A 230,686-nucleotide genomic window follows, 5' to 3' on the forward strand; every position below is an offset into this window, starting at 1 on the left:
TTACGTTAAATAAGAACTTTATTCATTTATAATTGGAAAAAAGAAACTAAATGTAACGGAGAGTATGCTTCTGGTTTGTGGAGAAGAAAATAGTGAATCTGCCTTTAATGGGATTATTAGCACATATAAACTAATTCTTTCTAATCAAAAATGGACAGATAGAGGTCAGTTAGTTGTTCCAGGTGTGCTCAATAAAGGCGATATATTATCTACTGATTATCTTATTTGTGCAGAAAAGATGGGCAGTAATATTTAAAAGATAAATAAGTAGTTAAATTATAATAAGAACCATCTTTCTATTCCAGCGGAAGGATGGTTCTTTTCTCATCACTTTAATATATAATTAACTTTCAGTTACTTTAAAAAATTAATCTCTGTAATCTTCAACATCAAATTCATAGCTTTTATAATAATACTTGCGGTCTTCTTCCGTAATTTCACGAATAACCTTGCATGGGTTTCCAACTGCTATTACATTATCGGGAATATCTTTGGTAACAACGCTTCCTGAACCGATAACAACATTATTACCGATATGAACTCCAGGATTTACAACAACATTTCCCCCGAGCCAAACATTATTTCCTATGCTTATACTAATGCCATACTCATATCCAGAATTACGAGAATCAGGATGTATTGGATGACCTGCTGTATATAAAGATACATTTGGAGCAAATAGTACATTATTGCCTATGATTACTTTTCCACAATCTAAAATAATACAGTTGTAATTTGCAAAGAAATTATTTCCAACTTCAATATTCTTTCCATAATCACAATGAAAGGGTACTTCAATATGTATACCTATACCCGATTTACCAAGAATATCTCTTATTAATTCATCCATTTTTGCACTTTCGTCTGGTTTGCAATGATTATACTCATATATCTTATTTTTATTCTCTATTCGTTCTTCTGATAATCCATCTAACCACGGCTTATATGGAAAACCAGCCAACATTCTTTCTTTTTGATTCATGATTGTACCTACCTTTCGTTATATCTTAATATTCATAATATAAGTTATTTTATCCTACTTTGTACACACTAACAAGACAATGGAGGTGTAAACATCTTTTATAATTGATGAACAATAATTTACTATTCTGTATTAACTTACATTAATTATATGATACACCGTATTATTCAATTGTCAAAGAACATTTATATATTTAGATTTATTGATTAATTCACCTAAATTTCAGATTCCGAACTAAAAGTTATGCATAAAATCATCGATATTATTCTTTGGTAACAATATGTTCAATACCGACTATACTGCCTAATACTTTAATTTTAAAAAACTCTGGAATTATATAAGTCTTATTTAAACTTTCAATAGGCAACCTGTGTTTTGATCGTTGATCATCAGGAATACTCATTATTGTATACTTAGCAGATTCAATTTTAGTAGCTATGCTTTTATTATCAAGGGTGTATAATATTCTGCATAATGTCAAAACAGCAAATTCAATCCATTCATCTGATAAAAATATATTCTTTTCACACAATTTCTTTTTCCAATAACTATTTAAATTATAATTCATTGTTTCTACAATATTATTCCACTGAACATTTATATTTAGGCTGCTAACATTAGGACTATTTATAGGTATTCCATTATATTTTAATGTCCACCAAGTAACATAATTTATATCATAATAACCATAACTATTAAATTTTTCATCACAAAAATATAAATAAGGTTCTATTTCGGAATTAGGTTTTCCTACCTTATTTTTAGTAAGATACATACCTTCCATTCTTTTAGCATATTTAAATTTACTATTTAATCATTATGTATAAGAGTTACTATTGATATATCTTTGTCTTCAAAATCTTTGTTTAGTATTGTAATAAAGTCAATATCGCTTTTATCCTTATCAAAACCACCTAAAGCAACAGAATTATAGAGGTACACACCAAATATCTTACTTCCAAAATATTTTTTTAAACTTGCCTCATATTCATATAACATAGACCTTAGGATATTAGGAATTTTTTCATTCATATTGATTCTCCTTATTTACACCTAATTCTTCTTTGCTATAATTGTGAACTCTCCAGGTATATCTTCATTTGTCCAATATGGATGTTCGTCAAATCTATTAAGAGTAAATCCATTTTCTATAACTGCATTAATGATTTCACTAATGGTATATTTTCTATAACTACATAATGGCATTTGTCTGCGAATCTCATCTGGAAAAAATCTTGCATGAGCCATTTCACCTTCAAATACATCTGTTGAAAAATAACTCATTGTCGGCTGTTCTAGCCCTAGTATATCTGATATTTTTTGAAACGGGTGAAAATCACTACAAATCATTTTTCCATTTGTTTTTAAAAGCTGCTGCATTATTTTCATAAATTGGTTGATATCATGAAAATAATGAAGGATTCCTCCTTCCATAAAGACCACATCAAAATATTTTTCATATTTGTTCATATCAATTTTCAATACATCACCAACTATAAAATCAATATCAACATTGGCTTCATCTGCAACTTCAAGTGCATACTTTTTATTATCTTCTGAAATATCAAAGATTGTAACTTCTGAACCCAAAATTGCTAATGGAATTGCTTTTTTACCACATGAACCGCAAATATTAGCAATTTTAATGCCTTCATAAGTATCAAAATAGCCTGCATATCTTTTCAACATTCTTATCGGATCTTCTAAATCTTTCTTAGCTCTATCATATGGTTTTCCTGATGTATTTACCCAAAAATCATATGCATTATATTCCAAGCCTTTTTATTTTGTTCACTATAATCTATCATATAATCTCCTTTACAAATTTACCATTTATCTGTATGTTATATAATTTACTTTTCCAAAGTCATTAATAAAATTAATAATTTTATGTCCTCATTTTGATTTACCCATTGTTTTATGTTATCTAAAAAATATGAAATATCCATTTTAACCTCCATTTGATTTTAAAGTTGCAATTTAATAATCAATATAAGAGCATTGTGAACTATGGTCATACTCATTTAACAAGACTATTCTTTCGATATAATATGAATAATATTTTCATTTATTTTGGTTAAATTAGTTTTTAAAAAGTTAGGCACAATATTTATATGCTCCAATTCATCAATAGGTATCCACTGTAAAATTTCCTTTTCACCTTGGTCGGTATATGTAGCATCTAAAATATTTATTCCATCAATGTATTTCATTAAATAAAAAAACACAATTTCGTGATGATGTTTTCCCGCTATTTGAAAAAATCTTTCTTGGATAAAGGAAAGTCTATCAATTTCAAATTCAATTCCTGTTTCCTCATAGGACTCGCGGATAACGGCTTCCTCCGAGGTTTCATTTATTCTAACTTTTCCCCCAACTGTATAATAACATGGATAATCTTCATGTTTTGCCATAAGTAGCCTGTTGTCTTTGATAATAATTGCCGCAACCCTATAAACAAAGCAACTTTGATTGGTTTTAAATACTATATCTTTATCTTCCACATACATACTCCTGTTCATTATATAAACATTCTTTTCTTCATCATAAATTATAATGGTTCATATATGATGATTTTACGATTAGTGAATTATATTAAGAATATTCCACAGTAAAATAATTTCTAATTATGCTTATTTGATTATGTCACCCTTGTATTTCCCTGAATCAATTTTTTGATATATCATTCTTACAAAACTTTCTTTTTTATCTGTATATGTATTCCTATCATCCGGGTATTGCTTTGCTAAAGATATTTTCAAATCACTATACTCTTTAGCATACTCTTTATGCTCATTTAGGAAATCTCTGAACCGTGTCACAAAATAAAAGTCAACATTGTTTGATTCATAACAATGAATGTGCCTTAATGAAATCTCTCCTTCACCTCTTAAAACAAAAAGATACCTATTCTTTTTGTTGTTTTGTGTACCACAATAATCGTAACCTGCCTTTTTCATTCCTTCTATGTTCATATCTTCAAATGATTTTAGTACTATAGCAATGTCAAGTATTGGCTTAGCGTAGATACCACTAATTGAGGTGCTGCCTACATGCTGTATATAATTTACGTTATCCCCGAAAATTTCTTTCAATTGTTTTTTTACTTCTTCAAATTCCTCTTTCCATTCTTCACAATGAGGCAATAGTCTAACCTTATGACGCTCAACTCCTTGCATTATTACTCCTCCTAATATCGTAGAATAAGAGCATTCCATCTTAACAATTAAATTTTCTTGCTAAGTCTTTTATTAAGTTCCCAAAGTGCTACTTTATTTCCATCCCATTTTAAACATGAAATAGCATCATTATAGCTCATCCACCTATATTCTGTATGTTCATGTGAAAGTATTAATTGCTTATCTATTATCTCAACTCCATAACAATTTTCAGGTATAACATAGATATTTTCATTCCAATAAATACTATCTGCAAATTCTTCAGCAGGAATTGAATTAACTGTGTCTAACTTCACATATGGTAAATCCTTAGAAATTCCTCCTTCTTCCCATGCTTCTCTTTTAGCCGATTCCATTATCGTTTCACCATCTTCTCCGCCACCAGAAATAGCTTGCCACCAATCTTCATCGTTTCTGTGAAATATAGCATATTCTATACCTTTATCATTTATATAATAAGGAAATACTAAAACTTGACATGGTGCTCTCATACTTACCCCCACTTTCTTATATTAACTTATAGTTCTTGCATAATATTTTATATTTTTAAAGTTGCAACTTAATAAACAATAATAAGAATATTACGTCGTTAAAGATAGTTAAACCCAAATATTAACCGGATTGTCATGAGGTATTCGATCAGATTTTAGTTTACTTAAAACTACACTTGTATTAAGTTCTGGATATACTTCATTTATTATATCTAAGGTCTCCATTATAATAACTAAAGTATTCTCATATGCCTCCTTTGGTGGATAGGTAAAAATATCTCTAAATCTTTGTTCAATATTTTCAGGTTTAATTTTAAAAGTCTCAAGTGATTTATACATCCATTTAAATGTAGGAAAGTATAGTTTATTTAAAGCAAGAAGTATTAAGAATATATTCTTTTGTAAATTTGCAATATGCTCATATATTAATGTTGAATTTTACCTTTGGATATAAAGTTCAGTTTGAGTACTATCAATTGATTGCAGACTTTCTTTAATATTCTTTATTGCAAGCTCCTTTGGATAGCCTTTTGCTCTATCCTTCCAAGAATATACTATTTTTTCACCAAACAGTGGTATGCAAGTTCTTATAAATACCCCTTCAAATGATTTTCTAAAAACTAAAATCTACTTTAAGCAGTGCATATATTCTCTTGCTCTATCTCCTTTTACTAAAAAGGGCTGTCCTTTAGAACAAAATACTGAAGTAGATGTATATTCAATATCTGCATTTTTATCATAGCCTATCTTTTCAATAACTTCTTCTTCATTATGGCAAATATCATATCCATCCAATACAAAATTAATTTTACCTCTTCCTTTTGTAAAAGAGGTAAAATCCACAGCATAATTCATAAATGTAGATACTGGCCCTCTGCCTGTTATAATAACTTCACCATTCAAATTATTAGGATTTTCAAAAGAGCCTTTTAACTTTTGTATATCAGATAAAACTCTTCCCATATAATCTGCACTTACCTTAATCTTAAATCTATAATAGGGTTCTAAAAGTATGTTTTTCACACCTTCAAGTCCCTGTCTAAGTGCTCTAAAAGTTGCCTCTCTAAAATCTCCCCCACAGGTATGCTTAACATGGCATCTTCCTGTAATAAGTGTAATTTTTATATCAGTTATGGGAAAGCCTGTTAAAATACCATGATGATCTCTTTCATAGATATGTTTGCCTATCAATTTCTGATAATTTATGTCTAAGTCATCTGCACTGCACTCATTGTAAAATGAAATACCACTATTTCTCTCTCCTGGCTCCAATTTAAGGTATACTTCTGCATAATGTCTTAAAGGTTCAAAGTGTCCGCAGCCATAAGAAGCTTCTACTATGGTTTCTTTATATAAAATTTCACAAGGTCCAAAATCTACGCTTAAATCAAATCTTTCCTTTACTAGTTCTTTAAGTACTTCCAGCTGAATTGTTCCCATAATATTTACCTGTATTTCACCTAGCTTTTCATTCCAACTTACTTTAAGCGCAGGATCTTCTTCTTCTAAAACTTTAAAACAAGCTAATACATCTTTTTCATTTAAACCTTTGTCAAATATTACTCTTGATTTTAACGCTGGAACCATCTCATAATTAACTTTTCTATGGCAATTTCCAAGTCCACACCCTACAATTGAATTTGATAGGCCTGATACTGCAGCAAGTTCTCCTGCTGATGCTTCATCTACTGTTTTAAATTTGTCACCATTACAGATCCTAATTTGTGTTACTTTTTCATAGCAATCCTGAGATGTATTCACTGCAATTTCATCTCTAACTTTTAAAGTACCTTCTAGTATTTTTATATAAGTAATTTTATTTTTTTGCTTGTCATGGCGTATTTTATACACAATTCCTTGAAATTTTTCTCTATCATTGTAATTTGTAAAAGTAAGCACATCTAATTTTTCTAGAAAATCATCTATTCCCTTATCTTGAAGGGCAGAGCCACTCATACAAGGAAATAATTTACTCCTAAATATCATATCTCTTATAGAATTCAGCCACAGCTGATTTTCAAAATCTTCTTCTATATATTTTTGAAGAAGTTTATCACTGCGTTCTGCTGCAAACTCCATAATCTCTTTACTGATTTTATCTAACTGTACAGATTCAGAAATAAAACATACATCTTCTGTTAAGTTTACTCTGATATCTTTAAGTATACCTTCTACATTTGCTCCAATCCTATCTACTTTATTTATAAAGAAAAATGTAGGTATCCCATGTTTTTTCAAAAGCTGCCACACTATCTCAGTCTGTGCCTGAACACCTTCAACTGCACTTATGATAACAATGGCATAATCCATTATTTCAATAGTCCTCTCCATTTCAGATGAAAAATCGGCATGTCCAGGTGTATCTACCAAATAATAATTAGAAGATTTATACTTAAATACAGCTTGATCGGAAAATATGGTAATTCCTCTATTCTTCTCTATGTCATTATTATCTAAAAATGAATCCTTATGGTCTACTCTTCCTAAATTTTTAATACTCTTTGTATGATACAAAATCTGCTCAGCTAAAGTAGTTTTTCCTGCATCTACATGAGCAAATAATCCAATTGTCTTATTCATATGCTACCCCTCTTAAAAGATGTATAATGTATGTACATTTCATTCTAATATATTGTAGCATAAAAAAAACAATATTTTATACGTCTATTATAGCTAAACAAAACTGAAAATAATATATCCGATCGCTATCATTGCTAAAACCCCCATCTTCTATCAAAGTGGGGGATAATCACTGCTACGTGCCTGGATAAGTTCTTCCCTTAAAGGATAACGTATTCTAAGTGCTAAAGACACTAAGAATACTGTTAATAAGGTTCAGCTGGAGAAAGTCATCCTTATAAGCAAACTCCATCTGAACCTAAGAATCACTTGATATTCCATTTCTATTATAAACATACGCAAAAACCAAGGATGAACCTACTATCCATGCAAAAATTACAAATATATTATAACCAGAACCTTCAAGTATGTTTTTGCCATCAAAAACTTTTTTAAGAATTATCATTGAATTGTAATTTGGCAGCAAAGTTGCAATTTTATAAAAAGTTTTATTTAATCCTGAAAGCAAAGGTATCATAAATAGAAACATGCATAGAGGGGTACCAATAGTCCCTGTTGCCATTTGATTTTTAGATACAATTCCAATTACAGCTCCAATTTCTACCATACTAATTAAAACTACAATCGTTATAATAAAATACATTAACAAATACTGCATTTGAATTTTCAACATGAAAAATATAGCTATATTTACAATTACTGAAATAAAAATAGTTATAAGTGCCTTTCCAATTAAAAATTCTGCGGGAGAAAGCGAAGTTAACATAAGAGTCTTCAATGTATTTTTTTCCTTTTCCTCTGCTATTAACATAGCCATTATAAGTGTAGCCACCATAACTAAATTCATATTAAGTATGGTATTTAAAATATATATTTTCCCTTCTTGTGAATTCATTACATTTCTAAATATCTTTAAATATATAGCACAAAATATTACTGGAAGTGCAGCCATAAAAAGTACGTTTATATTCTTAGGCAGTTCCTTTAACTCCTTGCTAAATAATGCATTTACTCTTCTCATTGAAAATTCCATTATAATTCCCTCCCTGTAATATCTAAAAATATTTCTTCAAGATTTGGCTCCATTGAATGAATGGATAAAATCTCTCCATCTTCCATCCAGTTTTTAATTTTAATTGCTCCATCCCTATTATTCTTCACGGTTACTTCTTCATTATCTCTTAAGACAACTTTAATATTGTCTTTTGCATATTTTAACTTTAATTTTTTAGGGGCTCCTATATCAACTATCTCTCCTTCATTTAAGAAAGCTACTCTATGACACAGCTTGTCAGCTTCATACATATTATGAGTAGTTAAAAATATAGTTGTCCCTTCTCTATTAAGCTCAAGAAGCAGTTTGTAAACTTCTAAAGCCGTGCCAGGATCTAAAGATGACGTAGGTTCATCAAGAAATAACAATTTAGGTTTGTGAATCACTGCTCTTGCTATCATAAGTCTTTGTTTCATTCCTTTAGATAGTTTCTTCACATCCCTTTTTCTATACTCTGTCATTTTCACTTTTTCAAGTATTTCATCTACATTTTTCTTTTTTACTCCGTTTATATTTGCAAATAGCATCAAATTATCTTCAACTGTAAGTCTTTCATATAACCCACTATTATCTGAAAGCACTCCTATATTTTTAAAAATATCTTTTTTTTGTGAACGCAAACTTTTATTAAATATTTTCACATCACCGCCTGTTGGCACTAATTGGCATGTAAGTATCTTAATTGTAGTAGTTTTTCCAGCTCCACTTGGTCCTAAAAATCCAAATATTTCTCCTTCTTTAACATCCAGAGTTAAATCTTTAATTGCTGTATTTTCCCCAAAATCTTTTCTAAGACTTTTAATAGAAATAATATTTTCCATAGCTAAAAACTCCTTTCAGTTTTACTATGGTTAATTATTATACAAATGCTGCTATTAAACCATAAAATCAACATGAAAAGAGTAATACAACTTATGAATCCTGCTTTTTTAGAGCTGAATTTTCACATTTTGAGTTAAAAATATCATATATTTAGGATATCTTTTAGCTCTTTCATTCTCCCTTTTGAAAGTGGAATAGAACTTTTAGTTTTATCATCGAGACTTAAACTATAACTATTTCTTGTCCACATCACAACTTCACGTACTCTTTGAAGATTTACCAAATAAGATCTATGACATCTAAAAAATCCGAAATGCTTTAGCCTTTTTTCCAGCTCTGTAAGTGGCAGCATACATGGAAACTTTTCTCCTTTTATGTTTAAGTTACTTACACCCTGTTCACTTTCTACATAATCTATTTCCATAGGATCAAAGAGAATCATTCTTTCATCAATTTTAGCAGGAATCTTTTCAATTTTATATACTGTCTCATCTCCCCTATCTGATTCTTCCTGGCCGTTTTCCTCTCCCTGTATTTCTTTTAATCCATTTTCATCTATGCTATAGGATTTTCCTCCAAGGAGTAGTATATCCTTAAAAGATACAGAAGTATTGACTACAATTACGCCATCTGAAATTAATTGATCCATATTTTGTATTATAAGTTTTGCATCATATCTGTCCATATTAAGTATAGGTTCTTGAAATATTAGAAACTTAGGTTCTTTAAGCAATTCTCTTGCAAAACTAAGTCTCCTTTTTTGAGAATAAGTAAGCTTGTTTATTTTAGTATTTTCAATATCTATAAGAGCAAGTTTTGCCATCATTTCCTTATAATTAACTTTAGAATTGGCTATATTTTTATAAAATTTCATATAGGATTTTACAGTCATATTTTCATAAAAACCTTCTTTTCTAAATACAACGCCTATGTGTTTCATATTTTTTCTTATATAAGTTTTGTTACCTTCTCCATGAATATATATATTCCCCTTAGTAGGCACCTCTTTGTCTAAAATAAGATCAATCAATAAATCACTTATTTGATCGCTACACTCTATATTTATCAAATTATCCTTTGTAACTTTAAATGTTATATTATTTATTACAATATCACCTTTTACCTTATATAACTCACTTATTTCCAGCAAAACTAACCATCCTTGTACGATATATTTAGATTGGTGAAGTCAACCTATAAAACTCTTTTAAAATATTTCCAAATATCACAGTACAATTATAAATTAAGTATAATTGTAACTCAACATTTATTTAACCTATATCCAAAATTTTACCTTCACTTAATTTTAAAAAAATGTATAATATAATTATTGCTTAAAGAAAGGAATTGACATAATTGGACAACAAAAGTTTTTTTACAAATAAAAAAATAGTAATACTACTTGCATCTTTTTGCTGCATACTATGGGGAAGTGCCTACCCTGGAGTTAAAAGTGGGTATGCCCTTTTTAAGATAGGCTCAAAAGATATATTTTCAGAATTGTCTTTTGCCGGCTACAGATTCATACTTGCAGGATTAATTGTTTTGATAGTAGCTCTATTTTCTTCTAAAAACATATTTTCAATAACTAAAAAAAATGTCAAACAGATTATACTACTTGGTTTGACTCAAACTACTCTTGAATACATATTTTTTTATATTGGACTTGCTAATACAACGGGTTCAAAAGGCTCTATAATGAATTCCACTGGTACATTCTTCAGTGTAGTACTGGCCCATTTTTTGTATAAAAATGATAGGATAAATACTAAAAAAGCTATAGGCTGTATACTTGGTTTTATTGGGGTACTAATTGTAAATTTCAGCAGTGAACTTTTAAGTTTTAGCTTTAAATTTACAGGTGAAGGTTTTATCATATTATCTGCCTTTGTATTTTCTGCATCTTCAATTTACGGAAAACAAATCTGCAAAAATATAGATTCAGTGCTTGTAACAGGATATCAACTCCTTATAGGCGGTTTAGCTCTTTTAGCTCTTGGACTTTTCAATAAAGGCTACGTGACAAACTTCACAATTGGCTCTACTGCTATTTTATTATATTTAGCAATACTATCAGCTGCCGCATTTTCAATTTGGACAGTGCTATTAAAATATAATAAGGTTGGATTTATTTCCATGTTTAATTTTGTAATTCCTGTGGCAGGTACCATTCTATCTTCTATATTTTTAGGTGAAAGTATCTTTAATGTTGAAAACATTGCAGCTCTTGTGCTTGTATGTATAGGAATTTTTATAGTAAATAGGGATTCAAAATAATAACATTATTTTGAATCCGGTTCTACATGTATAATTGCATGTTTGATTTTAAATTCTCTATTTAACATTTCTTCTATTTCTTCTGTGATTTCATGACTTTTAACTACAGTAAGCTTAGAGTTAACTCCTATTACAATATCAAGCAAAATATTATTACCATGAACACGTGCTTTCGTACCTTTAACACAGCTAACGCCATCAATTTCCTTTATTTTAGAAACTATACTATCTAACTGTTTGCTGTCAAAACCATCTGTTAAATTATGCGCTGCTTCCTTAAAGATTTCCCCACCTGTCTTACAAATTAAAATTCCTACTAGTACTGCTGCCAGTGGATCTATCCAGGGGAATCCAAATTGAGAAGCTATGATTCCAGCTGCAGTGCCCATACTTACCCAAGCATCTGAGAGATTATCTTTTGCAGCAGCCATCAATGCAGAACTTTTAATTCTAAGCGCAACCCTTTTATTATATACATAAACTGCATATATAAGTATTGCACAAATAATGGCGACCACTGCTGAAATCATATCTGGTGCCTTGTTCTTTAAAAAAATGGTGGTATACACTGCATTGTAAATTACATCTAAACCTACAGCTATCATTATTAAAGAAGCAACAAGTGAAGATATAGTCTGTGCTCTTAAATGACCATAGGCATGATCATCATCTGCTGGTTTTCTAGATATTTTGAGTCCTATAATAATGGCCAGTGATGCAATTATATCTGTTGAATTATTCACTCCATCAGCAGTAAGTGCTTTAGATTGATAAAAATATCCTAAAGTCAATTTAAGCATCGATAAAATTATATAAGCTATAATGCTAATACGTGCACCCTTTTCTGCAATTTTAAGATTCTTATAATCTTCATCCATACTTTTCTCCTTAAAATAAAAATCATATTTTGCACAGCATCTCTTTAAACTTTTTATAGTTAGTTTTCACACCTTTATCCAAATTTATTTCTATTTTTGTAAAATCCATGTGTTTCATCATTGCATCATACTTTTCCAATTCATCTATTTTTTTAAGAAGTACTAGAAGCTCTTTTTTAGCTTTCTTTTTTTTAAAACATCCACAGCCCTCTTCCATTACATTAAGGAGCTCTTTCCTTTTTTTATACAACATACTTTTGAGCTTTCTTATATAAATTATACTTATTTTAGATAAAGTATCTTTATCGTATCTATGCATATAAACCAGACAATTAAATGTCTTTTCCTTGCCAGATGTAAACATCCAATATATAGGTCTCTTTTTATACATCTTTACATGATCTTTAAAAAAATCACATACAAAGTATCTTCTTATAGTATCTTCATCTGTTTCATTACTCTTTTTTCCAAGCGTTTTTGCTATAAATTGAAGATTTTCTGATAACTTTTCTTCTCCAAAAGTAGCACTTACAAATTGTACAAATTTGTCTACTATATCATCTTCAAAATAGTGTTCTGAAAGTACTGGGATTATATTATCCTCATCAGGTGAAAAAGTAGAGTAAAACCATGCATCGCTTTTTTCACTTTTAACCTTCCATTTTTCATTTTCAAGTTTCCATTTATTATGAAAATTTCCTCCAGCATATACAATTCCATCTACATCTAAAGAATACCTACCAAACATACATCCTACGGCATAAGAAATAAAGCTCTTTATATCTCTTGATAAATCTGCTTTTCTAATAGTCATCTCCCCATCTGGTACTTCTGGTGTCAATTCATTTTTAAGTCCATAAATTTCTATAAAAATTCGATTTAATTCTTCCTCATTAGATTTTAATCTAGCAAACTGTTTATCAGTAAATATTTTCCATGCATTAAATGCATCTGACAAGTGAGTAGTATTTTTTGGATTTTCATTACTTTCCACTGATAACTGTTTACTATCAACTATCAATTTTCCACTCTTAACTGACAAAAGAGGATGCCTTGTAAAATTCCAGGAAATTTCAAAAAAGTCCCAGTCCAATTTAGATATAACTATGCACTCCTTACACAGTGAATCTATTTTTTTTCTGACAATTATATTATTGTCCATATATATGGGAATTTGCTTAACAGTTCCTGCAGTTAAATTTAATGTTGGAGATATAAATTCAAAAATATTCCTCATTATTTTAGTATTAAAAAAAGCCAGTATATAATTGTAATCAGGCTTATTTTTCACAAATATAGAATCTGCAGATTGGTCAAAAATAAAGCCTTCGTTTAACACCCTTATAGTATTATTTCCTGAAGTTATCCTTTTCCAGCTTATACCTCTTTTAAAATAAAATCTCTCATTTCTTATAACAGCACCTTTTTCTTCTTTCAACTTTTCTCCATTGTCTTTCCAATAAACTACTTCTGAAATATTTCCATACCATTTTCGGGCGTCTCCTCCCATTTGATAGGGGATCCAATATTTCCTTCTATTACTTTTACCTGTGAAATTAATAGTTTCATATTCTACCTCAAACCATTGTCTTACATATTTATCATTATTTCCGGTCTGCATGCCAGTACAGGGAAATGAAACATCAGCTATAACTTTTGCTTCATTTAATACTTGAATTTCACTATCTGTAAGCCAGTAACCAAATCTATTTTGTGGAATGTTCTTCATTTTACCTTGCTTTACTTCATACCTGTAATCCACAACTGGATTATTTATTGCCTCCTTAACCTTCTCTGGCTGGCTGAAAACTCCCTTAAAGCGTGACAGTTTAATATAATTTTCTTTAATTTGTGCATTATAATTTCTTAAAGTAAACGTACAGATTGGAACTGTTGCTTCTTCAAATGCAGAATACTCCAGCTGTATCAGATTATTTATGTTTTTATTGTCCACTATAATTTTCCTAAGCTTTTTATAAGACTGTATGAACATCCACACAAAAGGTGTCATAAATCCCAATTGACCGCTCACCTTAACTTTTGAGAAACTATATACAATAAATGCAGAAAATATATCTGACTTTCCTTCTGGATACTTATCTCCAATATATTTAGCCAAAAGTGGATTTAAATATTTATTTCCTATATAAGGTGGATTTGCTACCAAAATATCATAAGTTTTAAGCATTATTTCACTCTGCTTTATAAGCTGCGTCATAAGCCTTAAAACCTTTTTTCTTCTACTTTCTTCAATCACATTATTGGAAGTTTCATCCTTTATATACTCTAGTCTATCCTTAAAAAATTGCATATTGAATTTATCTAATTGTATAAGAGAACCATATATTTTTGCATCCTTAAAATTTTCTATGAAAGACTTTGTTCTCTCATAATTCTCTCCTGAATTTTTCCCAGCTATATAAGCTATGTCTTTATCACCAAGGCTATTAGTCTCTTGTATAGATACTATGTTAAACCTTATAGACTTTTTCTTTGTGTTATTAAGTAACTCTTTATCATACCTCATACCCCTCATTATAATTGAAAAACGTGCAAGCTGACATGCCCTGTCATCTATGTCCAGTCCATAAAGATTATTTTCTATTATAAGAGTTGGTATATCCACCTTTTTATATCCACATTTTACATATATATCATATAACAGATCAAACATATATATAAGTATGTGCCCCGAACCGCAAGCAGGATCAAAACACTTTATTTGTTCAACCTTCAATTTTTTATCTATATAAGGTTTCAGTTTATAACCTATATCCTCTTTTTTCTCTGAATTCTCTATATAAAATTCCCACTTTTCCTTTAAATCATTGTGTTCTGGATGTGACTCTATCCAATATCTTCCCAGAGAATTTTGAACCATATATTTTACTATCCAATCTGGTGTAAACAGCTGTGTTGCACAGGGAATTTCTTCTTTAGTATACTTCTTTTTTGATTTTGTTATCCTATTTTTTTCTTCAAGTTCATAGTATTCGTAAAGCCATCCTATAATTTCTATGTCCTTCCAATCGTTTTCAGATATAATATTTTTGTCTAATAGATTTTTTATAAAAGAACCTTCTTTTATAAGTTTATGTGGGAAGAGTAATTCTACATAATTTTCTTTATTCTTAAACACACAAGGCAGTATTTTATTTAAACTGTTCCATTCAGTTATTATTATATACTTAAATAATTCATCTACATTTGCATTTAATTTCATTTCATCAATTTTTTCATTATCTATATTAAACTTCAAATCATTTGCTTTCGCTAATATATTCATTCCAATGTCAGCTGGATTAAAGCAAGATAATACTCCTATTTTGGTAGAAATATAATGATTCACTTCCATAAATCTGATTGAAATAAATCTATTAAACCAAATATATGCGGTTTCTTCAATGATTTTGTTATAAGCATCATCGTCTTTTTCATTTAAGCTTTCAATTTTACCTTTTCCCATATCATATAATGATGCTTTAATTTTTACTTTAAGTTCTTTTCTACTTCGAATGGCAAAATTTTTTATTATACTTTTGTTCACTTTTGCACTTCCTAACTTAATGCATTTTAAAGAAATAACCAATAAATGTGCTAGTCTATTTTCTTTCAAATGTCTAAATAAAATTTCTATAAACAGAGTTCTTGGCATCATATAAAAAAACACTATTAAAATCATTATATCAAATGATTTTAATAGTGTTTTTAAATTATTGTCTATCAATGAATCTTACTTAGTGGGATTTTGTTTCTCCCACTAAGTTTAGATGAATTATCTAGGGGCGTAGCTACTGTTAGCTCCCACTTTGATAGAAAAGCAGGTATCCCAAATCTATGATTTGGTGATAATCGCTTTCACAGAGTGCGTGGGAGTGTTACAGTAGGTAGCCATCAGATAAATTACTCTTTTTTATCAAAGTCAAATGTATCTTTAATAGAATCCAATACTGATTTTACAGTCTTATTAGCCAGTTCTTCTATTTCATCCATTACTTCATCTTTATTTTTTATTCTACTTATATATATATCCAATTCTTCTTTTGCAAAATTTCTTACGGTTTTTAAAACCATATATTCTTCGCTACCTTCTTTAGGAATTATAGTATCCCCACTTTGTATATTTGTAAATATAGGATTATCTGAAGTTATTTGACTTTTTAATTCTTTTTTATTTTCTCCATTTCCATCTAAAACAACATAAAAATTTACAACAGTTTCCATTAATGTTCATCTCCATATTTTCAAATTGTTTCACTGTATTATAATATTGTTTTAGATTAAAAAATGTTACTTTTCCTTACCTTTATTCAGTTTAATTAAAAACGCAGTTATAACTGCTGTTATAGGTACTGCAAATATAAGACCTATACTTCCTGCCAGAGCTTTTAAAACTTCAGAAGCAATAATATCTTGATCCAAAGCTGTAGAAATAGATGTACTATAAGAGTAAGATGAAATCATAATCATTATGTACATGGCTCCTCCTACATAAGCAAGTATCAAAGTATTGGCCATAGTGCCCATAATATCTTTTCCCACATTCATACCAGATTTCACAAGTTCCTTCATAGTCATATCAGGTTTTACCTCTTTTATTTCCATTATAGAGGACGCTATAGACATACTTACATCCATAACTGCCCCAAGTGCTCCCATGATTATTCCTGCAAACAACAAACCTGAAAAATTGAAATTGGCATTTTGTGAAGTATATATAATAGACTGCATTTGATCATCAGTAAGTCCATTTAACATCATCATAGAGTTTGAAAAGAACGCTATGGCCCCTGCAATAAGTACCCCACCAGAGGTTCCTATAATAGCAGCAAGTGTTTTTTCATTTTTACCACTTATTATGAGTAGGTTCACTATGGTTACAAAAATACATACTGCAATAGATACTATCATTGGGTTGAATCCCTGTAGTATAAGTGGTATAAGCACTTTTATTACCACAATTCCAGTTATAGCTAAAGTTATTACGGATTTAAAGCCTTTTAAGCCACCTATAGCTATAAGCAATATGATTAGAAATGCAGCCAATCCATATAGATATTTATACCTTACTATCTCATAAATATAAGCTTTTTTCACCTTGTTTTTTGAATCATATTGTATATTGACTAATACTTCATCTCCTACTTTTGCAAAGCTCTGTGTACTACTTCCTTCATCTTTGATTTGCCCACCTGCAAAATTTTGAACTGTAATCACCTTGCCTTTAAGACTTCCTGATGTAATTTTTACATCTGCATTAGAAAATCTTTGGGAATTCTTGTCTCCACCTGCATGTATTTTAATAACTTTGCCATGAACTGGTTTATTATCGGTGTCTGAAGTCCCGCTTGCCATAACTTTTGCAGAAAACATACCTGCAGTCATTACAATAAAAGCCAACAAACTAATTACAATAATCTTGCTTACTTTTTTCACTTTAACTCATCCTTCCGTCATAGATCCCCTCTAATATTTAACTTATTCTCCTTCTACTTTAATCTTTATGCTATCATTTTCTATATCTATGACGCTAACGGTATCTTTAATTTTATTGTCAAAGAGCACTTTATCTACAAAATAAGGTTTTATTTCCTGCTTAACTATCCTCATTATCTCTCTTGCACCATATTCTAATGACACACCTTTTTGTGCTAACCATTTATAGCAATTATCTGTAACTGTTATCTTTATATTCTTAGTTAAAAGTTGCTTTTCAAATTCACCCATAGCCTTCTGTGCTACACGGTATGCCATCTGTTCATTCATTCCATTAAAAAATATTATTTCATCCAATCTATTTCTGAATTCCGGAGAAAATACTCTATTTACCTCCTGGGAAATTGCATCATCTTTTACAATTCTATTTCCAAATCCCATAAGTGATTTTCCTAAATACCTTGCTCCTGCATTTGAAGTCATTATAAGTATTACATTTTTAAAATCAGTTTTTCTTCCAGTATTATCCGTAAGAGTAGCATAATCCATAAGCTGCAGCATTATATTAAGTACATCTGGATGTGCCTTCTCTATTTCGTCTAAAAGCAGCACACAGTAAGGAGTCTTCCTTATAGTGTCTGTTAAAAGTCCACCTTCTTCATATCCTACATATCCTGGTGGAGAACCAATAAGCCTTGCCACTGTATGCTTTTCCTGATACTCACTCATGTCAAATCTTATTAGTGGAATATTTAAAGCATTTGAAAGCTGCTTACTTATTTCCGTTTTTCCCACACCTGTTGGGCCTACAAAAAGGAGATTTGCCACGGTTTTGTTGTCTTCATTAAATCCAGCTCTAGACCTTTTAATTGCCCTTACTACAGCCTTTACAGCTTCATCCTGCCCAAATATCTTTTCCTTAAGAATATTATCTAAATTCTTAAGAACTTTTGTCTCATCCTGTGACAATGTTCTCTCTGGTATTTTTGCCATAGATGAAATTGTCTTTTCTATGTGTTTCTTTTCAATAACTATTTGTTCTTCATCTTTTCCATGAAGCCTCGCATAGGCACCAGTTTCATCTATTACATCTATAGCTTTGTCTGGCAAATACCTATCATTTATATATTTTATGGATAAATCTACTGCTGCTTTTAAAGCTTCATCTTCATAAACCACATTGTGAAATTTTTCATACTGTCCTTTTATTCCTAGAAGTATATTATAAGTATCTTCTGCCGTAGGCTCCGGTACTTCTATTTTTTGAAATCTTCTGGCAAGAGCTCTATCCTTTTCAAATATCTTTTTGTATTCATCATAAGTAGTAGATCCTATAAATCTAATTCTTCCACTAGTCAAAAAAGGCTTTAAAATATTTGCAGCATCAAGAGATCCACCAGATACAGATCCTGCTCCTATTATAGTGTGTATTTCATCTATATATACTATAGCCTTATCTTCTTTTTCTATTTTCTTCAATATATTTTTTACTCTCTCTTCAAAATCTCCCCTATACTTAGTACCTGCTAGAATAGAACCCATATCCAAGGAATATATTTTACTACCTTTCAAATTTTTAGGCACTTTGCCATCTGCAATCAGGCTCGCCAATCCTTCTGTGATGGCTGTCTTTCCAACCCCTGGATCTCCAACATGAATTGGATTATTTTTGTTCCTTCTTGAAAGCACCTGAATTGTTCTACTAAGTATATCATCTCTGCCAATCAAAGGATCTATTTCGCCATTTCTTGCCTTTTCAGTAAGTTCTACTGAAAAATCTGCTATTTGAAAAAATAAAGGCATATCCTGTTCGTCCGATGAGTATATAGCATCATCTTCAATATTATAATTAAACATATTTGCTGGAGTTCCATGAGTTATATAATTTAATATATCTATTCTCTTTATCCCTTGTTTTTTTAGAAAAAAGCTGGCAAAACTCTGTTCTTCGTCATATATAGATATAAAAATATCTCCTAATTTTATTATTTCCTTTTCAGCTGCTAAAACATGTTCGCCTGCAGAAGTTAATATATTTTGCAAGCTTACAGTTTCCAGCGGCTCTTTTTTTTCTGTAACTTGTATATTATCACTAAAATACTGTAGCAAATCATTTTTTATATCCTGTACACTTCCACCGCATCCTTCTACTATTTCCATTCCTTCCGGGAAAAATAAAGCAGCGTATAATAAATGTTCTGGTGTAAAATATTCATGCTTACAATATTTTGCTTCATTGTAAGCTGCAGTCATAATTTCATTTACTATTCTATCTAGTTTCATAATTATTCCTCTTCCATACTAAATTTTAGTGGGAACCCACTGCTCTCCGCCATCTTTACAGCTTGCATTATTTTAGTAGCAGCAATATCATAAACATATACACCTGCTACTCCTATGCCTCTTCTATGTACATCATACATTATTTTGGTAGCTTCTACAGCACTTTTTTCAAATATTTTTATTAAAACTTCAACTACAAATTCCATAGTAGTGTAGTCATCATTGTGTATAATGACTTTATACATAGAAGGTGGTTTAATCTTCAATTGAGGCTTTTGCTTTAAAACAGTTTTTTGCGTCATTTTAACAACTCCATAGATGTAAGGCATTTTCAAAGAAATAGTCAGCCAGTATACTAGCCTATTTTCTTTCAAATGTCTAAATATATAATACATAAAATCATTTTAACATAATTTAATTTCAAAGTGTACAATAATGAATTGATATTACTGGAAAAGTAGATCACGGGAGCTTCAATTATACACATTTGGAAAGCAATTAATTGTATGCATATAAAAAACCAACCTCCAATCGTTAGATTTGAGGTCTAACTTTTGGGGGTCGGTTCATAAGAAGATGCTTTTTACATGATATTTTTTACTTTACAGGATAATAACTTCCCATATCAATATTAATAAGTTTTAAAGATGAATCCTTGTATTTATAAGATCCTTTCGCCCATCCAATTACATCTGCATGACAGCTTCCCGATATATCTTCATAAACCTTTAATTCATATACTCCATCACCATCTATGTCAGACACTGTAAATCTTGGTCCATGACCTATATATGGATCTACACTTTCTCCATCCTTTTTAATATTTTGTATACCTTCATCTCCTGTCAAATCCACAGAACAAGTCTTATCAAGAGATTTTGAGTACATTTTAAATGTATCGTATCCATCAAGGTTAAAAGAAAGATCACTCTCAGGAAAAGGATTTAAAGAATTTTCGGCACCATATTTTCCAAGTTCAAAAAACTTATTATCTTTTAAAGTTTCTATATCGCAAGTTTGTATACAACTATTTCCCCCATTTTCAACTACTGCTGTAATATCTGGGGTTCCATCTCCATTTATATCTGCAAGTACGATATCACCTTTTCCAGATGAAAAGTCTTTAATAGTCTTAGAATCAATTACTTTTCCATCTGAAGCATCCTGCACATATAATGTTGGACTTAAATCATCACCTTTACAAGCTAGTATAACATTTTCAGGTTTTCCATCATTATTTACATCAGCAGTTTTAAAATCAATTATTTTATTTCCTTGGAAATCTCCATCAAGATCTAATTTAATGCCATTAAAACTATTTTCTATAGAAGAATTTACAGAACCTTGTCCACCCAAAATATACATATTTGTGTATTTTGAATCATCTATATATTTTTTTTGTACATTTGCATTTACTCCATCAGTTAGCACTATAGGTGCATTTAATTTTGAAGCAAGTGCACTACCAGATAAAGCATCTGGAAAATTTTCACCATTAGCTAAAATTACGCTTTTAGAATCCAAATTAAAATAGTTAGCTATTTTAATTGAGGTTTCATACCTATTACTACCGCTAATTCTAACTAAATCATCACTTTTTATATAAGTCATAGCATTCTTAAGTTGATCTTCAACTTGAGTATCTAATGCACCTGTTCCACCAACTATATATATCTTAGATGGATTTATAGAAGTTATCTTCTGAATTATGCTATCTGGAATAGAATTAGATAAACTCATAAATATAGGATATCCTTTAGAAGCTGCTACACTTGATATGCTAAGTGCATCTGGAAAATTTAATCCATTTACAAGCACTACAGGAGTACCTTTTGAAGTATTTATTTCATCAACTATAGAATTGTTGGTTTCAAATCTATTCTTTCCTCCAAGTCTTTTTATATTGTTAAAATCTAACTTATTCAAACAACTTATAACCTGTGGACTTACAGACGCATCTCCTCCTAAAACATATATAGTTCCATCTTTAGATACATAATTTTCTATATAACTTAAGGAGTCCTCCTCGGAAGGATCATTAACATCATCCATAAGTAAAATAGGTGCATTTAATTTTTTTGAAAGTACAGAACCTGCGAGAGCATCCGGAAAATCTTTTCCTGATGCCAATATAACATTCTTTACTTCCTTTGAATCAAATTGTCTGCTTATATTTGCAGAGGTTTCATACCTGTTAACACCATATATTCTAGAAATATTGTAATACTTTCCACTGTCTGCAAAAACATTGTGAAAAGATGATGCTATAATAGCACAGGTTAAAGCCATAGTTACTTTGATAAATTTTTTGTTCATAATACTTGTCCCCTTTTGTATAATCTAAGTAAAAATATATGTATTATTTCACCTCTTCATATCTGGCGATACATACATAAGTTCTTCTAAAATTTATTATATTATTTATATTTTACTATGAGATTAAATTAACTGTCAAATAAACGAATAAATTACTTCACTGTACTCAATTACCTAGAATAATTGAAATCATAAATTCATGCTTAATTCACAAATACAATCATAGACTCTCTAACTTAAAAATCAAATTATATGCAGGGATATTTTTACAATAATGAAGCTCATTTAAATGTTTTGTATATAAGTCTTAGTAAAAAAATTTTAAAAAATCTAGAACTTTTGAATTGTTTGAGGTACGAGTTTTCAAAAGTTCTCAGTATTTTTTAATTTTTTTGCTTAGCCTTATCAAAATATTTAACCGAGCTGAAGATTGCAAAAAATATCTGGAGTATAATTTGATTTTTTGCTTAGAAAGCCTATGGGATACTTTAATGAACAATTTACTAAGTATATCTTTACTTAAAAGTATAAAACTAATATTGAAATGGAGGTGTTACTTTATGAGTAGAAGACCTTTAGTTCCAGAAGCAAAGCCAAAACTGGATAAATTAAAAACAAAGTATTCAAACGAATTTGGCATGGAATTTAACGACAGCTACAAGGGAAACAAGACTTCAAAATTAAACGGCCATAATGGCGGACTGGTTGGTGGCTTAATGACTAAAAAAATGGTAGCAGAATTTGAAAAAAATTTAATAGATAAGTAACTAAAAAAACAGTTAGTATCCTTAGATTTACTAACTGTTTTTTAACTATTACATTTTCTAAAGTTTAAATTTAGTAATTTCTTTTTTCATATCATTGGTCATATCTGCCAAAGTATGTGCTGTTGCTGCTACTTCCTCAGTAGAAGCATTCATTTCCTCAGATGATGCTGCTATTTCCTCAGACGAAGCTGAAACTTCTTCTGCAACAGAAGATATTTCTTCAATCTTACCAAGTATATCGGACTTTTCACTGTCAATATTTGCCGTTAAACCATTTACCATATTAATTTTAGAACTCATTTGAGTTATTTCATTAACTATAAGCTTGAATGAATCAATTGTAGTATTTACAATTGAAATTTGTGAATTTAACTGATCTTTTATTTCTCCTGATGATTTTACCATTATGCTTGAGTCATCTGATACACTATTTATCAATGTGCTTATATTTTTTGAAGATTCCGTTGTTTGCTCTGCCAATTCCCTAATTTCTTCCGCAACTACTGAAAAACCTTTACCTGCCTCTCCCGCCCTTGCTGCTTCAATTGCTGCATTTAATGCAAGAAGATTGGTCTGCTCTGCTATACTATTAATTAAACTTGTTATTTCATCTATTTGTTTTATATTTTGGCCAAGGGTAGTAGTCTTTGATATAAAATCATTAAAAGAATCACTTAACTTATTCATAGACTGGGCAAGTTGTTCCATTTCAGTATTACTTTTTGCAGACATAGTATTTATACCCTTTGCATTAGAATCAACTTCTTTTATTGAATCAATGATTTCAACTAGTTCACTTCCAAATTTATTTAGTATGTCTGTAATGTTTACTAAATTTTCTGCCTGGGAACTTGCTCCCTTTGCAACATCCTGCATTGATGTTGCGACATCACTTGATGAAGCTGCTATTTCTTCTGATATTGAAGATAAATTATCCGCATGACTGTTAATTTCTGAAGAATTTGTTCTAATACTCTTTATCATACTTATAATTGATTCCTGCATTATTTTTACAGCTCTTGCCAGAGTACCAGTTTCATCCTTAAGTTCCAAATATTTAGGGCTTATCACTGAACTCAAATCACCAGAAGATATCGTCTCTAAATATTTAATTGCTGCAACAATATTTTTTATAATCTTGCTTCCGAGAATAAATACAAAAACTAATCCTAAAATTATAAAAATTATAGATGCTGTAATAGTCCATAATCTTAAAGTATTTGTGCCACTTAATACTTCAGCTTTTGGTGAAGTAACTGCAATGGACCAATTAGTGCCATTAACAGGTGCATATCCTAAATATTTTCTTACACCACCATAAGTGTATTCTCCAACTCCAGACTCACCATTCATCATTTTTTTCTCAATATCCGCAAAAGGCTTTAATTTAGAATCTTTTTTAACATCTTCATTAATGTTATCTCCCTTTAAAACTATTTGCTCATTTACGTTGGCAACTGCCGTACCTTGCTTATTTATCATAAATGCTTGTCCACTTTTTCCAAAAGTAATATCTTTTGTTATATCATTTAATGTCTTACCATTCCTTACTGCAGTAATTACACCCACAATTTGATTTCCATTTTTTATAGGTGCCGCATATACTATAACCATGGCATTTTGTGTTTTACTTAAAACAGGGTCAGATACATTTTTTTCGCCTGCCAAAGCCTTTTTAAAGTAATCTCTATTTTTAATATTAGCTGTTTTGCCATTAGTATTTATAGCATTTCCATCTTTATCTACAATATTCATCTCAATATGTCCACTTCTTTTTACTTCTGCATCTAATATAACCCTTTTATTCTCCCATGAATTGTTCATATCACTTATCTGTGTTTCACTAGCTATAGCCTCTAAAGCATTTAGCTGACTTTCCACCCTACTATTAACAGTTTTTGCAGACTCTTTTGCTATTTGAGGTAGAACTTCATTTACATTGCCAATTAATGCCTTCGACGAAGTATAATATGAAATTGTTCCAAGACCAATACATATAATTGCAAGTAATAGTCCCATAGCCAACATTAACTTAGTTTTAATACTTCTCATTTTGCATCCTCCTTTTTGATAACCTTTACAATTGTGAGTTATATAATACATCTCTTATATTAATAATAACATAATTTGATAAATGTTTGCACCGTTTCCAATTTAATTCCTGTATCTAATTCTATTTGTCAAATCTAAACAAATTTAGTCAAACAATTAGGATAATATTACTTTGATTAGCTATAAAGTTTGATCATGCAAAGCAATGAAATATTGATATTGTCTTTATTTAGGACTATGATTATGTAATAATAATTATATTATAAAATTGAAGGGAGATATTACATATGAAAAAAGTAATATTGTTAAGCGGAAGTCCAAATCCAGAAGGCAACACTGTGCAAGTTCTTAAAGAATGTGCAAAAGTCATAGAGCAAAATGGTGTTTCAGCTGAAGTTGTGTCTTTAGCTGGAATGACTTTAAAAGATTCCATGAATCCTCAAGGAGGCTATAATGATGGATTTGATGAAATAATTGAAAAAATAAAGGGTGCTAAGGGACTCATTGTAGCATCTCCTGTTTATTGGGGAACTGCAAGAGCAGAGCTTATGACAGCACTTCAAAGAATAGCTATGGCATCTATGAAAGGTGGAAACTTCTTATCCAGAATGGTAGGAGGACCTATTGCTGTTGCAAGGCGTGCTGGCCAGACATCATCAATACAGGAAATGCTTATGTTCTATCTCTACAATGACATGATTATACCAGGCTCAACATACTGGAATGTAGTCTTCGGACAAAAACCTGGTGAAGCTTTAAAGGATGAAGAAGGAATGAGAACAGTAAAGAGATTTTCTGAAAATATAGCTTATTTGGTAAATAAACTGGATTAGTCCTATAAGGGAATGAGCATGGATTTTTGTGCAGCAAGCACACATTCTATGCTCATTTCTCACTTTTATAACTATATCGTTACATCTTCTCCTGCTTTATTTCCTACAATAAGAAGACATATTGCCATAATAATTAATCCCGTAAGTGGTATATTCCAGGAGTGAAATAAGTCAAATACACTTCCAATTATAAAAGGTCCGATAGCTGCTAGGGTATAACCTAAGGATTGTGCCATTCCTGATAATTTCGCTGCCTCTCCTGCCCCACTGCTTCTAAGTCCAATAAAGGACATTGCAAGGCTAATGCATCCTCCTGAACATAAACCGCATAGGAGAACAGAAACTGCAATAATCATAGTACTGTTTGCAATCAAAAACATGAATATACTAACTGCATAAATACAGGAAATGGTACCTGTTACTAGCTTCTGATTTTTTCTTCTTACTGCTAGTAAAGGAACAACAAAAGATGCGGGAATCGCAACTATTTGATAAGCCGAAGCATAATATCCTGCAGTCTCAACATTAATTCCTTTAGCCTGTAAAATGGTAGGAAGCCAAGCCACAAAACAATAATACAAAAATGATTGTATACCCATATACAAAGCAACATACCAGGCAATAGATGACTTGTACACATTTTCCTTAGGACTGTCATTTCCAAATTGATTTTTGCCTTTCAATTGCAAATTCCACTGAAAAAGCCAGATTAGCATAGTAACAATTACAAGTACAACCCAAATTGCCAGTGCATTTTTCCAACCTAACCCTACATCTTCTGAAAGTGGCACACTAATTCCAGAAGATATACCTGCAAGAATAGACATTGAGGTGGTAAAGATACCTGTTATCATTCCAATCCTTAAAGGAAACTCAGATTTTATAATACTTGGAATCATTACATTACCCACTGCTATTCCTATACCAATAATGGCTGTACCAATAAATAAACCTGCTGTCCCTGCAAAAGAACGAATCTCAATTCCAACTGCCATAAAAATTAATGCATAGAACATAAGGTGTCCTGAGCCATATTTTTGACTTAGCTTACTTACAAAAGGTGATACAACAGCAAATGCAATCAAAGGAATGGTTGTAATAATTCCTGATGAACTTGCCGAAAGATTTAACTGTGTTTTTATTATACTGATAATTGAACCAACTCCAGTAATAGGTGATCGCAGATTAAATGCCATAAATATAATTGCAATAATTAATAAAGTTTTATTTTTTCCATTCATTTTAAAATTCTCCTTATCGTATTTTTAACTGTAAAATACAATAAATCTATTTGTCTGCAATAAGAGCCTGAATAATTTGGGAATTAAATACAGGCAAGAATGGCATAAAAATCATTTTCAAATTCCTTCCTCCTGCTCTAATTTACTCATTTATATAGTAAAACTTTTTAATGATTTCCTATATATCATATTAGCATTTTATACTTTATTATTAAATAGTTTTATAAGAGTATTAAATTATTCCTTTTTATATTCTAATAAATCCGCAGGCTGGCAGTTGAGTTCACGACAAATTGCCTCAAGTGTTGAAAATCTTATTGCCTTTGCTTTGTTATTCTTGAGTATTGACAAATTGGCATTGGTAATTCCTACCCTATTTGCAAGCTCTGAAAGGGAAATTTTATTTTTTGCCATCACTACATCTAAATTAACTATAATTGCCATGATCTATCCCACCTAAATAGTTAAGTCATTTTCATTTTTTATCTTTACTGCTTTCCTGAGCACTTCCCCAATAACGAGAGAAATACATGCTATTATTATAAATACAAAAATATCAGGTTTCAAATTTCCATCATCCCCAAATCTAAACAGCATTCCATCAAGCTTAAATGGCGGTTCACAATATGCATTTATTATACTATTTGCTTCATATACAATACCCCCGAGGAAAACATAAATACCTACTTTAGTAAATCCATCTGCATTTTCAATAATAAATATCCTATCTTTTTTAATTCTCTCTATTACATTCTTTAACTCATAAAGTATAAGGCTAGTTAATGCTAATTCCAACTCTAAAAAAATCAAATGTTTTATAGGAACATTAAAAGGTAGTGCTAAAAAAAATGGAAATATTAACATACTACTTAAACTCATTACAAAGAAAATATTTAGAATTACATTTAAAAAGCTTATTATAAAGTTTTTTTCTCCATTAAATCTAACAATAAGTTTTCCCATTAAATTTATTTTTTTACAAAACATATTATATTCATACCTCCAATTATCATATATTTCTTAAATTACGCAGTCTATTCTTCTCCTGTCTGTTCAATTACTTTTACTTCTCTATTAAGCTCTTGAATTACTATAGAAGCTTGTTTCTTGAAAGCATCTGTCTTGTATACAGTACCTATACAACTTTTTTCATAATTAATTCTCTTTTTAATATAAAAAGTCATTCCCTTTGGATACACCAGTTTCTTATTGTGAACTTTAAGCAGTTTAATTTTTGCAGTTTCCGGGAAAAACCCCCTTTTATACCCCGCTTGTTCAAGCTTCGGCTCTTCAAGTGTTACATGTGCACTACCCATCAATATCAACACTTTTTTATGGGAAGGAATTTCTTTTAGTATATTCTTATTTATGTATTCATCTCTTGTAGGATTAGTTGAGTTTGGAACATTTTTACCAGAATCTTACCACCAATCTACACCTTTTACTACAATACCAAGCTTATTTGCTATTAAATGAGAATAGAGCATCTCACCTGGTCCATCTGCAAAATTACCATTTTTTAATTGTTCAGGTCTACTTTCGATCAAAAGTAAATCTGGTCTTAAATTTTCAATAACTGATTTTAAATTTAAATAGGAATAAGGTGTTGAATCTAACGTCATGTTATGATACGTTCCTAAAAAATAAATCTTTTCACTACCTTTTATATATTCTCTAAAATAAAAATTTCTTGAAAAAAAACACATAATGTAATCTGGTATAATCATAAATACTACAAGTACTATACAAATTACAGATAATACACAGTTTCTAAATATTTTGATGTACTTTCTCCCCATTATCCATACTACCCCCTTGTATGAATTTTATATTTTATTGTATTATATAGCAGTTTTTATTAAAATTCAATACCTTTTTATTGTTTTTCAATATAAAATTATCGTATTTTAATACGTTCCTAATCATATCATTGTAATAAAATAGATGAAAATTATAAGGGAATAGAGAAATTTAATGGACAAAAATAATAGACCATATGGTGGAACTAATATCCATCATATGGTCTTAGTTAGTAACCAAAATAAAAAATTTATGAATTCAATTGGTTTATTGCCAATTTATTTAAATGTAATTTATTTTTTAAAATAATCACTGATACAACTCCAAATGTAAACATAGAAGTTGATAACTCAAAAGAATGCCCTATTCGAACTGATACTGGCATATAAGAATTAGGAAATATTAATGGAGCCGTTATTAATATGCTAAAAATTAATCCTGTTGTTATATAAGTCAACCAATTTTCAATACCTAATGAATAAATTATTATAATAGCTAAGATGGACCATAAAATTCCTCTAAATAACTGAAATGAAATTATCACTGGATCTTGGCTTGACATGTGTGTGAAAAAACTTATGATGTGTGTACTCCCAGTATAATAATATCTCACATCGGCAAATTGCCATGCAACAAAATATCCAAATACAAAATAAATGATAACATAAACAATGGATAAGAGTATCATATTTGGAATTGCACTTATAATGATGGTTTTTATTTTAAGATTACTATATTGGAAATTTGTTTCTCCTTTAAATTTTCCAAGAATTAAAACTGCCAACAACGAAAATACAAAGATGTATATGGCACCCGAAGTAACATTTCTTATTAATTCTTCTAAAGGCATTTTTACAGCACTATTGAAATACAAAGTTTCTATTTGAGTCATAAAATATTGTGTTCCCCAAAAAATGATAAAACTAACTGCTACAAGCTTATAACTTCTCAATTTGGATTTAACAATAAACAAGGTTAATATTATTGTATTTAGAATACAATAAATTAATACTGGTATAACTGTATTCTCTGTAGACTCAGGACCATGTTTAACTCCAATAAGTATAGACGAAACTGCCATACTTATAAACATTATTGTAATTAACAAAATTACTTTTAGTGATAAAATTATAACTTTTTTCATAATAGACCCATCCTCTCTTTATAAATATTTAACCATTGAATATCTACTTCAAAATGCATAATTGAAGCTTCCAAAAGTATATCCATAAATTTATTTCTTTTTGTCTTATTAATATTTTTTATCTTATTAAATTCATTTAGTTGCTTTTCTATGATATCTATTTGTTTATCTATGTACTTTTTTGCATCCTCATTTTGGATTTGTGTAAGAAACATCATTTTTAAATAAAATTCATCCTTGGTTTGTCTCATTACGACTGGTTCTGATAACCACTTATATAGCTCATTTTTGCCTTTATCTGCAATTGTATAAACAAATTTATCTGGTCTATTTTTTTGAGATATTTCCTTCTTCACTATTTCATTTTCGCTTTCCATTTTTTTTAATAAAGTATAAAGCTGACCAATGTTTATGGACCAAATACAACTTACTGATTTTTCAAATTCTTTTTTAATTTCATAGCCATACATTGGCCTTTCATTAAGTAAACCTAATATAGCATGTTTTGTTGACATTAATAGTACCTCCTAAAAAGTAAATTTATATATTATCAGTATAATATATTATATGTAATATATTATGCTACTAATATATAATATGTCAATAAAAATTTTGGAAATTTTAATTAATATCTACTGTGAATAAATTAACATTTACGCCCAAGTTATGATAAAATTATATATTATAATTTCAAAATAAATATAACTATAAATTAATACACTAGTATAAAGTTATTTATGATATACAAAGGAAGGTAATCTAATAATGTTTAAATCATCTACTCATAATGAAATAGTTAGTAGGTCTCTTAATAGGTGCATTAAATATCATATGGAAAAAGGTATCCCAAAGCCTAAACGAAATCTTAACCGTAAAGAATTGAACAACTTAATAAAAGAAAACAGCTATATTATAGAAATAGCAAGACCATTTATGGAAATACTTTATGATTTTCTAAATGGATCAGGTTTTTCATTATATCTTACAGACAAAAATGGAATTGTATTAACTATTATAGGTGACAAAGATATATTAATAGAGCAGGCAAAAGCTGGAATTGTGGAAGGTGCTGATATGAGTGAAAAAAGTGCTGGTACAAATGCAATAGGAACTGCTCTTTTTGAAAATTTGTCAGTTCAAGTTTCAGGCAAAGAACACTTTATAAATATTTTTCAAATTTGTACATGCTCTGCATCTGTCATACACAACGAACAAGGAAATATAATCGGATGTCTAAATCTAACTGGAAAACGTCAATTGGCTCATCCCCATACATTAGGCCTTGTTGTAGCAGCAGTAAAGTCCATTGAAAACCACTTAAAATTAAATAAATCTCAAAATGAATTATTTAAAGCCTATCAATACTTAAACAAAATCATGAATTCCATAGATTTTGGAATTTTAGCTGTAGATAACAATGGGATCATTAAAGCTATAAATAACAGTGCATGTAATATGCTTTGTATAGACCAAAAAGATATTATAGATAAAAATGCATATAAAGTTTTATATAATTGGCAATATATACTTAATGAACTTAAATCAGGAAACTCATATGAAGATAAGGAAATTTTATATTCGGATAAAAGAAGAAGATTTAATTTGAATGTATATCCTATAAGGGATAAAAGTAATACCGTAACTGGTATGGTAGTTACATTTAAAGACATACAAAATGTATACAACTTGGTTAACAAATACACAAGTGGATCTGCTACTTATACATTTGATGATATAATTGGCAGCAGTGAAAAAATGATAAATTTAAAAAAACAGTTAAAAAGCATATCTAACAGTCCTTCCACTGTACTAATTCAAGGCGAAAGCGGTACAGGTAAAGAACTTATTGCGCAGTCCATCCACAATGACAGCAGCAGAAAAAATAACAGCTTTATAGCAATAAATTGCGGTGCCATACCCAAAAATTTAATAGAAAGTGAATTATTCGGATATGAAGATGGATCATTCACAGGTGCAAAACATGGAGGGCGTGCAGGAAAATTTGAACTTGCAAATGGTGGTACTTTATTTTTAGATGAAATTGGGGAAATGCCTTTAGATATGCAAGTAAATCTTTTAAGAGTTCTCCAAGAAAACTGTATTACAAGAATAGGCGGGAACAGATGTGTAAAAATAGATATAAGAATCATTGCAGCTACTAATAAAAATTTGAGGGAAGAAATACATAAAGGAACTTTTCGCGAAGATTTATACTATAGACTAAATGTAATACCTATATATGTACCACCACTGCGGGAAAGAGATATGGATATTAAAATACTGATAAACTATTTTTTAAAGATAAAAGCTTTTAAACTTAAAAAACCTATTCCAATAGTAAGACCTGATATATATCAAAAGCTCTTAAATTATAATTGGCCCGGAAATGTAAGAGAATTGGAAAATTGTATTGAAAATATCGTAAATATGAATGGAAATACATCTTTCAACTTCGAAAATAGTATTTCAGTAAATACGCAAACTAGTCCTTGTACTACAAAATTTAAATATGATATGTATTCATTAAAAGAGTTGGAAAAAGAAGCAATAACAAATTGTATGAGTAATTGCAATGGTAACATTGCAAAAGCTTCTAAAATTCTGGGAATAAATAGAAGTACTTTGTATACAAAAATAAAAAAATATCAAATTAATTTTTCTTAAAGTGTATGTAAACACAACTTTGTTGTAAAAAGCAACATTATTTTCTTAAAAAATGTTGCTTTTTACAGCATTTTTCAATTATATATATTAACCTTATAAAGTCCTACCCCCCTAAATTCAACCTTTTCATGATAAAAAACATACTGGCACAACATTTGCTTATATATTTAAATAGATATTTAAAAATACCATTTTATTTACTAAAATTTTTATATTTAATTTATTAGGAGGTTCTATTATGAAAGGTTTTGCAATGTTAGGTATTAACAAATTAGGATGGATTGAAAAGAAAAACCCAGTGCCAGGTCCTTATGATGCGATTGTACATCCTCTAGCTGTATCCCCATGTACATCAGATATACATACGGTTTTTGAAGGAGCACTTGGTAATAGGGAAAATATGATTTTAGGCCATGAAGCTGTAGGTGAAATAGCCGAAGTTGGCAGCGAAGTTAAAGATTTTAAAGTTGGCGATAGAGTTATCGTACCATGCACAACACCTGACTGGAGATCTTTAGAAGTCCAAGCTGGTTTTCAGCAGCATTCAAACGGTATGCTTGCAGGATGGAAGTTTTCCAATTTTAAAGATGGTGTATTTGCAGATTACTTTCATGTAAACGATGCAGATATGAATCTTGCCATACTCCCAGATGAAATACCTTTAGAAAGTGCAGTTATGATGACAGACATGATGACTACTGGTTTTCATGGAGCAGAACTTGCAGACATAAAAATGGGCTCCAGCGTTGTAGTAATTGGTATAGGAGCTGTTGGATTAATGGGAATAGCCGGTTCCAAACTTCGAGGAGCAGGCAGAATTATCGGTGTTGGAAGCAGACCTGTTTGTGTTGAAACAGCTAAATTTTATGGAGCAACTGATATTGTAAATTATAAAAATGGTGATATAGTTGAACAAATCATGGACTTAACTCATGGTAAAGGTGTAGACCGTGTAATCATGGCAGGCGGTGGTGCTGAAACACTAGCACAAGCAGTAACTATGGTTAAACCTGGCGGCGTAATTTCTAACATCAACTACCATGGAAGCGGTGATACTTTACCAATACCTCGTGTTCAATGGGGCTGCGGCATGGCTCACAAAACTATAAGAGGAGGATTATGCCCCGGCGGACGTCTTAGAATGGAAATGCTAAGAGATCTTGTTCTATATAAACGTGTTGATTTGAGTAAACTTGTTACTCATGTATTTGATGGTGCAGAAAATATTGAAAAGGCCCTTTTGCTTATGAAAAATAAGCCAAAAGATTTAATTAAATCAGTAGTTACATTCTAAAAATTCATATAAAAAAACTGTCGCATTAAAAAAATGTGACAGTTTTTACTTAAAATATTGGACAAAAGACTTCCTTTCTTATAGATGCAAAAAATAATCAATCCGATTCATAATTATAAACAGAGTTCTTGGCATCAGGTTGAGTTTTGACTCCACCTGATGCTTAGAAATCGTTATCCAGGCGCGTAACAGTACTTATTCCCCAACTTTGATAGAAGATTTGGGTGTTAGCAATGGTAGCGATCGGATAAACTGATAAATATTCGTATTTTTAATTGCGAACTTAAGATTTAATTAATATCTACTATGAGTAAGTCAACATATATACCTAAATTATGATAAAATTATATATTATAATTTCAAAATAAACATAACTATAATAATACACTAAGATAAAGCTATTTATCTGATGGCTACCTACTGTAACACTCCCTCTTCTATCAAAGTGAGAGATAACAGTAGCTACGCCCCTAGATAATTCATCTAAACTTAGTGGGAGAAACAAAACTCTAAAGAGAAAGCGATTCACTTTAAATCAAAGATTTGAGATATCTGCTTCTCCCACTAAGTAAGATTCATTGATATAAAAAGGAAGGTAATCTAATAATGTTTAAACCATTTACTCATAGTGAAATAGTCAGTAGGTCTCTTAATAGATGCATTAAATACCATATAGAAAAAGGTATACCAAAACCTAAACGAACACTTAGTCGCAAAGAATTGGACAACTTAATAAAAGAAAACAACGATATTATAAAAATAGCAAAACCATTTATGGAAATACTTTATGATTTTTTAAGTGGATCAGGTTTCTCATTATATCTCACAGACAAAAATGGAATTGTATTAACTATCATAGGTGACAAAGATATTGTAATGGAGCAGGCAAAGGCTGGAATAGCAGAAGGTATTGATCTGAGTGAACAAAGTGCAGGTACAAATGCAGCAGGAACTGCTATTTTTGAAAATTTGTCAGTTCAACTTTCAGGCAAAGAACATTTTATAAATACTTTTCAGATTTATACCTGCTCTGCATCTGTCATACATAACGAACAAGGAAATATAATCGGATGTCTAACTTTAACTGGAAAACGTCAATTGGCTCATCCCCATACATTGGGTCTTGTTGTATCAGCAGTAAAGTCCATTGAAAATCACTTAAAATTAAATAAGTCTCAAAATGAATTATTTAAAGCATACCAATACTTAAATAAAATCATGAATTCCATGGATTTTGGAATTTTTGCTGTAGATAATAGCGGAATAGTCAAGGCTATAAATAACAGTGCTTGTAATCTCCTTGGCATAAACCAAAAAGATATTATAGATAAAAATGTTTATAAAGTTTTACACATATGGCAGTATATACTTGATGAACTCAAATCAGGCAATGTATATACGGATAAGGAAATTTTATATTCGGATGAGAAGAAAAGATTTAATTTAAATGTATATCCTATAAAAGATAAAAGTAATATTGTAACTGGTATGGTAGTTATATTTAAAGATATACAAAATGTATATAACTTGGTTAACAAATATACAAGTGGATCTGCTGCTTACACATTTGATGATATAATTGGCAACAGCGAAAAAATGATAAATTTAAAAGAACAGTTAAAAAATATATCTAATAGTCCTTCTACTGTATTAATTCAAGGTGAAAGTGGTACAGGAAAAGAACTTATTGCCCAGTCAATTCACAATGACAGCAATAGAAAAAACAAAAGCTTTATAGCAATAAACTGCGGTGCCATACCAAAGAATCTAATAGAAAGTGAATTGTTCGGATATGAAGATGGATCATTTACAGGTGCAAAACGTGGAGGCCGTGCAGGAAAATTTGAACTTGCAAATGGAGGTACTTTATTTTTAGATGAAATTGGAGAAATGCCTTTGGATATGCAAGTAAATCTCTTAAGGGTTCTCCAAGAAAACTGTATCACAAGAATAGGTGGAAATAAATGCATCAAAATAGATGTAAGAATTATAGCGGCTACCAACAAGAATTTAAGGGAAAAGATAAAAAAAGGAACTTTTCGTGAAGACTTATACTACAGACTAAATGTAATACCTATATATGTGCCACCACTTCGGGAAAGAGATATGGATATTAAAATACTAATAGACTATTTTTTAAAGATAAAAGCTTTTAAACTTAAAAAACCCATTCCAATAGTAAGACCTGATATATATCAAAAGCTTTTAAAACATAATTGGCCTGGAAATGTTAGAGAATTAGAAAATTGTATTGAGAATATTGTAAATATGAATGGAAATACATCTTTTGACTTTCAAAATAATCTTTCAGTAAATAAGCAAACTAATCCTTGTACTACAAACCTTAAATATGATATGTGTTCATTAGAAGAGTGGGAAAAAAAAGCAATAATAAATTGTATACACAACTGTAATCATAATATGTCAAAAGCTTCTAAAATTTTAGGAATAAATAGAAGTACTTTGTACACAAAGATAAAAAAATATCAAATTAATTTTTCTTAAATTGTATATAAAAACAACACTGTTGTAAAAAGCAACAGTATTTTAAGAAAAATTGTTGTTTTTTACAACAGTATTTAAAAAGATAACTAAACTCTATAAAATATCCATCTAGATTCAATCTTTTCATGATAAAAAATATACTGGCACAATACTTGCTTATATATTTAATTAAATATAAACCAAAAAATTTAATTACCCCAATAGTTAAATTCTAAAAAAGTAATGTAACTTAATAATAAGGAGGACAAAAATGGGAAGATTTACTTTGCCTAGGGATATTTACTTTGGTGAAAATGCCTTAGAAAATTTAAAAAATTTAGATGGAAATAAAGCAGTAGTTGTTGTAGGTGGGGGATCTATGAAGAGATTTGGATTCTTAGCCAAAGTTGAAAAATACTTAAAAGAAACTGGTATGGAAGTTAAATTAATAGAAGGTGTTGAGCCTGATCCGTCTGTTGATACTGTTATGAATGGCGCTAAAATAATGAGAGACTTTAACCCAGATTGGATAGTATCAATAGGTGGAGGATCTCCCATAGATGCTGCTAAAGCAATGTGGATATTTTATGAATACCCCGACTTTACATTTGAAAAAGCGGTAGTCCCTTTTGGAATTCCTAAATTAAGGCAGAAGGCACAATTTGTTGCTATACCTTCTACAAGTGGAACAGCAACTGAAGTAACATCATTTTCTGTAATAACAGACTATAAAGCTAAAATAAAATATCCTCTTGCAGATTTTAACCTTACCCCTGATATAGCTATAATAGATCCGTCTCTTGCAGAAACAATGCCCAAAAAGCTTACAGCACACACTGGAATGGATGCACTTACTCACGCAATAGAAGCATATGTAGCAAGTTTACATTCAGATTTCTCAGATCCACTTGCTATGCATGCTATAACCATGATTCATAAATATTTATTGAAATCCTATGAAGAAGATAAAGAAGCTAGAGGACATATGCATATAGCCCAATGTCTAGCTGGGATGGCATTTTCAAATGCTCTCCTTGGAATAACTCATAGTATAGCACATAAAACTGGTGCAGTATTTCACATACCTCATGGGTGTGCTAATGCCATATACTTACCTTATGTTATAGATTTTAACAAGAAAGCTTGTTCAGAAAGATATGCTAAAATAGCCAAAAAGCTGCATCTATCAGGAAATAGTGAAGATGAGCTAATAGATTCATTAACTGAAATGATTCGTACTATGAACAAAAAGATGGATATTCCTCTCACCATAAAAGATTATGGTATAAGCGAAAACGATTTTAATGAAAACCTAGATTTTATAGCTCACAATGCCATGATGGATGCCTGCACTGGATCCAATCCTAGAGCAATAACTGAGGAAGAAATGAAAAAGCTCTTGCAGTATATGTATAATGGGCAAAAGGTTAATTTCTAGTTTAAAAGTTAATGTATTTATATAAAGTTAATGTATTTATATTTAGGAAAATGTATACAAACTAAAGCAGTATGCTCCCCTTAGAGTAGACAGCCCCAATCTGTTTATAATAAGGGGAGTATTTTTGTGCCTATGAAAGTTAAGTATACATCCATAGAAAAGGAACATATTATTTAAAATTATTTTCTATTGTGAGGCATCTTCTTTGTGCTAAATATTAAATATTATACTTGCTCTATGGAAACAACTTCATAACCCACATCTTCAATAGCAGATTTTATGTCAGCATCTTTAATTTCACCACTAGATTCAACTAAAGCTGTTTTTGAATCTAAATCAACAGACACATTGGATGCACCTTTAAGTTCCTCCAATGCTGTTTTTACATGATTAACACAGTGTCCACAGCTCATTCCTTCAACAATTATCTTCTTTTTCATAACTTATTCCACCCTTCATTTTATAAATGTTTATTTATATTGATGGCTTAAAGCCTTTCAATCTTAAAGCATTACTTAAAACTGATACAGAACTTAAACTCATGGCAAGAGCTGCTATCATTGGGTTTAAAAGTGGTCCTCCAAATATGTGAAGTACTCCCATAGCTACCGGAATTCCTAAACTATTATAACCAAAAGCCCAGAACAAGTTTTCCTTTATATTTTTTATTGTTTTCTTGCTTAAATCTATAGCTGTGACCACATCCATTAAATCACTTCTCATTAAAACTATATCTGCAGACTCCATAGCTACATCTGTACCAGACCCTATAGCTATACCTATATCAGCCTGTGCTAAAGCTGGTGCATCATTTATGCCATCTCCAACCATGGCAACTTTCTTGTTTTCACTTTGAAGTTTTTTAACTTCATTAGCTTTATCTTGTGGTAAAACTTCTGCAAGTATTCTATCTATTCCAACCTGCTTAGCTATAGCTTCAGCAGTTTTCTTGTTATCTCCAGTTATCATTGCCACTTCAATTCCCATAGAATGAAGTTTATCTATAGCCTTTTTACTGTGTTCTTTAACCGTATCTGCTACAGCAATTACACCAATTGCCTTATTTTCAAGAGCTACATACATAGGAGTTTTGCCTTTATCTGCTAAAACTTGTGATCTTTCCTCTAATTTTTCTAAAGAGATATTACTTTCAAGCATAAGTTTTCTATTACCAAGCAATATTTTACTGTTTTCTATATTAACTTCTATTCCATGACCTGGTACAGCTTTAAATGACTGTAATTTTTTTAATTCAATTTTCCTATTTTCAGCTTCTTTAACTATTGCTTCTCCCAAAGGATGCTCTGATGATTTTTCACCTGAAGCTGCTAATTGAAGTAAATAGTTTTCATCTATGTCTGGAATTGTAACTATATCTGTAACCTTTGGATTACCTTCAGTTATAGTTCCTGTTTTGTCAAATACTATAGTTTGAATTCTATGCGCTGTTTCCAGTGCAGTACCACTTTTTATAAGCACACCATATTCAGCACCTTTTCCGGTACCAACCATAATAGCAGTTGGTGTTGCCAATCCTAAAGCGCAAGGACACGCAATTACTAACACTGATATAAATATGGTAAGTGAAAATACTCCTGTTTCACCATATATGTACCAAGCTAAAGCAGCAATTATAGCTAATGCCATTACTACCGGTACAAAGTATCCTGATATAACATCTGCTAATTTTGCAATAGGAGCCTTTGACCCCTGGGCTTCCTCTACTAATTTAATAATTTGTGCCAGTGCTGTATCCTTACCAACTCTTGTAGCTCTATACTTAATAGAACCATTTTTATTTATACTTGCTCCAATGACCTTATCAGAAGGATTTTTTTCTACAGGTATACTTTCACCTGTAAGCATGGATTCATCTACTGAAGTAATTCCCTCTGTAACCTCTCCATCTACAGGTATTTTTTCACCAGGTTTTACTACAATTATATTTCCAACTTCAACTTCATCTATAGAAATTTCTATTTCCTTATCTTCTTTAATTACAGTAGCAGTTTTTGGTGCAAGCCCCATAAGCTTTTTTATAGCTTCCGAAGTTTTTCCTTTAGCAACAGATTCCAGATATTTACCTAATGTAATAAGAGTAAGTATTGTACCTGCTGATTCAAAATATAAATGATAGTTTGTGTTTCCTATAAAAATTTCATATACTGCAAAAACACTATAGATAAAAGCAGCAGATGAGCCTATTGCTATAAGTGAATCCATATTGGGACTTCTTCTAAATAATGATTTAAAGCCAACAGTAAAATACTTTCTACCAACAATCATTATAGGTAATACTAAAAGTAACTGTATTATGGAAAAAACTTGCGGATGATTCATTGGGTCTATAGCCTGTGGAAGCATATATCCCAATTTTTCACTAATCATTGGTACCATAGCTATTATAAGTAGTGGAACTGCAAATACAGCAGATATTATAAATCTATTCCATAACGACTTTGCTTCTTTTTCTTTTTTTCCCTTATCTGTATCTACAGAAATTTCTTCTTCTAAAGCTTTATATCCTGCTTTTTCTATTGCCTTTTTTATATCCTGAACATTAACCTTTGAAGCATCAAATGCTATACTTAGCTTTTCCGTAGCAATATTTACATTTGCTTCATATACGCCTTCTAGTTTTTTTGAAACTCTTTCTACTGCTTTAGCACAAGCTGCACAGGTCATTCCTTCTATCTTCAAGGTTTTATTTGTAGTATCAATTAAAGCTTTATATCCAGCTTTATCTATTGCACACTGTATATCTTGAACATTAACCTTTGACTCATCAAAACTTACACTTAATTTTTCTGTTGCCAAATTAACATTAGCATCTAACACACCATCTAGTTTTTTTGAAGCTCTTTCTACTGCTTTAACACAAGCTGCACAGGTCATTCCTTCTATTTTTAATGTCCTTTTTATCATTGCTCCTTCCTCCTTCTGTTTTGATATGTATAACTTTAAAACTACTATCTATATTTTGAACTTTTACATTGAATATTATATTTACCCCCCACCTGTGGGGTGGTATTTTACTATAAGTTATCATTTATGCTTTTACTTTACACCTCCTACATTGCTAGATATAAAACCTTTAATATAAGATGATAAGCAAGAGGAGGCATATATTTTTTTAGTTGTATTTTACTCTTTTAGTAACTTTGAAAGTAAACCTATTATCTCATCTACCTTCTCATCACCGCTATTGTTAATAAAGGCATCTTTTACACAATTATTAAGATGTTGTTTTAGAATAAGCAAATTAGCTTTTTTTAGCAATGATTGAGCTGCAACCATTTGATTAGATATATCAATACAATATCTTCCCTCCTCAATCATTTTTATTATACCTTCTATTTGTCCTTTTGAAGTTTTTAAAGCTTGTATGGCTTTCTTTTTTTCTTCGTTCATTTTCTCCTCCCTGCCCCCTAGGGGGGTATATTTATATTATATATTATTTCTAAATTTAATTCAATATCAGTTTAACACTACTATACCATCTTCAAACCTTTATTATGCATTTACCATAAACAGAGTTCTTTAACTATTACTGATATGATTCTCAAGAAATTTAGCCACTCCATCCTCATTATTTGAACCAATAATTCCTGTGGCCAACTTTTTTAATTCATCATATGCGTTTTTAACTGCATATTTTTCATCCGCAAATTTAAAAAGTGGTACATCATTTAAATTATCTCCAAAACAAATAAGCTTGTCTGCTTTCAAACTTTCCTTTAAGTATTTAGCTGCTAAGCTTTTATTAGCATTATAATTCATTGATTCAAGCCAGAAAAAACCTTTTGCATATATCTCCTCTGTGTAATGAAAACTGCCCTTTATTACTTTTGTAAATAATTGATATGTGTCATCTAAAACACCTTTTGCTTCTATTGCAAAAATATTTATTATATTATAATTAACTATTTCTGAAAAATCACTTACCTCAGTAAGCCTTGTATCACCATGCTGTATTCTTGAATTTATGTATATGTCTTGTCCTTCATTAAAAATTCCCCTATAAAATATCTTTTTATTTCCAGCTGAATCTACTGCAGACACTATAGGTGAGATTTTTTTTAATTTATAATATTTTAAAATGAAATAAACAGTACACTCATCTAAATAGTTTTCTACTATATTTTTAGCCAAAGTAGTATCATATATGAAAGCTCCATTATTTAAAATAATAGGTATATTTAGGTTTAATGGTTTCAATATACTTTTACAAGCTTCATAGGACCTAGCTGTAGCAATAGTAAATTTTAATCCTGAATCTATTAACTTATTTATAATTCTAATTGAATTTTTGCTTACGACTTGATCTGAATTTAATAAAGTTCCATCCAAGTCCGAAATATATAACTTCAAAATATTCAGTCCTCCAAACGCATTTATAATAATTAAGTCACAAAACCTATTATATATCTAATAACCATAAAAATATAGACTCAATTTTTTAGTTGAAAGTTGAGTTATATTCAATAATAAATGAGCATGGATTCACTCTTACACAAATCTATGCCCATTTCCTCTTTAATTTTTAACTTTTAATTTTTTATTGCATTTACTGTTCTTCCCAAATTCTTTTTCCGTCTTTATCAATATATATATATTTATCATCCAATATTACCATAGCTGCTCCATTACAAAAATTATTTACATCATCAAATTGAGGTTTCAATACAAATTTTCCACTTTTATCAATGCATCCCCATTTATCCTTTATTTTCACAAAGGCTCGTCCTTCACTAAAATTAAGAGCTTCATCAAAAATAGGATCTATTACAAACTCATCTTTTTTATTTATGTATCCACATTTTTCATCTATCTTTACATTAGCTACGTCTTCATAAAAACCATCTGTGCTATCATATTCGAGCCCTATAACTAAATTACCTGATTTATCAATAAATCCATATTTAAAATTTTTCATAACTTGAGCTAATCCTTCATGAAAATCAAAAACGCAATCGAAATCACAGTTTATTACTTCATTTCCTTTGCTATTAACATATTTCCACTTATCACCATTATTTACCCTAGCAACCTCTTCTGAAAAACTAAAGGCATTTTCGTATTTCAATGCTATTGGGTAATTTCCCTTTTTATCCAAAAAACCATACTTACTATTTTTGTTTACCAGTGCCATTCCATTTGAGAATTCATCAATAAAATTAAAACTTGGTTCTACAACCATATTATCATTATGGTCAATAATCCCCCACTTTTCCTTTATTTTTACAGGAGCAAATCCATCAGAGAAATTCCATGACTGTTTATATTTATAGTCTATAACTGTTTTTCCATTGCAGTCTATATATCCCCATTTATTGTTCATCTTAACAGCAGCTAAACTATCCAAAAAGTCCCATGCATATTGAAATATAGGTTCTATGATAACTTGTCCATTATTATCTATATAACCCCACTTATCATTTAACTTAATTCTAAATAAATTAGTATAGTTTTTCATTTAATTTCCCCCTATTTTGCAATCGTTTTAATTTCATATAAACAAAGTTCTTGGCATTAGATGGAGTTTTAAAACTCCACCTGATGCTTAGAAATCGTTATCCAGGGACGTAGCTGCTCTTTACTCCCACTTGAAGAAAAGCAGATATCCCAAATCTTCGATTTGGTGATAGTCGCTTTCGCTGTGTGCAAGCAGATATTCCATTCTTTGATTTGGTGATAGTCGCTTTCGCTGTGTGTGGGAGTATTAGAGCAGGTAGTCATCGGATAAATATCTATTCAAATTTAATTTTATCACACATAGGAATTAAATAAAATAATAAGTCAGAATTTTCTATACTAATCATTGTTTAAAATATATGTGGATATTAAAACCACATTATGTGATAAATTATTTTGCTTTATATACTTTATATCTTAATATTTATGTGTTACAATAAACTATAGGAAAAATAAATAAGTAATATTCATTATATTTAATGAATATATTACTTTATACAATACTAACTTAATTTAAAATTAGGAGATAAAAGGAGTAAAAAGCGTGGATAATTTAACTACTTTTTTGCTAGGAGCTCTACAAATTACTTTATTAGATATAGTATTAAGTGGTGATAATATCGGAGTTATAGCACTAGCAACTAAGGATTTACCAAAGAAACATGCAAAATCTGCTTCTATGATTGGAGTATTTGCTGCGATTTTTCTAAGAATAATATTTGCTTGCCTCATCACTTACATAATGTTAATAGAATGGCTTCCTATAAAATTAATAGGTGGAATTTTACTTATAAAAATAACTTGGAATTTTATAAGCCCTAAATCTGAGAAGGAAAATTTAAAAATTAGTCCTTCAAATAAATACTTTCGTGCAATATCAAGTATAGTAATAGCTGATGCTACCATGAGTCTAGACAATGTACTTGCAATAGCCGCTGCTGCTCATGGACATGTACCCAGTATAATATTTGGATTAGTATTAAATATTCCTATAATATTTTTTGGGAGTCAGTTTGTAGCAAAGCTTATGAATAAGCACCCTATGGTAATATACTTAGGAGGAGCTGTACTGGCCCATACATCCTTAAATATGATGCTAGAAGACAAAATATTGGCAGGTTTCACATCACCTGTACTAACAAATATAGTATCCTTTGGCTTTGCAATTATAGTACTTGTATATGGATTATATAGAGTAAACAAACCTGTAAGTTATTCCTTTAAAAAATTTAAGGAAGATTATTTTAAAAGTAACAGTTAATATAATAAGCCAATATGTTGTATGTAAATTTCTTAGTACAACATCCCCTTATGGATGGTTATTCAGGTATATACCAACGCTAATACTCCCACTTTTGGACAAGTGAGAGTATTAGCGTTGGTAGTCATCAGCCAGATCTTTATTTTTTTCTAGTTCATCATACAAATCTTTATATACAATTTTAAATACTTCTAGAGAATCTTCTATTTTATCTCTTAGAAGATTTTTTCTATTTTTCAGTTCACATACTCCTAAATCCGTAAGAGTATATATTTTTTGCATTTTATTTTTAGAATCATCCCATTTTCCAATTACCAACTTATCCTTTTCCAGTTTTCTTAAAATTGGGTAGATTCCCCCCGTACTTGGTATCCACCTTCCACCTGTTCTTTCTCCTATTTTATGGGATATATCATTTCCATTAGTAGGACTTATACTTAAAATATAAAGTGTATATATAGGAAGAAGTCCTTTTGTAAAGACCTGACCTACAGCTTCTTGTTCCTTTTTTACCTTTTTTAATTCTGCCAGCTTCTTTTTGTATTCTTTATAAAGAAATCCTTCTTCTTTCTTTGTATTTCCTTTAAAATTAAAGTCACTCATAAAATTTATTCTTCCTCAAATAATACTAAACCAACTAATCCAGGTCCGCTGTGAACTCCTCCTACAGGACTTAGTGCTCCCCCAAAAATTGCAGAAGTTACATTTTTATGATTCTTTATTGAATCAAATATTTTTTTTGAATCCTCTAGTGCATGACCATGTACAATACACAGTTTACACTTTTTTTTGTCAAGAATTCCATTTGCAATTTCAACTAACCTACTTAAGGATTTCTTTCTTCCCCTTACTTTATCATAAGTATAGTATTTTCCATCATTATTATCAATTGATACAATAGGTTTTATATTTAAAAGTTCCCCAATTGTACCTGCTACTTTACCTATTCTACCACCTTTTTTTAAATATTCTAAAGTTCCAACCACAAAAAATAGATCTATCTTACTCCTTACTATTGGTATTGTCCTAACTATCTCATCAAAACTTACACCTTTTTCTATGAGCTTTGCACAATTAGTTACTATAAAACCCTCTCCAAGAGAAATTGATTTAGAATCAAATATATATGTTTTAATTTTAGGATGATTTTCACTTACTAACTTTACTCCATTATAAAAGCCAGTTAATCCAGCTGAAAGAGTTACAACTATAGCATGTGTGTAATTTTCTTTTTCTAAATTTGTAAACAAATCTTCCATTTCACTCATAGATGGCATAGACGATGTAGGTATTTCTTTATCTAAGTTATCATATACATATTCTGGAGTTATAGTTACTTTATCTATAAATTCTTTGTCTTTATATATTATCCTATAATGAAGTACTTTTATATTATATCTTTCTATAGTACTGTTACTCAAATCACTAGTACTATCTGTTATGAGTGCAATCTTTTCCAAAACTTCTTCCTCCCTACTTAGGCATTTTCAAAAAAATATTTGTCGCATCCTTAACTTGTTATTTTCTTTCAAATGACTTATCAAAATTTGTCCGATAATTACCTGCTCTAATACTCCTACATACTATATAAAAGCGACTATCACCAAATCAAAGAATTTGGGATATCTGCTTTTCTTCAAGTGGGAGTAAAGAGCAGCTACATCCCTGGATAACGATTTCCCCTAAAGGATAACGCCTTCTAAGTGCTGAATCACTAAGAATCCTGTTAATAAGCATCAGATAGAGTTAAAACTTCATCTGATGCCAAGAACTCTGTTTATCACAATAATTATATCACTCGCACAGTTATTATCAATAGTGATATATATCTCTATTGATAATAACTTGTCTTATTTGTTAACTATCAATTTTTCATTCTTAATTGTTAACTAAAAAATATAGCACCATTGCAGATTTACTACAATGATGCTATATTTAGTATAAATTTGATAAAAATATTTATTCAATTCAGACATGCTAGTTGTCAAGAGCAGCTGCAACCATAGCCTTTACATTTTCAACTTTAGCATTTGGAGGTATGCTGCATCCTGATGACATAATAAGTCCTTGAGGTGCAAATTCTTTAATCAATCTTCTGGCATACTTATAAACTTCATCTGGAGTACCTAAAGTTAAAAGTGAAGGTGCAACATCTCCCATGAAACACATATGCCCTCTTAGTACTTCTCCAGCTTTAAAAATATTTGTTGTGCTATCTGGTGAAAAAATGCATTTACCTTTAGGTAAATCAAGGAAATAATTTATAAATCTATCCCAACTCATATCCAGATGAAGGTAAGCAATAGAACCTTCCTCTGCTATAATATCTATAATTCTTTTTGTGTACTGCCATGAAAATCTTTCAAATGCCTTTAAAGAAAGAAAATCACCTGCTTCCCTAGCCCCTCCTGTAAATACTGCTAAAGGTTTTACTTCACGAATTTGCTTCCTTAACACTTTTTCATTTTCCTCTTCTATAACATCCATAGCTGCCTGAACCTTGTCAGGAATCTTGTGTAAATCAATAAGAAATTTAGATATTCCTCGTGCAGGATACAAAGCACCAAATGGTGCACCAGTCATTACACTACCCTGGCATAAGGGAACAATCCCTGCATCAACAAAATTCTGCTCTATTTGTGGAGCAAATTGACTGAAATACTCTACTTCCTTAAGTCCTTCAGGTATATGCTTTTTGGCATATTCCATAAAAAAGTAATTCCATCCTTTATCAATTATAGTATCATAATCATCTTCCGTCATATATGACTTTTCATCAATCTGCCAAATCATGTTATCAGGCAATTCTCTTCCTGGTACTTTGATTTTAGAAAGGAAAAATGCACCCATAGATGGAGGATATGTCCCAGGTATCTCTATGCTGTCAATATCTCCAAGTGCCTGCATCCCCTTTAACAGCTCCATATTTCCATACACTACATCATTGACAAGATCTGATAGCTTTCCTCCTCCGTTCTTCGTACAAAAAGCATCTGCATTAAGTACAATTGGTACCCTGTCAGTCTTTTTCATATTTATTACATCTTTAAGTCTGTTAAGATGCTCACCGTACAATTCTTTTCCAGTTTTCATATTAATCCCCCATTTAATTAAAATTATTAACAACTTTTTATCTATTAAATAACAATAGCTCTGCTTATCTAAATAATTTTAAATTGCAACCTTTTGCTTTTTAGGAGTCTTAAAATTTGCCACTAAATGGATAACTGCATAAATAATAAAACATACAAGTGAAAATTTGAATGGAAATCTCAATGACGTTATATTAAATATTTTTTCAATAAATGCAAATACAAATCCTGAAACAAAACCACCTATACTCATAAATGCCATGACAATAGACATTGCAACAGCAGTTCCAGATGCTGGGACTGCTCTTCCCACCTGCATCATGATAGCGGTACCAGAAAGACTAAATCCTATACCAACAATAGTTGCTCCAATTATAAAAAGAATTAAATTCGTTCCATATGCAAAGAATATAAATCCCACAGAAGTTAATACAATACCTATAGGAATAGTGAACTTGGATAACATTCTAAATGCCGCGCCAAAGATTGCTCCCGCTATCATTCCGCCAACTGTAAACATGGTAAGTGCCACTCCTGCTCCAGCAGCATTTCCATAGTGATTTGTAAGTATTAGCGAAGACATTCCTGTAAACATTGGATATACTAATAACATTAAAATTCCATATATACTTGACCATATATATACGTATGCCGGCATTTTAACTTTTTCAGAATTGGATTTTGCAGTCAACGGAAGTTTTGGAAAGAAGAGTATAACTATAATAAGTGATACTGCTCCTAAAAGATAAGCAAGAAAAGTAAATCTCCAATTAACTGCACAAAATATTCCGCCAAGAAGTTGAAATACTATGCCGCCAACGTTTCCAACAACAACACCTGCACCCATAAGATTTTCCGCTTCTTTTGGTTCAAAAAGAGTTAATGTAAGAGCACCACCAAGAGGTGACATTATTCCAAGCCCCGCTCCTAAAACTCCTCTCATAACAAGAATTAAACCAAAGTTACTTATAAAATATGGACCAACTCCACCTATTAAAAATAGAACTATTGCAATAATAGTAAGATTTTTATAAGTTATAACCGTGCCAGCTAGTTTCCCTGATATTAATGAAAATGGAATTAAAAGCAAAGTAGGTATAGTAGCAATAAGTACAACTACACTAAAAGGTAAGTTAGGATAGGCTTGAGATATATTTGCCAACGCAGGAGAAGTAGTTCCCGTTGCCATTATCAAAAATCCAAAAGAGAGTATTGCAAATATCCATAATGACTTCTTTCCACTTATATTTTCCATTATTTCACCCCTTTTATTTTAATAATCATCCAAATCGTTTACACCAGAACTGTTACTTGTACTATTTCCTATTCGCAATATACACTTTATGATTCTAAAGCAGCTGTAACCATTGCTTTTACATTCTCTACTTTTGCATTTGCCGGTATGCAGCATCCTGCAGCCATAATAAACCCTTGTGATGCAAATTGGTCAATCAATTTCCTGCTGTACTCATATACTTCATCAGGTGTACCTAATGTTAAAAGTGAAGGTGAAACATCTCCCATAATGCACATATGTCCTTTAAGTACTTCTCCAGCTTTAAAAATATCTGTTGTACTGTCAGGATGGAAAATACATTTGCCTTTTGGAAGATCACATAAATAATCTAAAAAACGATCCCAACATAAATCCGAATGAAGATAAACATTTGCCCCTTCTTCAACCGCAACCTCAACACCTTTTTTTAAATATGGCCATGCAAATTTTTCAAAAGCTTTTTGTGATATAAAATCTCCTGCCATACGCGATCCACCTGAAAATACTGCTAAAGGTTTATCAGCACGTATTGCTTTTCTTAAATCCTCATAACCTTCTTCAGCCATAACGTCCATTACAGCTATAACTTTATCAGGTATTCTTATCAGGTCTTTCACAAAATTTTTTATTGAACGACCAGCAAACAAGGTTTCATAAGGAGCTCCTACCATAGCATTACCTATTATTGCTACAATACCTGCATCTTTATAACTCTGTGCTATTTTGGGCTGTACTTTTATTATATCCTCCATTATCTTTAAAGGATCTCCTAATCTATTTTTACAAAAATCTATATAAAACTTATTCCAGCCTTTATCAATTATAGTGTCATAATCATCTTCTGTCATAAATCCAACTTCATCAATTTGCCAAAGAGCATCGTCAGGTAATTCACGTCCAGGTAACTTAATATTCGAAAGGAAAAAGGCTCCTTTAGTTTGAGGAAAACATCCATATCCCAATGTACAATCAATATCACCAAAGGACTTCATACCTTGAAGTAATAGTTCGTTTCCATATTCTATATTTGTCACAAGATCTGCTAACTTTCCTCCTGCTGTTCTAACACAAAAAGAATCTGCATTTAAATTAATAGGTGTCCTGTCTGCTTTCTTCAGTGCTATAACTTTTTTAAGTCTTTCTAAATGCTCATCATATAGTTCTAATCCATTTTTCATATAACTCCATACCCCCATTATTATAGAATTACTTTATTTATCTAATAGCTATCTACTGTAACATTGCCACACACACAGCGAAAGCGACTATCACCAAATCAAAGATTCGGGATATTTGCTTTTCTATCAAAGTGGGAGATAACAGTAGCTACGCCCCTAGATAATTCATCTAAACTTAGTGGGAGAAACAGATTCCCACTAAGTAAGATTCATTGATATCTATAATTATACTTATCTAAATCTTACAAGTCATCCTACAAATGTTAAAAAGTAAGTTTACAAAACGTTACACTTTGTAATATACTTTATCATGAGGTGATTTCCTATGAATATAGATATTAAAGCTCTTTCATCTAAATTAGTACAGTATACTCACAAATTAATACTAAAAAATGAAAAATCCACAAAGATTAACTTAGTTAAGTTACTTCTAAGTGAAATGAAATCCTTTGATCCAAACACTTTATATGTTGGAGACGCCTCAGATTTAGCAAATCTTCACCCCATAAACTACCCAGTAAACCTTTTGTGTATAAATCATTATAAAGTTCCTGACTATTTTAAAAATTCAAATATTATTTTGATTGATACGGATAAAAATAAATATATTCTTTTCAATGAAATACAGGATATTATCTTCGACCTTAAAAATATAGATATATATATGGAAGAACTATTAGATGCACTCATACATGAAAAAGGTATTCAGCATATTATAGATATTGGATTTAAACTTGTCGGGAATCCTATTATATTTAATGATACTAGCAGCAAAATTATAGCCAATTCTATATGTAACAAGTCCATTGGTCATTACTGGGATGAACATATAAAGAAAGGTTACTTTTCCAATAACGCTATGAATTCTGCAAAATTTAATAGAATATGGGAAAAAGTTGATAGTCAAAACTGTCCTGTTATGGTAAAAGGTATAGATGATAATAATATGATTATTGAGAAAGTTACAATTGATAATGTTCTCATAGGATATATAGCAGTTACTGAGGCAGAAAGGCCTTTTAAAGATAGAGATATTGAATTGGTTTCATTATTATGTGACGTAATCGAGACTCAAATGAGAAATGACAAATTCTACAAATACACTAAAGGTACCACTTATGAAAGCTTTCTAAAAGATTTGTTAGATAACGCTGTTACAGATAAGGAACTAGTGATGAATAAAATACGGTCTTTGAATTTTGATATTAGCTTAGGAGTTTATATACTTATTTTTGATATGAACCAGTATTCTCAAAAAAAAATACCACTAACATACTTGAGATATAAAATTTCTGGTATTGTTCAAGAAAGTAAATCGCTTATATATAATAATCACATTGTCTTGCTTATTAACCATAATACAAAAATTAGCATTTTTGAAAATGAATTCGAAGCTTTAAAGAAATTTCTTAAAAAAAATAATCTATATGCGGGGCTTAGTAACTGCATAACAGATTTTACAAATTTACAATATTATTATAAACAATCATTAAAGGCAATTGAACTTGGGGTTAGCCTTAATATTGACAAGGTGTTTTATATATATGAAGATTATGTAGTATACGATTTACTAGATAGTCTTTCTACTTATGAAAATATAGAGAGATTTTGTCACCCTTCTCTACATTTGCTAATCCAATATGATCGCAAAAATAATACCTGTTTAACTAAAAGCCTCTATGTATATTTGATGAATAATAGAAACCAATCAATATCTGCAAACATCCTGCACATACATCGTGCATCAATGTTTTATCGTATTGATAAAATAAAACAGATTATGAAAATAGATCTTAACGATCCCAATATTATACATCATATATACTTATCCCTTCATATCCTTGAATTAATGCATAAAAATGAATTTATATTTGAAATAAATAAACAATAAAAATTTAACAGGTTCCCTATATTTTAAACAGAGAACCTGCTGTCAATATTATTTGTATATATCATATCCAAACCATTTAGTTGATAGTTTAGACATAGTTCCATCCTTTTTAAGGTCATCTAATGCCTTATTTAAAGCTTCTTCTAACTTTTTATCCTTCTTTTTTATACCTATTCCTATAGGTTCTTTTGTAAGTCTATCCTTCAAAATAACATAATTACTTTTATCTTTTGAAATATAATATTGTCCAACTTGAGCATCGCACACTACTGCATCAATTCTACCTATGTTAACTTCGTGGAAAGCTTCTGTTATCTTATCATATTTTTTAATTTCTTTTATTCCACTTACTTTTGCAGCAGCCTGTTCCCCTGTAGCCCCAAGTTGTACACCTACTATCTTACCTTTCAAATCATTTTTAGTTTTTATAGAACTATTTCCAGCTTTAGTTATTATTATTTGTCCACCATCAATATAAGGTCCTACGAAATCTATTTTCTTTTTTCTCTCATCAGTTATACTCATAGAAGCTAATATAACATCAAATTTTCCTGACTGCAGTGCTAGAACTATACCATTAAAATCCGTAACTACTATATTTAGCTTTACCCCTAATTTTTGAGCAAGTGCATTGCCTAAATCTATATCAAATCCAGACAATTTGTTCTTGTTATCTCTAAATTCCATAGGTGGATAGGAATCATCTAATCCTATAGTTAATTTACCTGCATCCTTAACTCTATTAAGGGAATTGTCCTGTTCTCCTGCATTAGTACCACATCCTGTAAAAAGTGTAAACACCATAATTGCACTTAACATTATCATACCTATTTTTTTCATATTTTTTGCCCCCTCATTTTTTATAATTATACATTTAATATTATAATTATGCAATAGTAATATTAAAAAATTGGGAAATAAAAAATATATATTTCACTTAATATATTTTCTTAGGAATAAATGCTATACTGTATTTCATAGGTATATTATTTTTTAGCAAAGGTTTCTTTTTAGTTATTTGATTTATCTCTTCTAAAGTTTTTGCAGTAAATACAATCTTTCCGCCCCTTTTACTATTGTAAATACCACCACATATTAAATATTTATTTGAATTTATATTGAAATTATTTACTTTAGTTTTCTTATATAATTCTTCAGATTTATCTCCCTTATAATTTATACTTACAAATATATTATAATTACTCATTTTACCTCCTAAGATTGATAATTATTAATTGATAAACAAAGTTCCAATCATTATGTTGTCCTAAAATCATTATACCGAACATATGTTTGTATGTCAAATATTATCTACTATAATTATATTTTATATTGGAGATTTAATGCCTAGAATGCAAATCTTACATTAATTAAAAAAATTATAAAAATATTCCTTTACGTGAGTTAACTTAAAGACTAGAATCGTTATATTAATATAAAATTAAAAATTATTATCAAAATTACTTGTTTTTATATCAAATACTACTTGAATTTTGGATAAAATACTTTTTATAATATATAATATAATGACAATAAATTTAAGGAGAGATTAGATGTCTTTTATAAAAGAATTTTTTTCAAAAGAATCCACAAAACGAGTACTTTTTTTCGCTTGTATAATACTAGTGATTTATTGGTCTAAATCTATAATGGATTTGTTCCTGCTAACCTTTTTATTTTCCTATATAATGAATAGTCTTCAGAATTTTCTGTTGAAATACATTAAAAACGTTACTGCGACAAAAGAAAAAATTACAACAATTATTTTATATTCGCTGTTGTTTTTACTTATTGTATTATTAGTTGTAAATTATATTCCTCAACTAATAAATCAAACAAAATATATGATAAATCATGCTTCCCAATTTCAAATACATCCTACTAGTACTAATTCCCATTTAGACATATTCCAAAAATATTTAGTAAGTATGCTAGGGCAAATAGACATAAAAAGTTACTTGAGATCTGGTTTCAATATATCACTTCAACTAGCAACAAATGTAGGAAAATGGAGTGTAAACATATTTATTTCTATAATGCTAAGTTTATTTTTCATACTTGGGAAACATAATATTATTGAATTCTTGAAAAAATTTAAAGACAGCAAAGTATCAGGGTTATATAATTACTTGTGCTTTTTCGGTAAAAACTTTTTAAATTCTTTTGGAAAAGTAATGCAAGCTCAGATTATTATAGCATTCTTTAATACCATTATATCTGTTATAATGCTTTCCATTATGAATTTTCCACAATTAGTTACTCTTGGATTTATGATATTCATACTCAGCTTAATTCCTGTAGCAGGAGTTATAATATCACTTATTCCTCTTTCTATGGTTGCCTTCAGTATAGGTGGATTTACAAAAGTTATATACGTACTAATTATGGTTGCTATAATTCATGTTATTGAAAGTTATGTTTTAAATCCGAAATTAATGTCTTCAAAAGTAAAACTTCCTATATTCTTTACATTTATAATACTTATAGTTTCAGAACATATAATGGGTGCCTGGGGATTTCTCATAGGTATTCCGCTCTTTATGTTTATACTTGATCTTTTAGATGTAAAAATTCACGATTAATAAAATACAGCTTCAAAGTAAAAAATAAACTTATACTTCAGATATTTTTATAAACACAAGCTCGTTAAATATTCTTGCTTATTATAAAAATATTCCTTCGTATAAGTTTATTTTTAGTTAAAAGCCATATCTAAAATTTGTAATTTGAAACTTATTAAATCAAATCCTAATCATCCATAACTATTAATTCTTAATTATTAATTATTAACTGTATCTATTTAAACTATAGTTATGCTATCTCCATCGGATATCCATCCTTCTTCAATAACTCTTGTAAATATACCTTCTCTTGGCATAATACAATCTCCTACCTGCTGTCGTATAGCACATCCTTTATGACATTCCTTACCTATCTGTGTTACTTCCATAAGTACTTCACCTATTTTAAGTCTAGTACCTACAGGAAGTTCATAAAGCACAATACCTTCTGTAGTAAGATTTTCTGCAAATTTACCGCTAGATAAATTTGCAACCCCCTGTGCTGTCATTTTATCTATACTTTCTTGCGCAAGTAAACTAACTTGCCTATGCCATTTTCCTGCATGAGCATCATTTTCAAGACCATTATCTTTTTTAAAGAACCCTCTACCTATAGGTTTTTTTATTTCACCTTTTTTTTCACTTATGTTTACTGAAATAACCTTGGCCATAGTTTTCCTCCTAACTATATAAAATCAATTAAAATTCTCTCTTAAATATACCTGATTTTCCCCCACTTTTTTCAAGAAGCATAATATCGGATATTACCATTCCCCTGTCAACAGCCTTGCACATATCGTATATAGTGAGCGCTGCTGTACTAACTGCCGTTAATGCCTCCATCTCCACTCCTGTCTTTCCCACAATTTTCGTTGAAGCTTCAATGTCAACTTTATTTTTTTCAAAGTCCAATACAAACTTTATGTCACATCCAGATATATTTAATGGGTGGCACATGGGAATTAAACTTGAAGTATTTTTTGCAGCCATTATTCCTGCTACCTGGGCTACAGAAAGCACATCTCCCTTTTTTGCCTTTCCCTGTGCAATTATATCTAAAGTTTCCCTTTTCATGTATATGGAAGCTGCAGCCACTGCTTTTCTTTCAGTATTACCTTTTTCACTTACATCTACCATTTTAGCTCTGCCTTGATCGTTTATATGAGTAAGTTCCATAAATCTGTCCTCCTTTGTTTAAGTTATCTAGCACATTCAGAATCCCAACCCATGAGTATGTCAATTCCATGCGGAAGTGCCGGCAATATAAATTGAAGGTTTTCTACAGCACCCTTTGGACTTCCTGGAAGATTTACAATTAAAGTTTTCTTTCTTATTCCGCTAACTGCCCTAGACAACATTGCCTTTGGAGTTACACTTAATGATTTCATTCTCATTGCCTCAGCAATTCCTGGCACATTTTTATCTATAACTTCTAAAGTTGCCTCTGGTGTTACATCTCTCACAGAAAATCCAGTTCCTCCATTAGTAAGAATTAAATTTAACTTCAAGTCGTCACAGATATAACACAATTGTTTTTTTATCTCTTCTATTTCATCTGGTATAACTTTATAATACTCAACTTTATATTGGGATTTATCTAACATATTTTCTATAGCAGGGCCCGTTTTATCTTCTCGCTTCCCCTGGGATCCCTTGTCACTCATCGTAATTATCGCTGTATTTATCATATGCTAACCTTTATTAAAAGGTTTTCAACTCCTTTCATTTAAAAACTGCACTAAGCAGTTTTTAACATATTTTACTTTTTAACTTCATCATATTCTACATCTATAACCTTTTTATTAGAGAAATTAAATGGGTCTTCTTTATCGTCAACCATATTATTCATATTTTCCATTTTAGATGAGGTATTTTTCTTACTTTTAAAATATTTTTTTATTTTTACAAATGCAAATAATACAGTCCCAGCTACCACAACAAAAGGCACTATTCTTACTAAAATAAAAGCTACCACTAATACCAACAATACTTTCCAAATCACCGGAAAACTTTTATTTACAAAATCCATATTATTTCCTCTCTTCCTCCATTTATTAGTATAACTCAATTATAACATATAATTTAAGATAGTAAAAAATAATTTAAATAAATTATTTTTTACTATCTCTTTCGAATGTTTTTTATTTTATAAACTAATTCCTTCAAATCAACATATACCAAAACTACTAAACTTATAGGTATAATAAATATAAATATAGTAAAAATAAACTGTAATATACTTTTAATTATCATATATCATTTTTCGCTCTAAATTATATATCTATAAATACTATGCTTAAAGTTCGTTTCATATACTAAATAAATTTAACTAATTTGCTTTTTGCTGATCAAATGTTTTTATTAAATTGTGATTCTGAAGTTCATCACAGTATTCTAATTCCTTAGTATAGTCTTCTTTTTCCTTTTTAAGTGCATCCGTTTCTGAAATTTTATTTCCTGTTGCTAAATCATAATAAGTATTTGTCCAAGACACATATAAATTTTTTCCATCTATAAATGAACCATTTCTAAAAACAACTTTTCCACTGTCCCCATTTAACATATCCTTACCAAACATATAGTTTTTAGGCAAATTATATAAGTTTGCTAAAGTAGGATATAAATCCATCTGACAGGTGTACTTATGGTTAACTCCTGCATACTTATCTTCTGGAAAATGAATTAGTAAAGGTACTTTTTGGTATTTAAACCAAGTATAATCATCATTTTTGCTTTCATTCTCAAAACTAAAAAGCTGACTTTCATTATCCTTTGGTATAGCAAAGTGATCTCCATACAGTGCCACAATAGAATTTTTCATCATTCCTTCTTTTTCCATCTTATCTAAAAACTCTCCAAGCTGTGCATCTGTATAATGTATCGCTTGTAAGTAATTGCCAAGAAGAGTGCCTTTATATTGACCTACGTCAAAACTTCCATACTTATCCACAGCATCATAAGGATAGTGACTGGTTAGTGTTACTAAGAAAGAATAATACGGCTGTTTAAAAGTCTTCATCTTTTCAAGGGACTGATTTAAAAATGACTTATCACTAATTCCAAGTCCTATCTGTTCACTTGCATCAAAGCTGTGCTCTCCAAAAAAGTCATCAAAATCCTGAGCTTTATACATCACATTTCTATTCCAGAATCCTTCAGTATTACCATGAAGGGCTGCAGTATAATAATTTTTATCTTTTAGTTCACTTGCTATAGAGTCATATTTATTTCCACTATAAGTATAGTAAGCTGCTCCTGACTGTGCAGGATACAGTGAATTATTTGACATAAGCTCTGCATCAGAAGTGTTTCCCCCTGCAACTTGATAATAGTAATTATCAAAATACATGCACTTATTTACCCATCTATTCAAATTTGGTGTTATTTCTTGTCCATTTATTTTTTGATTTATAACAAACCCCTGAAGCGCTTCTACCTGAATTACTATTAAATTTTTTCCTTCAGCTTGGCCTTTAAAATTAGTTTCTCCTGTAGTATTATTATTGTTTTGTAAAAAAGTTTTTACCTTATTTTCTTCATCTGTAGATAATTTTTTTGAATTTTTAAGACTAGTACTTATATAGTTATATGAATCTACGATATGGAAATTCACATTTCCTATCATTGTAGTTAAATATATTCTGTTGCTCATGGCAGTTAAAAGCGTAGGTTGTTCTTTAGATACCCTATAAAATGTTTTTGCATTGATACCTACTCCTACTGCCAAAATTACTATGAAGCTCACCAGTCTTCTTCTCATAGGCACTATACCGAACTCTGCTTTTTTATACTTTCTCTTTAAAGGTACTAAAATAAGTATATCTACCAGATACCACAAATCTTTAACACTAGCTACACTAGTTACACTTGCAGACACCCCTTTTAACAGCTTAGCATTTTTTATAGCTGCTACCGTAGTAATGTCCTTAAAGTATCTATAGTACATCAAATCTGCTATAAGTATTAAACTTAGTATTATATCTACTGTATATAAAAAACTTATTCTGCTCTTCTTTTTAAGAATTAGTGAAAAACTTATCAATATCAATATAGAAGCAGCTATTGCAAGTCTTACAGACATTGGTACAAAGCTAGATGAGATATTTTTTTCATAAGATAATAACTTCCAAAAAATTATAATAAAAAATAAAATTATATCTGCATTATCAAATAGTAAACTAATTACAAGATTAAATGGTCTGCTGTTTCTTATATCTGCTGCAAAGTCAAATAATTTACTATTTTTTATATCCGTAATCTTCATTTTTTCTCCTTTATATAATCGAATATTTTTTAATTTACAAAGAGAATTTTACAGTATATAAGTGACACTTGCATGGCAAGGATGTTAACAAATTATTAATAAATCGTTAACATCCTTAAACTTTACATATAACAAAATAAAATTTTATACCATTGTCTGTGTTTTTAACACCATATTTATATCCATGAAGTATCAATATATTCTTCACTATAGCAAGGCCTATCCCCGTACCACCTAACTTTCTATTTCTTGATTTATCTAGTTTGTAGAAGTTACCCCAAATTTTCCCTAGTTCTTCTTCTGGTATACCCTTTCCTGTGTTTTCTACAGACACAATAGTTTTATCAGACTCTTCTTCAATAGCAAAAGTTATAATTCCTCCTTCATAAGTATTTTTTATAGCGTTAGTTGTAAAATTGGTTATTACCTGTTCCATTTTATCCCAATCTGCGCAAATTTTAGTTTTTGTTATAATGTTGCAATTTATGGTTATACCCTTATCCTTTATGACTTTATAAAACCTCCTTATTACACATTCTATAAGATCATCTATAAAAAACTCCTCTTTAGAAAGTTTCATGGTTCCAGATTCAAGATGGGATAAGTTTAACATATCTGATACTAAATTTGCCATCTTATTACTCTCATCTATTATGATATCAATGTATTGATCTCTTTCACTTTCTTGAAATATTCCATCTTTTAACCCTTCTGCATATCCTCCTATTAGATTTATTGGAGTTTTAAGTTCATGGGAAACTGCAGCTATAAATTCCTTTCTAGCCTTATCTATATTTCTTTCTTTTTCTATATCCTTTTCCAGTTTCTCATTAGCTGCATTAACTGAAGTTAGCGCTTTATCTAAATTGTATGATAAGAAATTTAAAGTACTTGCCAAATTTCCTATTTCATCTTCATTTTTAATATTGCACTTTTCAGAGAAATCAAGTGCTGCCATTTTCTTTGCAGTGTCATTTAACTTTACTAAGGGCTTTGAAACCATATTAGTATACATTAAACACAATATCAAAATTAAAACTATGGCACCTATATAAAAATAAAAGTAAAATTCCTTTATTACTGAAGATGCTTCATTTACAGGCTGCAAGGATGTAATTGAAAATATTATCTCCATATTTTTTTTATTAGGTACAACTGTTAATATATTTTTTGTACCATTAATTTTCTTTTCGGTAATTACAGTTACAGACCTGTTATCTCTTTTTACTTGCTCTAATAAATCAGAATTCATAGTCCAATTTACTATAATATCATTTATAGCTTTTATTCTAACTTTATCATAGCTTTGGTCTTCCAGTTTTGTTATAAATTTTATTTTTCCACTTCTATCCATTATAACTATTTTAGCATTATTATTCTGTTCAAATCTTCTAATTAAATTAGCTAACTTATCTTCATCATTTGTCTTATTGTAAAGCGTTCTAAACTTTTCAACCTGATTCAGCATGTTACTTTCTTTTTTATTTATGTAAAATTTTCCAAAAAATAGCATTTGAAATGTTAATGTACTGCTTATAAAGATTATAAATACCAGAGCCGTTATTATAAACAATTTCCATGTTATATTTTTTCTTATTCTAGTAACAATTTTGTTTTCACTTATGATATGACTTATTTTCATTGCTTTTTTACCTCAAATTTATAACCTACTCCTCTAACAGTGGCTATTAAATAGGATTTAACTCCTAGTTTTTCTCTAAGCCTCTTCACATGAGTATCTACCGTTCTAAGATCTCCATAGTAGTCTATTCCCCAAATTGCATCTAAAATTTTTTCTCTACTTAAAACTATATCCTTATTTTTTATTAAATAACAAAGTAATTCAAATTCCTTTGGAGAAAGATATACATTTTCATCATCTACTTTAACCTCATGACCTTCTCTATTTATGTAGAGTCCATCATAACTATTTTGCTTATTCTGATTTTCTTCCTCAGAATAAGTTCTTTTCAAAAGTGCCTTTATTTTGGCTACCAATACTTTCGGACTTACTGGCTTAGTTACATAACTATCTGTCCCAAGTTGAAATCCTAAAAGCTGCTCCTCATCCTCAGCTCTAGCTGTAAGCATAATTATAGGCACATTAGAAATTTTTCTAAGTTCTTTACATGCTGTCCATCCATCCATTACAGGCATCATTATATCCAGCACTACTAAGTCTACATGATTTTCATTAAATTTTTCTAATGCTTCCTGACCATTTCCTGCTGGAATCATATTCAATCCTTCACTTTTTAAATAAGCTTCTATGAGAAACCTCATTCTCTCTTCATCATCTACCATTAAAATAGTCTTGTTCATTTAAATATCTCCTAAAATATATTATTTTTATATTAAGCTAATTTCTTATATGTCAAAGTTGAGTTATTAATATAGATTTTAAATACTATTAATTTCTAAAACCGTACATAATTATAATATAATTCTATATTATAATTTACACAACAATATATTTAAAGATATTTAAAGAAGTTTAGAAGTTTTCTAACTTAAAAATCAGCTTATACTTTGGATATTTTCTACAGTATTCAGCTTGTTAAATATTTTGATAAGGCTAATCAAAATATTTAAAAAAGCTTCATTATTGTAAAAAATATTCTTGCATATAAGCTGATTTTTTAAGTTCCAAAACCCATAGATATAAAATTTCTAATTGAAATTTAAACTTATACATAAAATGTAATGACAAAATTGAAAAGTTTTTATATCATTAAAATTTGTCATTACATGATTTGTATAAGTTAACTTTCAAGCTGCAAACTTTATAAGTCCAATTTATTTTCTATAAGATATGCTGTAGCGTAGAATAATCCTATAAGTACTGCTACAGATACAAAAATTGAGACTATATTAATGTCAATCCCATTAGCTACTACGTTATTTGGATCAACAGAAGGTATATCTAAATTCAATACTTTTAGTTTAAATGTCTGAGGAAACGCCTCAGAAAAAATTTCAGCTATTTTTCCCTGTGCTATACATAAAATTACAAATATGATGAAAGATCCAAGCTTACCAAATTTTCTATTCTTTATTGCTACTTTACTTAAAGTTATGGAAATATATACTGTAAGCAAAAAGGTAACGTATATAACTAAAATGGCCAAAAAAGTAAATAATGCAAATTTAGGATTTATATTTTTTATAAATTGTATAAAACTTATTTTTATATCAATTACCCCACCTTGAACAACTTTAAATATTTGAATCCACATAGCTGTAAAAATAAATATAACAAATTGTACTACAACCATTTGTATAAGAGCTGTAACAATTTTATTCATCAATATATTTTTTCCACTCTTAGGAAGAGTAAAAAGTAAAATGGAAGTATCTTCACGTATATCCCTGCTAAATAATTTTACATTCCATATGACAACTATAATTTCTGCTGCAAATCCTATGGCCATATTTAAAGCTAATATTGATCCTGAATTCCAAACATTTACTCTAGTAAATAATGCTACATTTAAAATTACTATAGCAGATATCATAATCAAAAAATCCTTAAAATATCCTTGAAGGTCATATTTTACTAACTTAAACATTATTTAAATACCTCCCTGTATATTTCATCTATTGACATTTTTCTCTCATTTCTAAGTTCTTCTGCATTCCCAAAGAGTACTATTTTTCCTTCAGATATAAAAGCCACATCATCAAACAATCTCTCAATATCGCTAACAAGATGTGTTGTTATAAGTACAGAACTGTTTTCTGTATAATTTTCAAGTATTGCATCTAGTATTTTTTCTCTAGTTGTAGGATCCACTCCCCCTAAAGGTTCATCTAGTATATAGAGTTTTGCCTTTCTTGAAAGTACTAAACTTAAATATAATTTCTCACTCATTCCCTTTGATAAAGTCTTAACTTTACTATCTGGATCCAAATTCATAAACTTTAACATGTCCTGTGCTTTATCTCCATCAAAATCTGCATACATGTCTTTAAAAAAATTAACTGCATCTTCTATTCTCATCCACTTAAAAAGATAATCCTTATCCGGCAAATAAGATACTTCAGCTTTTGTTTTTGTGCCAGGCTTATTTCCATTTATAAGTATTTCACCTGAACTCTGCCTTAATATTCCTGCTGCAATCTTCAAAAAAGTAGTTTTACCACTTCCATTAGGACCTAATAATCCTGTTATTTTTCCTTTTTGGATTTCTAAATTCAGCCCATCTAAAGCTTGTTTTCTAAAATAAAGTTTTTTTAAATCTGTGCTTTTAAGCAGCGGTTCCATATCTATTTACCTCCCTGTACTTTTTCTTCTACAATCTTTATTATCTCATCTGAAGAAAATCCTAGTTCCTTCATTCCTATTATAAAACTATATATAATCTTCTGAGCCATTTCTTCTTTTAATTTTTCTACCATAGATATATCCTCCTTTATAAAAGTACCCGTTCCTCTTTGCTTATAAGCAATATCATTTCTCTCTAATTCTTGATAAGCCCTTTGAATAGTATTGGGATTTACTTTAAGTTTTGAGGACATTTCCCTTACAGAAAGCAGTTTATCTCCTGGCTTCAATTCTTCTTTTACTATTTTTCTCTTTACAATATCTATTATCTGCATATATATTGGTACATTGGAATCAAATTCAACATCCATTTTATCACCTCCACAAGTAGCTCATCTAGTGTACTGATATAATAATACACTAGTTTAGTAATAGAGTCAATATATTTATTTAAATAACTAAAATAATCCCTAAATTTTTTGCATTAATACAAATACTTTAGGGATGCTTTTTAATCTAATATTTAATTTTTTAAAAGGTAAACTTACATCACAGTATTATATAAAGAGAATATCATCATTAACCATATATGATATAGACCCTAATTTATGTTTAGGAAATACAATTGATTTTATTCTTATCCCATCTACGTCTACTACATCACCATCTTTAAGTTTTTTGTATTTTTCATTTTCATCACTTTTACAAGAAAACATGCCTTTTCCTGATTTTTTTAAAGAAGTTTCAGCAGAAAAATAGATATCAGCATTTTTAAACAATTTAATACATCCTGCATGATAAAAACTAGGGTAAGTTAAAAATACATGAGATACAGATTTAGGCTCAATATTTATTTTCTTTAATTCCCGATTTACAACGGAAGGTATAAATCCTGTATCAAAACATATAGTTGTTCTGAAATCAGAATATATAAAAAAATTAGAAATGAGTGATCTTACCACATATATATTACCAGTTATCTGTTGAGTTTTACTTAATTTAAACAACATACATCTTTCCCCACTTCCATGTATATCTTTCTTTTAAATAGTAAAATATATTCTTTTTATATCATTTCCCTATTTTATTAGTTTATACACTTCTATGATCTAGCATAAATTAAGATATTAGGTTAAAAATAAAATGAAGATATACAACACTTAAAATATTTTTAATTAGGAGGTATATAAATTGAAAAAGTTATTATATATAACTGCAAATACAAAACCAGAAGATTTGTCTGTCAGCAAAACTGTGGGTAGAAGTTTTGTAAAAGAATTCTTATCGAAAAATGCAGATTATATGGTAGAAGAACTGGATCTATACAATGAAAATATTCCTGAAATAAATCATAGAATATTTAAAGGCAGGGCCGAATTAGTTTCAGGAAATGATTACAATACCCTATCAGATGAAGATAAAAAAATAGTAGACAGAATAAATGAACTATGCAATCAATTTTTAAGTGCAGATACTTATGTTATCGCAGCTCCTATGTGGAGTGTAAGCTATCCAGCAAGGCTTAAATCCTATTTAGATTGTATTATAATAAATAACAGATTAATTAAAATTTCTGAAGAAGACATAAAAGGTCTTTTAGATGATAAAAAAAGAAACATGGTCTATATTCAATCTTCAGCAGCAGTATATCCTAAAATATTTAATTCCAAGTTTAATCATGCCATTGATTATTTTAGAGATGTATTTAAATTTTTAGGAGTGAATAAATTTGACTATATACTGGTAGAAGGCACTGAAGACTCTTCTGTAGGTAAAGCAAAAGCCATAGGAAATGTCCAAAACAATATAAAAAGTGTGGTAAATAAATTTACTGAAAATATTCCTCTAATGGATAGAATGTAAACAGATCTCTAAAGGGCTTATACACTAATTAATTAGTACATAAGCCCTTTACATATATACATGTTTTTAAACAGTAGAAAATTGATAGTTATGAAAAATGCATTGACTATTTCCGTTTACAGATGTAATATTAAATTACAAATTACACGTGTAAACAGAAATGGAAGGAGCATATATTCATGAAGGAAACATCAAGCATTTCAGATGCAGAACTTACTATTATGAAAATAATATGGAAAAATCCCAATATAACTGCAAATAAAATTATAGAACAACTATCAGATAAAACTAAGTGGAAGCCTAATACTGTAAAAACATTAATAAATAGATTATTAAAAAAAAATGTAATTGGCTTTAACAAGGAAGGAAAAGAATATTTCTATTATGCTGTAGTTCAGGAAGAAAGCTATATAAATGCAGAAAGCAATTCTTTTTTGAATAAAATATTTAATGGCTCCGTCATCTCAATGGTATTGAATTTTGTTGATAATAAAAAATTATCTAAAAATGAAATTAAAGAACTGAAAGATATTTTAAATAAAAATCGTGAGTAAGGGGTGCTTATATGTCAACTTTAATGAAATCTATTTTTACAGCATCACTTAATGGAAGCATATTAGTTATACTAATACTTTTAATAAAAAACCTGCTAAAAGAAAGGTTAAAAGCTGAATTTCACTACATTCTATGGTTTCTTTTAATAATAAAACTTATTATTCCCTATGGACCTGAAAGCAATTTAAGCATATTTAATATATATAATTCTGTATCAGAAAAAAACTCAACTGTATCCAGTAAATATTATTTAAAAACAAGTAATACATCTAAAAATAAACTTAAAGATTCCAATGTTCCTGTTAATCTAAGCAAAAATAAAAATATAGAGAGTTCAAATAAAAAAATAAATTATAAAAGCATACTGTTTTTTATATGGCTAATAGGAATGGTATTTTTTATAGCTAATACATTATATGAAATTAGAAAAGTTCAACTTATAAAGAAAAATGCAATAAGTAATAAGTCTTCTAATTTTAATAATATATTGAACAACTGCCTAAATATAATGAACATAAATAAAAGTGTATCTTTAATCTACCCATATAAATCAATCGGTCCCTGTTTATGTGGATTAATTAAACCTACAATATTTATTCCACAAAATATTATAGAAAATATTTCAGAAGATGAATTTAAACATATTATAATACATGAACTCTGTCACTTAAAGAGAAAAGATTTACTTATTAACTGGATTATAATAATCTTAAATACTGTTTACTGGTTCAACCCAATAATACGATATGGTTTTTATAAAATGAAACAGGATTGTGAAACATCCTGTGATGCTTATGCCATTAGGTATTTAGGCATAGATAGAAATATAAATTATGGAAACACAATCATAAAAATATTGCAATTAGAAAATCATACCCCTTCGTTAATTACTTCAGCTCCTATGGCTGTAAATAATTCAGAAATCAAAAGGAGAATTACTATGATATCAAAACATAAAAAGAATTCTTTAAAAAACATAATATGTGGAATTTTAGTTATTGCTGCTGTTACCACAATAGGTTTAACAAGTGGTATTTCTAAGGCAAACCCAAATAGTGATAACTTAAATTCTAAACCCTACTATGAAAGCATTATGGATTACTTAATAAATTCTGTCAAAGGTCACAGCTCTCTGTACAACATGAATTCTAATGAAAATAATAATTTTACAAGCAATAACTCGCTAGGTTTTAATGGTACAGGTGAATTTCAATTTAAGGAATTGAATTTTATAGGCTATAAAAAATACTGGAGTTCTAATTTTGAAAATAATATATTTGCCGCTGAATTTGATTTATTTAATGGAATGGAATCCTATAAAATAACTTCTAGTAAACCTACTTATAGTATAAAAATAAATACAGATATAAAAAAAGGAAGTGTGGCTATAAGTATTTACAATAATAAAAAAGTACTATTTGAAAAAGCAAACCCAACAGACAAAACCATAACAATTTCAAAAGAAGATGCTAAAAATATTAAACTTCAATGTATAGGAGTAAAAGCTAGTGGTAATATTAGGTTTGAACTAAACTAACAGCATCAATAAATCATATTACTTAGTGAGAGAAGCTGTTATATAATGAATATTTATTCACTATACAACAGCTTCTCTAATAATTCACATGAACTAGCCAAAACTTTATATTTTTATCACTCCACCCAAGATCCCAGGGGACTCTATTTCTATCTGTGTTATGACAGCTTACAAGAGAATATCCTTTAGAATCCGCACCTGTTACTACTGAAATATGAGTTATATCTCCCTTTTTTTCATAAGCTACAAAATCTCCTGGAAGTAGCTTATATGAAGCTTTATATACTTTCTCATAACTTCCATGAGCTATTAGGGAGGCTCTTCCACTGTATATCATGTAATCTTTAAATCCACCTGCATTTATCCAGGAAGCAGTAGCTCCAGTCTTATCATAATTCCAGCTAGAGGTTTTCCTAAATTTGCTACCCTCGTGAAGTATTTGAGATGCAAAATTCGCACAATCTCCTCCCTGGGAATTATAATTTCTATACTTTCTATTATAGCTATATCCATACTCTTTTTCCGACGCTATACCACAGTACTTATCTGCATATTCCACTGCTCCTTTTCTCCTATCTCCTATATTTGAAAAATCTCTTTTATTCTGAGACTGTATATATTGATTTACATTGTCAACTTTAAGATTATTCAAATTCAAGGAATCCGCAAAAGGATCTTTATACCATTCTTTAGTAATTATCCACCCTTCACTTCTCTTTGCAATATTAAGTATATGAGAAGTACCAATTCTAAATTTATTAATAAGTTTAGGATCATTTTCATATATATAGCTATATTCTGTGGAACATATTAAATTTACAGAATACTTATTATCTTTACCTCTAATTCTTTTAATCATTATATCAGGTGAAATTTGAATAAATTTTACATTCTGTTTTTCCTCCCAATTTTTAAGATATTTCATCTTTTTTTCTTCATGTTCATAAGCCCAAGTCCCATACCTGGTATTTTTATCATAATTACCTTCTATTAATTTTAAATCTCCATTTAATATAGCTTTATTTCTATTTTCAAATATGTTTTGTATAGAATTTACAGCTTCTTCTTTTGAATCAGCCTCTTCACATTTAGCTCTATAAAATGGGAATATTAAAAATATAAATAAAATGATTATTGCAACTTGGTAAAGCCTTTTTTTTAGAGAATTTTTCATAGCCATACTCCTCGTATAATTAATTTGGTAACTACGTAGAACTTATTATATACTTTGCATAGTTATTATTCCCAATTAAAATAATAATCACTCTGTGAATTTCACCCAAGGCTTCATATTTATGACTACTTTAATTTTTCATCTATCTTTTGAATATATCCATTTACCAATTTATCATTATAAGGTGCCTGTGAATACCAAAATTTATTATTACTATTTTTTTGCCCAAAATATTTTGATTTTAAAATTATTTCTGGCCTGTATTCAAAATGCAGAATGTCAAAATGACTCCACTTTCCACCCCATACAAAACCATTTTTTTCAAATACATCTACAATTTCTTTTGGGTATTCCTGTATTCTCTTATCTCCTTCTTCTTTAGTCACCCATTTCCAGTAATCTCTCCTATCTCTAGCAAGATCAATAGCTATTCCAAAGGAATGTGGACTTAACAAGCTCGTTCCCGAAATACACCTGTAATTAAATGTACCACTGCTTGGAAACAAGGCCTTATAAACTTTTGGATTTCTCTGGGAAATAGGCATCAATTCTTTTACAGCACTTTCAAGAGATTTAGCGGCATTGTTATTTCCATTAAACTGAAATCTTCTATATCCCAAATTAGCCATTTTAAGATTAGACTCTATGGCCTTTCTATCGCAGCCATAAACTTCTTTTAAAAGGGGATATGTCCTAACTCTTCCAGGATCAAAATCTTTTTCCATTACTCCATTTATGGTACCTATGGGATAGGTTTGTTCCAGCATATCCTGTAGATCCGTATTATACATTTTTTTCTGGAAATTTTTACTATCCTTATCATCATATAAAATTCTTTTACCAGACTTTGTAACTACATATACCTTCCCATCATTACTTTTTTCGAGATCTGTAATATATTCTGGGTAGGCCATCATAAGACACAAAATATCCTGTTTCATTGTGGTATAATAATCATCTGTCAATGCCTTTACAGGGCTTACACATACACAAATCAATAATAGTGCTATTATAATTATCTTTTTTTTCATAATATAGACTCCTTGTCAATAAGTAAGTGATTCACACCAAATCGAAGATTTGGGTTCTAATTTGCGTAACTCCTTCTCCTTTCAGTCGAATGAATAAGTGATTCACACCAAATCAAAGATTTGGGTTCTAATTTAGGTAACTCTTTCTCCTTTCAGTCGAATGAATAAGTGATTCACACCAAATCAAAGATTTGGGTTCTAATTTAGGTAACTCTTTCTCCTTTCAGTCGAATGAATAAGTGATTCACACCAAATCAAAGATTTGGGTTCTCTACTTATATTATGTTGTTCATGGATTTACATTATGCATTCATATAGAAGCTGTAAAAAATAGGCTGACAATCTTCTAACGGTAAGAAGTTTAATAATATGATTTTACTGCGTTGACAGAACTGAACTGTCACTGTACTATACTTATTATAGAGTTTATCCGATTACTACCATTGCTAACACCCCCATCGCACACAGCGAAAGCGACTATCACCAAATCAAAGATTTGGGATATCTGCTTTTCTTCAAAGTGGGAAGATAAGCACTGCTACGCACCTGGATAAGTTCTTCCCCTAAAGGATAACGTATTCTAAGTGCTAAAGACACTAAGAATATTGTTAATAAGGTTCAGATGGATAAAATGTATTCCTTATAAGCAAACTCCACCTGAACCTAAGAATCACTTGATAATCGAAAGTTAAATTTATACACATAAATATATTTTAAGGAGGATATTTTATGCAATACAGAAAATTTTGTAAAGATGGTTTTAAAGTATCTACTTTAGGTTTTGGATGCATGAGACTTCCAATAATAAATAACGATCCTTCAAAAATTAATGAAAAAGAAGCACTAAAAATCATAAGGCATGCCATTGATAATGGTGTAAACTATTTAGATACAGCATATCCTTACCACGGCGGAAATAGTGAAGTTTTAGTAGGCAAAGTACTTAAAGACGGTTACAGAGAAAAAGTTAGAATTGCAACAAAAATGCCTGTATGGCTAGTAGAAAAATATGAAGATTTTGATAAATATTTGAATGAACAATTAGAAAGGCTTGATGTAGACTATATTGATTATTACCTGCTCCATGCTATGACCAAAGACAGAATGGATAAAATGGAAAACCTGGGTGTTTTTAAGTTTTTAAATAAAGCCCTAGAAGACGGTAAAATTAATCATGTAGGCTTTTCTTTCCATGACAATTTAATGGCTTTCAAACATATAATAAATCTATTTCCCTGGGAATTTTGCCAGATCCAATTTAATTATTTAGATGAGGATTACCAAGCAGGTATAGATGGACTGGAATATGCAGCCGATAAAGGTTTATCAGTAGTTGTGATGGAGCCTTTAAAAGGCGGACTTTTATCCGGTAATCTTCCAGAAGATATAAACAACATATTAAATAAATCAAAAATAAAAAAAAGTCCGGTTGACTGGGCTTTAAGCTGGGTACTAAATCATCCTGAAGTATCAGTATCACTAAGTGGAATGAATTCTTTAGAACAAGTAAATGAAAATATATCTATAGCATCAAAAACTCTTTCTAATTCAATTTCTGAGGAAGACATGGATTTAATAGAACAGGCAAAAGAAAAATTCAATGCCCTTATGAAAATAAAATGCACCCGCTGCGGATACTGTTCCCCTTGCAAGGTAGATTTAGATATTCCAAATATTTTTTCTATGTATAATAATTACTTTATGTATAAAAGTAAAGAATCTATATTTAATAAGTATAATAATATGCCAAAAAAATCAAAGGCATCTTCCTGCATATCCTGTGGAAAATGTGAGGATAATTGCCCGCAACATCTTCCAATCAGGACACTTTTAAGGCAGGTTAAGTCTACCTTTGAAGAGAAATAGTGCTGACAAATTTCATTACCATAAAAACTTTTAATAAGTCTTAGTAAAAATTTTATAAAAAACTAAGAACTTTTGAATTGTTTGAGGTACGAGTTTTCAAAAGTTCTTAGTCTTTTTTTATTTTTTATTTAGACCTATCAAAATATTTAATGGGCTGAAGGTTGTAAAAACATCCGAAGTATAAATTTATTTTTTGTTTAGAAACTCCATATAAGCATTTGAAAAATTCTTTAACTTCTAATTGCTGGTTCCTGCAAATATTCACCCATAGTTCTGTATTCTATATTTTCTTTATTTTTCTCTGTCAAAATAGCATTAATGTAGGCATTTGCTGTATCCAAGCATGTAAATACTATTTTATCATGAGCTAAAGCTGTATGTCTGAGTATAAAACCTTGCCTTGTAGTGTTATATCCTTGAGTAGCTGTATTTATAACTACATCTATTTTCTTATCTTTTATATATTCCACTGCAGTATCTAAATCAAGCTCACTGCATTTTACTCCATTTTCACTTAAAAACTTATAAGTTCCGCTGGATGCACTTATGCTAAATCCAAGTTCTCCATATTTTTTGATTACATTTAGTGAAGTTTTTTTATCTATATCATTTACAGAAGCATAGAGATTTCCTTCTTGCAGTATCTTAACTCCTGAAGCTTTGAATGCTTTATATATAGCCTTGTCTTTATCAAAATCCACTCCTAAGACTTCTCCTGTAGATTTCATTTCAGGGCCTAGTGCCACATCTACGCCAGATAACTTTTTGTTGGAAAATATAGGCATTTTGACTGCATAAATATTGCTGTACTTATACATATCCTGTTTATAGTGAAAATCTTTTATTTTTTTACCTAACATAACTTCTACAGCTATTTCTACCATTGGAATATTAGTAACTTTACTCAAAATAGGTACAGTTCTAGATGCTCTTGGATTTACTTCTATTACATACACCTTATCTCCGTCAAAAGCATATTGAACATTTAAAAGTCCTTTAACATTCAACTTTTTGGCAATCTTTACTGTATAATCTTCTATTTTTTTAAGTACATTCTCCGGTAAATCTGACGCTGGATATACTGCTATACTGTCCCCAGAATGTACCCCTGTTTTCTCTATATGCTCCATTATTCCCGGAATTATTAAATCTTCCCCATCTGATATGGCATCTACTTCTATTTCTTTTCCAACTATATATTTGTCTACAAGGACAGGATGTTCCTTAGATAAATTTACAGCGTCCTTTAAATACTTACACAGCTCTTCATAATTGTAGACAACCTTCATTGCTCTACCGCCTATTACATAAGATGGTCTAACGATAACAGGATACCCTATTTCAGCTACTAAGTTATCCGCTTCTTCAAGACTTGTTACAGATCCACCTACAGGTGAATTTATGTCAAGTTCTTTAAGAAGTACTCTAAATTTTTCCCTGTCTTCTGCCAAATCTATAGATTCAAAGGATGTGCCAAGTAAATTTACTCCCCTGTCATTTAACTTTTTAGATAAGTTAAGTGCGGTCTGTCCTCCAAATTGTACTATAACTCCATCCACCTTTTCCTCATTTATTACATTCATAACGTCATCTATATAAAGTGGTTCAAAGTACAGCTTATCTGAAATATCAAAATCGGTACTTACTGTCTCTGGATTATTATTTATTATAATGGCTTCATATCCTGCTTTTTTTATGGCCCAAACACCGTTAACACAGCAGTAATCGAACTCTATTCCCTGTCCTATTCTAATAGGTCCTGAACCTATTACAAGTATTTTCTTATTATTTGAAACAACATTGTCACTTTCTAAATCATAACAAGAATAATAGTAGGAAGTTTTTGCTTCAAATTCTCCGCTGCAGGTATCTACCATTTTATAAACGGATTTTATACCATTTACTTCTCTAAGTTTCTTTAAATCTTCTAATTTCATACCTATTAATTTGCAAATATATTCATCTGTAAATCCCATGATTTCAGCTTTTTGAATGGTTTCAACATTTGGCACATTGCTTGTCAATTCATTTTCCATATTCACTATATTTTCTATTCCACCTAAGAACCATTCATCTATTTTAGTTAATTCATGAAGCTCATCTATAGTCATTCCCTTTCTAAGAGCTTCTGCTAAAGCAAAAAGTCTTTCATCATCCTGGTTATTTATCTTTTCTATTATTTCATCTTTGCTCATATTTTCAAGTTTATCTAATTTCAGCCCTATTATTTTTCCCTCTAAGCTTATAACTGCTTTTAAAAGAGCACTTTCAAAACTCCTATCTATAGCCATAACTTCTCCTGTAGCTTTCATCTGAGTTTTTAAAGTTCTGTTTGCAGTTTTAAATTTATCAAAAGGCCACTTAGGCATTTTAACTACACAATAATCTAGAGCTGGTTCAAACAGTGCACTGGAATTTCCCGTAACATAATTTTTAAGTTCATCTAAAGTGTATCCAAGAGCAATTTTAGCTGCAATTTTAGCTATAGGATATCCTGCTGCTTTTGAAGCCAGTGCACTGGATCTGCTTACTCTAGGATTTACTTCTATAACCATGTACCTATTACTATTAGGATCTAATGCAAATTGAATATTGCATCCACCTTCTATTTTTAGGGTCCTTATTATCTTTATGGCAGACCTTCTAAGCATCTGGTACTCTCTATCATTAAGTGTCTGAGATGGAGCTACTACTATGCTATCCCCTGTGTGTATTCCCACAGGGTCCAAATTTTCCATATTACAAACTACCATACAGTTGTCCTTTTTATCTCTCATTATTTCATATTCTAGTTCTTTCCATCCAGCTAGACTTTGTTCAAGAAGTATTTGATTTATAGGACTCTCTTCCAATCCATTTTCACATATTTCCATATATTCTTCATAAGTGCTTGCAATACCACCTCCAGTTCCCCCTAAGGTATATGCAGGTCTTATTATAATTGGAAGGCTGACTTTATTTAAAAACTTTTTACATTCTTCTAGATTTGTGGCAATTTCACTTACAGCTATAGGTTCATCTATTTCATTCATTAGATTTTTAAAGCTTTCCCTATCTTCCGCATTCTTTATGGATTCAGTTTTTATTCCAAGAAGTTCTACATTATACTTTTTAAATACCCCAATTTCATTAAGCTCCATGGCCAAATTCAAGGCAGTCTGTCCACCAAATCCAGCTAAAACTCCATCTGGTTTTTCCCTTCCTATTATTGCCTCCAGCGATTCAACAGTTAAAGGTTCTATATAAGTCTTATCTGCAATATTTTTATCAGTCATTATAGTAGCAGGATTACTATTTACCAGAACAGTTTGTATTCCCTCTTTTTTTATAGCCTCACAGGCCTGTGTTCCCGAGTAATCAAATTCCGCAGCCTGACCTATTATTATAGGACCTGATCCTATTATCAAAACCTTTTTCAAGTTTTCTCTTAACGGCATTATATCACTTCTCCTTCTAGTTATTTCTTTCAAAATGCCTTATTTATACTAAAGTCATTAATCTCAAAAATTTATCAAATAAATAGTCTGTATCAGTAGGTCCCGGTGATCCTTCAGGGTGAAATTGTGCTGAAAATATAGGCAGCGTTTTATGTTTAATTCCCTCTACTGTATGGTCATTTAAATTAAAATGAGTTACTTCAATACTGTCTTTATTTAAACTTTCTCTTTTAACTGCATAGCCATGATTTTGAGACGTTATAAAAGCTTTATCTATATCCTTATCATATACACCATGATTCCCACCTCTATGGCCAAACTTCATCTTATAGGTATCTCCTCCAAGTGCAAGTGATAATAATTGGTGTCCAAGGCATATTCCGAATATAGGTAAATTACCTATTAACTTTTTTATAGTACCCATTATCTCTCCTAAATCCTTAGGATCTCCAGGGCCATTACTTAAAAGTATGCCTTTAGGATTTATACTCATTATACTTTCATAAGAAGCATTGTAAGGAAATATTGTTATATCACAATCTCTATCCTTCAAATTTTCAATAATGTTCTTTTTGCTTCCAAAATCTAAAAGTGCAACTTTAGGCCCATTTCCTGAAATATACTTTATGGAGTTTGTACTTACTTGAGATACTAAATTTTTATTTTCATAAGAATTTAGCATTCTTTTTATTTCACTTATAGATTCATTTTCACTGCATATTACACACTTCATAGTTCCACTTGATCTTATCTTTTTGGTTATACTTCGTGTATCTATACCACTTATACCTACGACTTTATTTTCCTTTAAAAAATTTTCAAAACTATTTTCACTCAAATAGTGGGATGTATTATTATACATATTTTTTATTACCATACCTTTAGCCTGTATATCATCAGATTGGCTAAAATTATAGTTAATCCCGTAGTTACCAATATAAGGATAACACATTGTTATTATCTGTCCCCTATAGGATGGATCTGTAAGTATTTCTTGATATCCTGTCATAGAGGTATTAAAAACCAACTCTCCTGCCGTTATTGCTTTGTGTCCTATGGCTTTTCCCATAAATACAGTTCCATCCTCTAAATACAATATGGAATTCATTTTATTCCTTCTTTCTAAATATTACTTAAAGTTGCCACCATAACAGCCTTTATAGTATGAAGCCTGTTTTCAGCTTCATCAAACACTATGGAATGAGGTCCTTCAAATACTTCTTCAGTTACCTCTAGTGCTTCATACCCAAACTTTTTATATATTTCTTCCCCTACTTTAGTTTCCGTATTGTGAAAAGCTGGGAGACAATGCATAAACTTAACATTTTCATTTTTACAAGCCTCTATAAGTTTGCTGTTTATTTGATATGGCATTAAAGTTTCTATTCTCTTTTTCCAAAGTTCTTTTTCTTCTCCCATGGAAAGCCATACATCAGTATAAAGGACATCTGCTCCTTCTACAGCTTTATACAAATCCTCAGTAATTGTAATAGTGCCTCCACTTTCCTCGGCTACTTTTTTACACTCTTTAACTAGCTCCTCTTCTGGGAAAAGCTCTTTAGGTGCTGCTATTTTAAAGTTCATTCCAACTTTTGAAGCACCTATCATAAGGGCATTTGCCATGTTATTTCTTCCATCTCCGATGTAAACAAAATTTACATCTTTTAAAGGTTTAGCTATGTGTTCTTCTATAGTCAGAAAGTCCGCTAAAACCTGGGTTGGATGATCTTCATCTGAAAGTCCATTCCATACAGGTACTTTTGAATATTCTGCCAATATCTCCATATCTCTTTGAGAAAATCCCCTGTATTCTATGCCATGAAACATTCTACCCATTACTCTAGCCGTATCTTTCACAGATTCTTTTTTACCCATATGACTTCCCTGGGCACCTATATAAACTACATTTGCACCCTCATCATAAGCACTGACCTCAAAGGAACATCTTGTTCTCAGGGAATCTTTTTCAAATATAAGGGCAATATTTTTCCCTTGCAATCTCTTTTTTTCCGTTCCACTATATTTTTCTTCCTTTAACTTCTTTGCAAGATCAATAAAGTACTTTATCTCTTCCTTTGTAAAATCTTTTAATGTTAAAAAACTTTTACCCTTTAAATCTATCATTTTTCTTCCCCCTTAAAATCATTTTTTATAAATATAGGAAACAAATATTTCCTTAAGCTTTACTTTAAACATTAGAAATATCTTTATATTAATTCATTGATATTTTATAATTATACATTTATATTAATAATAATTCAATATAAATTTAAAATTTTTTATTTTGTATTGATTTGAAATACCTTAAAATACAAAGTTAAAAAAAATCTTCAATAGAAAATAACTATTGAAGATTTTTTAAATCTGAAGTAATTTATACATTTTGTATACATACAATTTTTTATTTTTAATGCACTAATGAAGTTCTACTACCCTATTTACCAAAGTTCCTATTTTTTCAATACTACATTCAACTATATCACCTTGTTTTAACACTTTAATTGGTGTAAATCCCATGCCAACTCCACTTGGTGTACCTGTTGATATAATATCACCAGTTTTTAATGTAATACCTTTAGACAAATCACTTATTATATAAGGTATATCAAAAATTAAATTCTTTGTATTAGATTTTTGCCTTACCTCTCCATTTACAGTGCAACTTATATCCAAATTAACGGGAAATGGTACTTCGGTTTTATGAATTATGTAAGGTCCCATAGGACAGAATGTATCCAAACTTTTTCCCTTAAACCACTGTATATGTTTTCCTTGAAGATCTCTTGCAGATACATCATTTATTATAGTATAGCCAAAAATATACTCTTCAGCATCCTCTTTTTTTATATTTTTGCCATCTTTGCCTATTATAACTGCAAGTTCAACTTCATAATCTACCTGATTTGTAATTTTTCTAGAAAATTCAATATTATCGACCGTTCCCACAGCTGGTGATGCTGCCTTTGTAAAATAAATTGGTACCTCTGGAATACCATTTCCAGCTATTCTAGTAATTTTTATTTCCCTAGCATGTTCTATATAATTTTTTCCAAGACAAAAAACATTTCTCCTTGGATATGGTATCGGAGCTTCAATTTTAATATTATTTATTGGTATAGTTTCTATGCCTTTCTTATCTATACACTCTTTAATTATATTCAATTTAGAATCATCCAGGTAATCTATAAGCTCCAGCATAGTTTTAGGTGGATTTTTCTCTCCCATATTTTTAAATATATTATCAAAATCTATGACAGAGTTATTCTTTAAAATTCCTATAGATTCTTTTTCTTTATACAGATATGTTAAAAACTTCATATTAACATCTCCCACTTATATTAAATCAATCTTAGTTGAACTTATATTATGCCCTTCCGCTGCAGCACATCCAGTTATTTTCCTCACATACATTTATAGATACATCTTCATAACCTGCATCTACAAAGAGCTGCTTTAACTGTTCTGGGGTGTGCATAGTCATTTTATCCATATATTCATCATTTTTTTCTTTAAACTTATCACTTATGTACATCTCATTTATTACTGTAAAAATTCCATTTGATTTTAAAACTCTTTTAACTTCTTTAAAGCTTTTTAATAAATCAGGCCAAAAATATATAGTCTCAACTGCAGTTACCACATTAAATTTATCATCTTCAAAAGGAAGTTTTTCTACATTTGCATTATATACTTCCACTCTTTTTTCATCTATAAGCTCTTTATTAAATTCTTTGGACCAGTTAACACAATCCATAGAATAATCTACACCTATAACCTTTCCCTTTTTTGCTATGTTAGCTAATCTATTTATAGTTCTTCCGCCTCCACAGCCAATATCCAAAATAATATCCTCTTGTTTAATGGAAATTTTATTGAGTCCCCAGGTGGTAACTTCAAAATGATCTTTGTTCATAGAACTAGCTATAAACTTACCTACTTCCCCTGTTGGTTTTCTACACTGATTTAATCTTCTAGAAAGTTCACTCATAATATATTTGCTGCTTGAAACTTAATTTTCAAACAGTATTTCGCCTCCCTGCTATGCATTTTTATCTAACAAAATATAATCTTTTAATATAACCGCCTTTATCTTATCATAACTTATATCTTCAGAAAGTTTCTCTTTTATAGGTTTTAATTTTGATATTCCTATCTTTTTCGTAACTTTTAAAATTTGATTTTCTTCTTCATCTGTAAATATTCCACCAAAATTTATATTTAAATCTAAAACACCCTTTTCTTCTGCATACTTTGTTATATGTGAAAGTACCGTAGATACAGTAATTTGCCTGTCTTTTGCTATTTGTTCAAGGTCTTTGTGCTCTTTAATCATCTCTGCCGTTATTTCATGAGTTTTTAGTTTTAAATTTTTGTCGCTTTTCGCATTTTTGTCGTTTTTTAACTCATTTTTAAAAATCCACTGTGGTTTAATTTTTCTTTCATCCAGGTAGTTTTTTATAGCTTCTAAAAATCTTTCACCATATTTTTTTAATTTTAATTGACCTACACCAGATACATCCATCATCTGCTCAAAATTTATAGGACACCTGCTGCTAAGTTCCTTTAACGTAGTATCCGGGAATATCAAATAAGGAGGTATGGATTCCTCTCCTGCTATTTCCCTCCTTAAAACTCTCAAAATTTCAAATAGATCATTATTTAAAGTAATCTTTTTAGCCTTAACAATTTCCTTTAAGGTTACTTTTTCTTCTCCCTTTAGAACCTTTATGGATCTAGGATTCAATATCACAGTAGGATATTCTCCTTCTTTTAATGAAATGTACCCATGAGCTATAAGTGTATTTATGAAATTTGAAAGTTCTTCCTTTGAATAATTTTTCATTATTCCATGAGTAGACAACTTATCAAATCCGTACTGAATCACTTTTCTCTGTGAGGAACCTCTAAGTACATCTACTATCATATTTACTCCAAATTCTCTTTTCATTCTATATATACAGGAAAGTACTTTTTGGCAATCTATAGTTTTATCTACATATTCTCCTTCACTTACACAATTGCTGCAATTCCCACATTCTTCATAATCCACTTGTTCTCCAAAATAATTTAATATATACTTTCGTAAACATCCATTGTAATGTACAAAATCTATCATTTGTTGAAGTTTTTTATATTCATTTAATCTTCTTTCAGGAGATTGAATACTTGTTTCAATAAGATACTTTTGGGTAATAACATCCTGGGGAGCAAACATTAAAATGCAGTCGCTTTTCTCTCCATCACGACCAGCCCTGCCTATTTCTTGGTAATAGCTTTCTATGTTCTTAGGCATATTGTAATGAATAACATATCTTACATTTGACTTATCGATACCCATTCCAAATGCATTTGTCGCAACTATTACATTTACTCTGTCATATACGAAATCCTCTTGATTATTTTTTCTCTCTTTATCAGAAAGACCTGCATGATATCTAGCAACAGCTATATTATTTTCTTTAAGCCTTTCATATATGCTATCCACTTCTTTTCTAGTAGCTGCATATACTATGCCAGATTGTTCTTCATTAGTTTTTATGTATTTTAGCATATACCCTAATCTATTTCCAATTTTCAAACATCCAATTTTCAAATTTTCTCTATCAAAACCAGATATGAAAACCTCAGGTTTATTCAGCTTTATTTGATTTACAATATCTTCTCTAACCTCTTTAGTAGCCGTAGCTGTAAAAGCTGTAACTACGGGTCTTTTAGAAAAGCTTTCTATAAATTTCCATATATATGTATAGCTAGTTCTAAAATCATGTCCCCACTGGGAAACACAATGTGCTTCATCTACTGCTATTTGAGATACTTCTATGCTTTTTATAATCTGGCAGAATTCAGAAGACTCCAACCTTTCCGGTGCTACATACAGCATTTTTATATTTCCTGCAATTAAGCTTTCACATATATGCAAAATATCCTGGTGTGAAATAGAACTGTTTATATAAGCTGCCCCTATACCTAAATCCTTTATGTTATCTACTTGATCTTTCATAAGTGAAATAAGTGGAGATATTACAACTGTTACCCCCTTAAATAACACTGCTGGTATCTGATAACATATGGATTTACCTCCTCCAGTGGGCATTACAGCTAGCGTATCCTTCCCCTTTAGTATACTTTCAATTACCTTTCCTTGATCCTTCCTAAAGTCACTATACCCATAATATTTATGTAGAATTTCCAAAGCACTACTAAGCAATGATTTCACCCCTGTAACATAATCTATTTTTATTATAGCATAGAGATATTATAATATCCTGATTTGCACTTTTAAAAAATAAGCATCCTTCCTCACTACAACTGCACTGTACTTGTAATTAGTAACTATATGTTCTATAGAATCATAGTATTTTTTATCTATAGAGTATACAACCTGTTGATTTTTATCTATCAGACTGTAGGCACCCTGTTCCTTCTTTATATATAAATTATCCCACTCTTCAATTTCTACTGCACTTTTAGGGATATCAAATAGTATACCCCTTGATTTCAATATTTGCAAAAGATAGGAATAAACTTCATCATAGGATTTTTCCTTTGCAATAAGTTTCTCCTTAATAGCTGAAAGTTTATCTAATTTTTCTTCTTCCTTCTTTAATTGAATCTCTAATTTTTCTTTTTTTGTTCCTAAATCTTGAACTCTATTTTGTTTATTTTCAGTATAGTTTTTTATAAATTTATGCAGCATATTCTCATTTTCATTCACAAATATTCCTCTTTTCACACTTGTTAATATATAGCTGTTGCACTGTAAATCATAATTATATAAAATTATTATAGAGGTGTCTAAAATGGATAAAGTATATACCTTAATATTAAAGTATATAAAAAAAATTAAAAAGTCAATTATTTTTGGTATGCAAAATTTGAATTTGTTTTTTGATAAGAAAAAAACTATTGATACTGCATATAAACCTATGTTAGATGAAAAATTGAAGGAAGTAAAAGATTTAAAGGATAAATTAAATGTCATGCAAAATAATAATGCCTCTTTCGAAAAACAAATCAAACATTTAAGAGGCTCTATGATGAAAAAAGAAAAACTTATAAAAAATCTCCAGGACATTATATCCCAAAGGCAAAATTAATACTTGTATTCTATTATATCAAAATAAAGGAGAGACATACTTCCCTCCTTTATTTTAACAACCTTGGTATACCTTGCTATAAAAACTTATCCATTAACAAATAAATTTTGTTTAAAAGATCTTCCACAGAATGACGTCTGCTTCTTCCACATACTTTTGCATTTTCACCGCATAAAAGACATTTTCTCTCACTTACACCTAAGTCTGTCCTACTAATCTGCTTTCCAGCTTTAGTGAATACATCAAAATCAAATATTCTTCCAAGCTCATGGTTTTCTTCAATAGATACAGTAATTTTTTTTACACTAATCGCATCTGCATCTACATTTAAAAATGCCTCATCACCGGCAGCAGAACTATTTAACATTTTGTGAAGTATATCTATATTATTCTCTTTTAACTCTTCTTCCAGCAAGCAAATCCCCTTTTTATGAAGCTTAGCAAAGGATTCATTATTTTTTTCTGCTCCTGGTATATTTAATGTAAATGAAATTAGTGTGGTTTTAAATATATTCAATAATTCTTTTTGAATTTGTGCCCTTTTTTCTTTAGCTTTAAGTATTTCATCAAGGATATTGCTTGCATTTTTCATAATTATTACCTCACTATTTTACTTGCTTTATAACATCGATACTAATACATATTTAAAAGTTTTACAATCGTTTTTTTAATTATTTAAGTATTTATAGAATTTTAATACCATTTATACTTTAATTTCTAATGTAACATTCTCATTAAGAATATAGCCCATGTAACTGTAGCAGCTCCACCAAGTCTTGTTGCTACCTGTGCAAATGGCATAAGTTCAAGACGGTTTCCTGCAGTAAGTATTGCTACATCACCTGTACCACCCTGTCCACTGTTACATGAAGTTACCATAGCAGACTCTACTGGATTCATATTAAGCATTTTACCTACAAAGAATTCTACTACAACAACAGTAAGTACAGTACAGAATATAGTAACTAAACAAGCTGGATTTGTTATAACTGCTACAAGATTTTTCCATGGTGTCATAGCAACACCAACACCAAGCAATAATGGTACGGTTATACCTGTTACTGTAAATCTAAAAATAGCATGTCCGCCTTCTTCTATACTTTTGGGAATAATACCAAGTGCTTTTGATATTACAGCAGCAAGTAACATAACTATAGGAGCAGGAAGTCCAATTACAGAATTTATGTATACCCCAAATAGATAAAGTGTTAAAGCTAATATTCCAGCAACAATCATAGTAGAAAGTTCAACTGGTCCATCTTTCTTCTTCTTAGCATATTTTAATATATCATCATCGTCTGATTTAAGTAATTGTCCATTACCTGATAATTCAGGTCTCACCTCACCTATATTAATAATGGTATAAGCAATACTAATTGCTGTTGATAGCCATCCCAAAAGCATTACCTTTAACATATGAGATGTTTTAAAATAAATTGGACGGTTACCCAGTGAAGTGGTGAACTAAAAATTAACTTACTACTTATAAAATACTCTATCTTATATAGCTAATAGTTAATGCATGATGATGAAATAGATAATACTCGTTACCACAGCAGTTCCAACGCACACAGGCAATCCAACAAAGAATTCCTTGGAAAACATTGAATCTCGTTCTTTTTCCGGTGTAAATCCAAGTACCATAGCGCCTCCTGCAGAAAATGGAGAAATACCAGTAGCTAGTCCACCAATCGTCATGCATGTATACAGTAAAATAGGATTTAAGCCTGTAATATGTGAAACGGAAGCAATAATAGGGAAAAGCGCTGGGGCAACAACACCGACAAAGCTACCACCAAACATATTCAAGATTGCTGCCACAAGGCATAGTGCAATTGGCACTAAGAATACTGGGATACTGGTACCAACCCAGTTTGCAAGGAGTTTCACAGTTCCGGCTTTTACGGCAACTGCCACCAACATTCCCATGCCGGAAATCATAATCAATGTGTTCCAAGGCACTTTTGCAATGACACTTTTTTCATCACCGAGATGGAGAACAAAGGCTATAACGGTAAAGATAATTGCAATAAGTCCCACATCTACGCTTGAATTAATGAATGTAATAGAACCACTTGAAGGAACAACCAAGTGCAGTATTGGAGGTATAAGCAATATAATTACAAATATAAAAATTAGGATAAGATTTGTTTTTTGTTTTTTGTCAAATGGCTTAGATTTTTGTATGTCCATTGTTTCTAGTATTTCAATATTGCCACCTGATGCTTGTTTCCTTTTCTTGTTGGACAAATGCATCAATAGCATAATGATTAAACAAGTCATTACCAAATATACTACAAAAATACTGACAGAAGCAACAAACGCTAAATTACTTGAAAAACCCTCGCTTGTAATCAGATTCCTGTAAATAACACCGCTTAGACCAATCATAAAATTGGAACCAACCTGTCCACCACAATCAGCACACAAAGCACCTACGAGAGGATTGATTTTAATCTTTTTACAAGCAATAAGAGCTATAGGAGCCATAATAACCATTACAGTATAATAGCCTGCGCCAAGTGCGGCTATCAATACAGAAATAAAGAAAATAGCAATGGGGAACACCAGTGGAGCTGAACGGAAGCGATACAAAAGATTCCCCGCAAGCGTTCCCAATGTTCCATTTACGATAGCAAAACTAAAGAACAGTGAAATAGCCAAAATGACAAAGAAAATTGACATCGGCCACAATGCAATAACTTTTGAAGGAGATATCTTTAATATAAAACATCCGATTATGTAAGCAAAAGAAATGGCTAGCAATCCGATATTGATCTTTGCTTTACGTCCAATTACAATTGACAATACTAAAGCTATACCTATAATTAAGCTAATCATTGATTACACCCACTTTCACTGCAACTATACATTTAAAGATTTCTATTTTGTACATAATACCACTCCTAATTAAAAATATATTTGTTTTAATTTGTATCATACTTGTACTACATTGGTATTTTTTTCTGTTAAAATGTTTTTATGAGACATATATTTCACTCCTGTTGTTAAAATTGTTGTAGTAAGTAATTTATACAACAAAAGTGAGGTTTGTCTCTATTTTTCTTATAATTTTTTCAATTGTAAATATATGTTATGAAATTTTCTCAACTATAGAAATATAATTAAACCTATTTTTATATAAAAGTATTGCTAATAAATCGGTTACTGTTAATGTTTACATTATTCTTAAAAAAAATTCAATATGGTCCAGTATAATACTTTTTCAATCAGATTGGATCTAAAATCCAACCTGATTTTTACATATTATAAATATATACTTAGGCTAAATTATTTTACCTGTTTGATAACATCGATAATAGTACCATCTCTGTATTCAACTACACCAACAATCTTGTCACCATATTCAATTGCCTTAGGTTTTCCTGTAATTTCTTCTGCCTTTTCTCTTAACTCTTCTATAGTACATACTGGAAGCTTTGCTTTCTTAAATTTTTCAAGTAAATCTTTTCTAAGAGGATTTACTGCTATTCCCCTGTCTGTAACTACTACATCTACTGTTTCTCCTGGAGTTATTACAGTATTTACTTTCTTCACAACAGTAGGTATTCTACCTCTAATAAGCGGACAAACTATCATAGAAAGTTTTGCTCCTGCTGCAGTATCACAGTGTCCTCCTGATGCTCCCCTAATTACTCCATCTGAACCTGTAATTACATTGACGTTAAAGTCTGTATCTACTTCCAGTGCACTTAATATAACTATATCCAATTTATTAGAAATACATCCATTATTATGTGGATTAGCATATAGGGATGAACTTATTTCATAGTGATCTGGATTTTCTCCTATGGATTTTGCTGCTATTAAGTCAAAGCTCTGTACATCACAGATTTTTGAAATAAGACCCTCTTTTTGCATTTCTACAAACTGGCCTGTAATTCCACCTAATGCAAAGCTGGCTTTAATATCTTTTTCGATCATCTTTTCCCTTAAAAATCTTGCTACTGCAAGGGATGCTCCACCGGAACCACTCTGGATTGAAAATCCTGGTACAAAATATCCTGAAGCTTCAATTGCTTCTGCTGCATACTGTGCAATCAAAAGTTCTCTTGGGTTCTTTGTATATCTTGTTGCACCGGATGCTATTCCCTTAGGATCTCCAATTGCATCTACCTTAACTACATAATCTACATTGTTTTGTTCTATACTTGCAGGTACATTTGGATATGGTACCAAATTGTCTGTAATAAGTACTACTTTATCTGCATATTCTGCGTCTATTTTAGCGTATCCTAGTGAACCACAAAAGGATTTTCCTGTATATCCATTGGCATTTCCATAGTCGTCACAGCTAGGTGCACCTAAAAATGCCACGTCTATTTTTAAATCTCCTGCTTCTATAGCTCTCGCTCTTCCACCATGGGAACGTATTATAATAGGTGTATCTAAAATTCCATTTGATATAGCTTCTGCAAGTGGTCCTCTAACACCACTAGTTATGATTTTAGTAACAACACCATTTTTTATGTGTTCAATTACTGGTTCATGGACACTGCTTAAAGAACTTGGTGCTAAAGTTAAGTTTTTTATTCCCATTTCAGCTATGACGTCCAGCACCATGTTTAATATGTAATCTCCTGCTCTAAAGTGGTGGTGAAATGATATTGTCATACCATCCTTTAATCCTGTCTTTATTACAGCTTCTTTTATACTCTCAAGCAATTTACTTTTTCCAGGTTTTATACTGGATATTTTTCTTGCAAATTTTTTCTTTGTTGGTTTAAAATCAAATGGTCCACCATAAGGTATCAGCTTTCCAATTCCTTCTATGTAATCTGGTATTTCTCTTCCTATTTTATTCTTAGTCAATGTCTTCTCCTCCTTCACTTACGCATATACCTGAAGCTTCTGCTAACATCAAAGCTCTCTGTGCACGTTCTATAATAGGTTTATCTACCATTTTTCCATTTAGTGAAACTACTCCAGATCCTTTTTCTGCAGCATCTTTTGCAGCTCTTATAACACGAACGGATTTATCTATTTCTTTTTGTGAAGGTGTATATATCTTATGGACAGGAGCAATTTGTCTTGGGTTTATTACGGACTTTCCGTCAAATCCTAACTGCTTTATAAGCTTTACTTCATTTATAAATCCTTCTTCATTGTTTACATCAGAAAATACTGTGTCAAAGGCATATATTCCTGCTGCTCTGGCAGCTAATAATACATGGCTTCTTCCTGCAAGAAGTTCTATTCCATCTAAAGAACGGGTTGTCTTTAAATTAGTAACATAGTCTTCTGCCCCTATTGCTATTCCCATAAGTCTCTTGCTTGCTGTAGCTATTTCATAGGCATTCATAACTCCTATAGCACTTTCAACAGCTGCCATAATTTTTGTCTTTCCAACAGGTATTCCTGATTGTTTTTCAATTCTTTCTATTTCCTTTTCTACATCTATAACATCTTGTGCACATTCTGTCTTTGGAAGTCTTATAACATCAGGTTGTGCCCTTACTATTGCCTCTAAATCTTCCATTCCAAAAGGTGTATCAAGTCCATTTATTCTTACTACTGTTTCTGTGCCTTCATAATCTATGGATTTTAGTGCATTGTATACTAAGAATCTAGCTGTATCCTTTTCATTTAGGGATACTGAATCTTCTAAATCAAACATTAGAGAATCTGCTCCATATATATGTGCATCCTTAACCATTCCTGGATTGTTTCCCGGTACATACATCATTGTTCTTCTTAACTTGTACATTACTTTTCCACCTCCCAGTTGAATTTTGTTTCTTCTGCTGCCCTCATAACTGCAGCTTGTACCCTTGCTTTTATAACACAATCTAAGGCTCCTTTGTCATTGGCACCTACAATGGCGCTTTTTACATCTAGTTCTTCTAAAGTGTCCATTATAACTTTTTTTATCTTGTCTCCAAATTGTTTTTCCACGGAACTTTTTAACTTTATAGCCACCTCATTCTCCGGATTAGGCTGTACTGATATTATAATATCGCTGGACTCAAATGTTCCTGCTATAGCAGCTTTTTTTATTTCCATAAGTGAACCTCCTATATTAAATCTATTTATTTTGAATTTTATTAATTATCGGTATTGCCTCTTTTGAACACAAAAATCTGTAGGTAGTGTTCGGTACTAGATCTTTTACCTGTGAAAGTTTCTTCTCTTTTATGAGATTTCTTACCTTTGATGCACTAATAGCTTCTTCATTTGTACTAAACCTTGGAATTTCCATAATTTCTACGCCAGAATGGGGAAGCATTTCTTTCATCACATTATTGTAAGTTCTAGTAACATCACAAAAGGGCTCCTTTCCTACATATCTTCTAGTAATACCTAACGCAGGTACTATGTATTTAGTGAAGATTTCTATATCCAGCAACGATTGCAGCCTGGCTACCTCATTCTGCTTTTTTATAAAATAGGATGGAAAAGTTGCACTTGATATTACATAATCTTCACCTTTATGAAATACTACATTGTTTAAATGCTGTACTCCCTTTCTTGCTAGTTCATACCTTATACCAGATGGAAAAACTGATTTGTTCTCCCATACTATAAATACATGAACTACATCGCTTTCTCTAGAAGCCTTTTCAATCAAGTACTTATGACCTAAGGTAAAAGGATTGCAGTTCATGACAAGAGCTGAAACTACTCTTCCATCTAACTTCTTCTTTTTTAACTTTTCTATAAACTTATATATACCTAAAGGATCATTTTCCAGCAAAAGAACTTTGTCCATAACCTTGGCCACTTTATAAAATCCCATATCACTGAACATTTTATAGTTCTTAGGCTTTGTGTAAATAAAAAGGTGGCTGTTTCCACGTCTGTATTCTTCTGCTACCAGTTCAGATATTATTTTGTTCGAGATTCCCATGTTCCTACAGCTGTCATCTACAGCTATACATTTTAAAATTCTATCTTCAAAGGAACCTGTAGCAATTATTTTATCTTCTTCATATATTGCTATTGTGTATTCTACATTTTTATCAAATCTTAATCCCTGTTTTAAAAGGAATTGTTCTACTTCCTGCAGTCTTCTAAAATCTCTTTTATCTATTATTTCTTCTTGTAAACTAAGGTATTCCACTTCAGCCACCTCCCACACTAAGCCAACAACAAATACATCCTTATGCTGTAAATTTATTATTTTTTTGTGCTACATCCATAACTGCTTTGGAAACTGCATCACAAACATTTCTATTAAATACACTTGGTATTATATATTCTTCATTCAATTCATCTTTCTTTACTAAATTTGCAAGACCTTTAGCTGCTGCAATTTTCATTTCATCACATATTTCCTTAGCTCTTACACTTAAAGCTCCCTTAAAAATTCCCGGGAAAACTAAAACATTGTTTATTTGATTTGGAAAATCTGACCTTCCTGTTGCTATAACTTTAGCTCCTGCTTTTTTTGCTTCCTCAGGCATTATTTCAGGTGTTGGGTTGGCTAATGCAAAAATTATACTATCTTTGTTCATACCTTCTACCATTTCACCAGTTACTACATTTCCAGCAGAAACACCTATAAAAACATCTGCATTCTTCATTGCATCTTTTAATGTTCCCTTTGCTAAGCCTCTATTTGTTACCTTTGCTATTTGTTTCTGAGGTTCGTTTAAGCAATTATCTCCTTCGTAAACTATACCGTTTATGTCACAAAGTACTATGTTTTTTACTCCTGCTGAAATCAAAAGCTTAGCTGTTGCAATACCTGAAGCACCAGCACCGTTTATAACAACTTTTATATCACTAATATCTTTATTTACTATTTTCAAAGCATTGTACAGGCCTGCTAACACTGCAATAGCAGTACCATGCTGGTCATCATGATATATTGGTATATCTAATTCTTCTTTTAACTTATCTTCAATATAGAAACATTCAGGTGCTTTTATATCTTCAAGATGTATTCCTCCAAATCCCGGTGCAATGTTTTTAATAGTATTTACTATATCATCAGGATCTGTAGAATCTACACATATTGGTATTGCATTTACATTTGCAAATCTTTTAAGTAACAATGCTTTTCCTTCAACTACAGGAAGTCCTGCTGCTGGTCCTATATTTCCAAGTCCTAGTACTGCAGTTCCATTTGTAACTACAGCTACTGTCTTTCCCTTTATTGTATACTCATATGCCTTTTCTTCATCCTTGGCAATTTCCAGACATGGACCTGCTACACCTGGTGTATAAGCTACTGCCAAATCATCACCGTTTCTCAATGGCATTGTTCCAACGATTTCTATAGTACCGTGTTTTTCTCTATGTAATTTTAAGGATTTTTCTTTTACATTCATAACCATACTTTTTTAGTTAGGCTCAAGAATAAACCTAACCATGCCTCCTTTTTATATTAAACTTATAATAAATGCTAAATTAAATTATTTATAACAATATCCCTTATGGTTTTTAATTTAATCTCTTTCTTAATTCATTAATATAATAGCAAACTTATTTAGTTTTGTCAAAACATTTGTAATAAAACTAAACATTTATTTAAATAAATTCTTGCATTTTTCTTCTTATAATCGTATTCAAGCTTTAAAATAGTCCTATATTCTTATTTTTAGAAATATTTCTTTCAACAAATGTTAAGTATATTAACATTTATAAATATGTGTCTTAACATTAAATTTCAGTATGGAAGTAATAAAATTACTCCTATTTTTATAAAAAATTTATATAAAAATAAATAAGGTAGCTACATAAAATATAAGCTTATGCAGCTACCTTATCACTTACTTCTATAAACTTTTCATATATTCTTCTACTAAATATAAAAACACAGTTACTCCTAATAAATCTGCGCTTCCTCCTGAGCTTACGTTTTTCTCTATGAACCCATTACAGAGATCATTTATTTTTTTTCTTCCTTCACTAGTCCTCATTCCTCCAGCTGAAAGTACTTTCCTAGCTTTTTCTTTAACTTCCTCTAAAACTTCAGGCGAATGCCTGTATATTATAGTTGAATCATCACAAATTTGCATTATTCCAATAAGAGTATGTACCAATCTGTCATTAGTATTTAAATCCGCATTTTCCTTATAAAAGTCCAGGGAAAAATCAAAAACTGTAGGTAATCCCCTCTCTACTTCTCCCCGTACACCTTCTGTCCTATATTTAATAAATAATCTTTCACCATGACTTAAATCTTTTTTATCTTTTAAAGTAAAAAGTTCCTTTGAAACTATGCCCTTTGTCATTTGCTTTATAATACTTCTAATTTCGCTAAATCTCTTTCCCTCATAAATGACCTTTCCTACAGCTGCGCAGGTAACACCCATCAAAAATAGCATTCCCTTATGGGTATTAACTCCCTTTGTCTTAATAAACATATCTTTTTCTGCTTCTATTCCTAAATTTCTAATACTATTAAATAGTTCTTTATAGGATTTATCTGAAAATCCTTCTTGAACAAACATAGTCATATATCTACTTAAAACAGAAGTACTGTCTATAAAAGTAAAAAAGTCCATATCCTTATGAGCACCACAGGATACAGGTGACACCAGGCCAGGACTGGGATAACAAGAAACTTCATAAATCATAGCTTGTACTGCGAAACCTCCAATTATCATAGAAATTTCGTTTATCTGAAACATCTTCTCATTTTTCATATTGTTTTCTCCATATATTATTTTTATTCTATAAAATACGACACATATTTTATCATAGTTACAGGCAAAATGCTATAGAAGATAACTTATATAGAGTTTCTAGATTGAAAGTTAACTTATACAATATCATATAATGACAAATTTCACCACAATAAAAACTTTTGACAAGTCTAAAGCTCGGTATTTTGAAAATCTAAGGATCTTAGCTAAACTCGTGCCTCAGACATATCAAAGCTCCTAAGATTTTCTAAAATACCTCGCTAAGACTTATGGAAAAGTTTTTAAATGTGCTTTCAATTTTGTCATTATATTTTATGTATAAGTTTAAATTTCAATCAGAAACTCTTGTATAGATAGTTAACTCTACAATTAAACTTTACGATCTATATATATGTATTCTAACTTAAAAATCAACTTATACGCAGACATATTTTTACAATAATGAAGTTCTTTTAAATATTTTGTATATAAGTCTTAAGAAAAAATTCGTAAAAACTTAGAGCTTTTGAATTGTCTGAGGTACGAGTTTTCAAAAGTTCTTAGTTTTTTTAGAATTTTTTACTTAGACTTATCAAAATATTTAACGAACTGAAGGTTGTAAAAAATATTCGGAGTATAAGTTGATTTTTTGTTTAGAAAATCTCCTTTTATTTATTGCTATCCAGAATATTTACATAAAGATCTTCTGGTTTTATATCTTTCTTTAGAAGACCTTGTTTTTTTAACCAATCTATATTGTTCTGCCAAACACTTTTATCCTGACTCAAAAAAGGCTCACCATTTGACTCCATCTTAGGAAGAAGTATATTCATACTTTTTTCCTCTACTGATTGTACTAGAGGAAAACTATCTTTTTTCTGGTTGTCCATAAGTATTTTTAAAGCTGCCTTAGGATTTTTCTTAGTATATTCGAATCCCTTTTGAGATGCCTTCATAAACTTTTTAAGCACTTCAGGTTTTTCCTTAAGAGTTTTGTCACTAGTTACAAATACTTCTTCATAATAATTTGGCACTCCATACTTTGCAGGATCAAAGTAATTTACAGGATGTCCTTCATTTTGAAGTACTGGAACCTCATGATTTATAAGTCCTCCCGTAGTTGCATCTACTTTTTTAGTTACCATAGAAGATAATAAATCAAATCCTACATCAACCATTTTAACAGAGTTTGGATCTCCCCCTTCTTTTTTTACCATAGTTTTTACATATTGAACATTTAAAGAATTCCCTGAATAACCTACAGTCTTTCCCTGAAGATCTTTAGGTGAATTTATATTTTTTTCCTTTAAAGCTATTATTACATTAAGCGGTGTATGTACAATAGCTCCTATGGATTTTACAGGAACCCCCTGATTTGCTCTTGCAATTACAATATCCGGTTGATAGTATATTCCAATAGTAGCTTTTCCTGCTGCTGGAAGTGAAAGAGGATCTGTAGTATCTGATGGGAATTTAATGTTTACATTAAGTCCTTCTTCCTTATAGTATCCATTTTTAATAGCAGCATATATAAAACTATGTATTGCATTTGGATACCAATCAAGTACTAAATCCACATTTTCTAACTTGCCATCCTTACCTTTTGATGAATCACTGCTATTTCCACATCCTCCTAATATAACAGCCATCAATAAGAATGCAATTACAAGAGATAAATATTTATTTTTTTTCATACTTCATTCCTCCATTTTACTATTTTATTTTCTAAAACATTTAATATTTCCACTAAAATTAGAGCAGCTAGTGATAATATGACAATAGGTGCAAACACTCCTGCGCCATCCATTTGTGTCATCATTCTCTTACTAAAATATCCAAGACCTGCTTCTGCTCCAAGCCACTCACTTACAGCTGCCCCCACTACACTTAAAGGTACTGCCATTTTAAGTGCAGAAAAAAAGTAAGGAAGTGAAGCTGGAAACTTTAACTTCATAAATATATCTTTTTTACTAGCACCATAGGTAATTAAAAGTTCTTCCATATCTTTTCTTGTAGAACGAAGTCCATCATATACATTTATAGTTATAGGAAAAAATGTTATAAGTACCGTTACAAGTACCTTACTCCATATACCATATCCAAACCAAAGTATGAATATAGGTGCAAGTGCAGTAATTGGAACTGTTTGAGTTACAATTACAATTGGATAGAGAGCCCTTTGTATTCTTTCACTTATATTCATAGCCACAGCAAGCACTACCCCAAGCACTATAGATATTAAAAGTCCCTCAATAGTAATCAAAAGAGTAGCAGGAAGATGTACTAAAAATAAAATATCTTTAAGTTCCCATATTTTTTCTAAAATAGCAGTAGGAGAAGGCAGTATATACATTGCATCTATATACATTGCTAGAGCCTGCCATATTGCAAAAAACAATAGGGCAACTATTATGGATGATCTATACCTTTTCACAGCCTAACCCCCTTTTTTAGTTCATTTATAAGTTCCTCTTTTATCTTTAATATAGGAGGTGTGTCTATCATACTTCTAGTCCTTGGATAGTTGAGAGGCACTTTTATTTCTTTAAATTTTCTTATTGGGCTTTCAGATGTAACAAATATCTTAGTTGATAAAAAAAGAGCTTCTTCTACATCATGGGTTATAAATAATATAGTTTTATCTAAAGCTAGCCATTTATCAATGATCCATTCCTGCATAGAAACTCTTGTTATAGCATCCAATGCACTAAAAGGTTCATCCAAAAGCAGCACTTCTGCTCCCGTAAGTAGAGTTCTTGCAAAAGACGCCCTCTGCCGCATACCTCCTGATAAATCCTTCGGGTATTTATTTTTATATTTTTCAAGTCCAAAATCCTTTAACATTTTTTCTGCTTGAACCTGTGCCTCTTTCAAATTTTCACCTTTAACTTCAAGAGGAAGATATACATTTTGAAGTATAGTTCGCCAGGGTATAAGAAGATCATTTTGCGGCATGTATCCTATGTAACCTTTTAAATCATTTATATTTTTATCTTTTAAAATTATATCTCCTTCAAAAGCCTTTTCCAGCTTACAAATAAGTCTAAGTACAGTACTTTTCCCACATCCGCTAGGACCTACTATACTTATAAATTCCCCTTTGTCCACATTAAAATTGAGATTTTTTATAATGAAATCAGGATCTTCCTCATATTTGAAGCTTACATTTTTAAATTCCAGCATGATTTCACATCCCCTTGTTATAAGCCATGTCCCAGAACATACATTCATACTTGCTTGTATTTATAAATATTTCCTTTAACCTGTTAAATTTCTTTTCCGATATATTTTCCGTCAAATAATCTAACAAATCTATCACCCACTTAGTCTCCTTTTCATAATCACTAGATATATATCCTTTTATCCACTGTCCGTAAAACTCGTTGTCCAGTGACCCCTCTATTTTACTCAACTTTTTACCAATTAAATAATAACTCCACATACAAGCTAAAAGAGAAGTAGTTAAATCCATTAAATCTCCCATTTGAGATACAGACAGCATATAACTTGTATACGAAATATTTTCAATAGAAGCTTTAACATTTTCTATTTCCTCTTTTTTAATACCAATTTTTTTCATATAATGCCTATGAATATTCATTTCTCCATTTAATATATTGTCCACCATCTTTGAGAACCCCTGCATTATACTTTCTTCACTGGCTTTTACCACCCCTAATGCATACACTTTTGCATAATCAAAAAGATATATGTAATCCTGAATCATATAAAATTTGAATCTATCTATTTCTAAGTTTCCCTCTCCTATTCCCTTTACAAATGGATGTTCATAGTAAGAATTCCATATGTCTTTTACGCTTTCGTATAATTTCATAGATGTTTTCATAATAAGTTTCTCCTTTTTCATCTGACATACACATTATTAATTAAAATAAAAGGTACAAACCTCTTAGGAAGTTTGTACCTTTTATTTATCAACTACATAAAAACCTCTTCCTACGCTGGCATTAACCAGATCAGGTATAGGGTCTAAGAATTATATTCTTACTCTCAGCCGGTAACACCAGCCCCCCTGGGATATTAAATCTATTTAATTTTTACATTATATATACAATTTTTATATTACTACAATAACAAAAATTGGTCAACATGCTAAAGAGTCTCAAATTTAAACACATGTTATATTATAGCAAAGTTTAATCCTTTTATCTGATGGCTACCTACTGTAACACTCCCACTTTTATCAAAGTGGGAGATAACAGTAGCTACGCCCCTAGATAATTCATCTAAACTTAGTGGGAGAAACAAAACTCTAAAGAGAAAGCGACTATCATCAAATCAAAGATTTGGAATATCTGCTTGCACACAGCGAAAGCAACTATCACCAAATCAAAGATTTGGGATATCTGCTTTTCCCACTAAGTAAGATTCATTGATACATATCTTTAAAAACAAAAATCCACTTCTGAACGTAAAATAATTAATTTTAACATTCAAGAGTGAATATATAAAATATTAAATATTTTCAAAGTAATACCTAATTATATATGTCATTTATTTAGCATCCATATTGCATAATTTAATATACCTGCAAATGACACCCAAAGTATGTATGGTATCATTAAATAAGCTGCTGTTTTATCAATTTTACTGAACTCAAAAGTCGTCATTAAAATAAATACTAACAAAATCATCAATTCTAGAAAAGCTAAACCATATAACTGAAATCTAAAAAATATAATTGTCCACATAAAATTTAATGCCAATTGAATAACATACAGCACCAGTGCTCTCTTAACATCTTCTCCTTGCTTTCCTCTAATCCATATTCTATATGCAGCTGTACCCATAAGAAAAAATAAAATAATCCACACTATAGGGAATATCCAACCAGGTGGTGAAAACACAGGTTTAACAAGCTGACTGTACATTTCTTGATTAGACATTCCTAAAAAAGCACTAATAGCTCCGACTCCTTCTGCAATTATAATACTTATAATAAGTTTTCCAATATGTTTTTCTCCATTTACCTTAAATATATTACAAAACATAAATTCACCTCCTACTGCTATTATATTTTAAAGAAAAGACTTTTATTCTGAAAAATATAATAGCTATTAAGTGAAAGAATCCTATGTGAAAATGATACTTGTAATCAATTTCAAGTTATTATATAATTAATTAAAAAGCAGAATAGGTGAGGTAAAATGACAGAAGAACAATTAAAATATTTTATAACTGTAGTAGATACTGGCAGTTATATGGAAACTGCCTTAGAGCTAAATATTACTCAATCTTCTGTTAGTAAACAAATACAAGCATTAGAACATGAATTAGGTGTTCAACTCTTTAATCGTAAACATAGACGTGTAAAATTAACAATTGAAGGAAAACGATTATTACCTCAAGCTAGGCACACATTAGACGAGATTTATCGTTTAGAATATATGTCCAAAAAACTACAGCCTGGATATAAAGATAAAATAACAGTACTTTCTTTACCTATTATTGGTAACTTTGATTTGTATATTCCAATGAGTCGCTTTGAATTAGAGAATCCTTCTTTTCTAATCAATTTAGTAGAACTAGAAGAACCACGACTATTTCATAGATTGCAAAATAATAGTTTTGATATAGCACTAACTTATTGGTATGGAGAAAATCTAGCTAATAGTAAAACTCTTTTTATTCCTGCTGCTGAAGATGAAATTGTTTTAGCTGTCCACAAAGATACTCCTTTAGCAAAATTGCATTTTATTTTTCCAGAACAATTAAAAAATTCTTCTCTTATGTTAATGGAACCCTATACATGTATATCTAACTTATGTATGGCTTTCTTTGATGAACATGATATTGCTCCAGATATTATATTTAGAGGAAGACCCGAAACTATTTTGAGTGGTGTAGAAGCTAACTATGGTGCTGCTTTAATAACACGTAAGCTAGCAAGTAATTCATCATTTAATAATGTTGTTTTAATACCATTTTCACCTAGTATTTCAATTACACTAGGTGCATTTATTAATAAACATAGTCAAAAGAATCCTAAGATTAACGAACTAGTCAATATGTTAATAGCTAAAATGGCAAATGACAAAAATAAATCTTAGAAGTTCTCTATAACATAAAATCCTGTTTTTCTACTTGATACATATTATTAATCATATCTAAATTTCTAAATTGGAGTTTACACAAATAATCCATACATAATCTAAAATTTAATTGTACTCCATATAAGCATTCTATAACATCAAGTTTATAGATCAAAAAATAACAAATGAACTTGCTGCTACTTTATTCAAGTCCAATATGAATTCCACTCAATGGTCCTCTTTATTTTATTTCATCACAAATCATTTTACATGAATTACCTGTATAATACAGCTAATAAAAATATGAGCTATAAATTAATATTTATCTGATGGCTACCTACTGTAATACTCCCACGCACTCTGTGAAAGCGATTATCACCAAATTAAAGATTTGGGATATCTGATTGCACACAGCGAAAGCGACTATCACCAAATCAAAGATTTGGGATATCTGATTTTCCCACTAAGTAAGATTCATTGATAAACAATTCGAAAACGAAATAAAGCCAATTATTCATTTTTGGAATAAGCAATCAGCTTTTTTTGAATTGGAAAGCCAACATATAAGGTGGTATCTTAAAATTAGATAATTAATTTATTCACAAAATATGCACACAATTATCTAAGCCTATTAGTAGTAAAGGAGGTAAATAAATGGAAAATCAAAAAACGAATAGAAGCGATTTTCTTAATGCAACAAACATAACAGGAATTACATCAGCTGTTAACGGCTCAAGTGGATTAGTAAAAAGTGAGTCAGTCCAGGATGATGCATCATCCGCTACTAAGATCGTCAGAACATGTTGTAGAGCATGTATTTCCAATTGTGGTGTTATTGCACATGTTAAGAATGGACGAGTAATTAAGCTTGAAGGCGATCCTGAGAACCCAATGAACAAAGGATCAATGTGCGCCAAAGGACTCTCCGGTATACAAGCTCTTTATAATCCAAATCGTAATAAGTATCCAATGCTGAGAGTTGGCAAACGAGGTGAAAATAAATGGAAGCGTATTTCTTGGGATGAAGCTATTGACATTCTTGCCAATAAGCTTATGGAAACCCGTGAAAAGTATGGGGCAGAAGCTGTAATATGCTCTACCGGAGGAGGTGGAAACCCTGAGTTTTGGAGTATCTCTAGATTTTGTAATGTATTTGGTACTCCTAACTGGTTTGAGCCTGGTTGTGCTCAATGTTATCTACCACGTACGTTAGCCAATGGCCTGATGTACGGCGGTTCGGACTACAGTATCGCCGATTCAAACTGTCTAGAAATTTACGATTCCGATGAAACACCAATCAAATGTTTAGTCATGTGGGGATCCGCTCCTTCATACTCCAGTCCTGCAATGGGCGGAGGCGCCGTTGCAGACCTTCGTGCCAATGGAGTAAAAACCGTTGTAATCGACCCTCGTATGACTCCAGATGCAGCCAAAGCTGATGTTTGGTTACCTATAAGGCCTGGAAGCGACGTGGCGCTCATGCTGGCTTGGACACGCTACATCATTGATAAAAAACTTTACGATGAAGATTTCGTCATGAAGTGGACAAATCTTCCCTATCTTGTAAACGTCAAAACCAAGATGTTATTACGTGCTAATAAAAGTAATAACCCAAAAATTCCGGATACCTTTATGGTGTGGGATACAAAAACTAACTCAGCTAAGCCGCTTGCCTATCCTTGGAATGATAACCTAACCCCTGCACTTGAAGGAACTTTCATGGTGAACGGAATTGAATGTAAAACTGGTTTTCAGCTTTTAAAGGAAAGGGTTGAACCTTATACTCTTGAAAAGGCAGCAAAAACCTGTTGGCTTGATGTAAACAAGATTGAAGAAGCTATTAATTTATACACACAAAACTCTCCTTCAGGTCTTAACCTAGGCGTTGCCACCGACCAAAGCCCTAATTCAGTACAAGCAGCCATGGCAGCAGTTAACCTAAATGCACTAATGGGTAATATTGAAAAACCAGGAACGCTTATGCAGCGTTTTGAAACAAGTGGTGCTACACCTGTTTTAACGTATATAGTCCCACCTGCCCAGAAAATGCTTCCTGAAGAACAACTAAAAAAGCGTCTGGGTGGTACCGAATACAAAGGGCTTCTTCAATGGTGGGCAGCTCAACCTTCCAGTGTTAGGGATGCAATTATTACCGGAAAACCTTATAAACCAAGAGTATGGATTGAACGATCTGGTAATAAGTTAGGTGCTGTTGCCGAGAGTGCATCATGGGTTCCTGCTCTTAAAGAAATGGATTTTATTGTACATATGTACATGTATCCTACTTCATTCTCTAACTATGCAGACCTACTCCTGCCCGCATCAGAATGGCTAGAAACAGATATGCCTGTAGAATCCTGTAATAAAATCTTTGTTAGACAAGCTGTTACCCACCTATGGGAAACCATGGATGAAACGTTGTTTTGGTCAAAGCTGGCAAAACGCTGTGCAGAACTCGGACACGAAAACTGTAAGAAATCATTTGATGAAGAATATATGGGCGCTGATCTTCCTTACTGGAATAGCATGGAAGAACTTCTTAATCGTTGTACAAGTGTTTTTGATATGACATGGGATGAATTCAAGAAAAAAGCTCCTTTTGAATTCTTGCCTAAAAATGAATGGAAACAGTACTATGTTTACAAGCAGATCGATCCAAAGACAGGTACGGCAAGAGGATTTGATACACCTTCTAAGAAAATTGAAATTTACTTGGAAAGCCTGATTACTTTAGGAAGAACAGGAATGCCTTATTCCACATATAAATTACCTCCTGCTTCAAAGGACTATGATCCACTGCCATACTACTTAGAGCCTTCTGAAAGTCCTCTTGAAGGCAGTGAACTGGCTAAAGAGTATCCTTTAGTTATGACCAATGGGCGAATTCCTTTTTATCATCATAATACATTAAGAAATGTCCCATGGCTAAGAGAGATGTACCCTGTGCCTGAAATATGGATTCACCCTACAGCTGCAAAAACTTATGGTATTTCCCATGGAGACTGGGTATGGGTAGAATCTCTAAGGGGCAAGATTAAAGCAAAAGCTAATGTAACAAAAGGCATAAATTCCGGAACCGTATACATGGAACGTTTTACCTTCCCTGAAAATTATCATACTGAGACCGAAGGATGGCGTGAAATGAACGTCAATGTACTTTCAAAATCAACTGCTCCATTTAATGATGTTGTTGGAACGTACACTTTAAGAGGCTATCTTGTAAAAATTTCAAGAGCCGATGATGGTCCGCCAAAAGGTGTCTGGACAAAACCTGAGCAGTTTAAGGCATGGCTTCCTCAGCCATCTGATCCTACGGAGGTGGTTAAGTAATGAAACAGAATATTTTGGTAATTGATGTAGATAGATGTATTGGCTGCTATGGCTGCAAGGTAGCGTGTAAAATGGAGAATGGGGTTGCTCTCGGCTCCTCAAGGAACAAATTATTGACCATAGGCCCCATAGGAACATATCCAGATATACAAATGTATTTTTTACCAGTGATGTGTCAGCAATGTGAGGATCCTGCTTGCGTCAAAGTCTGTCCTACAGGGGCATGCTATAAACGTAGTGAGGATGGTGTTATTGTTATTGACAAAGAAAAATGTATTGGTTGTAAAAGCTGTCATAGAGCCTGCCCTTACGAAATAAACAACTTCAACAACGAAATGAAGGTAATGGATAAATGTACTCTTTGCTCTCATTTAACACAAAATGGCGAAAAACCTGCATGTGTAAAAACTTGTTCCAGCAGAGCCCTATATTTCGGTGATATCAACGATCCTAATAGCGATGTATCAATAGCACTAAAAGAAGCCGGAAGTGAAAATGTATACAGTCTTCGTGATTTTGGCAATCATCCTTCTGTTCGATACATTTTGCGCCATGACAAATGGATTGATGTTATTCCACAGGAGTGTAACGAACAAGATGGGAGGAAAAGATAGGTGGATAGAAAATCGGATTCCTTGAAGCTTATGAAAAACCGTGAAAATCTATATCGCTTTTTGGTACGTCTTTATAAAATAGAAATAGATGAACCGTTACTTACACAAATGAAAGCTATGAGCTTTCCTGTAGAATGCTGCCAAACTAAACTCAGTGAAGGATACCGGATACTTAGAGAATATCTCGATAATTGCAGCAGTGATCCGATTACCGACCTAGCCAGCGACTATGCAAAAATTTTTCTTGCTGCAGGTATAGCGGATGGCTCTGCTGCCTTCCCATACGAATCAGTATATACCAGTAGGAAAAAGATTATTATGCAAGATGCTTATGATCAAGTAAAGGCGATATATGCTGCAAAAGGTCTTAAAAAAAATTATGATGAAGGATCGGAATTTTATGAAGACCATATATCTTTAGAACTAGAATTTATGGCTTTTCTATGCCATGAGACACAATACATTTTAGGCACACAGGATGAATCAAAATTTCTGTCCTGTGTAAAAGAGCAGATGGATTTTCTAAGTAAGCATCTGTTAAATTGGGTTCCTAGATTTTGTTCTGATATAGAAAAATATGCTGATACAAAATTTTATAAAGGGATTGGAAAAATCACTGATAGCTACTTGGACTTGGATTATACAATTCTAAAAAGTTTGACAGATTGAATATAAATATGTGTTGTAAAAGAATTTATAGAAAGATAGGAGGATTAATCATTGGGTTACTATGTAAGTTCGGAAAGAATGGATCAAATAATCAATGAACTAAAAAAGGAATATAAAATTTATGCTCCAAAGCGTTTTAAAAACCGCGGTTGGAAGCCTAATACCGATTTAATACGTTACGATGAAATTAATTCGGTATCAGAGATCGTTTATGATGAAAAATCCGATTTTTCACCGAAGGAAGTCTTTTATCCTATTAGTCAGACGCTTCTTTATTTTACTGAAGATAATTGTAAAGAAAGTAGTATTGACGATAGTAAAGATATCATTCTCTTTGCACGTCCCTGTGATATTAACGGCATCAAGAGATTAGACACCATTTTTCTTAAAAATGGTAATCAGGAGGATATTTATTATAAACGGCTGCGTGATAAATTAAAAATCTTTATGTTGGAATGCCGGGAAGGGTTTGATAATTGCTTCTGTGTTTCCATGGGTTCAAATCAAACTGACAATTACAGTGCAGCAGTGAGGTTCGAGCAAAATGGTTTACTAGTAGAAATCAAAAATAATGAATTCAAAAAATACTTTGACGGCGAAATTTCAAGGAACTTTACTCCTGAGTTTGTTCAAAGCAATCAAAAAAAGGTTAACTTACCAAAAATCGATAGCACCGACACTTTGAAAAAAGTGTACAGTTTGGAATTTTGGAAAGACTTCAATGATAAGTGTTTAAGCTGCGGTGCTTGCAATACAGTCTGCATGACATGCAGCTGTTTCGATACCAGGGACATCATATATAATGAAACCAGCCTTAACGGAGAGAGAAGAAGAGTCTGGTCATCCTGTATGCTTGAAGATTTCACAATTATGGCTGGTGGACATGGTGTTAGAAATACAGCTGGTGAAAGGATGAGATTTAAAACCTTACACAAGGTTTATGATTACAATTTCCGTTTTGGTGGAGATGAACATATGTGTGTGGGATGTGGACGCTGTGTTAAACGATGCCCACAAGAGATTTCATTCTCTGATACTATAAGCAAATTGAGTGAAGAAGTAGCAAAAATATCAAGTGAGAAAAAAGCATCTACGGAGGTGACTAAATAATGAAAAATATCACACTACCGTCACCACATAAAATTCTAAATATCATACATGAAACTAATGCAGAATACACCTTCAGGGTAGAGTGTAACATTGAAACCAAGCACGGCCAATTTTTTCAACTATCAATCCCCAAAGTAGGTGAAGCTCCAATATCTGTAAGTGGCAAAGGAGATGGCTGGATTGAGTTCACTATCCGAAAAGTAGGGCAACTTACTAACGGTCTTTTTGCTCTAAAACCTGGAAATATGTTGTTTATGAGGGGACCTTATGGGAACTCTTGGCCAATAGATAAATTTAAAAACAAGGATTTGATAGTAATTGCTGGCGGTACCGGCCTGGCTCCAGTTAGAACTATTTTGAACTATTTTTACGATCACCCAGATGAGATCAAATCAGTTAATGTAATTGTAGGTTTCAGAGACATCAACTGCGTTTTATTTGATTATGATCTCAAAAGATTCAAAACTAAATTCAATATGATCTGCACCTTAGATAATGATAAAGCAGAGGGATTTGAAACTGGAATGGTTACTGCACACATCAAAAAAATCCCATTTAGTAGTTTTGAAGACTACAATGTAGTTATGGTTGGACCTCCAATAATGATGCATTTTGCAGGTAAGGAGTTACTTGCAAATGGTGTTGAAGATTCTAAAATGTGGGTATCATTTGAAAGAAAAATGTCTTGTGCAGTAGGTAAATGTGGTCACTGTAAGATAAATGAAACTTACGTTTGCCTTGAAGGACCTGTTTTTAATTATACTAAAGCTAAAAACTTGCTGGACTAATGGAGGACCTGAAGACAGGTAATTTGAAGATTTTAAAATTAAAATAATTGAGTAAAAATTCATCCTTAAAAACAGGAACCTTGAATAAATATCAAAGTTCCTGTTTTCATTAAAAGCTTAAATTTTTTATTCCTGATTTTGTTATAAGAGCATCATTCAATGCACTATAAGTCCAAGTTCCCACTGTTCCGCTTGCTGGTATTCCTGCATCTGTTTGAAAAGCTATTACTGCACTTTTAGTTTGGGTTCCAAAATATCCTGTAGCACCAGAAACATTATATCCCAATTTTATTAAAGCATTCTGCAGTGCTGCTACATCACTACTTGTCATCCCTAAACTTAAAGGCAATGTAGAAATATACAAAGGCTTACTATTTACTGTAATATTAAACTGCTTTATACTATCATAGCTCTTTGTACTTAATCCATCCTTGCCATAAACTTTAACTGTGTAAGTTCCACTTACAGCAGGTGTAAATGAAAATGTGCTGGAAGTGCTGAAATTACTGGATGCCACTATCTTTCCGTTATTATATACCTCATATCTGTAGCTCATTCCAGAAGGACTTGTCCCTGTACTGTTAGCATAAAAACTTAATATAGTTCCTACATAAAAGTATCCACTTACATTTACATTTTTGATTTGAGGATTATATACATTTAAATTCAAGGTACCTTGAACATCAAAGGCCTTTTCGGATAGTGAATCCTTAAGGTATCCTATTACTTGATAGCTTCCTGCAGCTGCAGGTTTAAAGCTAAAAGTATTTGAACTTAAATAACCACTATCGGCTGCTATGCTGCTTCCATTCATAACTACAAACCTATATTGTGCACTGCCGGAACCATTTACTTCACTTATAGTATAATTCACAGTGCCTCCAATAAAGATAAAATTTTGTGTACTAGTATATGTCATAGTAGGTTGATCATACACTTTAACAGCTATAGTTTTCATGCCGTCATAATCCTTTGTTGAAAGTGAATCTTTCATATACACTGTTATATTATAATCTCCTGCACTATTTACTTTATAAGTTAAACTTGCATTTTTACTATAATCTACAGTCGTCAAAGTTGTTCCACCTAGTGAAATTACATACTTATAAAGGTAACCCCCAGAACCTGACGCAGCAGTTGTGTTTATATTAACAGTTTGTCCAGTCAAATATTGTGGTTTATTAGTAGTTAAATTGTTTATAACAGGGTTTCCATAAACTATAAAAGAAGATGTCTTTGTATCATCATAATCAGCTGTAGAATTTTGATCTTTCATATAAACTTGCGCAGTATAATTTCCTTGAGTACTTGGTACATAATCTAGTGATGAAATATTATTATAATCTTTTGTGTATACAACATTAGTTCCATTTGTTACTACATACTTATATAGATAAGTTCCACTACCAGATGTTGCCGCTGCATTAAAGGAAATAGTGTTTCCAATAAGCAAGCTATTTGTGCTTTGAGTAAAGTTATTTAAGATAGCACTTGTAATGAGATTCTGCAAATATACATTTTGGTAATAGAATTTTAAAATTTGATCATAAGTTTGTCCTGCACTAGCTCTGTTTTTAGCTCCGATCTGACTCATTCCAAGACCATGTCCATTTCCCATTCCTGAAAAAGTGTAAGCTCCGCTTACTGCATCATAAGTTACAGTATAAAGGTTACTTGGCAATCCAAGGAAAGTTCTTGTACAATCATTTGTTACAGATTTTGTTTGCACCGATCCTGCTGCATCCTTATAAATGATATTAATGTTTGACACCCTACCACTTGTAAATTTAGTTATTGAACTTAAATCTAAACTTACAAAGGTATCTGTAGAAGCTATATATTTCCTATTTACTAAAATTGCTTGTATCTGTGAATTGGTCAATACTATGTTGCCATTAGGCCAAGGTAATTTTTCAAAGGGATCTTGTACAGATCGTAAATATGGGACATAATTTCCCCATACATTTTCACTATCTTCTGAAACTCCCCCATGCCAAGCGGAATATAAGGTCTCCACTAATTTATCATTGTATAAAAGAACTTGTCCTTTAGTTTGATCCACAGCACTAATCACATTAGTAAGATTTGCATCGTAACCTTTATATGTCTGATAAGCTGGGGTATCATCAAAATCATAGCCATTAGCTGCAGCATATCCTATTCGTGATATTGCATAATTTCTTGCTGCCACTGCTTGTGCTTTTAAGGCCTCAATTGGGCAGCTATTATCCAATTCATATCCTACTACACCCTTTAGATAGCTTTCAATGTCAATCATATTAATAGGCAAAACTTTTCCATTATAAAACTTAATTGAAAAGGAGCCTAAGTACTTATTTGACACTGAACCAGACGTAAGTGTTACCAAGTTAGAGCTATTATTGGGAGTTAAAGTAATCTGACTCTGTACTACTCCATTTAGTGTGATACTTGTTCCACTTATCCCAAGATTTAAAATAGATCCAGATGAATATACTTGTCCATTTAAAGTATAATCTCCATTTAATTTAACAGCAATAGTGGTAGAGGACATGCTTAAAAGTCCTACCTTTACATTATTAAAGTAACCACTGTTTTGATAAGCATAAGCTTTTTGTGTAAAGGCAATTAAAAGCATAGCAATAAAAAAAGTAAATGTTGTAAAACTTAGGAAATATCGTTTGAACATAAACCATCCCCCCTCCAGATAATTTGGCCTTTAGTAAAGTATCGATAGAATACTTATTAAATGGACTGGAACCTGGAGGAAAAAAACGAAATCACAAGATAGTACTATGTAATTTCGTCTATTATTTATCTTAAACTGTTACTTTAAAATAGTGAATAAGTACCAAGAATTTTAACTATATTATTTTTACTAATTTTGTCAATTACTTCTTTAACACTTTTTTCTTCAGGATAATGTCCATCAATGTCAATAAAGAAATAATATTTCCCAAGTGCTTTTTTAGTTGGACGTGACATTATCGAAGTTAAATTAATATTTTTCTCAGAAAATTCATTTAAAATTTTTGATAGTGCCCCAGGTTTATTGTCTGCAGCATCCATAACAATTATTGAAGTTTTATACCGTCTATTAATATCATATTTTATAGTATCTTTTGAAAGTACAATAAACCTTGTCTCGTTCTCTTCTGAATCAGTTACATTTTCAATATTAAAAAGAAATTTATTACTAGTTCTTAGCATATGCCTTGGAATTATAGCTGCTTGTCCTAAAATACCTCTTTCTACTTTTTGAAATGATTCTCCATTACTTTCTGTAGTTATAACTTTAGCCTTAGTAACCTGTTCTAAAAAATTATAGCACTGTCCTTGAGTTTTAAATTGAACGTATATTTTCTCAATATCAGATATATCTAAAGTATTACTAACAAATGAAAACTGAATTGGAACAACAGTCTCATATATTATATTGAAATCTGTTTGTGAAAGTAAATCAAGTGTAAGTTGTACATATCCATCAAGGGTATTTTCAATAGGTATAATTCCCAATTCACATTCCTTACCAATCCCATTAAAAACTTTTGTTATAGTAGAATAAAAAGTTATTTCTGCACTTTTGTCAAATGTTTCAATGTATTTTTTTGCCGCAAGTTCACTAAAAGTACCTGCCGGACCAAGTGTAGCAATCCTATTCATTTATTTAATCCTCCAAAGTACTATTTCTTTAATTTTATCTTAATTTGTCAATGTTTCCTAATTGAATATTTTTAATATTTTCCTGTATTCTAACTACAATGCATTTTCTCATAAAACCACCCCACAAATATATCTAATATGCAAGGTACTATAAATTCTATTATCATAGTATATCATTACACGTATTTTTTGCAATTTTTAATACTATTCTCCATAACCTTTTCCATTAACTTTTGAAAAACATCGCATTCTATATCACTCAAATTTTCAGTCAATCTATGATGCCACTCATCCTTTATTTCTAATATTTGGGGGTAAATATCCATAGCTTTATCTGTAGGAAAAATATTGAATGCACGTCTATCATTTGAATTTATTGTTTTAGTAATAAATCCTTTTGTTTCAAGTTGTGATAAAACCTTTGCTACAGTGCTCTTATCTATAATTAATCTTTGAGATAATTCATCCTGTGTCTGTCCAGCATTTTCACAAATACAGACTATATACATAAATTGTCCACTAGTAATTTCTAACTTTTCAAGATTCTCTGTATAAAACATTTGTGTACGACGATGTGTCACAGAAACATATTTTGATAAATCCTTCATAAATAGTCCTCCTAATTAAGGTTTCATATGCAACTTTAATTTTAAAATAAACAAACTATTATGTCAATAAATTTCCTAATAATAGAAATGGATTAGCCTAAATATTGACACTCTATTAGTAAAGCATTATAATAATAGTTGCATATGAAACTATTATTATAAATAAAACTTCTCATTAGGAGGCATTGTTAATGTCAAAACTTAAAATAATTATAAGATATTTTATATTTATAACTGGCTTATTTTTTATGGGTTTAGGAATAAGTCTAACCACAAAATCAAATATGGGAACTTCACCCATCAACAGTGTCCCATATGTACTTTCCATGATATTTCATCTTACCCTTGGACAATTCACCTTCTTGTTGAGTATTTTATTTTTACTTACAGAGATAATTATTTTAAGAAAAGATTTTCCAAAGGAACAATTTCTTCAAGTGTTTGTAGGCCCATTCTTTGGTTTGTTCGTTGATTTAGGAATGAGCATATTTCGTTTTGTAAATCCAAATATTTATATAGAAAAAATAATCGTTTTACTTTTGGGCTGTTTTGCTCTTGCTTTAGGAGTGTATTTACAGGTTATTGCCAATGTAATTATAAATCCTGGAGAAGGTGTTGTAAAAGTTATTGCTAATAAAACAGGGAAAAAATTTGGAAACATAAAAATTATGTTTGACTCCACCCTATGCATAATTGCAATAGTGATTTCACTTTTTACTTTTGGAAAAATAAAAGCAGTACGAGAAGGGACAATAATTTGTGCCGTACTTGTAGGAAACATTACAAAAATATATAGTTTTATTTTTAAACGTTTTAAATATAAAAAGACTAAATATGAAACTGAGAGCTATGAAAGCAGTGAGAGTATATAACATTCTAACTGCTTTTAGTTTATCATAAATTTAACTCTCCTTCAAAATCATTTTTTTAACAATATAAGTTAGAAATTTATTTTTATCTACAAATTCCTAACTTATATATGATATACTATAAAAAATATTACATATTTAGGGGAGGTTCATAATGAAAAATAAAACAAAATTATTTGCAATTGGATTACTTTCAGCTGGAGCTTTAGTTCATGTTATTCATAAGGTAAGGAAAAAATCTAAATCAGAAAATATGATTATAATATCAGATGACGATTCTGATATTGATGATAAATTAAGGCTGCTTTTATCTCAGGGCAAAAAAATTAGAGCAATTAAGGAAGCTAAACATGATTTGCATCTTAATTTAAGGGATGCCAAAAAATATGTAGAACAATTATAATCCATACATTAATGTAAAAATTGAAAAAGCTCCGGATTTCCGGAGCTCCCTTTTTAATGTCATCAATACATTTAATATTTCAAAATCACTAAAATAATTAGGGGATGTTCATGTGGTAAATTTAAATAGTAAAAATATAACACAAATTTTAATTATATAGTGTATTTTTCACCTAGTTTGTAATATAATAGTAAATATGTAGGGTGAGTGGATTGCAGGAAGCTGTATACATTCACAAAACTATGTCATGCATGAAAAAACTTATATGAGCAAGTAGCTTTTAGCCGAAGTTACTTGCTATTTTCTTTTTTAGGTTTATCTACATCGACCCTAACATCATTTAAAACTTTATCTTTTGAAACACTTGTCTTGCTTTCAAAAAACATTTTAATTTTATCTTGTTTATAACAAAATACTGATAAAATACATAGACTTGATATTTCAGTTATGGAAAGCACTATAATGCACAAAAAGAAAAAGCTCATTCATATTACCTCCTCCCATTGTGTCAACCCATTATACCTGCAATCCACTCATATAGCAATTACGGGAGAAGGTAATTTACATAACATAATTTACTGCTATTGAATACATTATATCACATTAAACCATAATTATGGTAAATCAAAGAATAACAATTTGTGAATTTATTAAAATTTTAAAAACAATTAAATTATACTGAAAAAGATATGCCCAACTGGGGATTGATCTAAGTTCTATATATAATTATATGCTATTACCTATTGAATAAATTCCTATTTAATACTATCATTTTATTAATAAATCCATATCTTGACAAATATTATCAAAACCTGTGTTTACCTATTAAAGTGCAGGTTTTAAGATATATCTATTTTAAATCCTACTTATATATTTGAATAATTTCTAATAATTAGTTCACTATATTTGCACTTTTTACCAACATGCCTTTCTACTAGATTATGGCTTCTCTTAACTTCATCTATACTAAAATCTTTATATAGATCTCTTATTATAATTTTAAAAATTAGAAATCAGTTAGAAAAATTTTAAGCAAACTCTTTATTATGAGTACTTCTAGGATTATAATGAAAATAAGAAATTGCTAACTTACACAGGTTGAGATAGAATCCAATAACTTGGCAACTAAACTTTTAATTGATAAAAAAGACATACTGATTTACATAAGAAAGGAGTTTGTTTATGGAAAAAAATAAAAAGGCAAGTAAAAAAAGTTATTCTTATTTGGCTCTTGGAATAAGTTTAGGAATTCTGCTTGGGACATCATTCCATAATCTTGCTTTGGGGATAGCACTTGGCTCTGCTTTGGGTATAGCTTTAAGTGACAATAAGACAGCTTAGTATTACAACTTTATAGTGTTAATAAACTTTGGTATTATTAACAGGGAGGAAGAAAATGATGTTATTAGCAAAAAGTACTTATAAAAAATATAACCACTTTTTATCGTTAACTATATTTATATTTTTAACCTTATGGTTTGCATATCTAAAAAAAACTATAGTTTCTCAACATATTATGTATTCTTATCTTGATTCTAAAATACCTTTTGTGAAAGAATTCGTTTTAGCATATTATTTCTGGTTTGCTTATATGTCTATTGGTTTTGTATATCTTGGTTTTGTATCAAAAATAGATTTCTATAAAATGGAGCTATTTCTTTCATTAAGCATGACTATTTCCTTTATAATATTTATACTATATCCAAATTCTCAATTTCCCAGACCAAGTGTATCAGGTAAAGATATTTTTTCTCGGCTAGTTAATTTTATTTATGACCATGATGGCACAAACAATGTATTTCCAAGCATTCATGTTTGTAATTCCATTGGAGTTCATATAGGATTAATTAACTGTTATAAATTAAAAGATAAAACTTTAATTAAAAATTTATCACTTATAGCTACTCTATTGATATGTGCTTCTACAGTGTTTATAAAACAGCATTCAATTATAGATATTGTTGGAGGAGTTATTCTTGCTGCAATAATTTACATATGTATTTATCAAATACCAAAATTATTTATGTCTTCACTAAAAATAGGAAACTTAAAAATTGAAAACAAAAAATACTAATTCGATATCTATAATTTTCAGAGATAAATAATAGAGCTATCTTAGATCATAGTTCCATTATTTATCCTTCTATAATACTTTAATTTATAAATTCTACAATAATTTAAATTTTCCTGCTATATATTGCAAAAAATAAAAATAAGAAAACTAATTATTATTTTCTAAATATTTGGCATATATGATCCATAAAAAATGGAACTATATTAGACTACAGCTCCATTTCTTTGATACGATAAAGCTTATTAGTACAGCAAGCTCCTATCCTATAATTTAACTTTTTTTAACAGAATTATATTTGGATTTAGTTTTATCTTCAGGATTTATATATTCAAAGTCTCCTTGTGAATTTTTTCTTATTCCCATCTTTTCATATTGCTTATCTTTAACTTTACGCTTATTAACCATTAATATCACCTCTAGCTTATTATCTATAACAATAAGCCATTATATTCAACGTAACTTTTATATTCTTTTCATTCCATTTTTATCAAACAATTTTCTTAAATGAATTTCTGTAAGAGGAATCGAAGCTAAAAGTAAAATTACAGATATCTTAGATGAAACTGCTGAAGCAATATAAATATTATTTTTATATACAAAACTACATATTACCCCTATTATTAAAGATGCAACACCAGCATATATCATTATAATACTTGAAAATCTATTTCCTTCATCCCAGGTATCATTATTTTTCATAGAAAAAGGTGTTCTGTATCCCATGATCCCATTTATATGTTCTGGAGGCCATAATTTAAATATAATTCCTATAATAAGTACAATCATTCCTATTAAATAATTTTGAATTGACATAATAAACTCCCCCTATCCACATTAATATAAGAAATTATACCATCAAATATAAAAAAATAAAGTTTATTTTTTATATCAGTGTAACATAACTATTCCATAAATCTCTCATATCCTTAAAATACTTGTCTTTGGTAATATAATATATTGTGTCAAGCTGCTTTACATGTACAGAATGATAGTATCCTGCACTATTGGGTTTGGAATTGTTTGTTATATAGTACAAATCATAACTCGTAAAACCTCCAATATCGTAGTAAGGCAAAATACATTTAAGGCTGTCAATCCCCTTATTGAAATACTCATAAGCAATATTAGAATAGTACTTGTTTTGAGTTTCTTTAACGTGCCACCAATCATATAATCCCATTAAAGTGAAAATATATCCATTTAATGTATAGGAACTAGTAGTATTTACATATTCCTGAAAAAATACCTTGTTTCCTAAATTCGGGTCCAATGCCTCCAGTGTATCCATTACACCTCCTTCTGAAACAGGTGTAATGAGATACTTTAAAGCCTTATTTCCAGCTTCTATATATTTTTTATCTCCTGTTATTTTAAACGCCCTTTCAAATACACTTAAAGCCTGACCTTGTGCCATACTCGATGTCCATCCCGGTTTCAAGTCCTCATAATGATTGTATGCAAAATTATATTTTAGAGCACCTTTTTTATCCATGTAATTAACTAAAAAATCAGCACAGTTTAAAAAACTCTTTTTTGTATCATTTCCATTTATATATTTGCCATACATAGACAATGCATATAATTCTACTGATACAGGATTATAATAAAACTTACCACTATATTTACGCATAGGTATATTATTTGAATCAAACTTAAAATCAGCACAGTTTTCATCATTATTCTTTTCACAATCAAAATAGCACTTATAAGGACTATAATAATGACTTAATTCAACTGAATATCCCTTTAACTTATACTCCTCTTTTGATTTAGACACTAGTTGAATAAAATTTGGACAATATCTATATTTTGTGGAAATTGGTTTTTTTACCTCAGCTAGTTTCTTATAGACAAGTACTTCATTTTTAATATGCCTTGGTGCCTCACTCTTTAGTATTGAATTATATCCTTTAATGGCAGATTGAAATTTCCCCAAAGCTTGATATTTCTTACTTGTAGAAAGTATTTCATTAAACGTAACTTTTCTATTTTTATTATTCAAACGTACTGAGGCATACCCTATATTGCTGCTAGAAATAATTATAATACTAAAAATTAGCAATATTCCTTTTACAAATTTCATCAGTTTTCTCCTTTTTTAATCAAAATTCTTACTATTAGTATTATTTTTCAAATGTATAGTTTTTATTAAAAATTTGCATATGAAATAAACCTCACTTTGTATAAATTCATATAGTTAAAAATTTATACAAATGAGGTTTTTATATAGAAACTCCATGCTAATAAGTTCTATGTTGTAATTCTATTCTTTGTGTCAATAAATAATTTGGATTAGAAACAATTAGTATATACGTTTATATCCATATCATTTTCTTGAATTTTTGCAAGCTGTGCCATTATTCTTACAAAATGAGGTGACTTCATGTGTCTAGTCAAACCATCTTCATCCTTCCATTCTTCTATAAAAGTTAGAATTTGTTTATTACTAATATCTTCATATAAATTATAAGATATATTAGCTTCTTCTTTTAAACTTTCTGTAATCAATTCAGAAGAAAGTTTCTTGAATTTTTCTGTTTCACCTACTTTAACACAAGCTTTTGCTACAACTTTAAGCATACTATGTCACACCTTTCCTTAAATTATGAACATTATATCATATAAATATCAAAATAAGAACATTCATGGTACACTCTTTTCTTAAAATATATACTCCATATTCTAATGTTTTTTATTAATTATTGTCTCAATCCAGTTAAAAATACGTTCACCTGCAATTAACTTAGCTCCAACCTGGCAGTGTTCTTCAGCACCTTCTTCTTTAGTAAAAAGCATAAAATCCTTTTTACACTTGAGATCATCATAGAGAAGTTTAGCTTGTCCTTTAAAGTATCCTTCATTTTCAGTATCAATAACAAGTGTAGGGCAATCAATTTTTTCTGCTATTCCTTTAAGGTAATAATTTTCTGTTTTTAGGAAGCACTCAGCAGGCGTCTTTGCATCAAATACATACATTGCATTTGAAATTGACCACTTAATCGCTGAACTTTTTTTCATCTCTTCATACATACTGTTATTAACTTCTTCTGGATTATTACGCACATATTCGAAAAAACCTTCCCTTGAAAAATTAGAAGGTCTCCTGAACCCCATGAAATCATATACCCCTCCATTAGCAATGCAGGCTGCTATACGTTTTTCATATACTGCCGCTCTTGGAGCAAGATATCCTCCAAAACTTTCTCCCATAAGCACAATACGATTTGAATCTATCTCTTTTCTTGAAATTAGATAATCTATTACAGGTGTTACAACTTTTTCATAATCATATCTAAAGAATAAATGCTGCTTTCTCACAGCTTCTCCCTGTCCAGGACCTTCAAAGGTAAAAAAGTTCATACCCCTTGCTAAGGCTGACATTGCCATTCCATAAAATTCTTCTTTAGTTCCATCAAATCCATTCACAAGAACTAAAACAGGTCTTTTTTCATCTCCTTCATGATAAAAATGTCCTGGAAGTGTTGTATTTTCGTATGGTATTTTAACAGCTTCTATAATAGGTTTATTTAATTTCATAACTTTGGAAAAACATTTAATACCTGCATCATAAAGTTCATTTATTCTTGAATCATTTGGATTCTCATGCAAATAAAATTCAGCTGTCCTATAATAGTTAGAAGCTCTGAGATATGCCCCTTTTGCACTAACCAAATGGCCTTCCAAATAACATTTGTCTGCAAATGCATGAATTCTCTTTGCAAGCTTAGTCCATTCTGCGCACCAGCTTTCAAAATCTCCTTCTAATATCTTGTTTGCAGTTGAAATTACTTCTCCTATATCAGAAGTTCCAGAAGCAGCTCCTCCAAGAAGCCTCAGTACCTGAAATGAAAATTGCTCATCTTTAAAAATTACCTTCATAATTAATTTTCTCCCTTCACTAATTGGTGAATATTGGGTATATTTAAAATTCCTTTATGTACTCCTAATATTCTTTCAGCTATATCTTCAGCAGCTTTAGCCTTTATTTTTAAATCTTCAAGATTTGTATGGAAAATTCCAGGATCAAACATAAATCCAGTAGCTACTAGCATATACTCTGCAGCTTCTTTTGGATACTTAGTATTAAATGCTCCCTCAATTACTCCCTGTTCTATAATTGAAGCATAAACAGGTATTAGTTTATTTATAGAATTTATAATAAATTTTTGGTGAACCCCAGCATTTTTTTCAGTATGAAGCTCTAAAAACAAATCATCTTGCCTTCTATTTAAGTCAAATTCAATTTTTGCAATTAAATTGAACTTTTGAATTGCATTTAGATCTTCTCGTTTTTTAATGTCAATAATTTTTCCAACTCTTTCTTCTGATAAATTTTCAAGTACTGCAAGAAAAACATCCTCTTTGGACTTATAGTAAATATAAAATGTACCTTGAGCTATACCTGCTAATTTTACAATGTCACTTATTACTGTCTTTTCATAACCTTTTTCTCTAAACAACACTTGTGCTGCTTTTAATATATCTTTTTTCCTCTGTTCTGGTTCTTTAGCTGTTCTGCTCATTTTTTCCTCCTCATGTTGAATGACATCATTCATTAAATATATAATACCATAATGAATGATGTCATTCAACAAAAAAGTTATATTTAACTACCCTACGTTAAATATAGAGCAGTTAAATATAACTTTAATTTAAAATGTGCCTCCCTTTAAAACATTCATTAATTGTAATAAGTCTGTTTCATTAGCACCTTGTTTTTTTACCTTATGGTCGATAGACATATGAATTTTACCTGATAGAGCGGATAAGCAATATTGTGTTGCATCATCCCCTGTTAAATTTTTCGACAATTTTTGCTTTTCCATTTTATCAATAGGAATTTTACTTATTAAATGCTTATTATTACTTTCATCTACTACATATGTACAATAATATTTTCCTACTTTTTCTGATATAACTTGTTTACTTTTTTTTGATTTCTTTGTATCATTGCTGCTCTCTTTACTATCTGTTACTGCAGGATAAGCATAAGAATTACCACCAGAAATACTATTTACAGATAAACTCATCTTTATACCTCCTTAATGGAATTTTTATTATATATTGTATATTATAACATATTATTTTCTAACCTTGAAGAACAATGCCTTTGAGAAATTCTATATATCTTATTTACATAATAATTTCTTTTCATCTGCTTTAAACGGAAGGTATAAGTGTTAATAATGGGACCGTACAATATCTGCTACTTTAGAACCCTGGTTTTAGCTATCATTTTCTTATATGTATTGATTTTTTTCTCAAGATGCAGTATATTATCTTCTATTTTACTTCTTTCAAAAGTTAACCTGTCCATTTGCTCTTCTAATAATTTTAATCGCTCTTCCAGTGTTTTGTCTCCTTCATATCTCAATTTAGAATAATATTGTATATCTTTAATTGGCATATTTGTCTCTTTTAGACGAATTATGAACTTTAACCACTCTACATCTTTTTCACTATATATTCTTCTGTTAATCTTGTTTCTCTCAGGATAAATTAAACCAAGTTTCTCGTAATACCTCAATGTGTCAATACTTAAACCAATCTTTTTAGAAAACTCTCCAATATAATAATTCAATTTGATTCCCCCTATTGACATGGAGTTAACTCCATCATATATGATAATACTATCATGAAATTAGGAGGTATTTCAATTATGGAAAATAGATATGAAAAAGGAGTAAATAAGCTTAAGGAAGTTGATGGAACAGGGGGAACAGAAGTAGTAGAATCTCTTAAAGATATTGCTCCAGACTTAGGAAAATACATTATTGAATTTGCTTTTGGAGATATTTATACCAGACCAACATTTGACTTAAAACAGAGAGAACTTGTTACCTTATCTGCACTAACTACATTAGGTGGATGTGACAAACAACTAAAAGTTCATATTAATGGTGCCTTAAATGTTGGAATAACAAAAAAAGAAATTATAGAAGTTTTTCTACAGTGCATCCCTTATGTTGGTTTTCCAAGAGTCCTAAATGCCGTTTCAGTTGCAAAAGATATTTTCTTAAATAACTAATAAATAAGAGCTTAAGTCCTTACAAATAAGGATTTTAAGCTCTCATTAATTTCTAAATTAGTTTCTCTTATCATGATAAAAATAACTACCTATTTCAGCAATAACCATAATTATATTAGCAGGTTTCTTTTTATACTATTTTATGTGTATAATACGTTAACAACTTTATTATATGGTCTGCACTAATAGCTTACATTATCAATTTTAAAATTAATGATTTCTTTCCCAACAAACCTAATTGCACTTTGCGCAATTATTTTCGTAGGATCAATATAATTACCTTCTATATTCAACATTTGGAATGCTACTGGTAATTCAGTACAACCTAAAATTATAGTATCAATATTTTGTGACTTAAAGTCTGAAATAACAGATTTTATATGGTCTAAATTATACTCTTTAATGCCATTTTTAATACCATATATTAAATCATTGATAATATTTTGATTAAAGGTAGCTTTTCAAAAGCTGCAAAAAATCTTTATATCAGCCAGCCAGCATTAAGTGCATATATCAAAAAAATAGAAGTAGAGCTAGGTGTATCTTTGTTTGATAGAAGTATGACACCAATTCATTTAACTGAGCCAGGGGAAATGTATATACATGCTATCCTTCAGGTGAAAGCTATTCAAAATAATCTTGAACAGTACTTCCAAGATATAACAAATTTAAAAGTAGGAAAAGTTTCCATTGGTGGTACAAATTTTTTCTGTTCCTGTGTACTTTCTGACATAATATTTGAGTTTAAAAAACAGCATCCTGGTATAAATGTGGATTTATTTGAGGTCAAATCGCCTGATATGCATGAAGAATTAATGAAAGAAACAATTGATTTAGCAATAGAATGTTTTCACCTAGATACAAAACTCTTCGAAAATCGCGTAATTGCCAAAGAAAATATTATTTTAGCTGTACCAAAAAATTATAGAATCAACGATGAACTAAGCGCTTATCGCTTATCCTTTCAGAATATAGTTGAGAAGAGACATCTGTCGTCTGATTTTCCACCTGTACAGTTAAGTAAATTTGCAAATCAGCCCTTTGTGATGCTGAGAAAAGGTAATGATATGTATACACGCAGTATGAAAATGTGTCGAAAAGCTGGATTTACACCAAAAGCAGTAATATATTTAGATCAATTAATGACGTCTTATCATATTGCCCGAAAAGGTATGGGAATTGCATTCATACGAGATTCTTTAGTAAAATATATGAATTTTAATGAAGATATTTGTTTCTATAAATTAGCAGATGAGCTTTCTAGTAGAGAACTGGTTTTAATACGAAAAAAAAATCGATATTTATCTAGAAGTGTTGATGCATTCATAAATTCGGTTATCTCTTTTTTTTCGATGTAAGAGCTTGGTAAAACTTTATTATTTCTTTTGAATTCATATGAATGTTTGGATTATTAACTTCTTGCACCATTCCACAATATTTGTAGAAGTTATAGACTGTACTTAAAATTCTATTTATAGTTCTACCAGTTCTCTCACTTTCCTTCCAGTATGTATTAGATAATTTAATATTAAGTCCATGATGTGAAAGTTAAATCACTGCTAGATAAATAATTTTTTTATTATGCGCTTTTATTCGGATTTTTTATAGGTATATAAACTTTGACTTCAGCTCCACCTTCATCATTATTTTTAACTTTAACAGTACCACCTAATTTATCTACCAAAGTTTTGACAATATAAAGTCCTAAACCTGAATGTCCTTTTTCCTTTGACCTGGATTCATCCCCTTCATAAAACTTTTTAAATACATTTTCTAAATCTTTTCTTGAAAATCCACATCCCGTATCACAAACAGAAAAAATCACTTTATCTAAATTTAGCTTTAAATTTAAAGTTATTCTTCCATCTTCTTTAGTAAACCTTAAACTATTGGAAACTAAATTATCAAGTATTTCTGATAATACATAAGTATCTATTTTTATTAGATCATTAGAACTTCTCAAATCTTGAATATTGCATACAAATTTTATTTTTTTACCCTGTGCTAGTACATCATAATCCATGCTTTTTTCATTTATATAAGATACTAAATCACATTCGCTATCACTTAGTTTAAAAGTTTCATTTTCAATCTTAGTTAGTAAATTTATTCTCTGGACTTGATTGGACATTCTATCTATATTTCTGTTTATTAAATTTAAATACCTATATAACTTGTCCTTGTCCAATTTCTTACTTTCTAAAAGTCCCTCTACATGTCCTTTTATAATTGTAATGGGTGTTTTTAAATCATGTGCAACATCACTTACTATTTCTCTTCTCTCTTCTTCCATTTTCCACTGGTTTTCTAATGATTTCTTTAAATCTACTCTCATATCCTCAAATGACTTGCAGAGTTTCCCAAGTTCATTGTCATTTTCATAACTTATCTTAAACTCCAAGTCCCTAACTCTTATTCTTTCTGCAGCCTCCATTAACTGTTTTAAAGGTACATTTAATTTCTTGTTAAATCTACGGCCAAAAAATATGCTAAATAATATGATATACACAAATGGGGAAAGTATTACAAAAGTATCTGAATACCTAGCAATAAAGTTAAAGTTAGGATTTTTAGCACTACATCTTATATAATATTTTAATATAACCATTCCTTTTAAGTCTTTGTTATCTATAATAGGGATAGACATTATAATTTCTGGATTTATCCGTCCATTAATTTTAGTTGTTTGATCTTTGCTTATAGGCACTTCTGATGCAATAGGCTTTTTAAAATAACCATAAGAAAGTCTACCAGCTGAATCTACTACCTCATATTCAATACCAACTGTAGGTATTACTTTTTCAAGTTCATTTTTAAAATCTTTATTTAATATTTTATCCTTATTCTTATTTATATATTGTTTTATTCCAGGTACTAAATCACTATAATAACCTGCTCTTAATATTACTCCTTTATTAATAAGCTGAATATGCAATACCAAACCTGCCAAGGTAAAAAAAATGCTTAATATAATTACTGAAATAATTGAAAGCATAAATTGTCTCTTAAAAGTTATATTTTTTATTATATTTAATTTCCCCATATGTAATCTGCTCCTATATAATTAGTTAGGCTCTGCACTACTTGTAGTATCTACAAATATCAATCCATCATATCGAAGGTCTAAAATTTCAGATTCAAAGCTTTTATTTTCTCCAGGAAAAACGGCACCTATATCATGACAATATTGAGGTTTTGACAAAATGTTTTTTGCATATTTATTTTTCTTACAAGTGTTGAAATCAATGAAAAAAATAGGATTTACCTTAGAAAAGATATATGCTGCTGAATTTTCTTTTGCTGCTTTTAAGGTACATTTTCCATTAACTATTTGTCCATTTTCCTTATTTGTATAGTTGGCTATTAAATCACCTTTATTAAACTCAAATCCAATAACATACATTTTACTGCCATACATATCATATAAATTTGAGCCCATTCTCTTTACATTTCCTTCTGGATAATCTGAATTTGAGCCACCAAACTTGTCTATTCCTTTTGACACATGTAAATTATGTGCCCACAGCATTATCTTGCTGTCTTCTCCTTCATGATCTAAAATCCACTTTACATTTTCCGCCATATATTTATCTCTTTTAGTTTCTTTTTGAAAATCACTACCTCCTGTGCCGAACATATCATAAAACTCACATATGACATTTAAATTTTGAATATAAAGTTCGTATTGTTCTTTTGAAGACTTTTTTATATATTCATCTTTGTTTTTTTCAAAAATATTTTTTATCTCCTTAATGCCATCAATTGGGAGCTGCTTTTTTACTCCATAATCTAATGTTCTGTCATTAAACTTTGAAAGCACTTCATGTACTCTTGCTTCATAGGATGGATCAACTTTGTTTAAATAATCTATAACATTTTGAGCTGCTGTATGGCTGGACTGCATGTCAAAACCATAGAACTTAATTTTCTTTTCATGTGTTTTATTGTATTCCTTCATCCATTCTACCATATCTAAAACTTCCTTAGTATCCCAGGTCCAAAATCCTAATTTTTTTATAAGCTTACTCGGGTCGCCATTACCATTTAAAATGTAGTCATTTACTGCCATACAGTCAGGCTGTGAAGCTTCCATAGCAAAAACATTATAACCCATTTCTTCCACAAGGAACTGAAACATTCTATGTTTCATCTGAAAAAATTCTTTAGTTCCATGAGTAGCTTCTCCCATAGCAACAATTCTTTTATCCTTTAATATCGGTTTTAAAGGCATTAAATCTTCAAAACCACTATTATACTTTACTGTTTTTAAATTCACCGCTTTATCTTTAAAAGCCTGTACAGCTTTATTTGATCTATATTTACTATATCGGTTATTGAATCCAATACCTATTAGGATAAATATAAACGCAGAAATCACTATAATTATAATTTTTTTCAATAAAATCAGCTCCTAATAAAGATAATCTTTCTTTTGCCATAAAAATATACTTACAAGTAATCCTCCAAGCAAGGTGATTATTAAAGTAATGTAAAAACTCATAGGCGCTGTATTTGATAAAACATGAAAACCATATTTTGTAGTTTTATCTAAAAACTCAAAGGGCTTTATATATAAGCTCAAACCTACAAGTGCAGCTATAACAGCTAAAATTGAAATTATAGAATTACTTATTACTAATCCAATAATGCTTGATATTGATAAGACACATAAAGCTATTACAAATTGTATGATGAAAAATTTTGCCGTGTATAAAAGTGCTCCAGACATTGAAAATTTATGATGTATTTTATAAAACTCTACACTTGATGCATTAGGCATAAACAGATATCCGAAAATTGTACTTATTATAAACGCTATGAACATTAGCATAAAGGTAGTTATAGCTAAGGCTGCCCATTTGCTTACTATAAATTCATATTTTTTATACGGTCTTGTTACATACATTCTAAAAGCACCTATGGATTGCTCATAGTTGATTGAAGATATAAATAAAATAGGCAAAATTAAATATACTAGTTCTACTCTTATTTCATAAAATGCAAAAGGTGAAAAATTAAGTCTGTTCAAAGCTACATTATAATCTACACCGTCATAGGACCCCTGCGGACTTATATACCTAAATATACACATTAGTATTATCATGCCTAAATAAAATGCTAATAGTAATTGGTTTCTTCTATTCTCAAAAATTCTTTGAAATTCTGAAGCTATTAATCTTTTCATATTCGTGTTACCTCCTAACAATAACAATCTTGATCACTAAATAAACTATGTGCAATTAAATAAAAGACAATTATGTGAAAAGCAATGGATGTAAATATTATCCCCACTTGCTGAGGCGTTTGTGCCAAAAGTGTTTCTATCCCTATATATTGAATTCTTGTAATAAAAGAAAAGTACAAAATGTTATATATTTGAGAAGTATTATCCATAAGGAAAGAAAATATCTCTGGTAAAATTATAGATACAAGTATAAATGCTAAACTAGCTGAAAGTGCGCCTATAGTAGTTTTACACATCATTGATATACACATAATAACTGATATAACAGCAGCTAAAACTAAAAAGGAAATAACATAATATTTTATATTGTAGATCATACTTTCATTTATTGTAAATTTATTTGAATAATAAGGGAACTTAACTTCCTGTTTTGGTAAAGCTAAATATCCTAAAAAGCTGCTTAAAATAAAATTCGTAATTAAAAGTAAAAATACTGTACTCAACGTAATTAGATACTTTACTTTGAAAATTTCACTAAAAGAAAAACTTCTTAGCATTACCATTCTCATTTGCCCTTCTCTATACTCACTGGTTACAGCCATGATAATAAGAAGGATTACTATAACATCAAAAAACAATATGCTTTCGTTTCTTAAGATTACGCTTGGAAAATTTAAGCAAGAAACATATTTAGGGCTATTTAGAGTAATTAAAGCATCTATTTTAATATAGTGTTTTATAGCAGCTATAATTACTAGTGGTATTAGCATAAATGAAATCCAAGTAGATTTCCTATTCCACAATCTTTGCCATTCACTAATAAATAATTGTTTCATAATCACATCTTCCTCCTAACATCCACTTACTAATTTTATAAAGGCATCCTCTAATCTGCCGCTTTTGCCCATGGATTCTAGTTCATCTTTACTTCCCTGCCATACAAGTTTTCCTTTGTTTATTACTACAAATCTATTGCAAAGCTGTTGAAGTTCATCTAGCAAATGGCTCGATATAAAGAAGGTTATTTTCTTTTCTTTTTGGAGTTTAAATATAAGTTCTCTTAAATCTCTCATGCCCATTGGATCAAGTCCATTTGCAGGTTCATCTAAAATAATTACTTCTGGATTGTTTAAAAGTGCTTGTGCAATACCAAGTCTTTGCTTCATTCCTAATGAATAAGTTTTAACTTTATCGCAGCCTCTATCTTGAAGGTCTACTATCTTTAAAACCTCCTCCACTTTTTCTTTTTGTTCAGACTTTGACATACCTGGATTTAACATAGCTAAGTTCTGGAGATTTTTTCTTCCTGACATATATGGAAAGAATATAGGCTCTTCAACTATTGCTCCAAGTTTTAATAATGCAGTTTTTCTTTCTTTGACTACATTAGCTCCATCTATAGTTACTTCTCCTTCCGTAGGTGAAATCAGATTTGTTATTACTCTAATCATAGTAGTTTTTCCTGCACCATTAGGTCCAATAAAACCACAGATATCACCTTCATGAACGTTGAAGGAAATGTTTTCTAATATAGTTTTTTTCCCTATTTTTTTGCTCACATTTTTAACTGCGATTTTTTCACTTGACATAAATTAATGCCTCCTAATTACTAATACTTTTTAAACACAAGGTAATTATAAGAGGCACTTTTAAAGTTTTCTTAAAGTTCTTATATTTATCCGATGACTACTTGCTCTAATACTCCCACTTCTTCAAGTAGGAGTAAAGAGCAATTACGTCCCTGGATAACGATTTTTCCTAAAGGATAACGCCTTCTAAGTGCTGAAGCACTAAGAATTCTGTTAATAAGCATCAGGTGGAGTTAAAACTCCATCTGATGCCAAGAACTCTGTTTATTGCATAAAAAATAGACTAAACCAGATTTTTGGCTTAGTCATATTTGCCCATAAAAATTTTAATGCTCTTACTTTTCCCACTTATACCCTACTCCCCAGACAGTAGAAATATATTCTTCTTCAGGATCAAAGTTTTGAATCTTATGTCTTATCTTTTTAACATGCTCTGCTACCGATGCTGAATCTCCTTCAGCATCATACCCCCATACTTTCTCGTATATCTGTTCCTTTGAAAAAACTTGTCCACAATTTACCGACAAAAATTCAATTATATCAAATTCCTTCTTAGTTAAAATTACTAACTGGCCATTACAGTAAACTTCTCTATTTCTTAAGTTTATACTTATATTTTTAAAGTATAAATTAGCCTTTTCAGAATTATTTGTGTTTCTTTTTTCTCTTCTCAAATGAGCATGTATTCTTGCTTTTAATTGTCTTAAACTAAATGGCTTTTGAATATAATCGTCTCCACCAGAAGCAAGCCCCTTAACTATGTCTCTTTCTTCTCCTTTAGCAGTTAAAAAAATAATTGGACAACTTACTATATCTCTTATATCATTACATACCTCATATCCATTTTTACCTGGCATCATAATATCAAGTAATATTAAATCTGGATAAAGCTTTATTTTTTCTAGAGCTTCTTCACCACTAGAGGCAGTAAAAACTTCATAATCATCTTCCTCCAATGAATCTCTTAAAAAAGATATTATATCCTCTTCATCATCTACTACTAATATTTTTTCTCTCAATTTTTATCACTCCAATAATAATTCTTATATCTGCTTTATTTTGTCCGATCGCTACCATTGCTAACACCCCATCGCACACAGCGAAAGCGACTATCACCAAATCAAAGATTTGGGATATCTGCTTTTCTATCAAAGTTGGGGATAAGCACTGCTACTCGCCTGGATAAGTTATTCCCCTAAAGGATAACGTATTCTAAGTGCTAAAGGCACTAAGAATACTGTTAATAAGGTTCAGCTGGAGGAAAGTCATCCTTATAAAGCAAACTCCACCTGAACCTAAGAATCACTTGATAAATATACTTTTTCTATTTATTTGTAATTCACTTGAAAACAAATTAATCAATAATTCCTCAATAGCAGAAATGCTTGCAATAGTACAAACTATATACATAATCATATTTGATTGCACAAAAGCAAGTGATATTATAAACGCAAACAGTATAAATCCTGTAAATTTGTTTCCATAAGTATGAAGCATCTCAAAGGTTCTATACTTTATAAATACTACTGCTGTTGATGTTATTTTAATCATTGCTATAACGAAAACCCAGATGATAATTCTAATTGTCAGTTTAATAACTGGATACAGTACAATTATTAATACCAATATCATTATAAAATCCCCAATAGAATCAAGGTTATCACCTAGTTTGCTTACAGTATGGGTTTTTCTTGCTACATATCCATCAAGAACATCAGTAATTTGACAAGCAAGAAAAATTATAAAAAATGGTCCACTTAAAGGTTTTACAAATAACATCATAATTGCAAGAAATATTCTTAAAAGCGATATGCAATTTGCTGCTGGATTAATTATCATTAAATTATCCTTCCTTGTATAATCATACTTAACATCACTTTGGTGATAAACGAAATACTTCCAAAAACCAAATAACATTTACAATTAACGATGCAATACAAATAACTCCCATTAGTGTATATAATGAATTTTTAGCAAATAAATTAGACATAAAGACAACTGTCATTAACGAAAAATCTGATAATATTCCAATGGCAAGAACAAATGCCATTACAAATCTCACTGCTCTTATTCCTAATATATAAATGATTAAAGGTAATATATACAATAATAAAACAATACCCACAGATAACCACATGCCAAAAGAGTTAAATTTATTTGCACTAGGTCCAGAATTAGCAAGCGGCGAAAGAGAACTTATAACTATTAGTGAGCAAAAAAGTACTGCAGAGACTAATGTTATAAAAATAACCTTACACTTATTTTTTTGTCTTATCATTATTTAGACATCCTTTCTTAATCTTCATCCATTTCATTCCAATTAAAAATGGATTATTAATTATATTATATTATGATAAAATGGAAATAAGCAACATTACTTTTAAGAGGTGTATTAAATGTACAATATAATGTTAATTGAAGATGATAAAAAATTAAATAGTCTTATAAGAAATCATCTTAAAAAGTATGGATATCAGACTTGCTGTGTAAATGATTTTTGTGATATAAAAACTGAATTTATTAAAAATAACCCCCATCTTGTTCTTATGGATGTCAATTTGCCTTTATATGATGGCTTTTACTGGTGCAGAGATATAAGAACGATATCAAATGTTCCTATAATATTTCTTTCAGCTAGAAATTCTGATATGGATCAAGTTATGGCCATTGAAAATGGAGGAGATGATTATATAACCAAGCCTTTTTCCTATGATGTACTCATTGCAAAGATAAAAGGAGTTATAAGAAGAGTTTATGGAAGTTACTCAGAAAGCAGCCTCAGTGAGATATTTGAATCAAATGGACTTTTTTTGTATTTAAATCAAAATGTAGTAGAATATAAAAGTAAAAAAGTAGAGCTTAGTAAAAAGGAATTCCAACTTCTATATTCCCTTCTTAAAAATGAAAATAAAATTGTTTCCAGAGAAAGCCTACTAGAAGTCTTATGGAATGATGTAGATTTTGTTGATGACAATACCTTGTCTGTTAACATGACTCGTGTAAGGAAAAGACTTGAGGAAATTGGAATTACCAATGTAATTGAAACCAAACGTGGACAAGGTTATAAAATAGTACCAAATTGGTAAAATGAATCAGTGTACAGGAATGTATACGAGATATTTAAAGCAGGTGAAATAAATGAATTTTAAAGATTTTCTTAAGGATAAGATACCTTTTGCAGTAATTTATTTTTTAGCTACTGCTGCAGTTATACTTGTAATGTATCTTACTTTAATCATAAACAAAATTGAACTTATGAATAATAACATACTTTACGCCTGGTTAATTTCAATAATCTTTTTTATACTATTTTTAATATATGATTATTTAAAAAATAGACATTTTTATAATCAGCTAAATGTAATGTTAAATGCAAAGGAAGATTTAGATAACATACTTAATATAGGTAATTGCAGCACTCATGAGCAGGAAATGTTTAAAAAGCTCCTGCTTAAAACTTATAAAATCTACAGTGAAAGAACTATAAAATATGAAGAAACACACAAAGAATACATAAATTTTATAAATAAGTGGGTACATCAAATGAAAACTCCTGTATCTGTTATGAATCTCATACTTCAAGATGAAATAAATGAAGATAATAGAGCTGTATTTGACAGTATATTAGAAGAAAATGAAAAATTATCTCATGGCCTTGATATGATGCTCTGTAATGCAAGAGTTAACGAATTTAATATGGATTTTAATGTAGAGAGCTTAAATATTATATCCATTGTTAGAAATGTTTTAAATGACAATAAAAAACCTCTCATAAGGAGCCATGTATTTCCTAAAGTTACAACTGATGCAGCTATAACAGTAGAAACAGATAAAAAATGGATTTACTTTGTAATAAATCAAATAGTTGTAAATGCTATAAAATATTCAAAGCTGAAAATTCAAGACAACAAGTATATTACCTTTAAAATCAAAGCTAAAAATTCAAAAATTATATTATCCATAAGTGATGAAGGAATAGGTATACCAAAAGAAGATTTAAATAGAGTATTTAATGCTTTCTTTACAGGTAAAAATGGAAGAAAGAGTGATGAATCCACAGGTATGGGAATGTATCTTGCAAAGAAAATATGTGATAAACTTGGTCATGAAATTCTTGTAGAATCAGAAGAAGGCAAAGGTTCCACCTTTTCTATTGTATTTTTCAAGGGTAAAAACTTGTTTAAATTTTAATCTTTCAATATTGTAAGATTAAAATTGTATTTGAAAGAGAAATCGATACATTGATTTCTCTAATTTTTTTATAATATATACATAAAGTTCATGAGTTCTAACATTTCTCATTTAAAATAATGGAAATGTTATGAACAGCAGCCATGAAACTAACAAGTGAAAGGAATGATAACATGTCAGTATTAAAGGCTGAAAATATAAGTAAAATTTATGGTGATAAAAGAGGAAGCTTACAAGTAAAAGCCCTTGATAAATTTAATATTAGCATCGATGAAGGAGAATTTGTTGGAGTTATGGGCCCTTCTGGAAGTGGAAAGAGCACTCTTTTAAATATTCTTGCAACAATAGATACTCCAACTTCAGGAGAGCTTTTCATAAAAGGAGTTAATCCAGAAAAACTTGATGAAAAGAAAGCTGCACTATTTAGGAGAAAGGAACTTGGATTTATATTTCAAGATTTTAATTTACTAGATTCCCTATCAATAAAGGAAAATATAATACTTCCTTTAGTACTCAACAAAACAAATACTCATGAAATAGAAAAAAAAGTAGATGATATTGCTTCACTTTTAAATATAAAAAAGATTTTAGATAAAAGACCTTATGAAACTTCAGGTGGCCAGCAGCAAAGGGCCGCTTGTGCAAGAGCACTAATTCACAATCCATCTATAATACTTGCAGATGAACCCACTGGAAATCTTGATTCTAAAGCTTCTCAGGATGTTATGGAATCTTTGACTAACTTAAATAATGAAAGAAAAGCAACTATAATGATGGTTACTCATGATCCTTTTGCAGCTAGCTTTTGTAAAAGAATAATAATGATTAAGGATGGAAGATTCTTTTTAGAAATTGTAAAAGGAGGTAATCGCCAAGCTTTCTTCAAGGAAATCATGGATTCACTTACTTTAATAGGAGGTCACTATAATGACATTGCATAATATCGCTGTTAAAAACATAAAGGGAAATTTAAATAAATTTATAATGTACTATTTAAGTAATACCTTTGTAGTTATGGTATTTTTCATATTTGCAAATTTTCTTTTAAGTCCTAAGGCTTCTAGTTTAAAAAACATGGGGCAAGCCGGCGCAATTATGACAGAAACAGTTTATCTTTGTGAGTTTGTAATACTCATATTCACAGTTGTATTTACTAACTATTCTATATCAAGTTTTTTAAAATCAAGAGAAAAAGAATTTGGGCTTTTATCAATGTTTGGACTGACAAGAAGCCAAGTAAGAAATTATGTTATGTTTGAAAACTTAATTGTTTCTTTATTTTCTATAAGTACAGGAATTATACTTGGTACTCTTTTTTCTAAATTATTTTTTATGTCAATTTCAGCTATTTTGATTTTAAATGCTGAAATTCCTCTTACAATATCAATTAAAGCAGTAATATTAACTTCAGTATGTTTTTTAATATTGTTTCAAATAACTTGTTTTAGATCAAGCTATAAAATAAAAAGCAATAACATAATAGAGCTTTTAAAAGGCTCACGGGTTGCAAAGCCAGTACCTAAATTTTCTAGTAAAAAAGCAATTTTATCTATAATATTAATTGGCTTTGGATATATTTTAGCAGTTTTTTCAGGTCAGGCTATTGTACTCACTATGTTCCCTATTTTAATTGTAGTAGTAACTGGCACCTATATGTTATACTCTCAATTCAGCATATATATTACAAGTAAACTTAAAAATAATAATAAAATCTTTTATAAAGGCATCAATATGATAACATTATCTCAAATAATATATAAACTTAGTGACAATACAAAAATACTATTTGCTGTTTCAATACTTTCAGCTGTAACCTTGACAGCTTCTGCAAGTGTATACTCATTTCAAAAAACTGTACAAAAACAAACTATAATAGACTACCCACAGGATATAAGTTTTATTGAAAATGGATTAAATACACACAATGTAATATCTCCTAAAGAAGTAGAAAAAATTTTTAAATCCTATGGAAATGAAATAAAATATAAAAATAAAATTATACTTATAAAAGCAACTAACAATGATTTATCTTCAAATAAGCACTCAAATTTTGAAGAACTGATCAATAAAAAAGATTTCTATATTATGTCCAATACTGATTACAACACTTTAGCAAATGAGCAAAAGAAATCAACTATTAAATTAAATAGTGGTGAAGTAATTGTTCACTATCATAATGTCATTGCAACTAAAGATACAGGATTATTTGCTGATAAAAGTTATTTAAAATTAAATACCGAAAACACTTCCATAAACTTAAAGCTTAAAAATGAAATAAATGGTGGAATAATTAATCAGGATAGCAAGAACTCCAATACTGCAGTAGTAAGCGATGATGACTTTAATAAACTTAAAGCTGATATTAAGGATGATACTCTTCAAGTTTATTATGGTTATACCATAATAAATGGATTTAAAGCAGTAAACTCAGTATCAAATATAAAAAGTGAAATTCCAAAGGAAATGAAAAGTAGTTTTTCTGAAAGAGTATTAAGCTTTTCTAAAATGATGGAAGTTATGTCTACATTTTTCTTTATAGGAACCTTTATTTCAGTATTGTTCTTCATAGCAACCTGCAGCATAATATACTTTAAATTATTTAATGAAATTCAAAATGATAAGCATGAATTTACAGCTCTTAAAAAAATGGGAATGTCTGTAGATGAAATAAAGAAAATAGTAAGTACTCAATGCTTTATAATGTTCTTTCTACCTTTTGCAGTATCCTTTATTCATACTAGTTTTGCAATAAAGGCTTTAAGCAACATATTACAAACAAGCCTTAGCCTTTATTTAATGATCATAGTAGGAATTTATTTTCTACTTCAGACAATTTACTTTTGCTTTTCAAGGACTATGTACGTAAAACAAATAAATACATGGCAATAATTACATTACCACGTTTAAAAAAAGTAAGAAAATGCGATTACTTTCTTAAAGAATTTAGAGGCAGTACTTTCTCAATGTGCCTCTAATTTTTTTTTAAATGCATATCAGTTCTATGTGATACTTTATATTTAACTGCTATTTCTAAACTCATTATGGAAATCTATAGGAGCAACTTTAATAAATCATATTCCTTTTGTTTATCAGTATTTTTGCTATTTACCTTGCTGAAATCTACATCTATTATTTTGTTATCCTTAATTCCAACAGCCCTTCCTGCAAAACCTTTCATCAATAGTTCTACAGCTTTAACCCCCATTTTACTCGCTAATACTCTATCAAAAGCAGATGGATTTCCTCCTCTTTGTATAAATCCTAAAACAGTGTTCCTTATACTAATTTTTAGTCTTTTTTCTATATACTTTTGAAGTTCTTCTATATCATACATTCTTTCAGTTATTATTATCACGTTATCATTTTTTCCTTTGCTTATGTTTTTACTCAATTTATTACATATAGTATTAAAATCCAATTTTCTTTCAGGAGTAGATATTATTTCTCCTCCTCCAGCTAAAGCTGAATATAAAGCTAAATCACCACAATACCTTCCCATTACCTCTACAATAGTAGTTTTTTCATGAGAAGAATCTGTATCTCTTATTTTACCTATACATTCTAAAACTGTATTTAAAGTTGTATCAAACCCTATGCAATAATCTGTATAAGCCAAATCATTATCTATCGTTCCTGGTAATGCTATAACCTTTATTCCTAGCTTGCTAAGTTCTTTCGCCCCTTGAAAAGATCCATCTCCTCCAACTACAACAACACTATCTATTTCAAATTTTTTTAATGTTTCTAAAGCTTTTTTTCTTCCACCCTCATCCATAAATTCTAGACATCTAGCCGTCTTCAGTATAGTTCCTCCTTTTTCTGCAATGCCATCTATATCTAAATTATTTAATTTTATTATATCTTCTTCTATCAAGCCCTTATACCCATACTTTATGCCCAAAACTTCTATGCCATTATAATTTGCAGATTTTACTACTGCTCTAATAGCAGCATTCATTCCTGGAGCATCTCCTCCACTTGTTAAAATTCCTATTTTCATATATTTCACCTGCTTAATATAACTTTTAATAGCCTTGTGTATACTGCATATTACTACAAATTTTTTCAGTTTCAAAAACACTATGCCTCTTTCTTTTGAAGTAAGTTTTTATTGTGCCTTGTTTATCTCTTCAATCATGTGTATATGTGTTTTCTTATCTATAGTATAGAAATACAATATGATACCTGCTCCTAGTAACGCAATGCCACAAACTAAATTCATGCTAACATTTATCGCTGTCATAACCTTTATGCTCTGAACCTGATTTGCTGCATACCCTAAAGCTCCTAGTACCCAGCCAATAACTGCTGTACAGATTGCCATACCTAGTTTAAATGCAAAATTAATGTATGCAGATAAAAAACCAGCTGCATGTTGATGATACTTATATTGGGTATATTCTGTTGTATCTGGTACCATACCAAATAGAGAAGCGATACCAAGGCCTCCTCCAATACCTGTCAAAAAAGTAAGCCCATGATATAGATTAAGTCCCACGGCAGTGTGTACTGGTAAGTAGTTCATGATAATCATAAGAATACCAGAAAAGGTAAACCCAATCATTGGAAGTGTTCTCTTATTATTTACTTTAGCTACTAGATATGCTAATGAAAATGTTCCTATAACACGTCCTAAGAACATTAATCCAGAATTCAGCATAAATAATTTATCGTTGCCTACATAATATTTAAAATAGTACATTCTTACCGCGCCACCTGCTGCCTCATAAAAGCCCCAACATACAAATGAAACCACTAAAATCATTACAGGGGTATTGCCTTTTAACACCTTAATTACATCTTTCCAACTTACCTTTTCTACCTTTACCTCTACAACCTCTTTAGTTGTTTTAAAACAGAAGATATATAATGGTAATGCTATACATGAGAAAATGACTGCCGCCCAAAAAAATCCTTTTCCTTCATTTCCTCCACCAACCCATTGAACCACACGTAGAACAAGCTGTGAGAGAAGCAATGTTGCAATAAATGCACCAGTCATACGATAACTAGAAAGACTAGATCGTGTATCTCCATCTCTGGTTAAAGTTGCTGGCATTGCAGAATAAGGAACATTTACACATGAATAGACAAGTACTAACATTAAGTAACACGCAAAACAATAAAATGCTCTTGTGTATGCAGATTGCGAAGGTAATACGGTAAAGCACATAATATTTAACAACAACATAGGAATACATGCGAATAGAATCCATGGTCTGTAGCAGCCCCATTTTGATTTAGTTCTATCAGCTATTGCACCTAAAATAGGATCAAACACCGCATCGCATAACTTAGAAACCAGCATAAAAGTACCGCAAAGTATAGCAGGTATAAGTGCAACATCTGTCCAAAAATACATCAAATAGGTAGAAACCAATGACCAACTAAAATTATTTGCAACGTCACCAGAAGCATACCCTATTTTTTTGAACTTAGAAAGCTTAATATTTTCGGAATTCACCTTATCAGTAACAGACATTTTGAAAATTCCTCCTTTTTTATAGAACTTTAGGCTTGACCATAACTGTTGCCCTTTTATTTTAGTTCTGGCATAGCTCAAAATCATTTGCTATGCCTTTATCAATTGTAGCTGCAAACGCATACCCATGTTCTATTGAAATACTTTTCTTCACATATTCCTGTATTATTTAGAGCAATCAAATAAAATTTTAGGATAAATTGATTTATTAAACAGTTCAAACCCTTTCACTGCATCACTCAGTGGCATTACCTTGCCAATAACCTTATCAAGCTGTAATCTTGGGATAAGATTGATGGTACGAGGCATAATTGAAGTTGTAGTAAATACTGTTTGAATCCTACCTTCCTTCATATATAGTTCATAGAGATTCAGTGGCATTTCATATTTAGGGGGAAATACTGCAAAGTAAACTACTGTACCACATTTGCCCATAATTTTTAGTGCTGGTTCTGCCGCTTTAGGAGAACCTGATGCCTCAAATACGTAATCAAAGCCATTACCATCTGTAATTTCCATTGCACGCTTTTCCATATTTTCATTGAATGGGTCAATCACATACTGTGCTCCCATGTTAAGTGCCATTTGACGTTTAGATTCTACAGGATCAATAGCAGTTACCTTTGCACCACCTGCAAGTAAAATCATATTTAAAAGAATAGAACCAATACCACCTACGCCTGAAATTGCAACCGTATCACCATGCTTTATTTGCGCTAAATCCATAGCACGGACAGTACAATTTGCTGGTTCTACTAAACTATACCATTGTAAATCAGCATCATCTGGAATCTTGAAAACAGCACTGACATCAGTCACCACGTATTCTGCAAAAGCACCTGTGTCTTGAGAATTATGACAATATTGGGGCTGTCCTTTTTTGCAGGCTGGACACTTTCCACAACTTGTTACTGGAAAAAGAGAAACCTTATCACCAATTTTAAATCCAAACTTGTCAGCTCCTTCGCCTAACTCTTCAATGATACCAGATGCTTCATGACCAAGACGCATTGGCGGTTTTGCACCTAATACCCCCATGGTTACCATATGCACGTCTGTTGCACAAAGAGCAGCATATGCAATTTTTACCTTTACCTGATTCTCAGCTACCTTTGGAATTTCTACATTACGAACTTCTACTTTATTTTTATCTGTAAACCATACCTGTTTCATTTTTTCCAATTTTCTTCACCCCTTCTACTAACATTAAACTTTTAAAAAACTATTTAGTCCACTTTCCCATTTATACAAATCCTTTAAATTTCGCTAATTTAGTCTCTATGCTGTATACATTTCAATGGAGACTATTTCTTAAAAGGCATAGTTCAAATTAATAGTATAACTTTTACACTAACCTTAATTTGAACTACGCTTCATATATATCGCTTTTTTACTTACCAGCAGCAAGCATCTTTTTCACTGTTTCAGCAATACTATGTGAATCTAGGCCATAATATTTGTAGATTTCAGTATCAGGACCAATAACACTGAACTCATCAGGTAACCCAATTCTCTTAAACTTGCAATTTATACCCGCTTCTGCTATAACCTCAGCTACTGCACCACCAAGACCACCATTAATGCTCTGATCTTCAACGGTTACAATAAAACCTGTTTCCCTTGCAGATTTTAAAACTATATCAACATCAAAAGGTTTAATAGTGTGCATATCTATAACTCTGGCATTTACACCTGTTTCTGCAAGCTCCTTTGCTGCCATAAGAGACCAATACACACTGTTACCTGTCCCAATTAAAGTCAAATCATTACCTTCCTTTACAGTAATAGCTTTACCAATTTTAAATTCATAATTATTATCTTTATATACATCTGGCTCAGCACCTCTTGCAATACGGATAATCATAGGTCCTTTATAAGTCATTGACTCTCTTACAACTTTCCTACACTGACCTGCATCTGCTGGAACACAGATTGTTAAATTTGGTATTGCTCTATAAAATGACAAATCAGCAATAACATTGTGGGTAGGACCTCCACCAGATGTAACTCCAGAGTGAGTTCCAATCAATCTTACAGGCACATCATTATAAGCAATATCTGTGTGTATCTGGTCTGCTGCCCTTAAAGGAAGAAATGGACCAAATACTTGTGAAAACACAATTTTACCAGAAAGAGCTAATCCTGCAGATATACCAACCTGATTGGCTTCTGCAATACCAATATTAAAACAACGTTCAGGATATTTTTTTATAAACTTTCCTGTAGATGTGGAAGGTGCAACATTATCAGAATAAGTAAATGCAAATTCTAATCCTTCATCTGCCATTTTCATCAATTCGACCCCATAAGCTTCTCTTGCGGATGATAACATCTGATCAAAATCGAAAGTTGTTTCAACTGCCATAATTTATCTCACCTTCCTATTATTTTCTATTGATTTTAGTGCCTCGTCCAACTGCTCTTTGGCAATTCCTCCGCCGTGCCATACTGCATTATTTTCCATAAATGAAACGCCACAACCTTTAGTAGTATTTGAAATAATACATATTGGCTTTCTTCTAGTTTCTGGATCTGCTGGTGGAAGAGACTTCAGGGCACTACAAACTTCATACATGTCATTACCTTGAATCTCTATAACATCCCACCCAAAAGCTCTTATTTTATCTCCTAAAGGATCAATATTCATTACATCTCTTGTGAAACCTGTCATCTGTAGACGATTTTTATCAACAATTGCTACAAGATTACCAAGTTTATAATGACCTGCTGCCATGAAGGCTTCCCAATTTGAACCTTCTTCAATTTCGCCATCTCCTATGATGCAGAAAGTTCTCCAGTAGGCCTTTGACATTCTAGCACCTAATGCTAAACCTGTAGCTATGGATAATCCATGACCCAGAGAACCTGTTGATGCTTCAATGGCAGGAACATACTTTCTATTAGGGTGCATACCAAATTTAGCAGTATCTAAGGTTTCAAAATGTTCTATCATATATTCCATTGTATACATTCCTAAATCTGAAAATATAGTATACAATGTCTCACCACAATGGCCTTTACTTAAAATCAATCTATCTCTTTTTTCCCATTTAGGATTTTTAGGATCGTAGTTCATGTACTTGTAATAGAGAGCAACAGCCATATCAACAATGGATAATTCTCCTCCAAGATGACCCATACCTATTTCATAGATAAATGAGCATAACTTTTTTCGAATCTCTACTGCCTTATCTTCTAATTGTTTAACTTGTTCCATATCGACATTACAATACATAATAGGCATCTCCTTTTTTCATTTATTTACAAATGTTATTAAAAATCATTACATTTAATAAGTATTTTGGGATATTTTCCACTAATTTGAGCAGCAAAAGCTTCTTCTGCCTGATCAATAGTGAAAATTTTCTGTATAAAAGGTTTCAAATTCATTCTAGGCATAATTTGAGCAGCACGTGGATATGCATATGGAGCTACATTTATACTAGAAATAGTCAATTCCTTACTATACAATTTGTCATATAGATTCAGTGGCATATCATAATTTTTTGGAAACATTGCAATATAAAGAACAGTTCCCCCTTTTGCAGCTATTTCACTAGCTGCCGGTGCAGCATTAGGTGATCCCGAAGCTTCTATTACCAGGTCAAAACCCAATCCATTAGTTATTTTATTGGATTCTACACATACATCCTGCTCCAAAGGATTGATAACATAATCAGCACCAAATTCTTTGGCAAGTTCCTGTCTTTCCTTAATAGGTTCTATAAGTGTCAATGATGTAGCTCCAAACATTTTCATTGCTTGAAGTGACAATAATCCTATAGGTCCACCTCCTGAAATGGCAACTCTTTGACCAATCTTCATATTTGTTTTGTCTACAATTCTAACTGCAATTGACACAGGTTCTAACAAGCATGCTTCTTCTAAACTGACATCATCCGGAACTTTAAAAACCTGAGATTCATGCCACACTACATATTCGGACATACCAGGCTTATTATCCTGATATTCACAAAACTGCTCCTGACCATTTCGGCAATAATAACATGTACCACAAAATCTTAAAAAGTTTCCTGCAACCCTGTCCCCTACTTTTAATCCCTTTTTAGTAGCCTTTTTACCGATTTCCACAATAGTACCTGAAATCTCATGTCCTATTCCAAAGGGAGGTTCAAGACCAAAAATTCCTTCTACTAAATGTGGATCAGAACCACATATTGAACAGTAAGCAACCTTTATTTTAACATCCTCATCTCCCATTTCCTGCTCAGGCATATCTATAACCTGAACACGTCCCCTTTTATTAACATCAGGATCTTTTAAACTTCCTACCTTAACACAAGCAATAGTCTTCATAAATTAAAACCTCCTTATTTTATAATGTTGTCTGGAATCCACCATCAATACTTATATACCATCCATTAATATAATCTGATGCACTACTTGCTAAAAATACGGCAGTTCCCATTAGATCATTAAGTTCACCCCATCGACCACTTGGAATTCTATTTGTAATTTTATCGTAAAAATTTTTATCAGCACGTAACTCCTTGTTAACATCAGTTGCCAGGAAGCCAGGGCAAATTGCATTGGTTTGAATATTATACTTGCCAACCTCATTTGCAAATACTTTTGTTAAACCAAGAATAGCATGTTTACTTGCTGTATATGGTGGACATTTTTTATCCGCAGTAAAGGATAATGCTGAACCAATATTTATAATCTTACCGGAATTTTGTTTAACCATTTCTTTAACTACCCTGTGGCTGAGATAGTACACAGAGTTTAAATCAATATCAATAATCTTCTGCCATGCTGAATCTGGATACTCTAAAAATTCCGCAAACGTACTTCCACCTGCATTATTTACTAAAATGTCAATTTTACCATATTCTTTCAAGCAGGTATTGACAACCTGCTCAATATAATCCTTTTTCGTTAAATCTCCTTGCAAGAACTTAACCTTCTGACCAGTTTCCTCTATGAGGCTCTTAATTTCAGATACATCATCAGTAAAGTGAGGTATAAAAAGATCAGCACCTGCTTTTGCAAAAGCAACAGCATAAGCCATACCAAGACCTTGATTTGCACCTGTAACCACAGCTACTTTACCTTTAAGCGAAAATGCATTCATTGAAAAATCACTAAGCTTTTTTTCCATAATAACACCTTCCTAATATTTATAATTTTGTTGATTGGTCAGGGATTTCCTCTACTAACTCAACCAAACAATTTTCTTTATCATTTTTATGTCTTATATCTAGTTCTGCCATTATATCAGCTACTCTTTCTTCTGTTAAATTATAGAATACCATGAATATGATCAATGTAACTACACAGACAACAGCTGGCAAAATAGATGTCATAATTAAAATTCCATTCAAAGATTTTGCAGTTTGAGGTACATTAGGAATATATCCAACGTTAGCTAATATCAATGTAGGTATAACTCCCCCTACTGCTAATGAAACCTTTAATCCAAGAGTAATAAGTGAGTACACAACTGCGGCATGTCTTTTGCCAGTATTGTACTCAGCATACTCAACTGCATCCGGAATGATTGACCACAAACTGCCCATAAGTATACCATAGCCAAATGTAGCTACTGATTTAGCTATCATCATTGCTGCAATTTGTGAGACCGGAATGATATATAAAGCTGCTGATCCAATGGCACCTAAAATCAAACCAAGTGCAACAGTTTTTTTCTTTTTGATATGTCTAAAAAGCGAAGGCACAAAAGGAACTGCCACAACTGAAGGTAAAACATTCAACATAGAAAATAAAGCAACTAGATCTTTTCTATTTACGTTATAAGTCATATAATAAATTCCTGAAGCTGATTGTATAGACGAGAATGCATAAACACCAACAAACAGTAAAAACAATACGACACCTGGCTTATTATGTGTAATCTGATAAATAAATCCTTTAAAAGTAACTGGATCTAGATGAGATTTTACTCTGATACGTTCATGCAAAGTAGTATAACTATAAATCAAGATAGACGCACAAATAATAGAAAGTAAAATAATAGTCATCTGGTAACCTTTTGCTGCATTACCTCTGCCGAAAAATTGTGATAAAATAGGAATAAACAGTGCAACTACCACACCACCAGACTGAGCAAACATCATTCTTACGGAATTTAGCCTAGTCCTTTCCATAGGATCTGCTGTCATGACGGTTGTACAAGATACATATGGATTAATTATGAAAGTATATAATGTGAGCATCAAATTGTACGTGGCATACGCCCATATCAATTTGCCCGTATGTCCCAAATTAGGTACTGTAAAAGTCAAAATACCTGCAATGGCAAAGGGAATAGCTCCATAAATAAGATAACTTTTATATTTACCATGCTTTGGATTCATTCTTTCTGCAATAATACCCATGGTAGGGTCCCATATAATATCCCATCCTCTAGAAATAAGAAACATAACAGAAACTTCTACAGCAGTTAATCCATAAACATCAGTATAGTAGAATGTGAGAAACATTAAAATTGACTGAAAAACTAAATTCATTCCACCGTCTACAAGTGAATATCCTACTACTTCTTTGGTCGGAAGTTTATAAAAACCAGGGTTATCACCACTTTTTTCATACAAATTTATCGTTTTTGCCACTATTTCGTCAACTCCTTTTCAAATTTATAATAGCTTACAATTTTTAAAATCCATAGTAAGTTCAATGATAGTAAACGATTGCAAAATGTACCTTCTAAATAAAATGGCATGGTTCAAAAGCTTAGCTCCTCCTTTTCATTTTATTCACCACTTCTTAGTTATTAATTTTATATTATTTAGTCTTAACTTAAGTGTGTTTTTTTTATGAAAACGTGTACTTTTCTATATTAATTTCATTATCTGTTATTCTTAAATATATTTTTTAAACATATAACTTTTTATATATTGGGGAAATAATATTTACAAATTGCTAATATATGTATACAATAAAATCATAGTTTAAAATTTATATACGAGTAATTAAGGTATCTTGGAGGTACTATGTAAATGTTTTCTAAAATTGTCTTATATGCAGAAGATAAAATTGCTAATATGATATGTAACTTCTACAGGACAACTAAAAGTGATTTTTATATTTCTTATATTGCTAACTCTTATAAAAATAGTATTGAAAAAGCAATAGAACTTAATGCTCAAGTTATAATTCTTCAACTTAAACACCCTGTATATAAAATTCATAATTTTTTCTACGATTTAGCGATGTCAAATATATATCCAATGATCCTAATTTTTAATGTCATTTCAGAAAATCAAATTATATACTCTATTACAAGTCACAAGGACATTACTTATATTAATAAAATAAAATCCTTTTTTACTCAGTCTTTAAGTAAAAAATATACTTGTCATTTTAACTATATTGGTGAAGAAAAAGATTCAAACTTGATAATGGACTTCAGAATCAGTAAACTAGAAAAAACCGAATATCTAAAAGATATTCTACGGGGAGTAATTAAAAGTGAATTTTTATATTATAAAAAAAAAGTAAACTTAAATCTAAATGATTACGGTTACTACGTATATATTTGTAATCTTATGGAAATTGAATATTCAGACCACTATTTAAATAAAAATATTTACTACTTAACTGGAGAAGAATTTATTAAAGAATGTGAAACCGTTCTTGATGAGTACAGCGGAGGTGAGGTTTTTTATATTGATCCCGATATTTTGTGCATAATTATCAATGATTTTAATTGTAGAAGTATTGCTAGCAAACAAAATAAACTTTTTGAAATTACTAACAAATTGAATAATGTAACAAAATCTAAGACAGCATTCAGATATATGAGCAGCTATATCAAAGATATTGAAAATATAAGAGATGCTTATGAATCTTTCCATTGTTTAAAAGCATATAATTTTTTCTGTTCTGACGCTAAATTACTCACTCAAAAATATATCAATTCAATAAAAAAAGAAATAGACTACACTTTAGTAGATAACACTCTAAAACAAATAAAAGAACTTATAAATTATGATATTTTTAATATTAAATTGAATAAGTTAATATATAAACTATTTTTAGATATTGTAAAACCAAGTCTTGACTACAATCTTTATTATTATTGCCATACTTCGTTGTCATCGGCATTAGCTGACAGGTATAGCAATCTATATAAAAAAATATTGCCGGAGAGTTCCCTATCCAAAAAAGTATTCTTCATCTCCATAGAGGATAAATGCAGTGAATTTATAGATTCTGTAAATCAACTCAAGTCTGAGCTTTCCAACAAATATATGATAAAGAATTCTATAGTTATTCAAGTATTAAACTTTATACATATTCACTATATGGAGAATATTACTGTAAATCTTATTGCATCTAGCTTAAATATTAGCAACTCATATTTAAGTCAGATATTTAAAAAGGAGATTGGTACAAGCATTATAAAATATATTATTAACTATAGAGTAGAAAAAGCCAAAGAACTTCTTTCTTCAAGTGACGAACTAATTTACAATATTGCTGAAAAAGTAGGCTTTTGTGATGAAAAACACTTTTCAAAAACATTCAAAAAAATTACTGGTCTAACTCCTATGCAGTATAAAAAGCAAAATGAGAAAGCCAAATATATCTAAAAACAAAGGGATAACTGTTCACCTAGGGTATTTCAATATTAAATATACGTAAGACAAACAAATACATTGCAGTAAATAAATTACTACCATGTATTTTAGCCAATATCCTTTTTAGCAAATCCTTTAATACTCATAAATATGAAAAATACTAAATATACACATACATAGACCATCATCCATACACTTGGTGTAGTAGACTTCCCTAGTATACCAAAACCAAAACCTGACATAGGATTAAATGTTCCTAAAGAAGTAAAAATAGTAGAAATCATTTTTCTATAAATTACTTCAAAAGGAGAAATTAAACTTGAAATTATTCCAATTGTAGAAAGGGAATCATTTTCAATATATGCTCCTGCTTGTTCCATCACTCCACCAATTAATCCAAGTACATATAAAGCCACTACTACTATCCCATTATTTAAGGTTTTGAATTTAGTACTTCCATAAAGAGATATTGATAATATAGTCAAAGGCTGCAAAATAAAAAACAAGAATCCCTTAGCAAGTGCTGCTGTCCCAAAAGTTTCTACCATAGATATTCTATTTACAGTGGAAATAATAATTACTGCTATATAAAGAAAAGTACTGTATAAAATAATAAGAATAGCTGTACCCAGGTATTTCCCAATTATATATTCTTCTCTCTTAATTGGCTTTGTTAAAATGGTTAAAATAGTTCCATTTTCTATTTCAGAAGAAACCATTCCTATGGACAGCATTATAGTTAAAAATGCTACAAGTATACTGGAAAAATAAAACCCAATTATAGAAATAGTTGAAGAAAGATTAGCAATCATATCTATCATGCCATTATTACCAGTCACATTATTACTTGTAAATTTAAAGATAATAGTTAAAAGGATAAGGTATACTATGGTCAATATGCCTATAAAATGAAAGATTTTCTTTCTATAAATTTCCTTAAAAGTGGAAAGTGCAATAATAAACATTATTCTTCACCTCCTTCAATAAGTTTTATAAATATCTCTTCCAGACTATTTCTGTGAGGAGTAAGTCCATACAACTTTCCACCACCTGATATAATTAACGAAGCAGCTTCATGTATCTCATAGTTTTCCTTAACATGCATTTTAATGTTTTTCCCATCGAAAGTCATATCTTCATCAATTTTTTCAAGCTTATTTAAAATTTCATTATTCATATTTTCTACATGAATGTCCAAAACAGTGTTTCCCTCTAAAAGATCATCGATTTTTCCTTGTTTTACAATACTTCCTTTACTTATAATAGCTACACTATCGCAAATCATTTCTACTTCACTTAAAAGGTGACTATTTAAAAATACAGTTTTATCCATATCTTTTAGCTTCAATATAATATCTCTAACTTCTTTTCTACCTATAGGATCTAATGCAGAAGTAGGTTCATCTAAAAAAAGAAGCTCAGGATCACAAAGAAGAGCACTTGCAATTCCTATTCTCTGCTGCATGCCTTTACTATAAGTACCTATTTTACTTTTTTCAGCACCTTTTAAATTAACAATTTCAAGGACTTCTTCTATTTTTATAGAAGAAGTCTTCTTATCAAGTTTATATAATGAAGAGTGGAAGGACAGGAGGTCTAATCCTGTCATCCATTCTTGATATTTAAAAAGTTCAGGCAAATATCCTATCCTTTTCCTGGTCTCCAAATCCCCAATAGGCTTACCTAATATACTTGCATTTCCTGAAGTGGGAAACAGCAGCCCAACAATGGTTTTTATAAATGTGCTTTTTCCTGCACCATTAGGGCCTAGAAATCCATAAATTTCACCTTTAGCTACAGATATATTTATATTTCTGCATCCTTTGTTATTCTCATATATTTTAGAAAGATTTTCTGTTTCGATTACCAAATTTATCACCTCATAGACTTTGCTGTTTCCAGTAATTTATTTTTATCTACATTACCATCAATGCTAATTAAAACATTGTCTTTAAGAACTAAAATAGAAGAATGTATCTTTTCCTTATCATTTTGACTGGTATCAAAGCATCCAATGGCTTTCATACCATTTATATTCATTTCTTCAGATTTACCTCCTACATTTGGAATATACAAAGTACTTTTCCAATCCTTCATGGATTTCAGCTGATTTTGCATATCTTGCGGCAGTACTGAAAGATCTGAAAGTGCATTAAATATTTCATCCACATCTGCACCATCAGGTGCCACAATTTCCGGTACTTTGGTTTCTGAAACAGCTATACGGTCGCCATTTGTTGAATCTTCATACATAATGCTTAACCCTCCAGCCATGTTTAAAGAAAAAGTCTTTCCATCTAAGTCTTTAGGAAATAGTTTTTTCCCTCCTAAAGATTTAAGAAGCCCATTTATATTTTCTACATTTAAAGTAAAATCCATTTTGGAAGGCTTATCTATTGAAATATTCTTTACTTCTTTTGATTGCATATTTTGAGGTATAGATATTGTGAATGGCAGTGTTTTTTTTGCTTCATCTATAGTAACATTTTTTTGTTCGCCGCCCTGATATTTAACTTTGCCTATTTTATCAATATTAATATCTGCCTTATGGTCTATAAGTTCATTTTTAAGTTTTGTAATATCATCTAATGAAATATTTACACTTTTGATATCCTTTGCTCTAAAAATTGAAACTGCATTAATAACTGATGCTCTTATAGGCTCTACAGAAACACAAGTGGTTATGACAATGGCTGCGCAAGCTGCTGCTGCTATTTTTTTATATTTTTTCATAATTTTAAACTCTCCCTTTTTATTTTTTACTTCAATATCCCTATTTTCTATTTCTACATGATTTATTTTAAAATCTCTCTCATAATCTTGAAGTTTTTCCACGGCAAAACTATTTATAGACTTCAATTCTTTATAAACTTCTTTGCATTTTCCACATTGAAAAAGGTGCATTTCTACTTCTTTTATTTCAGTATTACTAAGTTCTCCATCAATATATGCTTGAATGCTTCCTTCACTTAGACACTTCACTTTTTATTCACCTCTCTCTTCTAAGCTTAAATAGCTTTCTTTAAATTTTCTTTGTGCTCTCGATATAAGTGTGCCTACAGAGTTTTTATCTACTCCAATTATTTCTGCAATTTCACTATATTTGTATCCTGAAAATTTAAGAACCAGACACATACGATCTCTAGGTGGAAGTGCATTCAGTACTTTTTTAGTTAAATCTACCTCACAATTATTAATTGCAACTTCTTCAATTGAAATAACGTTATCTGTTTCTTTTTTGTAAATCATCTCATTTTTTCCCTCATGAATTTTTTTATTTCTTATATAATTGTAGGAAGTATTGGTAGAAACCTTATTTAACCATGCAGCAATGTTATTGTGGTCAGGTGGTGAATTATATAACTTCATAAATACTTCCTGTGCCAAATCTTCAGCTGCATGCATGTCCCCAGTAAGGTAGGAAATTCTTCTGAAGATGGTGTCATAATATTTCTCATATACAGCTTTAAAATTTTGCTCATATTTTTTCTTTTTAAAATAACTGATAACACCCATATTTTTGACTGTATTCCTCCTTCTAGGTAACCTTGTTCAAAAGCTTTTGATTAATATATTCTAGAATATACTTGATACCTTTTTTGTTAAATTTGGTATCTATAATATTAACACATAAGTATTAAAAATTATGACAAGAATTATGATATAATTAATAAACTATTTTAAAATCATGAAAAATAACAATTTTAAATGGAGGTATACTATAATGAACAAAATTAAATTAAACAAAGAAAAAAAGCAAGAAATGATTTCTACAATAAAGGACTATTTTCTAAACGAAAGAGATGAAGAATTAGGCGATTTGGCCTCAAGCTTGATACTAGATTTTATAGTAGAAGAATTAGCTCCAGAATTTTATAATCAGGGAGTTTATGATTGTTATAAATATATTACTGATAGAAATGAAGATTTATTATCCCTTCAAATATATTAACTCATATGCAAATTAGGAGAATGTTAAAAATATGATATATAAACATGAAGATAAACGTAATAAAGAATTGAGAGTTGATTGTAAAAAATGTTTTGGATTATGCTGCGTTGCATTATACTTCTCAGCGTCCGAAGGTTTTCCAACTAACAAAGATGCAGGTAAATCCTGTATAAATTTACAACCTGATTTTGCCTGTTCTGTTCACAAAAATCTTAGGAACAAAGGCCTTAAAGGTTGTACTTCCTATGATTGTTTTGGTGCTGGTCAAAAATTAGCCCAGATTACCTGCAGCGGACGTGATTGGCATCAAGGCTCTGAATACGCTAAGAAAATGTTTGATGCCTTTTTAATTATGAGACAGCTTCACGAAATACTATGGTATCTTTCTGAAGCACACACCCTACAAACAGATAACAATATCAAAAAAAACATAAACTCCTTAATTGAAAATACCGAAGGCCTTACTCTGCTTGACATTGATTCTCTATTATCACTAGATGTAGAAACTCATAGAAACAAGGTTAATGTAATACTTAGAAATACAAGCGAGCTTATACGTTCCAGAGCTCATAGAAAAAAACCTTTATCTCACAGATTAGATTATTTTGGTACAGACCTGAGAAAAACTAATCTTAGAGGTGCAGACTTAAGGGGAACATGCCTTATTGCTGCAAACCTTAGAGGAGTTGATTTAAGTTATGCTGATCTCATTGGAGCTGACCTGCGAGATGCTGATCTCAGCGAAGCCAATCTCTCAAAAAGCATCTTTCTTACTCAGTCTCAAATCAATACAGCTAAGGGTAATTCCCATACAAAACTGCCTATAATGATAATCCGCCCAAGCTATTGGTCAAAATAATTATAGCTAATATTATTAAATAAACAGAGTTCTTGGCATCAGATGGAGTTTTGACTCCACCTGATGCTTAGAAATCGTTATCCAGGGATGTAGCTGCTCTTTACTCCCACTTGGATAAGGGAGTATTAGAGCAGCTAGTCATCGGATAAACATCCTAGGGAAGTCATTTCTGACTTCCCTTAAAAAATGTTATAATTAGGATATAATTAAATTATAATATAGTACGCACTTTTAAAATAGTGTACTTAAAGGAATGAGGGGTTAGTTTATGTTTCATGTAGTTGATTTTGAAAAATGGGAAAGGCGTGAACACTTTAAATATTATACTGAACGGCTTAAATGTGCCTATAGTATTACCGCAAATCTTGATGTTACTTTATTTAAGGAATCATTAAGAAAAAATAATTTAAAATTTTATCCTTCATTTATCTATTGTGTTAGTTATAACATAAATTCTATGCCGGAATTTCGTATGCGTCTTGGGGAAAACAGCCAATTAATTGTATATGATATTGTCCATCCTAACTATACAATTTTTCATAAAGATGATCATACATTCTCGGACATTTGGTCAGAATATACAGATGACTTTTATAAATTTTATGATAATTATAAATGTGATATGAAAAAATACTCACATATTAAAGGTGTAAAAATTAAGGCAAACCAGCCTAAAAATTTCTACTGCATATCTTGTGTCCCATGGCTCACATTTACAGGATATTCAACATACAGCAGCGAATCAACTCCATCTTTAATGCCAATTATAACCTATGGGAAATATCATGAAGAAAATGGAAAATGGTTAATGCCATTTACTGTGACAATATCACACGCAGTGGCTGATGGATATCATGTAAGTAAATTAATTAACAGCATCCAAGAAACAATAGATAAACAGAGTTTCTTGGTATCAGATGGAGTTTTGACTCCACCTGATGCTTAGAAATCATTATCCAGGGACGTAGCTTCTCTTTACTCCCACTTGGAAAAGTGGGAGTATTAGAGCAGCTAGTCATCGGATAAATTTAATATTGAAAAAAGTAAATCAGTTTTATGATTAATGCGCTATTGCAAGTTATGTAGTCAATTTAATTTACCATATGAATATTAATATATATTATAGATAATAATATATATTACAGATATGAAAGGATGTGTACAAAATGGCATTAAATAATGCAATGACCGCTGATTTTTTACGATCTGCATATGGTGGAGAAAGTATGGCTCATATGAGATATCTCATTTGGGGAGATCATGCTGAGAAAGCTGGATATCCTAACATTGCCAGACTTTTTAGAGGCATAGCCTATGCAGAATGGGCACATGCTAAAAATCATTTCAATGTACTTAAAAATCAAGTTGGTGACAATACAGTTGCAGCTGGTGCTGTATTTGGAAATACTGATATTATAGAAAACCTTCAGGGAGCAATAAATGGAGAACTTCATGAAGTAGATCAAATGTATCCTGTATATCTTGAAACTGCAAGATTTCAAAATGAAAAAGATGCTGAAAGATCATTTCATTTTGCACTAGAAGCTGAAAAAATACATGCCAATATGTTTAAGGGGGCACAGGAAGCAGCTAAATCAGGAAAAGATATTCCAAATCAAAAGATATATGTTTGTCCAATTTGCGGATATACATACATGGGTGATAATGTCAGTGATTGTCCAGTTTGTGGTGCAAAGAAAGAAATCTTCAAAGAATTTTAATATTAACAATATTTTTAACGTTTTCTCATAAACAGAATTCTTGGTTTCAGGTGGAGTTTTTTTTTCCATCTGAAACTTAGAAATCGTTATCCAGGGGCGTAACGGCCGTTATCCCCCACTTTATAAGAAGATGGGGGTATTACGGCTGGTAGCCATCGGACAAATACATTGAGCCTGTATCAAAATAATTTTGATACAGGCTCAATCTTAAATTAACAATCTAGCATAGTTTTTCCTTCACCACACAGCTTTTCAAAATCTTTTGTAAATGCCTTTATTGCACAATCAACTGCATCTAATTTAATTAATCCTTCAATTACATCTGGAGCAACTGTTGCGGCGCCAACACCATATTTCGCTAATTCTAAAACTTGTTGTGAATTTTTAAAACTTGCTGCAAGAACTTCTGTCTTTAAATCATTCTTTTTAAATATATCATGAATATCTTTTGCAACTTTTATACCATCTGCACCTATGTTGTCAATTCTATTTACATATGGAGCTGCATAGCTAGCACCAGCTTTTCCTGCCAAATAAGCCTGCATCTGTGTATAGACAGCAGTTGCTGTAATATTAGTACCTTCTGCTGCAAGAGCCTTTATTGCCTTTAATCCTTCTCTTGATACTGGAACCTTTACATACGTACTAGGCCCCAATTCTTGTTGAATTTTATGTGCCTCTCTAACCATTGATTCAGCATCTTTGGAAACAACTTGTACGTGAAGTTCTGCATCTTTTCCAATAAACTTTCTAATTGCCTTTAATACCTCATAGGGATTTTTTCCTTCTTTAGCTAGAATAGATGGATTAGTAGTTACTCCATCTATTGGATAATAAGCATACATTTCCTTAATTCGATCTAAATTTGCAAAATCTACAATAAGTTTCATAAATCTGATTTCCTTTCTTCCATTGCATATTGCAATTTATTTTAAGCTTCAATAATGAGGCTTTTTACTCCTGCGTTTCTTGCCACTTCTCTAAACTCGTTCATTTCATCTTCAGTATACATTTTAGGATTATCGTAAAAACAATATTCTTCTTCCACTAAATTATACTTTGCCTTGGCAAGAGGATTATAATTCAATAACTCATATTTTACATCTGGATAAATACCAATGATAAATTTACCTATAGCATAGATATTTTCTTTAGTTGCCGTCATTTTGGGAATAAGCGGCGTTCTAATAATTACCTTATTTTTTTTATTCGATTCCAATATAAATTTTATATTTTCTTTTATTTCATCATTGTAAACTCCAGTTAACTCTTTATGTTTTTCCCTATTAAATACTTTTAAATCTGCATAAATAGAATCCAGATAAAAAAGAACATCCTTAATTGTATCTTTAGCTGCGTAAAGTGAAGTTTCTATTGCTGTATGAATTCCATTTTCTTTTAACATCTTTAGTAAGGATATTGCAAAGTCTTTTTGAAAAAGTGGTTCTCCTCCTGATAAGGTAACTCCTCCACCATATTTAAAAAACGCTTTGTCTTTTAACACAAGCTTTACTAATTCCTCCACAGTATATAACTTACAGTCCATAGTCAAACATCCTGCCGGACATGCATCTATAGGCTCTTTCCACTCATCTGTGGCACTTTTGTCAATATAAAGCTTGTTGTTCTTTAATGTAATGGATTTATTTTTGCACACTTTAGTACAGTTTCCACAGTGTATACACTGATTTTCTAAGTACATGAGCTTAGGCTCTAAGGAAAATCCCTCTGGATTCTGGCACCACACACATCGAAGTGGACATCCCTTTAAAAAGATTGTGGTTCTAATTCCATCTCCATCATGCGTTGAAAATCTCCTAACATCAAATACTTTACCAATCATTTAATCACCTGCACTTATATATTACCATAACTTGTTCTAGCAATAATTTCATTTTGAAGTTCTCCTGCCAATTCTGTAAAATAAGCAGTATATCCTGCAACTCTAACAGTTAAACTTCTATAATTTTCAGGATTCTTTTGTGCTGCAATCAAATCTTCTTTTCTCACTACGTTGAATTGTATATGTGGTATTTCTAAATCCACAAAAGTTCTTAAAAATTTAGCAAACTTATCTATATTGCTTTCAGTCTTAAAGAATTCAGGTAAAAACTTCATATTTAAGAGTCCACCATTAGTAGTTAAGTAATTGTCCAATGAAGAAACAGACTTTAATACTGCTGTGGGGCCGGCGATATCTCTCCCATATACAGGAGACATACCTCCATCTGCCAGAGGTGTTTTTGCATATCTTCCATCTGACGAAGCTCCAACATTTTCTCCCATAGGTACGTGAGCAGAGACTGTATACATTCCTGTATGATATCTGCCGCCACGATAATTTGTATAGCAACTTAACTTTTTACTGAAAAATCTTGCCCACTTTGCGCCAAGTTCATCAACATAGTCAATGTCATTGCCATACTTTGGTGCACGCTTAAGCAGCATAGTACGTATTACTTCATATCCTTCAAAATTATTTTGCAGTGCTTTTAGTAAATCTTCTTTTGATATTCTCTTTTCTTCATATACTAAAAGTTTAATAGCAGCTAAACTGTCTGCCAGGTTAGCTATTTGTATCATCTGAATTCCTGAAAAGTTATAAACAGCTCCTCCTTTTGTAACATCCATTCCCTTTTCAATACAATTGTCAATTACAGAAGATAAAAATGGGGATGGCAATATATCCATGTGTGCTTTTTCTATCTCTTCACAAGCTAGTATCATTTTATCCATAAAATAAGTTATATTCTTTGCAAAAGCTCCTTCCAATTCTTCAAAAGTTTCATAATCAGTTAAATTTCCTAAATCAGGGCCAATTTTGTCCCCACTTAATAGAGACTTTCCATTGTTTAAAGTTAACTCCAATGTTTTGTCTAAATTAAACATAGCAGCATCACTCCAGCCAAGATTATTGCCTTGGGTAGTGATTTCCACACATCCTACAACAGCGTAATCCCTTGCATCTTTTTCTTTTACACCTAACTTCATCATGGAAGAAATAATAGCTTCATCGTTAAAAAATTGCGGCATTCCACTTCCCTTTGACACTACTTTCACTGCTTCCTTTAAAAACCTCTCATTAGTTTTTTTGTGAAGCCTTACTGATAAGTTAGGCTGTGGTAATCCTAAATGCTCTTGTGCTTTTAAAAATATAAAAGATAACTCATTAAAAAAATCATTACCTTTTTCATCTTGGCCGCCAATTACAACATTGAATCCAATTGGAAAACCTGCAAAAAACTTTGCACTGTGTGAGTTTCTCAAATAGACAATTTGATTGAATTTAAGCCAAAGACATTCTATAATTTCTAAAGCTTTTTGATTATCAATTTTTCCACTGTCAATGTCTTTTTTATAAAATGGATACAAGAATTTATCCATTCTACCTGGTGAAAAAGAAGATGCATTTGATTCCATGTGAAGAATAACAAATAAAAACCAAACAGACTGTACAGCTTCATGAAAAGACTTTGGAGGATTCATACTCAAGCTTTTACAATTTGCTGCAATCTGAAGCATGTTGGCCCTATTTTCTTCATTTGATTCTTCCTTTGATCTCTCTATTAAAAGATCATGATATCGCATCATAAACCTTTGGGTACCTTCCATTACCAAAATAACACTGTTATAAAAATCCTGCTGCTTTTTACTAGCATCTTTTAATCTCACAGCAGCTTGATTTTTTAATCCCTCAGGTCCGTATTTTAACCAGCTTTCACAATCTGGACAAATATGCCCCTGCGCATGATCTTTTTGATTGATTTTAACTACCTTTGCAATTTCATCTATCTCTTTTCCATACCGTTTTCTAATTACATCTTCTAAGGATTTTCCATTAAAATATGGTTTAATAATTTCTCTAAAAGTAGTAATATCTTCTTTTCTTACATTAAATCTATCTTGAGGCCTTGTTGGAAGGGTTTCTATTTCACGATCAACCCAAGAGCTTCCGCTTTCAGGAAATACAACACCATATCTTACACCCATTGTACGATTTCCAACAATCATCTCTTCTGGTTCTACCGCGATATTTAAGTGTGTCAATGCATTTTTTAGAGCAAGTGCCCTTTTAATAATAATGGGTTTATCTTCATTTTCTTTATATGTTTTTGTGATAATAAGTGCTTGCTCAATAGATACGTATCTCGGCTCATCCATCATTTTTTTCTTCAGCCAAGCTATTCTGTCAGTTTGAATTAACTCTTCCATACAACTCACCTCTTTATTACCTATAGAATATTTTTATTATTATCTATTATTTGCACTTATATTATACAGTGCTTTTTAGTTTTTTACAACAATATTTGTATTATTGTTTATTGTTTATTATTGTTTTATATTATGATATGCTCTTTAAGGCATTTGAAAGAAAATAACAAGTCAAAGATGCGACGAATATTTTTTATCGGACAAGGAGTCAGGTTCCGCAGATAGTGAATCCTATCTAAAGGTTCTACCGACGCAATATGATAAAAAATAGGCTAGCATACTCAATGTTGTATTTTATACATAAAATATAAACAGTGTCTAATTTTTCCTTTATAAAATTTGCATATTCGTTCATGAGTGAACCTCCTTAAAAATCAATGTAATTAAGGGGCTTCGCCACATTTTTTCTACTATTTGTCAAGTCTTTTTGAAGATTTTGATAAATTTATTATGTAAAAAAAGAACAGGTATGTATTTTTAAACACACTCTGTTCCATAACTATAGCTTGTTTCAGAAATTGATCAATTTTAATGACTATCATCATATGAGTTTATACTTAAATATGATAGTTTTTATCGGCTCAACTTCTGAATCCAAACCTATTCATTTTTTCACAATGTTATTTTTTCTGTGGCTGTGGCTTCACAATATAAACTTTTCCTGTCTTGGGGTCCAAAACGGCAGATCCTACATTGCCACTTGAACTTTTATCTTTCATCTGCGTGGTCAATTCTTTCGGATTATTGATCTTTATAAGTTGTTTTTGGTTTAAAATGATTACCAAGTTTTTCATGTCTATATTCCAGAAAATCATAATTGAAAGTAAAAGTCCGCAGATAAAAACAAGCATAACATCAACAAGATTTACCACGCTTTCCATGGGACTTATCTCTTCCCTGTAACTGGCTCTTTTGGATTGAAGTCGTCCTCTGTTCAACATAATCTTCTCCTTTTGCTGTATAAATTACTTCACCCCGGTTTTAGAAGTATCTTTGCTTTTACTCTCGTCGGTTTTAATAATATACATTTTTTTTGTCACCGGATCTTCATAAACCTGTCCCATATCTTGATAACTATTACTCTTTGTCTTGTTAATCTGGTTACTCGCATTCATTTTAATATTCCAGAGAGAAGCAATTGAAACCATTAAGCCGCAGGCGAAAATCAGCATGATGTCAATTAAATTGACCACACTTTCCATCGGGTTAATTGCCTGCCGGTTATTTTTTCTTCTAGACTTGATTAATCTTCTTCTCATAGCTTTTTTTCATTCCTTTCTCATCAATTAAGCCGATTAGCTTATCAGGAACATCAATGATTTTATCCATCAAACTTTCTAGGATAGCTTCATTGGTGCTGATATAACCCTCATACCAGTGACTTCTCAAATAGGAAATTGAGAAACAAATCGCTGCGACGAATACTCCGGATATGGTCGTATCAAAACCGACGCCGATAGAGCTGGAAAGAGTCTTGATATCGCCCTTCCCCAAGGCTACGATTCCGGGACCCAATGGAATCAAGGTGCCCATCAGGCCGATCATTGGCCCCAGTTTGGCAATCAGATCAGTAGGCGCCATAATTTTCCGATAATAAGCGTCTTCTATGCTTATTAGTTTTTGCGCATAGGCTGCCAGAGAATTTTCTGGCATATTTTCAGCCTCAGTTAGTTTTACGGCGAGCTGTTTCTGACGCTTAAGCAGTTTGCTGTCCTTGATGATTTGTAGGGCGAGCTCCTTCCCCACACGGTTGATTTTCTTTAATAGTTCCGGAATGTCTTCTTTCATTTTTCTACGTTCTATGATGTACTCCATCAGGAGATCCCCAATTTGCCAGATTGTGATGACAATCATAATAAGCAGGACAACCATACAAGGGTTGAGAATGCCTTGGCCGAAAGTGTGAAGAATATTTCTTAAAGAATTTCCTATCATAATAACCTCCAAATTTTCGTGATAAGGTAGTTGGTTAGTTTCAATTTGAGAGCTAACCGACTATCCTTTTTTTCTTAAATGTAAAACTTTTATTTCTATCAATTCACGAACGATAGCGTTTGTTTATTATTGTAAGGCAAACGCTGTCGTTTGATTAGCGCAATGATAGAATGCCCTATTGCCTGATAACAAATGCCTTCTTAATTCTTAACTATTACTGCACTACAGCGCTAAATCCAAAGTTTCTGAAAACACTGCTGCCGTTTGTTTTAGCAATATCTGCTTTGAGAAAATTAACAAGTGCCTGGGCTGCTGGTGCTCTGACAGTATCATTCATGGCAGCATTCGTGATGCCAATAGGATAGATGATATTAACATCTTTGCTATCTAACACGATAAGCTGGGGTTGAGTTTTAGCGTCAGTTGCATAGACAGAACCGAGTTGGTTCACATTCTTAGCAACAGCGTTCAGCACATTGGTAACGTTGCTATATAGCGCTGCATGAGTTAAAATGTCATTCCATGTAGTGCTGTCGATGGCATCGAATACCTGCTTTGTGTAGGTTCCTGCCGGTACAACAGCCGGGTCTCCAACGGCAATTGTCGTGCCGGGATTATCATTCAACCAACCTAATACGTCTGAATATTGAAGGCTGTTTTCTGTAAGACCGGTGTTTGGATTTCCGACGAGCACCAATTTGTTATTAAGCAAATTGTATACCGTGCTAGCTTGTATGATATTTGCAGTGACCGCAGAATTCATTCGCGCCAAATCCGCAGAGAGGAAAACATCGGCGCTATGATTGGGATCCGCTTTCATCTGATTGAGCAGATTTCCGGAGCTGTCATAGGTCACATTAACCTTTGTGTTGGGATTCTGGTCCTCAAACGCTCTTAGCAGGGTGCCGCTCGGATACACTCCGTTCACCCGCTCACCAAGGGAATAACGCGTGCTGGCGGCTGCCATTAAATTAAGCGTTGTTGTTGAATTGGTGCCGGTGGACGCCGCAAATGAAGGAGTCGCGAGGCCCAGCATTAGTACTATGCTCAGCGCAAAGGATGAAACGAACTTTAAGAGTTTATTGGATTTCATTATTTATCACTCCTTAATAATTTTTTTGTAAATGTGCCATGAATCAAGGCATTTGTTATGAAGGCTTAAGACACTCTATCATTGCGCTAATCTGGACTAAGAAAATATATATCTTTTCAACGTGTACCGTTTAACAGCGGTACACGTTGAAAGCTAAGTTAAGCACATTTTCTCTTATTTTTATCAATTCCCGGAGCGTTTACTGCTCGCGGCTTTTTCTGTATCGCCTAAATCCTCCTAGACCCGCTAGGGCAACAATAAATAGAAGCAATACTCTAATGATGATCGGATTATTTTGGATTGCATCCTGGATGACCTCGTAAACGTTCGCACTTTTTGAAACTGGTTTCGTTGCTTTTGCTGTCGATTTGCCCGAGGTATTGCTGGCATCTTTTACAGGTGCTGGTTTTTTTACCGTGTTTGTTTGCACGGGTTCTGGTTTCGACGCCGTAACCGATTTGTTTGTTATCGGTGTAGTATTAGGGCTGTTCGATGCTACTAATTTAGTCGCTTGAGTGGCAAGTGCAGTGCTGCCAGGTGTACCAGAAACAGATGGATTATTATTACCCGCTGGATTGCTATTGCCCTTTGGATTGTTATTACCTGTTGGATTGTTATTGCCCTTTGGATTGTTATTACCCGCTGGATTATTATTACCCGCTGGATTGTTACCACCAGTTGGATTGTTACCACCAGTTGGATTGTTACCACCAGTTGGATTGTTACCACCAGTTGGATTGTTACCACCAGTTGAATTGTTACCACCAGTTGGATTATCGCTAGAAGTATTGTTGTCGCCGATACCGGGCTGGTTGCACGTGCCGGCAATTGGACCTCCGTTTGTGGCGATGCCCTTATCGACGACGCCGAAACTGTTGTTGCCTGAGATATCGAGCCCGCTTAGACCCTGTGTGGTACTGCCTATAATGCCGCCGACGGAGATATAATCTGGGTTAATCGGTCTATTCGGATTCCCTGGATAGCTGTTATCCACAGCATTGCGGTCAACCGTGCTGATTACCTTTCCAGAGTTAGTGGAGTCCGTAACCTTTATGCTCGTTTTGCCATAGATGCTCCATGAGGGGCCTGCAACGCCGACGATACCGCCTAAGTTATTCGCCGTGCCCGTGACGACACCGGAGTTTTGACAGCCTTTGATGTTCACGGTGAGGTCAATTGCACCACCGAGTATTCCGCCGGCGGAGTTCATATAAGGCGGATTGTATATTCCCGTCGCACCCGACGATGTCTGAGCTGTTGAGATGACTTTTCCTGTGTTGCTGCAATTGATGAAGTCGGCGGTGCAATTGTTGCCTTCGGTTTCCCCGCAGATTCCGCCGATTGTTAATCCACCGGTGATATTGCCTGAGTTTACGCAGTTAATAATAACCGAATGCGTCGGCACTGCAACGTCAAATCCGCCGAGCTCGCCGACAATGCCGCCGATCGTGCCAAGTTTGCCTCCCGTGATATTGCCGCTGTTCGTGCAGTTCGAAATGGTACTGTTCTCCGCCTGATACGCAATACCGCCGATAAGGCCATTGGTTGAGTTGATATCCGCTTTGTTGTGGCAATTTTCGATGAGGCCGTTAGTGATCATATTGGTGATACCTCCGCCGCCGACAGACCCAATGTCAAGCGATCCGTCAACGGTCAGGTTTTTAATCGTAGCGCCTTGGCAGATGCCGAAGATCGAGGAATTTTTGATAGTCACTGTAAATCCCGCGCCATCAAACGTGCCGGCGTAATAAGTATAAACTGGGCCGTTGGTCTTTCCTATTCCCGAGAATTGCGCCGACAGCACTTTGGACATATCAATGTTGTTCACAAGCCGGCCGTTAATCTTGTTTTGCGTGCCTGATTCGACATTATTGTTTACGGTCTGGTAGAACCAGAGGATGTCGCTCACCGTTGACAGCAAATAAGTCCCGTCCGCGTCGGTAAGAGGCGGCTGAAGTTTGTAGATGTATATGCCGGGCGAACTTGAACTTACTTTCGTAAGAGAGAAGCTATCGGGGTTGGAGGCACTGCTTGCATTCGAATTCCCGCTATCAACCGTAAACGTTGTATTGTCTAGCGCGTCGCTAATGCCCGAATTGATCGAGCCGGTCTTAATATAGTAGTTGCCCGTATAAACCGCCGGAGCCGCTGTGGCCTTGCCGACAATCCCTCCTGCATTCAGCTTGGAGTCCGCTGCGGTGACGTTGCCGAGATTGAAGTTAGCTGCGATGGCCGAGTCGGACGAGTCGTTTTTGCCGACAATTCCGCCGGCAGAAGCATCCGAACCGGTGACTGCGGCGTTATTGTACGATTGCAAAACACTTGTGCCAGTGCCGTAAATGGAACCGACGATGCCGCCGGTACTGCCGCCAGAACCGCTGACCGCGCTGGTGTTGAACACGGTGTTGAACGTCGTGCTGGTGGCTTGCCCGGCAACGCCGCCGGTATTGCCGATGCCGCTGACTGCACCGCCGCCGCTCCATAGTTTACCGACTGCGTTGTAGACGCCGTTGCCGCTTTCCTTGATAATGCCGTTTTTAATCGAACCGACGATACTCCCTGTGTTGGTTCCACCGCTGATATTGCCATTATTGTAGCAATGGTACATCTGCCGGTTCGAGTCGGTCGTCTGACCCGTCCCGTCAAACATGCCCGCGATGCCGCCGACATTGACGTTACTGCCTTGTGCCGCCGTGACGGAAATACTGCCATTGTATATTTTTTTGCCGTAAGCACTACCGCCATAGTTCGAGAATCCGACGATACCGCCGATATTCGCTCCGTCAGAGGCTGTGCCGGATATCGACACGCTGCTTATGATTGTCGGGGTGATGCTACTACCGGTGGATGCGCCCACAAGACCTCCGACGTTCGCGCCTCCGAAGGCTCCGGTAATGGTACCTGCCATCGATACACCGGTAAGAGCACCTCCGCTGCCCAAGTAGTTGACCAAACCGCCGACGTCTGAGTTTCCGTCCGTTACCACGCGGGCGATTTTGATCGTGTGATTCCCGCCTGAAATCGTTCCTACAAACGGATGGTCCTTCGTGCCGATACCGGCGAAAGTCGTTCCTGTCATGTCAATATCATTTTTTATAGTAGCGTTGATAGCGGTATAGCCCAAAGTATTGACCGCGTCCGCAAACGCCAGCACGTCGGCCGGAGTGTATAAGTTGTAAGAACCCTCTTTGCCGTAGACGGAAGACATGGTAAGGCTGGTGATTGCCCTCGTCAGCGTTATACTTCCTTCCGTAGGTCCAGCGATAGCGATGGTCCCAAGGCTTTCCTGAGTTGATACCATGGTAGTGTTATCAATGTCGTCTATCGTCGTCAGACCATCGCCCGTGGCTTTCGCGCGTATGGACGGGTCGGTGAACAGCACCATACAGGGTGAAACAGTGACCTTACGCGTACCCTCGCTGTTGAAAGGCAGTATTTTGAACACCAGCTTGAGATCAAGCATCTCACCCTTTTTAATAATAGGGGTCACTCCGTCCGATTCGACCCATATCTTCCCGCCATAATCTGGTTCACTATCAAAAGACAAAACGATGACATTCAACTTTCCCGCCAAAATTCCGGCGTTGGCCGCTTTAGTCGCGGCAGGATCCAATTGTAAATCCGATGCAAAGTTATCATTACCATCATAGTTGATGTTTGTGTAAAATCCATACACGTCCTTATCGGTCGGTGCCGTAATCTTTGCAGTGACCGTAGTGGACTGTTCGTTGCCGCCAACATTGGCGGTAGGCGTGTCAAACACCACGCTTGCGCAAAATAAAGTATGCAGATTAACGGCGGAACCGCTGAGTGAAGCTATCAATGCCTTGCCCGCCATTACTGCGCCACAGATTTTGGTATAGGTGTCAAGTTCTGCGCTGGTTTCACCTGGATCCGTGAACAGCACCAGCTGGTCTTCCAAACTGTCGACATTGACAGTAAGGTCTTCCGTCGCCGACTTCGCCGTGCCGACTACCTTAAACTTCAAGATAAGAGTAAGCGGTGTGCCTGCAGTGATAACCTTCGTTTGCTCCACCGGATCACAGGCAAAACTCACATGTCCGGCCACCGAGGTATCCACCGTCAGACCCCTTATCCCGATGTTTGCGGCTTGAGTGGCAATTAGATCCGGCATTATCTTGCCGTAAGTATCGCTACTGGAAGGGTCTTTAAACGTTACCTTAAAGCCGTACGCGTCCACTTCCGAGTTGATCGTCGCCTTGACTGTAAGCGTGTCACCGATTTTACCGGAATCCGGGCCATCCACCGCAAGTGTAAAGTTTGGGGCCGGCAAAGTCTTCGCTTTTGCAGTAATACTGCTCAATTCTTTACCATCGATGTCCAATGCCTTGACAGTAAACGTATAATCTGTGTCAGCAGTTAAACCAGTGACATTGTACTCCGAGTCAGTTTTTGTGCAAGTAGCTATCTTTGTAATATCATTAAACACTTCATAAGTGTTTATATCTGAATTAGCCGATTGTGGCCAGTTTAATGTCAGAGTAGTTGATTTAATATTCTTGACACTAAGCACATCAGTTGGCACCCCTGAAGGTGCCGCTTGAACGGTGACGGCGCAATTCGCCGTAAATCTCCCGTCAGTTGTAGTGACAGTAATGTTTGCTGTACCTGCCGCCATTGCGGTGACGATACCATTTGCATCTACTGTAGCTACGGCTGTATTGTCCGAAGCCCATATGACACCTTTATTCGCGGTATCCGCCGGAGCTACCGTAGCTGTAAGCTGGCTGGTGCTGCCGACATCAATAGAAGCGCTTGTCCTATCTAATGTGACGCCTGTAATACCTGATGAAGGTGCCAATGCTTTAGTCTTGAACAAGATTTCATACGCATTGGTTGTTAATGTAACAGGTGTTTGGTCCGCCGTGATACCTGAACTTACTTTTACTTTATAAGAAGTGCTAGGTTCCAATTTTGTTGTTGGAGAAACAAAAAGGCTTCCATTAAGACTCTTATTCATAGTAACATTAGTAGCTACACTACTTTCTGTGGCATCGGCATTTACTTTTACCAGTGTTACTAGACCTTTGTTGTTAGTATAGTTGCTATATGTATCTGACTTACCAAGGATATTTTCATTGAATGCAATTTGAAAATTAGGTAAGAGGTCTACTCCATTTCCGTCTGCACCATTGAATTGACTAGCAGGATATGAAGCATTATTAGGTATTCCTGCTTTCAATTCCCTACTAGCAGTATAATTACCACTGGAAGAACTATAGTCAGAATCAGACGCATCACTTAAATAAACACCTATTAATGATGCATTATTAATAGTGCTACCTCCCACAATCGACGTATCATTCGGGTATGAATAAGGCGATGCTGTAACCGCCCAAACCTGCGCGGTATTACTGAAAAGCATTACAAATATAAGTAAAAATGTAAAAAATCGAGCACTATATCGTCTAATTTTTCTTCCCACATTGGGAATAATACTTTTACACATAAAACTCCCCCCATTTTTCTTATAATTTACCATAAGTAAATTATATTACAGTACATATTGATTATATTTTGATTAGGCCACAAAAATTTTGTAATTACTACCATCGTTGATACATTTATAAACTCTCAACAAATCACAGCTATACAAGCTTGTACATAAAAATTGGTTTGAAAATAAAGCATCACGTTTCAAAAATACAAAAAATTTAAAAAGACAAATATGCTCTCTTTTTTACTTTTGTTTCAATTTGTATCCCCTCCTAAAAGATATAATTTAGTGCAAAAATAAACATACAAGGGTATTTTTATACTAAATTATATTATATAGCATAACATGACATAACAATACAATTTTGTAATTATATTATACCACATAACATGTCATAACAATACAATTTTGTAATTTATATTATATGACATAACACGACATAACAATACAATTTTGTAATTTATATTTTCTACATATGAAGGGTTGGGGTACCTGTAGTAATGGAACAGAAAGTTACAACTTGATCTCAATTATTTCCATATATACAACAAACGCTTACTACTCCTAAGCTTAGCAATTTATTGTTATTACAAATTTACAGTATCATTCATACAGGCTTTATTTTTGTTGAAATATAACTTACTTAAACAAATTTCCTTAGCGTACGCTAAGGAAAATACAACCCCATGAATGTAATAATTCAGGCTGAAATGTTACGTCCTTCTAATATGCCCATATGGAATTAGAGCTAATATTATAGGAAAATTTAAAAATACAAAAACACCTTTTCATATAGACATGGGGGTTGGAGATGTTATAGTTTCTAAAGCCAAATGTTAATAGAAATTGAATTTGCAAAGGTAATTGAAGTAATATATTCTTTTTTGAATCCTGTATTTGAGGCAGTGGTAAATGAAAATGAAATGTTTGAAACCTGGAATCCTTCTTTACTTAAATATGAGAAGAATTTTTAAATTAAAATAGACTAAAATAAAAAAGAAGGGGATTTTCCCAAATATTCAGCATTTCTTTGAAAATGCCTAAACATCTGCTGGAAATTTAATCCCCATTTTTCTTCTTGCTTCATCCATTATGCTAAGTTCCATAAGAGAACATTTATTATACACATCTGCATTTCCCTTTATTTGAATAAGCCTAATTAACTCTTCTACTTCGTAATACATATTGTTATCACATTTATTGATACTTATATGTTCTTCTTTTCCATTATTATATATAATAGTAACTTCCCTTGTATCAGCTATTTCTTTTATGATCATGCATCCCTTCTCACCTTGAATTTGACTTGGTAATTTAGAATTGGTAATTTTAGAGTATAAAAGTTCCCCCTGCATATTTCCATAGTTCACCATAATAGTTCCAGCACCATCCACTCCATTTTCTAAAATTACAGAATTTGCCCATATACTTTTAGGCATTCCAAAAAGCTTAACTAATGGATGAATACAATATACCCCAATATCCATTAGTGCCCCGTTAGAAAAAACAGGATTAAATGCATTTTCAACAATTCCTTTTTTGAAATTATCATATCTGGAAGAGTATTGACAATATTGAAATGTAACCCTTCTAATAGTTCCAAGCTTAATAAGATTGTTCTCTATGGCCTTAAAGCCTGGATCAAATACAGAACGCATTGCTTCTAAAAGAATTACTCCATTTTCTTTAGCTGCTTTTATCATATGCTCTAATTCCTTTTTATTAGATGCTATAGTTTTTTCACATAATACATGCTTTTTACCCCTTAGCATTTTAATTGACTGAAAAGCATGAAAACTATTTGGACTAGCTATATAAACAGCATCTACTTCTCTACTTTCTGCAAGTTCATCTAAATCATCATACGCCAATGCAGCTTCGTATTTACTCCCATATTCTAAAGCTCTTTCTTTTGTCCTTGAATACACTGCAGTGAGTTCAAAATTCTTGCATAACTTAGCTGCTTCTATGAACCTATCAGTGATTTTACTTGTTCCTATTACAGCAAACTTCACCATTATGCTTCCCTCTTCTTTCAAATATTTAAATTATATCAAATAAGCTGTTGGAGTAACCAACAGCTTATTTATTATTGTTTTTTGCTATTAATATATGCTTCAACTTTGTCAATTATTTGATCTGATTTTTTAACTACATCGCTAACTCCAACTTTGACAGTTGGCAATCCGTTAAATCTTTCCGTTTCCTTTATACCAATATCTTTAGTTAATATAACTACATCTGCATCTTTTACATCATCCATGGTAATTTTATTTTCTATACCTATTGATCCTTGAGTTTCAACCTTTATTTCAATTCCTTTGGCTTTTGCTGCTTTTTCCAATGCCTCTGCAGCCATATAAGTATGTGCAACTCCTGATGGGCAAGCCGTAACTGCTAATATCTTCATTTTAATTCATCTCCTATTATCGTGTTTTAGCCTATATTATTCGAAATCCAAGTTTATTTCCTCACCGCCTCCACCATGGTCATCATTACGCTTTTCTGTGACTGGTTTCTTTAAAATATTTACCATCAATGCGGTTACAGCAACACCTACCAAAGTAGCTATAATGTAACCAAATTTGCCAGTAGCTACTGGCAATACTATCCATCCACCCCAAGGTGCAGGATTTCCAGACCCTAATAACATTGCAGTAACTGCTCCACTGGCAGAACCCACTATTAAAGAAGGAATAACCTTCAATGGATCTGATGCAGCAAAAGGTATAGCTCCTTCTGTTATTCCTATTAGCCCCATCAATATACCAGCTTTTCCTGCTTCCTTTTCTTCCGTTGAGTACTTTTTAGGTGCTAAGAAAGTAGCTACACCCATCCCAATTGGAGGGGTACATATTGCAACACCTATGGCTGCCATTATTTTTAGTGCTATAGGACTTGCCATTCCAGTTGTAGGATTTATCGTTCCTACCATTGCCGCTCCAAATCCATATGCAACTTTGTTTACTGGACCTCCCATATCAAAAGCTATCATTGAACCTAAAACTATTCCTAAAAGTACCAAATTTCCAGTACCTAACCCTTCTAGCCAAGCCTTCATTCCCGTCATAGCTCCTGCAACAGGAGTTCCTATAACCCAAACCATAAGTGTACCTATGATAAATGTACCTATTAGTGGAATAACAAATATTGGCATTACAGAACGCATAATTGAAGGAACTTTTATTTTCTTTAAATAGAAAACTACTATACCTGCAAGCAAACCTGCTATAATTCCTCCTAGGAATCCCGCTCCAATTTGATTTGAGAGATAACCACCAATAGCTCCTGGTGCTATACCTGGCCTATCTACCATTGAAAATGCTATAAATCCTGCTAGTATAGGAACCATTAATCCAAGTCCGGCTGCTCCTATATTAAACAAATCATTCAACCTTGTTCCTTTAGGTGGAACTGCTGCTGAACCGTATAATAAAACTGAAAGTGCTAATAAAACTCCTCCTGATACAACAAAAGGAATCATGTATGAAACACCTGTCATTAGATGCTGTCTGGTATTTTTTAATAAATCCTTTAAATCATCCATTTTACTTACCTCCACTCTTATTATTTAATTCTTAACTATCCAATGCTTCTAATATCTCTTCTATGTTAGAAGCTTCCTGTAGCTTAGTTCTAAACTCCTCTCTCATAATCTTTCTGGAGAGCTGAGCAAGGATCTGCAAATGCCTATCCCCGGCTTCTTTCTCTGGTACAGCAATTAAAAATACATACTTTACCGATTCTTCTTCACTCCACTTAACTTCTTTTTTTAGTCTAGCAAAAGCTACTGCAGCACTTTTTACAGAGTCAGATTTGCCATGGGGAATAGCTACATCAAATCCTATAGATGTAGGGAAATCCTCTTCTCTTTCAAATACCTGCTTGACATAGCCATCAAAATCTATTAATTTGTCCTGTTTTTCTATAAGCTTTGAAAGCTTTCTAATAACTTCTTCTTTAGAAGAAGCCTCTAAATCTAATACAACAAGGTCTTTATTTATTATGTCATTCATTAACTATATCCTCCTCAGTAAAAACATTAATTATCTTATCTATGCCATTTTACATTTGTTTCAATCATAATCTTTTTTGAATTCTTAAATGTATTTCCACATTATAAATGAAATTTTGATATAATAATATTAGTATGAATCAATAAGATTCTATTATGTAACATAAAGGGGAGGTAACTTTTGTTTCCAGAAGAAAGACATGATAAAATAATAAATATTTTACATAAAGAAGGAAAAGTGGTTGTCAAAGATTTAAGTTCCAGATTTAATGTAACAGAGGACTGTATTAGAAAAGACTTAAAAATACTAGAAAATAAAAATTTGCTGCAGCGAACTTATGGAGGTGCCGTATCTGTTAGACATTCCGCTCCCAAGCAAGACATTTCTATAAGGAAAAATATTAGTGTAGAATCAAAAGAAGTTATAGCTGAAAAAGCCTTTAATTCTATTTTCGAAAATGAAACTATTTTTCTAGATATATCAACTACAAATATGATGTTGGCTGAAAAGCTTTCAAAGAGCCCAAAGAAGCTCACAGTAGTAACCAATATGCTGGATATAATCTCAATATTAAATAAACAAGATAATAACATTAAAGTTATTTGTACTGGAGGAGTTCTTAGCAAAGATTTAGATGGCTTTACAGGTTCAATGGCTATCGAAAGTATCATTAACTACAAGCCCAACAAATGTTTTATAGGCAGCTGTGGCGTAAACATATTTGACAAAAGTGTCACTACTTTTGATGTAGAAGATGGAAACACAAAAAAGGCCATAATAAATGGCAGTAAAGAAATATTTTTGGTTATGGAAAATAGTAAATTTTACATTGATGGTACTTATAAATTTGCTACCCTTTATGATATAGATACAATTATTACAGAGTCTCCACCAGGCAAGGAAATCACAAATTTATTAACTAAAACTGATACTAAATTCATCTAATATAAACTTTTGTAGATAAATCCGTTTAAAAGTTGAGAATTGACAACAAACAGTTGACAGTTAATTGTCAACTGTTTAAAAATATGTATACATGTTAAAAAGGTTAGCATACTAATTAATTAGGCAACTTATTTAGCTATACTACAATTTTGTTTCTTCCACTATTCTTAGCTTCATATAATAAATCATCAACAATTTTTATACATTCCATATTTGTATTTGACTTATTTTCATACAATCCGCCACTTATAGTAACTTTTATTCCATCTTCCCATGGAAAAGTATTGACCTTATTTCTAATTCTTTCTCCTATTTCTACTAACCTTTCCTGCTTTGTATTAGGCAAAATAACAATAAATTCCTCCCCACCATATCTTCCTGCATAACCCGTGTCTCCTATACATTCCATTATTACTTTACTTATATCAGTTAAAACCTTGTCTCCCTGTAGATGTCCATAATTGTCATTAATTGATTTAAAATAATCCACATCAAACATCATTATGCTAAATATTTCACCTTCATTTATATACTTTATCATAACTTTATCTAATATTTCTCCAATATAATTTCTTTTATATAAGCCCGTAAGGTCATCTCTAATAGACTTTTCATATATAATACGATTTTCTATCTTTAGTTTTTCTGCATTAATTATCTCATCAGAATATTGCATTACAATTACATAGGTTTCTAAAAAAGCAAAAATAAGCATACCTACCTGAAAACCATACCTGCCATATATCATTCCATTGTTTATGAGTATATCATTTGCTGCTGTAGCAATTAAGGCAATGAATGCCACAAATGATATTATTCCCTCTTTTTTTCTTACTTTTTTTATAAAAAATAGCAATATACCAATCACAATAAATATCAAAATAGCTTCACCTAAAAAAGATAATCTATCATAAAAAGTATTATTAGTTATAAGACATATAATGGTAAAGAGTATTGAAAAGCACAATGATATATTAACTAACTTTTTAGGAAAATCTGAAAATAATTTTCTTAGAAGTAAAACATAAATTGGTATGTATAAATAGTATGTAATTGCCGCTGTTTTGCTAAGCAATTCAAAAGGCATATTGGGAAAAATGTGCACAATTATTCTTTCATTTAAAACCAAACACCTTAGCTGTGTAAGCAAACACAATACGGAAAAATATAGAAAAAATTTATTATTCTTCAAACGTGTATACAAGCATAAAAATAGCAATTCTACAATAAATAGGACTCCTATTATAATTAAATCACCGCCTGCATTTACTATGAATTTATTCATAATTCTATCCTTAAGTCCAAGATCAAAAGGTTTTAATACTGGATAAAGGATTCTGTAATTGGATGCTTGAATTACTATATCAGCAACTCCATTTTGTGCTGTAAAATATGTATAACTTGGCAAGTATATAGATTTCTCTTCATCATAGCTTTTACCTACTTGGCCCACTTGTCCTTGTAAAACACCATTCACCCAAATCTTTGAAGCTGACAAAAAACTTCCTATTCTAAGCCCATAGACAATCCCTTCTGGAAGAAATATTCTCAAATGTACTGTCATATATCCAGTATTCTTTCCATTTAGCTGTGTTGTCAATCTATCTGGTAAAATTAAATACTTATCAGCTTTTTCATGTTTCACTTGTTCTGGTTTAAGAAGTTTATTCACATACAGCTCCAATTGCCCTTCAATCTTTACATTTCCTCTGCGCTCAAAATCATAATTACTTAAATTTAAAATTCCTTTATCTGCCTTAATATGGCTGTGCATATTAGAATTATTAAAAGCTGGAGATATACCTACTAATAAAGCTATAAGGATGATAGGTAAAATAAATTTTTTCATACGATACCTCCGATTAACAGTATATTACTAAAATATTATTACATACTTACTGAATTATCAATGTCACAAATTAACATACTGTTTATAGGCTTTTCTATATATAAATAAAACAAGTGTAAATGCCATTTGTAATTAACATTTACACTATAAATAACAACATTTATTATTTAGATTTAACTTCGTAATAGGCTGTTTTATGTGTTATAACACTGTCTGTTGTCTTATTGTTATTATATTGAACAACATCTACCTTATGTTTTCCTACTTTAAGAGCATTGCCCTTAAGATTTATAGAGGATTGGCTTTCTGCTAATTGTTCTTTAGCATTTAACATTCCATCTACAAATATATAACTTAAATTTTTACCATTAAAGCCACTTGTATTTACTCCAATTTGTTCAATTTGAGTATTTTTATCTGCATATATAACTGGGACAGCTCCATTCTGCGATGTACCAGATGGAGTAGAAATATAAAAGGTACCTGTACCCATGTCAGCTTGTAGATTTTTAGGAATTTGCATAACATCATTTTTTGCTTGTTCTGTTGCATTTTTTGCCTTGTCTTTGACTTCAGTAACACTCTTTTGAGTTCCACAGCCTACTAGATTTATAATAAGCAATGAAATTGCCATAATTAAAGAAAAAAGTTTTTTCATTTAGACATCTCCTTTGCCTTAGGCATAATAATATATTTTTATTATGCTTATTTCTTAAAATAATATTAATTTCAATATTTTATATATGAAAAAAACGGATAGTTTTACTCTATCCGTTTCCGTATATATTTCACTTTTCTTTAGAAAAATTTAATTATACCATTTTTAATGCTATTTACCTTATCTATAATATCATCAATATCTATACCTATGAGTTTTCTATTCTTTACAAGGACTTTACCATTTATAATTACTGTATCTACATTTGCTGGATTGGCGGAATAAACTACCGCTGAATAATAATCATATATAGGCTGCATATTAATGGAGGTGGTTTCTATTATAACTAAGTCCGCATTTTTTCCCTTCTCAATAGATCCTATAGTTTTATCCATATTTAATGCTCTTGCACCACCAATAGTTGCCATTTCAATTATTTCAGAAGCTGGGAAAAGAGTTCTATCTCTATTAACCAGTTTATGAATTTTGCCAACAAGAGACATTTGAGTTATTATATCAAGAGTGTTGCCACTCATTGGTCCGTCAGTTCCTAGTCCTATTTTCATACCTCTTTTATACATTTTAACTGCTGGTGAAACTCCCTTTGCTCCCTTTGAATTTGCACCTATATTGTGAGCTATTCCAATTTTAGTTTTGCAAGCAATCTCCAGATCTTCACTCGTTATATTTATTAAATGTGCTGCTACAAAATTTTCATCTAAAATTCCTATACTATTTAAATATTGTACAGGTGTCATGTTGTATTCTTTTTCATACTTTTCAGTCTCATAATCCATTTCTGCCACATGCATCATCATTGGAATATCGTATTTTTGAGAAATACTATGTGCCTTTACTAAATGCTCGGTATCGTTACTATAGGGAGCATGTGGTGCTATCGATGGAGTTATTAATTCTTCTTTCCTCCAGTTTTTAATGAACTCTTCACCATATTCAATTCCTCCATAGGCCTTCTCTGAATCTGGTGATGGAAAATTAAGTACCGTTTCACCCAGTACTGCACGGATTCCCATTTTCTTTGCAGCCCTTGCAACTTCATCTTCAAAGTAATACATATCAGCAAATGTTGTAACTCCTCCTAAGAGCATTTCTGCTATTCCAGCTCTTGCTCCTTCATAAACAAATTTGCTATCAACAAACTTGCTTTCAAGTGGAAATATATACTTCTTAAGCCTGTCAGCTAAATCATCCCCAAGACTTCTAAATGGCAGCATAGATGCATGAGTATGGGTATTTATCATGCCAGGCATTAATATTCCGTTATTTCCATCTATTACTTTCTCTCCAGCATACTTTTTTAAAAGTTCACTTTTTCCTATATCCTCTATTATACTTTCATTTACAACTACTACTCCATTTTCTATTACTTCTTTTTCTTTATTCATAGTAATTATATTTACATTTTTTATTATTGTTCTATCCATAAAATCATCCTCATATAAATAATTTTGATATTTACTCACAAAATAGGCTTACTATTTCCTGTGTATTAACTCTTATAAGACCTTTATCCGTAATTTTTAATTCTGGGCTTACTGGAAGAGATAGTGTACTAAAAGACATTATTTCATTATTATGTTTATATCCAAGTTTCTTTAATGCCATTCTCACTTCTTTTAAATTTGAAGCTATGGATTCGATTGGTTCTTCAGACAATATACCACCAACGGGAAGAGCAAGACTTGCTATAATTTTCCCATCCAAAGCTACACAGTAACCCCCATTGTTTTTAATAACCCAATTTGCTGCTACTTTCATATCTTTTGTATTTCTTCCCATTACCATTAAATTATGATGGTCATGAGCATAGCTAGAAGAAACTGCTCCTCTTTCGATTATGCTGCCTGAAACAAGTCCATAAGATCTTTTTTTAGTATTGTCATATCTATTAAAAACCGTAATAAGTGCATACTTAGAAGTTTCAAAAGAAAGCCTCCAGTATTTCACTTCTACAAAATCACTTTCTTCTTTTGTAAATGTACTATCACTTTGAACCTTCATTATTCTGCATTTTACTTTACCATCTTTTATAGGTGTTTTAACTGAAAAGTCTGAATCACTAACTGGATTCATTTTTATGCTTTTATAAAAGTTCTCTGGAAATTCATGTTCTTTTTTCCCTCCAATATCCTTACATGCTAGTTTCCCATTTTTATATACTTCATTTATACTAAATGATTTTAAATCATCCAATAAAATAAAATCAGCTATCTTTCCAGGTGCAATGCTTCCTCTATCGTAAAAATTCATTCTTCTTGCTGGAATAAAAGTACTTGCATAAACAGCCATTTCCGGCTTCATACCCATGTCAATAGCTTTTTTAACAAGTCCATTCAAATGCGAAGTAATTAATTTATCTGCCATTGTATCATCAGTAACAAAGCAAAAATGCTCATATAAATCATTGGAAATTAAATATTCCATGTTTTCTTTTGTCATTGATTTTTCCTGAATTTCTAAAAACATGCCATTTAATATCTTTTCCTCAATAGATTTTGGAGTTTGCTGAGTATGATCTGCATCTACCCCTTGATATATGTATCTTGCTAGATCAAATCCTGATATTTTTGGACAGTGTCCTTCTATTTTGAAATGAGGTTTTTCTTTTTTTATCAATTTAATTATATTATTTATAAGTGAATCTTCACTATAAACTAAATCCTTAAAATTCATAACTTCACCAATGCACCATATACGGTCATTTTTTATAAGTTCTGATACTTCCTTTATCCCTATTTGTCCACCTGTAGTTTCAAGTTTAGATGATGTTGATGGTACAGAACTTGGAATGCCATAAAATATATCCATTATATGCTGCCTATCAGAATTTATCATAGCTTTTATGCCTTCTATTCCAAATACATTTGCAATTTCATGTGGATCAGCAACAACTGTTGTAACTCCATTTTTAATGACAGCATTTGCAAAGTTTGTTGGTGTAGTCATTGAACTTTCAATATGCATATGTATATCAATAAGGCCAGGTATTAGATATTTATTGTTACCTTCTATAATCTTTCTTGCACTTATTTTTTTATAGCAATCCTTCCCTATATATAAAAACCTTCCATTTAATATTGACACATCTCCATACACAAACTTTTTAAAATAAGCATTAAAAATATAAACATCTTTTATGATTATATCTACTTTCATATGATCACCTTTCTTAAATGTAAATAAGACATCTGAAAAAATAAGTTCATCAGCATATGGATTCATTATTTTTCAGATGTCTTCTATTTAAAATTAAAACTAATTATTGTAAATCTTGTTCCACTGATCAATCCAGTTTTTATTGTTCTTATTTATAAATTTGAAATCCAAAACATTTGATTTTTCAACTTCATCTCCATATGTTAGACCCTGTGTTTCCGTACCTTGTAATTTTACATCGCTGTTAACTGGTGATTCGCCTACATCTTTAGATGTTTTTTGTTCAACTTCTGCACTCAATACATAATTTATAAATTTCAATGCTAACTCTTTATTTTTTGAACTCTTTACTATATTTACAGTATTAAAGTTAAGATATGCCCCTTCACCTGGATCAACAAATTTTACTGAAGGAACTGCTTTTTTAATTGAACCATAAACAAAATCCGCAGCAACTGCAGCTGTTATTTCTCCATTAGAAAACATATTTACAAGATCAGAAGATTTAGTATATGTCTTAACTACATTTGGCTTTAAAGCTTGAAGTGATTTAAATGCATCTGCACCTTTATCACTTGTTACATCAACACCATCCTTCTTTGAAGCTGCACAAACCATAGCAGGTCCAAATGTTGTTGTTATATCTGGTATTGCTATTTTACCCTTAAAATCAGGACTCCATAAATCTTTCCATGAAGCTATATTTCCATTTACTTTTTCAGGATTATAAACTATAGCTGCTCTATTTAAAGTATATGCTGGACCATATCCTTCAGTTATAAACTTTTGTGCCTTAGGTATTACTTTCTTTGCATTTGGTACCTTACTATAATCAATTTTTTCAAATAATCCATCTTGTATGCCTTCTTCAGAAAAAGATTCTGCAAGGTACATTATATCAACGTTACTGTTTGGATTATTTTTGAGTTTAGTTAATCTTTCTCCATTATTTCCTGTTTCCAAAACTATTTTTACATTGTTTGCTTTCTCAAAAGGCTTAAAAACATCTTTTTGAAGAGCATCTTCATTTAACCCCCATGTTGATATTACAAGCTGCTTTTGATCACTTTTTGAATCTGTACTTTGCGCTGCACTTCCACATCCAGAAAGTGTTGATAGCAAAAATATGGATGCTAAAGCTAAAGGTAATTTTTTCATTTTTTATTCCTCCTCAGATTTTTTAACAATTATTAATTTATTTGAAGGTAAATAAAGCTTTACCTCATTTCCAATATCATACACTTCATCATTTCCATTGTTTACAATAATTGATCCAAGCTTTGTATTGACAGAATATTGGTATGCTTTTCCCAAATATGTTCTAACTTCGATTGTTCCATCTAGTATATTTTCATTGCCTGTAAAATCAGATGCTAATATTTTAATATCATCAGGTCTTATAGTAGCTTTTATTTTACCAGGAACATTTTCATGATTTTTAATGTGAATTTCAATATTGTGATCTGCATTAAATGCGTCATCTTTAACATATTCTAAGTCAATAAAATTTTCAAATCCTACAAACTTTGCAACAAATTCTGTATTAGGCTTTGAATATATTTTCTCTGGAGTATCATATTGTTCAATTACACCCTTATTCATTACTGCAACTTTATCTGATATGGAAAAACATTCTTCCTGATCATGAGTTACAAAAACAGTTGTAATTCCAAAGCGCTGCTGTAACTTTCTAATTTCTACTCTCATTTTTAATCTCAATTTAGCATCTAAATTACTAAGTGGTTCATCCAGCAAAAGAAGATCAGGTTTTATAACAAGTGCTCTAGCTATAGCAACCCTCTGTCTTTGTCCTCCTGACAATTCTGCAGGATACCTTTTGCCATATTCTTTTAAATCTACTATTTCAAGAAATTTGTTAACTGACTCAGTTATAGTTTTTTTATCTACATTTCTCATCTTAAGTCCAAAAGCTATATTATCAAAAACATTGAGATGAGGGAAAAGTGCATAACTTTGAAATACCATTCCAAAATTTCTCTTATTAACAGGTATTTTAGTATAATCCTTACCATCAAATATAAATTGACCACCTGTTGGCTCTAAAAAGCCGCTTATTACTCTCAATGTAGTAGTCTTTCCACACCCACTTGGTCCAAGAAGTGAAACCAACTTTCCCTTTTCAATATCAAGGTTTAATTTTTTTAATATATTTGTTTTTCCATCATAAGAAACTGCAATATCTTTTAAATTTATTAAAGCCATGTAGCACCTCCATATTTTATTTTGTAAAATAATTTAATCCCAAAGTTTTCTCAACAATAAACATTATTATAATAGTCATAAACATCAATATGACTGAAAGAGCTGAAACACTAGGGTCATAATTGTATTCAACATAACTCATCATACTTATTGGCAGCGTACTGACTCCTGGTCCTGTTAAAAATATAGATACAGGTACATTATTGAAGGAATTTATAAATGCCAACATAAAGGCTGCAATTATGCCAGATGTTATATTTGGCATGACAACTAGGAAAAATGTTTTTATTCTAGAAGCTCCAAGACTTATAGCTGCTTCTTCAATAGAATAATCCAATCCTCCAAGACTTGAGCCAATAACCCTTATTATATATGGAATTACTATAACAACATGTCCAATTAATAAGCTAGTTAAAATATTCATTTTAAGAGTAATTGTTATAAATCTAAAAAGTGCAAATCCAAGTACTATTCCTGGTATTGTAACTGGTGATAGAAATATATTGTTAATAAACTTTTTTCCTCTAAAATCATTTCTACTAATTACATAACAAGCAGGTATTCCAACAATAAGTGCAATTAAAGTGGCAGCTATGGATACTTCCAAACTTATACCTAACGTAGTCATAAAAGTTGGTGACTGAAAAACATGTACAAACCATCTTATTCCTATATGCTTAGGTGGAAATGCTATGAAATTATCTGTTCCAAAAGCTGTTACAGCAACTATCAAAAGCGGTCCAAATAGAAATATGTATACAAGAAATACGAATAATGTAAGCAACTTATTTTTTTTCATTCTATACACCCCTTTCATATAATCTTGATGCAAATTTATTAATTCCAAACATAACAATTAATGTAGCTATGATCATGACAGCAGAAACTACAGAAGCGCCTGTCCAATCACTTAGTGTCATAGCCTTTTGATATATGAGCGTTGCAAGCACTGTGTTTTTATTTCCTCCAAGAAGTTGGGGTGTTGTATATGCTGTTAATGCACCAGTAAAAACAAGAATACTTCCCACTATCATTCCTGGAACACTTAGTGGAAAAATGACCTTAAAAAAGGCTGCTATTCTACTAGCACCAAGACTTTGGGCAGCTTCTACGAAATCACTATTAATATTTTCCATAACTCCAACCAAAGAAACAATCATAAGGGGTAAAAATAAGTATACACTTCCTATAATTATTGCAAACTCCGTATAAAGAATTTCTCGTGGTTCACTTATAATATGGCAATTTATAAGTAGTGTGTTTATAGCTCCATTTTTACCAAGTATAGTCATCCACGCAAATGCACGAACAATAGAGTTGGTTAAGAGTGGAAATACTGTAAGTGCAAGAAGTAATCCTCTTATTTTTTTATCACTTCTTGATAAATAATAAGAAACTGGTACTCCAAGTATCATACAAACAATAGTCGTTATAATTGCTATTCTAAGAGTACGAAAAAATATGTTCATTAAATAACTATCTTTAAAGAAAGATAAATACAACTTAGGTGTAATACCTTTATCACTTACAACTGTAGGAATTAATATATTTATAAGTGGTGCCATTAAAAAGAATAAAATTATTAAAATTCCAGGTACTAACATTAAATAAAGTACTTTTTTTCTCATTATAAGTAGCCCTCCTTTGTATTTTTAAGTTTATCCCATCTGAATCTAAGAATCACTTCATATCAAACAAACTATTAATATACGTTTGTGCTATACGAATGTTATTACATTTTTTCTCTACAATATTCATAATATTATCACTTCACCTTGGAAACGTCAAGCGATTTTGGTCGAAATAAGGTTTTTAGTAAGGAAGTTCCAATGGTATTGACTTTTATAACATAAGGTATAACATTTTTAGTAATAAGAAAAAGAAAGTTAATGAAAATATAAGAGGAGGTTTTTGACAATGTATAGTTTTAAAAATGATTATAGTGAAGGAGCTCATCCAAGAATATTAAATGCTTTAGTTGAATCAAATATGGAGCAAACTTCAGGTTACGGTGAAGATATATATACAAAAAAAGCTGTTGAGCTTTTAAAGCAAAAAATTAAGCGAGACGATGCCCACATTCACCTGTTTGTTGGAGGCACACAGGCAAATCTCACTGCAATTTCAGCTTTTTTAAGACCTCATGAAGCAGCTATTGCTGCTAATACAGGACATATACTAGTTCACGAGACAGGAGCTATAGAAGCCACGGGGCATAAGATTATCTCTATAAAAGTAAGCAATGGCAAACTAAGTCCTGAAGACATCAAACCTGCCTTATATGAACATGCCGATGAACATATGGTAAAACCTAAGCTAGTGTATATCTCAAACTCTACAGAAATTGGTTCTATATATAAAAAAAGCGAACTAGAAAAACTAAGCAAATTTTGCAAAGAAAATAAACTGCTTTTATACATAGATGGCGCAAGGTTAGGTTCGGCCCTATGTTCAGAAGAAAATGATGTGGGACTTTCTGATTTAGCTAAATTAGCAGATGCATTCTATATAGGTGGGACCAAAAATGGTGCGCTAATGGGTGAGGCTATGGTCATATGTAACAACTCACTTAAAGAAGACTTTCGATTTTATATTAAACAAAAGGGAGCATTGCTTGCAAAAGGTAGACTTCTTGGAATACAATTCTTAGAACTTTTCAAAGATGACTTATATTTTGATTTGGCAAAGCATGCAAATGCCATGGCAGATTTACTTAGGAAGGAAATCAGTAAGGCTGGATATTCATTTTTGACCCACTCGCCTTCAAATCAGATATTCCCAATCTTACCAAACAGATTGATTGAAAAGCTTGGGAATAAATATTCTTTTACAATTTGGCAAAAATCAGATGAATATAACTCTGTTATTCGCCTTGTAACTTCTTGGGCAACAAAAGAGTCTATGGTTTTAGATTTTATTAATGATCTAAAAAAATTTACTGAAATTAATATGTAATTATTCGGGAAATGAGTATTGGACTTATTTTTAAGCTAGTCTGTACTCATTTTTTCTTAAATGAATAATTTTTATTTTTTACAATCATGGTAAATATTTCATGTTAAAAAGTACTTGCTTATAGAGTAAGCACTTTTTTCAAAAAAATTATATTTTATTATATTTATTTTTACTATACAATTATTTTAGTATATTCCATTAATTATTGTTTTTTTATAAATATATTTAAAAGTCTTGCACACTCCAAAATATCTCCTTTATTTACAATACTATTTACACTATGCCCATATTTAATTGGTACTGACAATCCCATTAATTTTACATTATTACATTTTTGCTTAATAACACTTAACTCAGTTCCCCCATTGTCTGTAATTTCCAGTTGGGTATTTATACTATAATCTTTAGATATCTTTTTAAACTTATTAATAATTTCCTCACTACAATTCGTTAAAGAATCACATATTTTAATTGTTGGGCCTTTTCCAAATTGTAGTTCTCTTATATTTTCAATAGATATAGTATCAATATCTATAACTATATCAGGAGTAATACTACCAATTACAAACTCCATGCCTTTAAATCCAATTTCTTCCTGACAGGTAAAAATAAAGGTAATGTCATCATTACTCACACTAAAATTCTCAATTAAGTTAAGTAATATCCAGCACCCAACTCTATTATCTATAGCTTTGCTAATAATAGTATCTTCATTTTCAAAATAATGATTATAAAATGTTCCTACTTCTCCTATATCAATTGCTTTTTCTGCCTCATTCTTATTTAAAAAACCACAATCTATTTCTAATGCTTCCATGTCTCTAGGCTCTATATCTCTCATATTATAATCACTTGTTATAACTCCAACTATTCCATTTTTAAAAATTATTTTATTCATTAATAAATTTCTTACTTTTAAAGAGCCAATCTCACTAAATTTAATATTTCCATTTTCTTTAATTTCTTTTACTTTAACACCTACTTCATCCATATGCGCAGCTATAACAATATTTTTATTATTAACATTATTTATTGATTTAAATTTTATAATAATATTCCCAATATTATCTACGGTAATCTTATCTAATAATTTACTTATATTTTTTATAATATAATTTCTTATATCTGCTTCGTAGCCTGAAACTCCAAATATATTTAATAACTTTTCAAATTGTAACATTTATATCTCCTACTTTTTACTTTTTTCGTCTTCTATTTTTTGCTCAAACTTATCCTTAGTCTCGATATCAGCTTCTTCAATTCCTACTTGTTTTTTATATTTTACCCAATCTTCATAGCCTATTTTTTCCATATCATTTATATCAAATACTTTAAAAATATCTATTTTTTGATTTCCTAACAATTCATCTTCATCAACACATTTTTTAGCTTTTTTTAAATATTTTATAACATTTTCTTTATCTTTTAAGTAGTAAGAAGTTAAAGCTAAATTTGTATAAAATTGGTAATTTTTGTCTTCCATATGAATTACCTTTATAAAACTATTTTTAGATTTCTTTAACAATTCGTCTTTATCAAGATCATATTCTATCTTAGAAAGATTTTTTGCAATCACTCCATACAAACATCCCATAGTAAAATACCACTCTATAAGAATTGGTTTATTTTCTTCTTTTTTTTCTTTTTTTTCTTCTTCTTCTATACAATCTATACACAATTCTAGAAATTTTCCGTCTTTGGTCTTCTCAAATAAATCTGAATAGATATCAATCAATTGAGTTGTTATTATTTGGGAATTAGGTAAGCCTTTAGCTTTTTTATACTCTTCAATTGCATATTTTATTCTATTTTTATTTCCTGACATTTCATATAATTTACCTAATAGTAGATATTGCATAGCCTTCAGCTCATCAGTCTGTTTCTTACAGTCTTCAATCATTTTTGATTTCTTATCTATATCCCTAAAAGCATTAATATTTATAAATGATATACATATACCAAATAAAGCAAATACAGTTGCTATAACTGCGAGAATAGCAATATCCATGTTTATTCTATCAATAGTGTTTGTAGTTATATTGCTATAATAAGATTGCATATCCTTCTTTATATCTTCAATCATATCTTTATTTACATTTTCATTGACTTTATTAATAGATTTCAGATCTTGCACTTTTTTTGCAAAAATTACCTTATTTGAATCAATATATGTCATTATTTGAATAACCTGATTATTTAATCTTTTTATATCATTAAAAGATTTAAAAGTACAAAAGATTGTACAAAAACTAAATGCTAAAACTGTTATTATAGTTAATGATATCATTATATACTTGCAAAGCTCTTTCATGTTTTTTCCTAACATATAACCCCGTCCACCTCTATTTAAAATAACTCATCATCTCTTCAAAAGATACCTCTTTCACATTCCCCATATTACTAAATAGATCTCTACCAGTTTTATCTTTCTTATCTTTCAATTGTTGTATTTTTTCTTCAATAGAATCACTTACCATAAGTTTATAAACCATTACATTTTTAGTTTGGCCTATCCTATAAGCTCTGTCTTCAGCTTGATCCTCTACAGCTGGATTCCACCATGGATCATAAATAATTACATACTGGCAGGAAGTCAAATTTAATCCAGTACCACCAGCCTTTAAACTTATTAAAAATACTCCTTCATCAGAACTTTCAAATTCATCTACAATACCTTGTCTATTTTTTGTTGTTCCATCCAAATAAAAATATTTATATCCTTTATTTTTAATCCATTTCTCCATAATTTTAAGCATTGAAGTAAACTGACTAAATACTATTACTTTATTTTTAGCACTTACTATTTCTTCAATTTTCATCTTAAACAAATCAAATTTACCTGATTCTCTACATCTATTAATATTATAGTTTCTTGGAATAAGCTTAGGATGGCAGCATATTTGACGTAAATTCAATAGTCCTTTCAAAATTATAGAATTATCTTTTATTTCATATCTTCCAGGTTGTCTTTTCAACTCTTCTTTGATTTTATAAAAAAATGCATTATATAATTCTCTTTGTTCATCTGTCATATCGCAATAAACATTTTGTACTATTTTAGATGGTAGCATCTTTAACACTTCTTTTTTAGTTCTTCTTAAAAAATATGGCTTTATTCTTAATTTCAATCTTCTTATACATTCAGTATCATTAGATATATTTTTATATTCATTAATAAAATCCGACTTTTTACCTAATATATTATTGTTTAATATATTCATGATCGCCCACACTTCCCCAATATTATTTTCAAAAGGAGTACCTGATAGAGCAAATCTAATCTTTGTATTAAGTTTATTTATTGCATTATAAGTTTTTGACTTAGAATTTTTTATATATTGCACTTCATCTAAAATTAAACAATCTATAGAAATATTCAATAAATTGTTAATATCATTTAAAACAGTACCATAAGTTGTTAGGAATATTCCTTTATGCATATTAATATTTTTTAGAATTTCAACCCTACTACTTCCATAGTAAATTTCAACATGCAATGATTTATTAAATCTATTTATTTCTTTTTTCCAGTTTGATAGCAAAGTTTTAGGAACAACTATAAAAGTTATAGAATTATTAGCATCAAATTCTTTGTCTGATAGAAAACCTATTGCTTGAATTGTCTTTCCTAAACCCATATCATCTGCTAAACATCCTCCAAAACCATTTATATATAAATACTTTAGCCATTCTATTCCTTTTATTTGATAATCTCTAAGTTTTTGGAGAAATTTTTTAGGTAAATTATTTTTTATATCCACATAATGAATTAATTCATGCAAATTATTGATATTACCAATCTTCATTTCATCTGCTAATTCCATAACTTCTCCAATTTTTCTCTTAGGGATAGCTACCTTCTTACAATCTTTATTTAAATACTTTTTTTGATCATTTATAAATTTAGGAAGTATTAAAACAGAATTATTAATTTCAATAAATCTTGTGTTCTTTGCTTTTAAATCTAATAACTCTGCTAATTTATAAGTTTTATTATTAAATTTTATATCTCCATTTATTTCGAACCAATTTATATTATAATCTATACTAAAATTCATACTTGAACTTGTAAAAACTCTTTTTTTATCCTCAGTATAAATTACAAATTTATTTTGGAGCAAGTAATTTATAGAACTATCTAACGCTTTATTTTCTTTATACATAAAAATATTTTCTTTAAATTTGTCTCCAAAGTTTATATTTAGTATGTTAATGTATTTATTTTCTATTGCTAAATTTCTATAATATTTTTTTCCTAATAAATTAATAAGTTGTATATTGCTATTACTTTTTATTTCCATACCATCATAATTAAAATACAGTTTTCCATATATCTTATCCGACTTAAATACAATATATAGAATAGGTTCCGGCTCAATATTATAATAATCTTGATTAGAGTGCCCTATCTCATTTTCTAATACATACATTTCCTTAGATATATCCTCTTCCGATTTGTTATTTAACTTAAACTTTTGTATTTTCATTCTATCAAGAAATTGTCTATTTAACAGTTTATAAATTATAATCAATTTATTATTATCATAGACTAAACTCATACTTGAGAAAGCACACATATTAAAAGTTTTGACTTCAATATTTTGCTTTTTAGTATCTGTATAAAAAAAATTTGCTTTTCCGTTATTTGGTTTGTAATAAATTTCATCTATACTTAAGACATCATCTATTTGATGCATTTTAGCATCCTTAGAAGTAAAATATAAATTTTTCTTGTCATAAGTATATTGTATTAAATCAATAAAATTTTTTTCATCAAATATATATTTATATTTTGATATTTTACTATTCCCATTACTCAATATAATGTTCTTTATATTTGATAACTCTTCTGAATATATGTTATTATAATTGTCATTACAGTCAATATCTATCTTCATTAGTGGGCCAGAAAATGTTTTATTTTTAAGCTTTTTTATTTTACCGGAATATGTCTCTATCACAGGCTTTTTAAATTTAACAGATTCTTTCAGATTTATATTAAGTATCAAATCACCCAAATTATACTCACTTCCAACTATTTAAAAAATTGTTCATTTGTGTCTATCATTAAGTTATAATACTTTTGTTTTAATTCTTGATCACATTTTCTTGGTTTAAAGCTTTTTGGATCAATATTACATTTAAAATTATTTATCTGAATCAGTTCTGGAAAATTAGAAATTCTACACCCGCCACCACAAATATACTTTAATTCACAATCACAACATGGTTTAAAATTATTAATATTAGATAATAACTGTGCTTTTTTTGATAACTCCATTACTTTATCAAAATCTAAATTTCTTATATTACCATAGGATTTTAATTCATATATTCTATTACAAAAATATATATCCCCATTTGCCGCTACTGTTATTTCTCCATATCCACAATTATTTAAAATAGTATTATCTCTATGATTTATGACAAAATCCTTTTTTTCTGAATTTATATAACATTTATTAACAATTTCATGCATAATTTTGAAATACTCATCATTTTCTTCCTTATTTAAATCAACTTCTCTTCCTCTTAATAATTTATAATTGAATTTCAAGTGAAATTGACCATCCGAATATTTTTTTATTAAGTGTTTTCCAAATTGTATATACTTATCTTTATTTTGATTTAAACCTTCATATAAAGGAGTAACTGCAATAGATACTCTAACACCTTTATTAAAAAATTCTTCTGCAGTATTTAATGACTTTTCAAAATTTCCTCTACCTCTTATATTTGAATTACTTTTTTCATCATAACCATCAATACTTATTTGAATTTCATCAATGAATTTATATGATAATTCTATTAAATCTTTAGACCATTTAACTCCATTTGTTAAAACAGTATTGAGTAATCCCTTAGCTTTTGAAAACTCAAGAATTTTATATAAGTCATTTCTCTGCGTAACTTCTCCACCAGTAAAAGTTACAACTTTTCCGCCACTATTACTAAAATCGCCTAATAATTTATATATTTCATTTGTTGTTAGCTCGTCTTCATTTTTTACTCCTGCAAACATATAGCAATGTTTACATCTAAGATTACATTCATTTGTAAGATATATACACATTCCTTGTTTTTGTGAACAACTTACATTCATATCTTCAAATTTTTTTGCTTCAAGTTGAGTTAGAACATTGATTAGTTCTTTTTCTTCTATATTATTTACATTTATATACTCAATAACCTCTTTTATACTTTCTTCCTTTAATCTATAAAATATTTTTTTTTGAATATCATTATCAAGAACTATCCAATTTGCATTATCTACTGAAATAATTAATATTTTATTACCTATTTCTTTTTCTACTAAATTTCTAGGCATACAATATCTTTTTTCAATATCTACTTCTTCTTGTTTATGTATCATGATGAATTCCCCTTATTTTTTATGTAAAAAGCAGAAAGATATATATCTTTCTGCTACTCTACACATTAGTTTTTGTTTTCTGAACAACTTTTAAAACAATACATTGCACTTATTCTCGAAGTATCATTTACCTTAGAAACATTCCAAGACAGTTTAATTTTTTTTGTTTTTTTCATAAGTACCACCCCTACAAATTATAGTTATCTATTAATATTTTACCATAAATAAATTATTATTCAATAAATAATTTATATTTTTAACAAACCAACCAATATTATATAAATTATGACATACTTAACAATAAAACTTACTTTAAATATAAAAATTTTATTAAATTGAATTGACCTGTACTCAAATTGATGAACACATATGAGTTAGATATATTAATCATATAGAGGGAAATATAATCTATACTCTAAAACTGATGCCTTATGATTATTTAACGCTTAACTTTCCCAATAAGTACCTCTATATGCTTCTTCATAATTATGGTATAATATCCAAGTGTAATTTGATAACCGTAGATGGATGGCTGCGGAGGTTTTGAACATTTTATCCTCCTTGGGTTATTGGTGAACTATTTCACTATAGCTAAGGGGGTGGTATTGGATATGCTAGACACATTTATAAAATATGCATCTATAATCTATATTGTTAGACTTGTTTTAAAACATAATCTTTATATATATAACTTAAAAATTAGAATTAAACTTCTTGGTCTTGATATAGAAATCAAAAGCAAAGAAAAAAGTGCTCCATCCTCACAAGATTAGCACTTTTTTAGATCTATAATTTACGATCTAGTCCAATAGCCCTAAAACAAAATAAATGTTCTAAGGATGATTAGTGCTATCAACACTAATCATTTCTTATTTATATTATACCAAAATTCATGTAAAAATAAACATATATTTTTACTAAAGCATCTTTATAAAAAACTGTCATATTGTTTACCATTGATCTTATTGTACCTATCTAAAATTCAACTTCATCTGTAGACTTTAACTGTACAAACCTTCCTCCTAGTACACTATTATGATGTTTAATAATTTGATCTGCACTAAGTATTTCTCCATCAAAAGTACTATGGGCATCCCTTACTAAAATATTATCATACCCCATACTAAATGCTCTTCTGCAAGTAGTATCTAAACAAAATTCTGTTTGCATACCTGCAATAATTAACTTTTCAATACCCTGCCTCTTCAATTCTTCCTCAAGCCCTGTATTATAGAATGATTCCCAGGTAGTTTTTTCAATAACTTTTTCATTTTCCTGCGGATGTAACCTGGGATGCAGCTGCCAGGTATCCTTTCCTTTTTGAAACTCACCATCTTTGTCAGTATGCTGAATGAATATTACTGATGTTTTTGATGAACGAGCCCTTTTAAGTAAAGTACAAATATTGTCAAGTACTCTATCTGCATTATATAAATCCCCTTCTTCACCTGCAAACATAGCTACTTGAACATCTATTATTAATAAAGCTGTTTTTTTACTCATAAACTTATCCTCTCTCAAATGCATTATTATTTATTGCTCAATATTCCATATATTCTCCATCCTTTGGAATAGAAACCTGTCCTAAAAGTGAATTATCCTTTAAAAAACTTCTTAGTTCCTTTCTCATAAGACTGCAGTGATTCCAAGCCTCCATGTGAACAACAATCACTTTAGACTTTGGCACTTTTTTGCAAATACGAACTATATCCTTTTTATTCATGGTAATAGGAATACCTCCCTCTGTCAACTGTGCAGCACCTGCAAAAATAACAATTAACTCAGGATTATAAGTTTCTAATGCTTGCTCTACTTCCAAACACCATACTGTATCCCCTGTTATATATAATGAGGGTTCATTTTTAGTTTTAATAACATATCCTGAAACTATCCCCATTTGTTTTGCAACTTCACCCTTACCATGTTGACCCCCTACACGTTTAAAAATAATATCATTCCAACAACAATCTTTTTCAATTGGATTAGCAAAGTAAAATCCCTTTTGTCTCACTTTTACTTCATCCTCACTCTGACAGAATATAGGTATATTTTTAGGTAATAATCTTGCTGCAGTTTCATCAAAATGATCGCTGTGCATATGGGTTAAAAGAACTGCATCAGTTCTTACAATATCATTAACATCAATTGACAATTCTACCAGTGGATTTTTATTTTTATTTGACACATTAGGAATATAAGGCATTGTTCCTTTTTTACTAAGCACTGGATCAACTAGAATTGTCTTATTATTTATAATTAACCTTAATGTTGCATGGCGTATAAGCTGAATTCTCATGTTTTTTCCTCCTTGTATATGATATATTAATTATAAGTCATATTGCTTTTACTTGGAGAAAGTAATTGCCTATTTTCAGTTTCATTATGAAAGGAAATTTATAATTATGCTTGACCAAACAGATATAAAGATTTTAACCTTATTAAAAGAAAACTCCAGGCTTCAATGGCGTGAAATTGGAGAGTTAGTGCATTTAACAGGACAAGCAGTAGCAAATAGAATCAAGAAAATGGAAAAGGAAGGAATCATTGAAAAGTATACCATAAATTTAAATAATACCAAACTTGATAAAAGCTTAATTGCCTATATAACTGTTTTTATGAAAACCTCCAATCATCCTGCTTTTATACAATTTGTTAAAAACAATAAATTCATAATTGAGTGCCACAGGATAAGCGGAGATGGCTGCTATTTATTAAAGGTAAATGTAACTGATGAAGAAAATCTTATGTGCTTGTTAAATAAAATTTTAGACTTTGGAAATTATCGTCTAAATATATCTATTAGTAGGATAAAGTAACTCTATCGTCCAATTTTTTTACCTTCACAGAAATTTTTGAGTAATATTTATTCGGGTTTTTAGTTATTATTTCATCTGACATATTTTCTATGTAAACATTTCCACAAATGTTAAGATGATTATTCTCTATAAACTCGTTTAATTTATCAAAATTTTTCATGTCTTCAGCTAAATAGCTATTATCATAAGTTATAACATAAAGTCCTGCTGGCTTTATGATTTTTTCTACATTTACATTTTGAGAAACCTTATAAAAATATCTATAAGTTTTGATGCTATCCTCAATTGCCCCATCATAATTAAGATAGACACCTAATGGATAACCATAAACTAATTTCTTACTTTTCGAATAATCTATAAAACTAATAAAATCCTCTTCAAAATTGTCAATGTCAAATTTCATCTCCGGTCCTAAGAACAACAATTCTTGCTTACAATTTTCCAAAAAAATCTTGTCGCAACTAATATTAGATATCACAGGAATATTACTAGTTCGCTGTTCTATAATATAATTCATTTGATTTAACCTATTGAGTTCCTCTAGTATTTTTTGCTTCTGGTCAGTAATTAAGTTAATAAGATTATGCGGAGATACATTTTCCATATAGTTCTTTATTTTCTTTAATGGTATATCTAAATCTTTTAGAGCAAGGATAATGCTTACTTCGTCTAATTGGCTATAGGAATAATACCTATAGCCATTTTTCTTTACAAATACAGGTTTCAATATTCCTACATTATCATAATATATTAAATTTTTTCTGTTTATGCCAGACAGCTTAGAAAAAGCCCCTATAGTTAAACATTTTTTTGAACTTATAAAATCATTCATAACCTATACCTTTTATAATTGTTATAATATTTAATAATAACTTTCTTTTTGAAGATATTCTATCTTGAAAAGTGTTGACTGTCAAGTTACTGTACAGTTTATAATATTTTCTATAAATAAAAATTGCATATGAAAGGATATTATGATGTTAAAGCTATTTAAACACTTTAAAGTTAATAAAATACTTTTAGGTTCACTATTTGTAATAATTTTGCTTAAAACTGTAGGTACCTTATATATCCCCACATTAACTGCAGATATAATAAATAATGGTGTAATAAAAGGTAACATTCATTATGTATTAAGAACTGGTGGAATAATGATAGGCACTGCTGTATTTACAGGCATACTTGCTATAATTTCTACATATTTTTCTTCAAATTTATCATCAACACTTTCCAGAGATATTAGAAGCAAAATATTTTCTCACGCACAAGAACTGTCAATAAATGATTTTAAACATTTTTCCACCTCATCTTTAATTACAAGATGTACAAGTGATGTAAATCAAATTGAAAATACATTAACCATGTTTTTCGAAATGATTATTCCAGTTCCATTTATAACTCTGGTAGGAATGTTTTTAGCTTTTTCCAAAGATAAATATATGGCTCTTATAATCTCTATAGCAGGAACAATTTTTATAATATTTATTATGCTTATAAGTAAAAAAGTAATAAATTTATCGAATAAAATCCAAGTTGGGTTAGATAAAATAAATTCTAGAGTAAGGCAATATATTTCAGGAATAAGAATTATACGTGCTTTTAATCGAGAAAAGCATGAAAAAGAATTAATAGATAATGCATTTACAAATTATGCAGATATTAATGTAAAACTTAATAAGACATTTGCTATAGTTATGCCAGCTATAATGGCTATAATGAATGTTTGTGCTGTTGCTGTCTTATGGTTTGGAACAATAAGAATAAGTAGAGGAACTATGCAGGTAGGAGATATTATGGCCGTTATTGAATATGCAATAATAATATTGGTCTACCTAGTAATGGCTGTTATTGTATTAATTAATATACCACGTGCCAGCACCTGTTCAAGGCGTATATTGGAAGTATTGCAATACAAACCTGAAATAGTAGATGAAAAAGTAACTGAGGCCATTTCAAATAATATAAAGACCTTAGAATTCAGGAATGTCACATTTTCCTATAAAGATGCCGAAAAACCTGTTTTAAAAAATGTTAGCTTTGTATGTGAAAGCGGTAAAACTACTGCAATCATAGGAGCCACTGGTTCAGGAAAAAGTACTATTGGAAAATTAATACCAAGATTACATGAAATACAAGATGGTAAAATCTTGATTAATGGTGTCAATACAAAATATTTTTCTCAAAAAAATTTAAGAGATATGATAAGTTTTTCACCTCAAAAAGCATTCCTATTTAGTGGAACCATAGTTGACAATATACGGCACGGGAAAAAGGATGCAACTATAAATGAGATAAAAAGTGCTGCAAAAATGGCTCAGGCGGATAAATTTATTTCTGAGCTAAATCTAGGCTATGAATCCTTTGTATCACAAGGTGGCAGTAATTTTTCAGGCGGGCAGAGGCAGAGATTATGCATAGCAAGGGCCTTAATTAAGGACAGTGATATATATATATTTGATGACAGTTTTTCTGCCCTGGATTATAAAACAGATGCAAAATTAAGAGAAGCCATAAAACCAAGATTAAAAGATTCAATTGTCATAACCATTGCCCAAAGAATAAGCACAATTATGGATGCAGATCAAATTGTAGTCCTGGAAGAAGGAAAAATAGCCGGAATAGGTACCCACACAGAACTTCTTAAAAGTTGTCCCATATATTTAAAAATAGCTGAATCACAATTAAGTGAGGAGGAACTGGTATGCTAAATGAAGAAAATTCAACAGATGCAATTTCTTTTGATACTGAAATGTCCGTAGAGAAAGCTAAAGACACAAGGAAAACTGTTATAAGATTAATAAAATTACTTCTAAATCAAAAGTGGAAAATAATTGTTGTCATATTTTTTACTATTATAAGCTTAGCCTTTACAATGACTGCTCCATTAATTTTTAGCAAAGCTATCAATACTATTTATGAAGGAATAAAGAATGTATCACATACTGGTTACTTCAATATAAATTTTAATATCATAAAAAAGCTTTCATTGATACTTCTTATTATATATTTACTATCCTCATTTGCTAATTATATTGAGCAGAACATAATGGCTGCTGTATCTCAAACCTTGGTATTATCTATAAGGAAAAAAATAAGTACAAAACTTTCAAAAGTTCCTTTAAAATATTATGATACACACAAAAAAGGGGAAATTCTAAGCAGAATATCAAATGACCTGGAAAAAGTATCTGAGACATTGCAGTCAGGTATGATGCAATTTATTACGGCAGTACTCACAATTATAGGAGCTGTATCCCTCATGCTCTCAATAAATTGGATACTAACTTTAATCGCCATTTTCACTATTATCATGGGAGGTATTGCTACCTCTATAATTGGGAAAAAGAGCATAAATTATTTTTCAAACAGACAGGAATCCTTAGGTAAATTTAATGGACAAATAGAAGAATATTTTACCGGTCAGATGGTTGTAAAGACCTTTAATATGGAAGAGGAAATAATTAATCGCGTTGAAATAACTAATAATAAATTGTATTCTGATGAAAAAAAAGCACAATTTATTACCTACGCTATAGATCCTTTAATCCGTCTGATGAATCAAATAGGATATGTGCTAATAGCATCTCTTGGTGCTGTATTTGTTATTCAAGGAAAGCTGTCAATAGGACTAATACAGGCCTTCTTTCAATATGTAGATCAAGCATCAGAGCCGTTAACTGAAGCAGCTTATATTTTAAACTCAATGCAGGCAGCTATTGCTTCACTCGAGCGTGTATTTGAAATTTTAGATGAGGATGAGTCAGAAGCAGACCCTATAAACTATAAAACAATACTAAATCCAAAGGGCAATGTAACCTTTGAAAATGTACAGTTTGGATATGGAGAAGAGCTTATAATTAAAGGAATAAACCTAGAGGTAAAAGCAGGACAAAAAGTTGCTATAGTTGGACCAACAGGTGCAGGAAAAACTACTTTAATAAACCTGATTATGAGATTTTATGAATTGAATGATGGGAAAATTAAAATTGACGGTATCGATATAACTGAACTTAAAAGAAGTGATTTGCGATCTTTATTTGGAATGGTTCTGCAGGATTCATGGCTATTTGATGGAAGTGTTAAAGATAATATTGCATACAGCAGAGAAAGAGCTACAATTTCAGAAATCAAAGAAGCCGCAGAACTTGCTACAGCTGATTATTTCATAAGAACACTTCCTCATGGCTATGATACAGTTTTAAATGATGAAAACTCTTCAATATCACAAGGACAAAAGCAACTTTTATGTATTGCCCGTGCTATTTTAGCAAATCCATATATTTTAATACTTGATGAAGCAACCTCAAGTGTAGATACATGTACAGAATTAGAAATACAAAATGCCATGGATAATCTGATGAAAGGAAGAACAAGCTTTATAATAGCACACAGATTATCTACAATAAAAAATGCAGATAAGATACTGGTCATGGACAAAGGAAATATTGTTGAACAAGGAAACCATAGCGAATTATTAGCTAAATGCGGTTTGTATAATGATATATATAACAGCCAATTTATACACCAAAATAAGTGAAGCTATTGAGAGTAAGTTAAAAACTTACCTAAAATTCACAACAATAACATTGGCTTATGGTAAAGCTAGTCAAGCAGGATTTGCTATTTTCAAAACAATCCTGCTTAACAAAAAATCCCTGTTTGAATTTATCTATGATGAACTCGATGAAGAAGCTGACGCAGCAGCAGCTGCTGCAGCACATCCTGCAATTGCTGCCTGTTCTTGAGCAATAATAATAGCATTAATACTATTTGCTAAAGCTACTTTAATTACTCCCTTTTTCATACCATCTACATAGAAGTCACAAACTAAATTAGCTGAAAGAATTGTTTTAGTATATTTATCTAAACTCCATATGCCATATCCAGGCTTCTTATGAATAAAATCATTTACTTCCTTTATTTCTCTAACTATTTGATCTTCATCATCTGCAATAAGAGTTAACACTCCTAGTGTTGCCAGGCCATTGTATCTAAGACTGCATTTTTCATTTTTAAGCTTATTATAAAGTCTATTTGCCTTCTTGCATTTTTCATAAACAGACTCTTCTCCAAGTGCCAAAATATGAGATAATGTCTGAAGATCATTTCCTTTCCAAAATCCTTCCTTATTTAATTCTTTATAGCACTCTTCTACCTTTTCCATAGTTTGTCTTACATCCAAATCTGTAGCAGCAAGCACTGCTGCAAAAACATAATCATCAGTAGAAGTTAGCCAAAAATGATTTTCTTTCATATTTTTATAGAATTCTTTCATTCTCTGGATCTTAGAATTCCAATACTCTCTAGGAACATCTTCTGCAAAAGTATAAGTAGCCAGCGGCAGATATGTGCTTTTTCTAAAACCTTCCTGTTTCATTTTTTCATGAACTTCAATCATTTCTTGAAAAAAACCCTTATAATCCTCTTCAAAACATAAAAGAGTAGCTATAATTAGTTCATTATTTCCTCTATAATCAGATGTGCATTTTGTTTCCTGCTTTATATACTTTTTTGTTTCTTCAATTTTATCTATATTTACCTTTTCACCTCTTGCTGCATGCATCATTGCGCAAAAGTGTTTTAACAAGCTTGTATCCCATTTAAAATTACTTTTAAGTTCACTATAGTTTTCTACCATTAGTTCCACCTTTTTTTTCAATCTTATATCCACTATAATTCCCTCCCTATTTAACTTAATATCATTATTACTTAAAATATTTATTTTGTATATACATATTAAAATAAAATATTCAAAAAATAATAAAGTAAATCTTAAGATTTACTAAATATATTAAGAAAATAAACTCATGCTATTTAAAATCAAGCATAAAAACTAGTTTTGAGGAAAACCTACATTGTATTAGAAAGGAGAGACAATTGTGCAAAACAAAATACGAAAGACTACTAATAATAAAAAAGAAGACAATAGATTTAAAAAGAAAAATATAAACCATGACCCTCAGGATGAAAGCTCAAAAATAAAGTTTGGTTCTCCACCAGAAAAACATTTAGATTAATTTTTGAAAATTAACATTTTATATAAAAGTTATTAATAAAACAAATTAGGAGGCTTAAGCGATGAAATCACATCAAAATAAAGGTCATCATGAAAAAGCCATGGAAAAAGCTAAAGATTTACTTCATAAAGGTACAGGTATGGGAGAGATAAAAGAAGTTACAGGTCTCAATGAACATGATGTAACTAAAGCTAGAATGAAAATGGAAGGCAAAATGTAGAAAGGGGTTCTATGCATGAGTGATAATAGCTTAGATGAAAAAAAGAAAAAAGCTAGAGAAATGCTTATTTCTGGTAAAACCGATAAAGAAATCAAAGACGAAACTGGATTAAGACCTAAAGAAATAAGCAGAATACAACAGGAAATTACAAAGCATTTTTAATATTTAAGGAGTCTGCTGCTAGTCATTAGTACGCCAACATTGTCAAGTCTCAATTTTTAATCAGGGCTATTGCAGCAGCCCCTATCATCACACAAAAACACTTTTTACAAATTGAGACTGAGTTTTTAGTTTAAATTACAAATTATCAAATTTACACCACTTTTAATTATCTCTTCCTTCCACTTTTTATCTATATTATTATCCGTGACTATAACTGATAAACTTTTTAATGGTACTACTTGTGAAAGGGCTTTTACACCAAATTTAGAAGAATCACAAACTACTATGGCTTCATCCACACAATTTACTACCTTCTTTTTTACACTTACATCATTTAAATCATAATCACTAAGACCAATTTCATCATCAATTCCACCTGCTGAAAGTATTGCCTTGTCAAAATGAAGATGCTCTAAAACAAGTTCAGTAAGAGGACCGTTTAAACATTTTTCTTTTTTTCTAACTTCTCCGCCCAAAATTATACATTTTGCATCTAATTGCTCAGTTACGAAACCTGCTACATAAAGGGAAGTAGTAAAAATAGTCAAATTTAGCTTGTCTCTTAAATTCTTTACAACCTCCAGGGGAGTTGTACCTAAATCCATAAAAATTATATCATTATCATTTATTAACTTAGCACATTCTATTCCAATTGCCTTTTTTTCTTCTTTATTTATTAATGCTCTCTCATTATATGAAGGTTCCCAGCTTAATTTTTTAGTTAAAATTGCACCACCATATACTTTCTTTAGACAACCTTGTTGTTCAAGATAATCTAAGTCTCTCCTTATAGTTTCGTTGGAAACATTAAAAATTTCCATAAGTTCAGATGTTTTTATATTTTTTTGCTCTCTTATAAGCTTAAATATTTGTTCCTGTCGTTCTTCAGCAAGCATTTATTTTCCTCCAGATTTCTAACTTTTTATTTTTAAACATTTATCACTTGGAACATAGACATTTATTTTTTCACCTTCATAATAAACATTATCGCCTCTATTTAACGTATCAATTAGCAGCATCGTATCATTTACAATTACATTTAGTCTAACAATATTGCCTAAAAAATATACATTTCTAATAACTCCACTGAAGGTGTTTTTACCAATTACCGTATCTTCTAAAATAATGCTAATATGCTCAGGTCGTATAAAAATATTACTACAATCCTCAGGTTGATTTAAAAATTTAGGTGTTAAAAGATTATAAGTTCCAACAAAATTTGCAACAAATTTTGTCTCCGGATTTTTATAAATTTCTTCCGGGGTACCATACTGAACAATTTCTCCTTTATTCATAATAAATATTCTATCTGAAATAGATAAAGCCTCTTCTTGATCATGTGTAACAAAAAGTGTTGTTATTTTAAATTTATTATGAACTTCTTTTATTAACTTTCTCAAGGTAATTCGTATTTGAGCATCTAAAGCACTTAGTGGTTCATCAAGTAAAAGTACATCAGGATTTACTACTAAAGCCCTTGCAAGTGCTACTCTTTGTTGTTGTCCTCCAGAAAGTTGGCTTGGATAATGATTTTCACGTCCATTGAGACCAACTAAATTTATAATTTCTTGAACCTTAATTTTTATTTCTTCTTGTGGTACTTTTTTTAATTTAGGTCCAAAAGCTATATTTTCTCTAGCAGTCATATTGGGAAATAAAGAATAACTTTGGAATACCATCCCCATATTTCTTTTATTAACTGGAATGTTTACTAAATCATTATTATTTACAGAAATTTCTCCACTACTTGGATCTTCTAGTCCAGCTATTATTCTAAGCAAAGTACTCTTTCCACAGCCGGATGGTCCAAGTAATGATACAAATTCACCTTTTTTTATGCTAATATTTATATTGGATAAAGCTTTTACTTTATTAAAATTCTTATTTAGCTCCTTTATTAAAATATAGTCCATTATTCTTTAACCCTCCATTTTTTTCCTGGCATTGTTAATACTGTTGTAATATATGAAATAACAAATATAACAATTGTATAAATTGTTACAACTGCACTAGCTGCATGTCCATTTTGGCTTAAAATATTATAAAGATACATCTGAACAGTCTGGTATGAGCTGCCAACCAATAGGTTAACTAAAGCAAAGTCACCAAATAATATTGCTACACATAAAAGTACTGCAGATATCAATCCTCTCATTATATTTGGCACTATAACCTTAATAAATGCTTGAAATTCAGTACAGCCTAAAATCATTGCAGCTTCCTTAAGATTAGGTGCATTTATTCCCCTAAAACTATTTCTTATAGAGTGATACATAAATGGTAAACATATAATAAAATATGCTCCTAATAATATCCACATGGTTCCAGATATATTTATAGGATCTTTAGAATAGATCTGGATAAGTCCTATAACAAGTACCACACCTGGCATAATAAAAGGAAGTAATGACAATACATCAAAAATCTTTTCCAACTTTTTAAAATGTAAACTAGCAAGGTATATGCTTGGAACCATAATGATAATACTTATTAAACAAGTCAAAATGCTTATAACTGTACTTCTTAATAATGCTAATTTAAATTGAGAATTTCCTAATATCAAACTATAGTATTTAAAAGTATAGCTTGTAGGCAAAATAGTTGTATCCCAACTGCCTGCCACAGAAAACAGAATTATAGCCAGCATTGGTACAAATAAATATATAAATAATAGTACTAAAAAAATCTTTTTCCCTATACTCTTTTTCATTTCTTTTCCTCCAAAATTTAATCTATGTTTTTAATAAGTTTAATTTTCACAAAAACAAATATCATTAAAATTCCACCTAAAACCATAGATAATGCACTAGCTAGTGAGGGATCAGAAGCTATATCATTAGATACAAGATTTGCAATAGTTATGGCAACTAGATTTTTATTAGAACCAACTAGAGCATAAGCAGTTGCATAGGCACCTAGTGAATTTGCCAAAAGGATACATAAACTTCCAGCTAATGAAGGTATTAATGTAGGTATTTCTATTTTAGTCCAAATAGTAAATTTGCTTGCACCAAGCGTTGAAGCTGCCTCTATAATATCGTCACTTATTGCATAAACAGCAGGATACATGAGCATTATTGCCAAAGGAATTTGAAAGTATATATACACAAGAATTATCCCCATCCAAGAATATAAGTCAAATCCACTGCTGTATAAATTAATGCCTAGTTTGCTTTTAAAAAATATGGTAATTAAACCATTAGCTCCAAGTAATACAATAAAAGCAAAGGCAAGAGGTACTCCGGAAAAATTAGAAGTCATGTTCACAATAGAAACTAATCTTTCTGCAATATCCTTCTTTAACGATTTTAAGCATATTGCAGCACAAGTACCTATAATCAAACCGACTAGCGATGAACAAATAGATACATTTAACCCATTCATTAAAGACATTAAATAAAATTTACTTGTAAACACTTTTATATAGTTAGAAAGTCCTATTCCACCATTTGTAATAAAGCTATTTATTAATACATAAATTCCAGGTATTATTTCAAATGATAAAACTAAAATTATTAAAAATATGAAAGGAAGCCATAAAAGGCTTCTCCTTCTTATTTCATTTTTTATTGTGCTAATATATTTTGTTTCCATAAGTCCGGTATCTCCTTACATGTTTTATTCCACACAGCATAATCCTTTATAGTTTTTGCAGATTTATAATCACTATCTGGCATCATTTGTTTTTTTATATCTTTAGGAATATTAACTTTTCTAATAGGCCTTGCAAATCCCTTAGCTAAATTTATTTGGCCTTGATCGCTAAATAAATAATCCTGGAAAGCTTTAGCTGCATTTGGATGAGGAGCATATTTGTTTATTATCGATACATAAGCACTCATAACTGTTGCGTCAGTAGGAATTACGACTTCATAATCACCTGCTTGATCAATTTGCTTTTTATAATTTAAAGCATTAAAATCCCACACAATACCAATTGGAATTTCTCCTTTTTGAAAATTGCTTACTTTTTCATCAACATTGTTTAAATTGCCCATAGCATTTAACTTCTTAAAAAAATCAATACCCGGCTGAATATTTTTTTCATCTCCACCATTTGCATATGCTGCCGCAAGTACAGCATTTTGTGATTCTGCAGCCTTCATTACATCTCCTACAGATATACATTTTTTATATTCAGGATTTAAAAGCTCTTTAAAACTGTGAGGTACGTCTTTTACAAGCTTCTTGTTTACAAAAAAGGCTATAGTTCCTGTATAAGCACCTGTCCAATATCCATCTTTATCTTTAGCCCAGTCAGGGACATCATTCCAGTATTTGTTTTTATAAGGTTGTACTATATTTTGAGATTTAGCAATATCACCAAAAGTTATTCCAACATCACCTATGTCACCTACTGGTTTATCTTTTTCAGCTTTGAATTTTGAAAGTTCTTCTACACTTGTCATGTCTGTATCTTGATGAATTATTCCATATTGATTTTCAACATCTTTAAAAATTTCGCTATAGTTTGCCCAAGTATCAGGCATACCATAAGAAATAAGTTTTCCTTCTTTTTTTACAGCTTCTTTTGTAGGCCTTACTTGAAGCTGTGCATCATTACTATTTGTTTTTACAGCATCTCTTTTGGTTCCACATCCTGCAAGTGTAGATGTAAATATTGATGTAACAATTAAACTTAATATTATGGCTCTTTTAGAATTTTTAAACATATCTTCGCTCCTTTAAACTTTTGTATTATTACTTAAATTTAAATTTCATATAGGGTGACGGATCTATTTTAAGTATTTCACATATTAGTGGTGCGACTATAAGCTGTGAGTATTCTTCTTTTTCAAAATCTACACTGTTGTCAAATATGAATAAGGGTAAGTTTCTAAGAAAATCAACATTGCCACCATGATTCCCTAATTCACTCATTCCATGATCAGAAGTTACTATTATTGAATAGTCATCTTTTAACCACAATGGTATTAAATTGGCTAGAATGCTGTCCATTTCAACCAACTTTGATTCATATTCTCTAGAACTAGAACCATACTTATGTCCAACAAAATCCAATCCCATAGGATGAATCAACAACAAGTCTGGGCAATATATATTTCTTAAATATTCTCCGTCTAGAAATAAATGAGTATCAGGATAACTGTCATCAAAATAGTAAATACCATGTTGAATATTCAAATCATCATCATGAAGTTGCCTATGACGGATATTATTAAAGGGACTTATATTATACAATTCACTTATCCAGCTATAAGCTGCAGCTCCTGTAGTTAAATTACTTTTTCTAGCTAAAGAAAAAATATTCTCCATATTTGAATTGCGTGTAATATTATTAGATGTTATACCATGTTCACACACAGGCGTACCAGTAAATATGGTTTCATAACAAGGCCTGGAAAGACTGGGAAGTTCACCTCTTATATTTACATATTTAGCTTTTTTGTATTCAACCATATGCCATAAATATCCCATATGATCTTTTGCACCTTTTCTCGTAAGTCCATCTAGTAATATAAATATTAACTTTTTCATACACTAATCTCCTTTCAAGTTGTCTACAACTAGAATTATGCACTTAGCTTGTTAAGACAACTTTACAAATAAGTTAATTCCATGTAAATCAATCCAATTCCCCACAATTCAACATAAATTATTTTTATAAGCGAAAATTTATTCAGATAATGAAAAATGACATAATCAAATAAAACTTTACTTGATTATGCCACTTTGAATTTTATTATTCCAAGACACATTTCATAGCTTTACCTTTTTCACTATAACTAGTGTCATTTACAGATTCTACTTTAAAATTTCCATTTTCATATGTAATCTTGGATATACTTGAATTATCCATATCTCGCACATTAAAATTCTTGTCCAAATAATCAATAATCAATCTAATTATTCCACCGTGAGCTACTACAAGTATATTTCCACTCTCACCATCAGAATTTTCCATGCATATCCCTGTTAGTGTTTTCATAACTCTTTTTATTACTGTATCATAACACTCCGCTTCCTTTGTATCATCCAAAGTTGCACATGAATTGCAGTATTCTCTTTGGAAATCATACTTTTCTTCTGCTTCCTTAAAGGAACTTACATTAAGGTAGCTAAGTATATCGTTAAACATTATACTCTCAAGCTCTCCTTCGTATTTTCCAAAATACATTTCTCTTAGTCCTTCAAGTTCTTTTAACTGTAAATTTTCACTTACCTTATTTTCCTTTATAACAATTTTTGCAGTTTTCACTGCCCTACCCAAATCACTGCTGTAGGCTGCTTTAAATTTAACATTGCTAAGTCCAAGCCCTGTATTTACAGCTACCTCAATTCCTGCCTTGGTAAGAACTCCATCGCACCATCCCTGAGTTCTATTAGCTTTGTTTAAAATGGTTTGTCCATGTCTCATTAAATATAAAGTAATTTTACTTTTATTATTACTGCTCATTTTCTCCTCCATAATTATATCTACACAATATATGCCATATTATGATTATTATAACTTATCTTTTAAATCATTTCATTATTAAAACTTTCAAATTACGTGGAAGTAATTTATAGTCTTCTATAAAACTAATTGATTCTAGCTTTTTGTAGGTTGTTTCTGGCAATTCCTCTAATGGAGTTTTAGCAAGTATTTTTCTTGTCTCCCAATCATTAAATTCGGTAATATTCTTTATGCTAGTTATACACTTTTTATTTGCAGGACAGATAATTTGACATCTCATACAGCCTATTAAGCAATTGTGCCACTCTGGTCTTAAGCTCTTTTTGAAATCTCCGCTATCTTCATTTTGAAGTGTAATACATTTATTAGCATGTACTATAAATCTATCCTCTGCTATCGCCCCTGTAGGACAATTTTTTAAACACAGATCACAATTTTTACATGTGTCCATAATGGTATACTCCCCCCAGGAGTCATTTTCCCAGGGCATATCTGATACATATACTCCAAGCCAATAAAAGCTGCTTTCACCATTTATATAACAAATATTATTTTTTCCATATGTACCTAGTCCACTTTTTACTGCTAAAGGCTTGCATGGAATATTAACCTTAATTGCCTTAAAATTTTCATAGGAAAGTATCTTCTCAACAATTTCAGTTATCTCACATATTTTCTTATGTTTTTTCTCAAATTCACTGCTTGAATTTAATAAATACATTGGCGGCATAATTACAGCATACCTTTTTAAGCCTAAAGTAAAATATACTCTTGCTACTGGCTGTGGAACTGCTATAACAATAATTGATTTTGGTTTTAAAAAATCATCTGATACTTTATAATCAAACTTATTTAAATACTTCCCAATATTAACATTTATATCTTCATAAGTTTGTTTCATATTTTCTATGCCTAATTTTATTTCTTCCATATGTTTAAAGGAGATAATTTGTGCCTTAAAACCATATTCTTCAACCTTCTTTATGAAATTACTTGCATAGTTTTTCATTTGCCTGCACCCCTCTTTTTAATATGTATAGTGTAACTATCAATTTTACATAATACAGTTACATTGGTATAATTAAATAATAACATCGATCCAAGTAACGGTCAATATAATTAATGGAGGTTACACAAAATGGAGTTCTTATGTATGGATTTCATCAATAGTCAATGGTACAAAACTCATAAAATTTTTAAGGATCCCCTAAAGGATAAAAATTGGTTGAAAGATTTTTGTGCAAAATGGAATTTAGCAGATACTCATATACCTGATAAAGCAATGATTAATAAATTATTAGAACTTAGGGATTTTTTAAGTTATGTTACAAATAAACTATGTACAAAAAAAACATTAGATTTAAAAGACATAAATAAAATAAATGATTATCTTAAAGCTTCTTTATTTTATAAGATATTAGAGAAAAGTGAAGATAGATTTTGCATAAAAACTGTTCCAGTTAAATCCTGTTCAGATTTTATCATATTTGAAATCATTTCTTCTTTTGCTCAAATGATTTCAAAATACGATATAGACAGAATTAAACTTTGTGAAAATCCTGAATGTAGATGGGTTTTTTATGACGAAAGTAAAAGTCATACACGAAAATGGTGTGACAATACCTGCGCAACTCTTATAAAAGTTCGCAGATTTAGAGAAAACAGAAAGCAAAAAAAATGACATGATCAAATCCCAATTTGATCATGTCATTTGGAAACAATCCAAATATATTTACTTCCTTTAAATCTTGTGTTTCACAAATTCAATTCCTATATCAAATGCTTTAGCACAATCTTTGGGAAATACTTCTTTATGCCTTTTTAACTTTTTTTCATAATCAAACATATCTGAAACCACCTTTGAATAATCATTAAATTGGTAAGTATCAGTACAATACAATGTTTTGCATTTTCCAAAGAATTTTTTAAATAGCATTTCGTTAGATTCAAGATATTTATCTAAACATATATTTTTCATTTTCTCTTCAGATATGTTCATTGTATATATTAATGCTGCAGGAATATTTCTAGGTAGAAGTGTAGGATGATTAGTATACTCTATCAACGGAAAAAATAGCCTTTCTATAAATGATCTTGTTTCACCCGTAACATTACCCAAATATATAGGTGAACCTAAAACCACTGCATCTGCTGTATCCAGCCTTTTTAGTACAGGAGAAAGATCATCTACCCTGGCACATTTACCGTAACTTTTACCTTCTTTTAATTTACATGCAAAACAGCTAGCACAACCTTTAAAGTTTAAATCATACAGATGGATAATTTCTGTTTCAGCCCCTTGAGAAGCAGCTCCTTCAAGAACCTTATTTAATAAAGTTGCTGTATTATGATTTTTTCTAGGACCTCCATTAATAGCTATTACTCTCATATCACAATCCTCCTTCTCGTGTAATAAGTTTACATAGTTTTTAATTCAATAAAATTTCATATTTCTGTTGTAATTTCAAATTAATGTTGTAAATTACTTTACAAGAGATATTATATACTGTACTATCATTTTAGGGAAGTAGGTACTTTTTAGTAGTATAGTACCCATTTGTATACTTATAATAACTAATTATTATAAAATGAAGAGAGGTGAACATTAGCGATGACAATATAATAAAGTTCTGTTAAATTATATGTGTCATCACTAAATATAATAAATGTTGAAATTCAAAGGCAATGAATACAGCTGCTCCATGGAATTAACTTTAGATATCATAGGTGGCAAATGGAAGCCTCTTATTATATGGCACTTAGGTGAAAATACTCTGAGATTCAGTGAGTTAAAAAGGGCCTTGCCAAATATTACTCAAAAAATGCTTACTCAGCAGCTTAGAGCATTGGAGGAAGATCAATTAGTGAATAGATTTGTCTATGCTGAAGTTCCTCCTAAAGTAGAATATTCTCTTACAGAAAAGGGTAAAACCCTTTTACCTGTTTTATCAACTTTATGTAATTGGGCAATTGAATATTATAATTCAATGACATCAATTTAAGAAAATGAAGTGACTGTAAACAAAGTGGAATGTTTCAATTCAATAAAATTTCATATTTAATATTTATTTACTTGCCCACTTCTCTAAAAATTTAATTGTCTCATTCCACGAGTCCATATTTGCCTTTGCCCAACTTTCTACATCGTATGGATATTTCTCTGATGGATATATTGACTGAAAAGGCACTGTCAATATATGACCTGACTTTGCAAAGGTAATGTGCTTATATTCATGTTTAAAATGTGATTTTTCAAATATACTGCAAACTGTTTCTGAATGCATTTTTGAAGGCCATATTTCATCTGCTGCTGATGATATCATTAAAACAGATCCATTTATCTTATCTAATGCAATAGTAGCCTTGTCCCTATCGCCTTCTTCAATTAGTTTTTTATACATCCATGCCAGTGCTCCTTTTTCTTTTTTCATCATTTTTATTATCAATCTCAGTATAATATGAAAATTAAATTTTAAATAAGGTATTTCGCGACCTCTATACATCCATGAAGAATGATGGGATGGAAGTTTATTACTTTTAATTCCTTCATATACGTAACAGCTTGGAGTATTTGCAATAACACAGGCGATATCTTTAAACATAGATGCTGCAAGGAGCACCAGTTCACCACCCTTAGATCTTCCATATATAGCTATCTTGTTTTCGTCAACAGTATCCTGCCTCTTTAGCCACTTTACTGCATTTTCAACGTACTCAAGAGGTATCATGTTAAGATCCTCTGGTGTTCCTTCAAGTCCAAAATAACAAACCGCTAATGCAGAATATCCTCTCATGGCAAATAGTTCAGCAATTGCCTGTGCTTTTTCAATTCTGCCATCACTTCCACTTAAAACAATTATTGCAGGGTGTTTTATATTATCTTTAGAAGTAAAATATCTTGCTAAGAGATTTTTTTCTACTACATCAATACTTTTAATTGTGTCATCACAGTAAACCCTTGTATGTTCCTTTGATCCAATTATTTTTCCGTTCTTCTCTACTGTAAATGTAATTTTGTACTTTCTATTTTCATTTATACTACTTAACTTTTGTATTAACTTGCTCTTACGGATCTGCTTTGGCCTCATAGAATAAAATAATCCCATTTTATCACAATTACTATAAGTTCCATCAACTGGCACTGCATTTTCAAAGTTAATATTTCCACATTCATCTGTTTCAAAAACTGCATAAGACTCCCACAACGTGTTATCTCCTATTTCAAGTATAGAAGCATTAATACAATAGTAATCGCTGCTTACAGCACGAATTATAACTTTTTCATTTTTGGGAAGACCATTTATTTTTATATCAACTGGCTCATCTACTCTTGATACTTCTGGTGTTATTTTTATTGTACAATTATCATTATTCATAGCTTCTCCTCTACCTTCTATCAAAATCTGCTATTTCTCCATAACCTGTCCAGTTAGACCCATCATAAGCAGCTAATTTATTTAAAAGTTTCCACAATGTCTCTAATTCTTCATCATCAAAGTCTCTAAATATAGTGCTCATGAGTTTATTTCCTTTTTCATAATACTCTTTAATAATTTTCATACAATCTTGAGTTATTTTAATGTTAACTGACCGCTTATCTTTCTTATTTTCTTCTAAAATTACATAGTTCTTTTTTTCTAAATTTACAACAATATGTTTTACATTTTGCTTGGAACATCCCATCTTCTCTGCTATATTGCTATAAAAGGCCTCATTTTCTGGCAAATGTAAAATTGTTAAAAGTACCATCCACTGACGAACTGTTATTCTCTCATCCAGTTTATCTCCTTCTACTTGAACCTTATTTGATAGATAAAAAATTATTGCAAAAATTTGCTGTATATAAAACCGATTCATTTGTTTCCTCCTTAAGATTTAGTAACTAGACAACATGTTGTCTAGTTAGATAGTATACCCCTTTTTATAAAAAATCAATAGCTTAAATAAAAATAGTATGCATGGGTCTTATAAATATAAACCTATGCACACTATTTTATAAATACTGTATGTATCATTTAAAATAAAACTTACTATAGCATTTCTAATATTTCTACCGTATATTTTTCACTTGGAGCATCAACTTCAACTGTATCTCCAACTTTTTTTCCTACTAATGCTTTTCCTAAATCCGACTCTATGCTTATAAGCATATTTTCTGGGTCAGCATCTATAGTAGTTACTAATGATACAATTTCTTCATCTTCATCCTCTACAAATTTAATTTTAAATTTACTATTAACACCTATTACCGATTTATCCGCACTTTTAACATCTATTACAGTTGCAGTTGAAATCATACTTAATAGATACTGGATTCTATTGTCATTTTCTCTGTAGTTTGCACAGGCTTCTTTATACTCTGCATTTTCAGACCTATCACCATGTGCAGCAGCTACTAATTTTTCCTTTGCTATTTCGGCCCTTTTTACAGTCATTCTATAGTCTAATTCTTCTCTTAACTTGTCAATATTTTCTTGTGTCAGTATATTCTTCATATAAGGACAAACCTCCCTGCCATATATTATGTTACTATTATATAATATATAGAGAAAAATTTAAAATTTCTTGCATAATTCTATAGTTTCAACTTAAACTAATCTATATAAAATTTAAGGAAGAGTTGATACTATGTTTGTAGATAGAAAAGATGCTGGGAAAAAACTTGCTGTAGAGCTTGAAAAATTTAAAGATGAAAGCCCTATTGTTCTTGCCATTCCAAGAGGAGGAATAGTAACAGCTTATGAAACTATAAAAAAATTTGGATTCGAATGGGATTTAATCATTCCAAGGAAAATAGGTTCACCTCGTAATAAAGAAGTTGCCATTGGTGCTGTATCTTCAGATGGAACCTATCTTTTGAATGAAGGTTCTATAAATGTGCTAAATATATCTGAAGATTATATAGGAAAGGAAATATCTAAGCAAATAAAAGAAATTAAAAGGAGATTAAATAAATATAAAGGAAATGAAAATTTTCCTGATGTAAAAAATAGAACAGTAATAATTATTGATGATGGAATTGCAACGGGTTTTACAATACAGGCCGCTATAAAGTCAATCAAAAAACACGCTGCAAAAAAAATCATTCTAGCTGTACCAGTAGCTCCACGAGATACAATTTCTTTATTGAAGAAATTTGTAGATGAAGTTATATGCCTATTTATACCCGATGAATTTTATGCTGTAGGCTTACATTATAAAAACTTTGAACAAACTACTGATGAGGAAGTCTTTACTATAATGCGTGAATTAGAAAAGAGATAATTTAATTTGCTTTTTTACATTACAAAATACTAAATTTTATTTCTTTGATATAGAACTTCGAATACCTTCCAATCCATTGACAATTCTATCTACATATTGACTATTTGTATAACAATTTATGCACTCCTGCAAGTTTCTTGCTTGCCCACGTTTTAAATATCCTATAAATGCATTTAACGCATTTTCATTACAGTAGTCACTATGTACAACCCCATTTTGTTCAATACGTGTGCGTAGTTTCTGAATGTCAATAACAATTTGGTCAATTATATTACTATTTATTTGTTTAGAAACTAACCTATATATAATTGTTAAAATAAATATACCTGCTAAAATTGCAGTAAATCGTGATGCATAATACTTAAAAATATTTGTATTCACATCTTTTCCAATAAAAAAACTACTCAGAGAAGCTACGCTGTTATAAGATTCCTTTGAAATTATTCCAAATGAAAGGAAAAGAACAAATAAACTCCCTGAAATTTGAACTGGTCTCTTTCCTTTTTTCTCATACTTAACTCTTTCTTGATCTAACCCATTAATTCTAATTATTATTTTTCTTATTGTTTCTAACTGGCCTATTAAGATTTGCCTATTCTCCATGTAATTTCCCCTACCTCGTAAATTCATAACTTATCCTTATAGTTATATGTATATTAAATTTCTAGAAATTAATTCTCAAATATACTAATATGCTTTTTCTATATACATAACTTAAAATTTTCTTAATTTGAGTTGCAATGTTTAAAAATGCATCTTATATACTCTATATTGCATGTTAAAAGAAATCTATAGTTTACATTTATAAAACTCAATATAATAAATTTGTAATGAAAAGGAGGTTAATTTATGTTCAAAGGATTTATCTTAGGACTTTCAAGCGGAGGCTACTGCCTTGCTTCTTGTATTCCTGTATTTGTTCCCTATATTTTAAGTGAAGATAAAAAGACAAAATGGAATTTTATTTGTTTATCTAAATTCATGTTAGGAAGACTTCTTGGTTATATACTATTTGCTATTTTAGCGTGGATTACAGGAAACTTTATAATAAAACAATCTCACTTTAAAGGAATTATATTTGCACTATCTTATATATTTTTATCATTTACACTTATAGTTTACACATTTTCAAAGTCGCATAGATTTTGCAATATTAAATACTTTAGTAAGTTTTCTAACTACTCAAATAAAGAAAAAGGCTTTACTACTGTAGTGCTTTTAGGCTTTTTAACAGGTATAAATGTATGTCCTCCATTCATTTTAGCTTTTTCAGATGCTGCTTTCTTTACTAATATCCTCAGCAGTATTTTATACTTTGCTGCCTTTTTCGTAGGCACTGCTGTTTATTTTATACCCATTCCATTTATAGGTGTTTTAAAAGGTAAGCAAATTAAATTAATAGGTCAAATGTGCTCTTTAATAATTGGAGTGTTTTACATGTATTCAGGAATAATGATGCTTTTTAAGGAGATGATGTTAAATTGAATAATTTAGAAACTAAAAAAATAGCAGAAACAAGTACAGGCAAAAAGTTTGCAAAATCAGTAGCTGCTTGTATACCAATATTACTGTTAAGTATTGTTTTGTTAAGCGGCGGCAGTTCCCTTCCAAAGGAACCTTTAATGAGAATTTCTTTTTCCATAGGCTATGTTTTTATAAATATAATATTTTTTCTTATGGTGTACACAAAGAAAACTTATAAATATAGGAGGATATTTTTTGTAATATATGCCTTACTTTTTGCAGTCAGTTTTATGACTAATTTAATAGAACTTAGAGGAAGTATTTTCTATAATGAATCCACTTTTATTAATGGAGAAACTCCATTTTGCCATATGGTAATTCCAATGATTATAATACCTGCTGCTTTAACCAAAACCATAATTTTCCCCGGCTCACTTTTAACTGGATTTGCTAGCATTGCAAGTATGATAGTAATTTGGCTTGGCGCTAGTATAGCCTTTGGACGAGGCTTTTGCAGTTGGGCTTGTTTTTATGGAGGATTTGATGAAGGATGTTCTTTATTATGTAAAAAGCCAAAATTGAAAATAAATAGGAAGTGGACTTATTTATCCTTTGCTATTTTAATATCTATTGTTTTATTGTCTGCTGCTACTCTTGCTCCTGTTTACTGTGATTGGCTTTGTCCCTTTAAAGCAGTTACGGAAGCAGAACAAATAACTTCCACAATAGTATTAATTAAAACTATTGTTTTTTACTCCTTATTCTTAATTTTAGTTATAATACTGCCTATACTTACTGGAAAAAGAACTCAATGCGGACTATTTTGTCCCTTCGGAGCCTTCCAATCCTTTTCTAATAAAATAAATATATTTGAAATAAGAATAGATAAAAATAAATGTTTAAATTGCAAAAAGTGTGTAAGAGAATGTCCAACTTACTCAATAGATGAGAACAGTCTTGCAAATGGAAAAGCTTTAATTACCTGTACCAAATGCGGAAAATGTATAGATACTTGTCCTGCTTCTGCTGTATCTTATCACATAAAAGGTACAAAAACAGGTGTGAAAACTAATTTATCCAGATATTTATTTCTCTATCCTGCATATATTTTTGCACTTACAATTGGTGGTGGGACTATGATTAAGGGAGTATATAGACTTTTAAGACTTATAACTACAGGCAGCTTTTTTTAGAAGTAATTAAATAATAAAAAGAAAGGCGGATTAAAAATGATCAAATTGAAAGCTTTTTTAGGGTATACTGCTGCTGTTTTATCCTTATTTGTAGTACTAGCCACTTTTATAGCTACTGACTTCTGGGCTAAAGAGTTTGTTAATATAACTTCAATAAAAGTTTCTCCTATATATACTGGCGGTGAAGTAAATAAGACTATTTCTTTCAAGGATTATAACATAAAAATACACAAACCTGTATTTCAGGGTCTTTTTTCTGATAGATCTAAAGGCTTTGTTGAAATTGATTATACAGGTAAAAATATACCTAAAGTAATTTCTCAAAGTATAGATTTTGATGGGGATGGTAAGTATGATTTTTATATTAAATACGACACTAAAAATGATAAATCTCAATTTAAATCTTTAAATAAAAATGTAGTTTCTCTGCAGGGAGTATATAAAATAACGACTGGATATGCTGTCAGAGTAAATTTAAAAAAGTAGATAACATAAGAAGTAAGGTTCACATAGAGTTTTGAACCTTACTTTTATTTAGTTACTTTTTGACACATTTAATGATTTCCTCTTAGTTGCTTCTTCTTATTTATAAGTTTTAAATTGAACTTCAAATATTTTTTATAGGAATAGTAGCAAAAACTCATTCCTAAAAATTCCGCTGATATTAAAATTGAGGCTAATGTCACTGTTACAATTTTTTCATCATAAACTAAATAGTTATATAAGGATGGTATATATGAAATAACTCCTATTATAACAAACACTGCTAAAAAAGATAATTTTGCATCAATTTGTTTTATCCCAAGCATATAAATGAATACAAACCTGGAAATTGTTCCGATAACACCACCAAGTATACAAGATATAATTAATATAGACGCAACTACGCCATTCATATTTACAACCGTTACTTGGCACATACCAACAAATAATCCAATAAATACAGATATTATTAAGTTAAATAAAAAGTCTTTTACGTTTTCCTTCATATTCAAATCACCTCAAAATTTATAAACCTCTCTATACGCCGAGGAATTTCTTAAAATCGTTCAAATATTTTCGTGTAACATAAACTTCTTCATCTATATTCATAATTTTTAATATAAGCTTACTATTAAACCAAGAAATTATACGATCTACCTTTTCTATATTTACAACAAAACATTTACTCACTCTTATGAAGCCTTTACTTTCTAGTTTTTCTTCTAACTCATAAAGCTTTTCCTTTACTTTATATTTTTTGTCCCTTGTTCTACCGAAAACGTCATTACCCATAGCTTCAAAATAGTAAATTTCATCATAAGTTAATACCTTAAGCTCATCTTTTTCGCATCTTCCTGTAATTATATTTTTAAACTCCTCTTTACTTGTTGAAATTTCATCTAAATAATCCATTAAAACATTTATGGTCGTCATATCAAAATATATGCCTATTTTTCCCTTTTCTAAAGGAAATCCTTTTTCAATTACACACACATTGGCATCCTTACTAATTTCTATTTTCCGAGTATTAAGTATTTCTTCTAATACTCTGGTCATATTTTCAGAACAAATTAAATTCATTTCCATGATAAAACCCCATTTTTCACATTCTACTATAAAAAAAAGTTCCTAGAACAACTAAGAAAAAAAAGTTTAAAATAGTAAATTTCACTAAATATTCCTTCTTCTTCTGTGGATATTCATTGGCAAATATCTTATATGAAATAAGGCTAGCTAAAGAAGCAATTGGAGTTCCAAGTCCCCCAATATTTGCACCGCAAAATAAAGCATAGCTATATTTTGTAAAAGGAGCCAACAAAATTGTGCTCGGTACATTGCTGATTATTTGACTTAAAATAATCGAGACAATATAACTTGCTCCCATGGTTTGAGTAATATTTGATAAATTACTTTTCAAAATAGATATATTTGATATATTGCCAACTGCAATAAAAAAGCATATAAAAGTAATTAGCAATTTATAATCAACCTTTTTAAAGGTACTTTTGTTTAAAATGAGAGTAATTAGTACTACTACAAATAATGAAGCTAAATAATACACCATACCAAAAACACTTAAAATTATAAGAACAAATAATATTGAAAATATACTAATTTTCTTTTTTTCAACTATTTTAATGCAACTCATATCACAATTAATTTGCTTTGGCTTAATAATAAAACTTATTAATATAATTAAAATTAAACTAATAATACAAATTGGTAGTGAAAAATTGAAAAAACTTTTTGCATTTAGTTTAAAAAATGAAAAAATATAAAGATTTTGTGGATTCCCCATGGGTGTTGCACTGCTTCCCAAATTTGCAGAAATTGTTACCATAACTGAAGGTATAATAATATTAAAATCACTTTTCTGTGAGATTAACACCATAATGGGCAGCACCGTCAATAATGACACATCATTTGTTAAAAGCATTGAAAATACAAATGAAATTAAACACAATACTTGAGTTAATATTCTTTGATTTTTACAACTATTTAAAATAGCTACCGAAATGTAACTAAGCAAAGAGTATTCTTCAAAAACTTTTATTATAATCATTAATTCAAATAAGCAAGCTATTACTTTGAAATCTATGTAATCTATACGAGGGATATTAAAAAAAGAAGTAATTATTACTGCTAATAAAGAAGCCGAGAAAAAAATATCTTCACACAATTTTAATTTTATTTTATTTAACACATTTATAGCCATATTTCCCCCTAGAGAAAACATCAAAAAATTACCCGTACTTCAAAATCAGCACAAGGCTTGTCTACGTTGCCGCAATGTAAAACTTATTGCCGCTAAACTTTTCTATCCAATCCATAATTCTAACGAATTATATAGAAAGAACCAGTTTATCAAACATTAGTGTAAATCTTATTTACTAATAAGTCAATATTTATTTCAATTTCTTATTTATCCACCTTTATACGCTATTTGAGTCAGATGTAAAAGCTTTTCAATTGCTAATTTAATGTTTGACAACTTACATCTTATCTGTATATGATAAATTTGTTTATATAATTTTTTATCAATGAATCTTACTTAGTGGGATTTTGTTTCTCCCACTAAGTTTAGATGAATTATCTAGGGGCGTAGCTACTGTTATCTCCCACTTTGATAGAAAAGCAGATATTCCAAATCTTTGATTTGGTATAGTCGCTTTCGCTGTGTGCGTGGGAGTGTTACAGTAAGTAGCCATCAGATAAGAACAATAAATAACAGGAAGGTTAATATATGGGAACAAATACAGTAATAACTCAAATAATATCGTTATTTTTAGTTGCATTAGTAGGTTTTTATGGAGGAAAGAAAAATATTATAGATGAAAATTTATCAAATGGATTGTCCAAGCTATTAGTAGAAATAACCACTCCTTTTTTAGTTATTTCTTCATTTAGTATTTCTTATGGTTCAAACGTTGCAAATAATATTATAAGGACTTTTATCTACAGCTTCATAATATTTATATTAACTCCACTATTAGTAAAGCCTTTGCTTATAGGAGTTGATAAAAGCAAGAAGAACGTTCTTGAATTTGCAATGGTGTTTTCAAACTGCGGCTTTATGGGATTTCCTGTAGCTCAAAGTATTTTTGGAAACGAAGGAGTCGTTTATGCTGCTATATTTAACATGGTTTTCAATATCTTTGTATGGACTTATGGTGTAATGTTATTTAATAATACAAGCAGCTTTAAAGAAGTAATAAAATCTCTTAAAAATCCAGGAATAGTTTCTGCAGTAATTGGACTTTTAATTATGATATTTTCAATAAAAATTCCCCCTATTTTTATGAGCACAATGAAGATGGTGGGAAGCCTAACAACTCCTATATCTATGCTTATAATAGGAAGTTTATTGTCAAGAAGTGAGCTTAGTAAAATCATTAAAGACAAGAGTATGTATTATGGTTCACTCATAAAACTTATACTTATACCAGCAGCATTATACTTGGTTTCGCTCTTATTTAAAGAACATTCCATGGTATTAAAGACATTAATCTTAATGCAAGCTATGCCTGCTGGAGCATTTACAACAATTTTTGCAGAAAACTTTAACAAAAATAAAGAGTATTCTGCTTTTATAGTATCCTTTTCATCACTGCTTTCAATAGTTACTATACCAATTGTAATTAAACTTTTTATATAGAATTTCTAACCAGAAAATTAACTTATACCAGCCATATACTAACAAATTTCATCACACTAAAAACTTTTTATAAGTCTAAAGCTCGGTATTTTGAAAATCTAAAGAAGCTTATATAAACTCGTACCTCAGACATATATAAGCTTCTAAGATTTTCTAAAATACCTCACTAAGACTTATAAAAAAAGTTTTTAAATGTGCTTTCAATTTTGTTAGTATATTTTATGTATAAGTTAAAATTTCAATTAGAATCACTCATATATAGATGGTTAACTCTACAGTTAAACTTATCCAAATTTCCAGTTTAATTTAAATGCTAAAGTTATAAATTTAGTTTTAAACTTTACAATCTGCATAGGTATTCTAACTAAAAAATCAACTTATACGCAGGCATATTTTTACAATAATGAAGCTTTTTTAGAATTTTTTACTTAGAATTATCAAAATATTTAATGAGCTAAAGTTTGTAAAAAATATCAGGAGTATAAGTTGATTTTTCGTTTAGACACTCTATACAGAAATTATATAAATTTTTGAACCTTTTTGAGCTAAGGTGTCTCTTATATAATAGGTGCACCTAAAAAAGGAGGTAATTAAGTGAATAACATCGACATAATACAGCGCTGTAAAGAAGGTGATCTAGATGCCTTTAATATATTATTTGAAGAATACAGTGTAAAAGCTGTACGTACTGTATATCTTATAACCGGTCAAAAAGATATTGCAGAAGATATAGCTCAAGAAGCATTTATAAAATGTTTCAATCAAATAAAAAAATTAAAAAAAGCAGAGGCTTTTGAATCATGGTTCTATCGCCTTCTTACAAGAATATGCTGGAGGTACTGTTCAAAACAAAAAAACAACCTGTGTATTGATGATATCAATGATAAAAATACAGTTTCAAGCAACTCACTATCTGACATAACAGAAAAAAATGAAATAAAACATCTTGTGGATAAGGCCCTTGATAAATTGAGTATGCCTTTAAAAACAACCGTTATCCTATACTATTATAATGAGTTGTCCATAAAAGAAATAGCACATGTATTAGGATGTTTTGAAGGTACGATAAAATCTCGACTGCATAACGCTAGGAAATTACTTAAGAAAGAATTTTTAACTGAAAATTTTGAAGGTTACTATTTCAATGATAATAAGGATGTGAGGTGTAATGAAAATGCTTAATCAAGAACAATTTGATAAAAATATAAAAAAAGCTTTATTAAACAAATCTCAGGATATAGTACCATCTGATAACATGTTTGAAAATATAAAATCTGAAATTAAATCAAATAGGAGTGATAAATATATGTCTAGAGAAAAATTCTTACCTTTTAGTTTAAATATTAAAAAAACTGTCATTGCTGCTTCCTGCGGATTTCTTATACTGGCAGGCTCAGTTGTTGCATCTCCAAATTTAAGGGCTTCAGCTCTTCAGAGTATAGGTAAATATGTTGATGGTTATACAGATGTGAAGGATTACAATAAAGCTCCATCTAAAGCAGATTTACAAAAAGATTTAGGTTATATTGTAAAAATACCTGACTCTCTTTCTGGAGGATATATGCTGGTTGAAGCCGGTGTAGATGGACATATAGATGGTGCAACCCCGGATAAACAATATGATAATAGAGGCGCATATGCAACCTATACCATAAATAATGATAGAAAAACAACCTTAACTCTTGGAGCTGCAAAAAGATCTGTAGAAGCAGATGCTCCAATATTTAAAAATGCCGTACCTGTAAAAATAGGCAGCATTACAGGATATTTTACACAATATAAAGTACATGAAGCACCTGAAGGCACTAAATTTTCAGCTAAAGAAAAGCAGGATATTAAAGATGGCAAGGAAGTTCTAATTGGTATTGGAAGCAAAAATAAAAATGTTAAGCTCAAAGAAAAGTTTAGCCAAGAATGTGCATTAAAGTGGAAAGATAATGGTATAAACTATCAACTTACTTCTATGGGCAATTTAAGTGAAAGTCAAATGTCTGAATTGGCTCAATATGTAATAAGCTCCAAATAGTTGTTATGGCTGGTATAAGTATAAAATTCACTTATACCAGCCATATATTAGTAAATTTAAAATTTTTAATCCAGTGAATAGATCACATCACCTAATTGTTCAGCTTCTGCTTTGTCATGAGTAACCAGTATAATAGTCCTTCTATTTTCGCTGTAAATCATTAAAAATTTCTCTATTATATTACTTTTTAATTTATCATCAAGTCCCTTAAAGGGCTCATCCATCAAAAGCAGATCGCTTTTATAGGCAAATGCCCTAGCAAGTGCAACTCTTCTTTTCATTCCTCCACTTAATTTATAAGGGAGCTTGTCTTTATAATCCCACAATTCTACCATATTCAAAAATTTTCTTACAGCTAAATCCACTCTACCTTTGTCCATAGTAGATTTTAATACAAAAGCCACATTATCATATACACTAAGATATGGAATCAATCTATCCTCTTGAAATACATAAGATATGGTACTGCCTTTTAAATTAACTTCTCCATTATAATCTTTTTCAATTCCACTTATTATATTTAACAATGTAGTCTTACCGCATCCTGAGGGTCCAAGAATAGCTGTAATCCTATTTTTCAAGAATTTCATATTTAAATTATAAAAAACAGGTACTCCCTCATAGTATTTACTCAATCTACTTATTGTAACTTCATATTGGTCTTCATTTTTCTTTTCCATAAAATCACCCTCTTTATCAATGCACAATTCACAATTTTAGTAAGCAACTACTTTTTTGCTCTACTCAAGTAATACTTAAATATTTTTTCAAAAATAAAACTTAAAATTACAATTACAATAGTCCACGCAAAGAGTTCTGGTGTTTCCAAAGTTGTTTTAGCATTCAAAAGATTTAGTCCTATAGAATAATTAGGAGTACTTAACACTTCAGATGCCACTGAAACCTTCCATCCAATTCCAAGACACATAAATATTCCTGATATAATATAATTTTTTATACTCGGTAGATATATATCTTTTATCACATACTTTTGCTTTACATTATATACACTCGCCATCTGTATTAAATATTTATCTACAGACTTTATACCTTCAATTACATTTGTATATATTATTGGAAAACATATAAGTATAGCTGTAAAAATCACCACATTAGATGAATTGAACCATACTAAAGCTATAATAATTATAGATATAACTGGAGTAGATTTTACAGTAACTACAAGGGGTTCTAATAATTCTTCTATAGATTTATTCATTCCTGCAATTACACCAGTTATAATTCCAATAGCTATGGATAATAAAATTCCAATAATCACTCTTAATATACTATTAAAAACGCTTTTCCAAAAATAATTTTTCCCCATTAGAATTATTAGGGTTTTTAGTACTTCAAATGGTGAAGGTAAAAGAAGAGAATTATTCATAAAAAGGGAGCAAAGCTCCCAAATCAGCATCCAAAATATTAGTATAGATAGTTTTTTAATTATTTTTGTTTCCACTGTAATAGAAATTTTCATCCGGCATTTTTCCTCCAATGGATTTTGGATTATTCTCGTTTAAAACTTCATAAAATTTCTCCAAGGCCTGCTTTCCATCTTTAGCACTTATAAATACTATGTTACTCTTTGGAATAGCCATTTCTGCTACTTTAGCCTTTGGAATTATACTTTCCTTTGCTATAAGTTCTCCTGATTCTTGTTTATTTTTATTTACAAAGTCTACTGATTCTTTATATTTGCTCAAGAAGCTGTCTAAATCCTTTCCTCTCTTGTCTATAAATGATTTTCTAAAAACTAAAGTTCCCATTACAAGCTTGCTCTGTCCTTGGGAAGCCTTGTCCCACTCTTTTGTCAAATCTATAGGTATTCTCAAGTTACTGTCTTTCATTTTAGTTGTAGTCACAAAAGGTTCTGGTAAAACAGCTAGATCCACTTTTTTAGATGCTATTGCTTCAGCTAGATCACTGTGATCCATTTTATAATCAATAGTCAAATCTTTTCCTGGCTCCAATCCATTCTTCTTTAATATGTAATTTAGTACATACTCAGGAGTAGATCCCTTACCACTTGAATAAATGGTCTTTCCCTTCAAGTCAGCTATGCTGTTTACTGTATTTCCATTTTCCACAATGTATAAGACACCTAATGTATTTATTCCAACTAACTCAACTTGACCTTTGGTTTTATTATATAAAATTGGTGCAAGGTTAGATGGAACTGCCGCACCATCCAATTCTCCATTTACAATTTTAGACACTATTTGATCTGCAGAATTGTAAACAGTAATATCATAATCATTCTTGTTTTCCATAAGTTTTGCCATACCCATTCCAGTAGGTCCCTTTAAAGCAGCTATTTTAATTTTATCTTTTTTAGCTGAAGCTGAAGTTGCAGTTGAATCATTAGAACAACCTGCTGCAAATAGGGTTGAAATTATAATCATAAATGACATTATAAATATACCTATCTTCTTTTTCATAAAATTCCTCCTATAGCTAATTAACTTAAAACATAGACATAATTCTATTTATTATTTATTTTATTATAACATTATCTCCAAGCTTTAATTAATTTTATATTTAGAATTTTTAAAAATATAGGTTGACATAATAAACCTTTTGGATTAAAATAAAAGTATTAACAATATATACCATAAATTGCTATCAATTTAGTATATTAAAAATATCTTAAATTTCACAGTTATCAATCCATATCTTAACCTGATCTTTTACTTTAAGTTTAAGATCAGCAATAGTTATCTAAAAGTATTACCTTTAAAAAGATAATTGTTAATAACTGAAAAATATTTATTAATAAAGGCATTTGAAAGAAAATAACGAGTCAAAGATGCGACGAATATTTTTTATCAGACTAGGAGGCAGGTTCCGCAGATAGTGAATCCTATCTAAGGGTTCTGGCGACGAAGTATGGTAAAAAATAGGCTAGCATACTGACTGGTTATTTCTTTGAAAATGCCTAAGCATCTTTGTAGCTATATATTTAAGATGTTTATTAAATTTCAAAAATTTGTTCAGCATAAGGAGGAATCAATATGAAAGCATTACTTTTAGCTGGAGGCAAAGGCACTAGACTAAGACCTTTGACAGACAAACTTCCAAAACCAATGGTCCCAATTATGGGTAAACCGCTTATAGAAAGAACTATACTAAAGTTAAAAGAATCTGGTGTTAGTGAAATTGTCATAAGCACCTGTTATAAATCTGATTATATTGAAAATTATTTAGGTGATGGTAAAAAATATGGATTAAAAATACATTATATCTCCGAAGACTTGCCTTTAGGTACAGGAGGCGCCATAAAAAATGCTGAAAGTTTCTTTGATGACACTTTTATAATCATGAATTCAGATATAGTACATAATCTATGCTACTCTGATTTCATAAAATTTCATAGAGAAAAAAGAGCTTCTGTTTCTATAGCTATGACTGAAGTAAAAGATCCATCTCAGTATGGGGTTATAGAATTTGACGGAGACAGCTATATAAAAGCTTTTAAAGAAAAACCTAAAGCAGGAGAAACCAACTCAAAATGGATAAATGCAGGAGTGTATATATTTGATCCAGAAGTACTAAAAGAAATACCTGAAAAGGAAATTGTATCTATAGAAAAAGACACTTATCCACTGCTTTTGAATAAAAGCTATAAAATGGCTGCTTACAAATACACCGACTACTGGATAGATATAGGCACAATAAAAAAATATATAAAAGCACATGTAGATATATTGTACAGCAACTGCAATAAACTTATGAAAACAAAAAATCTTACAAATAAGAGCAATATAATTTTTAAAAATAAAAGTGTTAAAATTCATCCCAGTGTTAAAATAATAGGACCTGTATTTATAGGTCAGGACTGTATCATTGAAGCAAACTCTCAGATAGGTCCTTATGTAGTTTTAGGTAACAACTGCCATATTGGTAGTTCCTGCAATGTAAGCAAGAGTGTACTGTGGGATAGAATAAATGTACATGAAAATGTTAATCTGACAAATTCTGTAGTAGCTTCAGATTGCACTATAGAAAAATATTGCAATATAACTAATTCAGCTTATGTTTCAAACAATTATAATAATAATTTACTTGCAATATAAAAACTTAAGAGGTGATATCGTTGAAAAAAAATATAGTATTTTTGAGTACCTATCCGCCACGTGCCTGTGGGATAGCTACTTTTACTGCCGATCTTGTAAAAAATTTGAAAAATAAGTTTTCTTCCAATTCCTATAAAATAGCTGCTGTCAATGATGAAAATTATAAATATCCAAAGGAAGTATCCTTCACCTTAAATCAATTTGACAAAAAATCCTATATTCATCTTGCCAATATGCTAAATAATTCAGATACTAATTTAGTTATATTAGAACATGAATATGGAATATATGGTGGAGACTGCGGAGAATATATATTAGATTTTGTAAATAATTTAAATATTCCATTTATAACTACGTTTCATACCATACTTTCAATACCTTCTGAGAAACAAAAACTTATACTTAAAACTTTAGGTAATAAGAGCCAGAAAGTAATTACTATGGGAAAAAGTTCTATAAAAATTTTGATGAACACATATAATATTCCTGAAAACAAAATCATACTTATTCCTCATGGAGTTCCGGATATTGTTGTAGAAGATAGAAATTGTTTAAAAGAAAAACTAGGATATAAAGATAGAAGCATAGTAAGTACCTTTGGACTTCTAAGTCCTGGAAAAGGTATTGAATATGCTATAGAATCTATCTCTAAAGTAGCCCAAAAGCATCCTGAAGTTCTTTATCTGGTGCTAGGGCAAACTCATCCTTGTGTAAAAAAGGAACAAGGTGAAAGTTATAGAAATAAACTTAAGAATTTAGTATCACAATTTGATATTCAAAACAATGTAAAGTTTATAAACAAATATCTTACAAAAAAAGAAATAGTGCAATACCTAACTTTATCTGATATATACATGACTCCTTATTTAGGTAAAGAACAGGCTGTAAGTGGTACTTTAGCCTATGCAGCAGGCTATGGTAGAGTTATTGTTTCCACTCCTTATAGGTATGCGCAAGAAATGTTAAGCAAAAATAGAGGACTTCTTGCAAAGTTTAAAGATGCAGATTCCCTGGCAGAGGCTGTGAATTTCTTATTGGATAACCCACTTAAGCGGCGTAACATGGAAAAGGCTACCATGAAGTTAGGCATGAAAATGAGATGGCCTTCTGTTGCAGCACAATATGAAAATCTATTTGCTTCTGTTATAAAAAGCAGTGAAATTGCAACTCAGGTGGTGTAATATATGCTTACCTTTGAAGAAAAAGATTCTGTACCCCTTTTTATCATGACTGACGATACTGGAATGATACAGCACAGTGTATTTTCAGTTCCGGATCCAAATTCAGGATACACTACAGATGACAATGCAAGGGCTCTCATTGTAGCTGTAATGCTGTATGAAAAATTCAAAAGTGAAAAGTATATAAAATTAATTTTTACATACACTTCATTTTTGCTCTATGCTCAAAATAAAAGAGGAACTTTTAAAAATTTTATGGCCTACAATAGAAATTTCATTGAAGAGGAAGGCTCTGAAGATTGTTTTGGAAGATGCCTGTGGTCACTAGGGTATACGCTCCAATCAAAAATTATTCCATCCTCTATAAAACATGCAGTTGAAAATATGATATTAAAAGCCTTACCCAATGTAAAGTCACTGTCTTACACTCACAGTAAAGCTTACTGCCTTTTGGGACTAAATTTGATTTACGATGAACTTTTAGAAACCAGTTCTACATTTAAAATTTCAAAGTATACTGTAAAAGAAGATATAATTACGCTCTCAGATTCTCTTGTAGAGAATTTTAAATGTTACAGCAGTGATTCCTGGAAGTGGTTTGAAAATAGTCTCACTTATGGTAATGGCATATTTCCCTGGTGCCTTTTAAAAAGTAGCAATGCATTAAACAATAGGGAGTATCTAGATATTGCCCTAGAAGCTTTAAATTTTTTGGAGCAGCAGTGTTTTAAACAGGATTATTTTAAACCTATAGGAAATAATGGTTGGTTTAAAAGAAATGATTCTCATCCATGCGAATTTGATGAACAGCCTTTAGAGGCCTGCGGAACAGCTCTTATGTATATGGAAGCTTACAAATTACTTAAAGACACAAAATACTTGGATAAAGCAAAATTATGTTATGAATGGTTTTTAGGTAAAAATTCCGCAAAAAAATCACTTGTAGATAACTTTACAAGGGGAGGCATGGATGGAATAATGGAAAATAAAATGAATTTAAATCAAGGAGCTGAAAGCATCATAGCAAAAATACTAACAGAGCTCCTTCTCTCAAAATATATAGACTTCTAAGTAAAAAATCAACTTATACTGCGTATAAGTTGATTTTTTACTTAAATACCTATTTATATTGCTTTCCTAATTCATCTGCAGCAAGTATAGCAGAATATACATCCTCCTTTGTAACTTCAAATGGCATATTATGCATAGTGTCATTTTCAGCACAGGAAATTTCAGCTACCTTCATTATATCTTCATTATTTACCTTCTTAATACCCAAATCATTTAATGTAATTGGAAGACCAACTTGCAAACAAAAGTCTATGACCTCTTCTATTTCTTCCATAGGGCTGTTTTCAAGAACCAATTGAACTAAAGCTCCAAAAGCAACTTTTTCTCCATGATATAATCCATGACATTCCTCAAGTGCTGTAAATCCATTATGAATAGCATGGGCAGCTGCAAGTCCGCTGCTTTCAAATCCAACTCCACTTAAATAAGTATTTGCCTCAATTATATTTTCTACAGCTTTAGTTGGGACTTTATTTATAACCGCCATTTTAGCTTTGAGACCATCTTCTAAAAGCGTATCATAGCATAACTTTGAAAGTGCAAAAGCAGCTTTTGTAGCCTTTCCGCCTGACATAGTAACAGCCCCTGATCTGACACAAGCTCTTGCCTCAAAATAAGTAGCTAATGCATCTCCCATACCTGAAACTAAAAGCCTTACAGGTGCTTTTGCAACTATAGATGAATCTACAAGTACAAGATCTGGATTTTTAGGAAGTGCCAGATATTCACTAAATACACCTTCATCTGTATATATTACAGAAAGTGCACTACATGGAGCATCTGTTGCTGCTATAGTTGGAACTATTACAACTGGGACTTTGGCATAATATGCTACAGCTTTTGCTGTATCAAATATCTTTCCTCCTCCTATGCCAATTACAACATTATTTTTATTTTCTTTTAACTTTTTACACAGTCTATCTATTTCATTTTTGGAACATTCTCCATTAAAAGCTTCAAATGCTAACAAAGAATCTTTTCCTTTAAAACTTTCTTCTATTGCATCTCTTGTTCTCTTAATTCCATTTTCACTAGCTATGATAAAAAAACTATCTCCAAGATTTTCAACGTAGTTAGATATATTTTTAAGCTCACCGTTTCCCTGTACATATTTTCCTGTAGAAATAATAATTCTTGACATCTTTAACCACTCCTAATCTTAGTTATTTTTTTAACAAAATACATCTGTATTATAACATTAAACCTTCTGTTACAAAAGTTAAAAATATCCACAAATATAATATATTTGTGGATATTTTACTACTTTCTCTTTATTCTATGCTTTTGAGGTTTTAAAGTAAGTTCTGTTACTACCAAGTTAGAAGGTTCCCTAAGTACCCATTCCACCACATCTGCTGTATCTTTACAACTTATATAAAAGTCTTCACTACTATCATCTTCACTGAAATTTGCATTTCTATAGAAATTTGATTTTGTCATATCTGGATGTATTGTTATTATTTTTACACCTGTTTTTCTCACTTCACTAAAAAGACTTTCAGAAAAATGAGTTAACCCTGCTTTTGTAGCAGAATAAGCACAACCATAAGTGCTTATTTCCTTTGCTGTAACTGATGATATATTTATTATAACTCCCTTATTTTTCTTAAGCTGCCTCATCAGTATACTACAGAGTACCATAGGTACTTCTAAATTCACCGTTATCATTTCATGTATCTTTCTAGGATTTAATTCTTCATGGGGGCCAAAGTATCCTACTCCGGCATTATTCACAAGTAAAAATATTTCACCTTTGGCCTTTATTTCATCTATTCTCTGGAAGAATTTATTTGTATTTGTTATATCACAGATTTCCCTTATAAAATTAGAACTATCAAATTCTACCTTGGAAAAATCTCTACCAAATCCGTAAACCTTATAACCCATATTCAATAGTCTCTGAGCTATTTCAAATCCTATACCTGAAGAAGCTCCCGTCACAATTGCAGTTTTCATCCTTACACCCTCTCTGTAATTTTGCATTATTTTTATTGTACAAACACTTTAGATTTTTTAACATATTTGCAAACCAGATCATATACAAAATTGACCAAAAGCTTATGATGCTCTTCTGAATAACTGCAAGTTCCATCTGCAATTTTAAATGGATAAGCCAATAATAGCGATTGTGGATTCATTTTCTCCATGTTCTTTAAATAATCCTTTCCAATTCTAAATACACCAATACTCACATCCTGTATATTTTCTTCCGGAATAGCCCTAAATGTATCTTTTACACAATTTTTATAATATTTTTCCCAATTATGTACATATAACAGTGGATCAAAGCAAACTCTCACCTTCCATCCCCTATCTACAGCACTTTTAATACTATTCAACCTGGGCCTAAAACTTGGAGCACTCATTTCATATTTCCTGCAAATTTCTTCTGGTGAAAGAGTCCATGCAAGTATTACATTATCCTGCGGCACCACATCTTCTATACTTTTAAAATTGGAACTTTTAGTTCTTACCTCTATTTTTAAATTATTATGTTTTTCTGCAAACTGTATCCATTTTCTAATAAAACCTGTTATATTTTCAAAGGCCATAAGATCCGTATCATAAGATATACATAAATAAACGGAGTGCTTTTTTAGAATACACTCCACCTGTTTGAAAACATCTTCCAAATTCACAAATAGAACTATATTTGCCGAAGAATAAACTCCTTGCAAATAACAATACTCGCAATTATACAAGCAATTCATAATAGATGAAGTATAATAAAAATGTTCATTTCCAAAATCATCACATACCCTTGCACCTTCATAAATTAAGTTTCCATCATTGCGTGCAAGTATTAGTTTAGGAGACTTTTTTTGCACCAGAAAATCTTGATTGTGTCTGCAAAATACATCTTTATAATGATTTATTTTTATAACATTGGATTTTTTAAACTTAGACAGTATCCTCTTTGTATTTTCATTTTCAATAACCCCTTTTTCCACATAAATATGAGAAAAACTACATAAGTTCAAGCTGTTGTACAAGTTTTTCAAAATACATCTTCCTCTCATATTTAGTCTTACAGTAAATCTGGGTAAAGGGCTCAAGAGCTAGGATTAAGTTATCATTTCTAACCTTATATCCTTTAGCTAACTTCTTTAACTGGTGCTGCATGGAAACAGATAAATTAAAATTGCATACTATTTCATTTATATAGTTCATGTCCTTTTCATCCAATATATCCTTAGGTTTTGCACATTCGTGTTCGATATCCTGTATCCAACTACATATTTCATCTAACTGTTCACAAATTAATTCAGTAACTTTTTCCCCAGTTACATTTGTTCCATCCAAATAGTCAGATACTATCTTCAAAGAATAAATTCTATGGGGCGGCATAAATATAGATACCGCTTGAAAAAAAGCAGCTCCTTCCATGTCTACAATGTCTCCTCTTATTTTTTCTAGATCATTTTCATCCACTATTTTTGCAAAACTCTCCAAACATGCTTCTTTAAAAGGATGTTTAAATATCATGTCAGGATAAAAATCCTTATCCGTAATGTTATCAATTATTTTATTACAAAGTACTAATGTTCCAATTTGAAACGTTCTATCTTTACTTCCACAAACGCCTATATTTATAAAGGTATCGTATTGGTCAGCTTCAAATTTAGCTATAATATATGCACAAGCAGAAGCCATATTTATTGCTCCAGTTTTACTTACTATAAGTACAATTTCTTCATTTTTAAAAACTTGAATTTTATTTACGGAATTATCCCTTTTTAAATCAAACCTTTCTATAAATGGCTTTGCCTCACAATGTAATGCTGTTACTATAAAAACCATATTTGCCTCCCTGTTGCCACTGTATTTATAAATAATTATACTTTAAATATACACTGAAGTGTATTAAATATCTATTACTTTATCCCCCTGCATAAATACCTTTTTATTTTATAGTTCCAATCTTCATAAACTTCACCATAGTCTTCTTTTACAAATTCTAAAAATTCATCTAATACTCCCAATTTATCTAATCCTTTCATTAAATGTCTTGGATAATCGCAGCATTTGGAATAATTATTTTTAGGATCTATTACTTTTATGGAAGAATCTTTACATAAATATAAGTCCTTACACCTTATATCCAGTTTAGTAAACTTGAGTTTCTGAAACTCTTTAATAAGATTAATAATGTTCTTTGCAACTTTTTCATTTAACCCATTTTGTTTAATGTAGTAATCAAGTCTCTCCCCTTTTGCATAACTTCTCACAATATAATAAAGCCCATGAGAATATATTTTAGGAAAATACTTGCTCTTACTAGTTTTTTGTAATATGTTATATTCACTTCTGCAAACATATTTGCTTTTAAATATTTTAATCACTCTATTATTATCTTCTAATAAATAAACAATTCCATTATGACCACATCCTAAAAAATTTGCCCTCCTAAGCATGTTTTCAGCTGCGCTATCTAATTGAATATAATATCCATCCCTTTTCTTCATAAATATACCTTTCTATATTATTCTTAGTATATTGTATGAAACTATATTTTGTAACATGAGTACTTAAAATCAAGTATCTCATGGTAATATAGAAAATTTTTTTACTTTATTTTGAATTTCTTTGGAAAAAGTAATCCAAATAAGAAAGAAATCAAATTTATTCCAATAACGCATATAAATAAAAGATGCAAACCTGAAATCAAAGATTTCTTTATCAATTGAAGTGAAACACCACTATTTAAAATAGATGAAGAATAAAGATTACTTGGATTTATGTCTTTTATTCCTATGTTCTGGAAATACTTTATTATACTTAAATTAAATATAGTACCGAATATGCTCACACCTATGGTTTGTCCTAAATTTCGAAGAAGAATATTTGATGCCGTAGCTGCTCCTCTCATATCATAGTTTACAGAATCCTGCACCACTATAGTGACAATTGTAAAAGTACCTCCAAAACCAAAACCCATTATAGAGACACACAATATAATCCAAGGTAATGCTGAACCTACACTAAAAGTCAATAAAATGAAACTAGAAAGCAACAATATAATGGAACATATTAAAATTATACTTTTTTCCTTATATATAGTCAGCCATTTTGAAAGAACTATAGAAGATATAAGCCAGGTAAATGACATAGGAGCAATACAAATGCCTGAAATAGTTGCTCCAAATCCAAGTACATTTTGAATATAAATTGGCATATATACATCAATTGCAATTAGTGAAGCTGATACTAAAAAGCCTATTATACTGACAACTATGTTGACTCTTGTAAATATTTCAAAAGGCATGATAGGCTCCTCCGACTTTTTTTCCACAAAATAAAATACAAACATAAGTGCTAAAGCTACACCTATGCATATAACTGGAAGAACCATGTCAGGCGAACTTTTTTTCCCGACACTTAAAAATCCATACAAAATAAGCACTATGGAAGTAGTTAAAACCAGTGTTCCCATATAATCTATTCTTACTTTCCTCTTCTTAAAATTCTCCTTTAAATTATTTTTAAGAAGCACTATAGAAATTATTCCAAAAGGTATATTTATAAAAAATATCCAGTGCCAGGAGAGTGTATCTATTAGAAATCCTCCTAAGAAAGGGCCAAGTAGACTAGCAACTCCCCACACTGTACCTACCCATCCTTGAATCTTTGCCCTCTCAGAAGCAGCAAATAAATCTCCAACTATAGTATATGTTACTGTAAATATTGAGCCTGCACCTATTCCTTGAAGAGCACGAAAAGCTATAAGTGAATACATATTCATAGATATTCCACATAAAAAGCTTCCTAATAAAAATATTGATATTCCTACAATTAATGTATTTTTTCTTCCATATAAATCTGATAATTTACCATATATAGGCGTAGTTATAGTAGAAGTAAGTAAGTACATAGAAAATATCCAGCTCATTAATTCAAACCCATTTAAGCTTTTCACAATAGTTGGAATAGCCGTAGTTACAACAGTTCCTTCTACAGCACCAAGAAATGTAGCTAGCATTATTGCAATTATTATATTTCTGTTTTTTGACTCCATATTAAATCACATCCTTTAGTAAGTACCGAAATTTGTCCTTAAAAAAACCTCAGGTTTATATGGCATTTTCAAAGGAATAACTTGTCAGTATGCTATCCTATTTTCTTTCAAATGCCTTATAGTCCTGAAGTTTCATTCAATATCCTTTTTTCAATCTTTTAATTTTATCTTAATTCCACGTCCTATTTCCTTTATAGTAGGTAATATTCCTTCAAATTGCTCTGGTATATTTTCACTTAACATATATTCTGCATTTTTAGGATCATCTACATCCTTAAAGGCATACTGTACAATTAGCTTTTCTCCATCCTTACATAAAACTATACCTATAGATGAGTTGTCCCCTTCATCTCTTACTGAGTCATCCATGGCAGAAAGATGGAAAGTTAAAATTCCAAGATATTCTGGTTTAAATTTCCCTATTTTTAGTTCAACAGCTATATAACATTTTAATTTCAAATTGTAAAAAAGTAAATCCTCATAATAATCTCCACCTGAAAGTTCCATATGATGTTTTTTTCCTACTAAGGCAAATCCAGAATTCAATTCCAGGAAAAATTCTACTACACTCTTTATAAAATGCTGTTGAAAAGCCTTTTCTTTAATTTCATCTGAAATGTCCATAAAATCCATGAGATACTCATCTTTTAGTATAGGAGAAAATTTTTTAATATCACCTTCAGATAGATCTTCTCCCTGTTCTTTTGAAATAGCATCCTTTATGAAACAAAAACTGTCTTCAGATTTTGTTTTTGTTTTTTCTTCATTCTTTTCTTCTTCAGAGTCTTTTTCCTCAGAAGTAATAATGCTTTTACTTTCAATATTTTCTTTTTCAGGGGATTCTGCATTAAAAAGTTCTGCATAGTCTAATTCCTCAATTCCACACTCTTTATCTATCTCCCCTATTAAATCTTCAACGGACCAATCTTTTTCCCACATCTTATCTATGTATTCTTTTCTTTTATCAACATTTCTTATCTTATTCATGAGAATTAAGTTACACGACCAGCTTATTTTAGATGACAATTGACTTACATAATCCTGAGAATTATATTCTTCAGCAAATCTAGCCATATTTTCTAAATTCTTTTCTGTAAAGCATAGATTACCTGGGAACTTACCTTTAAGATATTCTACTGTTTCACTTATAAATTCCGACTCGCAGCCTTCTTTTTCTCTCATTAAAATTAAATTTCCTATCTTCCAGTAGAGCATAAACATATACTCATTTATATTTACCAGTGCTTTATTTTTAAAAAGAATTATATCTTCCTCTAAGTTCTTAAAAAATGTATCCATATCATTATGATGTTCTATCATTTAAAAAATCACCTCACAATAAAATTTTTCCCATAATTTTATTATAGGGTAAAACATATAATATTACTACCCAGGTCATAGTCATTTATTTGTAATTTCTAATCTTTAAAATTTATACTTTTTACATATCTATCTTTTCCAAGCACTGTTTTTTCAAATATACTTTGGGCATTTTGTAGATACAATTCTGGTTTAGGCATAGAAGGACTAAAATGAGTAAGCCACAATTCTCCCACTTCCGCCCTTTTGGCAAGAGCAGCTGCTTCTGAAAATAACATATGTTTATACTGAATGGCCTTTGAAATATTTTCATCTTCTCCATACATCCCCTCACATATAAATACATCAGATTTTTCTACAAATTGAGCTAATTCATGGGTTGGTCTTGAATCGGTACAATAAGACACTTTTAATCCACTTCTTTTATCTCCAAGTACCATTTCAGGAGTATATATTTTTTCTCCATATTCTATCTTTTCTCCCTTTTGAAGTCTGTTCCAGAGGATTAACGGCACTTGATTTTTTAAAGCTTTGTCTCTATCAAATTTTCTATTTCTATCTACACCTATGGAATATGCAAAACATGGCATTCCGTGGTCTACAGGTAATACATCTATATTAAAATCTCCTATTTTTTCAAAGTAACTTTCTTTACCACAAAGTTCAAGTAAGTTTATGCTATAGGGGAGCACAGGTGCTATTACCATAAGTCCCTCTATTACTTTTCTTAATCCTATAGGTCCAATTATCGTGATAGGCATATTTCTGCCAGAATTAGCTATGGTAAGAAGCAATCCTGGCAGACCTGCTATGTGGTCTGCATGAAAGTGTGTAAATAAAATTACATCTATATTTTTTATTTTACATCCAAGTATTTTTAAGCTAACTTGAGTTCCCTCACCACAATCTATAAGTAGTTTTTTTCCATTATAAGATGCTATCATAGATGTAAGGTACCTATCTGGCACAGGCATACTTCCCCCACATCCTAATAAGCATAAATCCAACATAATTTCCACCTTCTCTTCTAATTAGTATACGCCTAATGTCTATTTTTAAGCTAGAACTTAATTTAATTTTTTTATCTGATGACTACCTGCTCTAATACTTCATCTTATGCCAAGAACTCTGTTTATCACTTGAGAGATTAAAATAAAAAAATAGGATTTATCCTGAGATCATCTTCACCTTCAGTGATAAATCCTTAATTATATAAGTGTTTTAAAATAATTCATCTATTATAACTTTTATTTAAGAAGTTTTTACGGCAATCATGCACTTAATATTAAATCATCAATTTTACAGCCAAGTATCTTTGCAATCACTGCAACTTTTTCAAGGCTTGGATTTTTCTTATCTCCTCTCTCCAATTCTTCCAAATAAGATTTTGAAATTGAAGTTTGAAATCTGGTATCTTTAGCAAGATTTTGAATATCCAAAGTAGTATATCCCAAACTTACTCTTATATCACGAATTTTTTTTCCGTTTAACATAAGAAAACCCCCTATTTAATATTAACTTCTTTAAATTGATTATATTACTTTTAAGCAGGAATTTACAGATAAATTTTATTTTTTTAATATAAACCTAACAAATATTTAATAGTACAACTGTGTTATAATACCATTAAGTATTATAATAAGGTGGTTTTTACATGAAACATTATGAAGTTCTTTACTTACTAAAAGAAAATAGAAATGACTTTGTTTCCGGTCAACTTATAAGTGAGAAATTAGGTGTAAGTCGTACTGCTATATGGAAATATATAAAAGCATTAAAGGAAGAAGGTTATACTATAGACTCTTCCTCTAAAAAAGGATATAAACTTATAAGTTCCCCTGATATACTTACTTCTGAAGAAATTAAGGGCTATTTGAATACAAAATATATAGGCAAAAAAATTATTCATTATGAAAGCATAGGATCTACAAATACCACAGCAAAAAAATTAGCTGAACAGGAAGAAGAAAATGGAACTATAATTATAGCCGAAGAACAAACTGCAGGACGCGGCAGGATCGGCAGAACATGGTCATCTCCTAAATATAAAAGTATATATTTTTCTATAATATTGAGGCCGAATGTAAATCCTATGGAAGTTCCAAAGATAACACAGATAATTGCTGCTGCCATAATAGAAGGATTAAAAGAATTAAAAATAGAGGCTAAAGTAAAATGGCCAAATGATATAGTAATAGATGGTAAAAAGGTTTGCGGTATTTTGACAGAAATGAGCGGTGAGTTAAATA

The 230,686-nt window shown here is 30.8% G+C and carries 220 protein-coding genes and 1 riboswitch (1 of these 221 running past the window's edge); of the genes, 59 read left to right on the top strand and 161 right to left on the bottom strand.

Annotation, left to right across the window (positions count from 1 at the left end; genetic code table 11):
* Window positions 1–64: 64 nt before the first annotated feature.
* Window positions 65–256 carry a hypothetical protein gene (locus tag CLAU_RS02440; RefSeq protein ID WP_023161870.1) on the top strand — a complete coding sequence of 64 codons (192 nt, stop codon included), beginning with the start codon at window positions 65–67 and terminating at the stop codon, window positions 254–256.
* Between the two features lie 111 nt (window positions 257–367).
* Here the strand turns inward: CLAU_RS02440 and CLAU_RS02445 are convergent, their stop codons facing one another.
* From CLAU_RS02445 to CLAU_RS02500, 12 genes are all read right to left on the bottom strand, one after another.
* A complete protein-coding gene (locus CLAU_RS02445; protein ID WP_013239105.1) occupies window positions 368–982 on the bottom strand; it encodes a sugar O-acetyltransferase in 615 nt (204 codons plus the stop codon).
* Between the two features lie 262 nt (window positions 983–1,244).
* Complete coding sequence (locus tag CLAU_RS02450; RefSeq protein ID WP_013239106.1) at window positions 1,245–1,757, bottom strand: aminoglycoside adenylyltransferase domain-containing protein; 513 nt, start codon at window positions 1,755–1,757, stop codon at window positions 1,245–1,247.
* A 35-nt stretch (window positions 1,758–1,792) separates the two neighbouring features.
* The gene (locus CLAU_RS02455; RefSeq protein WP_013239107.1) at window positions 1,793–2,014 is read right to left on the bottom strand and encodes a hypothetical protein; all 222 of its coding nucleotides are present in this window, start codon (window positions 2,012–2,014) and stop codon (window positions 1,793–1,795) included.
* 21 nt (window positions 2,015–2,035) lie between these two features.
* Complete coding sequence (locus CLAU_RS02460) at window positions 2,036–2,758, bottom strand: class I SAM-dependent methyltransferase (protein WP_013239108.1); 723 nt, start codon at window positions 2,756–2,758, stop codon at window positions 2,036–2,038.
* A 257-nt stretch (window positions 2,759–3,015) separates the two neighbouring features.
* Window positions 3,016–3,486, bottom strand: coding sequence for an NUDIX hydrolase (locus CLAU_RS02465; RefSeq protein ID WP_013239109.1), 471 nt, complete (start codon window positions 3,484–3,486; stop codon window positions 3,016–3,018).
* A 129-nt stretch (window positions 3,487–3,615) separates the two neighbouring features.
* On the bottom strand, window positions 3,616–4,161 hold the full coding sequence (locus tag CLAU_RS02470; RefSeq protein WP_013239110.1) for a GrpB family protein: 546 nt from the start codon (window positions 4,159–4,161) through the stop codon (window positions 3,616–3,618).
* A 47-nt stretch (window positions 4,162–4,208) separates the two neighbouring features.
* Window positions 4,209–4,652 carry an NUDIX hydrolase gene (locus tag CLAU_RS02475; RefSeq protein ID WP_013239111.1) on the bottom strand — a complete coding sequence of 148 codons (444 nt, stop codon included), beginning with the start codon at window positions 4,650–4,652 and terminating at the stop codon, window positions 4,209–4,211.
* Between the two features lie 108 nt (window positions 4,653–4,760).
* The gene (locus tag CLAU_RS02480; protein WP_023161873.1) at window positions 4,761–4,991 is read right to left on the bottom strand and encodes a hypothetical protein; all 231 of its coding nucleotides are present in this window, start codon (window positions 4,989–4,991) and stop codon (window positions 4,761–4,763) included.
* A gap of 288 nt (window positions 4,992–5,279) precedes the next feature.
* Complete coding sequence (locus CLAU_RS02485) at window positions 5,280–7,232, bottom strand: GTP-binding protein (RefSeq protein ID WP_013239112.1); 1,953 nt, start codon at window positions 7,230–7,232, stop codon at window positions 5,280–5,282.
* A 298-nt stretch (window positions 7,233–7,530) separates the two neighbouring features.
* Window positions 7,531–8,265 (bottom strand): ABC transporter permease, encoded by a 735-nt coding sequence (locus tag CLAU_RS02490; RefSeq protein ID WP_013239113.1) that lies wholly within the window; start codon window positions 8,263–8,265, stop codon window positions 7,531–7,533.
* Window positions 8,265–9,107, bottom strand: coding sequence for an ABC transporter ATP-binding protein (locus CLAU_RS02495; protein WP_013239114.1), 843 nt, complete (start codon window positions 9,105–9,107; stop codon window positions 8,265–8,267). Before CLAU_RS02495 ends, CLAU_RS02490 begins: the two co-directional genes overlap by 1 nt.
* A 143-nt stretch (window positions 9,108–9,250) precedes the next feature.
* Entirely contained in the window at window positions 9,251–10,258 is a 1,008-nt protein-coding gene (locus CLAU_RS02500) for a LytTR family transcriptional regulator DNA-binding domain-containing protein (RefSeq protein ID WP_013239115.1), read from the bottom strand.
* Between the two features lie 206 nt (window positions 10,259–10,464).
* Here CLAU_RS02500 and CLAU_RS02505 point away from each other — a divergent pair, with 206 nt between their 5' ends.
* On the top strand, window positions 10,465–11,385 hold the full coding sequence (locus CLAU_RS02505; RefSeq protein ID WP_013239116.1) for a DMT family transporter: 921 nt from the start codon (window positions 10,465–10,467) through the stop codon (window positions 11,383–11,385).
* Between the two features lie 5 nt (window positions 11,386–11,390).
* Here CLAU_RS02505 and CLAU_RS02510 read toward each other — a convergent pair whose 3' ends face one another.
* From CLAU_RS02510 to CLAU_RS02540, 7 genes are all read right to left on the bottom strand, one after another.
* Window positions 11,391–12,263: a cation diffusion facilitator family transporter gene (locus CLAU_RS02510; protein ID WP_013239117.1), complete on the bottom strand. Its 873-nt coding sequence runs from the start codon at window positions 12,261–12,263 to the stop codon at window positions 11,391–11,393.
* Window positions 12,264–12,285: 22 nt separating this feature from the next.
* The gene (gene pglX / locus CLAU_RS02515) at window positions 12,286–15,810 is read right to left on the bottom strand and encodes a BREX-1 system adenine-specific DNA-methyltransferase PglX (protein ID WP_029169948.1); all 3,525 of its coding nucleotides are present in this window, start codon (window positions 15,808–15,810) and stop codon (window positions 12,286–12,288) included.
* A gap of 356 nt (window positions 15,811–16,166) precedes the next feature.
* On the bottom strand, window positions 16,167–16,487 hold the full coding sequence (locus CLAU_RS02520; RefSeq protein ID WP_013239119.1) for a hypothetical protein: 321 nt from the start codon (window positions 16,485–16,487) through the stop codon (window positions 16,167–16,169).
* A gap of 66 nt (window positions 16,488–16,553) precedes the next feature.
* On the bottom strand, window positions 16,554–17,699 hold the full coding sequence (locus CLAU_RS02525) for a YibE/F family protein (protein ID WP_013239120.1): 1,146 nt from the start codon (window positions 17,697–17,699) through the stop codon (window positions 16,554–16,556).
* Between the two features lie 42 nt (window positions 17,700–17,741).
* The gene (clpA, locus tag CLAU_RS02530) at window positions 17,742–19,982 is read right to left on the bottom strand and encodes an ATP-dependent Clp protease ATP-binding subunit ClpA (RefSeq protein ID WP_013239121.1); all 2,241 of its coding nucleotides are present in this window, start codon (window positions 19,980–19,982) and stop codon (window positions 17,742–17,744) included.
* Window positions 19,983–19,984: 2 nt separating this feature from the next.
* Window positions 19,985–20,284 (bottom strand): ATP-dependent Clp protease adaptor ClpS, encoded by a 300-nt coding sequence (locus tag CLAU_RS02535; RefSeq protein WP_013239122.1) that lies wholly within the window; start codon window positions 20,282–20,284, stop codon window positions 19,985–19,987.
* A 295-nt stretch (window positions 20,285–20,579) separates the two neighbouring features.
* On the bottom strand, window positions 20,580–22,298 hold the full coding sequence (locus CLAU_RS02540) for a cell wall-binding repeat-containing protein (RefSeq protein ID WP_013239123.1): 1,719 nt from the start codon (window positions 22,296–22,298) through the stop codon (window positions 20,580–20,582).
* 560 nt (window positions 22,299–22,858) lie between these two features.
* Between CLAU_RS02540 and CLAU_RS02545 the strand changes: the two genes are divergently transcribed.
* Window positions 22,859–23,065: an alpha/beta-type small acid-soluble spore protein gene (locus CLAU_RS02545; protein WP_013239124.1), complete on the top strand. Its 207-nt coding sequence runs from the start codon at window positions 22,859–22,861 to the stop codon at window positions 23,063–23,065.
* A 57-nt stretch (window positions 23,066–23,122) separates the two neighbouring features.
* Here the strand turns inward: CLAU_RS02545 and CLAU_RS02550 are convergent, their stop codons facing one another.
* Complete coding sequence (locus tag CLAU_RS02550; protein WP_013239125.1) at window positions 23,123–25,117, bottom strand: methyl-accepting chemotaxis protein; 1,995 nt, start codon at window positions 25,115–25,117, stop codon at window positions 23,123–23,125.
* Between the two features lie 287 nt (window positions 25,118–25,404).
* Here CLAU_RS02550 and CLAU_RS02555 point away from each other — a divergent pair, with 287 nt between their 5' ends.
* On the top strand, window positions 25,405–25,950 hold the full coding sequence (locus tag CLAU_RS02555; RefSeq protein ID WP_013239126.1) for a flavodoxin family protein: 546 nt from the start codon (window positions 25,405–25,407) through the stop codon (window positions 25,948–25,950).
* 71 nt (window positions 25,951–26,021) lie between these two features.
* Here the strand turns inward: CLAU_RS02555 and CLAU_RS02560 are convergent, their stop codons facing one another.
* The 7 genes from CLAU_RS02560 to CLAU_RS02585 form a co-directional block, all read right to left on the bottom strand.
* On the bottom strand, window positions 26,022–27,191 hold the full coding sequence (locus CLAU_RS02560; protein ID WP_013239127.1) for a CynX/NimT family MFS transporter: 1,170 nt from the start codon (window positions 27,189–27,191) through the stop codon (window positions 26,022–26,024).
* Between the two features lie 237 nt (window positions 27,192–27,428).
* The gene (locus CLAU_RS02565) at window positions 27,429–27,635 is read right to left on the bottom strand and encodes a helix-turn-helix domain-containing protein (protein ID WP_013239128.1); all 207 of its coding nucleotides are present in this window, start codon (window positions 27,633–27,635) and stop codon (window positions 27,429–27,431) included.
* A gap of 12 nt (window positions 27,636–27,647) precedes the next feature.
* The gene (locus CLAU_RS02570) at window positions 27,648–28,178 is read right to left on the bottom strand and encodes a DUF2975 domain-containing protein (protein WP_013239129.1); all 531 of its coding nucleotides are present in this window, start codon (window positions 28,176–28,178) and stop codon (window positions 27,648–27,650) included.
* 47 nt (window positions 28,179–28,225) lie between these two features.
* Entirely contained in the window at window positions 28,226–28,507 is a 282-nt protein-coding gene (locus CLAU_RS21035) for a hypothetical protein (protein WP_023161875.1), read from the bottom strand.
* A gap of 105 nt (window positions 28,508–28,612) precedes the next feature.
* Entirely contained in the window at window positions 28,613–28,990 is a 378-nt protein-coding gene (locus CLAU_RS21040) for a hypothetical protein (protein WP_023161876.1), read from the bottom strand.
* 251 nt (window positions 28,991–29,241) lie between these two features.
* Window positions 29,242–30,135, bottom strand: coding sequence for a hypothetical protein (locus tag CLAU_RS02580; RefSeq protein WP_013239131.1), 894 nt, complete (start codon window positions 30,133–30,135; stop codon window positions 29,242–29,244).
* Entirely contained in the window at window positions 30,132–30,650 is a 519-nt protein-coding gene (locus tag CLAU_RS02585; protein WP_013239132.1) for a helix-turn-helix transcriptional regulator, read from the bottom strand. The genes CLAU_RS02580 and CLAU_RS02585 overlap by 4 nt, the downstream gene beginning before the upstream one ends.
* Before the next feature lie 250 nt (window positions 30,651–30,900).
* On the opposite strand from CLAU_RS02585, the gene CLAU_RS02590 reads away from it, so the two are divergent.
* From CLAU_RS02590 to CLAU_RS02605, 4 genes are all read left to right on the top strand, one after another.
* The gene (locus tag CLAU_RS02590; RefSeq protein ID WP_013239133.1) at window positions 30,901–32,799 is read left to right on the top strand and encodes a sigma-54-dependent Fis family transcriptional regulator; all 1,899 of its coding nucleotides are present in this window, start codon (window positions 30,901–30,903) and stop codon (window positions 32,797–32,799) included.
* Window positions 32,800–33,037: 238 nt separating this feature from the next.
* Complete coding sequence (locus CLAU_RS02595) at window positions 33,038–34,093, top strand: NAD(P)-dependent alcohol dehydrogenase (protein WP_013239134.1); 1,056 nt, start codon at window positions 33,038–33,040, stop codon at window positions 34,091–34,093.
* A 606-nt stretch (window positions 34,094–34,699) separates the two neighbouring features.
* Window positions 34,700–36,598 carry a sigma-54-dependent Fis family transcriptional regulator gene (locus CLAU_RS02600; protein ID WP_013239135.1) on the top strand — a complete coding sequence of 633 codons (1,899 nt, stop codon included), beginning with the start codon at window positions 34,700–34,702 and terminating at the stop codon, window positions 36,596–36,598.
* A 250-nt stretch (window positions 36,599–36,848) separates the two neighbouring features.
* On the top strand, window positions 36,849–38,015 hold the full coding sequence (locus CLAU_RS02605) for an iron-containing alcohol dehydrogenase (RefSeq protein WP_013239136.1): 1,167 nt from the start codon (window positions 36,849–36,851) through the stop codon (window positions 38,013–38,015).
* A gap of 224 nt (window positions 38,016–38,239) precedes the next feature.
* Here CLAU_RS02605 and CLAU_RS02610 read toward each other — a convergent pair whose 3' ends face one another.
* The 5 genes from CLAU_RS02610 to CLAU_RS02630 form a co-directional block, all read right to left on the bottom strand.
* Window positions 38,240–38,455 (bottom strand): heavy-metal-associated domain-containing protein, encoded by a 216-nt coding sequence (locus tag CLAU_RS02610; protein WP_013239137.1) that lies wholly within the window; start codon window positions 38,453–38,455, stop codon window positions 38,240–38,242.
* Window positions 38,456–38,489: 34 nt separating this feature from the next.
* Entirely contained in the window at window positions 38,490–40,940 is a 2,451-nt protein-coding gene (locus CLAU_RS02615) for a heavy metal translocating P-type ATPase (protein ID WP_013239138.1), read from the bottom strand.
* Window positions 40,941–41,159: 219 nt separating this feature from the next.
* Window positions 41,160–41,426: a metal-sensing transcriptional repressor gene (locus tag CLAU_RS02620; RefSeq protein ID WP_013239139.1), complete on the bottom strand. Its 267-nt coding sequence runs from the start codon at window positions 41,424–41,426 to the stop codon at window positions 41,160–41,162.
* A 129-nt stretch (window positions 41,427–41,555) separates the two neighbouring features.
* On the bottom strand, window positions 41,556–42,386 hold the full coding sequence (locus tag CLAU_RS02625) for an HAD family hydrolase (RefSeq protein WP_013239140.1): 831 nt from the start codon (window positions 42,384–42,386) through the stop codon (window positions 41,556–41,558).
* A 196-nt stretch (window positions 42,387–42,582) separates the two neighbouring features.
* Window positions 42,583–43,491 carry a WG repeat-containing protein gene (locus CLAU_RS02630; protein WP_013239141.1) on the bottom strand — a complete coding sequence of 303 codons (909 nt, stop codon included), beginning with the start codon at window positions 43,489–43,491 and terminating at the stop codon, window positions 42,583–42,585.
* A 543-nt stretch (window positions 43,492–44,034) separates the two neighbouring features.
* Here CLAU_RS02630 and CLAU_RS02635 point away from each other — a divergent pair.
* Window positions 44,035–44,751, top strand: a complete 717-nt coding sequence (locus CLAU_RS02635; RefSeq protein WP_013239142.1) for a TerC family protein — start codon at window positions 44,035–44,037, stop codon at window positions 44,749–44,751.
* A 111-nt stretch (window positions 44,752–44,862) separates the two neighbouring features.
* Here CLAU_RS02635 and CLAU_RS02640 read toward each other — a convergent pair whose 3' ends face one another.
* The 5 genes from CLAU_RS02640 to CLAU_RS02660 all read right to left on the bottom strand — a co-directional run bounded on the left by CLAU_RS02640 (window position 44,863) and on the right by CLAU_RS02660 (window position 50,297).
* Window positions 44,863–45,354, bottom strand: coding sequence for a PadR family transcriptional regulator (locus CLAU_RS02640; protein WP_013239143.1), 492 nt, complete (start codon window positions 45,352–45,354; stop codon window positions 44,863–44,865).
* Window positions 45,355–45,359: 5 nt separating this feature from the next.
* Window positions 45,360–46,211 (bottom strand): DegV family protein, encoded by an 852-nt coding sequence (locus tag CLAU_RS02645; protein ID WP_013239144.1) that lies wholly within the window; start codon window positions 46,209–46,211, stop codon window positions 45,360–45,362.
* 517 nt (window positions 46,212–46,728) lie between these two features.
* Window positions 46,729–47,844 (bottom strand): uroporphyrinogen decarboxylase family protein, encoded by a 1,116-nt coding sequence (locus tag CLAU_RS02650; RefSeq protein WP_013239145.1) that lies wholly within the window; start codon window positions 47,842–47,844, stop codon window positions 46,729–46,731.
* A 78-nt stretch (window positions 47,845–47,922) separates the two neighbouring features.
* Window positions 47,923–49,098 (bottom strand): MFS transporter, encoded by a 1,176-nt coding sequence (locus CLAU_RS02655; protein WP_013239146.1) that lies wholly within the window; start codon window positions 49,096–49,098, stop codon window positions 47,923–47,925.
* 86 nt (window positions 49,099–49,184) lie between these two features.
* Window positions 49,185–50,297 (bottom strand): uroporphyrinogen decarboxylase family protein, encoded by a 1,113-nt coding sequence (locus CLAU_RS02660; protein ID WP_013239147.1) that lies wholly within the window; start codon window positions 50,295–50,297, stop codon window positions 49,185–49,187.
* Window positions 50,298–50,622: 325 nt separating this feature from the next.
* Here CLAU_RS02660 and CLAU_RS02665 point away from each other — a divergent pair, with 325 nt between their 5' ends.
* Window positions 50,623–52,188 carry a PucR family transcriptional regulator gene (locus tag CLAU_RS02665; RefSeq protein ID WP_013239148.1) on the top strand — a complete coding sequence of 522 codons (1,566 nt, stop codon included), beginning with the start codon at window positions 50,623–50,625 and terminating at the stop codon, window positions 52,186–52,188.
* Between the two features lie 48 nt (window positions 52,189–52,236).
* Here CLAU_RS02665 and CLAU_RS02670 read toward each other — a convergent pair whose 3' ends face one another.
* Window positions 52,237–53,028, bottom strand: a complete 792-nt coding sequence (locus CLAU_RS02670) for an ABC transporter substrate-binding protein (RefSeq protein ID WP_013239149.1) — start codon at window positions 53,026–53,028, stop codon at window positions 52,237–52,239.
* Window positions 53,029–53,125: 97 nt separating this feature from the next.
* Complete coding sequence (locus tag CLAU_RS02675) at window positions 53,126–53,395, bottom strand: hypothetical protein (protein ID WP_013239150.1); 270 nt, start codon at window positions 53,393–53,395, stop codon at window positions 53,126–53,128.
* A gap of 346 nt (window positions 53,396–53,741) precedes the next feature.
* Between CLAU_RS02675 and CLAU_RS02680 the strand changes: the two genes are divergently transcribed.
* On the top strand, window positions 53,742–54,770 hold the full coding sequence (locus tag CLAU_RS02680; RefSeq protein WP_013239151.1) for an AI-2E family transporter: 1,029 nt from the start codon (window positions 53,742–53,744) through the stop codon (window positions 54,768–54,770).
* 218 nt (window positions 54,771–54,988) lie between these two features.
* Here CLAU_RS02680 and CLAU_RS02685 read toward each other — a convergent pair whose 3' ends face one another.
* The 11 genes from CLAU_RS02685 to CLAU_RS02735 form a co-directional block, all read right to left on the bottom strand.
* Complete coding sequence (locus CLAU_RS02685) at window positions 54,989–55,420, bottom strand: MOSC domain-containing protein (protein ID WP_013239152.1); 432 nt, start codon at window positions 55,418–55,420, stop codon at window positions 54,989–54,991.
* 28 nt (window positions 55,421–55,448) lie between these two features.
* A complete protein-coding gene (gene moaC / locus CLAU_RS02690; RefSeq protein ID WP_013239153.1) occupies window positions 55,449–55,925 on the bottom strand; it encodes a cyclic pyranopterin monophosphate synthase MoaC in 477 nt (158 codons plus the stop codon).
* A gap of 23 nt (window positions 55,926–55,948) precedes the next feature.
* Window positions 55,949–56,437, bottom strand: coding sequence for a MogA/MoaB family molybdenum cofactor biosynthesis protein (locus CLAU_RS02695; protein ID WP_013239154.1), 489 nt, complete (start codon window positions 56,435–56,437; stop codon window positions 55,949–55,951).
* A 71-nt stretch (window positions 56,438–56,508) separates the two neighbouring features.
* Complete coding sequence (locus CLAU_RS02700; protein ID WP_013239155.1) at window positions 56,509–56,778, bottom strand: hypothetical protein; 270 nt, start codon at window positions 56,776–56,778, stop codon at window positions 56,509–56,511.
* A 300-nt stretch (window positions 56,779–57,078) separates the two neighbouring features.
* A complete protein-coding gene (locus CLAU_RS02705; protein ID WP_013239156.1) occupies window positions 57,079–59,013 on the bottom strand; it encodes an LTA synthase family protein in 1,935 nt (644 codons plus the stop codon).
* A 115-nt stretch (window positions 59,014–59,128) separates the two neighbouring features.
* Entirely contained in the window at window positions 59,129–60,655 is a 1,527-nt protein-coding gene (locus tag CLAU_RS02710) for a HAMP domain-containing sensor histidine kinase (protein ID WP_013239157.1), read from the bottom strand.
* The gene (locus CLAU_RS02715) at window positions 60,652–61,335 is read right to left on the bottom strand and encodes a response regulator transcription factor (RefSeq protein ID WP_013239158.1); all 684 of its coding nucleotides are present in this window, start codon (window positions 61,333–61,335) and stop codon (window positions 60,652–60,654) included. The genes CLAU_RS02710 and CLAU_RS02715 overlap by 4 nt, the downstream gene beginning before the upstream one ends.
* Window positions 61,336–61,796: 461 nt before the next feature.
* Window positions 61,797–62,582 (bottom strand): hypothetical protein, encoded by a 786-nt coding sequence (locus CLAU_RS02720; RefSeq protein WP_013239159.1) that lies wholly within the window; start codon window positions 62,580–62,582, stop codon window positions 61,797–61,799.
* Window positions 62,582–63,277: an ABC transporter ATP-binding protein gene (locus CLAU_RS02725; RefSeq protein ID WP_013239160.1), complete on the bottom strand. Its 696-nt coding sequence runs from the start codon at window positions 63,275–63,277 to the stop codon at window positions 62,582–62,584. The genes CLAU_RS02720 and CLAU_RS02725 overlap by 1 nt, the downstream gene beginning before the upstream one ends.
* A gap of 2 nt (window positions 63,278–63,279) precedes the next feature.
* On the bottom strand, window positions 63,280–63,648 hold the full coding sequence (locus tag CLAU_RS02730; protein WP_013239161.1) for a GntR family transcriptional regulator: 369 nt from the start codon (window positions 63,646–63,648) through the stop codon (window positions 63,280–63,282).
* Between the two features lie 186 nt (window positions 63,649–63,834).
* Complete coding sequence (locus tag CLAU_RS02735) at window positions 63,835–64,287, bottom strand: MBL fold metallo-hydrolase (RefSeq protein ID WP_013239162.1); 453 nt, start codon at window positions 64,285–64,287, stop codon at window positions 63,835–63,837.
* Between the two features lie 181 nt (window positions 64,288–64,468).
* Here CLAU_RS02735 and CLAU_RS02740 point away from each other — a divergent pair, with 181 nt between their 5' ends.
* The 3 genes from CLAU_RS02740 (at window position 64,469) to CLAU_RS02750 (ending at window position 67,232) form a co-directional block, all read left to right on the top strand.
* Window positions 64,469–65,140 (top strand): FMN-dependent NADH-azoreductase, encoded by a 672-nt coding sequence (locus tag CLAU_RS02740; RefSeq protein ID WP_013239163.1) that lies wholly within the window; start codon window positions 64,469–64,471, stop codon window positions 65,138–65,140.
* 179 nt (window positions 65,141–65,319) lie between these two features.
* Window positions 65,320–65,694, top strand: a complete 375-nt coding sequence (locus CLAU_RS02745; RefSeq protein WP_013239164.1) for a BlaI/MecI/CopY family transcriptional regulator — start codon at window positions 65,320–65,322, stop codon at window positions 65,692–65,694.
* 11 nt (window positions 65,695–65,705) lie between these two features.
* Window positions 65,706–67,232 (top strand): M56 family metallopeptidase, encoded by a 1,527-nt coding sequence (locus CLAU_RS02750; protein ID WP_023161881.1) that lies wholly within the window; start codon window positions 65,706–65,708, stop codon window positions 67,230–67,232.
* Between the two features lie 76 nt (window positions 67,233–67,308).
* Here CLAU_RS02750 and CLAU_RS02755 read toward each other — a convergent pair whose 3' ends face one another.
* Window positions 67,309–68,406 (bottom strand): amidase domain-containing protein, encoded by a 1,098-nt coding sequence (locus CLAU_RS02755; RefSeq protein ID WP_013239166.1) that lies wholly within the window; start codon window positions 68,404–68,406, stop codon window positions 67,309–67,311.
* A gap of 125 nt (window positions 68,407–68,531) precedes the next feature.
* A complete protein-coding gene (locus tag CLAU_RS02760) occupies window positions 68,532–69,437 on the bottom strand; it encodes a M15 family metallopeptidase (RefSeq protein ID WP_023161882.1) in 906 nt (301 codons plus the stop codon).
* A gap of 729 nt (window positions 69,438–70,166) precedes the next feature.
* Here CLAU_RS02760 and CLAU_RS02765 point away from each other — a divergent pair.
* Window positions 70,167–71,303, top strand: coding sequence for an aldo/keto reductase (locus tag CLAU_RS02765; RefSeq protein ID WP_023161883.1), 1,137 nt, complete (start codon window positions 70,167–70,169; stop codon window positions 71,301–71,303).
* A 230-nt stretch (window positions 71,304–71,533) separates the two neighbouring features.
* On the opposite strand, the gene carB is transcribed toward CLAU_RS02765, so the two are convergent.
* The 7 genes from carB to CLAU_RS02800 all read right to left on the bottom strand — a co-directional run bounded on the left by carB (window position 71,534) and on the right by CLAU_RS02800 (window position 81,455).
* Entirely contained in the window at window positions 71,534–74,740 is a 3,207-nt protein-coding gene (gene carB, locus CLAU_RS02770) for a carbamoyl-phosphate synthase (glutamine-hydrolyzing) large subunit (RefSeq protein ID WP_023161884.1), read from the bottom strand.
* 43 nt (window positions 74,741–74,783) lie between these two features.
* Entirely contained in the window at window positions 74,784–75,848 is a 1,065-nt protein-coding gene (gene carA, locus CLAU_RS02775) for a glutamine-hydrolyzing carbamoyl-phosphate synthase small subunit (protein WP_023161885.1), read from the bottom strand.
* Window positions 75,849–75,862: 14 nt separating this feature from the next.
* On the bottom strand, window positions 75,863–76,864 hold the full coding sequence (gene argF / locus CLAU_RS02780) for an ornithine carbamoyltransferase (RefSeq protein ID WP_023161886.1): 1,002 nt from the start codon (window positions 76,862–76,864) through the stop codon (window positions 75,863–75,865).
* Between the two features lie 291 nt (window positions 76,865–77,155).
* Window positions 77,156–78,058, bottom strand: coding sequence for a fumarylacetoacetate hydrolase family protein (locus CLAU_RS02785; protein WP_013239172.1), 903 nt, complete (start codon window positions 78,056–78,058; stop codon window positions 77,156–77,158).
* Between the two features lie 46 nt (window positions 78,059–78,104).
* Entirely contained in the window at window positions 78,105–78,728 is a 624-nt protein-coding gene (locus tag CLAU_RS02790) for a class I SAM-dependent methyltransferase (RefSeq protein ID WP_013239173.1), read from the bottom strand.
* A gap of 51 nt (window positions 78,729–78,779) precedes the next feature.
* Window positions 78,780–80,948 carry a DNA helicase RecQ gene (gene recQ / locus CLAU_RS02795; RefSeq protein WP_029169951.1) on the bottom strand — a complete coding sequence of 723 codons (2,169 nt, stop codon included), beginning with the start codon at window positions 80,946–80,948 and terminating at the stop codon, window positions 78,780–78,782.
* Between the two features lie 48 nt (window positions 80,949–80,996).
* Window positions 80,997–81,455, bottom strand: coding sequence for a hypothetical protein (locus tag CLAU_RS02800; protein ID WP_013239175.1), 459 nt, complete (start codon window positions 81,453–81,455; stop codon window positions 80,997–80,999).
* An 85-nt stretch (window positions 81,456–81,540) separates the two neighbouring features.
* On the opposite strand from CLAU_RS02800, the gene CLAU_RS02805 reads away from it, so the two are divergent.
* Window positions 81,541–81,837 (top strand): hypothetical protein, encoded by a 297-nt coding sequence (locus CLAU_RS02805; protein ID WP_013239176.1) that lies wholly within the window; start codon window positions 81,541–81,543, stop codon window positions 81,835–81,837.
* 76 nt (window positions 81,838–81,913) lie between these two features.
* Here CLAU_RS02805 and citX read toward each other — a convergent pair whose 3' ends face one another.
* The 14 genes from citX to CLAU_RS02875 all read right to left on the bottom strand — a co-directional run bounded on the left by citX (window position 81,914) and on the right by CLAU_RS02875 (window position 96,442).
* On the bottom strand, window positions 81,914–82,429 hold the full coding sequence (citX, locus tag CLAU_RS02810) for a citrate lyase holo-[acyl-carrier protein] synthase (RefSeq protein ID WP_013239177.1): 516 nt from the start codon (window positions 82,427–82,429) through the stop codon (window positions 81,914–81,916).
* A gap of 125 nt (window positions 82,430–82,554) precedes the next feature.
* Window positions 82,555–83,253, bottom strand: a complete 699-nt coding sequence (locus CLAU_RS02815) for a 2-hydroxycarboxylate transporter family protein (RefSeq protein ID WP_013239178.1) — start codon at window positions 83,251–83,253, stop codon at window positions 82,555–82,557.
* A gap of 99 nt (window positions 83,254–83,352) precedes the next feature.
* Window positions 83,353–84,678, bottom strand: coding sequence for an SLC13 family permease (locus CLAU_RS02820; RefSeq protein WP_023161890.1), 1,326 nt, complete (start codon window positions 84,676–84,678; stop codon window positions 83,353–83,355).
* A 450-nt stretch (window positions 84,679–85,128) separates the two neighbouring features.
* Window positions 85,129–86,670 (bottom strand): citrate lyase subunit alpha, encoded by a 1,542-nt coding sequence (gene citF, locus CLAU_RS02825; RefSeq protein ID WP_023161891.1) that lies wholly within the window; start codon window positions 86,668–86,670, stop codon window positions 85,129–85,131.
* Window positions 86,663–87,565, bottom strand: a complete 903-nt coding sequence (citE, locus tag CLAU_RS02830) for a citrate (pro-3S)-lyase subunit beta (RefSeq protein ID WP_013239686.1) — start codon at window positions 87,563–87,565, stop codon at window positions 86,663–86,665. The genes citF and citE overlap by 8 nt, the downstream gene beginning before the upstream one ends.
* A complete protein-coding gene (citD, locus tag CLAU_RS02835) occupies window positions 87,565–87,861 on the bottom strand; it encodes a citrate lyase acyl carrier protein (protein ID WP_023161892.1) in 297 nt (98 codons plus the stop codon). The genes citE and citD overlap by 1 nt, the downstream gene beginning before the upstream one ends.
* Before the next feature lie 22 nt (window positions 87,862–87,883).
* Entirely contained in the window at window positions 87,884–88,918 is a 1,035-nt protein-coding gene (gene citC / locus CLAU_RS02840) for a [citrate (pro-3S)-lyase] ligase (protein WP_023161893.1), read from the bottom strand.
* A 40-nt stretch (window positions 88,919–88,958) separates the two neighbouring features.
* Entirely contained in the window at window positions 88,959–90,137 is a 1,179-nt protein-coding gene (locus tag CLAU_RS02845) for an NAD(P)-dependent malic enzyme (RefSeq protein ID WP_013239184.1), read from the bottom strand.
* Window positions 90,138–90,578: 441 nt separating this feature from the next.
* On the bottom strand, window positions 90,579–91,451 hold the full coding sequence (citG, locus tag CLAU_RS02850; RefSeq protein ID WP_023161894.1) for a triphosphoribosyl-dephospho-CoA synthase CitG: 873 nt from the start codon (window positions 91,449–91,451) through the stop codon (window positions 90,579–90,581).
* Between the two features lie 647 nt (window positions 91,452–92,098).
* Window positions 92,099–93,124 carry an ABC transporter substrate-binding protein gene (locus tag CLAU_RS02855; protein WP_013239186.1) on the bottom strand — a complete coding sequence of 342 codons (1,026 nt, stop codon included), beginning with the start codon at window positions 93,122–93,124 and terminating at the stop codon, window positions 92,099–92,101.
* Window positions 93,121–93,864, bottom strand: coding sequence for an ABC transporter permease (locus CLAU_RS02860; protein ID WP_023161895.1), 744 nt, complete (start codon window positions 93,862–93,864; stop codon window positions 93,121–93,123). The genes CLAU_RS02855 and CLAU_RS02860 overlap by 4 nt, the downstream gene beginning before the upstream one ends.
* Entirely contained in the window at window positions 93,861–94,613 is a 753-nt protein-coding gene (locus CLAU_RS02865) for an ABC transporter ATP-binding protein (protein WP_013239188.1), read from the bottom strand. The genes CLAU_RS02860 and CLAU_RS02865 overlap by 4 nt, the downstream gene beginning before the upstream one ends.
* 4 nt (window positions 94,614–94,617) lie before the next feature.
* A complete protein-coding gene (gene tenA, locus CLAU_RS02870) occupies window positions 94,618–95,277 on the bottom strand; it encodes a thiaminase II (protein WP_013239189.1) in 660 nt (219 codons plus the stop codon).
* A 90-nt stretch (window positions 95,278–95,367) separates the two neighbouring features.
* Window positions 95,368–95,475: riboswitch (TPP riboswitch) on the bottom strand.
* 466 nt (window positions 95,476–95,941) lie between these two features.
* Window positions 95,942–96,442, bottom strand: coding sequence for a TspO/MBR family protein (locus tag CLAU_RS02875; protein WP_013239190.1), 501 nt, complete (start codon window positions 96,440–96,442; stop codon window positions 95,942–95,944).
* Between the two features lie 156 nt (window positions 96,443–96,598).
* Here CLAU_RS02875 and CLAU_RS02880 point away from each other — a divergent pair, with 156 nt between their 5' ends.
* The 6 genes from CLAU_RS02880 (at window position 96,599) to asrB (ending at window position 103,994) form a co-directional block, all read left to right on the top strand.
* Window positions 96,599–97,501: a LysR family transcriptional regulator gene (locus tag CLAU_RS02880; protein ID WP_023161897.1), complete on the top strand. Its 903-nt coding sequence runs from the start codon at window positions 96,599–96,601 to the stop codon at window positions 97,499–97,501.
* A 636-nt stretch (window positions 97,502–98,137) separates the two neighbouring features.
* Window positions 98,138–100,813 (top strand): molybdopterin-containing oxidoreductase family protein, encoded by a 2,676-nt coding sequence (locus tag CLAU_RS02885; RefSeq protein WP_023161898.1) that lies wholly within the window; start codon window positions 98,138–98,140, stop codon window positions 100,811–100,813.
* Window positions 100,813–101,427: a 4Fe-4S dicluster domain-containing protein gene (locus tag CLAU_RS02890; RefSeq protein WP_013239193.1), complete on the top strand. Its 615-nt coding sequence runs from the start codon at window positions 100,813–100,815 to the stop codon at window positions 101,425–101,427. The genes CLAU_RS02885 and CLAU_RS02890 overlap by 1 nt, the downstream gene beginning before the upstream one ends.
* Window positions 101,428–102,096: a TorD/DmsD family molecular chaperone gene (locus CLAU_RS02895; RefSeq protein ID WP_023161899.1), complete on the top strand. Its 669-nt coding sequence runs from the start codon at window positions 101,428–101,430 to the stop codon at window positions 102,094–102,096.
* Window positions 102,097–102,147: 51 nt separating this feature from the next.
* Window positions 102,148–103,206 carry an anaerobic sulfite reductase subunit AsrA gene (gene asrA / locus CLAU_RS02900; protein WP_023161900.1) on the top strand — a complete coding sequence of 353 codons (1,059 nt, stop codon included), beginning with the start codon at window positions 102,148–102,150 and terminating at the stop codon, window positions 103,204–103,206.
* Complete coding sequence (gene asrB / locus CLAU_RS02905; protein WP_013239196.1) at window positions 103,206–103,994, top strand: anaerobic sulfite reductase subunit AsrB; 789 nt, start codon at window positions 103,206–103,208, stop codon at window positions 103,992–103,994. The genes asrA and asrB overlap by 1 nt, the downstream gene beginning before the upstream one ends.
* A gap of 109 nt (window positions 103,995–104,103) precedes the next feature.
* On the opposite strand, the gene CLAU_RS02910 is transcribed toward asrB, so the two are convergent.
* The 3 genes from CLAU_RS02910 to CLAU_RS02920 form a co-directional block, all read right to left on the bottom strand.
* On the bottom strand, window positions 104,104–106,662 hold the full coding sequence (locus CLAU_RS02910) for a SpoIID/LytB domain-containing protein (protein ID WP_013239197.1): 2,559 nt from the start codon (window positions 106,660–106,662) through the stop codon (window positions 104,104–104,106).
* Between the two features lie 143 nt (window positions 106,663–106,805).
* Window positions 106,806–107,636 (bottom strand): prephenate dehydratase, encoded by an 831-nt coding sequence (locus tag CLAU_RS02915; RefSeq protein ID WP_013239198.1) that lies wholly within the window; start codon window positions 107,634–107,636, stop codon window positions 106,806–106,808.
* Window positions 107,637–107,812: 176 nt separating this feature from the next.
* Window positions 107,813–108,244, bottom strand: coding sequence for a MarR family winged helix-turn-helix transcriptional regulator (locus tag CLAU_RS02920; RefSeq protein ID WP_013239199.1), 432 nt, complete (start codon window positions 108,242–108,244; stop codon window positions 107,813–107,815).
* A gap of 191 nt (window positions 108,245–108,435) precedes the next feature.
* Between CLAU_RS02920 and CLAU_RS02925 the strand changes: the two genes are divergently transcribed.
* On the top strand, window positions 108,436–109,116 hold the full coding sequence (locus tag CLAU_RS02925; RefSeq protein ID WP_013239200.1) for a YczE/YyaS/YitT family protein: 681 nt from the start codon (window positions 108,436–108,438) through the stop codon (window positions 109,114–109,116).
* A 151-nt stretch (window positions 109,117–109,267) separates the two neighbouring features.
* Complete coding sequence (locus CLAU_RS02930) at window positions 109,268–109,516, top strand: hypothetical protein (RefSeq protein WP_013239201.1); 249 nt, start codon at window positions 109,268–109,270, stop codon at window positions 109,514–109,516.
* A 290-nt stretch (window positions 109,517–109,806) separates the two neighbouring features.
* On the opposite strand, the gene CLAU_RS02935 is transcribed toward CLAU_RS02930, so the two are convergent.
* The gene (locus tag CLAU_RS02935; RefSeq protein WP_013239202.1) at window positions 109,807–110,001 is read right to left on the bottom strand and encodes a hypothetical protein; all 195 of its coding nucleotides are present in this window, start codon (window positions 109,999–110,001) and stop codon (window positions 109,807–109,809) included.
* A gap of 697 nt (window positions 110,002–110,698) precedes the next feature.
* Between CLAU_RS02935 and CLAU_RS20815 the strand changes: the two genes are divergently transcribed.
* The gene (locus CLAU_RS20815) at window positions 110,699–110,857 is read left to right on the top strand and encodes a glycine zipper domain-containing protein (RefSeq protein WP_023161901.1); all 159 of its coding nucleotides are present in this window, start codon (window positions 110,699–110,701) and stop codon (window positions 110,855–110,857) included.
* A 55-nt stretch (window positions 110,858–110,912) separates the two neighbouring features.
* Window positions 110,913–111,590 (top strand): phosphatase PAP2 family protein, encoded by a 678-nt coding sequence (locus CLAU_RS02940; RefSeq protein WP_013239203.1) that lies wholly within the window; start codon window positions 110,913–110,915, stop codon window positions 111,588–111,590.
* Between the two features lie 270 nt (window positions 111,591–111,860).
* Here the strand turns inward: CLAU_RS02940 and CLAU_RS21305 are convergent, their stop codons facing one another.
* The 8 genes from CLAU_RS21305 to CLAU_RS02975 form a co-directional block, all read right to left on the bottom strand.
* Complete coding sequence (locus CLAU_RS21305; protein WP_023161902.1) at window positions 111,861–111,995, bottom strand: hypothetical protein; 135 nt, start codon at window positions 111,993–111,995, stop codon at window positions 111,861–111,863.
* A 57-nt stretch (window positions 111,996–112,052) separates the two neighbouring features.
* Complete coding sequence (locus CLAU_RS02945) at window positions 112,053–112,403, bottom strand: SdpI family protein (protein WP_023161903.1); 351 nt, start codon at window positions 112,401–112,403, stop codon at window positions 112,053–112,055.
* A gap of 70 nt (window positions 112,404–112,473) precedes the next feature.
* Window positions 112,474–113,673, bottom strand: coding sequence for a D-glucuronyl C5-epimerase family protein (locus CLAU_RS02950; RefSeq protein WP_023161904.1), 1,200 nt, complete (start codon window positions 113,671–113,673; stop codon window positions 112,474–112,476).
* 209 nt (window positions 113,674–113,882) lie between these two features.
* Window positions 113,883–114,170, bottom strand: coding sequence for a putative quinol monooxygenase (locus CLAU_RS02955; protein ID WP_023161905.1), 288 nt, complete (start codon window positions 114,168–114,170; stop codon window positions 113,883–113,885).
* A gap of 102 nt (window positions 114,171–114,272) precedes the next feature.
* Entirely contained in the window at window positions 114,273–115,469 is a 1,197-nt protein-coding gene (locus tag CLAU_RS02960; protein ID WP_023161906.1) for an alpha/beta hydrolase family protein, read from the bottom strand.
* A 2-nt stretch (window positions 115,470–115,471) separates the two neighbouring features.
* A complete protein-coding gene (locus tag CLAU_RS02965; protein ID WP_023161907.1) occupies window positions 115,472–116,113 on the bottom strand; it encodes a TetR/AcrR family transcriptional regulator in 642 nt (213 codons plus the stop codon).
* Between the two features lie 129 nt (window positions 116,114–116,242).
* Window positions 116,243–116,620, bottom strand: coding sequence for a hypothetical protein (locus CLAU_RS02970; protein WP_013239211.1), 378 nt, complete (start codon window positions 116,618–116,620; stop codon window positions 116,243–116,245).
* Window positions 116,621–116,796: 176 nt separating this feature from the next.
* Complete coding sequence (locus CLAU_RS02975) at window positions 116,797–117,171, bottom strand: MerR family transcriptional regulator (RefSeq protein WP_029170000.1); 375 nt, start codon at window positions 117,169–117,171, stop codon at window positions 116,797–116,799.
* Between the two features lie 78 nt (window positions 117,172–117,249).
* On the opposite strand from CLAU_RS02975, the gene CLAU_RS02980 reads away from it, so the two are divergent.
* Both CLAU_RS02980 and CLAU_RS02985 read left to right on the top strand, forming a co-directional pair.
* Window positions 117,250–117,618 (top strand): carboxymuconolactone decarboxylase family protein, encoded by a 369-nt coding sequence (locus tag CLAU_RS02980; protein WP_013239213.1) that lies wholly within the window; start codon window positions 117,250–117,252, stop codon window positions 117,616–117,618.
* Between the two features lie 443 nt (window positions 117,619–118,061).
* The gene (locus tag CLAU_RS02985) at window positions 118,062–118,976 is read left to right on the top strand and encodes a LysR family transcriptional regulator (RefSeq protein ID WP_023161909.1); all 915 of its coding nucleotides are present in this window, start codon (window positions 118,062–118,064) and stop codon (window positions 118,974–118,976) included.
* Window positions 118,977–119,197: 221 nt separating this feature from the next.
* On the opposite strand, the gene CLAU_RS02990 is transcribed toward CLAU_RS02985, so the two are convergent.
* The 8 genes from CLAU_RS02990 to CLAU_RS03025 all read right to left on the bottom strand — a co-directional run bounded on the left by CLAU_RS02990 (window position 119,198) and on the right by CLAU_RS03025 (window position 126,670).
* The gene (locus CLAU_RS02990) at window positions 119,198–120,661 is read right to left on the bottom strand and encodes a sensor histidine kinase (RefSeq protein ID WP_023161910.1); all 1,464 of its coding nucleotides are present in this window, start codon (window positions 120,659–120,661) and stop codon (window positions 119,198–119,200) included.
* A 21-nt stretch (window positions 120,662–120,682) separates the two neighbouring features.
* Complete coding sequence (locus tag CLAU_RS02995) at window positions 120,683–122,017, bottom strand: erythromycin esterase family protein (RefSeq protein WP_023161911.1); 1,335 nt, start codon at window positions 122,015–122,017, stop codon at window positions 120,683–120,685.
* A 12-nt stretch (window positions 122,018–122,029) separates the two neighbouring features.
* Window positions 122,030–122,803, bottom strand: a complete 774-nt coding sequence (locus CLAU_RS03000) for an ABC transporter permease (protein ID WP_023161912.1) — start codon at window positions 122,801–122,803, stop codon at window positions 122,030–122,032.
* 14 nt (window positions 122,804–122,817) lie between these two features.
* Window positions 122,818–123,639 (bottom strand): ABC transporter permease, encoded by an 822-nt coding sequence (locus CLAU_RS03005; RefSeq protein ID WP_023161913.1) that lies wholly within the window; start codon window positions 123,637–123,639, stop codon window positions 122,818–122,820.
* Window positions 123,640–123,654: 15 nt separating this feature from the next.
* Window positions 123,655–124,392: an ABC transporter ATP-binding protein gene (locus CLAU_RS03010; RefSeq protein WP_013239219.1), complete on the bottom strand. Its 738-nt coding sequence runs from the start codon at window positions 124,390–124,392 to the stop codon at window positions 123,655–123,657.
* 335 nt (window positions 124,393–124,727) lie between these two features.
* A complete protein-coding gene (locus tag CLAU_RS03015; RefSeq protein ID WP_013239220.1) occupies window positions 124,728–125,411 on the bottom strand; it encodes a response regulator transcription factor in 684 nt (227 codons plus the stop codon).
* Window positions 125,412–125,694: 283 nt separating this feature from the next.
* Window positions 125,695–126,231 (bottom strand): CDP-alcohol phosphatidyltransferase family protein, encoded by a 537-nt coding sequence (locus tag CLAU_RS03020; protein WP_013239221.1) that lies wholly within the window; start codon window positions 126,229–126,231, stop codon window positions 125,695–125,697.
* Between the two features lie 34 nt (window positions 126,232–126,265).
* Complete coding sequence (locus CLAU_RS03025; protein WP_013239222.1) at window positions 126,266–126,670, bottom strand: DUF5391 domain-containing protein; 405 nt, start codon at window positions 126,668–126,670, stop codon at window positions 126,266–126,268.
* Between the two features lie 118 nt (window positions 126,671–126,788).
* Between CLAU_RS03025 and CLAU_RS03030 the strand changes: the two genes are divergently transcribed.
* From CLAU_RS03030 to CLAU_RS03045, 4 genes are all read left to right on the top strand, one after another.
* A complete protein-coding gene (locus CLAU_RS03030) occupies window positions 126,789–127,478 on the top strand; it encodes a response regulator transcription factor (RefSeq protein ID WP_013239223.1) in 690 nt (229 codons plus the stop codon).
* Between the two features lie 52 nt (window positions 127,479–127,530).
* Window positions 127,531–128,583 (top strand): sensor histidine kinase, encoded by a 1,053-nt coding sequence (locus tag CLAU_RS03035; RefSeq protein ID WP_013239224.1) that lies wholly within the window; start codon window positions 127,531–127,533, stop codon window positions 128,581–128,583.
* A 173-nt stretch (window positions 128,584–128,756) separates the two neighbouring features.
* Window positions 128,757–129,524 carry an ABC transporter ATP-binding protein gene (locus CLAU_RS03040; RefSeq protein ID WP_013239225.1) on the top strand — a complete coding sequence of 256 codons (768 nt, stop codon included), beginning with the start codon at window positions 128,757–128,759 and terminating at the stop codon, window positions 129,522–129,524.
* Window positions 129,511–131,472 carry an FtsX-like permease family protein gene (locus CLAU_RS03045; protein WP_013239226.1) on the top strand — a complete coding sequence of 654 codons (1,962 nt, stop codon included), beginning with the start codon at window positions 129,511–129,513 and terminating at the stop codon, window positions 131,470–131,472. The genes CLAU_RS03040 and CLAU_RS03045 overlap by 14 nt, the downstream gene beginning before the upstream one ends.
* Window positions 131,473–131,632: 160 nt before the next feature.
* Here CLAU_RS03045 and pfkA read toward each other — a convergent pair whose 3' ends face one another.
* From pfkA to CLAU_RS03085, 8 genes are all read right to left on the bottom strand, one after another.
* Window positions 131,633–132,583 (bottom strand): 6-phosphofructokinase, encoded by a 951-nt coding sequence (pfkA, locus tag CLAU_RS03050; protein WP_013239227.1) that lies wholly within the window; start codon window positions 132,581–132,583, stop codon window positions 131,633–131,635.
* Window positions 132,584–132,691: 108 nt separating this feature from the next.
* A complete protein-coding gene (locus tag CLAU_RS03055; protein WP_013239228.1) occupies window positions 132,692–134,065 on the bottom strand; it encodes an MFS transporter in 1,374 nt (457 codons plus the stop codon).
* 165 nt (window positions 134,066–134,230) lie between these two features.
* Window positions 134,231–135,238 (bottom strand): zinc-dependent alcohol dehydrogenase, encoded by a 1,008-nt coding sequence (locus tag CLAU_RS03060; RefSeq protein ID WP_148222379.1) that lies wholly within the window; start codon window positions 135,236–135,238, stop codon window positions 134,231–134,233.
* Window positions 135,239–135,455: 217 nt separating this feature from the next.
* Entirely contained in the window at window positions 135,456–136,430 is a 975-nt protein-coding gene (locus CLAU_RS03065; RefSeq protein WP_013239230.1) for a transketolase family protein, read from the bottom strand.
* Between the two features lie 3 nt (window positions 136,431–136,433).
* Window positions 136,434–137,300 carry a transketolase gene (locus CLAU_RS03070; RefSeq protein ID WP_013239231.1) on the bottom strand — a complete coding sequence of 289 codons (867 nt, stop codon included), beginning with the start codon at window positions 137,298–137,300 and terminating at the stop codon, window positions 136,434–136,436.
* Window positions 137,301–137,338: 38 nt separating this feature from the next.
* The gene (locus CLAU_RS03075; protein WP_013239232.1) at window positions 137,339–138,382 is read right to left on the bottom strand and encodes a zinc-dependent alcohol dehydrogenase; all 1,044 of its coding nucleotides are present in this window, start codon (window positions 138,380–138,382) and stop codon (window positions 137,339–137,341) included.
* Between the two features lie 19 nt (window positions 138,383–138,401).
* Window positions 138,402–139,187, bottom strand: a complete 786-nt coding sequence (locus CLAU_RS03080; protein WP_013239233.1) for an SDR family oxidoreductase — start codon at window positions 139,185–139,187, stop codon at window positions 138,402–138,404.
* Between the two features lie 19 nt (window positions 139,188–139,206).
* Window positions 139,207–140,658: an MFS transporter gene (locus tag CLAU_RS03085; RefSeq protein ID WP_013239234.1), complete on the bottom strand. Its 1,452-nt coding sequence runs from the start codon at window positions 140,656–140,658 to the stop codon at window positions 139,207–139,209.
* Between the two features lie 387 nt (window positions 140,659–141,045).
* On the opposite strand from CLAU_RS03085, the gene CLAU_RS03090 reads away from it, so the two are divergent.
* Window positions 141,046–142,641, top strand: coding sequence for a helix-turn-helix domain-containing protein (locus CLAU_RS03090; protein ID WP_013239235.1), 1,596 nt, complete (start codon window positions 141,046–141,048; stop codon window positions 142,639–142,641).
* 95 nt (window positions 142,642–142,736) lie between these two features.
* On the opposite strand, the gene CLAU_RS03095 is transcribed toward CLAU_RS03090, so the two are convergent.
* Genes CLAU_RS03095 through CLAU_RS03110 form a run of 4 tightly spaced genes read right to left on the bottom strand, consistent with a single transcriptional unit; the run spans window position 142,737 to window position 146,145 of the window.
* Window positions 142,737–143,594, bottom strand: coding sequence for an ABC transporter permease (locus CLAU_RS03095; protein WP_023161914.1), 858 nt, complete (start codon window positions 143,592–143,594; stop codon window positions 142,737–142,739).
* On the bottom strand, window positions 143,594–144,499 hold the full coding sequence (locus tag CLAU_RS03100) for an ABC transporter ATP-binding protein (RefSeq protein WP_013239237.1): 906 nt from the start codon (window positions 144,497–144,499) through the stop codon (window positions 143,594–143,596). The genes CLAU_RS03095 and CLAU_RS03100 overlap by 1 nt, the downstream gene beginning before the upstream one ends.
* A gap of 5 nt (window positions 144,500–144,504) precedes the next feature.
* Entirely contained in the window at window positions 144,505–145,611 is a 1,107-nt protein-coding gene (locus CLAU_RS03105) for an anti-sigma factor family protein (RefSeq protein WP_013239238.1), read from the bottom strand.
* A gap of 3 nt (window positions 145,612–145,614) precedes the next feature.
* The gene (locus CLAU_RS03110; RefSeq protein WP_013239239.1) at window positions 145,615–146,145 is read right to left on the bottom strand and encodes an RNA polymerase sigma factor SigX; all 531 of its coding nucleotides are present in this window, start codon (window positions 146,143–146,145) and stop codon (window positions 145,615–145,617) included.
* A 208-nt stretch (window positions 146,146–146,353) separates the two neighbouring features.
* On the opposite strand from CLAU_RS03110, the gene CLAU_RS03115 reads away from it, so the two are divergent.
* The 4 genes from CLAU_RS03115 (at window position 146,354) to CLAU_RS03130 (ending at window position 149,161) form a co-directional block, all read left to right on the top strand.
* A complete protein-coding gene (locus CLAU_RS03115; RefSeq protein ID WP_013239240.1) occupies window positions 146,354–146,581 on the top strand; it encodes a DUF2164 domain-containing protein in 228 nt (75 codons plus the stop codon).
* A gap of 31 nt (window positions 146,582–146,612) precedes the next feature.
* Window positions 146,613–147,440, top strand: coding sequence for a pentapeptide repeat-containing protein (locus CLAU_RS03120; protein ID WP_013239241.1), 828 nt, complete (start codon window positions 146,613–146,615; stop codon window positions 147,438–147,440).
* A gap of 268 nt (window positions 147,441–147,708) precedes the next feature.
* A complete protein-coding gene (locus CLAU_RS03125) occupies window positions 147,709–148,386 on the top strand; it encodes a chloramphenicol acetyltransferase (protein ID WP_013239242.1) in 678 nt (225 codons plus the stop codon).
* 220 nt (window positions 148,387–148,606) lie between these two features.
* Entirely contained in the window at window positions 148,607–149,161 is a 555-nt protein-coding gene (locus CLAU_RS03130) for a rubrerythrin family protein (RefSeq protein ID WP_013239243.1), read from the top strand.
* 212 nt (window positions 149,162–149,373) lie between these two features.
* Here CLAU_RS03130 and CLAU_RS03135 read toward each other — a convergent pair whose 3' ends face one another.
* From CLAU_RS03135 to CLAU_RS03190, 12 genes are all read right to left on the bottom strand, one after another.
* Window positions 149,374–150,051, bottom strand: a complete 678-nt coding sequence (locus CLAU_RS03135; RefSeq protein WP_013239244.1) for a fructose-6-phosphate aldolase — start codon at window positions 150,049–150,051, stop codon at window positions 149,374–149,376.
* A gap of 41 nt (window positions 150,052–150,092) precedes the next feature.
* On the bottom strand, window positions 150,093–151,004 hold the full coding sequence (locus CLAU_RS03140; RefSeq protein WP_013239245.1) for a glycyl-radical enzyme activating protein: 912 nt from the start codon (window positions 151,002–151,004) through the stop codon (window positions 150,093–150,095).
* A gap of 14 nt (window positions 151,005–151,018) precedes the next feature.
* Entirely contained in the window at window positions 151,019–153,373 is a 2,355-nt protein-coding gene (locus tag CLAU_RS03145; protein ID WP_013239246.1) for a glycyl radical protein, read from the bottom strand.
* 620 nt (window positions 153,374–153,993) lie between these two features.
* Entirely contained in the window at window positions 153,994–154,314 is a 321-nt protein-coding gene (locus tag CLAU_RS03150) for a DUF2149 domain-containing protein (RefSeq protein ID WP_013239247.1), read from the bottom strand.
* A 24-nt stretch (window positions 154,315–154,338) separates the two neighbouring features.
* Complete coding sequence (locus tag CLAU_RS03155; RefSeq protein ID WP_013239248.1) at window positions 154,339–154,632, bottom strand: DUF2149 domain-containing protein; 294 nt, start codon at window positions 154,630–154,632, stop codon at window positions 154,339–154,341.
* On the bottom strand, window positions 154,607–155,308 hold the full coding sequence (locus tag CLAU_RS03160) for a MotA/TolQ/ExbB proton channel family protein (RefSeq protein WP_013239249.1): 702 nt from the start codon (window positions 155,306–155,308) through the stop codon (window positions 154,607–154,609). Before CLAU_RS03160 ends, CLAU_RS03155 begins: the two co-directional genes overlap by 26 nt.
* A gap of 214 nt (window positions 155,309–155,522) precedes the next feature.
* Complete coding sequence (gene modA / locus CLAU_RS03165; RefSeq protein WP_013239250.1) at window positions 155,523–156,401, bottom strand: molybdate ABC transporter substrate-binding protein; 879 nt, start codon at window positions 156,399–156,401, stop codon at window positions 155,523–155,525.
* A gap of 199 nt (window positions 156,402–156,600) precedes the next feature.
* Window positions 156,601–161,871 carry an Ig-like domain-containing protein gene (locus CLAU_RS03170; protein WP_013239251.1) on the bottom strand — a complete coding sequence of 1,757 codons (5,271 nt, stop codon included), beginning with the start codon at window positions 161,869–161,871 and terminating at the stop codon, window positions 156,601–156,603.
* Between the two features lie 1,028 nt (window positions 161,872–162,899).
* Complete coding sequence (locus tag CLAU_RS03175) at window positions 162,900–163,877, bottom strand: Gfo/Idh/MocA family protein (RefSeq protein WP_013239252.1); 978 nt, start codon at window positions 163,875–163,877, stop codon at window positions 162,900–162,902.
* Window positions 163,878–163,948: 71 nt separating this feature from the next.
* Entirely contained in the window at window positions 163,949–164,269 is a 321-nt protein-coding gene (locus CLAU_RS03180; RefSeq protein ID WP_013239253.1) for a PTS fructose-like transporter subunit IIB, read from the bottom strand.
* 36 nt (window positions 164,270–164,305) lie between these two features.
* Window positions 164,306–165,406 carry a PTS fructose transporter subunit EIIC gene (locus tag CLAU_RS03185; protein ID WP_023161916.1) on the bottom strand — a complete coding sequence of 367 codons (1,101 nt, stop codon included), beginning with the start codon at window positions 165,404–165,406 and terminating at the stop codon, window positions 164,306–164,308.
* A gap of 31 nt (window positions 165,407–165,437) precedes the next feature.
* A complete protein-coding gene (locus CLAU_RS03190) occupies window positions 165,438–165,875 on the bottom strand; it encodes a PTS sugar transporter subunit IIA (protein WP_023161917.1) in 438 nt (145 codons plus the stop codon).
* A 180-nt stretch (window positions 165,876–166,055) separates the two neighbouring features.
* Between CLAU_RS03190 and CLAU_RS03195 the strand changes: the two genes are divergently transcribed.
* Window positions 166,056–166,820 carry a DeoR/GlpR family DNA-binding transcription regulator gene (locus CLAU_RS03195; protein WP_023161918.1) on the top strand — a complete coding sequence of 255 codons (765 nt, stop codon included), beginning with the start codon at window positions 166,056–166,058 and terminating at the stop codon, window positions 166,818–166,820.
* A 136-nt stretch (window positions 166,821–166,956) separates the two neighbouring features.
* Here the strand turns inward: CLAU_RS03195 and CLAU_RS03200 are convergent, their stop codons facing one another.
* The 8 genes from CLAU_RS03200 to CLAU_RS03235 form a co-directional block, all read right to left on the bottom strand.
* Window positions 166,957–168,669: a sensor domain-containing diguanylate cyclase gene (locus CLAU_RS03200; protein WP_023161919.1), complete on the bottom strand. Its 1,713-nt coding sequence runs from the start codon at window positions 168,667–168,669 to the stop codon at window positions 166,957–166,959.
* Between the two features lie 163 nt (window positions 168,670–168,832).
* Window positions 168,833–169,327 carry a hypothetical protein gene (locus CLAU_RS03205; RefSeq protein WP_023161920.1) on the bottom strand — a complete coding sequence of 165 codons (495 nt, stop codon included), beginning with the start codon at window positions 169,325–169,327 and terminating at the stop codon, window positions 168,833–168,835.
* Window positions 169,328–169,467: 140 nt separating this feature from the next.
* Entirely contained in the window at window positions 169,468–170,772 is a 1,305-nt protein-coding gene (locus CLAU_RS03210; RefSeq protein ID WP_023161921.1) for an amidohydrolase, read from the bottom strand.
* Window positions 170,773–170,803: 31 nt separating this feature from the next.
* A complete protein-coding gene (locus tag CLAU_RS03215) occupies window positions 170,804–172,570 on the bottom strand; it encodes an adenine deaminase C-terminal domain-containing protein (RefSeq protein WP_023161922.1) in 1,767 nt (588 codons plus the stop codon).
* Window positions 172,571–172,603: 33 nt separating this feature from the next.
* Entirely contained in the window at window positions 172,604–173,662 is a 1,059-nt protein-coding gene (locus CLAU_RS03220) for an ABC transporter substrate-binding protein (protein ID WP_023161923.1), read from the bottom strand.
* Between the two features lie 3 nt (window positions 173,663–173,665).
* Window positions 173,666–174,727 (bottom strand): ABC transporter ATP-binding protein, encoded by a 1,062-nt coding sequence (locus CLAU_RS03225; RefSeq protein WP_023161924.1) that lies wholly within the window; start codon window positions 174,725–174,727, stop codon window positions 173,666–173,668.
* Window positions 174,728–174,743: 16 nt separating this feature from the next.
* Entirely contained in the window at window positions 174,744–175,526 is a 783-nt protein-coding gene (locus tag CLAU_RS03230; protein ID WP_023161925.1) for an ABC transporter permease, read from the bottom strand.
* A 1-nt stretch (window position 175,527) separates the two neighbouring features.
* Window positions 175,528–176,355, bottom strand: a complete 828-nt coding sequence (locus CLAU_RS03235) for an ABC transporter permease (RefSeq protein ID WP_023161926.1) — start codon at window positions 176,353–176,355, stop codon at window positions 175,528–175,530.
* A gap of 289 nt (window positions 176,356–176,644) precedes the next feature.
* On the opposite strand from CLAU_RS03235, the gene CLAU_RS03240 reads away from it, so the two are divergent.
* Window positions 176,645–177,682, top strand: a complete 1,038-nt coding sequence (locus CLAU_RS03240; RefSeq protein WP_023161927.1) for a threonine aldolase family protein — start codon at window positions 176,645–176,647, stop codon at window positions 177,680–177,682.
* A gap of 202 nt (window positions 177,683–177,884) precedes the next feature.
* Here the strand turns inward: CLAU_RS03240 and CLAU_RS03245 are convergent, their stop codons facing one another.
* Genes CLAU_RS03245 through CLAU_RS03260 form a run of 4 tightly spaced genes read right to left on the bottom strand, consistent with a single transcriptional unit; the run spans window position 177,885 to window position 184,055 of the window.
* Entirely contained in the window at window positions 177,885–178,862 is a 978-nt protein-coding gene (locus CLAU_RS03245) for a M20/M25/M40 family metallo-hydrolase (RefSeq protein ID WP_023161928.1), read from the bottom strand.
* A gap of 9 nt (window positions 178,863–178,871) precedes the next feature.
* Window positions 178,872–180,008 (bottom strand): hypothetical protein, encoded by a 1,137-nt coding sequence (locus tag CLAU_RS03250; protein ID WP_029170003.1) that lies wholly within the window; start codon window positions 180,006–180,008, stop codon window positions 178,872–178,874.
* A 16-nt stretch (window positions 180,009–180,024) separates the two neighbouring features.
* On the bottom strand, window positions 180,025–182,700 hold the full coding sequence (locus CLAU_RS03255) for a DEAD/DEAH box helicase (protein ID WP_029170004.1): 2,676 nt from the start codon (window positions 182,698–182,700) through the stop codon (window positions 180,025–180,027).
* Between the two features lie 17 nt (window positions 182,701–182,717).
* Entirely contained in the window at window positions 182,718–184,055 is a 1,338-nt protein-coding gene (locus CLAU_RS03260; RefSeq protein ID WP_023161933.1) for a radical SAM/SPASM domain-containing protein, read from the bottom strand.
* 611 nt (window positions 184,056–184,666) lie between these two features.
* Between CLAU_RS03260 and CLAU_RS20780 the strand changes: the two genes are divergently transcribed.
* On the top strand, window positions 184,667–184,828 hold the full coding sequence (locus CLAU_RS20780) for a hypothetical protein (protein WP_023161935.1): 162 nt from the start codon (window positions 184,667–184,669) through the stop codon (window positions 184,826–184,828).
* Window positions 184,829–185,030: 202 nt separating this feature from the next.
* On the opposite strand, the gene CLAU_RS03265 is transcribed toward CLAU_RS20780, so the two are convergent.
* The gene (locus CLAU_RS03265; protein ID WP_023161936.1) at window positions 185,031–185,558 is read right to left on the bottom strand and encodes a cysteine hydrolase family protein; all 528 of its coding nucleotides are present in this window, start codon (window positions 185,556–185,558) and stop codon (window positions 185,031–185,033) included.
* Between the two features lie 37 nt (window positions 185,559–185,595).
* Window positions 185,596–186,351 carry an MBL fold metallo-hydrolase gene (locus CLAU_RS03270; protein WP_023161937.1) on the bottom strand — a complete coding sequence of 252 codons (756 nt, stop codon included), beginning with the start codon at window positions 186,349–186,351 and terminating at the stop codon, window positions 185,596–185,598.
* A 106-nt stretch (window positions 186,352–186,457) separates the two neighbouring features.
* Here CLAU_RS03270 and CLAU_RS03275 point away from each other — a divergent pair, with 106 nt between their 5' ends.
* Window positions 186,458–186,871, top strand: a complete 414-nt coding sequence (locus CLAU_RS03275; RefSeq protein WP_023161938.1) for an Lrp/AsnC family transcriptional regulator — start codon at window positions 186,458–186,460, stop codon at window positions 186,869–186,871.
* On the opposite strand, the gene CLAU_RS03280 is transcribed toward CLAU_RS03275, so the two are convergent.
* A complete protein-coding gene (locus CLAU_RS03280) occupies window positions 186,855–187,703 on the bottom strand; it encodes a MerR family transcriptional regulator (protein WP_023161939.1) in 849 nt (282 codons plus the stop codon). The two genes, CLAU_RS03275 and CLAU_RS03280, sit on opposite strands and share 17 nt — an antisense overlap.
* 145 nt (window positions 187,704–187,848) lie before the next feature.
* On the opposite strand from CLAU_RS03280, the gene CLAU_RS03285 reads away from it, so the two are divergent.
* Complete coding sequence (locus tag CLAU_RS03285; RefSeq protein WP_023161940.1) at window positions 187,849–189,579, top strand: ABC transporter ATP-binding protein; 1,731 nt, start codon at window positions 187,849–187,851, stop codon at window positions 189,577–189,579.
* Window positions 189,573–191,408: an ABC transporter ATP-binding protein gene (locus tag CLAU_RS03290; RefSeq protein WP_023161941.1), complete on the top strand. Its 1,836-nt coding sequence runs from the start codon at window positions 189,573–189,575 to the stop codon at window positions 191,406–191,408. The genes CLAU_RS03285 and CLAU_RS03290 overlap by 7 nt, the downstream gene beginning before the upstream one ends.
* A gap of 132 nt (window positions 191,409–191,540) precedes the next feature.
* Here the strand turns inward: CLAU_RS03290 and CLAU_RS03295 are convergent, their stop codons facing one another.
* The gene (locus CLAU_RS03295) at window positions 191,541–192,542 is read right to left on the bottom strand and encodes a DUF4003 domain-containing protein (RefSeq protein ID WP_023161943.1); all 1,002 of its coding nucleotides are present in this window, start codon (window positions 192,540–192,542) and stop codon (window positions 191,541–191,543) included.
* Window positions 192,543–192,750: 208 nt separating this feature from the next.
* Between CLAU_RS03295 and CLAU_RS20820 the strand changes: the two genes are divergently transcribed.
* The 3 genes from CLAU_RS20820 to CLAU_RS20830 all read left to right on the top strand — a co-directional run bounded on the left by CLAU_RS20820 (window position 192,751) and on the right by CLAU_RS20830 (window position 193,270).
* Window positions 192,751–192,888, top strand: coding sequence for a CPC_1213 family protein (locus CLAU_RS20820; RefSeq protein WP_023161944.1), 138 nt, complete (start codon window positions 192,751–192,753; stop codon window positions 192,886–192,888).
* A 61-nt stretch (window positions 192,889–192,949) separates the two neighbouring features.
* Entirely contained in the window at window positions 192,950–193,108 is a 159-nt protein-coding gene (locus CLAU_RS20825; RefSeq protein ID WP_023161945.1) for a hypothetical protein, read from the top strand.
* A gap of 15 nt (window positions 193,109–193,123) precedes the next feature.
* The gene (locus CLAU_RS20830) at window positions 193,124–193,270 is read left to right on the top strand and encodes a hypothetical protein (protein WP_023161946.1); all 147 of its coding nucleotides are present in this window, start codon (window positions 193,124–193,126) and stop codon (window positions 193,268–193,270) included.
* 125 nt (window positions 193,271–193,395) lie between these two features.
* Here the strand turns inward: CLAU_RS20830 and CLAU_RS03300 are convergent, their stop codons facing one another.
* From CLAU_RS03300 to CLAU_RS03335, 8 genes are all read right to left on the bottom strand, one after another.
* A complete protein-coding gene (locus CLAU_RS03300; RefSeq protein WP_023161947.1) occupies window positions 193,396–194,166 on the bottom strand; it encodes a DeoR/GlpR family DNA-binding transcription regulator in 771 nt (256 codons plus the stop codon).
* Window positions 194,167–194,184: 18 nt separating this feature from the next.
* Window positions 194,185–195,183 (bottom strand): ABC transporter ATP-binding protein, encoded by a 999-nt coding sequence (locus CLAU_RS03305; protein ID WP_023161948.1) that lies wholly within the window; start codon window positions 195,181–195,183, stop codon window positions 194,185–194,187.
* Complete coding sequence (locus CLAU_RS03310) at window positions 195,183–195,980, bottom strand: ABC transporter permease (protein WP_013239276.1); 798 nt, start codon at window positions 195,978–195,980, stop codon at window positions 195,183–195,185. The genes CLAU_RS03305 and CLAU_RS03310 overlap by 1 nt, the downstream gene beginning before the upstream one ends.
* Before the next feature lie 17 nt (window positions 195,981–195,997).
* Window positions 195,998–196,864: an ABC transporter permease gene (locus CLAU_RS03315; protein WP_023161949.1), complete on the bottom strand. Its 867-nt coding sequence runs from the start codon at window positions 196,862–196,864 to the stop codon at window positions 195,998–196,000.
* Window positions 196,837–197,943 carry an extracellular solute-binding protein gene (locus CLAU_RS03320; RefSeq protein ID WP_013239278.1) on the bottom strand — a complete coding sequence of 369 codons (1,107 nt, stop codon included), beginning with the start codon at window positions 197,941–197,943 and terminating at the stop codon, window positions 196,837–196,839. Before CLAU_RS03320 ends, CLAU_RS03315 begins: the two co-directional genes overlap by 28 nt.
* Window positions 197,944–197,971: 28 nt before the next feature.
* On the bottom strand, window positions 197,972–198,769 hold the full coding sequence (locus tag CLAU_RS03325) for an alkaline phosphatase family protein (protein ID WP_013239279.1): 798 nt from the start codon (window positions 198,767–198,769) through the stop codon (window positions 197,972–197,974).
* Between the two features lie 205 nt (window positions 198,770–198,974).
* Window positions 198,975–199,688, bottom strand: coding sequence for a histidine phosphatase family protein (locus CLAU_RS03330; protein ID WP_013239280.1), 714 nt, complete (start codon window positions 199,686–199,688; stop codon window positions 198,975–198,977).
* 67 nt (window positions 199,689–199,755) lie between these two features.
* Window positions 199,756–200,697, bottom strand: a complete 942-nt coding sequence (locus CLAU_RS03335; RefSeq protein ID WP_013239281.1) for a 4Fe-4S double cluster binding domain-containing protein — start codon at window positions 200,695–200,697, stop codon at window positions 199,756–199,758.
* 129 nt (window positions 200,698–200,826) lie between these two features.
* Between CLAU_RS03335 and CLAU_RS03340 the strand changes: the two genes are divergently transcribed.
* Window positions 200,827–201,369, top strand: a complete 543-nt coding sequence (locus tag CLAU_RS03340; RefSeq protein WP_013239282.1) for a CGNR zinc finger domain-containing protein — start codon at window positions 200,827–200,829, stop codon at window positions 201,367–201,369.
* A gap of 60 nt (window positions 201,370–201,429) precedes the next feature.
* On the opposite strand, the gene CLAU_RS03345 is transcribed toward CLAU_RS03340, so the two are convergent.
* Entirely contained in the window at window positions 201,430–202,077 is a 648-nt protein-coding gene (locus tag CLAU_RS03345) for a flavodoxin family protein (RefSeq protein WP_013239283.1), read from the bottom strand.
* A 277-nt stretch (window positions 202,078–202,354) separates the two neighbouring features.
* Here CLAU_RS03345 and CLAU_RS03350 point away from each other — a divergent pair, with 277 nt between their 5' ends.
* Window positions 202,355–202,690: a winged helix-turn-helix transcriptional regulator gene (locus tag CLAU_RS03350; protein WP_013239284.1), complete on the top strand. Its 336-nt coding sequence runs from the start codon at window positions 202,355–202,357 to the stop codon at window positions 202,688–202,690.
* 63 nt (window positions 202,691–202,753) lie between these two features.
* On the opposite strand, the gene CLAU_RS03355 is transcribed toward CLAU_RS03350, so the two are convergent.
* From CLAU_RS03355 to CLAU_RS03365, 3 genes are all read right to left on the bottom strand, one after another.
* Window positions 202,754–204,088: an acyl-CoA thioesterase/bile acid-CoA:amino acid N-acyltransferase family protein gene (locus tag CLAU_RS03355; RefSeq protein ID WP_013239285.1), complete on the bottom strand. Its 1,335-nt coding sequence runs from the start codon at window positions 204,086–204,088 to the stop codon at window positions 202,754–202,756.
* On the bottom strand, window positions 204,075–204,545 hold the full coding sequence (locus CLAU_RS03360) for a MarR family winged helix-turn-helix transcriptional regulator (protein ID WP_013239286.1): 471 nt from the start codon (window positions 204,543–204,545) through the stop codon (window positions 204,075–204,077). Before CLAU_RS03360 ends, CLAU_RS03355 begins: the two co-directional genes overlap by 14 nt.
* Before the next feature lie 173 nt (window positions 204,546–204,718).
* A complete protein-coding gene (locus tag CLAU_RS03365; RefSeq protein WP_013239287.1) occupies window positions 204,719–205,183 on the bottom strand; it encodes a GreA/GreB family elongation factor in 465 nt (154 codons plus the stop codon).
* A gap of 133 nt (window positions 205,184–205,316) precedes the next feature.
* Here CLAU_RS03365 and CLAU_RS03370 point away from each other — a divergent pair, with 133 nt between their 5' ends.
* Window positions 205,317–205,952: a phosphoribosyltransferase gene (locus CLAU_RS03370; RefSeq protein WP_013239288.1), complete on the top strand. Its 636-nt coding sequence runs from the start codon at window positions 205,317–205,319 to the stop codon at window positions 205,950–205,952.
* Window positions 205,953–205,988: 36 nt separating this feature from the next.
* On the opposite strand, the gene CLAU_RS03375 is transcribed toward CLAU_RS03370, so the two are convergent.
* Window positions 205,989–206,555 carry a hypothetical protein gene (locus CLAU_RS03375; RefSeq protein WP_029170006.1) on the bottom strand — a complete coding sequence of 189 codons (567 nt, stop codon included), beginning with the start codon at window positions 206,553–206,555 and terminating at the stop codon, window positions 205,989–205,991.
* Window positions 206,556–206,801: 246 nt separating this feature from the next.
* On the opposite strand from CLAU_RS03375, the gene CLAU_RS03380 reads away from it, so the two are divergent.
* The 3 genes from CLAU_RS03380 to CLAU_RS03390 are packed head-to-tail and all read left to right on the top strand — an operon-like array spanning window position 206,802 to window position 209,095.
* Window positions 206,802–207,437: a sulfite exporter TauE/SafE family protein gene (locus CLAU_RS03380; protein WP_013239290.1), complete on the top strand. Its 636-nt coding sequence runs from the start codon at window positions 206,802–206,804 to the stop codon at window positions 207,435–207,437.
* Window positions 207,434–208,609, top strand: a complete 1,176-nt coding sequence (locus CLAU_RS03385; RefSeq protein ID WP_013239291.1) for a 4Fe-4S binding protein — start codon at window positions 207,434–207,436, stop codon at window positions 208,607–208,609. The genes CLAU_RS03380 and CLAU_RS03385 overlap by 4 nt, the downstream gene beginning before the upstream one ends.
* A 36-nt stretch (window positions 208,610–208,645) precedes the next feature.
* Entirely contained in the window at window positions 208,646–209,095 is a 450-nt protein-coding gene (locus CLAU_RS03390; protein WP_013239292.1) for a hypothetical protein, read from the top strand.
* A 68-nt stretch (window positions 209,096–209,163) separates the two neighbouring features.
* On the opposite strand, the gene CLAU_RS03395 is transcribed toward CLAU_RS03390, so the two are convergent.
* Genes CLAU_RS03395 through CLAU_RS03405 form a run of 3 tightly spaced genes read right to left on the bottom strand, consistent with a single transcriptional unit; the run spans window position 209,164 to window position 211,307 of the window.
* Window positions 209,164–209,598, bottom strand: a complete 435-nt coding sequence (locus CLAU_RS03395; RefSeq protein WP_023161954.1) for a hypothetical protein — start codon at window positions 209,596–209,598, stop codon at window positions 209,164–209,166.
* Between the two features lie 31 nt (window positions 209,599–209,629).
* Window positions 209,630–210,178, bottom strand: a complete 549-nt coding sequence (locus CLAU_RS03400) for a LytTR family DNA-binding domain-containing protein (protein WP_013239294.1) — start codon at window positions 210,176–210,178, stop codon at window positions 209,630–209,632.
* A 16-nt stretch (window positions 210,179–210,194) separates the two neighbouring features.
* Window positions 210,195–211,307 (bottom strand): SLC13 family permease, encoded by a 1,113-nt coding sequence (locus tag CLAU_RS03405; protein ID WP_242825678.1) that lies wholly within the window; start codon window positions 211,305–211,307, stop codon window positions 210,195–210,197.
* A 528-nt stretch (window positions 211,308–211,835) separates the two neighbouring features.
* Here CLAU_RS03405 and CLAU_RS03410 point away from each other — a divergent pair.
* The 3 genes from CLAU_RS03410 to CLAU_RS03420 all read left to right on the top strand — a co-directional run bounded on the left by CLAU_RS03410 (window position 211,836) and on the right by CLAU_RS03420 (window position 214,773).
* Window positions 211,836–212,747: an AEC family transporter gene (locus CLAU_RS03410; RefSeq protein ID WP_013239296.1), complete on the top strand. Its 912-nt coding sequence runs from the start codon at window positions 211,836–211,838 to the stop codon at window positions 212,745–212,747.
* 594 nt (window positions 212,748–213,341) lie between these two features.
* Window positions 213,342–213,929 (top strand): RNA polymerase sigma factor, encoded by a 588-nt coding sequence (locus CLAU_RS03415; protein ID WP_013239297.1) that lies wholly within the window; start codon window positions 213,342–213,344, stop codon window positions 213,927–213,929.
* Window positions 213,916–214,773 carry a hypothetical protein gene (locus CLAU_RS03420; RefSeq protein ID WP_029170007.1) on the top strand — a complete coding sequence of 286 codons (858 nt, stop codon included), beginning with the start codon at window positions 213,916–213,918 and terminating at the stop codon, window positions 214,771–214,773. Before CLAU_RS03415 ends, CLAU_RS03420 begins: the two co-directional genes overlap by 14 nt.
* A gap of 65 nt (window positions 214,774–214,838) precedes the next feature.
* On the opposite strand, the gene CLAU_RS03425 is transcribed toward CLAU_RS03420, so the two are convergent.
* The 3 genes from CLAU_RS03425 to CLAU_RS03435 are packed head-to-tail and all read right to left on the bottom strand — an operon-like array spanning window position 214,839 to window position 217,214.
* Window positions 214,839–215,453 carry an ABC transporter ATP-binding protein gene (locus CLAU_RS03425; RefSeq protein ID WP_013239299.1) on the bottom strand — a complete coding sequence of 205 codons (615 nt, stop codon included), beginning with the start codon at window positions 215,451–215,453 and terminating at the stop codon, window positions 214,839–214,841.
* Between the two features lie 47 nt (window positions 215,454–215,500).
* The gene (locus CLAU_RS03430) at window positions 215,501–216,253 is read right to left on the bottom strand and encodes an ABC transporter permease (protein WP_013239300.1); all 753 of its coding nucleotides are present in this window, start codon (window positions 216,251–216,253) and stop codon (window positions 215,501–215,503) included.
* Window positions 216,216–217,214, bottom strand: a complete 999-nt coding sequence (locus CLAU_RS03435; RefSeq protein WP_013239301.1) for an ABC transporter substrate-binding protein — start codon at window positions 217,212–217,214, stop codon at window positions 216,216–216,218. Before CLAU_RS03435 ends, CLAU_RS03430 begins: the two co-directional genes overlap by 38 nt.
* 573 nt (window positions 217,215–217,787) lie before the next feature.
* Here CLAU_RS03435 and CLAU_RS03440 point away from each other — a divergent pair.
* From CLAU_RS03440 to CLAU_RS03450, 3 genes are read left to right on the top strand one after another with little or no spacing between them, the layout of a single operon-like run.
* Window positions 217,788–218,849, top strand: a complete 1,062-nt coding sequence (locus CLAU_RS03440) for a nucleotidyltransferase family protein (protein WP_013239302.1) — start codon at window positions 217,788–217,790, stop codon at window positions 218,847–218,849.
* A gap of 20 nt (window positions 218,850–218,869) precedes the next feature.
* Complete coding sequence (locus tag CLAU_RS03445; protein ID WP_013239303.1) at window positions 218,870–220,030, top strand: glycosyltransferase family 4 protein; 1,161 nt, start codon at window positions 218,870–218,872, stop codon at window positions 220,028–220,030.
* Between the two features lie 3 nt (window positions 220,031–220,033).
* Window positions 220,034–221,101, top strand: coding sequence for an AGE family epimerase/isomerase (locus CLAU_RS03450; RefSeq protein ID WP_013239304.1), 1,068 nt, complete (start codon window positions 220,034–220,036; stop codon window positions 221,099–221,101).
* 49 nt (window positions 221,102–221,150) lie between these two features.
* On the opposite strand, the gene CLAU_RS03455 is transcribed toward CLAU_RS03450, so the two are convergent.
* The 9 genes from CLAU_RS03455 to CLAU_RS03495 all read right to left on the bottom strand — a co-directional run bounded on the left by CLAU_RS03455 (window position 221,151) and on the right by CLAU_RS03495 (window position 229,930).
* Window positions 221,151–222,242, bottom strand: a complete 1,092-nt coding sequence (locus CLAU_RS03455) for a glycerol dehydrogenase (protein WP_013239305.1) — start codon at window positions 222,240–222,242, stop codon at window positions 221,151–221,153.
* Between the two features lie 119 nt (window positions 222,243–222,361).
* On the bottom strand, window positions 222,362–223,057 hold the full coding sequence (locus CLAU_RS03460; protein WP_023161957.1) for an SDR family oxidoreductase: 696 nt from the start codon (window positions 223,055–223,057) through the stop codon (window positions 222,362–222,364).
* 32 nt (window positions 223,058–223,089) lie between these two features.
* Window positions 223,090–224,103: an SPL family radical SAM protein gene (locus CLAU_RS03465; RefSeq protein ID WP_013239307.1), complete on the bottom strand. Its 1,014-nt coding sequence runs from the start codon at window positions 224,101–224,103 to the stop codon at window positions 223,090–223,092.
* Window positions 224,069–224,902: a 5'-methylthioadenosine/S-adenosylhomocysteine nucleosidase family protein gene (locus tag CLAU_RS03470; protein ID WP_013239308.1), complete on the bottom strand. Its 834-nt coding sequence runs from the start codon at window positions 224,900–224,902 to the stop codon at window positions 224,069–224,071. Before CLAU_RS03470 ends, CLAU_RS03465 begins: the two co-directional genes overlap by 35 nt.
* 74 nt (window positions 224,903–224,976) lie before the next feature.
* Window positions 224,977–225,567 (bottom strand): protein kinase-like protein, encoded by a 591-nt coding sequence (locus tag CLAU_RS03475; protein WP_013239309.1) that lies wholly within the window; start codon window positions 225,565–225,567, stop codon window positions 224,977–224,979.
* Window positions 225,568–225,668: 101 nt separating this feature from the next.
* Window positions 225,669–227,117, bottom strand: a complete 1,449-nt coding sequence (locus CLAU_RS03480; protein ID WP_013239310.1) for an MDR family MFS transporter — start codon at window positions 227,115–227,117, stop codon at window positions 225,669–225,671.
* Window positions 227,118–227,267: 150 nt separating this feature from the next.
* Window positions 227,268–228,437, bottom strand: coding sequence for a PDDEXK nuclease domain-containing protein (locus CLAU_RS03485; protein ID WP_013239311.1), 1,170 nt, complete (start codon window positions 228,435–228,437; stop codon window positions 227,268–227,270).
* A 98-nt stretch (window positions 228,438–228,535) separates the two neighbouring features.
* Window positions 228,536–229,447 carry a ribonuclease Z gene (locus CLAU_RS03490; protein WP_013239312.1) on the bottom strand — a complete coding sequence of 304 codons (912 nt, stop codon included), beginning with the start codon at window positions 229,445–229,447 and terminating at the stop codon, window positions 228,536–228,538.
* Between the two features lie 261 nt (window positions 229,448–229,708).
* Complete coding sequence (locus CLAU_RS03495) at window positions 229,709–229,930, bottom strand: helix-turn-helix domain-containing protein (RefSeq protein WP_013239313.1); 222 nt, start codon at window positions 229,928–229,930, stop codon at window positions 229,709–229,711.
* 161 nt (window positions 229,931–230,091) lie between these two features.
* Here CLAU_RS03495 and CLAU_RS03500 point away from each other — a divergent pair, with 161 nt between their 5' ends.
* Window positions 230,092–230,686: the 5' portion of a biotin--[acetyl-CoA-carboxylase] ligase gene (locus tag CLAU_RS03500; protein ID WP_013239314.1), read on the top strand. Its footprint extends 395 nt past the window's final position; the window shows 595 of its 990 coding nt (coding positions 1–595); its start codon is at window positions 230,092–230,094; its stop codon lies beyond the right edge, outside the window.

Source organism: Clostridium autoethanogenum DSM 10061, from assembly GCF_001484725.1.
Classification (GTDB): Bacteria; Bacillota; Clostridia; order Clostridiales; family Clostridiaceae; genus Clostridium_B; species Clostridium_B ljungdahlii.

Coding starts and splice junctions, on each gene's coding strand:
- CLAU_RS02440 (WP_023161870.1), top strand. CDS start 65: ATGCTTCTGGTTTGTGGAGAAGAAAATAGTGAATCTGCCTTTAATGGG.
- CLAU_RS02445 (WP_013239105.1), bottom strand. CDS start 982: ATGAATCAAAAAGAAAGAATGTTGGCTGGTTTTCCATATAAGCCGTGG.
- CLAU_RS02450 (WP_013239106.1), bottom strand. CDS start 1,757: ATGTATCTTACTAAAAATAAGGTAGGAAAACCTAATTCCGAAATAGAA.
- CLAU_RS02455 (WP_013239107.1), bottom strand. CDS start 2,014: ATGAATGAAAAAATTCCTAATATCCTAAGGTCTATGTTATATGAATAT.
- CLAU_RS02470 (WP_013239110.1), bottom strand. CDS start 4,161: ATGCAAGGAGTTGAGCGTCATAAGGTTAGACTATTGCCTCATTGTGAA.
- CLAU_RS02475 (WP_013239111.1), bottom strand. CDS start 4,652: ATGAGAGCACCATGTCAAGTTTTAGTATTTCCTTATTATATAAATGAT.
- CLAU_RS02480 (WP_023161873.1), bottom strand. CDS start 4,991: ATGTATAAATCACTTGAGACTTTTAAAATTAAACCTGAAAATATTGAA.
- CLAU_RS02485 (WP_013239112.1), bottom strand. CDS start 7,232: ATGAATAAGACAATTGGATTATTTGCTCATGTAGATGCAGGAAAAACT.
- CLAU_RS02490 (WP_013239113.1), bottom strand. CDS start 8,265: ATGGAATTTTCAATGAGAAGAGTAAATGCATTATTTAGCAAGGAGTTA.
- CLAU_RS02495 (WP_013239114.1), bottom strand. CDS start 9,107: ATGGAAAATATTATTTCTATTAAAAGTCTTAGAAAAGATTTTGGGGAA.
- CLAU_RS02510 (WP_013239117.1), bottom strand. CDS start 12,263: ATGGATGAAGATTATAAGAATCTTAAAATTGCAGAAAAGGGTGCACGT.
- CLAU_RS02520 (WP_013239119.1), bottom strand. CDS start 16,487: ATGGAAACTGTTGTAAATTTTTATGTTGTTTTAGATGGAAATGGAGAA.
- clpA (WP_013239121.1), bottom strand. CDS start 19,982: ATGAAACTAGATAGAATAGTAAATGAAATTATGACTGCAGCTTACAAT.
- CLAU_RS02535 (WP_013239122.1), bottom strand. CDS start 20,284: ATGACGCAAAAAACTGTTTTAAAGCAAAAGCCTCAATTGAAGATTAAA.
- CLAU_RS02540 (WP_013239123.1), bottom strand. CDS start 22,298: ATGAACAAAAAATTTATCAAAGTAACTATGGCTTTAACCTGTGCTATT.
- CLAU_RS02545 (WP_013239124.1), top strand. CDS start 22,859: ATGAGTAGAAGACCTTTAGTTCCAGAAGCAAAGCCAAAACTGGATAAA.
- CLAU_RS02550 (WP_013239125.1), bottom strand. CDS start 25,117: ATGAGAAGTATTAAAACTAAGTTAATGTTGGCTATGGGACTATTACTT.
- CLAU_RS02555 (WP_013239126.1), top strand. CDS start 25,405: ATGAAAAAAGTAATATTGTTAAGCGGAAGTCCAAATCCAGAAGGCAAC.
- CLAU_RS02560 (WP_013239127.1), bottom strand. CDS start 27,191: ATGAATGGAAAAAATAAAACTTTATTAATTATTGCAATTATATTTATG.
- CLAU_RS02565 (WP_013239128.1), bottom strand. CDS start 27,635: ATGGCAATTATAGTTAATTTAGATGTAGTGATGGCAAAAAATAAAATT.
- CLAU_RS02570 (WP_013239129.1), bottom strand. CDS start 28,178: ATGTTTTGTAAAAAAATAAATTTAATGGGAAAACTTATTGTTAGATTT.
- CLAU_RS21035 (WP_023161875.1), bottom strand. CDS start 28,507: ATGGGTAGTGCACATGTAACACTTGAAGAGCCGAAGCTTGAACAAGCG.
- CLAU_RS21040 (WP_023161876.1), bottom strand. CDS start 28,990: ATGGGGAGAAAGTACATCAAAATATTTAGAAACTGTGTATTATCTGTA.
- CLAU_RS02580 (WP_013239131.1), bottom strand. CDS start 30,135: ATGAAAAAAGTTATAATTTTATCACTAAAAGTAATTTTGTTAATTACA.
- CLAU_RS02585 (WP_013239132.1), bottom strand. CDS start 30,650: ATGTCAACAAAACATGCTATATTAGGTTTACTTAATGAAAGGCCAATG.
- CLAU_RS02590 (WP_013239133.1), top strand. CDS start 30,901: ATGTTTAAATCATCTACTCATAATGAAATAGTTAGTAGGTCTCTTAAT.
- CLAU_RS02595 (WP_013239134.1), top strand. CDS start 33,038: ATGAAAGGTTTTGCAATGTTAGGTATTAACAAATTAGGATGGATTGAA.
- CLAU_RS02600 (WP_013239135.1), top strand. CDS start 34,700: ATGTTTAAACCATTTACTCATAGTGAAATAGTCAGTAGGTCTCTTAAT.
- CLAU_RS02605 (WP_013239136.1), top strand. CDS start 36,849: ATGGGAAGATTTACTTTGCCTAGGGATATTTACTTTGGTGAAAATGCC.
- CLAU_RS02610 (WP_013239137.1), bottom strand. CDS start 38,455: ATGAAAAAGAAGATAATTGTTGAAGGAATGAGCTGTGGACACTGTGTT.
- CLAU_RS02615 (WP_013239138.1), bottom strand. CDS start 40,940: ATGATAAAAAGGACATTAAAAATAGAAGGAATGACCTGTGCAGCTTGT.
- CLAU_RS02620 (WP_013239139.1), bottom strand. CDS start 41,426: ATGAACGAAGAAAAAAAGAAAGCCATACAAGCTTTAAAAACTTCAAAA.
- CLAU_RS02630 (WP_013239141.1), bottom strand. CDS start 43,491: ATGAAAAACTATACTAATTTATTTAGAATTAAGTTAAATGATAAGTGG.
- CLAU_RS02640 (WP_013239143.1), bottom strand. CDS start 45,354: ATGAGTGACTTTAATTTTAAAGGAAATACAAAGAAAGAAGAAGGATTT.
- CLAU_RS02650 (WP_013239145.1), bottom strand. CDS start 47,844: ATGAAAACTGGAAAAGAATTGTACGGTGAGCATCTTAACAGACTTAAA.
- CLAU_RS02655 (WP_013239146.1), bottom strand. CDS start 49,098: ATGGAAAATATAAGTGGAAAGAAGTCATTATGGATATTTGCAATACTC.
- CLAU_RS02660 (WP_013239147.1), bottom strand. CDS start 50,297: ATGAAAAATGGATTAGAACTATATGATGAGCATTTAGAAAGACTTAAA.
- CLAU_RS02665 (WP_013239148.1), top strand. CDS start 50,623: ATGAATATAGATATTAAAGCTCTTTCATCTAAATTAGTACAGTATACT.
- CLAU_RS02670 (WP_013239149.1), bottom strand. CDS start 53,028: ATGAAAAAAATAGGTATGATAATGTTAAGTGCAATTATGGTGTTTACA.
- CLAU_RS02675 (WP_013239150.1), bottom strand. CDS start 53,395: ATGAGTAATTATAATATATTTGTAAGTATAAATTATAAGGGAGATAAA.
- CLAU_RS02680 (WP_013239151.1), top strand. CDS start 53,742: ATGTCTTTTATAAAAGAATTTTTTTCAAAAGAATCCACAAAACGAGTA.
- CLAU_RS02685 (WP_013239152.1), bottom strand. CDS start 55,420: ATGGCCAAGGTTATTTCAGTAAACATAAGTGAAAAAAAAGGTGAAATA.
- moaC (WP_013239153.1), bottom strand. CDS start 55,925: ATGGAACTTACTCATATAAACGATCAAGGCAGAGCTAAAATGGTAGAT.
- CLAU_RS02695 (WP_013239154.1), bottom strand. CDS start 56,437: ATGATAAATACAGCGATAATTACGATGAGTGACAAGGGATCCCAGGGG.
- CLAU_RS02700 (WP_013239155.1), bottom strand. CDS start 56,778: ATGGATTTTGTAAATAAAAGTTTTCCGGTGATTTGGAAAGTATTGTTG.
- CLAU_RS02705 (WP_013239156.1), bottom strand. CDS start 59,013: ATGAAGATTACGGATATAAAAAATAGTAAATTATTTGACTTTGCAGCA.
- CLAU_RS02710 (WP_013239157.1), bottom strand. CDS start 60,655: ATGAAAATAAGTCATATCATAAGTGAAAACAAAATTGTTACTAGAATA.
- CLAU_RS02715 (WP_013239158.1), bottom strand. CDS start 61,335: ATGAACAAGACTATTTTAATGGTAGATGATGAAGAGAGAATGAGGTTT.
- CLAU_RS02720 (WP_013239159.1), bottom strand. CDS start 62,582: ATGTTTAAGTTAGTAAAATATGACCTTCAAGGATATTTTAAGGATTTT.
- CLAU_RS02725 (WP_013239160.1), bottom strand. CDS start 63,277: ATGGAACCGCTGCTTAAAAGCACAGATTTAAAAAAACTTTATTTTAGA.
- CLAU_RS02730 (WP_013239161.1), bottom strand. CDS start 63,648: ATGGATGTTGAATTTGATTCCAATGTACCAATATATATGCAGATAATA.
- CLAU_RS02735 (WP_013239162.1), bottom strand. CDS start 64,287: ATGTTGTTTAAATTAAGTAAAACTCAACAGATAACTGGTAATATATAT.
- CLAU_RS02745 (WP_013239164.1), top strand. CDS start 65,320: ATGAAGGAAACATCAAGCATTTCAGATGCAGAACTTACTATTATGAAA.
- CLAU_RS02750 (WP_023161881.1), top strand. CDS start 65,706: ATGTCAACTTTAATGAAATCTATTTTTACAGCATCACTTAATGGAAGC.
- CLAU_RS02755 (WP_013239166.1), bottom strand. CDS start 68,406: ATGAAAAATTCTCTAAAAAAAAGGCTTTACCAAGTTGCAATAATCATT.
- CLAU_RS02760 (WP_023161882.1), bottom strand. CDS start 69,437: ATGAAAAAAAAGATAATTATAATAGCACTATTATTGATTTGTGTATGT.
- CLAU_RS02765 (WP_023161883.1), top strand. CDS start 70,167: ATGCAATACAGAAAATTTTGTAAAGATGGTTTTAAAGTATCTACTTTA.
- carB (WP_023161884.1), bottom strand. CDS start 74,740: ATGCCGTTAAGAGAAAACTTGAAAAAGGTTTTGATAATAGGATCAGGT.
- carA (WP_023161885.1), bottom strand. CDS start 75,848: ATGAATTCCATATTGTATTTAGAGGATGGAACTGTATTTATGGGAAAA.
- argF (WP_023161886.1), bottom strand. CDS start 76,864: ATGATAGATTTAAAGGGTAAAAGTTTTTTAACATTAAAAGATTTTACA.
- CLAU_RS02785 (WP_013239172.1), bottom strand. CDS start 78,058: ATGAAGTTTTTAACATATCTGTATAAAGAAAAAGAATCTATAGGAATT.
- CLAU_RS02790 (WP_013239173.1), bottom strand. CDS start 78,728: ATGAGTGAACTTTCTAGAAGATTAAATCAGTGTAGAAAACCAACAGGG.
- CLAU_RS02805 (WP_013239176.1), top strand. CDS start 81,541: ATGGATAAAGTATATACCTTAATATTAAAGTATATAAAAAAAATTAAA.
- citX (WP_013239177.1), bottom strand. CDS start 82,429: ATGAAAAATGCAAGCAATATCCTTGATGAAATACTTAAAGCTAAAGAA.
- CLAU_RS02815 (WP_013239178.1), bottom strand. CDS start 83,253: ATGTTAAAGGTAATGCTTTTGGGATGGCTATCAACAGCAATTAGTATT.
- CLAU_RS02820 (WP_023161890.1), bottom strand. CDS start 84,678: ATGATTAGCTTAATTATAGGTATAGCTTTAGTATTGTCAATTGTAATT.
- citE (WP_013239686.1), bottom strand. CDS start 87,565: ATGTACAAGTTAAGAAGAACAATGATGTATGTACCGGGAAACAATCCA.
- citD (WP_023161892.1), bottom strand. CDS start 87,861: ATGGAAATAAAAAAAGCTGCTATAGCAGGAACATTTGAGTCCAGCGAT.
- CLAU_RS02845 (WP_013239184.1), bottom strand. CDS start 90,137: ATGGTTATGAATGTAAAAGAAAAATCCTTAAAATTACATAGAGAAAAA.
- citG (WP_023161894.1), bottom strand. CDS start 91,451: ATGAAAAATGAGAAGATGTTTCAGATAAACGAAATTTCTATGATAATT.
- CLAU_RS02855 (WP_013239186.1), bottom strand. CDS start 93,124: ATGAAAAAAAATAAATATTTATCTCTTGTAATTGCATTCTTATTGATG.
- CLAU_RS02865 (WP_013239188.1), bottom strand. CDS start 94,613: ATGCTGGAATTTAAAAATGTAAGCTTCAAATATGAGGAAGATCCTGAT.
- tenA (WP_013239189.1), bottom strand. CDS start 95,277: ATGAAAACATCTATGAAATTATACGAAAGCGTAAAAGACATATGGAAT.
- CLAU_RS02875 (WP_013239190.1), bottom strand. CDS start 96,442: ATGTTTTGTAATATATTTAAGGTAAATGGAGAAAAACATATTGGAAAA.
- CLAU_RS02880 (WP_023161897.1), top strand. CDS start 96,599: ATGACAGAAGAACAATTAAAATATTTTATAACTGTAGTAGATACTGGC.
- CLAU_RS02885 (WP_023161898.1), top strand. CDS start 98,138: ATGGAAAATCAAAAAACGAATAGAAGCGATTTTCTTAATGCAACAAAC.
- CLAU_RS02890 (WP_013239193.1), top strand. CDS start 100,813: ATGAAACAGAATATTTTGGTAATTGATGTAGATAGATGTATTGGCTGC.
- asrB (WP_013239196.1), top strand. CDS start 103,206: ATGAAAAATATCACACTACCGTCACCACATAAAATTCTAAATATCATA.
- CLAU_RS02910 (WP_013239197.1), bottom strand. CDS start 106,662: ATGTTCAAACGATATTTCCTAAGTTTTACAACATTTACTTTTTTTATT.
- CLAU_RS02915 (WP_013239198.1), bottom strand. CDS start 107,636: ATGAATAGGATTGCTACACTTGGTCCGGCAGGTACTTTTAGTGAACTT.
- CLAU_RS02920 (WP_013239199.1), bottom strand. CDS start 108,244: ATGAAGGATTTATCAAAATATGTTTCTGTGACACATCGTCGTACACAA.
- CLAU_RS02925 (WP_013239200.1), top strand. CDS start 108,436: ATGTCAAAACTTAAAATAATTATAAGATATTTTATATTTATAACTGGC.
- CLAU_RS02930 (WP_013239201.1), top strand. CDS start 109,268: ATGAAAAATAAAACAAAATTATTTGCAATTGGATTACTTTCAGCTGGA.
- CLAU_RS02935 (WP_013239202.1), bottom strand. CDS start 110,001: ATGAGCTTTTTCTTTTTGTGCATTATAGTGCTTTCCATAACTGAAATA.
- CLAU_RS20815 (WP_023161901.1), top strand. CDS start 110,699: ATGGAAAAAAATAAAAAGGCAAGTAAAAAAAGTTATTCTTATTTGGCT.
- CLAU_RS02940 (WP_013239203.1), top strand. CDS start 110,913: ATGATGTTATTAGCAAAAAGTACTTATAAAAAATATAACCACTTTTTA.
- CLAU_RS21305 (WP_023161902.1), bottom strand. CDS start 111,995: ATGGTTAATAAGCGTAAAGTTAAAGATAAGCAATATGAAAAGATGGGA.
- CLAU_RS02945 (WP_023161903.1), bottom strand. CDS start 112,403: ATGTCAATTCAAAATTATTTAATAGGAATGATTGTACTTATTATAGGA.
- CLAU_RS02950 (WP_023161904.1), bottom strand. CDS start 113,673: ATGAAATTTGTAAAAGGAATATTGCTAATTTTTAGTATTATAATTATT.
- CLAU_RS02955 (WP_023161905.1), bottom strand. CDS start 114,170: ATGCTTAAAGTTGTAGCAAAAGCTTGTGTTAAAGTAGGTGAAACAGAA.
- CLAU_RS02960 (WP_023161906.1), bottom strand. CDS start 115,469: ATGAAGGTAATTTTTAAAGATGAGCAATTTTCATTTCAGGTACTGAGG.
- CLAU_RS02965 (WP_023161907.1), bottom strand. CDS start 116,113: ATGAGCAGAACAGCTAAAGAACCAGAACAGAGGAAAAAAGATATATTA.
- CLAU_RS02970 (WP_013239211.1), bottom strand. CDS start 116,620: ATGAGTTTATCTGTAAATAGTATTTCTGGTGGTAATTCTTATGCTTAT.
- CLAU_RS02980 (WP_013239213.1), top strand. CDS start 117,250: ATGGAAAATAGATATGAAAAAGGAGTAAATAAGCTTAAGGAAGTTGAT.
- CLAU_RS02990 (WP_023161910.1), bottom strand. CDS start 120,661: ATGGGGAAATTAAATATAATAAAAAATATAACTTTTAAGAGACAATTT.
- CLAU_RS03000 (WP_023161912.1), bottom strand. CDS start 122,803: ATGAAAAGATTAATAGCTTCAGAATTTCAAAGAATTTTTGAGAATAGA.
- CLAU_RS03005 (WP_023161913.1), bottom strand. CDS start 123,639: ATGAAACAATTATTTATTAGTGAATGGCAAAGATTGTGGAATAGGAAA.
- CLAU_RS03010 (WP_013239219.1), bottom strand. CDS start 124,392: ATGTCAAGTGAAAAAATCGCAGTTAAAAATGTGAGCAAAAAAATAGGG.
- CLAU_RS03020 (WP_013239221.1), bottom strand. CDS start 126,231: ATGATAATTAATCCAGCAGCAAATTGCATATCGCTTTTAAGAATATTT.
- CLAU_RS03025 (WP_013239222.1), bottom strand. CDS start 126,670: ATGATAAGACAAAAAAATAAGTGTAAGGTTATTTTTATAACATTAGTC.
- CLAU_RS03030 (WP_013239223.1), top strand. CDS start 126,789: ATGTACAATATAATGTTAATTGAAGATGATAAAAAATTAAATAGTCTT.
- CLAU_RS03035 (WP_013239224.1), top strand. CDS start 127,531: ATGAATTTTAAAGATTTTCTTAAGGATAAGATACCTTTTGCAGTAATT.
- CLAU_RS03040 (WP_013239225.1), top strand. CDS start 128,757: ATGTCAGTATTAAAGGCTGAAAATATAAGTAAAATTTATGGTGATAAA.
- CLAU_RS03045 (WP_013239226.1), top strand. CDS start 129,511: ATGACATTGCATAATATCGCTGTTAAAAACATAAAGGGAAATTTAAAT.
- pfkA (WP_013239227.1), bottom strand. CDS start 132,583: ATGAAAATAGGAATTTTAACAAGTGGAGGAGATGCTCCAGGAATGAAT.
- CLAU_RS03055 (WP_013239228.1), bottom strand. CDS start 134,065: ATGTCTGTTACTGATAAGGTGAATTCCGAAAATATTAAGCTTTCTAAG.
- CLAU_RS03060 (WP_148222379.1), bottom strand. CDS start 135,238: ATGAAACAGGTATGGTTTACAGATAAAAATAAAGTAGAAGTTCGTAAT.
- CLAU_RS03065 (WP_013239230.1), bottom strand. CDS start 136,430: ATGGCAGTTGAAACAACTTTCGATTTTGATCAGATGTTATCATCCGCA.
- CLAU_RS03070 (WP_013239231.1), bottom strand. CDS start 137,300: ATGTATTGTAATGTCGATATGGAACAAGTTAAACAATTAGAAGATAAG.
- CLAU_RS03075 (WP_013239232.1), bottom strand. CDS start 138,382: ATGAAGACTATTGCTTGTGTTAAGGTAGGAAGTTTAAAAGATCCTGAT.
- CLAU_RS03080 (WP_013239233.1), bottom strand. CDS start 139,187: ATGGAAAAAAAGCTTAGTGATTTTTCAATGAATGCATTTTCGCTTAAA.
- CLAU_RS03090 (WP_013239235.1), top strand. CDS start 141,046: ATGTTTTCTAAAATTGTCTTATATGCAGAAGATAAAATTGCTAATATG.
- CLAU_RS03095 (WP_023161914.1), bottom strand. CDS start 143,594: ATGTTTATTATTGCACTTTCCACTTTTAAGGAAATTTATAGAAAGAAA.
- CLAU_RS03110 (WP_013239239.1), bottom strand. CDS start 146,145: ATGGGTGTTATCAGTTATTTTAAAAAGAAAAAATATGAGCAAAATTTT.
- CLAU_RS03115 (WP_013239240.1), top strand. CDS start 146,354: ATGAACAAAATTAAATTAAACAAAGAAAAAAAGCAAGAAATGATTTCT.
- CLAU_RS03120 (WP_013239241.1), top strand. CDS start 146,613: ATGATATATAAACATGAAGATAAACGTAATAAAGAATTGAGAGTTGAT.
- CLAU_RS03125 (WP_013239242.1), top strand. CDS start 147,709: ATGTTTCATGTAGTTGATTTTGAAAAATGGGAAAGGCGTGAACACTTT.
- CLAU_RS03130 (WP_013239243.1), top strand. CDS start 148,607: ATGGCATTAAATAATGCAATGACCGCTGATTTTTTACGATCTGCATAT.
- CLAU_RS03135 (WP_013239244.1), bottom strand. CDS start 150,051: ATGAAACTTATTGTAGATTTTGCAAATTTAGATCGAATTAAGGAAATG.
- CLAU_RS03140 (WP_013239245.1), bottom strand. CDS start 151,004: ATGATTGGTAAAGTATTTGATGTTAGGAGATTTTCAACGCATGATGGA.
- CLAU_RS03145 (WP_013239246.1), bottom strand. CDS start 153,373: ATGGAAGAGTTAATTCAAACTGACAGAATAGCTTGGCTGAAGAAAAAA.
- CLAU_RS03150 (WP_013239247.1), bottom strand. CDS start 154,314: ATGTTGAACAGAGGACGACTTCAATCCAAAAGAGCCAGTTACAGGGAA.
- CLAU_RS03155 (WP_013239248.1), bottom strand. CDS start 154,632: ATGAGAAGAAGATTAATCAAGTCTAGAAGAAAAAATAACCGGCAGGCA.
- CLAU_RS03160 (WP_013239249.1), bottom strand. CDS start 155,308: ATGATAGGAAATTCTTTAAGAAATATTCTTCACACTTTCGGCCAAGGC.
- modA (WP_013239250.1), bottom strand. CDS start 156,401: ATGAAATCCAATAAACTCTTAAAGTTCGTTTCATCCTTTGCGCTGAGC.
- CLAU_RS03170 (WP_013239251.1), bottom strand. CDS start 161,871: ATGTGTAAAAGTATTATTCCCAATGTGGGAAGAAAAATTAGACGATAT.
- CLAU_RS03175 (WP_013239252.1), bottom strand. CDS start 163,877: ATGGTGAAGTTTGCTGTAATAGGAACAAGTAAAATCACTGATAGGTTC.
- CLAU_RS03180 (WP_013239253.1), bottom strand. CDS start 164,269: ATGAAGATATTAGCAGTTACGGCTTGCCCATCAGGAGTTGCACATACT.
- CLAU_RS03185 (WP_023161916.1), bottom strand. CDS start 165,406: ATGGATGATTTAAAGGATTTATTAAAAAATACCAGACAGCATCTAATG.
- CLAU_RS03190 (WP_023161917.1), bottom strand. CDS start 165,875: ATGAATGACATAATAAATAAAGACCTTGTTGTATTAGATTTAGAGGCT.
- CLAU_RS03200 (WP_023161919.1), bottom strand. CDS start 168,669: ATGAAAAAATTTATTTTACCTATCATCCTTATAGCTTTATTAGTAGGT.
- CLAU_RS03205 (WP_023161920.1), bottom strand. CDS start 169,327: ATGAAAAAACTTTTTTCTTTAATTATGGCAATTTCATTGCTTATTATA.
- CLAU_RS03210 (WP_023161921.1), bottom strand. CDS start 170,772: ATGGATAGAACAATAATAAAAAATGTAAATATAATTACTATGAATAAA.
- CLAU_RS03215 (WP_023161922.1), bottom strand. CDS start 172,570: ATGAATCCATATGCTGATGAACTTATTTTTTCAGATGTCTTATTTACA.
- CLAU_RS03220 (WP_023161923.1), bottom strand. CDS start 173,662: ATGAAAAAATTACCTTTAGCTTTAGCATCCATATTTTTGCTATCAACA.
- CLAU_RS03225 (WP_023161924.1), bottom strand. CDS start 174,727: ATGGCTTTAATAAATTTAAAAGATATTGCAGTTTCTTATGATGGAAAA.
- CLAU_RS03230 (WP_023161925.1), bottom strand. CDS start 175,526: ATGAAAAAAAATAAGTTGCTTACATTATTCGTATTTCTTGTATACATA.
- CLAU_RS03235 (WP_023161926.1), bottom strand. CDS start 176,355: ATGAGAAAAAAAGTACTTTATTTAATGTTAGTACCTGGAATTTTAATA.
- CLAU_RS03240 (WP_023161927.1), top strand. CDS start 176,645: ATGTATAGTTTTAAAAATGATTATAGTGAAGGAGCTCATCCAAGAATA.
- CLAU_RS03245 (WP_023161928.1), bottom strand. CDS start 178,862: ATGTTACAATTTGAAAAGTTATTAAATATATTTGGAGTTTCAGGCTAC.
- CLAU_RS03250 (WP_029170003.1), bottom strand. CDS start 180,008: ATGTTAGGAAAAAACATGAAAGAGCTTTGCAAGTATATAATGATATCA.
- CLAU_RS03260 (WP_023161933.1), bottom strand. CDS start 184,055: ATGATACATAAACAAGAAGAAGTAGATATTGAAAAAAGATATTGTATG.
- CLAU_RS20780 (WP_023161935.1), top strand. CDS start 184,667: ATGCTAGACACATTTATAAAATATGCATCTATAATCTATATTGTTAGA.
- CLAU_RS03265 (WP_023161936.1), bottom strand. CDS start 185,558: ATGAGTAAAAAAACAGCTTTATTAATAATAGATGTTCAAGTAGCTATG.
- CLAU_RS03270 (WP_023161937.1), bottom strand. CDS start 186,351: ATGAGAATTCAGCTTATACGCCATGCAACATTAAGGTTAATTATAAAT.
- CLAU_RS03275 (WP_023161938.1), top strand. CDS start 186,458: ATGCTTGACCAAACAGATATAAAGATTTTAACCTTATTAAAAGAAAAC.
- CLAU_RS03280 (WP_023161939.1), bottom strand. CDS start 187,703: ATGAATGATTTTATAAGTTCAAAAAAATGTTTAACTATAGGGGCTTTT.
- CLAU_RS03285 (WP_023161940.1), top strand. CDS start 187,849: ATGTTAAAGCTATTTAAACACTTTAAAGTTAATAAAATACTTTTAGGT.
- CLAU_RS03290 (WP_023161941.1), top strand. CDS start 189,573: ATGCTAAATGAAGAAAATTCAACAGATGCAATTTCTTTTGATACTGAA.
- CLAU_RS20825 (WP_023161945.1), top strand. CDS start 192,950: ATGAAATCACATCAAAATAAAGGTCATCATGAAAAAGCCATGGAAAAA.
- CLAU_RS20830 (WP_023161946.1), top strand. CDS start 193,124: ATGAGTGATAATAGCTTAGATGAAAAAAAGAAAAAAGCTAGAGAAATG.
- CLAU_RS03300 (WP_023161947.1), bottom strand. CDS start 194,166: ATGCTTGCTGAAGAACGACAGGAACAAATATTTAAGCTTATAAGAGAG.
- CLAU_RS03305 (WP_023161948.1), bottom strand. CDS start 195,183: ATGGACTATATTTTAATAAAGGAGCTAAATAAGAATTTTAATAAAGTA.
- CLAU_RS03310 (WP_013239276.1), bottom strand. CDS start 195,980: ATGAAAAAGAGTATAGGGAAAAAGATTTTTTTAGTACTATTATTTATA.
- CLAU_RS03315 (WP_023161949.1), bottom strand. CDS start 196,864: ATGGAAACAAAATATATTAGCACAATAAAAAATGAAATAAGAAGGAGA.
- CLAU_RS03320 (WP_013239278.1), bottom strand. CDS start 197,943: ATGTTTAAAAATTCTAAAAGAGCCATAATATTAAGTTTAATTGTTACA.
- CLAU_RS03325 (WP_013239279.1), bottom strand. CDS start 198,769: ATGAAAAAGTTAATATTTATATTACTAGATGGACTTACGAGAAAAGGT.
- CLAU_RS03330 (WP_013239280.1), bottom strand. CDS start 199,688: ATGAGCAGTAATAATAAAAGTAAAATTACTTTATATTTAATGAGACAT.
- CLAU_RS03335 (WP_013239281.1), bottom strand. CDS start 200,697: ATGAAAAACTATGCAAGTAATTTCATAAAGAAGGTTGAAGAATATGGT.
- CLAU_RS03340 (WP_013239282.1), top strand. CDS start 200,827: ATGGAGTTCTTATGTATGGATTTCATCAATAGTCAATGGTACAAAACT.
- CLAU_RS03345 (WP_013239283.1), bottom strand. CDS start 202,077: ATGAGAGTAATAGCTATTAATGGAGGTCCTAGAAAAAATCATAATACA.
- CLAU_RS03350 (WP_013239284.1), top strand. CDS start 202,355: ATGTTGAAATTCAAAGGCAATGAATACAGCTGCTCCATGGAATTAACT.
- CLAU_RS03360 (WP_013239286.1), bottom strand. CDS start 204,545: ATGAATCGGTTTTATATACAGCAAATTTTTGCAATAATTTTTTATCTA.
- CLAU_RS03365 (WP_013239287.1), bottom strand. CDS start 205,183: ATGAAGAATATACTGACACAAGAAAATATTGACAAGTTAAGAGAAGAA.
- CLAU_RS03370 (WP_013239288.1), top strand. CDS start 205,317: ATGTTTGTAGATAGAAAAGATGCTGGGAAAAAACTTGCTGTAGAGCTT.
- CLAU_RS03375 (WP_029170006.1), bottom strand. CDS start 206,555: ATGGAGAATAGGCAAATCTTAATAGGCCAGTTAGAAACAATAAGAAAA.
- CLAU_RS03380 (WP_013239290.1), top strand. CDS start 206,802: ATGTTCAAAGGATTTATCTTAGGACTTTCAAGCGGAGGCTACTGCCTT.
- CLAU_RS03390 (WP_013239292.1), top strand. CDS start 208,646: ATGATCAAATTGAAAGCTTTTTTAGGGTATACTGCTGCTGTTTTATCC.
- CLAU_RS03395 (WP_023161954.1), bottom strand. CDS start 209,598: ATGAAGGAAAACGTAAAAGACTTTTTATTTAACTTAATAATATCTGTA.
- CLAU_RS03400 (WP_013239294.1), bottom strand. CDS start 210,178: ATGGAAATGAATTTAATTTGTTCTGAAAATATGACCAGAGTATTAGAA.
- CLAU_RS03405 (WP_242825678.1), bottom strand. CDS start 211,307: ATGGCTATAAATGTGTTAAATAAAATAAAATTAAAATTGTGTGAAGAT.
- CLAU_RS03410 (WP_013239296.1), top strand. CDS start 211,836: ATGGGAACAAATACAGTAATAACTCAAATAATATCGTTATTTTTAGTT.
- CLAU_RS03420 (WP_029170007.1), top strand. CDS start 213,916: ATGAAAATGCTTAATCAAGAACAATTTGATAAAAATATAAAAAAAGCT.
- CLAU_RS03425 (WP_013239299.1), bottom strand. CDS start 215,453: ATGGAAAAGAAAAATGAAGACCAATATGAAGTTACAATAAGTAGATTG.
- CLAU_RS03430 (WP_013239300.1), bottom strand. CDS start 216,253: ATGAAAATTTCTATTACAGTGGAAACAAAAATAATTAAAAAACTATCT.
- CLAU_RS03435 (WP_013239301.1), bottom strand. CDS start 217,214: ATGAAAAAGAAGATAGGTATATTTATAATGTCATTTATGATTATAATT.
- CLAU_RS03440 (WP_013239302.1), top strand. CDS start 217,788: ATGAAAGCATTACTTTTAGCTGGAGGCAAAGGCACTAGACTAAGACCT.
- CLAU_RS03450 (WP_013239304.1), top strand. CDS start 220,034: ATGCTTACCTTTGAAGAAAAAGATTCTGTACCCCTTTTTATCATGACT.
- CLAU_RS03455 (WP_013239305.1), bottom strand. CDS start 222,242: ATGTCAAGAATTATTATTTCTACAGGAAAATATGTACAGGGAAACGGT.
- CLAU_RS03460 (WP_023161957.1), bottom strand. CDS start 223,057: ATGAAAACTGCAATTGTGACGGGAGCTTCTTCAGGTATAGGATTTGAA.
- CLAU_RS03470 (WP_013239308.1), bottom strand. CDS start 224,902: ATGGTTTTTATAGTAACAGCATTACATTGTGAGGCAAAGCCATTTATA.
- CLAU_RS03475 (WP_013239309.1), bottom strand. CDS start 225,567: ATGAAGAAAAGGGATGGATATTATATTCAATTAGATAGCGCAGCTGAA.
- CLAU_RS03480 (WP_013239310.1), bottom strand. CDS start 227,117: ATGGAGTCAAAAAACAGAAATATAATAATTGCAATAATGCTAGCTACA.
- CLAU_RS03485 (WP_013239311.1), bottom strand. CDS start 228,437: ATGATAGAACATCATAATGATATGGATACATTTTTTAAGAACTTAGAG.
- CLAU_RS03490 (WP_013239312.1), bottom strand. CDS start 229,447: ATGTTGGATTTATGCTTATTAGGATGTGGGGGAAGTATGCCTGTGCCA.
- CLAU_RS03495 (WP_013239313.1), bottom strand. CDS start 229,930: ATGTTAAACGGAAAAAAAATTCGTGATATAAGAGTAAGTTTGGGATAT.